Genomic DNA, 199,511 nt, shown 5'->3' on the forward strand with positions numbered 1-199,511 from the left:
GTGAAGGACTCGCTGCAACGCGGTCAGTCGACCATCGACGTGGCCCTGTGAAGGACTCGCTGCAACGCGGTCAGTCGACCATCGACGTGGCCCTGGCCGCCGGCGACACCGTCACCGACCTGCTGGGCAAGATGAAGGAAAAGGCGCTCGCCGCTTCCGACACCTCGCTGAACACCGCTTCGTTCAACGCCCTGAAGTCCGACTTCGACAGCCTGCGCGACCAGATCACCAAGGCCGTCACCAACGCCAAGTTCAACGGCGTCTCGATCGCCGACGGCTCGACCACCAAGCTGGCCTTCCTGGCCAACTCGGACGGTTCGCAGTTCACCGTCAGCGCCAAGACCATCTCGCTGGTCGGCCTGGGCCTGACGTCCTTCGCTGGGCACCAGCTCGACCGGCCTGGACACCCACCTGACCTTCGTCGGCAAGCTGCAAGACAGCCTCGACGCCGGCGTGGGCAACCTGGTCGACGCCGACCTGGCCAAGGAAAGCGCCAAGCTGCAGTCGCTGCAAACCAAGCAGCARCTGGGCATCCAGGCGCTCTCGATCGCCAACCAGTCGACCGGCTCGATCCTGAGCCTGTTCCGATAGGAACGAGAAGGGGCGGGCCTTCGGGTCCGCCCCCACCTTCCGCTGGGACCTTGGTCGTAGAGGAGGGGTAACCAGAGGCGCCGCCGTAATCCGGCGACGACAGGAGTAATGGAAACAAAAGCCGCACTCACACCGTCGATACCAGAACCGTCCGCGCCGACTCCGGTCGCCACCTTCACCGTCCCGGGGCAGCCCGCGGGCGGTCATGACGTTTCAGGCCCCAAGGAAAAGCCCGCCACCGCCGCGGGACCCCAGCCGGGCGACCTGCGACTGGTGATCGAGGAGGACCCGGTCTCCGGCGCCTACGTCTACAAGACGGTGGACCGCCGGACCGGCGATGTTCTGCAGCAGTTCCCGCGTGAGGACGTGCTCCGCTTCAAGCAGGCCGAGCATTACGATCCGGGCGAAGTCTTCGACGGCTTGACCTAAAACCGCCGACCCGCGCGTCATGCCCGCCGCGACGCAGCGTCGCAGGCGGAACATGGTTTACGCGCGTTAACCATATTCTTACTCCCTCAGCCCCAATTTCACGGCCGACCTGCTCGGCCGCCGAATCGCGTCCCGAGCCACATTGGCAAGAACCGCCGTTCGGAGACCGTGATGACGCTGAGCGTGAACACCAATCAGCCTGCGCTGATCGCCTTGCAAAATCTGAACAAGACCAACGACGAGATGGGGGGCGTGCAGTCCCGCATCAACACCGGTCTCGCGATCTCCAGCGCCAAGGACAACGCCGCCGTCTGGTCGATCGCCCAGGACCAGCGCGCCGACCGCTCGGCCCTGAACGCCGTGAAGATGAGCCTGGATCGCGCGACCTCGATCACCGACGTGGCCCTGGCAGCCGGGGAATCGGTCTCGGATCTGCTGACCCAGATGCGCGAAAAGGTGGTCGCGGCCAAGGACACCTCGCTGTCGACCTCGTCGCGCACCGCCCTGAACGCCGACTTCCAGGGGCTGCTGAAGAACCTGACCCAGGTGATCAACAGCGCCACCTTCGACGGCGCCAACATCCTCAACGGCAGCGAACCGACCAACATCACGTTCCTGGCCGACGCGGACGCCGCGACCGTGATCACGCTGGCCCTGCAGAACCTGTCGTTGGGCGGCGCGATCAACACCCTGGCGGCGAGCGACACGATCAACACCCAGACCCTGGCCTCCGCCGTGCTGGCGCGCCTGGACGCCTCGATGACCCGGGTGAACCAGGCGGTCGGCTCGATCGGCTCGCAAGCCAAGCAGATCGAGGCCCACAACACCTTCGTGGCGAAGCTGAACGACGTGCTCGAAACCGGCGTGGGCAACCTCGTCGACGCCGACATGGCCAAGGAGAGCGCGCGCCTGCAAGCTTTGCAGGTCAAGCAACAGCTCGGCGCGCAGGCGCTGTCGATCGCCAACCAGGCGCCGCAGATCATCCTGTCGCTGTTCAACGGCGGTAACTAGGCCTGACGCGATCGGCGGGGTAGACTTTCCGCAATGACGTGTGGAGGAATCGGCCCGGTATGATCGAGCTTCGCGATTTGACGGACGGCGACGAGGCGGTCCTGTTCCAGTGGCGGGGCGAACCGGAAGTCGATCGATGGATGTCCGACGCGGCTTTTCCGAGCCGCGAAGCCCACGCCGCCTGGTTCCATGCCCTTCGCTCCGATCCCGACATGCGCGGCTGGATGATCGTCCGGGCCGGCGAGCCTTCCGGCCTGCTGACCCTGACGGGCCTGCTCAGCCATCACCGGCGGGCCGGCTGGAACTGGTTCCTCGGTTCGGCCGAGGCGCGGGGCAGGGGCGTGGGACGCGCCGCCCAAGTGCTGGGCCTGGACCGCGCCTTCGGCGAACTGGGCCTGCACAAGGTGTTCGCCGAGGTCATGGCCGACAACGACGCGGCGCTGAAAGCCCAGGCCGCTTCCGGTTTCCGTCGCGAAGGCTATCTGCGCGGCCACGTGCTGAAGGACGGCCAGCCGCGCGACGTCGTCCTGCTGGGCATTCTGGCCGACGAATGGCGCGAGCTGCGGGGCGAGGTCCGGCGCTCGCTGACCGACGCCCACCTGATCGCCGCCTAGGGACCCGAGGCCGCTCACGCTTTCAGTCGTCACACTCCGGATTCATACGTCTTAACGAAACGTCAGCGTTGTTCGCCGACAATGGAATCTAGGGGCGTAGTGCGTCCCGATAGGACCCGCTGTGATCACCTTCGATTCCAGTCTGCTGCTCGGTTACTATCAGGCCAAGACCGCGGGTCAGGCCGCGAACGCGGCTGCGACCACCGGCTCGTCCTCTTCCTCGTCGTCCTCGACCGGCAAGACGGTGCCCAGCGCGCCCTGGACCGGCAAGGCGACCGAGCCGAGCGAACTGGTGAAGGCCGCCCTGAACGGCCGCAAGTTCGTCGACGAAGGCGCGGCCCAGGCCGCCGCCCCGACGATCAGCGGCGACTACAAGAAGCTGTTCGCCGCCTACCAGGCGCTCAACACCCTGTCGGCGATCGCCAACCGATCGGCCGAGAAGGGCGTCACCGACAGCGAGATCAAGCGGCTGCAGACCGCGTTCAGCAAGGGGCTGAACGAGGTCAACGGCTATGTCCAGAACCTCAGCACCGACGGCATGCGGCTGACGACCGGCGCGGTCATGACCAGCGACAAGTCCAGCGTCGGCGTGCCCAAGAACAACTACGGCTACGTCACCAACAAGATCTACAGCGGCCAGGTCGACGACGAGGTGCCCACCTTCACGGGCGCCGTCAGCTTCACGATGTCGGTCAAGAAGTTCGGGGTTTCCTCCGACGTGACGATGGACCTGTCGGAGATGGGGTCGACGCCGCGGACGATGTCCAACGTGGTGACTTTCTTCAACGGCAAGCTGGCCGCCGCAGGGTTCGACACCCAGTTCGCGGTCGAGCGCACGGTGGGCGCGGAGCGGACCACCACGGTCAACGGCCAGACCGTCAAATTGCCGCCCACCGGCGACGACTTCGCCCTGCGCATCCGCGGCGACTCCACCGAGGCCCTGACGTTCACGGCACCTGCCCCCAAGCCGGCGGTCTACATCACGACCGCCGCTGGCAATCCCGATCCGGACAAGAAGCCCGAGACCGACGACGCGGTGATCGAAAACACCCTGACCAAGTACGGCCCCGGCACGGCCGGCACGCCGGGGACCAAGGTGTTCTCCGACACGCTGGAAGGCACGATCAGCAGCGTCCACAAGACCATGACCGGGCCGGACGGCTCGCTCTATGTGCTGGCCGACGTCGACGGCACGACCAGCAGCCAGACGATCAAGGGCGACCAGGACGTCGCCCTGCTGAAATACGATTCCGCCGGCAAGCTGCTCTATGCCCGCACCCTGGGGGCGGCCAACACGGCCACCGGCTACAACATGGCCATCTCGGCCGACGGCCAGGTGGCCATCGCCGGTTCGGTGGCCGGCGGGCTTTCCGGCGCGGCCAACGGCCCGATCAACTCCGACTCCGCCGGCACGGTCACCGACAGCTTCGTCACCCTCTACAACGCCCAGGGCGACGAGACCTGGACGGTGCGGCGCGGCGGCATGCTGGAGGACGAGGCCACCGCCGTGGCCTTCGGTCAGGACGGCGTCGTCTATGTGGGCGGCCGCACCAAATCGGACATTCCGGGCTCGGCCACCGGCGCCACGGCCGGCGGCTATGACAGCTACCTGACCGGTTTCGCCACCGACATCGCCGGCACGCCCAAGGCGCTGTTCACCACCCATTTCGGCAGCGAGAACGAGGACACCGTCGCCGGCATCGTCGTCAACGGCACGCAGGTGGTGGTGGCCAGCAAGGAAGGCAGCGAGGCGATGCTTCGCAGCTTCGACGTCACGACCAGCATCGTGACCGAAGACCGCACCTACCTGAACGACAAGGAAGTCTGGGTCACCGCGCCGGTCACCTACACCAAGTCGGCCACGTTCACCGAGGGCGCGACCCGCGACCTGGGCACGCTGAAGGGCGGCAACCTCGCCGGTCTGACGATCGACAACGGCCAGCTCTATGTCGGCGGCTCGACCACCAACGGCGCGCTCGACGTCAACAACCAGACCACCGCCGCCTCGGGCGGCTCGGACGGTTTCGTGGCGCGGATGTCGCTGGACCTGACCGACAAGAGCCAGGACACCCTGGCCTATTACGGCGGCACGGGCGACGACACGGTCACCGGCATGGCGGTCTCCAACGGCCAGGCCTGGCTGGTGGGCTCGGCCGGCAAGGACCTGGCGGGCCAGCCGACGGTCGGCGACAAGGACGGCTATGTCGCCCAGATCGACGTCGCGACGGGCGCGGCGACCTGGGAGCAGCGGCTGACCGGCAAGGACGGCTACGCCACCCCGACCTCGATCGCCGTCGACGCCTCAGGCTCCAGCGCGCTGGACATCTTCGGCATTCCGCGCGGCAAGATGGAGTTCACCCAGTCCGACAAGATTGTCTCGTCGACCTCGGCGCGGGCGGGCGACACCTTCCAGGTCCGCACCCGGGCCCGCGGCACGCTGACGACGATCAAGATCGCGGCCGAGGACACGCTGGACACCCTGGCCGACAAGATCCGCAAGGCGACGGGCTTCGCCGCCAAGGTGGAGTTCGCCAGCAGCGGCAACAGCCGCATGCTGCGGATCAGCCCGTCCCAGACCACCTCGACCGTCGAGATCCTGCCCGGCAAGGGCGGCACCGACGTGCTGGAGGCCCTGGGCCTGAAGCCCGGCATCGTGCGCAACACCAAGACCGACCACGGCCAGACCGTCTCGGCCGACGGCAAGGGCCCGATCTACGGCTTCTCGCTGGACACCGGCCTGGATCTCACCGACGACGCCGGCCGCAAGCTGGCGACGGCGGCCATGACCAAGGCCCTGTCGGCGGTGCGCACCGCCTATCGCGAGATGGCCGACACCGCCAACGGCGTGAAGCGAGACGACGCGACCAAATCGAGCCATGTCGACGGCAAGGTCCCGACCTATCTGACCAACCAGATCGCCAACTACCAGGCGGCCCTCAATCGCCTGACCGGCGGCGGGTAGGGCGCGGGGGCCCTTTGAGGCTCCCTCGACAGCCCCTTGGGGCCTTCTGCGCGCCTGGACTTGAAAGCGTCATCAGCGCGTCGTAGCCAGGGATCATGGAACTTCTCAAAGATCGACGCGTGTTGCTGGGCGGCGGCGCCGCCCTGGCCCTGATCGCGGGCCTCGGCATCGCCCTGGCCCTGATGCACGGCGCCAAGTCGCCCACCGAGGCTCCGCCGGCCTCGCGCGGCGGACTGGTGGTCGAGACTGGCCGGGCCGACGACACCAAGCTCGATCCCGCGCGGCCGCTGCGCTGCTTCGTCGGCGGCCAGTTCGTCGGCGAGACCACCCTGGCCGAGTGCGCCAACAAGAACGGCGTGGCGACCGGCGCCCTTGACGTCGGCGTCGACGAGACCGGCGCCCTGGCCGCCGCCGACCAGGCCGGCCTGGTGCTGACCCCGTTGCCGCCCCCCGCCGAGGCGCCGACCGTGCCCGCGCCGGCCGCGACCCCGGCCGCCCAGGCCCCGGCCGTTTCGAGCACGCCCCTGGCTGTCTGCTGGCGCTACGCCGGCGGCGAGTGGCGCAAGCTGCCCGGCGAGATCACCGTCAACGCCTGCGCCCAGCAGATCTCGGGCGGCAAGTGCGAGAGGGCGGGCGGGGCGACCTACGGCCGCTGGGGCGACGAGACCCTCCGGCTGGTGCCGGGCCGGGTCGAATCCTCGTCCGACAACCGCACCTTCCATTCGATCATCGAGCTGGGGCCCAACTGCTCCATTCCGTCGGCCTAGAGAGACTTTAAGACCATGCGCCTTCCCGTCGTCGCCCTCTCGCTCATCGCCGCCGCCGCCACCGTCGGCCTGGCCGGCTGCGAAAAACAGACCAAGGCCCCGTTCGAGACCGGCGTCTGCATGCACGTGATCGAGCAGAAGGACGGCACGCTGAAGTTCAACCCGGTGGCGCGCAACGTGCCGAGCCTGGAGTTCTGCGCCGCCGAGCTGGAAGGCATGCGCCTGCGCTTCGCCCGCCTGGGCAGCCCCAGCCGCGAAATGACCGGCGCCTATCAGGGCAAGTTCATCTTCCTGCAGAAGGAGGGCATCTATCTGGGCGACACCTACGAAGGCGCCCGGTTCATGTCGCTGGTCCGCACGGGCGACGGGCGCCTGGCCGTCCCAGGGGCGATGCCGGCCCAGTAGGGCGCGCCTCAAACCCGGGGATAACCGCCTCGGTCCACAGGAACGTTCCGAGAACAAAGCTTGATTTCACTTTTAAGAACCCGTTAACGTCCGCCCCAGATGCCGGCGCGTTGGGTCGCCGGGCGTGAACAGGAAACTTCCCCATGGCGGGCAGCGTCAACAAGGTCATTCTGGTCGGCAACCTCGGGGCCGACCCCGAAATCCGCACCCTCAGCTCCGGCGACCGCGTCGCCAATCTGCGTCTGGCCACCTCGGAGAGCTGGCGCGACCGCACCTCGGGCGAGCGCAAGGAAAAGACCGAATGGCACCGCGTGGTGATCTTCAACGATAACCTGGTGAAGGTGGCCGAGAGCTATCTGCGCAAGGGCTCGACGGTCTATATCGAGGGCGCGATCCAGACCCGCAAATGGGCCGACGCCTCCGGCGTCGAGAAGTACTCGACCGAGATCGTGCTGCAGAAGTTCCGCGGCGAACTGACCATGCTGGGCGGTCGCGGCGACAGCGCGGGCGCCGGCGCCCCGGGCGGCGGCTATGACGAAGGCTACGCCGGCGGCGGCGGTGGCGGCGCCCCGCGCAGCCAGCCCAGCGGCCCGCGCGAGAGCTTCTCGGCCGACCTGGACGACGAAATTCCGTTCTAATTTTCCTCTACGGTTTTGTTGTAAACAAGTGGCCGATCCCTTTGGAATCGGTCACTTTTTTATTGCGCCGGCTGCGGCGCCGCGGTTGGGCGCCAACGTGGTGAACCCCCTTGGACCGGGTCGCGAATGGACAACTCCGCGACCGTTCAGGCGCCGCCCATCAAAAGCGAGAGCCGGGACGGGTCCGTGGAAGGCGCGGGCGGCTCGCCTTGCCCAATACTGACTTACTCGTAAGTCAGTATTGACTCCTCCGAAAAGGCGGTGCGATGGTTCCGTCGTTCGTCGAACAGCGTCATCAAGGGCGCGGCGGCGACAGGGGAGGGAATCATGAGCCGTCTTGCCTATACGGCGTCGCTGCTCGCGTTGATGGCCGCGACGACGCCGGCCTTCGCGCAGACCAACGCCGCGCCGCGCGAAACCGCCAACGTCACCAGCGTCGATGAGGTCGTCGTCACGGCCACCCGCCGAAGCGAACGCCTCCAGGACGTGCCGCTCAGCATCACCGCCTTTTCGCAGGCCGAACTGACCCAGAAGGGCGTGGTCGGTTTCGAGGGGATCGCCCGGGAAACGCCCGGCGTCGTGCTCAACCGGGCCAGCGACAACAACGCCCGCTTCACCGTCCGGGGCATCTCCACCAACGGCTGGGGCGCCGGCCTGCAGACCACCACCACCATCTATCTCGACGAACTGCCGCTCAGCACGATCGGCAACACGGTGACCCTCGACCCGGCCCTGTACGACGTCGAGCGCGTCGAGTTCCTGCGCGGTCCGCAGGGCACGCTGTTCGGCTCGGGGTCGCTGTCGGGCGCTTTGCGCGTCCTGACCAAGAGCCCGGACCTGACCGCCTACGACGCCTCCGTCCTGGCCGACATCGGCTACACGCCGGACGGCGAGGGCGTACGCCAGCGCTACAACGCCATGGTCAATGTCCCGCTGGTGGAGCACACCCTGGGCCTGCGCGTGGTCGGCTTCTATCGCAACGAGGACGGCTTCGTCGACAACCTGGGGACGGGGGTCAAGAACGCCAACGCCCTGACCGACTGGGGCGGGCGCGCGATCCTGCTATGGAAGCCGAACGATCGGCTTAGCGTCCGGCTGCTGGCCTCCTACGAGGACAGCGATCCCAAGGACTCCTCGCTGACGACGCCGTCGCTAGGCGATCGCAAGCGCTACAGTACGATCCCCGACCAGTACACGTCGAAGACCCAGATCTATAACGGCACCCTGGAATACCAGTTCGACGGCGCGCGCCTGACCAGCTCGTCGACCTATTCGATCGCCGACAGCCTGTTCAACGTCGACCTGGCCGGCACCTTCAACCTGGCGGTGCCCTTCTATCTCTATGACGGCTTCCAATCGAAGACCTTCGTCCAGGAGACGCGGCTGGCCTCCGATACGGGCGGCCGGTTCGACTGGGTGGCGGGCGGCTTCTACCTGCACCGCGACACCGACCTCAACGGCGAGGACCGGTCGAGCGCGGCCTACCTCGCCGCCCACCACATCACCGGCCTGCCGGGAACCACCTTCGCCAAGTTCGGCAGCGACACGCGCACCTACGAACTGGCCGCGTTCGGCGAGCTGACCTATCACCTGACCGACAAGCTGTCGGCCACCGGCGGCCTGCGCTACGGCAAGTACGGCGGCGAGGTGGACGTCTATCCGGGCTTCAACACGGCCTATTTCACTTATGCGCTGTTCGGCATTTCCGGGCCGCTGACCCTGGCGCCCAGCGCGGCGTCGACCGCCAAATATCCCTCGGCCGAAAAGGCCTCCTGGAAGGCCAGCCTCAGCTACAGGCCGTCGCGCGGCCTGACGACCTACGCCACCGTGTCCACGGGCTACCGGACCCCCGTCTACAACGGGCGCGCCGGCAGCGTCAGCACGGTCGATCCGACCGACCTGGTCATTCCGACCGGGGCGGGCTCGGACAACCTGATCAACTACGAGGTCGGGGTGAAGGGGCGCTGGCTGGACGGCAAGCTGACCGCCAACCTGGCCGCCTACTACATCGACTGGAAGAACATCCAGGTTCAGGCCAACCGGCAGTCGGACTCGGTCCAGTTCGCGACCAATGTCGGCCGCGCCGCCAGCAAGGGGCTCGAGGCCGAGGTCACCTTCGCGCCTGCCCTGGGTTGGGTGCTGGGCGTCAACGGCTCGCTCAACAACGCCAAGGTCACCGAGCTGAGCCCTCAGGAGGCGACGATCTCCGGGGCCGTGGACGGCGCGCGCCTGGCCTCGCCGCATGTGCAGGGGTCGCTCTTCGGCACGTACTCCTACGCCCTTGGCGGTCAGGCCACCGGCTTCATCAGCATCCAGGTCCAGCACGTCGGCTCGTTCCCGAACGGTTTTCCCAACACGCCGGGCAAGGCCGGGGTCCGCAGCCCGCTGTACGACACCACCGACAGCTACACCTACGTCAACCTCCAGACCGGGACGCGGTTCGGCAAGTGGAACGCGATGCTTTACGGCGAGAACCTCGGCAACAGCCGCGCGACGACCTACATCCATCCCGAGGCCTTCGTTTACAGCCGCTACGCAATCGTTCGCCCGCGCACGTTCGGCGTGCGGCTCGGCTACGAGTATTGAACGGGATCATGACGACAAGAGCGATCCTTGCCTGCCCGCCCTCCGTCGCCGTTCCGGCGGCGGGGGGCCACCCGCCCCGGCGGTCGACCCTTTCGACGCCCGGACAGGCGGGTCCCGTTGACGCGCCCGTCGCCAAGCCGTTACGCCAAGACCGATGACCAGCACCGATCAAGTCAAGCCGAAGACCGCCTCGACCCCGGAGCGCGCCGTCGCCCGAAACCACAAGGCGCGGGTCCGCGAGGAATCGATCGAGCGCATTCTCGACGCCGCCGAGCAGCTGTTCGCCGAGTTCGGCTATCACGGCGTCACGTTGAAGGACGTGGCCGCGCGGGTCGGCGTCAGCTCGACGCTGATCCACTATCACTTCAACGGCAAGGAGAGCCTCTACGAGGCGGTGTGGGCGCGGCGCGCGCCGATTTCCGCGCGCAACCGGCTCGAGGCGATGCGGCGCTACGCCGAGGAAGTTGGCGACAAGGTCACGGTGGAGGGCGCGCTCCATGCCTGGATCGACACCGATCTGAACGTGCAGATCCACGACACCGAACAGTGGATCGCGTTCGGCAAGATCAGCGCCCAGGCCAACAGCGCCGCCGGCTGGGGCGCCGAGAAGATGACCAAGTACTTCAATCCGGTCGTCCTGGCGCTGATCGACCTGCTCAAGAAGGCGATGCCCGACTGCGACGAGGCGACGATCTTCTGGGGCTATCACTTCGTGTCCGGCGCGATGACCCACAACATGGCCCGCACAGGCCGCCTCGACGAGCTGTCGCACGGCCTGTGCTCGTCCGACGATTTCATTTCGATCCGCCGACACATGGCCAGGTTCATGGCCGCGGGCTTCGAGGCGATCTGCCGAGGCTCGGCCGCCGAAGGCTAGCGAACGCGGCGGCGAACGGCGTCTTTCAAAACGGCGAGGGGACAGGTGATGAAGGCTGCTGAGCGGAGCTCCGGGGTGCTGGCCGGCTTGTTCGATCTCGAGGGCAGGGTGGCCATCGTCACCGGTGGATCGCGCGGCCTGGGTCTGCAGATCGCCGGCGCGCTCGGCGAATTCGGCGCGACCGTGGTGCTGGTCGCCCGCAAGCAGGTCGAGCTCGAGGCCGCCGTCGCCGAACTCCGCGGGCAGGGCGTCTCGGCGTTCGGCTTCGCCGCCGACCTCGGCGCGCCGGACGGGGCTTCCGTCCTGACCGACTGGGTCCTCGAACACTTCGGCCGGATCGACATCCTCGTGAACAACGCCGGCACGGTCTGGGGCGCTCCGGCCGAGGACTATCCGTTGGAGGGATGGAGCAAGGTCATCGACCTGAACGTGACCGGCCTGTTCCTGCTGACCCAGGCGGTGGCCAAGGCGGCCTTCCTCGAGCAGGGCAAGGGCGCCGTGATCAACATCGCCTCGATCGAAGGCCTGCAGGGTCATCATCCTGATCGACCCGGCACGATCGCCTACAACACCGCCAAGGGCGCGGTCATCAACATGACCCGGGCGCTGGCGGCCGAATGGGGGCCGCGCAACATCCGCGTCAACGCGCTGGCCCCGGGCTACTTCCCCTCGAAGATGACGGCGGCGACGGTCGAAGCGCACGGCGACGAGATGCTGCGCTGGACGCCGCTGGGGAAGCTCGGCGGTCCGACCGACCTGATGGGGGCGGCGCTGCTGCTGGCCTCCGACGCCGGCGGCCACATCACGGGTCAGACGCTGGTGATCGACGGCGGCGCGACGATCATCTGAAGGGCGGGCATCTGAAGGCCGTGCATCTGAAGGCTCGGCCTCAGATCAGGTTCGCGCGGGCGATCCGGCCAAGGTGCAGGGCGCTCGGCTTCAGCGTCCGCTTGAAGGTCTGGCGGTTCACGGCGACCAGCCCGAACGGCACGCCGTAGCCGGAGGTCCATTCGAAGTTGTCCAGCAGCGACCAGTAGAGATAGCTGTGAACGGGGATGCCCTCGTCCAGGCATTGCCGCACGCCGTCCAGCGCCTGGTCGATGAAGGCGATCCGGCGGGCGTCGTCGTTCGTGCCGATGCCGCTCTCGGTCACATAGATCGGCTTGCCGATCGCCCCGTGAGCCCAGCGGATCGTGTTGGCCAGGGCCTGGGGGTAGAACTCGTAGCCGGAAAGGGTGAGCTCGGCGCCGGCCGGCGGCGGCCTCACGCCGTTCTCGTCGACGATGAAGCGGGTGTAGGTCTGGACGCCGAAGAAGTCGGCGTGGGTCCGCGCGACCTCGACCCAATCGCCGTAGAGGCGGCGCTGAAAGATCTCGACCAGGGCCGGGTCGGCGACCGACTGGATGTCCTGGGTGGTCAAGGTCACGCCCACGGGCAGCTCGGGACGGACCTGCTTGATCGCGTCGTAGGCGCGGCGGTGGGCCTCCTGCATGATCGGGGTGGCCACCAGCGGGTCGGCATAGGCCAGGCGGGAGAACCGCGGGGCGTCGGTGACCTTGGCGGCCGCGGCGACGGCGGCCTTGACGGCCGGGATCGCGGCCTGGATCCCCGGCATCAGGTCGACCAGCAGCCGGATGTTGGCCTCGTTGAAGGTGGTGACCTTGTCCATCAGCCCGCCCAGGCGCTCGACCACCTTGGTGCAATAGCGGGCGAAGAGGGCCGGCGCGTCGGGGGCCTCGAAGCCGCCCCGCTTGGCGAACCACAGCGGCGTCGTGAAATGGTTCAGCGTCACCATCGGCTTGAGGCCGCGCGCGCGGCACGCCTCCAGCATGCGGGCGTAGTGGTCGAGTTCGGCTTCGGAGAAGCTGCCTTCGCTGGGCTCGATCCGAGCCCATTCCACGCCCATGCGATAGCAGTTGAAGCCCAGGCCGCCGGCGATCGCGAAGTCCTCGGCATAGCGATGATAGCTGTCGCAGGCGTCGCCCGAGCGCTCCTTGAACATGCTGGGCCGCAGGTTCTCCATCAGCCAGGCGTCGCTGTTGGTGTTGCCGCCCTCGCTTTGGTAGGCCGAGATCGCTGTCCCCCACAGAAAGCCCGGCGGCGCGGGACGTCTGGATTTGGACTTGTCGGTGGCGTTGGCGAGCCCCGGCGAAAGGGCCAGCGCCGCGCCCGCGCCGGCAAGAATGTCGCGACGTCCGACGCCCGGCGGTTCCTGGGTGCTCATGCTCATCTCCCTCGCGGCGGCGTCGTTCAAAAAAAGAGGGGCGGACGGCCAGGCCGTCCGCCCCAGGGAGGAAGGAACTAGAACGATTTCTTGAGGCCGAACTCGATCGTGCGGCCCAGCGGGTTGCCGGTCCACGGGTCGTAGCCGAACTCCTCCTGGGCGGGCGGCGGGTCCTTGTCGAACATGTTGGCCACCGTCGCCGTCAGAGCCAGGTCGCCGTCCAGCTCAAGCCGGTAGGTGAAGTCGGTGGTGACCCAGTTCTTGCCGTCCTCGCCATACTGAACGCCGGCCCGCTCGTCCTTGACGGCCGAGACGAAGTTGACCCCGAGACGGAAGTTCTGGGCGCCGAGGCTGTAGTTGACGCCTAGGTTGGCGCGCCACTTGGGAGCCGCCTGCGCGAAGGTCGCGAAGTTCAGCGTGCCCAGGCGGTCGTCGCCCGTCGAGATCGTCACGCCGTCCAGAGTGGTCGGGCCGGTCTTCAGCTCGGTCACCCGGGTGGCGGTGAGATTGACGTCGAGGTTGCCCGGTCCCGCCGGCAGGCCGTAGTTGGCCTGGATGTCGAAGCCGTTGGTGGTCTGGCCCGGGCCGTTGCCGTAGCGGGTGGACACCGCCGAGAAGGTCCCGACGCCGCTCATCCCCACCGCGCAACCGGCGTTGAAGGTGATGCGGCGCAGCAGCGGTTGGACGGCGGGATCGCAGGTGGTGATCGTCCCGCCGGCCCCGTTGAACACCAGGCTGGCGATCTGGTTGGGATCGGCGACCTGGCCGATCTGGTCCTTGGTGCGGATGTCGAAATAGTCGACGATCAGGCGGAAGTTGTGATCGTCGGCGAAGCCGCGGCTTTGCCAGATCGCGCCGATGTTCGCGGTCTTGGCGGTTTCCGGCTTGAGGTCGGCGTCGGTGACGAACTGGGCCGCCAGCCAGTTGCTGGCCGCCACCGTGTAGGTGCGGGCGGCCACGGTGATCGCGCCGGGCGTCACGCCCAGGGGCGGGGTCTGGTAGTTGGTGCCGTACGACCCGCGGATAGTCAGCGGACCCCAGACGTTCCACTTGCCCGACACCTTGTAGACGGTCGCGCCGAGATCGTTGGAGAACTCCTCGTGGCGGGCGGCCAGCTGGAAGTTTAGGTTCGACAGCACGGGCACCTGCAGTTCGCCGAACAACGAATACTGGCTCTGGTCGGCCTGGGCCGGGATGGTCGGAGCGAACAGGACGAACGGCCCCGGCGCGTCGGGGGTGCAGCCTCGGAAGTTGGGATCGGTGGTGGCCGTCGGGTTGGCCTCCAGGTTCGGTGAGCCGGCGCCGTTGGCGCTGGTGGTGCCGTGCGGCCATTCGCACTGGACCGTGCCGTTGTTGAACGCGCTGGTGACGATCTGACGGCTCTCGAACGTGCGGTACTGGGCGCCCAGGGCCCAGCCGATCTCGCCGCCGGGCAGCTTGAGCCCCGACTGGCCGTTGAACACCAGGTCGGCGGTGAAGTTGTTGCTCTTGGTCTCGACGGCGCGCGGGTCGAACATCCAGAGGCTCAGGTCCTCGGGGTTCTCGTGGCCAGGGAGGTAGTTGGGGTTGGCCAGGCCCCGGACCGGCTGGCCCTTGAACGAGCTGGAGAAGGGATTCCACCACATGCAGCCGTTCTTGCCGGCCGCGGCGGCGTTCTGGGTGCCGAAGCGGGTGGGGTCGAGATCGGTGGCGTGACAGTTGGGACCGCCGAAACCGTTCAGGGCCTCTTCCAGCCGATAGCCGATCGTGTCGGCGTGGGTGTTGTAGTTGTAGGCGTCGTTATAGGTCAGGGCGAAGTCGTAGCCGACCTTCTTGGCGAACGGCGCCAGGTCGCCGAGATCGCCGGTGATCCCGCCCGACACCCGCCAGACCTTGTTGTCGATCCGGTCCGCGACGCCGAAGCCGTCGCCGCCCGAATAGTAGGGATTGCCGCCGTGACCGAACAGTCGGTAGGTGATCGGCGTGAAGCCCTGGGCGCCGACGATGCCGTGGGCTGCGGCGAACTCGGCCGCGAAGGGGTTGGTGATCGGCACGTAGAACTGGTTGACGGCCCCGGTCGTCAGGGCCGGGCCGCGCGTCACCGGCTGGGCTGGCGAGCCCATCACCTGCGGCAGGGTCACCCGGCCGTAGGACGCGTCGGCGTGGAACTTCATGTGGTCGGTGACGTCCGCCTTCAACTGGGCGTAGAGGCGGTAGGTGTCCTGGTTCTCCACCAGGCGATAATAGGGGATGTAGTTGTAGGCGCAGGTGTAGGCGTTATCGACGCGACCGCCGACGGCGGCGCAGCTGGACGCCGAGAAGTCCGAGACGATCCCGGCGACGGGCGCGCCCCATTCGCCGACGTCCGTGGCGCTGGGAACGGCGGGCAGGGCGCCGCGCGGCAGCCAGCCGGTCAGGTTTGTCAGGGTCGACCACGGCGCGGGATTGTAGCCCGCTCCCGGCGTCAGCGACGGCTTGGTGAAGTCGCGCTCCAAGGTGCCCAGGCGCGAGCGGTGCTCGTATTCAGCCGAAACCAGCAGGTTGACCCGGTCCTCGCCGACCCCGGCCATGACGCCGACCGAATAGTCGCCCTTGGAGCCGTCGATGTACTTGTACTGCGCCTGGGTCTCCAGGCCGACGAACCGGTCCCGGGTGATGAAGTTGACGACGCCGCCGGTGGCGTCGGCGCCGTAGATCACGGCCGCGCCGTCCTTGAGGATCTCGGTGCGGGCCAGGGCGATCGACGGCACGTTGGCCGTGTTCTGGTTCATCCGCCGGCCGTTCAGCAGGACCAGGGTCTTGTCCGCGCCGAGACCGCGCAGATTGTAGTTCACCGAGCCGACCAGGGCCGGGCCGCCGAAATAGTAGGACTCGCCGGTCGTCGGGCCCGAGATCGTCAGGCTCTTGGCGAACTCCAGGGCCGTGGGCGAGCCCTGCTTCTCCAGCGACTGCTGCGAATAGACCTCGACGGGGAGGGCGGCGTCGAGCGCCGAGCCCCGGATGTTGGAGCCGGTGACGATGATCTCCTCGACCTGCGTGACCTTGTCCGACGGCTTCTGCGCGTCCTGCGACCATGCCGGCGACGCGAGACCGGTCATGCCGATCAGAAGCGCAACGCCCGATACGCTCGTAAGCCCGATTTTCATTTGGCTGCCTCCCCATGAATGAGTCTCTTAACGCTCATTCTCACAAGAGTGAGTGTTGCCCATTCGTCGCGACAGCGTCAATCGATCATTGTTCCGTGATCCCGTTTCGAGGCGCGGACGGAGCGACTGCCGTCACGGGAACGATTGACAGGAGCGCGTCGCGCCCCGACTACGCGCAGGCTGGGACCAGGAGGACGGTTTGGCTGGAGCTACGGTTGAAGAGACCAGGGCGGGTCGGCGCACCAAGGCCGAACAGCGCGCCCAGAGCCTCGAGCAGATTCTGGACGCGGCCGAATATCTGTTCTCGCAGAACGGCCTCTACGGCGTGACGCTGCGCGACGTGGCCGAGCGGGTGGGCATCCACACGACGCTGCTGAACTACTACTTCAAGGACAAGGTGAACCTGTTCGAGGCGGTGTTCGCGCGCCGGGCCGGCGTGACCGCGGGGCGGCGGATGGTGGCCCTGGAGCACTACGAGCGGGCGGCGGGCGACAACCCGACCGTGGAGGGCGCGTTGCACGCGTTCCTCGATACGGACCTGGACCTCTATTACGAGGGCGGCGAGCACTGGATGAACTACGCCGCCTTCTGCGCGCGCGTCAGCAACACCCCCGAAGGCGCGGCGCTGATGGACGAGCACTTCGACCCCGTCGTGCTGAAGCTGGTCGGCATCCTGAAGAGGGCCCTGCCGAACTACGCCGACGAGGAGATCTTCTGGGGCTACCACTTTGTCAGCGGCGCCCTGATGAACACCTTGGCGCGGACGGGCCGGATCGACCGGCTGTCGAGCGGCGCCTGCCATTCCGACGACTTCCCGGCGGTCAAGAAGCGAATCGCCCGGTTCATGGCCGCGGGCTTCATCGCTCTGAAGGCGTGAAGCCCGCGAGCCGTCAGGCACCGCGTTCGGCCCTCTCCTTGCGTTCGGTTCGGGCGAAGGTCCGGGCCAGCCACAGGAACAGCGCCACCGCCAGCACGTAGAACGGCACGAGCGTGTAGAGCGCCATCTGCAGGGAGTTGTGCGGATGGCTGGCGTGGAAGAAGTCGCTGGCCGCCCCGACATAGGTGGGGCCCAGGCCCAGGCCGATGAAGTTCATGATCAGCAGCAGCAGCGCGCCGGACATGACCCGCTGTTCGGGGCGCACCTCCTGCTGCACCAGCGTCACCGCCGACGACAGATAGAAGTAGTTCAGGAAGGTCGGGCCGATCAGGAAGGCCAGGGCCACCGGCCAGGTCGGGGCCCAGACGAAGCCGATATAGAACGGGATGGCCAGGGTCAGCGAGATGACCGGCGCCATGGCGTAAGCGACCTTGGACTTTTGGGTGAAGCGATCGATCACCCGGCCGGAGACGAAGATCCCCGCGCTCATGCCGATCCCCACCACCAGCGCGTACCACAGCGCCACGTCGCCCAGCGCCATGCCTTTCTCGCGCATCAGGAACAGGGTGGTGAAGTTGCCCAGCCCATAGGTGACGAATTGGGTCGCCCCGCTGCCCAGGGCCGCCAGCACCAGGGTCGGGCGCGAGAAGAACATCTTCAGCGTCGACCAGAAACCGGCCCTCACGGGCGCCGCGCCGGCCAGGCCGTCCAGGCCGCCGCGCGGCGGTTCCTTGACGATGAACGGCAGGATGCCCGCCGTCACGACCCCCACCGCGCCCAGCAGAACGAAGGCATGGCGCCAGTCGAAGGCCGCCGCGATCGCCGCGCCGAAGGCGATTCCCAGCGCCGCCCCGACGGGCGGGCCGAGATTATAGATCCCCAGCGCCGTGCCGCGCCTGCCCGGCGGGAAGTAGTCGGAGATGATGGCGTAGGAAGGCGGCACGCCGCCGGCCTCGCCGAAGCCGACCGTCATCCGCGACACGGCGAACTGAGCGTAGTTGGCGGAAAATCCGCAGGCCGCCGTCGCCGCGCTCCAGATCCCGCAGGCCAGGGACAGCACCGCGACGCGGTTGGTGCGGTCGGCCAGCCAGCCGACCGGAATGGCGATGAAGCAGTAGAACATCGCGAAATAGAGACCGCCGATCAGGCCCAGCTGGCCGTCGGTCACGTGCAGGCTGTCCTGGATCGGCTTGGCCAGGATCGACATCAGCTGCCGGTCCAGGAAGTTCAGGACGTAGACGAACCACAGGGCGCCCAGGACGAGCCAGGCGCGGCCGCTTACGGCGGTCGGGGGCGCGGCCTGGTCTGGCTGGACGGCGGGGGAGGGCGAGGCGGTCATCGACGAGCCACCGGGACGACGTCAAGCTTGATTGGGGCGCGCGAACAGGGTCGCGGCGCTTTCGCGCACATGGTCTTCAAGGGTCATCCTCCCAGCCGCCGTTTTTCCAGCTTGGCTTTCTCCAAGCATGCGCTCAAACAGGATCAAAGATCAATATTCACACGCACGATAGTGAATGTTGACAGGCGCCGGGATCGTCGTCACGCTGGGTTCGCAAACGTCGGCGCGAACGACCGACGCTGATCCGGGGAGAAACGTCATGAAAGCTCGGGCAAGGTCCCTGGATTCGCTGGTTTCCCGAGCATTCGTCCTCACCCTGACCCTTTCGGCGTTGACCGCGGCGCCGGTCGCGGCATGGGCGGATCAGCCCGTCGTCCGCGCGCCGGCCGGCGCGCTGCGCGGCGTCGACCAGGACGGCCTGCGGGTCTTCAAGGGCGTGCCCTACGCCGCCGCCCCCGTCGGCGCGCTGCGCTGGAAGCCGCCCGCCGCCGCGCCGGCCTGGAGCGGCGTGCGCGACGCGCTCGACTTCGGCCCGGCCTGTTATCAGCGCAAGCCGCGTCCCGGCGGCATCTATAGCTCGCCGCTGAAGGCGATGAGCGAGGACTGCCTGTCGCTGAACATCTGGGCGCCCGAAAAGATCAGGAAGGCCCCGGTGCTGGTCTGGATCCACGGCGGTTCGCTGACCGGCGGCGCCAGCAGCGAGGGGATGTACGACGGGGCGGCCTTGGCCAGGCAGGGTCTGGTCGTGGTTTCGATCAACTATCGCCTTGGCGTCCTGGGCTACATGGCCCATCCCGAGCTCAGCGCGGAGTCGCCGGACCACGTCTCGGGCAACTACGGCCTGCTCGACCAGATCGCCGCCCTGCGCTGGGTCCAAAGCAACATCGCCGCCTTCGGGGGCGACCCGAAGAACGTCACCATCGCCGGGGAGTCGGCGGGGGGCTTGAGCGTCATGTACCTGATGGCCTCGCCGCCGGCCCGCGGCCTGTTCCAGAAGGCGATCGCCCAGAGCGCCTACATGGTCTCGACGCCCGACCTGCGCGAGCCGAGGTTCGGCCATGTCCCGGCCGAGGCCATGGGCGCGGCGACAGCCGCCAAGCTGGGCGCCAAGAGCCTGGCCGATCTGCGGGCCATGGACGCCGAGACCCTGACCACTTCGGCCCTGATGGCCGGCTTCCAGACCTTCGGCGCCGTCGACGGCAAGGTGCTGCCGGCCCAGCTGGTCGACGCCTTCGATCGCGGGGAACAAGCCCGCGTGCCGATCCTGGCCGGCTTCAACAGCGGCGAGATCCGCTCGCTGCGCGTGCTGGCCCCGCCGCCGCCCGCCGACGCGGCGACCTACGAGGCCGAGATCCGCAAGCGCTATGGCGACCTGGCCGACGATTTCCTCAAGCTCTACCCGTCCAGCGACCTAGCCGAGAGCGTGCTGCTGACGACCCGCGACGCGCTCTACGGCTGGACCGCTGAGCGGCTGGTCGCCAAGCAGACGGCCGCCGGCGCGCCGGGCTATCTCTACCTGTTCGACCATGGCTATCCGGCGGCGGACGCGGCGGGGCTGCACGGCTTCCACGCCAGCGAGATCCCCTACGTCTTCGGCACGGCGAACATGACCCCGCCGGCCTGGCCGAAGAACCCGGACACGCCTGTCGAGGCCAGGCTGTCGACGGCCATGATCCGCTATTGGGCCTCGTTCGCCCGCGGCGGCGTCCCGAAGGCGGCCGGCGAGCCCGCCTGGAAGCCCTATGGAAGCGAGCGCGCCTACATGGCCTTCGTCGAGGGACCCCAGCCGGGCGTCCATCTGCGGCCGGGCATGTACGAACTGAACGAAACCGTCATGTGCCGTCGCCGGGCCCAGGGCGACACCCCGTGGAACTGGAACGTCGGCGTCGTCTCGCCGCCGCTTCCGCCCAAGACCGGCCAGTGCGGATAACGAGTACGCCCGATGATCGATGGTGAGATGCAGGCGTTCGCGTTGACGCTCGACAAGTTCCTGGAGCACGCGGCCAAGTGGCGCCCTGACGCGCAGGTCGTGACGGCGCGGGACGGGGGCGGAACCGACCGGATCGGCTACGCGGACCTGATGGTCCGCTGCCGGCGGACCTCGGCGATGCTGGCGGGCCTGGGCGTCGGGACCGGCGATCGCGTGGCCACCCTGGCCTGGAACACCCAGGCCCATGTCGAGGTCTGGTACGGCGTCATGGGCATGGGCGCGGTCTGCCACACGCTCAATCCCCGCCTGACCGCCGACCACCTGGCGTCGATGATCGTGCAGTCGGAGGCCCGCGTCCTGATCGCGTCCGCCGACCTCGCGCCGCTCGCCCGCCAGATCCTGGAGGGCGCTCCCGCGGTCGAGCACCTGTTGATCATCGACGCCGCGGGCGGGGCGATCCCGGATGGCCTGGGCGCGCGCCCGGCCGTCCTGCTGGAGTCGCTGCTGGCCCAAGCGACCGGCGAGGTGGTCTGGGGCGGCTTCGAAGAGACCGCGCCCTGCGGCCTGTGCTTCACCTCCGGCACCACCGGGGCGCCCAAGGGGGTGACCTACACCCACCGTTCCAGCTTCCTGCACACCCTGAGGGCGCTGCAGGCCGACGTGATGGCGATCTCGGGCGCGGACAGCATCCTGGCCGTGGTGCCGATGTTCCACGCCAACGCCTGGGGACTGCCGTTCGCCGCCCCGGCCGTCGGCGCCAAGCTGGTCCTGCCCGGACGCATGGCCGACGGCGCCAGCCTGGCCCGCCTGATCGCCGCCGAGGACGTCACGATCGGCGTCGGCGTGCCGACCGTCTGGCTGGGTCTGGTCGAGCATCTGGAAGCGACCGCCGGCCAACTGCCGTCGCTCAAGCGCATCATCGTCGGCGGCGCGCCGATGGCTCCGGCCCTGATGGAGCGCATCGAGCAGCGCCTGGGCGTGCGGGTGCAGACCAGCTGGGGCATGACCGAGCTGTCGCCCTCCGGCACGGTGGCGCCGTTGAGCGCGCCGTCCCACGCCGCGCTTTCGGGCCGACCGGCCATCGGCGTGGACCTGCTGCTGACCGACGCCGACGGGACGCCGCTGGCCCAGCAGCGCGACGTCGAGGGCCACCTGCGGGTGCGCGGGGCGGCGGTGATCGAGCGTTATTTCGGCCACGACGCGCCGGCGACCGACGCCGAGGGCTGGTTCCCCACCGGCGACCTGGCGCGCATCGACGCCGAGGGCAACCTGATGATCACCGGCCGAGCCAAGGACCTGATCAAGTCCGGCGGCGAATGGATCAATCCCGCCGAGATCGAGGCGGTGATCGGGGCGCTGCCCGAGGTCTCGCTGGCCGCCGTCATCGGCCGGTCCGACGCCAAGTGGGGCGAGCGCCCGATCCTGCTGGTCGAGACGCTGGGCGAGGTTAGCGACGAGATCCTGCTGGCCTCGCTGCGCGGCCGCGTCGCCCCGTGGTGGATCCCCGACGCCGTCTACCGGCTGCCGCGCATGCCCTTGGCCGCCACCGGCAAGATCGACAAGATTCGGCTGCGATCGGAGTACGGCGGCGGGTGATCCAAGGGCGCGCGCTCCCGCGCCGATCTTCGATTCCAAGAGCGCCACGACGCTCGTCCAGGGGAATGTCGCCGATGAAGGTTCTGTCCAACATGGTCCGCGGGCTGCTGGGTTTGGCGGCGCTGGTCGTCGTGCAGGGCGTCGCCCTGGCCCAGGCGCCGGATCCCAACGTCCAGCATCCCGACTACGCCGACCCGGCGCTCTGGCTGTGCCGTCCGGACCTGAAGGACAACCGCTGCGAGGTCGACCTCGACGCCACCGTCATCGCGCCCAGCGGCGGGATGACGGTCGAGCGCTATGTCGCCGCCAAGGATCCGAAGATCGACTGCTTCTTCGTCTATCCCACCGTCTCCAATGATCCCGGCTGGGTTTCGGACTTCTCGCCCGACGCGGCCGAGTGGGACGACATCAAGGTGCAGTTCGCCCGGTTCGGATCGGTCTGCCGGCAGTTCGCGCCGCTTTATCGCCAGGGGACGCTGCGGCGGCTGCGGGCCCCGAGCGGCGGCCCGGCCCCGGTGGGGGCGCAGCCGCCCCCCGGCTTCGGCGGGTTTTCCGACGTCGTCGAGGCCTGGAACTGGTACCTGGCCCACGAGAACAAGGGGCGCGGCGTCGTCCTGATCGGCCACAGCCAGGGCGGAGCCATGATCACCCGGCTGATCACCCAGGAGATCGACGGCAAGCCCGTCCAGAAACAACTGGTCTCGGCCCTGATCCTGGGCGCGCCGGTCATGGTCCCGCCCGGCAAGGACGTCGGCGGCGCGTTTAAGTCGGTTCCGCTGTGCCGGGCCGCCGACCAGACCGGCTGCGTGATCACCTACGCGACCTTCCGTGACCGCCTGCCGCCGCCGGCCAACTCCCGCTTCGGCAAGGTCCGTGACGGTCTGCGCGCGGCCTGTGTCAATCCGGCCAACCTGGGCGGCGGCAAGGGCGAGCCGGAGTCCTATTTCATCACCCAGGGCTTCCTGAACGGCTCCGGCGGCGACATCCGACCGGAGTGGGTGCGGCCCATGCGGCCGATCGGGACCTTCTTCGTGAAGACGCCGGGCTTGGTTTCCACCGAATGCGTCGAGAGCGGCGACTTCAACTACCTGGCCCTGCACGTGAACGCCGTCCCGGCCGATCCGCGCACCGACGAGCTGGGCGGCCAGATCATCCGGCGTACGGGCGTGGATCTTTCGTGGGGCCTGCACCTGCTCGACGTCGACCACTCGATCGGCACGCTGATCCGCCTGGTCCGAAAGCAGGGCGAGGCCTACGTGGCTGATCCGCCGCAGGGCTGATCTCTTCACATCCTGCGACAACGGCCGGCGTTTCGACGTCGGCCGTTTTGCTTTATGCCCGTCAGGGCGTCTTTCGTCCGTATTGGCATTGAATTTCGAAAGACGCGGCGCCACGTCGGGGGCGCTGAAGGCGAGCCGTCGGAGCGCTCAAGTCGGAATCGGGGATTTAGAAGACCGTGGGATCATCCCAGAAAGACGAGCCGGGCCTGGTGCGCCAAGCCCATGGCCTGACCGCCGACCTGACGACGCCTGATCGCACGATCTATTGGCTGGATCTGGTCCTGACGGCGACGGTCGCCTGGAGCGGCCTGTGGCTGGCGGCCACCGCCCGCCATCCGGACGTAATCGCCGCCGCCGGCCTGGTCGGCCTGCTGGCCCTGTACCGCGGCCTGAGCTTCATCCACGAGATCAGCCACCTGCGGCCCAAGGACGTGCCGGGTTTCCGCCTGGGCTGGAACTTGCTGATCGGCGTGCCGCTGATGACCCCGTCGATGATGTATGAGGGCGTGCACAACCTGCACCACGCCAAGCATCGCTTCGGCACCGCCAAGGATCCGGAATATCTGCCGCTGGGCCGCTATTCGCCCTTCAAGCTGGGCCTATTCGCGGCGATTTCGCTGCTGGCCCCGCTGGGCGTGATCCTGCGCTCGGGCGTCCTGGTTCCGCTGTCTTTCGTGGTCCCGCCCGTGCGCCGTTTCGTCAGGACCAAGCTGTCGGCCCTGGTTATCAATCCCGACTTCGTGCGCGAGGACAACGACAAGACCCGGCCCGACTGGCTGGCCCAGGAGATCGGCTGCTGGCTGTGGTGCTGGGGCGGCGCGGCCTTGACCGTCGCCGGCGTCGTGCCCGTGCGCGTGGTCCTGACCTGGTTCGCCCTGTTCTCGCTGGCCACCTTCGTCAACCAGTTGCGCACCCTGGTGGCGCACTATTGGGAGAACGACGGCGAGATGATGAGCTTCGAGGATCAGTTCCTCGACTCGGTCAACGTGCCGCCACCGGCCCTGCTGCCGTTCCTGTGGGCGCCGGTCGGCTTGCGCTACCACGCTCTGCACCATCTGCTGCCGCGCCTGCCGTACCACAACCTGGGCAAGGCCCATGCGCGGCTGTCGGCCCAGCTGGCGGCGACCTCGCCCTATCACCGGGTCGAGGAGAAGGGGTTGTTCGTGGCGCTGGGCAAGCTGTTCCGCCGCGCCGGCGTGACGCCGCTAACGGTCGAGGCCGACCCGGTCGAACGCCAGAGCGCCTGAGGGCTCAGAACCCGGCAGGGACTGGCGCAGGGCCCAGGCCGCGCCGGTCAGCGACAGGGCGACGGCCGTCATCGTCCATTCCAGCTGGCTGCCCGGCGCGGCGATCACGCGCGGGATGTGCAGCAGCACGACGAAGCTTCCCATCATCGCCGTCAGCAGGGTCGCCGCCAGCCGGGGCACCACGCCGAACAGGATCGCCAGCCCGGCGGCCAGGTGGCCGGCGCCGGTCGCATAGGCCCAGAACAGCGGGTAGGGGATCCAGCCGGGCACCATCTTGGCCGTGAAGTCGGCATAGGCGAAGTGGCTCAGGCCGAAGACCAGCGGGCAGAGGCCGTAGATCAGCCGCGCGGCCAGCCGCAGCCGGTCATTGGGCGGCTGGGTCGACAGGGTGAACGGCGCCAGCCCCCCGGCCGACAGCGACAGGATCTCGGCCAGGCCCAGCCACGAGCCGACGCTGGCGGGCGCGGCGACGGGTTCGGGGCCATGCAAGGCGACCCAGCCCAGATAGACCGCGGCCAGCGCCGCCGAGGCGGGGCGGGCGGTGCGCGACCACAGGACGCCCAGGCCCAGGACCAGCATGACCACGGCGCTGACCAGGGCCAGGAGGTGATGGCCGGGCAGGTCCTTGGGCACGGGCTGCCACTGCAGCGCGAAGTCGCCGAAGACCAGGCCGATGATCCCCAGCGCCGTCGCGCCGAGGCCGTAGGGAACGCCGTCGCGGTTCATGAATCCTCCCGTTCGAGACGGCGAGCTTGGCCCGCCGGCCGTTGGCTGGCTTGGGGTTTGTTGCGCGGAGCGTGTTGCTCGAGACCCGTTGCCTAGAGGCGGCGAGGCGGGTTCTATGGGCGCGCACCCTGACGGAGGCGTTGCATGTTCCGCGTCGAGACCCACGGCCCCGCCTTGGCCGCCCGTTCGCCGCTGTACGGCGCCGGCGAGGCGCGCTGCGCCACCGACGACTCGGCCCCGATCGAGAAGTGCTACGCCGGCCCGGTGATCGGCGTCGTCGTGGCGGGCGCCTTCGACTACGGCGGCCGCCACGGCCGGACCCGCGCCACGCCCGGCGCGATCCTGCTGGGCAACGCCGGAGAGAGCTTCGACTGCCGCCACCTGGACGCCAGCGGCAATCGCCGGGCGGTGATCGCCCTGCATGCGGACCTGCTGGCCGAGGTCGCCAACGATCACGGGCTGGACGATCCCGCCTTCGCCGTCTCGGCCCTGGCTCCGTCGCGCGAGACCGCGCCGCTCTATGGCGCGGTGCGGCGGGCGGCGGGCGGACTGCGTCTCGGCGAGGAGGAGGTGATCGATCTGACGGCCCGCGCCCTGACCCTGGGGCGTCGCACGCGGCGGGCCGCGCCGACCCAGGTCGAGCGTCGGCGCATCCGCGAGGTGGTCCGGCATCTGGATGTCGCTTACGCGGAGCCTTGCGGGCTGGAGACCCTGGCCGCCATGGGCCAGGTCAGCCGTTTCCACTTCATCCGGCTGTTTCGGGCGGTGACCGGCGAAAGCCCGCGCCAATATCTGATCGGCGCGCGTCTGCGGGCCGCCGCCGACCGATTGACCGATACGGCCGAGCCGATCACCCGCATCGCCTTCGACATCGGCTTCAACGACATCTCGCACTTCAACGCCACGTTCCGCCGGGCGTTCGGCCTGTCGCCCACGGCGTGGAGACGGACGGCCTAGGCGTCCAACGCTCGCACCACCGTCTCGCACAGCCGGTGCGTCCCCAACGCGTCCAGCGCCGAAAGCCGTCGCCCGTCGCGCACGGCGCTCAGGAAATGGTCGCACAGGCCCTCGAACCCCCGCTGGCGGCCGACCGGGGTCCAGTCGCCGCGCCGGGTCAGGTGGTCCTGGGCCGACTGGTCGACGACCTGGGCCATGTCGACGATCCGCCGCTTGGCGCCGGCGCCCGAGACCTCCCCCGAGACTTCCAGCGTCTCTTCGTTCGCGCCGCTGACCCGGTTCATGACGCCCAGGGCGTCGCGGCCGTCGCCCGACAGCGACAGGGCCACATGCTGCAGCAGGCCGTCCACGACCCGGCCATGCACCCGCGCGTCGCCCGCGCCGGGGGCCAGGAACCGCAGGGTGTCCACCACGTGGATGAAGTCGTCGAACACCACCCGGCGCGGATGGTCGGCCTGGTCGGCGCGGTTCTTCTGCATGACCGTCAGCGGCAGGCCCAGGGCGGCGGCGTCGCGATAGACCGGAGCGAAACGGCGGTTGAAACCGACCATCAGCGAGACGCCGCGCGTCTCGGCCAGGTCGACCAGGGCCTCGCTGTCGGCGGCGTTGTCGGCCAGCGGCTTGTCGACCAGGGTCGGCACGCCGGCCTCCAGCAGGCGGCGGACGATGTCCGGATGCGCCGCCGTGGCCGCGTGGACCAGGGCGCCGTCCAGGCCTTCCGCCAGGGCCGTGTCCAGTTGGGCGTGCAGCCGCTCGACCCGCCAGGCCGCGCCCAGCGCCGCCAGGGTCTGGGCATCGCGGGTGACGAAGACCAGATCGAGGTCCGCGCGAGGACCCAGCACGGGCAGGTAGGCCTTCCTGGCGATGTCGCCCAGGCCGATCATCGCGATACGGAGAGGGGCGATGCGCAGGGTCATGAAGTCCCCAAGACGTTGAGCAGGTGGTCGGCGAGGGCGGCGGCGTTCCAGGCGTCGGCCCGGGGCGCGAGAAACAATGGAACATCTTCCAGGAACGGCGCCAGGGCCTGGGCGGTCTGGGCCAGATCCGGGGCGTCCAGGCTCTCACTCATCACCACGGCCGCGACCTCCGCCCTGGCGGAGCGCAGGGCGACCAGGGCCGTCAGGACGTGGCTGATCGTGCCGAGGTAGGAGCCCGCCACCAGCAGGACCGGCGCGCCGAGGGCGGTGATCATGTCCAGATTGGTCTCGCCGTCGGTCAGGGGCGACATCACCCCGCCGGCCCCTTCGACGAGCAGCAGGCCGTCGCGAAGCTCGGCGGCGCGGGCCACGGCGTCGATGACCATGTCGTCCAGGACCAGGGCCTGGCCCTCGAGCCGGGCGGCGATGTTGGGCGACAGCGGGGCCCGGTAGCGGCGCGGGGCGATGCGGAACACGTCGCCGGGCGCGCCCAGGGCGGCGGCCAGCCGGGCCGGATCGCTGCCGGCCGCGTCCCTGGGATCGAAGCCGCTGACCACCGGCTTGAAGGCGTCGACGACCGCGCCCCGGGCTTTCAGGGCGCGGATCAGGGCGCAGCTGACATAGGTCTTGCCGATGTCCGTGCCCGTGCCGGTGACGAACAGGGCCGGCATCAGCGGGCGGCCTTGACGTAGGGCTTCACCAGGGCCGCCAGGCGGGCGATCTCGGCGTCGGGGTGCTCGGCGCTGAAGGCGATGCGCAGGCGGGCCGCGCCGGTCGGCACGGTGGGCGGACGGATGGCCACGACCAGGAAGCCCTCGGCCTCCAGGGCGCGCGAGGCGTCCAGGGCGTCCTGCGCCTCGCCGATGATCACCGGCACGATCGGGCTGGCCGCCTTGGCCAGGCCGACGGCCTTGGTGAAGGCCTGGGCCTTGGCCAGGGGCATGGCGGTCAGGGCGGGCTCGGCCTCGATGATGTCGAGCGCGGCCAGGGCGGCGGCGGCGGCGGCCGGCGGCAGGCCGGTGGTGTAGACCAGGGTGCGGGCCCGGGTCTTGATCAGGTCGACCACGGCCCGCGAGCCGCAGACATAGCCGCCGTATGAGCCGAGGGCCTTGGACAGGGTGCCCATCTGGAACGGGATCTGGGCCTCGGGGAACAGAGCCGCCGAGCCGCGGCCTTCGGCCAGCACGCCCACGCCATGGGCGTCGTCGGACAGCAGCCAGGCGTCGTTGGCCTCGCAGACCGCCGACAGCCAGTCCAGCGGGGCGATGTCGCCGTCCATCGAGAACACCCCGTCGGTGGCGACGACGGCGTGGCGCGCGCCGGCGCGGTGCTCGGCCAGCAGCTCGGCCAGGTGGTCGGTGTCGTTGTGGGCGAACGGGATGATCCGCGCGCCCGACAGCTGGGCGCCGGCCCAGATGCAGGCGTGGGCCAGTTCGTCGACCAGCACGATGTCGCCCTTGCCCGCGAAGGTGGGGATCACGCCGGTGTTGGCCAGGTAGCCCGAGCCGAACACCACGCAGGCTTCCGCGCCCTTCAACCGCGCCAGCCGCGCCTCCAGTTCGGAGAGCAGCGGGTGGTCGCCGGTCACCAGCCGGGAGGCGCCGGAGCCGGCTCCGTAGGTCTGGATCGCCGCCTGGGCGGCGGCCTTGACCGCCGGATGGTGGGCCAGGCCCAGATAGTCGTTGCAGGAGAAGGACAGCAGCCTGCGGCCGTCGCGCTCGACGAGGGCTCCGGCGGAACGCTGGGTGGGCTTCAGACGGCGCAGCAGGCTGGCGGCCTCGAGGCGCTCGATCTTGTCGGCGGCGTAGGTGTCCAGACTGTGCATCACGGTTCCTGTTTGCCCCTCGCAGCGGGAGGGCATAGGCAGTGCGCCCCCGCTAGGCAACGAAGGATCGCGCGATGACTGTCGAAAGCCCCGACTGGCTTGTCGCCGGCGCGCCCCACGTCTGGCGGCCGTACTGCCAGATGAAGACCGCCCGGCCGCCGCTGCCGGTCGTGGCCACGCGTGGTTCGCGGCTGATTCTGGACGACGGGCGCGAACTGGTCGACGGCCTGGCCTCGTGGTGGACCGCCTGCCACGGCTACAACCACCCCCATATCGCCGCCGCCGTCCGCGACCAGCTGGAGCGCATGCCGCACGTGATGTTCGGCGGGCTGGCGCACGAACCGGCCTACCGCCTGGCCAGGCGCCTGGCCGACCTGCTGCCCGGCGACCTGAACCACGCCTTCTTCGCCGAATCCGGCTCGGTGTCGGTCGAGATCGCCATGAAGATGGCGCTGCAGTTCCATATCAACCAGGGGCGCGAAGGACGCACCAGGTTCCTGTCGTTCCGGGGCGGCTATCACGGCGACACCCTGGCGACGATGACGGTCTGCGACCCTGAAGAGGGCATGCACAGCCTGTTCTCCGGCGTGATGCCTAGCCAGCCGATCGCCGACCTGCCGGTGGACGCGGCGTCGGAGGCGGCGCTGGACGCCCTGCTGGCCGAGCGGAGCGGGGAGATCGCCGCCATCCTGACCGAGCCGCTGGTCCAGGGCGCGGGCGGCATGCTGTTCCACGATCCCGAAGTGTTGCGCACCCTGCGCCGCTTGGCCGACAAGCACGGCGTGCTGCTGATCTTCGACGAGATCTTCACCGGCTTCGGGCGCACCGGCGAGCTGTTCGCCATGCAGGCGGCGGGCGTCGAGCCCGACATCGTCACCCTGTCCAAGGCCCTGACCGGCGGGACCCTGCCGCTGTCGGCGGCGGTGGCCTCGACCCGGGTGTTCGAGGCCTTCTGGTCCGACGACGCCGGGGCGGCCCTGATGCACGGCCCGACCTATATGGGCAACGCCCTGGCCTGCGCGGCCGCCAACGCCTCGCTGGACCTGTTCGAGGACGGCGCCTGGCGGGCGGACGTGGCGCGGGTGTCGGCGGCGCTTACCGAAGGCCTGGAGCCGGTTCGCGGCGCGCCGGGCGTGGTCGACGTCCGGGTGCTGGGCGCGATCGGGGTGGTGGAGTTCGACCGGCCGGTGGCGGTCGGCGCCCTGTGCGACGCCTTCGCCGCCGAGGGGGCGTGGATCCGGCCGATGGGTAAGACGGTCTATCTGACGCCGGCCTTCACGACGCCGGACGTCGACCTGGCGATCCTGACGGCCGCCATTCGCAAGGTCGTGGGCGCTGGTGGGGTTGAAGGAAGCGGCGGGGTCTGATCCAAGCGGGGCATGTCGTCGAACACGCCCCTGACCGGCCTCGAGCGCCTAGCCATCGCGGCCATCATCCTGACCTGGGGCCTGAACAACGCCGCGGCCAAGGTGGCGACCGCCGAGCTGCCGCCGATGATGGTCGGGGCCCTGCGCTTCGCCCTGGCGTTGGCGTTCCTGGTCCCGTTCCTGAAGCCGCCGTTCCCGTGGTCGAGGCGGCTGATGGCCATCTGCCTGCTGTCGGGACCGATCCACTTCGGGATCATCTACATCGCCTTCGGCCTGGCCAAGTCGCTGAGCCCGCTGGTGGTGGCCACCCAGCTGTGGATCCCGTTCACGGCCCTGTTCGCCTGGAAGATGCTGGGCGAGACCATGAAGCCCCTGGCCGTCGCCGGCCTGGTGGTGGCCTTCGTCGGGGTGGCGTGGATGAGCCTGGACCCGCACGGGGCGGCCGACCTGCCGGCCATCGTGCTGGGCGTGGTCGCCAGCGCCTGCTGGGCCCTGGCCACGGTGTTCGTGCGCCAGACGCCGGGCGCCAAGCCGCTGCAGGTCCAGGCCCTGACCGCCGTCGTCGCCGCGCCGGTGCTGCTGGTGATGTCGTTCGGCTTCGAGGACAACGTCGTCGAACGCGTGAAGACCGCCGCGCCGATCGCCTGGGCCTGCGTGGCCTTCGCCGGGGTGGTCTCGACCATCGGGGCCAGCGCCCTGCTGTTCTGGCTGGTCCAGCGGCGCGAGGCGGGCCGGGTGACGCCCTATTTCCTGCTGACGCCCTTGGTCTCGTGCACGATCGGCGTGCTGTTCATGGGCGACAAGCTGTCGCCGCAGCTGGTGATCGGCGCGGCGGCCACCATGGCCGGGGTGGCGCTGGTGGCGCTGACCGCGAAGAAGGTCGTGCCGGCCGAGGGCGAGGCGACTTAGCGCTTTGCGTCCTTCGAGGCTCGGCTTCGCCTCACACCTCAGGATGAGGAATTCAGCAAAAAGCCCCTCATCCTGAGGCGCCCGCGCAGCGGACCTCGAAGGACGCAGTGCGTTCGCCTACTTCACCACCCCGCAGGCCACGCGCGCCCCGGCCCCGCCGATCGGCTGGGTCTTGTAGTCGTCGGGGCTGGCGTGGACGACGATCGACGAGCCGTCGGCGTCGAGCAGGGCGGGGCGGCCGCCCGCGCCGTTCAGCGACACCAGCGGCGAGAACAGCTCGGCCGTGGCCGCGCCGTCGGCGGCGGCGAACAGGTTGGGCAGGTCGCCGTTGTCGTTGCCGTCCGGGTTCAGCAGGCCGTGGACCACGGCGGTCGTGGTGTGGACGTGGGCGCCGGCCGACTTGAAGTCGGGCGCGCCGCAATCGCCCTTCTCGTGGAAGTGCAGGCCGTGCCAGCCGGGGGTCAGGCCCTTGGCCTCGACGCGCAGCAGCACGCCGTGCGGCGCCTCGGTCAGGGTGGCCGTCCCGACCGTCTTGCCGTCGGCGCCCTTGAGTTCGGCCGTGGCGGTCGTCGCGGCGGCGGAGGCCTGGGTGGCGACCAGCAGGCCGGCGGACAGGGCAAGGGCGGTCAAACGCATGGGAAAACTCCTGGAAAGCCAAGGGCTGGGGCCGCGAAGGTGGCGTCTTGGCGAGGGGAATGCTAACTGTTTTTGACGGTTCCGTGTTCGATTCTGACGGCGAAAAATTCCCTTGAGCGACGATCAAAACACCATCCCCGGGTCCCCGGCCTCGCCGGCGTCCCGCGGGGACGTTACCCCCATCAATATCGAAGACGAGCTGCGGCGTTCGTATCTCGACTATGCGATGAGCGTGATCGTCAGCCGCGCGCTGCCCGACGCGCGCGACGGCCTCAAGCCGGTGCACCGCCGCGTGCTGTTCTCGATGCACGAGCAGGGCCAGACGCCCGAGCGGCCCTACGTCAAGTCGGCCCGCGTGGTCGGCGACGTGATGGGTAAGTACCACCCGCACGGCGACGCCTCGATCTACTTCACCCTGGTGCGCATGACCCAGTCGTTCTCGATGGGCCTGGTGCTCATCGACGGCCAGGGCAACTTCGGCTCGGTCGACGGCGATATGCCCGCCGCCATGCGTTACACCGAGTGCCGCATGGCCCCGCCGGCCATGTCGCTACTGGCCGACCTCGACAAGGACACGGTCGACTTCCAGGACAACTACGACGGCAAGGAGCAGGAGCCCGTCGTCCTGCCGTCGCGGATCCCCAATCTGCTGGTCAACGGCGCCGGCGGCATCGCCGTCGGCATGGCCACCAACATCCCGCCGCATAATCTGGGCGAGATCATCGACGCCTGCCTGCTGATGATCGATCAGCCCGACGTCACCACCGACCAGCTGCTGGACCTGGTGCCGGGCCCCGACTTCCCGACCGGCGGCGAGATCATCGGCCGGGCCGGCCCGCGCCAGGCGCTGCTGACCGGCCGCGGCTCGGTGATCATGCGCGGCCTGGCCACGGTGGAAGAGATCCGCACCGGCCGCGAAGCCATCGTCATCACCGCCATCCCCTACCAGGTGAACAAGTCCAACCTGGTCGAGTACATCGCCGAAATGGTCCGCGATAAGCGGATCGAGGGCATCTCCGACATCCGCGACGAATCCAACCGCGACGGCATGCGCATCGTGGTCGAATTGAAGCGCGACGCCTCGGGCGAGGTGATCCTCAACCAGCTCTACCGTTACACGGCGCTGCAAAGCTCGTTCGGCGTCAACATGCTGGCCCTGAACCGCGGCCGGCCCTCGCAGATGGGCCTGCGCGAGCTGATCGACATCTTCGTCAAGTTCCGCGAAGAGGTCGTGGTCCGGCGGACCAAGTTCGAGCTGAGCAAGGCGCGCGACCGCGGCCACGTCCTGGTCGGCCTGACCATCGCCGTCGCCAATATCGACGAATTCATCCACATCATCCGCTCGTCCAAGGATCCGACCGAGGCCCGCGAGCGCCTGGTGGCCAAGTCCTGGCCGGCCGGCGACATGCTGCCGCTGGTCGAACTGATCGCCGACCCGCGCACCGTGCAGGAAGACGGCGGCCTGATCCGCCTGACCGACGAGCAGGCCCGCGCCATCCTGGCCCTGACCCTGTCGCGCCTGACGGGCCTGGGCCGCGACGAGATCGGCAACGAGGCCGCCACCCTGGCCGAAGCCATCAAGGGCTATCTGGACCTGCTGTCGGACCGCGCCAACATCATGGCCGTGGTTCGCGAGGAACTGGTCGAGGTGCGCGAGAAGTTCGCCATCCCGCGCCGCTGCGCGATCGTCGACGGCGACGCCGACATGGAAGACGAGGACCTGATCGTCCGCGAGGACATGGTCATCACCGTCACCCTGGGCGGCTATGTGAAGCGCACGCCGCTGGCCGCCTATCGCACCCAGCACCGGGGCGGCAAGGGCAAGTCGGGCATGTCCACCAAGACCGAGGACGCCGTCACCCGCGTGTTCTCGGCCTCGACCCACGCCCCGCTGCTGTTCTTCACCTCGGGCGGCAAGGTCTACAAGATGAAGGTCTGGCGTCTGCCACAGGGCGTCGCCAACAGCCGCGGCAAGGCGTTCGTCAACCTGCTGCCGATCGAGCCGGGCGAAACCATCACCTCGATCCTGACGCTTCCGGAGGACGAGGCCACCTGGGACGGCCTGGACGTGATGTTCGCCACCCGCTCGGGCAGCGTGCGCCGCAACAAGCTGAGCGACTTCGTGGACGTGCGCCGCAACGGCAAGATCGCCATGAAGCTCGATGAAGGCGACGGCATCGTCGGCGTGGCCGTCTGCGACAGCCAGAAGGACATCCTGCTCAACACCGCCTCGGGTCGCTGCATCCGCTTCTCGACCGACGAGGTGCGGGTGTTCGCCAGCCGCGACTCCACCGGCGTGCGCGGCGTGCGCCTGGCCGAGGGCGACAGCGTCATCTCGATGAGCGTGCTGCGCAATGTCGACGCCACGCCGGCCGAGCGCGCCGCCTATCTCAAGCACCAGCGGGCCCTGGCCCGGGCCATGGGCGAGGAGGGCGAGGAAGCGCCCGCCGCGCCGGAAGAGGCCGAGGAGGAGGGCACCGAGGCCAGCCTGACGCCCGAGCGCATCGCCGAACTGGGCGCGGCCGAGGAAATCCTGCTGACCGTGTCGTCGGAGGGCTTCGGCAAGCGCACCAGCGCCTACGACTATCGCCGCACCGGCCGCGGCGGCCAGGGCCTGACGGCCCAGGACCTCAGCAAGCGCGGCGGCAAGCTGGTGGGTTCGTTCCCCGTCGAGGAGGGCGACCAGATCCTGCTGGTCACCGACGCCGGCCAGATGATCCGGGTGCCCGTTTCGCAAATTCGTGTTGCAGCGCGGAATACCCAAGGGGTAACCATCTTCCGCACCGCCGCCGACGAGCACGTCGTCAGCGTCGAGCGTCTCGCCGAAGCCGGCGGCGACGACAGCACGGGCGATGACAACACGGGCGACGAAAACGGGGCGGACGAGACCTCGTAAGCGACCCAAAGAGCAGGGGGCCACGGGCATTGCCCGGGTGAGGGAAAAGCATGCGGATTGGTCTCTATCCGGGAACGTTCGACCCGGTCACCAACGGCCACCTCGACATCATCGGTCGGGCGGTCAAGCTGGTCGACAGGCTGGTGATCGGGGTGGCGGTGAATATCGGCAAGGGGCCGCTGTTCTCGCTGGAGGAACGGGTGGAGATGGTGCGCCGCGAGACGGCCCACCTGACCAAGATCGCCGAGATCGAGGTCCTGCCGTTCGACAGCCTGCTGATGCATTTCGCCCGCGAGGTCGGGGCCCAGATGATCGTGCGCGGCCTGCGGGCCGTGGCCGACTTCGAATACGAATTCCAGATGACGGCCATGAACCAGCAGCTCGATCGCGAGATCGAGACGGTGTTCCTGATGGCCGACCCGCGCCACCAGGCCATCGCTTCGCGCCTGGTCAAGGAGATCGCGGCCCTGGGCGGCGACGTCCACAAGTTCGTGCCGCCGGGCGTGGCCGAGCAACTGCTGGGCAAGCTGACGAAGTAGGGCGCGGCTTGCTCTAGTTGGAGCGCGGCGGAAGGCCCGCCGCCTCCGGTTCGGAGACCGGCGCCCAGAGCCGGCAGACCAGGCCGTCCGGGGTGAAGCTCAGCTCGGCGGGGCGCCCCAGTTCGCCGGCCATGACCCGGCTCAGGACCACGGAGCCAAATCCGGTCAAGGCCTGCTCGGCGCCGGCGGACCCGCCGCGTTCGCGCCATTCCAGCACGGCCAGGTCGCTCTCCAGCCGCCACTGCAGCCGAACGCGACGGCGATCGGCGGACCCCGCGTCCGGCCGGTTCGCGACAATGGCCAGCTCATGCAACGCCATGGCGACGGCGATGGCGCTCTTCGGAGACAGCCGCGCCTTGGGGCCGATGATCGTGTAGCGGTCGGGAAAGTCGTAGGGGCGCAGCAGTTCGCTGGCGATCTCGGCCAGATCCGCGCCGGTCCAGAGCTCGCGGTTGAGCACGTTGTGGGCGGCGGAAAGGGCCATCAGGCGGGCGGCGACAGCCGATTCAGCGTCCTTGGCCGACTCGTGGTCCCGTAGCGTCTGGCGAACCAGCGACTGCACGGTCGTGAGCGTGTTCTTGACCCGGTGATTGAGCTCGTTGATCAGCAGGGTGCGCTGGTGCTCGAACCGGCGGGCCTCGGTCACGTCGGCCGCGATGCCGATATGACCGCAGAACCTGCCTCGCGCGTCGAACCGCGGCCGGCCATAGAGCTCGATCACCCGCACCGCGCCGCCCGGCCGGCGAAAGCGGCCTTCGAAGCTGACCGCGCCGTGGGCCGCGCGCGCCGCGTCCCGGGCGGCCAGCAGCCGAGGCCTGTCCTCCGGATCGATCCAATGCAGCCAGCCTTCGCCCAGCAGCTCCCGGCGCGGACGCCCCAGGGCGTCGACCATCGCCTGGTTGATGAACACCAGCTTGCCGTCGGCGCGGCTCAACCACGCGGCCGTGGGCGCACCGTCCGCGACCTCGCGATGCCGCTCCTCGCTCAGGGCCAGCCGGCGCTGCGCGGCCCGCGCCGCGGTCACGTCGGTCCAGGTGGCGGCGACGCCGTCGTCATAGGCGAAGGCCCGAACGGCCAGCAGCCGGGCGCGATCGCCGCTTCGGAAACGCAGCTCGGCCTCGGCGGGCCGCCCGGTCGCCGCGACCTTCTCCACCAGCTCGGCGAACGCGCTGTCGGGCCCGAGCCCGGCCAGGTCGCAATAGCCGCGGCCGATCAGGTCCTCCCGGTCCTGGCCAAAGAGGCGTTCGGCCGCCGCGTTGCAGTCGGAAATCCGCCAATCGGAATCCAGGCCGATGAACCCTCCGGGCAACCCCTCCGCCAGCTGGCGCGAGCGAGACCTGTGTCTGGCGGTGTCGGCTTGCAGGCCTTCGGGCGCGCCGGCGAACATGGCAACTCTCCGCTACGCCGCGGTCGGTCCGGGCCCCATCGCGCCAAGCTGGTTGGCGACCCCATTGTTTCGGGGCTTCAGGGGCGGTCAATCGGGCGGAATCAGGAGACGGCGCATCGGCGGTCTTGCGCCAGCCACCCCAAACTCGCCGGAATCGTCCGTTCTAACGCGGCGCTACTTGTCGTTCGCGCGGCGGCGTTCTACGCCGTCAGACCAGTTCTTTCGGGGATCTCCATGAAGCTTGCGTCCATCGCCGCCGTCCTGGCGCTCACCGCGGCCTCCGCCGCCAGCGCCCAGCAGACCTCCGATTGGCGGACGCCCGACCCCGAGAACATCCTGGTGGTCGACACCAACAAGGGCCGGATCATCGTCGAGCTGGCGCCCGAGGCCGCCCCGAACCACGTGGCGCGGGTGCGCCAGCTGGCCAAGGCCCACTTCTACGACGGCCAGACGTTCTTCCGGGTCATCGACGGCTTCATGGCCCAGACGGGCGACCCGAAGAACGACGGCACCGGCGGCTCCGACCAGCCGAACCTGGCCGCCGAGTTCCTGTTCCGCCGCGGCCCCGGCTACGCGCCGGCCGGCAAGGCGGGCACGGTGGAAATGGGCTTCGTCGGTTCTCTGCCGGTCTACAGTCAAAACAGCGCCTTGGCGGCGATGACCGCCGACGGCAGGGTGGCCGCCTGGGGAGCGTTCTGCCCCGGCGTGCTGGGCATGGCCCGCGCGGGCGATCCCGACAGCGCCAACAGCCAGTTCTTCTTCATGCGCCAGCACTACGCCTCGCTGGAAAAGACCTACACCGCCTTCGGCCGCGCCCTGAGCGGCCTGGAGACCATTCGCGCCATCAAGACCGGCGAGCCCGTGCCTGATCCGCAGGACAAGATGCTGACCGTCCGCGTGCTGTCCGACATGCCCGCCAGCCAGCGGCCGAGCATCCAGGTGATGGACACCCGCTCGGCCGCCTTCTCGGCCCTGGTCGAGAAGAAGCGGGCCGAAATGGGCGGGGCCTTCGGACCCTGCGACATCGCCGTGCCCGTACAGGTGAAATAATGATCCGTCCGCTGGTCGCCTCGATCGCTGTTCTTTCCGGTCTCGTCTTGGCCGGCGGCGCGCAGGCCGCGCCGAAGGTCGCGCCAAAGACGGCTCCCCCTGGGGCGACGGAGTGGCGAACGCCCGCGCCCGAGGACGTGGTGGTCATCGACACCAGCAAGGGCCGGATCGTCTTGGAGCTGATCCCCGAGGTCGCGCCCGGTCACGTCGCCCGCTTCCAGGAACTGACCCGCGAGGGCGTCTATGACGGCCGCACCTTCTTCCGGGTGATCGACCGTTTCATGGCCCAGACCGGCGATCCGGACGACACGGGGGAGGGCGGCACGAAGAAGCCCAACCTGAAGGCCGAGTTCACCTTCCGCCGCGATGCGTCGACGCCGTTCGCGCCCGCCGCGGCCCCGGCCGGAACCGAGGTCGGCTTCCTCAAGTCGCTGCCGGTCGTCAGCCAGGCCTGGAGCTGGGCCGAGGTCACCTCCGACAAGAAGGTCTCCGCCTGGGGGACATACTGTCCCGGCGTGGTCGGCGAGGCCCGAGACGAGGACGTCAACTCGGCCAACAGCCAGTTCTTCCTGATGCGCCAGCCCTATCCGTCGCTGGACAAGCGCTACACGGCCTTCGGCCGGGTTCTGACCGGCCTCGACGTCGTGCGGGCCATCAAGACCGGCGAGCCGGTGGAGAAGCCGCAGGACCGGATGACCAAGGTGCGCCTGCTGGCCGACATCCCTCCGGCCGAGCGCCCGACCGTGCGGGTGGTCGATACGGCCAGCGCCTGGTTCAAGGCCGAGATCGCCCGCAAGCGCGCGGCCCGGGGCGCCGACTTCTCGGTTTGCGACGTCGATCTGGCGGTCGACATCCGATAGTTGCAAGCTGGGCTGTGACGATTGATCCGCCCTCGGGATCCAACCGAACGGTTTCCCCCTTATGGAAAGCGGGCTAGAAGCCTTCCGACTCCTTTCCCCCTTCTCCAAACCCCCAAGGGATGACCATGTCGGCCGACCTCGAAAACACCCTGCTGCTGACGCTCGAGACCGGGCCCGTCACGATCAAGATGCGTCCCGACCTGGCCCCCGGCCACGTCGAGCGGATCAAGGAACTGGTCCGCGAAGGCTTTTATGACGGCGTGGTCTTCCACCGCGTGATCCCGGGCTTCATGGCCCAGGGCGGCGATCCGACCGGCACCGGCCGCGGCGGTTCGGCCAAGCCGGACATCAAGGCCGAGTTCTCCAAGGAGCCGCACGTGCGCGGCGTCTGCTCGATGGCCCGCACCCCCGATCCGAACTCGGCCAACAGCCAGTTCTTCATCGTGTTCGACGAAGCCACCTTCCTGGACAACCAGTATACTGTCTGGGGCCAGGTGGTCGAAGGCATGGAAAACGTCGACGCCCTGCCGACCGGCGAGCCGCCGCGCGCGCCGGGCAAGATCCTCAGCGCCAAGATCGCCGCCGACGAATAGGCGTCGACCTCGACGTTGAAACGGAGGGCCTCGGGAAACCGGGGCCCTTTTTCGTGGCTCTAGATCTTTGTTTTAACGCACTTTCTTCACGCGAACCGGACGCCACTTCGCTCGAAAATGCTCTAGCGGGCCAGGGTCACCACGACCGGCCGATGGTCCGAGCCCAGGTTCGGACCGCGCTCGACCTTGACGGTCTTCCAGGCCTTGCCGGCGTAGACATGGTCGATCGGCAGGATCGGGAAGGGCGCGCGGGCGACCCGCGAGAAGTCGCCGCTGGGCCAGCTGGCCAGGGCGCGGGTGCGCCGCTCCAGGCCCAGGGCCTTGTCCTGCCGGCGCAGGGAGAAGGACCACGGGGTGGAGTTGAAATCGCCGGCGACGATGAGGTTTTGGCGCGGAAACGGCGCCAGTCTCGAGACCAGCAGCCGGCTCTGAGCCTGCTGCCGGCCCGCGGGGATGGGCCAGACATAGTGGACGGCGGCCAAGGGGAAGGCGCCGCTCGGAGCTTGCACGACGGCGGTGGCTCCCGCCAGAGGCAGGCCCTCCTTGAGGAAGCCGCGCTTCTGGGTCATCGGCCATCGACTGAAGATCCAGGTGTCGCAAGTGCGCGCGCCATCGCAGCTGACGCGGTAGGGGTAGGCCTTCAGCAGACCGGCGACGACCGGCCAGGCCGCGCCGCCCGCCTCCTGGATGGTCACCACGTCGGCCTTCTGGGCGAGAATCCAGGCCAAGGTGGCTTCGGGGTGGTGATTTCCGGCCCAGAGGTTGAACTGCACGAGCTTCAGGGCCGGCGTGGCCTTGGGCTTGGTCTTCTGGAACCACGACCCGGCGATTTCGGGGGTCATCAGTCCGCCCGTGGCGAGGACGGCGACCAGCGACAGGCCGACGATGGCCTTGCGCTCGGTGTCGCGCGCGAAGGCCGCGCCGAGCACCAGGCCCGCCACGCCGCAAGCCAACCAGATCACGGCCCAATGGGTCAGGGCGTCCAGCTTGTCGTTGAAGACGCCGCCCAGGCAAAGCAGCCCCGTGGTCGCGCCGACCAGGGCGAACATCAACGCGGTGCCGCGAACGAACAGACTTGCGAGATTGAGGACCAGACGCATCGCCTCGCCTTAGCACGACCGCATGACGTTCGCGCCAGGCTTAGTCGCCGCCGAAATACAGGAAGCCGATATTGCGGAATTGTCGGTCGCCGACCAGCAAGTCACCCTTCATGACGGGTTTGGGTTCGCCCGGGCCGGCGGCCTTCGCGGCTTTCAGGGCCTCCAGGTCGAAGGCGCCGGTGAAGGTCACCTGCCCAAGGCGCGGATCGACGCCGTGGAAGCTGAGCTCCCGGTCGTCCACCCGATAGGCGGTCGGCATCACCCGCACCGAGACCGTATGGACGATCTGGCCCAACTCGTTCTCGACGGTCGGGCTGGCGACATCGTCGAACGACATGAAGATCGGCGCATAGGTGGCGGACCGCTTGCCGGCTTCCCAGTCGGCGAAGTCGCCGGCCTGGCCGATGTTCAGCGAGGTCAGCTTGAGGTCGCCCGACTGTACGGCCTTGTCGGGCAAATAGAAGCCGAAGCTGTCCAGCGCCGGATCGTGCGAGAAGGTCACCGGCGCCGGCGGCGTCGCGGCCGGCGCGGTGGACGGCGCCGGGGCGGTCTCGGCCTTCCTGATCTCCACGGCGGGCTTGCAGGCGGTCAGGAAAAGGCAGGCGCAGAGCACCGACAGCCTATGAATGGTGACGGTCATGGTTCCCCCCGTGATGCGTCGAGCGGGCAGGATGGTGGCGGAAGACGCGGTTTGTCCATCGATGCTTGACCGGAGACGCGGCGTCTCGACGCTTGACCTCGACGTCCCGTCGTGGCCTTGAAGCCGCCCCATGCGCCTGTCCGACTTCGATTTCCATCTGCCCGAGGAGGCGATCGCCCTGCGGCCGGCCGAGCCGCGGGATTCCGCGCGCCTGCTCGTCGTCCGACCCGATGGTGCGGGGGGGCAAGGCCTGGAAGACCGGATCGTCCGCGAGCTGCCCGACTTCCTGCGGCCGGGCGACGCCCTGGTCTTCAACGACACCCGCGTGATCCCGGCCCGGCTGATGGGCCTGAGGGCGGGACGCGAGACCGGCGGCGGCGACGGATCGCCGGTGGCGGTCGAGGCCACCCTGCACCGCCGCGTCGCGCCCGACCGCTGGGTCGCCTTCATGCGGCCCGGCAAGCGCCTGAAGGAGGGCGACCGCATCGCCTTCGGCCACGGCCAGGATCGCGCCTGCCAGGGCGGCATGCTGGACGCCACCGTGATCGCCAAGCACGAGGGCGGCGAGATCGAACTGGCCTTCGACTTCGCCGGCGTCGACCTGGACCTGGCCGTCGCCGCCCACGGCGAGATGCCGCTGCCGCCCTATATCGCCGCCAAGCGGCCCGAGGACGACCGCGACCGCGCCGACTACCAGACCGTCTACGCCCGCGAGGACGGCTCGGTGGCCGCCCCGACCGCCGGCCTGCATTTCACGCCCGACCTGCTGGACCGGCTGAGGGCCCGGGGCGTCTCCCTGCACTTCGTCACCCTGCACGTCGGCGCGGGCACCTTCCTGCCGGTCAAGACCGACGTGGTCTCCGAGCACAGGATGCACGCCGAGTTCGGCGAGGTGCCCGCCGAGGTCGCCGACGCCCTGAACGCCGCCCGCGCCGCAGGCGGCCGCATCGTCTGCGTGGGCACCACCAGCCTGCGCCTGCTGGAGAGCGCCACCGGCGAAGACGGCGTCGTGCGGCCGTTCGCCGACGAGACCGCGATCTTCATCACCCCCGGCTACCGCTTCCGCGCCGCCGACGTGCTGATGACCAATTTTCACCTGCCCAAATCGACCCTGTTCATGCTGGTCAGCGCCTTCGCCGGCCAGGCGACGATGAAGGCGGCCTATGAGCACGCGATCGCCACCGGCTATCGCTTCTATTCCTACGGCGACGGCAGTCTGCTGTTCCGCGCCCCCACTAACAAGAATGGGCTCGAGCAAAGCTGATGGCCGCCTTTCCCTTCGAGATCTCGGCCACCGACGGCGCGGCCCGGACGGGCGTGCTGAAGACTCCGCGCGGCGACATCCGCACGCCGGCCTTCATGCCGGTCGGCACCGCCGCCACGGTCAAGGCGATGACGGTCGACCAGGTCAAGGACACCGGCGCCGACATCATCCTGGGCAACACCTACCACCTGATGCTGCGCCCCACGGCCGAGCGGGTGAAGCGCCTGGGCGGGCTGCACAGGTTCATGCGCTGGGACAAGCCGATCCTGACCGACAGCGGCGGCTTCCAGGTGATGAGCCTGTCGGGGATCAGCAAGGTCACCGAGGAGGCCGTCACCTTCTCCAGCCATATCGACGGCTCCAAGCACGTGCTCAGCCCCGAGCGGTCGATGGAAATCCAGGCCGACCTGCTGGGCAGCGACATCGTCATGCAGCTGGACGAGTGCGTGGCCTGGCCGGCGGAAGAGGCGAGGGCGCGCCAGGGCATGGAGCTGTCGGCCCGCTGGGGCGAGCGCTCCAAGGCCGCCTTCGGGACGCGCGACACCCAGGCCTTGTTCGGCATCCAGCAGGGCTCGACCTTCCGGAACCTGCGCCAGGAGTCGTCCGAGCGGCTGCGGGAGATCGGCTTCGACGGCTACGCCCTGGGCGGGCTGGCCGTCGGGGAGGGGCACGAAGCCATGTGCGAGGTGCTGGACTACGCGCCGGCCATGCTGCCCGCCGACAAGCCGCGCTACCTGATGGGCGTGGGCAAGCCGATCGATCTGGTCGAGGCGGTCTATCGCGGCGTCGACATGTTCGACTGCGTGCTGCCCACCCGCTCGGGTCGTCACGGCCAGGCCTGGACCTGGGACGGGGCGATCAACATCAAGAACGCCCGCTACGCCGACGACGAGGACCCGCTGGACCCGACCAGCGACTGCCCGGCCAGCCGCGACTATTCCAGGGCCTATCTGCGCCACCTGTTCAAGGCCGAGGAGATCCTGGGCCAGGTGCTGCTGTCCTGGCACAACATCGCCTTCTTCCAGGCCCTGACGGCGGCCATGCGGGCGGCCATCGCCGAAGGCCGGTTCGAGCAGTTCCGCCGGGACTTCGCGGCGCGTCAGCAGGGCGGCTGACGCCCTAGGACGCGGCCCCGAAGCGGGCGACGCAGTGCCAGGCCCATTTGGCCAACTGGTAGTCCAGACCGTTCCGGCGGGCTTGGCCGATGTCCGCGGGCGTGACAAAGCCGTCGACCTCCAGGGCCTCCAGCGTCCTGGCCGCGTCAGGTCCTCGATATCGTTCGCAATCGGCGAGACGCTCGCGCGGCAATCGAAAGCCGTCGTGCCACTCCACGGCGCAGGGCAGGCTCCGGGCCGCCGTTTCGATCGTGGTTCCGCGATAGCTGGGATCGAGCACGATCGCGGCCACATCGTCGGCGACGCTCAATCGGCCGTGAACGTGAGCCTCGATATAGTCGTCGAGCAGATCCAACGCCGCCTCGTTCGCGACGGCCAGGGCGATCAGCGCCATGCGGTCCGCCGTCCCGAAGCGTTCGGGCGTCATGAAGCTGTCCGGATAGCAAAAGGTCGTGCGCCCCAGGACGCCGGGGTTCAGGCGCAGGTGGCAGGATCCAAAACGGTGTGAGCCGCCGTGGGGGCGGTCGAGATAGTTGAGCGCCCCGTACTTGGGCCGCATTTCCACGACGGCCCCATGGTCGTCGTCATAGGCTCCGCCGAAGAGCCGGCTCTCCCACCGCCACCGATCGCCGCCGGGATAAGCGGTGAGCCCTCCGTTGCTGGTGCGGGTTTCGAATTGCGAGCGATAGACGCCTTCCCGGGCCAGCTGCTCGATCATCGTTCCGTCCGGCGAAGGGGTGTCGGGATGGAAGTTCAGGGTCACGGCCAGCCCGGGCGGCATCGGCGCTCCGTCGGACCTCCGTCGGACATGCTCGACCGCCAGGGAAACAAGGTCATCCATGGTGCGGCCACGTTCCCCGATCGAGCGGCTTCAAGGGTGAATTCGCCGGCTACCAGATCTTGTAGATCGGCTTTTTCTTCTTCTTCGCCGTCGATGTCGGCTGGGCGGGGGCGGCGTCCACCGGCGTCGCGTCGGCTTCCGACGACTGGACGGCGGGCGTCTCTTCCGCCGGCTGGTCTTTCTCCCAGGGGAAGCGCTTTTCGACGATCGGCGCGGCCGGCTTGGCCAGGTGCTGTGGCGTGGCTGGCGGGTTGCAGCCGCGCGCCTCGCCCAGGCCCTTCAGATAGGCGCGGCGGATCGCGCCCGAGGCCATGGCGTGCTGCACCAGCTTGTCGTGCTTCTCGGCGCCGCTGAGCTTGCGGACCCAGCCGCGCATCGGGATCAGGTCCTGGGCGGCGCTGGCCATGGCGCCGAAGGCGGCCGAGCCGGCCATGCGCTTGCCGCGGTCCAACAGGTCCTCGTTGTCTTCCGGCGGACGACGGTCGACGTCCTCGCCCAGCGCCAGGTCCAGCGGGGCGACCATCATGATCAGCGTCTCGCAGCTGATCTTCTTGCCGGGCGGACGGGCATAGGGGTCGGCCATCGCCTCCAGCAGGACCGCCGGGATCTTGGTGCGCAGCAGGTTCATGTCGCGCAGCGGTGCGCCGGCCGCGCCGCTGATGCCCTCCTTGTTGGCGTCCGAGGTGGTCTGGATCTTCTGCGGCGGAGGCTCTGACTTGGACGCGCAGGCGGCCAGCAGGGGAACGACGACGGCGAAAAGCACGAGACTGCGCATGCCGCCAGCCTAACGCCAGTAAGGCGCGTTCGTCATCTCCCTCTCGGTGCGAAAGCGCGCTTGCGACGCGAGCGCCCCCCGACTATGGTCCGCGCCGCTTCCACCGGCCTCCCGCCGTGTCGATGCGGGCCGGTAGCTCAGTGGTAGAGCATTCGACTTTTAATCGAATGGTCCTGGGTTCGAATCCCAGCCGGCCCACCAACCTCTCCCTTGAAATGATTGACTAAAATCACCGCTTCGGCGGAGCCCGGCAGCGCTGGCGACGCGGGTTGGGACCAATGCGGCGAGGCCGGCGGCCACGGACCTTCGACGCGCGGCGCGGCCGCGACGAATCGACTCCCGCGAGCGCGGTCGAAACGAGATGACCGTCGGCGTTCGGTTCAAGGCGACACCGAAAGTTGAATCGTCTAGCTGTAGCGGCGGGGCAGTTCAGGGGCGGGCGTTTTGACGGCGGGGAGTGGTGTGGATCGCAACGCGGCGTCGCCGGGTTTCGACGGCGCGTCGGATGCTTTCGCGCGCGCCCATGACGCCCTGCTGCGTGGCAAGGATCTGCAGTTCGAGCCGACCGCCGCGCCCAAGCCGCCGAATGTGCCCGACTGGCTGCTGGCGATCGGCAAGGTCCTTGGGGCCGCCGCGCCCTACCTGGCCTACGTGTTCTGGGGCTGCCTGATCCTGGGCGCGGTGATCATTCTGTATTTCCTGGCCCGCGAGCTGATCGGCACGCGCTGGCCGTCCTTCAGGCCGAACAAGGGTCCCGTCCTGGGCGACGAGGCCTGGCGGCCCACCGCCGCCAAGGCGCGGACGCTGCTGGAGGACGCCGACAAGCTGGCCGCCGCCGGCCGTTTCGCCGAGGCGGTGCACCTGATCCTGTTCCGCAGCATCGAGGACATCGAGGGCAAGCGCCCGGACCTGATCAAGCCCGCCCTGACCAGCCGCGACATCGCCCAACTGGAGGGCGTGCCCGAGCGCGTGCGCCGCACCTTCAGCGAGATCGCCCGCGTGGTGGAGCGCAGCTTCTTCGGCGGCCGCTCGGTCGGGGCCGACGAATTCGCCGCCTGCCGCAAGGCTTATGAGGGCTTCGCCTTCACCGAGGCCTGGCGATGAGCGACGCCCAGACAATCACCACGGCGGACATCCCGCGCGACGGCGACGGGCGGCTGTTCTCGCCCAAGATCGTGCTGGGCATGATCCTGGCCGGGGTCTTCGCCTTCTCGGCCTTCGTGGTGCTGTCGACCTACGCGCCGGACCTGCAGTCGGGCGACAACGGCCAGGCCCACGCCCTGTCGAAGTCGGCCGTCGGCTATGGCGGCATGGTGCGCCTGCTGCGGGGCCTGGACGAGCCGGTGGTGGTCAGCCGGCGCGACCTCAGCCGCGACCAGCCGGCGCTGATCATCTTCACGCCCGGCCCCAATGTTTCACGCGACGCCTACATCAAGGCCGCCCAGCTGTCCTCGCGCACCCTGGTGGTGCTGCCCAAATGGCGAGGCGGGCTCGATCCCAAGCATCCGGGCTGGGTCAGCGACCTGAAACCCATCGCCCCGCGGGATCAGACAGACCTGCTGAAGGCGATCGGAACCCCCAAGGCGACGACGGCGATCGCGAAGGGCGCCGGCCCGCGCCGGCTGGTCGGCGCGCCGGGAAGTCTGGCGGAAGGGATGTCGGTCGACACCGGCCCGATCCGCGACCTGCAGAGCGTGTCAGGGCCGGGCCTGGTCCCGGTCCTGACCGACGCGCAAGGGCGGATCGTGCTGGCCCGGCGGATGCCTACCGAGACCTACATCCTGGCCGATCCGGACCTGATCAACACCATGGGCCTGAAGGACATCCGCACGGCGCGCGCCGGCGTCGGGATCCTGCGGACGCTGCGCGACGACGGCGCCGTCGGGCGGGCCTATCGTCAGGACGTCGGCCGGACCATCGCCTTCGACGTCACCCTCAACGGCTTCGCCCGCTCGCGCAGCGTGCTGAAGCTGGCCTTCGAGGCGCCGTTCGTCGGGGCGACCCTGTGCCTGGTGGCCGCCGCCCTGCTGATGGGCCTGCACGCCGCCGCGCGGTTCCGGGCGGTGCGGCGCGGCGAGCGGGCCCTGGCCCTGGGCAAGGACGCGCTGATCGACAATTCCGCCGGCCTGATCCGGATGGCCAAGCGCGAGCCGGCCCTGGCCCCGCGCTACGCCGAGCTGCAGCGCGCCGCCGCGACCAAGGCCCTCGGCGGCGCGCGCGCCGGCGGCTCGCGGCTCGAGGGCCAGGCCCTGACCGATTTCCTGGACCGCCAGGGCGAGCGCTTCGGCGCGGCCGACAGCGCATCAAACCTGGACGAAGAAACCCGAACGGTCCGTTCGTTGGGCGACCTGATGAAGGTCGCCGCTAAATGGCATCAGTGGAGACTGGAGATGACCCGTGAACGTCGCTGAGGTGCAGGCGCTCGCCGGCCGAATCCGAGCGCAGACGGCCAAGGCCGTGGTCGGCCAGAACGACACCATCGACCTGATGCTGACGGCCCTGTTCGCCGGCGGCCACGTGCTGCTGGAAGGTCCGCCCGGCACGGCCAAGACCTTCCTGGCCCAGTGTTTCGCCCAGGCGGTGAACCTTCGGTTCGGCCGCATCCAGTTCACCCCCGACCTGATGCCGGGCGACATCCTGGGCGCTAACCTGTTCAACTTCCAGACCAGCGCCTTCACCCTGGTCAAGGGGCCGATCTTCTGCGAGCTGCTGCTGGCCGACGAGATCAACCGCACCCCGCCCAAGACCCAGGCGGCGCTGCTGGAAGCCATGCAGGAGCGCAACGTCACCCTGGACGGCGAGCGCCACCCGCTCAGCGACCGCTTCATGGTAGTGGCCACCCAGAACCCCCTGGAGCAGCAGGGCACCTATCCGCTGCCCGAGGCCCAGCTTGACCGCTTCCTGTTCAAGCACGTGCTGGCCTGGCCCAGCCTGGCCGAGGAGACCGCGATCGTCTCCAGCCATGGCGGCCGCACCGGCCAGCCTTCGCCCGAAGCGTTCGGCGTCGAGGCGGCCGGCGACAGCGCCACCATCGCCCAGGCCGTGGCGGCGGTGGCGACCGTGCGCCTGACCGACGACATCGTCCGCTACATCGTCGGCGTGGTGCGGGCGACCCGCGACACCGGCGAGCTGTCGGGCGGGGCCTCGCCGCGCTGCGCGGCCATGCTGGCCGTGGCGGCCCGGGCCCGCGCGGCGCTGGAAGGCCGCGACTACGTGATCCCCGACGACGTCAAGGCCCTGGCCCTGCCGGCCCTGCGCCACCGGGTGATCCTGTCGCCGGCCGCCGAGATCGAGGGCCGCAAGGTCGACGACGTGGTGCGCGGCCTGGTCGACCAGGTCGAGGCTCCGCGATGAGCCTGCCCACGATGAATCTGGAAGCCTAGGGACCGGCCTTGCGGATCTATCCCACAGCCAGAGCGATCTTCCTGATGGTCCTGGGCGCGCCCCTGGCCCTGGCGGCGGCGCTCGTCTCGGCGCGGCTGTGGCTGGTGGGGCCGGCCTGGATCGCCCTGGTCGCGGCCCTGCTGTTCGTCGACGTCCTGCTGGCCCCCGGCCGGCGCCGAATGCAGCTGACCCTGACCGCGCCCGGCTCGATGGCCAGCGGCGCGACCCGGCCGGCGCTGCTGCGGGCCGTGTTCCCGCGGGGCGTGGCGCCGGGGGGCGTGGAGTTCGCCGTCGACCTGGACGACCGCCTGACAGCCGAGCCCGCCCACGGCCGGGCCCGTGTCCATGAACGCCAGGCCGGCCTGCCGCTGAGCCTGACCGCCGTCCGGCGCGGGGAGGGCAGGGTGCATCGCGTCTCGGCCCGCTGGCGCGGCCCGCTGGGCCTGATGTGGAAGCAGCGCGACGACGCGCTGGACCAGGTGATCCCGGTCACCCTCGACATCGCCGGCGTCAAGGAGGAGGCCCTGCGGCTGTTCTCCCGCGACCCGTCCGTGGGCCATCGGCTGCAGCTGGACCTGGGCGGCGGCAGCGACTTCCACGCCCTGACCGACTTTCGCCCCGGCATGAACCGCCGGGCCATCGACTGGAAGCAGTCGGCCCGCCACGGCGCGCTGCTGGCCAAGGAGTTCCATGTCGAGCGCAACCACCACATCGTGGCGGCCATCGACACCGGCCGGCTGATGAGCCAGTCGCTGCTGGGCCGACCGCGCCTGGACCACGCCCTGAACGCCACCCTGCTGCTGGCCTATGTGGGCCTGAAGATGGGCGACAAGGTCGGGCTGTTCGGCTTCGACGCCAAGCCCAACGTGATGAGCGGCGTCACCTCCGGCCCCAACGCCTTCGGCGCCCTGCAGCGCCTGGCCGCCAAGATCGACTACTCGACCGAAGAGACCAACTACACCCTGGGCCTGACCCAGCTGTCGGGCCAGCTGTCGCGGCGATCGCTGATCGTGGTCTTCACCGACATCGCCGACTCCACCAGCGCCGAGCTGATGCTGGAGAACGTCGGCCGGCTGCTGCGCCAGCACCTGGTGCTGTTCGTGATGATGCGCGACGAGGAGCTGGAGGCGATCGAGCGCAAGGCGCCCGAGAGCGGCGACGACGTCTCGCGCGCCGTGGTCGCCGCCTCGCTGCTGCGCGAGCGCGACGTGGTGGTGGCTCGCCTGCGCCGCATGGGCGTGGAAATCGTCGAGGCGCCGGCCGACCAGGTCGGACCGGCCTTGCTGGCGAGTTATCTGGACCTCAAACGCCGGGACCTGCTCTGATGGCCGAGCTGCACCTGAAGAGCTACCGCTTCCGCGCCGAGCGCGAGGACGACTGGCGCCGGCTGGAGAAGCTGCTGACCAAGGTCGGCAAGGGCTCGCCCCGGGCGTTGAGCGACGAGGAGCTGTTGGCCATGCCGGTGCTCTACCGCCAAGCCCTGTCGTCGCTGTCGGTGGCCCGCGCCACCTCGCTGGACCAGGGTCTGGTCGACTATCTGGAGAGCCTGAGCACCCGGGCCTATTTCCTGGTCTACGGCACGCGGTCGAACCTGGTCGAGCGGGTGGGGGGCTTCTTCGCCCGGGCCTGGCCCGAGGCCGCCAAGGCGCTGTGGCGCGAGACCCTGGCCAGCTTCCTGCTGACCCTGGCCGGCGTGCTGGCCGCCTATTTCCTGACCCTGCACGACCCCGACTGGTTCAGCGCCTTCGTGCCCGACGGCCTGGCCAACGGGCGCGGGCCGACGGCCTCGGTCGAGGCGATGCGGGCGACGCTCTACGACAAGGGCAAACATGACGGCCTGTCGGTGTTCGCCGCCTTCCTGTTCACCCACAATTCGGGCGTGGCGATCTTCGCCTTCGCCCTGGGGTTCGCCTTCTGCCTGCCGACCGCCATGCTGATGGCCTATAACGGCGCGATGCTGGGGGCCTTCCTGGCGGTGTTCGGCATGCGGGGGTTGGGCTTCGAGGCCGGCGGCTGGCTGGCGATCCACGGGGTGACCGAGATCTCGGCCGTGATCCTGGCCGGCGCGGCGGGCCTGCGGATCGGCTGGACCCTGGCCTTCCCCGGCGACCTCAGCCGTCCGGCCGCCATGGCCCAGGCGGGCCGGCAGTCGGCGACCCTGATGGCCGGGGTCGTGGTGATGCTGTTCTGCGCCGGCATCCTGGAGGGCGTCGGGCGGCAGGTGATCCAGAACGATTTCGCCCGCTACGGCGTCGCCCTGGCCACCCTGGTCGCCTGGCCGGCCTATCTGTACCTGCCGCGCCGCCAATCGTCGCGCGGGGGGAGCGTCGCCTGATGAAGTCCGCGCGCAAGACGGCCAAGGCCGCCGCCGCGGCGATCGCCGAACCGGGTCCTCGCGAGGACGACCGGGCCCGGTCGCTGGTCACGCCGGAGGGCGTCGACCTGAAGCTGCGCCTGGGCGACGCGGGCGAACGCGCCGCCGCCCTTCTGATCGACCTGGCGATCATGCTGGGCGTGCTGATCGCCTTCGCCCTGTTGGCCCTGCTGGCCATGATCGGCTCGAAGGGCAAGGGCTGGGAGGTGATCGGCACGGCGGCGCTGCTGGTGTTCTTCGTGCTGCGGAACCTCTATTTCGTGCTGTTCGAGCTGACCCCCGGGGCGGCGACGCCAGGCAAGCGGGCCATGGGCCTGCGGGTGGCGGCCCGCAACGGCGGACGCCTGACCGCCGACGCCATCTTCGCCCGCAACGCCATGCGCGAGATCGAGCTCTATCTGCCGCTCAGCTTCCTGGCGTCCAACGGCGACCAGGTGGGGGCCTGGGTCAATCTGGCGGGCCTGGTGTGGTGCGGCGTCTTCGTGCTGTTCCCGCTGTTCAACCGCGACCGCCTGCGGGTGGGCGACCTGGTGGCCGGCACCTGGGTGGTCAAGGCGCCGACCCGCAAGCTGGCGCCCGACCTGGTCGAGACCTCGCGGCCGTCGGTCGGACGCTTCAAGTTCACCATGGCCCAGCTGGACGCCTACGGGGTCAAGGAACTGCACGTGCTGGAGGACGTGCTGCGCCGCTACGAGATCAAGACCATCGCCCTGGTCGCCGCCCGCATCCGCCTGAAGATCGGCTGGCAGGCCGCGCCCGACGAGTCGGACGGCGACTTCCTGGCCGCCTACTACGCCGCCCTGCGCGGCCGCCTGGAGTCGCGGCTGCTGCTGGGCAAGCGCCGCAAGGACAAGCACGACAAGAGCTGAACCCACCCACGCGCCAACGTTGCGGTGGAGGTATTTTCTGCCACAATCTGAAGTGGCGGCGTTCTTCCGGACGCCGCCGTCAGGGGCGGGCAGGCATGGATTCTCGTTGGGTTCGGATCGTCAACCGGGTGTTGCTGGGATTTGTCTGGTTCGTCTGCGTGCCGGCGATCTTCGCCTTCTTCTACACCGTCATCGAGACCCAGTCGGCGGCGCGCGTGGCGGTCGGCGCGAACTCGCGGCTGGCGCCGTTCACGATCAGCCGGCTGGCCGATCGCCTGGACGCCCTGGAGGCCGAGATCGCCCGGGCCAGCGCCGAACTGACCGCGCTCGACGAGAAGATCAGGGCGTCCCAGGAGAAGGTCGACAGCGCCAAGCACAAGAGCACCGCGGCCATCAATTCGGTGTGGATCACCCTTCACAACACCCAGCCGACCTGCGACCCGATCGAGAAATGCCTGGACGACATCGTCACCGAGAACGAGCAGCGCTCCTGGCCCGACGGCGCTGAAATCCCCAAGCGGGTCGCGCTGGCCCAGGAGCTTTACGAGGACTACCGCGGCGCCCTGTTCATCACCAACGACCTGCAGGACAGGAACGGTCACGCCGAAGCCGCGCTCGCCGCCGCCAAGGCCGAGTATCTGGGGACGCAGGCCCCCGCGGCCGCGGGCCGGCCGGACCCGAAGGCCGATGACGCGAGCGACGGCGACGCGGTGCTCGAGGCCGCATCGCTCGGCGACGGGTCGATCGACGACCAGAAGGCCGTCGCGCTCAGCTACAACAAGCAGCGCGCCATTCCGCTGTTCGAGTTCGCCTTCTTTCTGCCGTCGGGCGTCATCGTCGCCAGCTTCACCGGCTTGATGGGGGCCATCGGGGCGGCGGTCTACTCGCTGTATATCGAGCTCGGCGTCCTGGCGGCGCCGAGGCGGGCGCCGGCGTCGGATCGAACCTGGATGGCGTTCGGCGTCAGGCCGCTGCTGGGGGCGCTGGCCGGTTTCACGGTCTTCTTCGTCATCTCGGCGGGCGCCAGTTTCCTGATCCAGCCCCAGGCCGCCGAGGCCACCCAGGCGGTGAACCAGCTGTCGCCGCCCGCCCTGGCCTCGCTGGGCCTGTTCGCCGGACTGGCCTCGGAGCGAGCGCTCAAATGGCTGATCGAGAAGGCCAACAGCTTCTTCAAGTCGTCGGGCGAGGACGGCGCGGCGGCGGGCTGACGGCCCTAGGCGAAGACCTTGACCAGGCGGTCCGTCGACGTGCCTTCCTTGTTCACCCGCAGTTCCTGGTAGACCGCCACGGCGACGGTCGCGCTGAACAGGCCGGTCAAGGTCTGGAGCGCGGGAGAGGCGATCAGGTTGACGAAGGCGATGTCCAGGGCGCCGGTGATCAGGGTGACAAGCCAGGCGGCCAGCCATCCGACCAGGCCGATCGCGACCAGCAAGCCAAAGATGTCTCCCCTGGCGTTTTCCGTCAGCGCGTTGCTGCGGCGGATGGAGTCCATCACGCCCAGGCGCTCGGTCACCATGGCGGGGACCACCACCATCCAGGCCAGGGACAGGATGACTCCTGGAATGATCAGCAGGATGAAACCGGCGACGGTCCCCAGGGTGGTGACAAGCCCGAGGGCCACTAAGGTCAGGTAGTCGTTCAAACCGCCGAAGGGCGCACGCCCGCCCGTGTCATCTCGTACGGCGTGGCGCGCGACCACCGCCTGGAGCGCGACCACCGCCTGGAGCGCGACCAGGCCGAGCATGGAGACCAGAACGGTGGCGACGAGCAGGAGCCAGCTTTCCAGCGAGGTGAAGGCCGTATCGGGCTTGAACAGGTGCGCGCTGAGGTAGGTGGTGGCCGCGTCCGGCAGGCCGGAGAAGGCGGCCGACCACAAGAGGAGTTTGACGGGGTCGCGTTTCAGGAGCGCCAAAGCGCCCCTGAGGACGCGACCCGTGTCGAACCGGGCGTGAACGGCGATGTCGCTCATGCCTAGTCGAACACCGACGCCAGGGCGTCGGGACCGACGCCTTCGCGCGTGCCGCGAAGCTCGGAATAGAGCGTCGCGCCGCCGGCCGTGGTGATCAGGGTGCTGATGGTGGCGATCAGCGGGGAGGCGACCAGCGAGACGATGTTGATCGAGCTGGTGAAACCGGCCGTCGTTTCCGGGGTGGGCAGGCCCTTGGACAGCGCGAAGGGCATGAAGGCGGCCATGATCACCGCCTCCAGAATCCACACGGCGATCACATAGATCACCAACAGGCCGAAAATCGCCCAGCGGCGGCCGCGGGTCAGGTCACGGCTGCGTTGGAGGGCGTCCATCACGCCGATCTTCTCCACGACCTTGGCCGGCACGGCGACCGACCACATCACGGCCAGCATGATCCCCGGAACGATCAGCAGGACGAACCCGATCATCAGGCCCAGGCCCATCAGGATCGCCAGGCCGAGCAGCGGCAGCCAGTTGCGCAGGCCGACCTTCAGGCTCTCGCCGACGACGACGCGACGGCCGTTCAGGTCCGCCACCGTGGCGTGGACGATCGCGGCCTGCAGCACGAAGGCGGCGACGATCATGACCACCAGGCCCACGAGGGTGCCGGCGACCGCCTGCGGCGAGAAGGTCTGCTGCTGACTGACGAACGAGATCTGGGCCAGGCTGACCAGCAGGTTGGGCAAGCCGCCCAGGATCAGCGCCAGAAGGGCGAAGGGACCGAAATTGCGGCCGATGACGGAAAAGGTGCCTGAGATGACGCGGCCGATCTCGAATCGGCGCGGAACCACGGTCGTATCGGTCATGTTGGATTGCCCCCAAAAGCTACGCTTCCGTTCAACCATGCGGTGAACCTTGTGTCCATCTCCGGAGCGTCCATCCCCGCTCGCGCCTGAGCAGAGTGAAGCGAAATCAGTGCTTTAGAGGAAAACGCGCGTTTCCGATCCTTGGGTTCCCGGCCTGCCGCATAATGCTTGCACCTGAAGGCACGGGGAGGGCGCACGTACGGCGACCGATGCGGCCTTCAGGGGTGGACGAGCGGGAAGGCTTGTTCGCCGTGTCTTCTTCGGAAGACGCCTAAGGTTGGTTCGGAGCAGGTTCGCCTTAGTCGCGACGAAGCTCCGGCGCCCAGGGTAGGCGGATCGGGCCAGCAGGCATGCGGGGGTTACGCATGCGGTCGGACACCTTCCAGAACCGACACAAGCTCTCAGTGACGATCTAGCCGTTCGAATCGTACCCGGCGCGGCAATCCAGCGCCGAGCCGTCAAGTTTTTAGGACATCCCGCCATCTCGCCTTGCCGTTGCAAATCGAACCGTCTTCCACGAGAGTCGCCCCGGTTGCGCCATGACGTCTCCCGGCAACCCACGATCGGACCTCAAACTTGAAAATCCCGACCAAAGGCTGGCTCGTCGCTCTCGGCGCGTCCGCCGTTCTAGCCGTCATTTTCGGAAGCCTCTGTCTCCTCAAGGCGCGCGAAGGCGCAGAACTGGACAGTTGGATTTACTTTGGTGCACTCGCGGTTACCTCGCTCGGGAGCCTTTGGGCGGCTTGGATCCTGAGCGTTCCCACCGGCGGTAGCGAGCTGACACCTGCGACCCAGGACCTAATCCAGGCGCGCCGCGCGGGCGCCATCGCCCTGCTGTTCGGCGCGCCCTGGCCGCTCCTCCTAGCCAACGCGCTGCTGACCCCGAACCGAACACCCCAGGATATCGGACCGTTCGACGTCCTGACTTGGCTCGGCACACTGGCGACCCTTGCGGCCGTCGTTAGCGGGGCCTGGGTCGCCGTCTACGTCAAACGGCGTGACGACGAGCGTCAGCATGCGCTCAGCCTGATGGATATGCGCCAGGCCTGGATTAACGACCTCAGATCTGACCTAGCGCGGCTTCTCACTGCCGCCCGCGAAGTGCAGCTCGCAAACGAGGCGGCGACCCCAGATCCAGAGGCCGCCCGGCGCGCTCTCGGCCTGCAGGAGACGATAGCGTTGCGGCTGAACCCCGTGGAGGCCCACCACCACATGCTTTTCGCGGCGGTCCGGGGTCTGCTGCGCGCCGCTGGGGTCAACGACCAGCTCCGCGACGCGACCACGCCTTCGCCCCGCACCCCGACCACTACCTTCGACGTCGGCGTGGAGTGGGTGCGGACGCTCGGCCAACTCGTACTCAAGATAGAATGGGTGGTGACCAGTCAGGGCCGGCAAGCGATCGAGGCGAAGGCCGCTGAACAATGGTCCGAGTTGAGACAGTTCGAACGCACCTACTGGGGTGAACTGCTTGGCATCGTGCCTCGGCTCGTGAGCCTGCGGCAGCGCCATGCGGCCCTGACCGGCGGACCCGAAGTCCAGATCGCTTCCGAGGCTGGCGCGACGGCTGAGCCATCCGGCGACAACGGGACGGGCTGATCTAGTGGTCAAAATCCGCCGTATAGACAGCTTTAGAGCTGTCGTCTTTTGATCGACGTCGCATCGCGGGGATCTGTGGTCAGGTCGACTCTCGATCACGGCGTAGACGGTCCGCTTCCCACCCCAGGAGGACATTGCGACGGCCCGGTTCCGAAGTAAGCGTCAGGTTCAGGGTGCCGCTCGCTGCGCACTCCATGCGGCCAAAACGTACCTTGCGGGGGTCGTTGCCCACTTGGGCGTAGGTGCGCAGATACGGATGCTCTGGAGAACTATGAGTGGCCGTTGGCGATCTGAAGCGGAAGGCGGGCGCCACCGACGACTATCTACGGCTACGGAAAAGAACGCCTTGACCAGCCTATGCGCATGTCAGCTTTGGAGGAATTCGGACTTATCGGGTAAGTCCTTGGCTGGCTGATTTGGGTATTTTGCGGGGGTGCTCACTTGGACTTAAATGCTGAAATCGCCAAGATGGGTTTGGGCTCCTGGGCTGATTGGTTCTCTGGGACCATGTCCTTCATTGCCGTCGCCGTAGCGTTGCTAGGCTACTCTATCGCCAGCTTTCAACGAAAAGCTGACCAGCGCGAACGGGACGAGACTGCCGCCCGCCTGCTCGTCATGAAGGTCTTCCAGTTGGTCAACAGGACCGACGACATCTACCGACCACTCGTCGAGGCTTTAGCAAGACCGCCGATGGATGGCCTTTGGGGTGACCAAAAGTGGCGACGGGTGCGAGGCGTTACCGGTGTCCGTGATGACACCGGATTGGCGCTTGATGGAAGCCAGGAGGACATGCTCATCCGCCTCGGCGAGTACTCGCTCCTCATGTCGCTAATGCTGGAAATCAGCCGCTATCGCACCCTAACCCAGCACATGCGGGACTATGTCGTTCGACGCGACGCACTACTTGAGCTGCACCCTGCGCCCGTTGAGGTGGACGGCGTCCACGCGGTGCTTCACTTGGACCGGGCCGAGGTCATGCGTGTTTTGCCATATGCGAATGCACTTGAGGCACTAATCAAGGAGATCCTTGAACAGGCCGAAGACAATCGAACGAACACCCGTGCGCTTGGACCAGCTTGCAACGACTTCGTAAAGAAGCATTTTCCCAGGACCAAGTTCCCGAAGCTTCTGGCGCCCAACCCCTGATGCTTGGAGATCGTCAGCCAGCGCCAAGATACTAAGTCCTGCGGGCACCCGACGTAACCTTACTTCGATGACCCACATGAGCGCGCCGTGTTTCGAGCTTTAAATATGGGGCAAAGACCAGTTTAAGTTCCCCTAGCCAATGGTCGATCCATTCGCGACGAGGCTGAACTGCCTCGGGTCCAGGATAGAGCCGCGCGGCCGGTGTTTCGAACGTCAGCCGATCGTCAACGGCGGCAATCAATATTTCCATCCAATCGGCCACTCCCTGATCAAAAAGAAACGGCGCGTCGATTCGTGCCTCCTGAAAATGCCTGAGCACCAGCCGGACCTTGTCCAGATCGCGTTCTTCCACGCAAAAGATAACGTTGCGCGCGGTCAGATAGATTGGACGTCGTTTGTCGTAAAGATCGAGCTGAAGCTTGGTTCGCGCGGTCACCGCCTGTCGGTGCGCAATAGTGGCAGCGACGAGGCCGACCACCACCACGGCGACCGCACTAAATGCAGGTGCATATTGCACCGGCCAAGGCGGGGCGGTTGGAGCGAGAGCCTGGGTAATAACCTGTAGCATGGCAGAGTAGCCCTTTCGCATTCGCTCCAATCCCGGAACGGCCCGCACCCCTCGCGCATCCGGCACCTGTGGGGGCTCTCGACTTCAATCAGGCTCAGCAAGGCAGGTGTTTTGGACGATGGCATCCATTGCGGAATACGTGGCCCCGCCAAAGCGGGGCCACGTACCCTGAACACTTACTTCCCGCGCTTCTCGTCTTGGGAGAGGACGGAGCCGGCCAGCCGCATCTGTTCGGAGCGACTGGCGGGCTTGCCGGCCAGCACCTTGGCGGCGAGGCTGCTTACGGGTTGAGAGGTTTGCTTACGGGCCATGACGGCCTCCCTGCTGTGTTGGACAAAACCAGCCCATTGGGCTAACACGCAGGCCGTGGAGACCCCATTGAGGGTCCCCGCGGACTGCGGCTGGAACCCCTTTTCAGGGGCTACAGTCTTCTGAATTCGGTGTGTGAAGTCACCTTTGCACTCCTTGTTCACGCGGTTCTGTGCAGCGTGCGTCGCCGTAGGAAGCTGTCACGCTGCACACTCGAAACTTCAGATGATGGCCATGTCGCGTTCGCGCGCCGTGGCCATCATTCTTTAAATTACCTCTCCATCGTCATGGTCATCGTCGCCAGTGGGCGCTCCAACCGGATGCAATTGCAGGGGAATTTCTTTCGGCGCGCCGAGGCGTGTCCCAGCGACAGTCGCACCGCGTTCCGTCATACGGAAAATGCCGTCCTCGACACGCTCGACATAGTTGACGCCCACGAAGTTCATCATCTTCGTTCGAGCGGCAGCCTTCGTCATGATCACGCCCTCAAGCGAAGCGAACTTGACCACATCGTCGTAAGTGAACGTGGCCGGGTATCGAGCCGACGCAAAGCCCAGGATGGCTTTCCAGTGGGATGACAGTCCCTTTCGAAGCTTCAGAGGTCGGGGACGAACAGCGTGTTGGCTGTGAGCCTGGACTAGTCGCGCCTCTGCTTCCCTAGTCGCATTGACGGCGGTCGCAGGGTCAGCTGCAGCTACCTCAGCAGCCGATTTGCCGCCAATCATCTCCAGCACTTCTTGAAAGACGCGGATTTCGGTCAGGAGGGTGTCCCTCTGACGATCCAGTTTCGCGAGGCTGGCTCGCTTCTCTTCGAGCCGAGCTTTGATGTTTGCGACCGTATCCATGCCCTTGAATGCCACGATCGACAAATGGTCGCAACATGGGTTAACGCAATCACGTATGGTCACGCTTGGAACAAATCATGATCACATCACACCACGTAAGGCAAAGCTTCCTGTTTTTCCTAACTGAATCCGTGGCTTGTGGCGTGACGGGGAATTGATCCACAAGCTAGGTGTTTCCGGTGGACGAATTTAATCCCTGCTGACATGCGTCGTTGCGACGACCGTCCGGCCCCGATTGAGGCTCGCCATCAACGTCCCAGTGCTGGAACGGCAGACGATTCTATTGGCGAGCGCCTGTCGATGACCTGGACGGTGAGCTGGGTTTGCATGGTGCGCGGTCTTGGCGACGCTCTTGCCGATGCCTTCGCGGTTTCGTCAGGCGCAGATCACGGAGAAGGTCGCGACATTGTCCACCACCTATTGGGCGACGTGAGGGTTCACATAAGGGATATGGCCAAACTGCTTCTCAAGCGCGGCCTTAACCTTTTTCACCTCGCCGCGCGGCGCCCAGTGACGCCGGTTGAAGTTGTCGGCGATCCCAATTTTCAGCAAGCGGCCGCGTGCGACCGCGTTCTGGGTCCATGGAAAATAGACGCTCCATCGATCGCCGATTTTGAGTTGCTTGGGCAGGCCACCACCAAACGGACCCGTTGAGCGGTACGGCATCTCGTTGATGTCGTTGATGGGCTGGAGAAGAGAGAAGGTAGTCTTGAATAGCCCTTCCCTGTGGATGCAGATGACCGAGTAGAACTCCACCTCGGATGGGCCGTAGTTGCTGGCCGACACGCACATGAACATGGGCCTGTTTTCGGGCTCGATCCCTGGGCCTGTGATTGTGGCCTGGTGGAACGACACACGCACGTCGCCCTTCGGGTAAATGAACTTAGACCAGACATTCCAGACAAAGCTGGCCAGGGAAATCGCCACCGAGAACAGGCTGACGATCAGGGCATAGTCGGCAGTTGTCAGTGACGCTTTCATGCGCGCAGCTTAAGCTAGGGCGGGACATCTTAGATAGCTCCGACCGATGCTGGACAGCCATGGCCACGACGAAGCGCCCCTGCGTGATCTGCGGCGATCCGAAGACAGTGCGGTCGCATCTGATACCGGCCGCTGTTGGCAGGGCCATCCGAGGAGAGGACAAGAATTTCTGGATTGGTTCGGGCGAGCGTGACGGCAAAATCCTCAGCCAGTCAGGGGTGTTCGACTACTTCCTCTGCGACGCTCACGAGGCCTTCATCAACACCTATGAGAACGATGCCATAGAATTCTTGCGGTCTTTCGAGCTGACCGACGAGGAAAAGCGCCTTGGCTGGTATCGCCGCTCCCCTGCGGACACAGAGAAGCTGGTACGTTTCGCCTGCTCGATTGTGTGGCGTTACCACCAATCAACCCGCATTGAGGCCAAGACGGTGGACATCGGGCCCTGGGAGACAGTGTTGCGGGACATCACGTTCGGCGGTGACATCAGCCAGGCGCCCGACACCCTGTGCTTCGCCATGCACCACCCGCTTATAAAGAATAGGTCCTTTGCGTTCCCGCCCACCAAGGGCAGGTATTATGAGCGCGTGATCTGGACCACTTTCATCTTTGGGACCGCGTTTGTAACGAAGCTCGACAGACAGCCCTACGCCCCCGATGGTATTCGCAAAGGCCTGATCAACGGTCGGCCAAGCCTAGATGGACGCGTCCAGAAGATGAGCGACGGCGACGTCCTGCGAGTGAGGAAAATCCTGCAACGGATGAGCTGAACCCTGGGCGCCCTGGGCGCGGGCAGGAGGGAGCACGGTCGTAGGCGAGCCGAGAGAGAGACCGTTTCACCACCCAAAATACTAAGGCAAGATAAAGCAACGGCGCCACCCAAGCGGGGTGTCTCCGTAAGTCATTGTCTGCACATCGTTTTTCGGTGCGCCCTGATGGCGCTATGCCTCTGAGAATGGCGCTATATTGGCGCCATGCGGAGCTAAGCGCTTGAGCGGTAAGGAATTTTCTAGCTGAAAAGGTCCGCTGGCTCTGGCGGGAAATCACGGACGACTTCGAGCGTCCCGGCCGGCGAAGGCGACAGGATTTCCCGCTGTGGCCGCGTTAGATCCAACCAGTCGCGGCCCTCGCTCGCTGAGAGCAGCACGATTTGCCGGTCATGGTAGGCCGTGATGTCTGGCCCAGGCCCGGTCGTCAGCATGGTCCAGCAATCGTTCTTCACAATGCCCGCGACCCAGAACAGCGGGTTGTCCACCATCGTGAACTTCCACCGCGTCTTGCGCTTCTGACCGGGCTGGGGCGCTGTGAACTCATAGAAGGCGTCGGCCGGGATCAGGACCCGATCGGTCTTGGAGAAATCGCGGTCGTCAGACCGGAAATTGAAGACCGGTCCCTTGGGTCCTGGCCATCCCCACTTGGTCATGGATACCACAGCGTTGTCGCCGACGTGCCGCACGATCGGCGCGGCCTCCGTCATCTTGATCTCGGGACGTGGCTCGAAATTCGAAGCTTGCCCCTCCCAGACCACCGGGAGCTTCAACACCTTCGCCCAGGTCGCGAAGAGGTCGCCGGTCTTGAGGCTGTAGAGGTTGCACATCGATCAAGCGTCCTTGAGCCAGATCGTTACCCGCCAGGAGTCCTGGTCGAGAGAGTCGTCGCCCAGGAAGTTCAACACCTCCGCATAGGCGACGTCGGGGTGATGCCCCCAGAAGGCGTCTCCCATCAATCCAGGGCCTGCGAACTGATAGTCCGGGTCGTCGCCGGGCCGAGGGCCGAGCGGCGTCTCTGTCCGTTCGCTGGCAAAGCCCTCCTTTAGCCAGACCCGAACCTCGATCTCACCATCGGAGGCGCCGTCGCCTTCAATGATCCGATCGACGTTCGGGTGGCGGCTCCAGAAGGCCAGCGGGTGTGGCTGGCCAAAGGCGGCGAAGGCCGCGCCGTCACGATGGCGCCGCGTAACCTCGCGGGTTGCCGGATCGGCCATATAGACGAAATCGGACATTCGGCCCTTCTCCCCCTATGCGCAGGCTAGACCTTGTCGCGCCGATCCTTCAAGGCCAGCTCGACGGCGTCGGCCGAGACGCCCACGTCGGTGACGGTGTTGCGCAGCACGTCGGCGCTGACGCCGAACTTTTCGGTCCAGTAGGCCACCTCGTGCGGCTCATTCACGTTGATGCGGGCGCGGTCCTGCGCGCCACGATCCGAGAGATTGTCGGCCATCTATTCGTCTCCCTCTTCGCCTTGAACGCCAGCGGACTTCGTGACCCGCTCGGCGATGGCCGTCGCGCCCGCGTCGTCGGCGGCGATGTCGCCTTGGTCTTCGAGTTTGGGATCGGGGTTTGCCTTCACGGCGTCGGCCAGGTCTTCGATCGGTTTGTCGGTCATCGATGATCTCCTTGGACAGGAGAAGCGTGGACCGCCCGGTGATGTTCCCAGCGCGTCTGCCGCCACGCTCAAACGATCAACACGCCCTCCACAGAGACGATCGAGGCGATGCCGGACTCTCGTTGACTCGTTTCGTCAAAAAGAGAACATTTAAGGAACATCGGAGTTTCCCCATGCCCACCCCAAGCGCTTTGCAGCGTCCGACGACGCACGCCTTCAGCCCCATCTTCATTCCGTTCGACGCAAACGATGAACCCCTCGCTGAATGTGTCGGCGAGGACCGGCACTTGCGCGCCTATTGCGCCTGCGGGGAGGTCACCTCGTTTGACGCGGAGGCCTGGTTGCTCAGGGGGCTGGCCTTCCTCAGCATGTCAGAGTTTTCCGGCCGCCTGCGTTGTCCGTGCGGGCGACGTCACGCCCGCTTTGAGGTGTGGCCCGGCTCGCTCAAGGAATCCGGCCTGAAGATGCGCTCCGCCTCCGCCCTGTACGAGTGACCGTCAGGTGCGTTCTGGACGCTCTGACCGATGCCTGAACCTAGCGCCCGTGACCGCGAGAAGGCGGCTCGACTTGACCCTGCTTTCGCCAGCCGACGCCTCGTCGATGCGCTGGAGCGCGGCTGGGAGATTGAATTTCGCTGCCAGTACTGCGGCTCCACCAAGACATGGGGGCGTGACATCATGCTGGGTCGCGCGCGTCGCTGCCTTGGCATGACGATGAACGAGATCCAGGCGCGCGCCGTATGTGCTAGATGCCCCGGTCGCTCGCCCATTATGAGCTTTTCCGGCGTGCTGGAGCCGGGCGACATGGCGCGTCGGTCCTGGGATCTGATCAATACCCTTCTGGACGCTGGAATTGATCCGACGCCCCTCGGTTATGGCCGACGGGCGCCGAGGCGGTAGCCCATGGCGATCATCTGGCCGACCCTTCAGCGGATCAAAGGCCCGCTCACGATCACCTGTCGGCGTTGCGGCAATCGTCAGGCTTGGTCTCGTGAAAAGGCGATCGTGAACCTTGGCGCAGCCACGCAGCCTCACACAATCCGCTCCAAGCTGCGGTGCAGCCTGTGCGGCGCACGTGGTCGCGACGGCCTGATCGACACCGACGCTCAGATGTAGTCCGGCGATTGGCTGCTTTCGGTTCTCAGCGAACTACGCGGCGACGCCCAAGCGAGCGGCAAGCATCAGGAGAGCAGGCCATCTCAGAGGTGATGCCTGCGTAATCGATCGCGGTTTCACCGTACGTCAGATGCAGTCTGCTCATGGACCCCAATGGGTATGATGATTGCATTCTCTGGCGCAAGTAGGACCATCGGTCGGTCGTTAGGCTTACATCGCGCTACGATCGCACGTTCGCCCACCCAAAGCACCTCTCCGTCGCAGAAGTTAGGAATATTCGGCGGGCGGAGAAAATATCCGCCGCCGAGATAGCCCACAGACGCCGTAACTGAAACAATTAATAGAGAAACAAGCAAGACGGCCACTGCGGCGGCGAAGTGGGTTCGCTTTTCACGAAATGCATTTGACTCGCAATCTTCAAGTCCCGAAAGAATCGAAGTGGACACAAGGATTGTAAATACAGTGATTATCGCGCCAATTCGATGAGCCGCTATTATAAGTTGCGCTACTGATAAATCTATCTCCTTAGATCTAGCGATGAATTGAATATCAACGCCATCGACCCAGAGTGCAAATCCGGTTACGATGATCATTACGACTATGACCGCAGATTTCAATCTGTTGCGAGCTTTAGTATCTCTCTTTAGTCCGATAGATATCGAAGTAAAATAGGTTGCACTGCAAGCCGCAAGCAAAGCGGTTAATTGTAATCCAGAATTTATAACATCATTTGTGGTTGATACCTGAGCGAAGGAAATTCCCCACATCAGAAAAATTAACGAATTTAATACGATCGATATAATGAATCCGGCCGCAAGAATTATTGAAAATCCTTCAACCATAAATTTCATACTGAAGATGCTGGCGCGTGAGCCGGTGAGAGGCCGCGCCTTCTTTGGCCCGTACGGGCGGACAGGGGGCATATGACCCTCCTTCGAAGCAGCGCGCGTCTGGCGAATGCAGATCGCTCGCTGTAAACAGCTAAGCTTGAACGTGTATTTGCGCAAGCGTGCGCCCCGCTGAGGGAGCGCTAGCCGCTGCCAGAGCGCAAGGCTCCCAAGCGTGATAAGATTGTAGAAGCTGTCGAGCTAGCGGGGTGACTTAGATGAAGAGAACGAGGCCCTCTCGTAAATAGCGGGAGCTTGCCCGCCCCTCGAAATTTCTGTCAGTGCCTCGCGGCTCGGCCGTAGGTGCCGGACGTCAATCTGCCCCTCAAGGGCGGCTACGCCGTCGCCTACGGCGATGCGCTTTGCGCACCCTTGACCGTCAGCTTGCCGCCCGGCCAGGGCTCGGCATGCGGTTTAAGCCGAAACAGGCGCGAGGCGCCTGCGGCTTCACCGCGATCTAGGCTTTGAGGCGCACGCCTGGGCCACCCGGCTTCAGCTCTCCCGCTTCCATGAACACGACGCCCGCGTCCTCTAGCGCCTTACGTACGGCATCGACGTTTGCCGCCGTGCTGCGACCCGGACCAAGCGGCCCTTCCATGCGGCGGATGGTGGGCATGGACAGCCCCGACGCCCCAGCAAGCTGAGGCTGACTCCAATCCACCAGAGCGCGCGCAGCCTTGATTTGCTCGGCTGTCAGCATGGAATTATCACTTTATGATCTTTCGTAATCGTTTTGTGTTGATTTGGTCGACTCGGAATGATATGAAAATGATAACCACTGAACCGGGATGTTCGCTATGGGCTCGCGTCGAAAGACGGGCGGCGAAGACGTGCGCCTGCCTGACCTCACCAGACGATCTGTTATCAGCGCTGCTACCGCCGCGCCCGTTCTAGCAAACGCGGGCAGTGAAGCCTCAGCGGCGGACGGCCTCATCGTCAGCTGCGCTAGCTTCGTCGCCATCGACATCCGGGTCGGCCGCTTGGTGCGCCGCTGGGGTGATCTGGAAGGCGAGGCCTTCGCGCTGCCCGGCTGGTTCAAGATGTCGAAAGAAGAGCAACTGGCCCACCCCAAGGGCCGCGAGATGGCCGACATCGACCGGACGCTCGCCACCCTGTTTGAACAGCGAGAGAAGCTGTTGGCGGAGCTGCCCAAGGTCGCCGCCAACGACCCGACCGGCGTCGCCGCCAAGATCGCGGTGGCCGCCAGGGCGGTTGATCCCGAAGACCACGAAGAGGCCCATCACCTCATCGCTGGCGCGGCCCGCGATCTGGCAAATATGCGTTGCCCCGACTGTCATCGCCCCCTGGTGCTTGAGGGCTGGATTGATTGGTCGATCCGTACCGGACGGGAGTGAAAGCGGGTGAGCCGCGCTCTAACCGTCGTTGAGGCCTTGCGGGTCTGGATCGAGGCTTGGCGTTTCGCTCGTCAGGAATCGCCCGCCATGACCGACGACACGCGCCCCGCGCTCCAACGCTTCCGCCCTGCCAACGAAGACGCCGCTCTCTACGCTGTAGGTACGGTTTCGCCGCAGCAAGACGCGGTTCTGGCCCTGGCCCGCTTGATCGGCCGCCTACGCTGTAGGTACGGTTTCGCCGCAGCAAGACGCGGTTCTGGCCCTGGCCCGCTTGATCGGCCGCCAGATCGCACGCGAGGAGTTCCAGCGCAGCTTTGCGCCCGCCAACGACCAACGCCCGCGATCGGAGACCGACCAGGGCTAGCCTAGGAGATCGTCATGACCCGCGTGGCCATCTACGCCCGCTATTCCGACGACAAGCAAAGCGCCCATTCGATCGAAGATCAGGTCCGCATCTGTCGCCTGCACGCCGACAAGCAGGACTGGCGGGTGGTGAGCACCTATTCCGACGCCGCCATCTCAGGCTCGACAGTCATCCTCCGCCCTGGCGTTCAGGCCTTGCTCCGCGACGCCCTGGCCGGTGAGTTCGATGTGGTCCTGGCCGAGGCCATGGACCGACTCAGCCGCGATCAGGAGGACATCGCCGGGCTCTTCAAGCGCCTACGGTTTGCGGGCGTGCCGATTGTCACCCTGTCAGAGGGCGAGGTCTCCGAGCTGCATGTCGGCCTCAAGGGCACGATGAATGCGCTGTTCCTCAAGGATCTGGCGGCCAAGACCCATCGGGGAAACCGGGGCCGCGTGGAAGCTGGCAAGGTCGCGGGCGGCAACTCCTACGGCTACAAGGTCGTTCGCGAGATCGATGTAGCGGGGAAGGTGACGACCGGCGAGCGGGAGATCATCCCCTATGAAGCCGACATCGTGCGCCGGATCTTCCGCGACTATGTCGCCGGCAAGAGCCCGCGCCAGATTTGCATCGAGCTGAACGCCGAGGGCGTCGCCTCGCCCCGAGGTCGGGCCTGGGGTGAGATGACCATCCGGGGCCATCTGTCGATCCAGTCGGGCATCCTCAACAACCACTTCTATATCGGGCAGATGGTCTGGAACCGGCGCCGGGACGTGCGTAATCCCGACACCGGCCGCGCCCGTCATCGCGTGAACCCGCAGAGTGAATGGGTCTATGCCCAGGCACCGCATCTGCGGATCATCGACGATGACCTCTGGAACGCCGCCAAGGCCCGCCAGGAGCACCATGCCAGGGCCTATCGAGACGCCGTCGCCAGGGGCGCGCAGAGCTTCCAGGCAGCCGCCACCAGCCGCCGCCCCCAGACCCTGCTTTCCGGCCTGATCACCTGTGGCCTGTGCGGCGGCACGGTGGCCAAGCGCGGGAACAACCGCTTGGCTTGCGTCGCCCACATCAAGGGCCAGGGCTGCACCAACGCCAGCGCAGTTCGCAGCGACAGCTTGGAAGCCCGCGTTCTCGTCGGCCTCAGGGAGCGTTTGATGGCGCCCGAGGTCATGGCTGAGGCCATGCGGGCGTTCATCGAGGAGACCAACCGCCTCAACCACCATCGCAGGGCCAACGAAACGGCCGACCGGTTGCGGCTCGAGAAGGCCAGGAAGGCCATCGCGGGCATAGTGTCGGCCATTGAGGATGGTGGTTACACCCGCCCCCTCATGGAGCGCCTGAAGAGCCTGGACGCCGAGGTCGAGACCATCGAACGCACCCTGGCCGAAGCCCCGCGCGACGTGCCGGACGTTCACCCCAATGTCGCCGAGCTTTACCGCCGCAAGGTCGAGCGATTGGTCGAGGCGCTGAACAACCCGGCCGACCGCACCGAGGCGGCAACGGCGCTGCGTGCCCTAATTGAGAAAGTCGTGGTCACGCCGACCGGGCGGCGCGGGGAGGCGGATGTTCGGCTATTTGGCGATCTGGAGACCGTGCTGGCCTGGGCGGAGGACAAGGAAGTCGGGTTTCGCAGCCCCGCGACGCTTTTCCTGAGGGCCGCCGGGGACGGTCTGTCGGTTCCCGCGAGTGACCGGTCCGGGACCGGGGTTCGTCGCCCTGGCCCGCCCGTCGGGGGCGCGAGCGAAAGCGTCCGGAGAAGGGCTAAGACCCCTGCCTGCCGGACCGCTCCCGAACAACGGCTCCACGCGAAAATCCTCCGGGCGAGGCCCGGGCGCTTCGCACCCTCCCCATCAGCTCAGCGGGCTTCCGCGTGAGGACGAGAGGTCGTGCCGGTGAGCACTTGCCCCGACCTGACCGCTTCGCGGTCTGTCCGCCCCCACAGGGGGCGGAGGACGCGCGTCTTCTTCTTCCCCCTGTGGGGGAAGACGGTCGCGAAGCGACCCGTAGGGGGCAAGTGCGTGAGCCGCTGATTCAGTCCCACAGTTTTTCTGTCCACCGCCTTCGACGAACTCAATTGACCCGACCGGCCGTGTAGGGATTTAAGCCGCCTCAGCTTCACCACGCCTTCGCCGATTTCCCGGCTTGGCGCGTTCTTGTTTTCATGGCTCCGTTCCAGGAGCCGACGCGGATGCTGGACGATCACCCGATGACCGCCGAGACGATTTCCGCGCGCCCACGCCCTTCGTCCGCGAACAGGGGACCAAGACGGCCGCTGTTCCGCCGGCGCTCGGCGATCCCGGGCTTTGGCTTGACCCTGGGCGTGACCCTGACGATCCTGTCGCTGATCGTGCTGATCCCGCTGTCGGCGGTGGCCATCAAGGCCTCGGCGCTGTCGCCGGGGGAGTTCGTCGCCGCCGCCTTCTCCGAGCGCGCCCTGGCCGCCTATCGCCTGACCTTCGGCGCGGCCTTCGTGGCGGCGGTGATCAACGGGGTGTTCGGCGTGCTGACCACCTGGGCCCTGGTGCGCTACGAGTTTCCCGGCAAGGCCGTGGTCAACGCCCTGGTCGACCTGCCGTTCGCCCTGCCGACCGCCGTGGCCGGCATCGCCCTGGCCACGCTCTACGCCCCCAACGGCTGGGTCGGGCAGTACCTGACGCCGCTCGGGATCAAGGCGGCCTACAACCCGATCGGCGTCACCATCGCCCTGATCTTCATCGGCCTGCCGTTCGTGGTCCGCACCCTGGAGCCGGTGATGCGCGACCTCTCCGCGGATGTCGAAGAGGCCGCGGCCAGCCTGGGCGCGGACCGCGTCGCCACCATCGCCCGGATCATCCTGCCGGCCCTGGGCCCGGCGTGGCTGACCGGCTTCGCCCTGGCCTTCGCCCGGGGCGTCGGCGAATACGGCTCGGTGATCTTCATCGCCGGCAACATGCCCTACAAGTCCGAGATCGCGCCGCTGCTGATCATCATCCAGCTGGAGCAGTTCGAATACGCCAACGCCGCGGCCATCGCCCTGGTCATGCTGGGCGTCTCGTTCCTGATGTTGCTGGTCATCAACGCCATCCAGGCCTGGTCGCGGAGATTCGTCTGATGGCCGCCCCGACCAAGGCGCAGTTCCGCCACCCGACCGACGACCCGGCCTGGGCCAAGGCCGTGGTCATCGGCCTGGTCCTGGCCTTCCTGGGCCTGGTGCTGATCCTGCCCCTGGCGGCGGTGTTCGCCGAGGCGCTGCGCAAGGGCCTGGCCCCCGCCATCGAGGCGATCTCGACGCCGGACGCCTGGGCGGCGATCAAGCTGACCCTGATCACCGCCGGCATCGCGGTGCCGTTCAACGCCGTGTTCGGCCTGTGCGCCGCCTGGGCGATCGCCAAGCACGAGTTTCCCGGCAAGCCGCTGCTGATCACCCTGATCGACCTGCCGTTCTCGGTGTCGCCGGTGGTGGCGGGCCTGATCTACGTGCTGGTCTTCGGCCTGCAGGGCTGGTTCGGCGACCGCCTGGTCGACCACGACGTCAAGATCATCTTCGCCGTGCCGGGCATCGTGCTGGCGACGATCTTCGTGACCTTCCCGTTCATCGCCCGTGAGCTGATCCCGCTGATGCAGGAGCAGGGCGTGTCGGAGGAGGAGGCCGCCGTCTCGATGGGCGCCTCGGGCCTCTACACCTTCTGGCGGGTGACCGCGCCCAACGTGCGTTGGGGCCTGCTGTACGGGGTGCTGCTGTGCAACGCCCGGGCCATGGGCGAGTTCGGCGCCGTCTCGGTGGTCAGCGGCCACATCCGCGGCCTGACCAACACCATGCCGCTGCACGTCGAGATTCTGTACAACGAGTACGACTTCGTCGCCGCCTTCGCCGTCGCCGCCTTGCTTTGCCTGCTGGCGATCGTGACCCTGGTGCTCAAGAGCCTGCTCGAGATCGCCCAACCCGACGTCAAGCGCGGCGGCGGACACTAGATTGACCGGAACGAAGACACTCCCATGACCATCTCCATCCGTTCCGTCGAAAAGAAGTTCGGGCGCTATCCGGCCCTGAACCACGTCGATCTGGAGATCGCCGACGGCGAGCTCGTGGCGCTGCTGGGCCCGTCGGGCTCGGGCAAGACGACCCTGCTGCGCACCATCGCCGGCCTGGAGTTCCCCGACGCCGGCCAGGTGCTGTTCGAGGGCCAGGACGTGACCTTCGCCTCGGCCGCCGCCCGCCGCGTCGGCTTCGTGTTCCAGCAATACGCGCTGTTCAAGCACATGACCGTGGCCCGCAACATCGCGTTCGGCCTGGACGTCCGCAAGGGCAAGGACAAGCCGCCCAAGGCCGAGATCGCCCGCCGCGTCGAGGAGCTGCTGAATCTGGTCGAGCTGGAGGGCCTGGGCAAGCGCTACCCCTCGCAGCTGTCGGGCGGCCAGCGCCAGCGCGTGGCCCTGTCGCGCGCCCTGGCCGTGCAGCCCAGCGTGCTGCTGCTGGACGAGCCGTTCGGCGCCCTGGACGCCACCGTCCGCAAGTCGCTGCGCAAGGAGCTGCGCCGCGTCCACGACGCCACCGGCGTCACCACCATCTTCGTCACCCACGACCAGGAAGAGGCGCTTGGCCTCGCCGACAGGGTCGCGATCCTCAACGCCGGCCGCATCGAGCAGATCGGCACGCCGGACGAGGTGCACGACAACCCCGCCACGCCGTTCGTCTGCGGCTTCGTGGGCGAGGCCAACCGCTTCGAGGGGACGGTCTCCGGCGGGCGCTTCACCTCCGGCGCGCTGTCGTTCGCGGCCAACGGCGCCGGCGACGGCCCGGCCGTGGCGTTCGTGCGGCCGCACGACTTCGCGCTGGACGACGGCGGCTTCGAGGTCCGGGTCGTCCGGGCCCATGTGCAGGGCGCCCTGACCGCCGTGTCCGCCACGACCGCCGACGGCCGCCACATCGAGATCAGCGCCTCGCGCGCCGAAGCGGCCCGGTTCGCCGGCGCCATCAAGATCGCGGCCCGCAGGAGCCACGTCTATTCGCTCTAAGGACTGGCCGCTCTAGACCGGCTTCGGCTCCGGCTTGCGCCGGAACGGGATGTCGAACGACAGCCGCGTCCCGCACCGCCACAGCCACTCCAGCGGACCGTAGTGGAAGGCCTTGAACCAGGCCGCGGCCAGCAACAGCTGCACCGCCACGGCGGCCACGCCGATCCCCAGGGCCAGGGACGGGGTCATCCGTTCGTAAAGGCCCAGGCCCAGCGGATAGAACAGCGGGATGAAGACCAACGACTGTCCGACATAGAGGGTCAGGGTCATTCGCCCGACCGGGACCAGGACCCGCAAAACCCGCTCGCCGCCGACGCGCCACAACTGGACGAAGATCAGCACCGACGCGGCCATGCACGACAGGTCGAACCAGCCGCCGACCAGCGTGTTGGTCCAGAACACCGGGCCGCTGTCGTGGCCTGCGGTCTTGGCTTTCAGCACGTGACAAACGGCGGCGACCAGGGCGACGGCGACCAGGGCGACCACGCGGCCCCGGCGGAAGCGTCCAGGATCGGCGAAGAAGCCGATCCGGCCCAGCACCAGTCCGATCAGGAACAGGCCCAGCACCTGCACGCAGCGGCCGGTCTCGATGAAGAACCACCACTTGTTGACCTGGCCGTCCCAGAGATTGGCGCGGAACACCTGGCCGACGTCGCCGGTCAGATAGGTGGCCATAGCGGGGTCGGTGAAGTAGTGCGGCGACTTCAGCGCCCAGGGCGCGCCGGCGGCGCCCGCCGCGATCCACAGCAGGATGTAGGGCTGCAGGAAGCAGAGCGCGGCCACGGTCAGCAGGACGCGGTTGGACCGGACCTTGTCGAACGGGATCAGGACGAAGCCGGCCAGGGCCAGCACCACGATGATGTCGCCGCGATAGACCAGGCCGTGCAGCAGGCCGATCCCCGCCAGCAGCGTCAGGCGCCAGGCGAACCGGCCGGCGAACGGCTGGCCCCGACGCGCGGCGCCGTCCATCATCACGAAGAAGCTGAAGCCGAAACAGAGGGCCAGCAGCGAGAAGGTCTTGCCCATGAACAGGGTGAAGACCGCCGTGGTCACGGGGTTGGTGACCGGGTGAGCCCAGTAGAGCTCGAAATATTCCAGCATGTGGACCAGGAACAGGCCCATCAGGGCGTAGCCCCGCAAGCCGTCCACGATCGCGAGGCGCGGCGACGCCCCGTTCGGCCCTTCTGACATTCGCGCCCTCCCCAGGTCGTCGCTGTGTTAGCGCTAACCTAGGGTGCGTCGCCCTCGGAGGTCTACTGCTGTTGCTGCTGGCGCTGCTGCTGTTCGCGGATGGCGTCGGCGCTGGCCCGGCGACGGTTGGCCGAGCCGAACGGGGCCGAGGGGCGGGGCAGGCGCAGGAACTCGGGCTCGGCCACCGCCGCCCGGGCCCGGCGCACGGACACCCCGACCGCCAGGTGGCTCTCGGAATCGCCCTTGTAGACGCCCCGCGACGGGGTGACGTCGCTGTAGTCGCGGCCCACGGCCACGGCGACGTGGCGCTCGCCGGTCATGACATTGTTGGTCGGGTCGAACCCCACCCATCGATAGCTGGGCAGGAACACCTCGACCCAGGCGTGGGTCGCGTCGGGGTCGGAGCGGTCGCCGGCCTCGCGGTCGGTGAACAGGTAGCCTGAGACGTAGCGGGCCGGGATGCCCCAGGCGCGGCAGACCGCCAGCATGATGTGGGCGAAGTCCTGGCAGACCCCGCGTCCGGCCTCCAACGCCAGGTCGATCGGGCTGTCGGCGTCGGTGACCCCCGGCTGGTATTCGAACGCCTTGTAGATCGTGTCGCACAGGGCCTGGGCCGCCGAGAACGGATCGCGGCGACGCAGGGAATCGATGTCCTGCTCGAGGATGAAGGTCTCCAGGGCGGACGTCATCTGGACGAAGCCGTGGGGCTGGAGATAGTCGAAGCATTCGCCCCGCACGAACGCGCTCTTCAGCCGCTCCCACTCGCCCATGTCCAGCGGCAGAGGCCATTCGTGCACCGGCTCGGTCTCGACGGCCGAGCGGGCGATGATCGTCAGGCCGTCGTGCGGCTGGGGCACGTCGAAATGGTAGACGGCGTTGCCGAAGCTGTCGGCGTAGGAGAACACCTGGGCGGCGGGTTCGATGTCCAGTTCGAAGCTGACCAGCCGCTGGCGCGCGCCCTTCTGGGGCTGCATCCACAGCTCCATCAGGCTTTCGCGGACGGGCCGCTCGTAATGGTACTGGGTGACGTGGCGGATCTCGAGCAGCACGGGCGATCTTCCTAAGCGGTCCTCCCTAGGCGGGGAGGCGCATTTCCAGCGGATAGGCGACGAAGGTCTCGTAGATCGCCTGGTGGATGCGGGCGCATTCGTTGGCGACGGTGGTCAGAAGTTCGCCCGCGCCCTGGCTCTCCAGCTCGCCGACGTCGGCGAACTCCAACCGGGCCTTCAGCCGGCCGGCCAGCCGTTCGGGGGCCGCGCGGCCGGTGGCCTCGACGTGGCGGGCCAGTTCGCTGAGATGCTTCTCGATCTGGCTGGTGGCGAAGCGGATCGAGCGCGGGAAGTCCTCGTCGAAGACCATGAACTCCAGGATGTGCCGCGGCTCGATCTCGGCGGTGTAGACCCGCAGATAGGGCTCCAGCGCGCAGCCCATCCGCAGCAGGCTGACCAGGGCCAGGTGGTCGTTGACCTTGGGGCTGTCCTCGGCGAAGCAGGCCTCCAGCAGGCTGGCGATCAGCTGGGCTCGCTCCAGATACATACCCACCATCATGAAGCGCCAGCTCTCGCCGTGGCTCATCGTGGTGTCGGCCGCGCCCTTGAACAGGTGCACGTCGGCGATGATGTCGTGCAGGAAGGTAACCGAATTGTCGGCGAACTCGCGGCCGGCGTTGCGGTCGATGACCTTCAGGTACAGCAGGTTCAGCCGCTCCCAGGTCTCGGTCGTGATCTGGTCGCGGACCTGGCGGGCGTTCTCCCGGGCCCTCGACAGCGACGAGACAACGGAGTTGGGATCGGAGCGGTCCAGGACCAGGCCGTTGGCCGCCTCGAAGGCGCCGGCCGCCAGTTCGGTCTCGCCCACGGCGGACAGGGCGATCCGCACGGCCTCGGCGCCGGTATCGGTCTGGTCGAGGGTGGCGTTCAGCATCACCGTCGACAGCCGCGACAGGTGCTCGGCGCGTTCAATGTAGCGGCCCAGCCAGTAGAGGCTGTCGGCGACCCGAGCGAGCATCATGCGAGCGACCTCTTGTTGAAGGAGAGTGCGAGCATCATTGGCCGGCTCCCTTTTCATGGCCGTTGCCGTTGTGGCCGTTCTCCTCGGCCAGCACCCAGGTGTCCTTCGACCCGCCGCCCTGGCTGGAATTGACCACCAGCGAGCCGCGCTTCAGCGCCACGCGGGTCAGGGCGCCGGGGGTGACGACGGTTTTCTCGCCCGACAGGATGAAGGGCCGCAGGTCGACGTGGCGGGGCTCGATCCGGCCGTCCACCAGGCAAGGGGCGGTCGACAGCTGGATGGTCGGCTGGGCGATGTAGTTGGCCGGGTCGGCCTTCAGGGCGTCGGCGAACTCCGACCGCTCCCTGGCCGAGGCGTGGGGCCCCACAAGCATGCCGTAACCGCCCGAAGCGCCCACCGCCTTGACCACCAGCTTGTCCAGATTGTCCAGCACGTGGCTCAGCTGAGCCGGCTCGCGGCACAGGAAGGTCTCGATGTTCGGCAGGATCGGATCCTCGCCGAGATAGTAGCGGACGATGTCGGGCACGAAGGCGTAAACCGCCTTGTCGTCGGCCACCCCGGTGCCCGGCGCGTTGCAGATCACCACGTTGCCGGCCCGATAGGCGTTGAACAGCCCCGCAGCGCCCAGCGATGAATCGCGCCGGAAGGTGAGGGGATCGATGAAGTCATCGTCGACCCGCCGGTAGATCACGTCCACGCGGCGCAGGCCGGTCGTGGTGCGCATGTAGATCATGTTGTCATGGACCACCAGATCGCGGCCCTCGACCAGCGGCACCCCCATCAGGCGCGCCAGATAGGCGTGCTCGTAATAGGCCGAGTTGTAGACGCCGGGGGTCAGCACGACGACCTGCGGATTGGAGCGCCAGTCGGCGCTCATGCTCTTGAGCGTGGCCAGCAGCAGGTCGGGATAGCGCTCGACCGGCCGCACCCCGGCCTCGCGATAGGCGCTGGGGAAGGTGCGCTTGGAGGCGTCGCGGTTGGCCAGCATGTAGGACACGCCGGACGGCACGCGCAGGTTGTCTTCCAGCACGGCGAACTCGCCGTCCGGGCCGCGGATCAGGTCGCTGCCGCAGACATTGGCGTAGGCCTTGTGCGGCACATAGAGGTTCTGCATCTCGCGACGGTACGAGGGCGCGCCCAGCACCAGCTCGCGCGGCACCACCCCGTCCATCAGGATCTGCTGTTCGCCGTAGATGTCGGCCAGGAACATATTCAGCGCCTGCAGGCGCTGGGTCAGGCCGGCCTCGATCTTGGCCCATTCCTGGGCCGGCAGGATGCGGGGGAAAAGGTCGGTCGGGATGATCCGCTCGGTGGCGCTGTCGGCTCCGTAGACGGTGAAGGTGATGCCTTGCAGCAGGAACGAGCGCTCGAGCATCCGCTGCCGGTCCGCCAGTTCGCTGGCCCCGAGCGTGGAGATTCGGCTCTGCAGCGCCGCGTAGTGGGTCCGCACGTCGCCGCCCTGGGCGATCATCTCGTCGTAAGGCGCGCCGGGCAGATAGGCCGCACCGGTCATCGGGAGGCTGGGAGTATCGTCGATGTCCTGGATTTTCGCCGCCACGCCCGTGTCCACTTTGTCCACCCTGCGCGCCGGATTGAGGCGGCGCGTCCCGATCCAGCCTAGAACGCGCGAAGTCCGGAAGCGGTGCTTTTCGGCTCGCGATGATCCGATGCGCGGGACTGCTCAACATTTGGGCGCCCTCCTGATGATCGAAGGAGCCGGGCGCTGAAGCGGTTCCGGAATTTCACCGCGTGACAGTCGGCGGGGGGGCGACTACAGGGGTTCAGGGACGCTGCGCGCGGGGACTGGAAGGCTTGGTGCGTAAGAGATCTGTCCTCGGCATGACCACGGCGGCCCTGTTGGCCGCCGGCCACGCCAATGCGGCCGAGCCCGCGGCCATCGTCACCGGCGTCGAGGACAAGGCGCTGCGTGAAGCGATCCAGCGCGCCATGACCGAAGCCAAGGCGCCGCCGCGCAGCCGTTCGGAGGCCCGCCGCCGCGCCAGGGACGCCGGCGACGACGCCGTCGCCGTGCTGCGCTCGGAGGGCTACTACGCCTATGTCGTCGAACCCGATGTCTCGGAAGCCGAGCCGCCGCGCGCGATTCTCAAGATCACCCCCGGTCCGGTTTTCGTGATCGCCGACCCCAGGCTGGCCTGGAGCGGACCCGAGCCGGACGAGGGAGTCGTCAAGCGGGCCGAAAGCGTCATCCGCCTGACGCCGGGCGCGCCTGGCCGGGCCGTCGAGGTGCTGGCGGCCGAGGGGCGCGTCGTCTCCCAGGTTCAGCAGCTGGGCTATGCCGACGCCGCCGCCGAGCCGCGCGAGGTGGTGGTCGATCACGCCGATCACACGGTCCGTCCGGTGTTCCACATCGCGGCGGGCGACCTGACCCATGTCGACGGGATCCAGGTGGTGACCCAGGGGCGATCGAACCCCGCCTGGATCAAGCATCTGGCCCCGTGGACGTCCGGAGACATCTACGAGCCCGACGATATCGCCGAACTGGAGCGCCGGTTGCGGGACACCGGGGTCTACGACACCGTCTCGGTCTCGCTGGCCCCCAAGGACAAGGCGCTGCCCGACGGGCTGCGGCCGGTGATCGTGACCGTGTCCGACCGCAAGGCCAGGACCGTGGAGCTGGCCGCCAGCTATTCGACCACCGACGGGCCGGGCGCGGACGCCAAGTGGATCCACTACAATCGCTTTCATCGGGCTGACACCACGACCCTGTCGGCGCGGCTGGCCAGGGTGGACAGTCGTCTGGAAGCCGAGCTGGCCCTGCCGCATTGGCGGCGCAGCCAGCAGACCCTGAAGCTCAACACCGCCATCTTCCACGACGACACCGACGCCTATGTCGAAACCGGCGCCCACATCGGCGCGGACCTGACCCGAAAGCTGCGCACGACCGTCTATCGGACCTACGGCGTCTCGCTGGACCTGTCGCAGGTCGATTCACCCCTCACCACCAACGGCGCGACCACCCGGGTCGAGCAGAACTTCGCCACCCTCACCCTGCTGGGCGCCCAGGCCTGGGACCGATCCGACAACGTGCTGGACCCGACCAAGGGCTGGCGGCTGGATGTGCGGGCCGAGCCCACCGCCATTACCGGCGACCTGACCATGGCCTTCCTGAAGATTCAGGCCCAGACGTCGGCCTACCTGCCGTTCGGCCAGGGCGCGCGCACCGTGCTGGCTGGGCGGTTCAAGGCCGGGCAGATCGTCGGCGGAACCATGCCCGAGGTGCCGGCCTCCAAGCGGCTCTACGCCGGCGGCGGCGGTTCGGTGCGCGGCTATGCCTACCAGGCCATCGGTCCGCGGATCGACAACACCACCACGCCCCAGGGCGGCCTGTCGTTGCTGGAATCCTCGATCGAGCTGCGCCACAAGTTCACCGACCGTTGGGGCGCCGTGGCCTTTGTCGACGCAGGCGGGGTGGGCGTCGACAAGTGGCCGGGCGGCGATGATTTCGGCGTGGGCGTCGGGGTCGGCGTGCGCTACGACCTGGGCTTCGGACCGATCCGGGCCGACATCGCCGTGCCGATCAGCAAGCGCGAGGGCGATCCGGCGTTCCAGGTCTATATCAGCATCGGGCAGGCCTTTTGACCGACGCCCAAGAACCACCTGGCGGGCCGCCGCCCGAGGACATGCCGGAAGTCGTCGCCGAGGCGGCGACCAAGGTCGCGCGCAAGATCGGCTGGCCGGGCCTGATCATCATCGTTTCGGTGAGCCTGGTGGTGCTGATCGCCGTGCTGTTGGGCGGCGTGCGCTTCGGCGCGATCACTCCGCAGGGCCGCGCCTTCCTGGAGGCCCGCACCAGCGGCCTGAAACTGGGCCGCATCGGCCGCCTGAAGATCGAAGGCCTGACGGGCGACATCTGGAACGCGTTCGGCGTTCGTCGCCTGACGATCAGCGACGAGAAGGGCGTCTGGCTGGAGGCCGCCGACCTCTATGTCGACTGGCGGCCGGCCGAGCTGTTCTACCGCCGCTTCCACGCCGACAAGATCACCGCCCGCCAGGTCGTCGTGCTGCGCCGTCCGACCCTGACCCCCAAGGGCAAGTCCAGCGCCGCGCCGCTGTCGGTGGACCTTGACCATGTCGCCCTGCGCCTGATCACTCGGCCCGCGTTCAGCCGCCAGGCCGGCGACTTCGACCTGAGCGGCGATTACGAGTCCGCGAGGCTGGGCGGCCAGAAGGGCAATCTGCGGGCGCTTAGCCGCATGCACGTCGGCGACCACCTGAAGCTGGTCTTCGACCTTGGTCGCGACAAGACCCTGTTGCTGGACGCCGAGGCCCAGGAGGCCAATGGCGGGGCCCTGGCCGGGGCGATGGGCCTGTCGCCCGACCGGCCCTTCGATCTGAACGCCAAGGCCCACGGGACCACCAGCCAGGGCGCGTTCACCGTCCTGGCTCGGTCCGGCGACGCCACGCCGCTGAAGGCTGGCGGCGCCTGGACCCCGCAGGGCGGTTCGGCGGCCGGCCATATCGACCTCGCGGCTTCGACCTTGACCGACCGCGAGGAGCGGATGTTCGGCGCCGACGCCCGCTTTTCGATCGTCGGCCGCAAGGCCGGGGCGTTCAGCGATCTCGACCTGAAGATCGACAGCCAGAACCTGGTCCTGGCCGCTCACGGCCCCGCCGATCTGGGCAAGCGGATCACCGCCCCCGCCGGCCTGACCTTCTCCGCCAAGATCGGAAATCTCTCCCGCGTCACGCCGCTGCCGACCCTGGGGGCGGGCGTCGCGGACGGGGTCTTCCATCTGACCGGCGACGGCTTCCTGGTCGACGGCCGCCTCGACGTCCGGGATCTTTCCTGGCTGGGCTATCGTTTGGCGCGCGCCAAGGGACCGGCGACCGTCGGCTGGAAACGCGGCGAACTGAGCATCAAGGCCGAGGCCACGACCGAGGGCGGCGGCGGGCAGGGTCTGCTGGCCGTGCTCGGACGCTCTCCCTCGGCCCAGTTCGAGGGGACGCGGTTGAAGGACGGCCGCTTCCTGATCCGCTCGGCGAAGGTCCAGGCCCCGAATCTGGCCGTCGTCGCCCAAGGCGAGCGCGGCGTTCTCGGCGGCCTGTCCTTCAAGGGTGAGGCCAAGGTCGCTTCGCTGGCCCCGATCCACGCCGGGATGGCGGGACAGGCGAGCGTGAGATGGTCGGCCAGCCAGGGCGTCGGCAAGCCCTGGATGCTGGCCGCCGACGCGCGCGGCGGCAATTTCGCCACCGGCCTGCCGGAACTGGACCGCTTGCTGGGCAAGACGCCGCGTCTCGAGGCCCGCGGCTCCTGGGCCAACGAGCGGCTGTCGATCGCCGACGCCAAGCTGGATGGCACGGCCGCGTCGGTGCGGTCTTCCGGCGTGCTCGGCCCGGCCACGGCCCTGGCCTTCAAGCTGGACTGGTCCGCCACGGGGCCCTTCGTCGCCGGCCCGGTCGAGGTTGCCGGCAAGGCCAAGGGGACGGGGGCCGTGACCGGAACCCTGTCGGCGCCCAAGGCCGACCTGATCGCCGACTTCGACTCCATCGACGTGCCGCGCCTGCCGCTGAAGGACGCCCACGTGGTGCTGTCCTTCGCCAAGCGTCCCGACGGCGGCGACGGCACGGCGTCGATCGAGGCCGGCAGCAAGTACGGCCCGGCCAAGGGGCGCACGGCCTTCAATTTCGCGACCGGCGGGCTGGAGCTTTCCGACCTGGACGTCGACGCCGGCGGGGCCAAGGCCAAGGGCGCGGTTTCCCTGCGCAGCGGTCGTCCGGCCACGGCCGACCTGACGTTGGCGATCGGGCCTGGCGCGTTCCTCACCCAGGGGCGGGTCGCCGGCACGGCCAAGATCACCGACAGCGCGGCCGGACCGGTGGCGCAGCTCGACCTGGCCGTCGACGACATCGTCGACGGGGCGTGGAAGGTCCGGCACGCGGCGGTGAAGGCCTCCGGCCCGATGGCCCGTCTGCCCCTGACGATCGGCGCGCGGGGCGAGGCCCCGTCCGGTCACTGGAATTTGAACGGTTCGGGCGTGCTGACTCAGTCTGGTCCGGAATACCTGCTGGCCCTCGACGCCGCCGGAGCCATGGCGCGCACCGAGGTCAAGACCCGGGAGGCCGCCCAGATCCGGTTCGGCGGCCCGCGCACCGGGGCCCGCCTGCGGCTGTCGGTCGGCGACGGCGCGGCCGATCTCGACGCCGACGTGGGCGGAGACCTGGCCACGCTCCGGGCGCAGCTGACCGGCGTCAGCCTGACCGCGCTCAATCCCGACATGGCCGGCAAGGTCGACGCCCATGTGACGCTCAGCGGGTCGGGCCCGACCCTGACCGGCGAGTTCGACGCCAACCTGATCGGGGCCCGCGAACGCGGCTCGCGCACCGACCGCTCGCTGAACGCCGAGATCCGCGGCGTTCTGCGCGACAACCTGATGACCATCAACGCCAGCAGCTCCAACAGCCAGGGCCTGCAGGCCAAGGCCGAGGTGACGCTGCCGACCGAGGCCTCGGCCAAGCCGTTCCACCTGGCGATCGATCGTCGGCGGCCGGTGCGCGGCCAGTTCGCGGCCCAGGGCGAGATCAAGCCGCTGTGGGACCTGCTGGGCAGCTCCGAGCGCAGCGTGTCGGGCAAGATCGACGCCGAGGGCGAGCTGGCCGGCACCCTGGCCGATCCGCGCCTGACCGGCCGCGCCAGCCTGGAGGGCGGCCGGGTCGACGACGGTCAGACCGGCCTCAGTCTGCGCGATGTCATCGTGCGCGTGGCCCTGGCCGACAACGCCATCGACGTCAGCCAGGTGTCCGCGGGCGACGGGCAGGGCGGAACGATGTCGGGCTCGGGTCGGATCAGCCTGATGCGCGGGGGGCTGGGCAGCTTCAAGCTCGACCTGAAGGGTTTCCGGGTCATCGACAACGAGCTGGCCACGGCCGCGGCCAGCGGCCAGACCACGGTCAATCGCGGGGCCGACGGCAAGGTCAAGATGGTCGGCGCCCTGACCATCGACCGGGCCGACGTCTCGGCCCAGACCAAGACCCCGGCTGGCGTGGTCTCCCTGGACGTGATCGAGCGCAATCGCCCGGACGAGATGGATCAGGGCATCGAGGTCCGCAAGGTCGCGCCGGGCAGCGGCATGCTGCTGGATGTCACCCTGACCGCTCCGCGGCGGATCTTCGTGCGGGGCCGGGGCCTGGACGTGGAGCTGTCGCTGAACGCCCATGTCGGCGGTTCGACCAACAGCCCGATTCTGGACGGCGAGGCGCGGGTGGTGCGCGGCGAATACGATTTCGCCGGCAAGCGCTTCGAGTTCGAGGAGACCGGCACGGTGCGCCTGGCCACCCAGCTGGACCGCGTCCGGCTGGACCTGACCGCGGTGCGCGAGGACCCGGCCCTGACCGCCGTGGTCAAGGTTGAGGGCACCGCCGCCAAGCCGGAAATCACCCTGACCTCCAAGCCGGAACTGCCTCAGGACGAGGTGCTGTCGCAGGTGCTGTTCGGCTCGTCGGCCGCCAACCTGACCCCGATCGAGGCCGCGCAGCTGGCCTCGGCCCTGGCGGCCCTGGCCGGCGGCGGCGGCTTCGACGTGATGGGCAACCTGCGCAACCTGGCCAGGCTGGACCGGCTGTCCTTCGCCGACAGCGCCGCGGGCATGACCGTGGCCGGCGGCAAGTACGTGACCGACGACGTCTATGTCGAGATCATTGGCGGCGGCCGGGAAGGGCCCTCGGCCCAGGTGGAGTGGCGTGTCCGGCGGGCGCTGTCGCTGGTCTCCAAGCTCGGCAGCCAGGGCGACGCCCAGCTTTCGGTTCGCTGGCGAAAGGACTACAACTAATCCGCTTCCGTCCGTTCCGCGCCGCGAACCCGGACATGACGGCGGAAGCACGCAGTGACAGATCCGGATTCCGATCCTGGCCGCGACCGGGGCCGGACGCTGTTCGGAGCAAGGCTGTTGCGCGGGCTACCGGTTTCCTCGACCGAGGAAGCACGAATTGCCCGCGGCCCTTGGTTTAGTTTGAACTGAGGGAGACAGTGGATTCATGCGACTCAACGACGAGGATCGCGCCGTCCTGCGACACCTGGCCGACCAAGGCCCGCTGATCATCGATCGGGCGGTGGCCTGGTGCGCCATCAACTCCGGAAGCCGGCATCTGGGCGGCCTGGAGCGCCAGCGGCAAGTTTTGCTCGACGCCTTCGGAAACCTGCCGGCCGCGCCCACCGACATCCCGCTGGGCGCCTCGCCCGAGGTCGGGGCGGACGGGCGGATCGGCGAGCAGGCCCATCCGGCGGCCATCGCCGTGGTCGTGCGGCCCGAGGCCCCGGTCCAGGTCGTCCTGACCGGCCACTACGACACCGTCTACCCCGAGACCTCCAGCTTCCGGACCGTCACCACTCGGCCGGACGGCGCCCTGCACGGGCCGGGGATCGCCGACATGAAGGGCGGCATCTCGGTGATGCTGGCGGCGCTGGAGGCTTTCGAGCGCCATCCGCTGGCCGCGCGGGTCGGCTATCGCGTGCTGCTGTCGCCGGACGAGGAGATCGGCTCGGTGGCCTCGGCCCCGATCCTGGCGCAGTTCGCGCACCTGGGCCATGTGGGCCTGACCTACGAGCCGGCCCTGGCCGACGGGGCCCTGGCCAGCGCCCGCAAGGGCTCGGGCAATTTCCATATCGTGGTTCACGGCAAGGCCGCCCACGCCGGTCGCGACTTCGCCGCCGGCCGCAACGCGGTGATGGAGGCCGCGCGGATCGCCCAGGCCCTGCACGCCCTGAACGGAGCGCGCGAGGGCGTGACCTGCAACATCGCCAAGATCGACGGCGGTTCGCCCCTGAACATGGTCCCGGACGTGGCCGTGGTCCGCTTCAACGTCCGCTTCCCCACGGCCGACGACGCGGCTTGGTTCGAGGACGAGGTCGCCAAGATCGTCGCGTCGCCCAGAGAGGGCCTGCACGCCCATCTGCACGGTCGCATCACCCGCGGCGCCAAGCCGTTCAACACCGCTCAACAGCGGCTGTTCGGGGCGGTGAAGGAGGCCGGCGCTCTGTTGGGTCAGGACATCGCCTGGAAGCCGTCCGGCGGGGTCTGCGAGGGCAACAACCTGTTCGCCTCGGGCCTGCCCAATGTCGACACCCTGGGGGTGCGCGGCGGCGACATCCACAGCGAAGCCGAGCACGCTTGGCCCGACAGCTTCGTCGAGCGCGCCCAGCTGTCGGCCCTGATCCTGATGAAGCTGGCCAGCGGCGAGATCGACGGACCCGCCCTGCGCGCCGCCATGACCGACCTCGCGGAGACCCACTGAGCATGCTTGTCGTCCGTCCCGCGACGCCCACCGATTTCGACAGCCTGATGGAGCTGGCCGTCCTGTCGGGCCGCGGCTTCACCAGCCTGCCGGAGGACGAGCAGACCCTGCGCGCCCGCCTGGACCTGTCGCAGGCCAGCTTCAACTCCGAGGTCGCTTCGCCCGCCGCCTGGTACACCCTGATGCTCGAGGACCTGGAGGCCGGCGACGTGGTCGGCGTGGCCGGGGTCAAGGCGGGGGTGGGTTTGAAGCGGCCGCATTTCTCGTTCCGCGTCGTGACCTTGGCCCAGTCTTCTCCCACCCTGGACAAGCGGTTCGACCACCGGGCCCTGGTGCTGGTCAACGAATGCGCCGGCTGGTCGGAGGTTGGCTCGCTGTTCCTCAAACCGGAACGGCGCAAGGGCGGGGCCGGACGCCTGCTGGCCCAGTCGCGCTACATGCTGATCGGGCTGGAGCCGCAGCGCTTCGCCGAGATGGTGCTGGCCGAGCTGCGCGGCTGGTTCGACGAGGACGGCGGCTGTCCGTTCTGGGACCACGTGGCCAGCAAGTTCTTCCGGCTGGAATTCGACGAGGCCGACATGATGAGCGCCTCGACCGACGGCCAGTTCATCCTCGACTTGGCGCCGCGCCATCCGATCTATGCCGAGCTTCTGCCCCAGGCGGCCTCGGAGACCATCGGCCGGGTGCACCGCGAGGGCGAGGCGGCGCGGGCGATGCTGGAGACCGAGGGCTTCCGCTTCTCGGGCCTGGTCGACATCTTCGACGCCGGCCCGACGGTGGCGGCGCGGCGCGACGACATCAAGACGGTGCGCGAGGGCCGCCGGCTGCGGGCGCGGCTGGGCGAGGACGCCTATGGCGAGGAGGCCCTGATCTGCTCCGGCGCGGTGGCGCGTTTCCGGGCGGTGCGCGCCCCGGTGCTGATCGACGGCGAGAGCGCGATCATCGGTCGGGACGCCGCGGCGGCCCTGGGCGTCAAGGACGGTGAAATGGTGCGGGTGAAGGCATGAGCGGCGTGTTCATCGACGGCGTCTGGCGGGTGGGCGCGGGTTCCGAGGCGACCTCGGTCGATCCGACCACCGGCGAGGTGATCTGGCGCCAGGCGACCGCCGGGGCGGCCGACGTGGCGGCGGCGGTCGAGGCCGCGCGCAAGGCCTTCCCCGCCTGGGCCGACCTGCCGCGCGAAGAGCGGATCGCGATCCTGCGCCGCTACAAGGACGTGCTGGTGGCCCGCACGGCGACCTTCGCCGAGGCCCTGAGCCGCGAGACCGGCAAGGCGCTGTGGGAGACCAAGGCCGAGCTGGGCTCGATGGCCGGCAAGGTCGAGGCCTCGATCAAGGCCTATGACGAGCGCACCGGCGAACACGCCAGCGACATGGCCTTTGGCCGCGCGGTGCTGCGCCATCGGCCGCATGGCGTGATGGCGGTGCTGGGGCCGTTCAACTTCCCGGGCCACCTTCCCAACGGCCACATCGTGCCGGCCCTGCTGGCCGGCGACACGGTGGTGTTCAAGCCGTCGGAAGAAACGCCCCTGGCCGGGCAGTTGCTGGTCGAGGCCCTGGAAGCGGCCGGCGTGCCGCCGGGCGTGGTCAATCTGGTGCAGGGCGGCCGCGAGGTCGGGCAGGCGCTGATCGACCAGGAAATCGACGGTCTGTTGTTCACCGGCTCGGCCGCCGCCGGCGCCTTCTTCCGCCGCCATTTCGCCGACCGGCCGGACGTGATCCTGGCCCTGGAGTTGGGCGGCAACAACCCGCTGGTGGTCTGGGACGCGGGCGACGCCGAGGCCGTGGCGGCCCTGGTCGTGCAGTCGGCCTTCATCACCACCGGCCAGCGCTGCTCCTGCGCCCGGCGGCTGATCGTCTCGGACGACGCGGCGGGGCGGGCGGTGATCGACGCCGTGGCGGCGCTGTCGGAGCGTCTCGTGATCGGGGCGTGGAACGGCCGCGAGGAGCCGTTCATGGGGCCGCTGATCTCCGACCGCGCCGCCGCCATGGCCCTGGCCGGCGCCAAGGCCATGCCCGGCCGGAGCGTGCGCGCCATGACGGCCGTCGACGGCCTGAGCGGGGCCTTCGTCTCGCCGGGCCTGGTGGACGTGACGGGCGAAGCGGTCGCCGACGAGGAGCTGTTCGCGCCGCTGCTGCAGGTGCGCCGGGTGGGATCGTTCGACGAGGCGATCGCCGCCGCCAACGCCACGCGCTACGGGCTGTCGGCGGGCCTTATCTCCAATGAAACAGGACGTTGGGATCATTTCCTGAAGCGCATCCGGGCCGGCGTCGTCAACTGGAACCGCCCGACCACCGGCGCGGCCGGGACCATGCCGTTCGGCGGCCTGGGCAGTTCGGGCAACCACCGGCCCAGCGCCTACTACGCCGCCGACTACTGCGCCTATCCGGTAGCCAGTTTCGAGGCGCAGGACGTGGTCAATACCGTGAGCGATATCAAGGGTCTGCGGGAATGAATTCGCGTGCGGTCGAGGCCAATTGCGACGGTCTGGTCGGGCCGACCCACTCGTATGTCGGCCTGTCGCCGGGCAACATCGCCAGCCAGACCAACGCCGGCGAGGTCTCCAATCCTCGCGCCGCGGTGCTGGAAGGGCTGACCAAGATGCGCAAGCTGGCCGACTGGGGCGTGCCGCAGTTCGTGCTGCCGCCGCACGAACGGCCGGACCTGGCGCTGCTGCGGGCGATCGGCTTCTCCGGCGCCGACGCCCAGGTGCTGGAAAAGGCCTGGAAGACCGCGCCGGCCCTGGCGGCGGCGGCCTGCTCGGCCTCGCCGATGTGGGCGGCCAACGCCGCCACCGTCACGCCCAGCGCCGACACCGCCGACGGCCGCGTGCACTTCACGCCGGCCAATCTGCTGACCAACCTGCACCGCAGTCTGGAGGGTCCACAAACGGCCCGCGGCCTGCGCCGGTTGTTCCCGGACGAGGCCCGGTTCGCCGTGCACGATCCGCTATCGGCCCAGTCCCACTTCGCCGACGAGGGCGCGGCCAACCATGTGCGGCTGTGCGCCGACCATGGCGAGCCCGGGGTCAATCTGTTCGTCTGGGGCCGCGAGGCCTGGGAGCGCTGGGACGGCCAATATCCGGCCCGCCAGACACGCGAGGCCTTCGAGGCGATCGAGCGTCGCCACGGCGCGGCGCGTGGGGTCTTCGCCCGCCAGGCCAAGGCGGCGATCAACGCCGGGGCGTTCCACAACGACGTGGTCTGCGTCGGCACGCGCGACTGCCTGCTGTTCCACGAGCGCGCCTTCGAGGACCGCGCGGCGATGGAGGAGGGCGTCCGCCGCGCCGCCGGCGGCCTGTTCGAACCGGTCTTCATCGAGATCAGCGGGGCCGACCTGCCGATGGACGACCTGGTGAAGAGCTATCTGTTCAATTCCCAGCTTCTGGTCCTGCCGGGCGAGGACCGCCTGGTGCTGCTGGCGCCGGGCGAGACGCGCGACAACCCGCGGGCCCACGCGGCCGCGCAGGGCCTGGTCAGTTCAAACGGGCCGATTGGGCGGGTCGAATATGTCGATGTGCGCCAGAGCATGCGCAACGGCGGCGGCCCGGCCTGTCTGCGGCTGCGGGTGGTGCTGACCGATGCCGAGCTGGCGGCGGCCAATCGTGGCCAGCGGTTCGACGCGGCCTTGCACGAACGGCTGAACACCTGGGCCCAGCGCCACTATCGCGACCGGCTGGCGCCCGCCGACCTGACCGATCCGGCCCTGATCGTCGAGAGCCGCGCCGCGCTGGACGAACTGACCGCGATCCTCGACCTTGGCGGCGACTTCTATCCGTTCCAGCGAGCCGCCTGACCATGAGCGCCTTCACCGTCCGGCCCGCCGTTTCCGAGGACGGGGCCGGCATACTGGCCCTGCATCGCAAGGTCGCCGCCAAGCCCGGCGGCTTGGCGCGTCGGCCTGATGAGGTGACGGCCGACTATGTCGCCCACGCCATGGCGGTCGCCGACGACGGCGGCGTCAACCTGGTCGCCGTGGACACCGACGGGACGGTGTGCGGCGAGCTTCACGTCGAGCGGATGAAGGTGGCGATCTTCGCCCATGTGCTGACCGACCTGACCGTGGCGGTCGATCCGGACTGGCAGGGCAGGGGCGTCGGCTCGGCCCTGTTCCGCGCCCTGATCGAGATCGCCAGGACGATGACGCCGCCCGTCGGCCGGATCGAGCTGTGGACCGGCGCGGCCAATCTCGGCGCGCAGAGGCTCTACCAGCGGCTGGGCTTCAAGATCGAGGGGCGGATGACCGGGCGGGGACGCTACCCCGACGGGAGCGTTGACGACGACATCGTCATGGGCCTCTTGCTGGATTAGCCGCGCAACGCTGTCAGGGCCTGGGGAAAGCGTCGCGACAGGGGGGCCTCGACCGCGCCGAGCTCGACGGCGTAGTCGCCCGAGCCTTCGGGGCGCAGGCCCGTCACCCGGCCTGGATTGACCAGCCAGGAGCGATGGGTGCGCAGGAAGCCGTGCGCGGCCATCTGGATTTCCAGGGCGCTGAGCGAGGAGCGCATCAGCGGCCGCCGGCCGTCGGTCAGCAGGAACTCGGCGTAATTGCCGGCCGAACGCACCGCCAGGATCTCGGAGACGGACACCCGGACCAGACGCGCGCCGTCGCGGATGTCGAAGCTGGCCGCGGTCGACGTCGTCTGGGCCTGCTCGGCGGCCTCGCGGGCGCTGCGCCGCAGCGACAGATAGTAGATGATCGAGGCCAGGCCATAGGCCATCAGATCCTTGCGGAACTCGTAGGGGAATTCCGTGGATAGCGGTCCGAACCGATAGGGCCCGTCCATCACGGCCAGATAGGCCAGCTTCCGCAGCGCGACGAAGCCGGCGACATGCAGCACGGAATAGAGGACGACCGCCGCCAGGTGGACGGGAAGCGCCCGCCACCAGCGCGGCGCCGTGCGGGTGGTCCATATCGCCACGGCCGCGGGGATCATGAAGATCACCATGGTCACCAGCGCGCTGCTGCCTTCCCAGATGGCGGGAGCCAAGGTCCCGAGGCGCGGCGCGTCGTGGCGGATGGTCAGCACATTGACCGTGGCGATGCACCCGATCAGGCAGACGCCCAGCAGCCAGGCGCGCCCGACGCCTTGGCGTTCCTCCCCGTTCCTCCCGAAAAGCGCGCCGTTCGGCCCCGTCGGTTTTCCGTTCGTCCCTGCCGACGGCCGCCGGTCCCCGGGCGCTTGGCCCCGGGCGGCGGTCTGGGTCACGACGTTCGCATCGTTTTTCAAGCCGGACGCCCCGTCATGCCTTCGACCGCCATGCCTTCGACCGCCTCGATCCCTGACCGCCGATACGACCTCGACTGGATTCGGGTCGGCGCGTTCTTCCTGCTGATTCTGTACCACGTCGGCATGTTCTACGTGCCCTGGGAGTGGCACGTGAAGTCACCGCATCCAGTCGAGGTGCTGGAACCGCTCATGATGCTGACCAATCCGTGGCGCCTGACCCTGCTGTTCCTGGTCTCGGGCGCGGCGACCCGGTTCATGGCCGACAAGACCACGGTCGGGAAACTGACCGGCGCCCGGGCGGCGCGGCTGCTGCCGCCGTTGCTGTTCGCGGTGTTCGTGATCGTGCCGCCGCAATCCTACTACCAGGTGGTCGAGTACATCGCCGGCCATCCGGGGACCTCGCTGACGGTCGACAATTTCTGGCTCCGCTACGTGACCGCCTCGGGGCATTGGTGCAGCCCGGCCGGCTGCCTGATCACGCCGACCTACAACCACATGTGGTTCGTGGCCTACCTGTTCATCTACACCCTGGTCCTGGCCGCCCTGCTGTTGGCCTGGCGTCGCCTGGGCGAGCATCTGCAGGCCGGCGTCGAGCGCGCCTTGAAGGGCGTCGGGCTTGTTGTCTGGCCGGTCCTGTTCCTGGGCCTGCTGCGCGGCACGCTGTACGTTCGTTATGGCGAAACCCACGCCCTGGTCGGCGACTACTATGTGCACGCCGTGTCGTTCTCGGCCTTCCTGCTGGGCTTCGGCCTGGCCAAGTCCGACGTGCTGCGCGAGCGGCTGATCGCGGCGCGTTGGCCGGCCCTGGTCGTGGCGATCGGCGCCTATGCCGGTTGGGCGGCCTTCGCCTGGATCTATCGCGGCGACACGCCGATCCCGCCGACCGGCCTGAAGCTGGTCATGCGCTTCGTCCATGCCGCCGACACCTGGTGCGCCATCGTCGCCATCCTCGGCTTCGGCGCCAAACACCTGAACCGCGGCGGGCCGGCGCTGCGCTACCTGACCCTGGGCGTGTTCCCGTTCTACCTGATCCACCAGACCCTGATCGTGGTCGCGGCCCACCATCTGGCCAAGCTGGGCCTGCCCCAGCCGCTGGAAGCCGCGATCCTGATCGTCCTGACCTTCGCCGGCTGCTTCGCGACCTACGAGATCGTCCGACGCATTCCCGGGGTGCGGGTCCTGTTCGGCCTGAAAGGTCAGCCGCCCGTCGAGGCCAGCCGCCCGCCGGCCTTCGCATAGGCCTGGCTGCCGACGGTGATCACCCGGTCGGCGCTGGTGATCTCGGCGATGCCGAGGTCGCTGGCGCCGGCCAGGCGGTCATACAGCGGCCCGAAGTCGCGCAGGGTCACCTCCTGCAGCGTCTGGATCGACGGAATGACGAAATAGACCTGCTGGAAGTCGTCGATCCGGTAGGGCGTGCGCATCACCCGCTCCAGATCGAAGCCGATGCGGTTGGGGGAAGGATCGTCGAGGGCGAAGATCGACTCGGTGCGTGAGGAGACGATGCCCGCGCCGTAGATCCGCAAGCCGGCCTTGGTCTCCATCAGGCCGAACTCGACCGTGTACCAGTACAACCGGGCCAGGTTCGCCAGGCGTCCGAGGCCCAGCGCCCGCTGGCCGCCCTGGCCATAGGCCTGCATGTAGTCGGCGAACGTCGGGTCGGTCAGCATCGGCACGTGGCCGAACACGTCGTGGAAGATGTCGGGTTCCTGCAGGTAGTCCAGCTCATGCGGCTTGCGGATGAACTGGCCGGCCGGGAAACGACGATTGGCCAGGTGGTCGAAGAACACGTCGTCGGGCACCAGGCCCGGCACGGCGACCACGCTCCAGCCGGTCAGACGCTGAAGCTCCTCGTTGATCCGCTTGAAGTCGGGAATGCCCGAGCGATGCAGGTCCAGGGCGTCGAGCCCGCGCAGGAACTCGTCGCAGGCCCGACCCGGCAGCAGGGCGGTCTGGCGTTCGTAGAGCGTGATCCAGACGTCGTGCTCGGCTTGGGAATAGTTTTCCCAGCCCTGGTCGATCGTCCAATCGGCGGCGGCGCCCGGAGACGGGCCGCGGCTAAAGCCATCTGCGCTCATGAGAGGACGGTACGCCCCGTTCGCGGCAAATTTCGTTCGGAATTTGCGCGATACCGGGGTTTGTCCGGATGGACCTTGCGCCTAGTGCGAGATCCGAGGGCGAAGCTTGTAGGCGCCGTGATCGAAGCTCTCGAAGATCACCGCCGTCTGCGGGTGGCCCACCGGCTCGCCGGTTTCATCGGCCAGCAGGTTCTGCTCGGACACGTAGGCGACATAGCTGTTGTCGTCGTTCTCGGCCAGCAGGTGGTAGAACGGCTGGTCCTTGGTCGGCCGGATGTCCTCGGGAATGGAGTTCCACCATTCCTCGGTGTTGGCGAACACCGGGTCGACGTCGAACACCACGCCCCGGAAGGGGAAGATCCGGTGCCTGACCACTTGGCCGATCGCGAATTTGGCGAGTCTCGAATTCATGCCCGGCATTCTACATCGAGTCTTCTGACTGGAATCTGAACGTAGAGTTCCGTGGCCGGATGACAAGGCGAGGCCTTCCGGCGGGGGAATCTGGCCGCTATGCTCGCTCCCGAAGTGAGGCGGTTCGGTGCGAATCGTCTGCGAGACAAGGTGGAACGACCATGTCGGAGGCGCCGCGAGCGCCCGGCGCGCCTCAGCCTTCGGGCTCTGGCCGGCGCCGGCCGCCGGGCGAGCAGTCGTGCTACGCGGCGCTCGACCTGGGTACGAACAACTGCCGCCTGCTGGTGGCGACGCCTTCGCCGCGCGGCTTTCGCGTCGTCGAGGCCTATTCCCGGATCGTCCGGCTGGGCGAGGGTCTCTCCCAGACGGGACAGCTTTCGGACGAGGCCATGGACCGCTCGATGGCGGCTCTGAAGGTCTGCGCCGAGAAGATCCGCCGCCGCAAGGTGGTGCGGGTCAAGGCCGTGGCCACCCAGGCCTGCCGGGGCGCGACCAATGGTCCCGATTTCGTGCGTCGGGTGGCCGAAGAGACCGGCCTGCGGCTGCAGATCATCACGCCCAAGGAAGAGGCCCAGCTGTCGGTGGCCGGCTGCATGAGCCTGTTCGACCGCGACGCCGAGGCGGCCCTGGTGGTCGATGTCGGCGGCGGTTCGACCGAGCTGTCCTGGGTGGACCTCCAGGGCGGGGGTCTGGACAGCAAGCCGCGCCAGTTCGCGACCTGGAAGCTGCCGATCAAGGCCTGGCTGTCGATCCCGATCGGCGTGGTCACCCTGGCCGAGCGCTTTCCCGAGGGCGAGCGGGTGGAGGAGGGGTGGTTTCGGGCCATGGTCGACGCGGTCAAGGCGCGGATCGAGGCCTTCCCGCACGCCGAATCGATGCGCGGCCTGTTCGAGAACGACCGGGCCCACATGGTCGGCACGTCCGGCGCGATCACCAGCCTGGCCGGCCTCCATCTGGGCCTGCCGCGCTATGACCGCAACATCGTCGACGGCCTTTGGATGCGGCGCCACGAGTGCGAGGCGGCCGCCGATCGCCTGCTGACCCTGACCGCGAAAGAGCGGGCCTTGGAGCCCTGCATCGGGGCCGACCGAGCCGACCTGGTGCTGGCCGGGGCGGCGATCCTGCAGGCCGTTCAGGAGCTTTGGCCGTGTTCTCGCGTGCGTGTGGCCGATCGGGGGCTTAGAGAAGGTCTCCTGATGTCCCTGATGTCCGATCAGCAGAAGAAGCCGCGCCGGCGTCGGCGAGGCGGCTCTGGTCGGTCGTCCCGCCCTTCGACGGTGAACGCATGAACGACGAACCTCCCCGCAAGCGCATGGTCAAGCCGCCGGCCGGCGGCAATGACAGTGGTCGCACCAAGCCGGCGCGCCTGAAGACCGCCTTCGGCCGCACGCCCTCGCAGCAGCACTGGCTGGAGCGGCAGATCAACGACCCGTTCTCGGCCAAGGCCCGGGCCCTGGGCTATCGCAGCCGCGCGGCCTTCAAGATCAGCGAGATCGACGACAAGCACCGGTTCTTCAAGAAGGGCGCGAAGGTCATCGACCTGGGCTGCGCGCCGGGCGGCTGGCTGCAGATGGCCACCGAGCGCGGCGTGACCGACATCGTCGGCGTCGACCTGTTGCCGGTCGATCCGGTGGCGCCGGCCCATATCCTGGAGATGGACTTCACCGACCCGGCCTGTCCGCCCAAGATGCTGGAACTGCTGGGCGGCGCGCCCGATCTGGTGATGTCGGACATGGCTCCCAACACCGTCGGCCATCGCGAGACCGACCACCTGCGCATCGTCGGCCTGATCGAGATCGGCGCGGACTTCGCCATCGAGGTGCTCAAGCCCGGCGGGGCCTTCGTCGCCAAGGCCTTCCAGGGCGGCGAGACCGCCGATGTGATCGCCCGCCTGAAGAAGCACTTCAACAAGGTCGTCCACTTCAAGCCCAAGGCCAGCCGCAGCGACAGCTCCGAGGTCTTCCTGGTGGCGACGGGGTTCAAGGGCCGGTAGGCCGCGCGCTTCGCGCTCAGCCGCCGGAATTGTAACCGGCTCAGCTTGACTTCGATCGTGCTGCACCCGCGAACTGGCGGCGGGGGCGCGTTTCGGAGCGCGCATATGCAGACCTTGCGATCGGTCCAGTCCCTGCGGGCCGTGGCGGCCCTGATGGTGGTGCTGTTTCACGCCCTGTCGCGCCAGAACGTGCCGTTCGGGATCGGCGCGGCCGGCGTCGACATCTTCTTCGTGATCTCCGGCTTCATCATGTGGACGATCTCCGATCGCGAAAGCGCGCCCGGCGTGTTCCTGCGGCGGCGCCTGATCCGGATCGCGCCGCTCTACTGGCTGGTCACGCTGTTCATGGCGGCTTGCGCGATCGTGCTGCCGGGCAAGGTCTTTTCGACGCTGACGGTCGACGCCGCTTCCGTCGTCCATTCCGTGCTGTTCCTCCCGCACCGCGACCCCCAGGGTCAGATCTTCCCGGTGCTGACGCCGGGCTGGACCCTGAATTACGAGATGGCCTTCTACGTCCTGTTCGCCGCCTGCCTGTGGCTGCGACGGTCGTGGCGACTGCCCGCGATGGCGGCGGTGATGATCGCTCTGGTCGTGGCCGGACTGGCGTTCAAGCCCAGTCACCCCCTGGGCGTGACCTACACCGATCCCCTGATCCTGGAGTTCCTGGCCGGCGCGATCCTCGCCGAGGCCCGCCGGCGCGGCGCGATCGCGCCGACGCCGGTCGCGGCCGGTCTGCTGATCCTGGGCTCAGCGACCCTGGTCGCCCAGCATCTGTCCGCCGTCCAGGTCTGGCCTCTGGCCCGGCCGTTGATCTGGGGCGTCCCGGCCCTGGCGATCGTCGCGGGGGCGGTGATGCTGGAGGCGAGGGGGCGAGCCGTTGAGGCGCCGTTGCTGAAGACGCTGGGCGACGCGTCCTATTCGATCTATCTGCTGCATGGCTTGGTGGTGTCGCTGCTGTTCAAGCTGGCGGGCGGCCTGGGCGCGGCCGCGTTCTGCGCCGCGGCGGTCTTCGCTTCCTGCGCCGTCGGCTACGCCAGCTACCGCCTGTTCGAGAAGCCGTTCAGCGGGTGGCTGCGCCGCGTGACGGAGCGTCCGGACCGGGCGCGGGCCAAAACGGCTCCGATACCGGCGGTCGACCGCAACACCGCCTGACCCCGGGGCTGGCGAACTGCTTTTGCCGCTTCCCATTTGGGCCTCCCACCGCTATACCCGCGCCGCAAAATGGAGACTCCAATGGAGATTCGCGAAGGGCTCACCTTCGACGACGTTTTGCTCGAACCCGGTCCGTCAGACGTCATGCCCACCCAGGTGACGACCGAGACCAAGTTCACGCGTGAAATCAGTCTGAACATCCCGCTCGTGTCCGCCGCCATGGACACGGTCACCGAAAGCCGCCTCGCCATCGCCATGGCCCAGGCCGGCGGCATGGGCATCCTGCACCGCAACATGACGGTGGACGAACAGGCCGACCATGTGCGCGAGGTGAAGCGTTACGAAAGCGGCATGGTCATCAATCCGCTGACCATCAATCCCGACACCACCCTGGCCGAAATCCGCGAGATCAAGGCCCGCCGCAAGATTTCGGGCTTCCCGGTGGTCGAAGCCAAGAGCGGCAAGCTGGTCGGCATCCTGACCAACCGCGACATGCGCTTCGAGGGCGACGACAAGGTCCCGGCCTCGGCGTTGATGACCCGCGACAACCTGATCACGGTTTCGGAAGGCATCGATCACCGCGAGGCGCGCGAGCTGCTGCGCAAGCACAAGATCGAGCGCCTGATCGTCGTCGACGACGCCTACCGCGCCGTCGGCCTGATCACGGTCAAGGACATCGAGAAGGCCCAGGCTCACCCCCTGGCCGCCAAGGACGACAAGGGCCGGCTGCTGGTCGGCGCGGCCTCGACCGTCGGCGACGCCGGCTTCGAGCGTTCGATGGGCCTGGTGGAGGCCGGCGTCGACGTCGTCGTCATCGACACCGCCCACGGCCACTCCAGCCAGGTCGCCCAGGCGGTCTCGCGTCTCAAGCGCGAAGCCAACCGCGTCCAGATCGTGGCCGGCAACATCGCCACCTACGACGCCGCCCGCGCCCTGATCGACGCCGGCGCCGACGCGGTGAAGGTGGGCATCGGCCCGGGCAGCATCTGCACAACCCGCATCGTCGCGGGCGTGGGCGTGCCGCAGCTGACCGCCATTGCCGAAGCCGTCCGCGCGGCCCGCGAGAGCGGCACCCCGGTCATCGCCGACGGCGGCATCAAGTACTCGGGCGACCTGGCCAAGGCCATCGCGGCCGGGGCCTCGACCGCCATGATGGGCTCGATGTTCGCCGGCACCGAAGAGGCGCCCGGCGAGGTGTTCCTGTACCAGGGGCGCTCGTACAAGAGCTATCGCGGCATGGGCTCGGTGGGCGCCATGGCTCGCGGCTCCGCCGACCGCTACTTCCAGAAGGACATCACCGACAGCTTCAAGCTGGTGCCGGAAGGCATTGAAGGGCAAACGCCTTTCAAGGGCCCGATCGCCCCGGTGCTGCACCAGCTGGTCGGCGGCCTGCGGGCGGCCATGGGCTATGTCGGCGCGCCCGACATCGCCGAGTTCCAGAAGCGGGCCCGCTTCGTGCGGATCACCGGCGCCGGCCTGCGTGAAAGCCACGTCCACGACGTGATGATCACACGGGAAGCGCCGAACTATCCGAGCGCGGTCTAGGCCGTGCGGATGGCCCTCGAACTTCAGATGCTGGGCTGCGCCGTCTTGATCGGCCTGGTCCATCTGCTCTGGGCGGCCGCGGCCGCCCAGCCGCAGCGCGGTCTGAAGTGGAACATCGGGCCTCGCGACACGCCGATCGTATTGACGGGAATGGCGGGGCGCCTCGAACGCGCCTTCGCCAATTTCCGCGAGACCTTCCCGTTCTTCGCCGCCGCCGTCCTGGTCGCCTATCTGGGCGGTCGGCTCGGCATGCTCTCGGCCCATGGCGCGGTGCTCTATGTCGGGGCGCGGGCGGTATACATTTTCCTCTACGCCTTCGGCGTGCCGGTCGCCCGGTCGCTGGTGTGGCTCGCTTCCCTGATCGGCATCTGCCTGATCCTGGCGGCCTTGGTGATCTGAAAGCAAAAATGCGCGACGGCGGCAGACTAGCAGCGGCGATCGAGGTCCTCACCGAGATCGAGACGCGTCATTTCCCCGTACGGATGGCGCTGAAGCGCTGGGGCGAGAGCGCCCGGTACGCGGGTTCAAAAGATCGCGCCTTCGTCTCGGGTCTGGCGCTGGACGCCCTGCGCCGCAAGCGCTCGCTGGGCTGGATGATGGGCGACGACAGCCCGCGCGGCGTGGTGCTGGGCGTGCTGGCCCAGGACTGGAAGTGGCCGATCGACCGCATCGCCGAGGCGGCCGGCGAGGAGCATGGCCCAGGCGGCCTGACCGACGCCGAGCGCGAACGCATCGCCTCGCCCAGGTCCCTGGCCGACGCTCCGACGCCCGTGGCCGGCGACTATGCCGACTGGCTGGAGCCGCATCTGGCCCGCGCCCTGGGCGCTGATCATCGGGCCGAGATGGCCGCCCTGGCCGAGCGCGCGCCCGTCGACCTGCGCATCAACCTGCTGAAGACCGACGTCGAGCGCGGCGCCAAGGCCGTGGCCCTGATCGGGGCCGAGCCGGCCGGCGTGCTGGACACCGCCTTCCGCATTCCCGCGCCCGGCGCCGCCGACCGTGCGCCGTCGGTCGAGGCCGTGCCGGCCTTTTCCAAGGGCTGGTTCGAGGTCCAGGACCTGGGCTCGCAGATCGCCGCCGCCACGGCGGGGCTGATCAAGGGCAAGCAGGTGCTCGACTTCTGCGCCGGGGGCGGGGGCAAGACCCTGGCGCTGGCCGCCGCCATGGGCAACAGCGGCCAGATCTACGCCCACGACAGCGACGCCCGCCGTCTGGCCGACACCATCCGCCGGAGCCAACGCGCCGGGGTCCGCAACCTGCAGATCCGCTCGCCGATCGAGGGCGAACCGCTGAAGGGGCTGGAGGGCAAGCTGGACCTGGTGTTCGTCGACGCCCCGTGCACCGGCTCGGGCACCTGGCGCCGCCACCCGGACGCCAAGTGGCGGCTGTCGCCCGACCAACTGGCCAAGCGCCAGATCGAGCAGGACGCGGTCCTGGCCGACGCCGCCGACTTCGTGAAGCCGGGCGGCCGCCTGATCTATGTCACCTGTTCGCTGCTGGCCGAGGAGAACGAGGACCGCGTGGCGGCCTTCGTCGAGCGTCATCCGGGGTTCTCGGTCAAGCCGATCACCCTGGCCGGCGTCGAGCAGCACCTGACGCCCGAAGGCTATTTGCGTCTGACCCCCCATAGCGCCGGCACCGACGGCTTCTTCGCCGCCGTGATCGAGCGCGGGTCCTACGCGCCCTAGGAGCCCGCCCGACCGGTTCGCGGTCGGGACAAGAGGGCTCGCCCAAAAGAGATTGCTCCCGACAGGGAGGCCGAACCGAAACGACACGCTGGAGAGCCTTTGCCGATGACGACCGAAACCCACCACCAGCGTGTTCTGATCGTCGATTTCGGCAGCCAGGTGACCCAACTGATCGCGCGCCGGGTGCGCGAGGCCGGCGTCTATTGCGAGATCCATCCGTTCGACAAGGCCGAGGCCATGGTCGACGACTACGCCCCCAGCGCCATCATCCTGTCGGGCGGTCCGGCCAGCGTGCTGGAGGCCGACAGCCCGCGGATCGGGACCAAGCTGTTCGACCTGGGCGTGCCGATGCTGTGCGTCTGCTACGGCGAGCAGTTGCTGTGCGACGTGCTGGGCGGCAGGGTGGAGGGCGGCCACGCCGGCGAGTTCGGCCGCGCCGAACTGACCATCGGCAAGAACAGCCCGCTGTTCCAGGGGCTGGCCGACATCGGCGGGCTGGAAACCGTCTGGATGAGCCACGGCGACCGCGTCACCGCCATCCCCGAAGGTTTCGAGGTGATCGCCACCTCGACCGGCGCCCCGTTCGCCGCCATCGCCGACGACACGCGCAAGATCTACGGCGTGCAGTTCCACCCCGAGGTCGTGCACACGGTCAACGGTTCGAAGATCTACCGCAATTTCCTGTTCAACATCGCCGGCCTGAAGGGCGACTGGACCATGGCGGCGTTCCGCCAGGAGATGGTCCAGAAGATCCGCGACCAGGTCGGGACCGGCAAGGTGATCTGCGGCCTGTCGGGCGGCGTCGACAGCTCGGTGGCCGCCGTGTTGATCCACGAGGCGATCGGCGCCCAGCTGACCTGCGTGTTCGTCGACACCGGCCTGCTGCGCAAGAACGAGGCCGACCAGGTCGTCACCCTGTTCCGCGACCACTACAACATCCCGCTGATCCACGTGGACGCCGGCGACATGTTCCTGGGCGAGCTGGCCGGGGTCAGCGATCCGGAGACCAAGCGCAAGACCATCGGCCGCCTGTTCATCGAGGTCTTCGACAAGGAGGCCGCCAAGATCGAGGGCGCGGCGTTCCTGGCCCAGGGCACGCTCTATCCGGACGTGGTCGAAAGCGTCTCGGCCCGCGGCGGCCCGTCGGCGGTGATCAAGAGCCACCACAATGTCGGCGGCCTGCCGGACTTCATGAAGCTGAAGCTGGTCGAGCCCCTGCGCGAACTGTTCAAGGACGAGGTCCGCGCCCTGGGCGTCGAGCTGGGCCTGGCCCCGGCCTTCGTCGGCCGCCATCCGTTCCCCGGCCCGGGCCTGGCCATCCGCATCCCGGGCGACATCACGCCCGAGAAGGTCAAGGTGCTGCAGGACGCCGACGCCATCTATCTGGAAGAGATCCGCAACGCCGGCCTCTACGACAAGATCTGGCAGGCCTTCGCCGTGCTGCTTCCCGTCAAGACGGTCGGGGTGATGGGTGACGCCCGCACGTACGAGAACGTCCTGGCCCTGCGCGCGGTCACCTCGACCGACGGCATGACCGCCGACTTCTTCGAATTCCCCTGGGACGTGCTGGGCAAGACCGCCACCCGGATCATCAACGAGGTCCGCGGCGTCAACCGCGTGGTCTACGACGTGACCTCCAAGCCGCCCGGCACGATCGAGTGGGAATGATTCAGGGCCCTTTCGGACCTTCGCGATGCGATATAAGTCATTGAGATAAAATGTGTTCCGGCTTCCTGATGATCGGCGACCCTCAGGGAGGGCCGGTTCAGGCTTCATTGCCCGCGACACCGCCATGTCCCGGTCCCAACCACGCCGATCGCACGGTCGTGGCGATAGGATTCAGTTCGCCGGCTCGACCGCAGCTGTAGCCGGAACCGCGGCTGGCGGGATCGGCGCCGTGCGGACGTCGAGCGCCGCCCGGAGAGCCCGGCCCTGCGGTCCGCCGCGGATTTCATGCGAAAATGATCAAGGCGGCGAGCCTGGGGCGAGCATGGGTCGTCCCATGCTCGCCGCGTGGCGGTTAGTGGGGCTGTCGGAACTTTCTGTCCACGCACACGCCGCCGGGATCGGCGGGACCTGGCAAGCGTACAATCATCTGACGGCCTCTTTGAGGAAAGAACCGGCATAGGATCGGGCCTTCGGTCCCCCCGTTCTCCGCCCAGTAGACCACGCCCGCGCCGGTCACCGCGATGTTGGTGGAGATCGCCGGCGTGTCGCACAGGGGCTCTTCCTTCAAGCCGCCCGAAGCGTCGAGCGTCGCCTTGATCAGCTTGCCGGCGGAAACGAAATAGAGCTGGCCGCTCTCGTCCAGATCGAAGGCGCTGACGTTGTCGCGGATCTCACCCACGGCGGCCCAGTCGGGCGTCGGCGTGGCGATTAGCTCGCGGTTGCGGCTGAAGAGGCGGCCATCCTTGGCCAACATCAGCAGGCCCGCGCTGGGCGCGTAGCGAAACTGCGCGCCCCTGACGTCGGCGTCGCCGATCCAATCGCTGAGTTTGACAGGCGGCGCGTCGGTCGGATTCAGCGGCACGCCTCCGCGGAAATCCTGGCCGGGGGCCGTGATGCTCCACCCGCCGCCGCTTGGATTGGACGATACGGCGAAGAGCCATTGCTGGTAGGCGAAGATGGCCAGGACGCTGGTCAGCCCTTCGGGCGGCTGATCGGGGTTCTGGAAGTCGACGAGGTACAGGCCGCCGTTCGGATCCTCCCATACCGCGAGCGGCAGCTCTTCGAAGGTCAGCGCCAACTGCCGCATGGTCAGGCCGGTCATCGGCGGTACGGCCATCATGTTCTGGAGGCGGTCGTCGTTGCCGGTCCACAGACATTGCCCCGCGGAAATCCATACGGGATCGCCATAGCCCTGATCGAGGGCCACACGGGCGTGAGCTGTCGCCGGACCATTCAAGCCTTGGGCCGTAAGGGTGTAGGTCGTGGTCATGGGCGGTGTGACGACGAAGGTTCCGGACAGTATCGCGTCACCTGGCGGGGTCATTGACGGACCGCCGGGCGTGATGGCCGCGCTGGCCGCATTGGTCGTCGTATAGGACAGCGTCGCCGAGGCGCCAGGCGCGATGGTGCAGTCGGATGGCGACAGTTCGGCCGATACGGGCCCCATGGTCACGTCCAGCGCCGCCTGGGCCGGCGAATCCGGAACCACGAGTTTGAGCGTGTACTGGCTGTAGGTCTGTGTTGGCGTGAAGGTCAGTTCGCCCAGGCTGGGAAGATTGGCTTTCCACAGGATCGATTGGCCTTGCGCGTCGACGCCGGTGATGGTGACAGGTTGCGGAAAGGCGTCGGGAACGCCCCAGCAGTGCCAGCTCAGCGTGACCGGCTCGCCCTGGTAGATGACGACCGGTGCTGGCGCGGCTTGGATCGGAGCATCGACCGGCGTGGCCTGGAAACTGCCGACCACCGGCCATGGCGGCGATTTGTTGATGTTGACCGGAATGAACCCGTCTTCCTGGCCGGGAATGTCGCGGTAGGCGACGATCATGGTCGTGGCGAAGGGCGGCAGGCTCGACACGAGATTATCGATCGTGACGATCACCGATTCCAGGTTTTCGAAACGACCCGTCGGCTTCAGGCGCCATTGCGCCGTGCTGGTGTCGGCCTCGAGGGTCCATTCGACCACGCCGTCGCCGGAAACCTTGAAGACCGCCGCCGCCGCCTGCTCGTCGGTGCAAAGCGCGTCGTAGCGCCACGGCGCGTAGGCGTCGCCGACGGTCACGAAGCTGATCAGGAAATGCGGCGCCGCGCCCGCCGCGGAGGCGTCCAAAGGCGGTCCGAGGTTCTTCAGGCTGAAGGCCAGGCGGTTGATGATCGGGTCGGGCGGTGTCGGCGGCGGCGGGACGGGCGGGCTTTCGTTGGCCACCTTGAGCGCCTCCAGGGCGTCGTCATAGGCGGCGTTCGCCCCATCGGCTTGCGGTTCGGCGACCTGTAGTTGCGCCTTCAACTGGTCGAGTTCATCCGATCGATCCTGCAACGCCTCGGTGTCGGCCTTGTAGGTTCCGATGTCGACGATCGGGTTGCCGTTCTGCTGATCGGCGTCGACCTTCTGCATCGCCGCCGTCGCGGCCGCCTCGGCCTTATCGATCTGATCCTTCAGCGCCTCTATCTTGTCGGTCAGGGGTTGAAGCGCCGCCTCGGCGTCGTCCGCCGCCTTTTGCGCCGCGATTCTGGGGTCGACGGGCCACGGGACCGGGGGCGCCGTCACCGCCACGTCTCCGCCAGCGGCCCGATCCGCCATCGGCCCGCCAGCCCACGCCCCCCAGTTGATCTCGAACAGCGGCGTGGTCGGTCGAGGCGCGAGGGATTTTCGGGGTTCCAACGAAAGGGCCCGCCCATCGAACGGGACGGGTGTGAGCACACCGGCCGCGTCGCTCTGAAGACCTTTCCAGGCGACGGTCAGCAAAAGGTTGGCGAAATCAAAATCGGCTGGCGCGGCGAAGCCGGTGATGTCGATTGTCAGCAACTGGCCCGGCGTCAGCGGCGGCGCGGCGTTGTCCGCGGTCAGCAGCCAGCCGCCATGGCTGACACTGGCTGTAAAATGCGGCGCGGTGACCACCACCTTGGAGGTGTCGACGGTGACATTGGCGCCAAACTGGAGCTCCAACAGCGCTCCGGCGGGAAACTGCATCGTCGCCGTCGATGTGGTGGTCAGGTCGACCTGAAGGTGATTGACCGTCCCCAGCAGCAGGACCGCGGCCTGGTTGGGGTCGCCCATGTTTCGAGCGTGGGCTGAAAGAAGTCCGTACGTACCGCTCATTGGGAAATATCCTCGCGGACCAGAACGGCCCAGCCTTCTTCAAGTCGTTGGGGGTCGTATGAGGTGCGAGCCCGGTCGTTCGGCGGGGGCGCGGTCGGGCGCTCGGTCCAGGCTTGGTTCACGGGCGTGCGCCAACGCCATTCCCACCCCGGAAGGCGGGGAAGGGGCGTGGCCAGGGCGTCTTGCGGAAACAGCATGGGCCCGGCGTAGAACGACACGGACAGACGTGACAGCGCGGGCGCATAGAGGTCGGCGGGAACCGAAATGGCTTTCACCGGCAGCACGCCGGAAACGCAGTGAACCTGGGCGCGCGGGTCGATCAGCATCGCGATGGTCACGGGTTTGTCCTGCGCCGCCACCTCGATCACCGAGGTGGGCAAGACCAGGTCTCCGGTCTCGGCCGCGGGCGAGTGGCACTGAGAATAGCCGTCGGTGTCGGTTAGAAAATATGCGGCGAGCCCGTCGTCGGCCTCCTTGAAGTCCCCGACCCGCACCGGCACCCGAACGGCGCGCAGCCCCCGGTCGTCGCGATCGCCGTTCCAGGACGGTTGCCCGGCGGCGTCGATCGCCGCTTGCAGCGCAAGCCAATTTTGATCGGCCGCGGGGCCGCCCTTCAGTTCCAAGGACAGCCGTGCTCGGACCAACGCCAGCGGGCGACCCACCAGCATGGCTGGACCGCTGGACGGGTCGGGCGGAATGATGCTGCCGGACGCCCGATCGATGGTTCTGAGCAAGCTCGCCAGATAGCCTCCGCCGCCGCCGAGCACGGCCTTGGCGAAGGCGTTCAGGTCGGGGTCGAGAACGTCGCCGTCGATGGGCGCGTTGTCGGGCTCCAAAGGCGCTCCCGCCTGTGGCGCGGGCCGCCAGTGCGCCTGCCCGCCGTCGCCAGACGCCTTGAGCGAGCCCAAGGCCTTCCCCTCGGCGTCAAACAACACCAGCGCGTTGTCGAACAGGTCCGGCACGACCCATCCGCAGATAGGGCTGGCGGCGGGATGTCCGTTGGCCTCCACGTCGGTGGAGCCCGCGGCCAGCCAGCGGAACTGCAGGCGCGCGGGCTGGGTGATCCGAGGCGGAAGGACCACGCTGCCGTCCGGCCGCTTGAAGGCGTTCGCCCAGACGACGCGCGAAGTATCCACCGCGACCTCACGGCCGAACACGTCGACGACCGACAGACTCGGCAGGGTGACAAAACCGGATCGAAGTCCGGCGTAGGGTCTTGAGCCGTCCGGAGCCACGCCGTCGAAATCGCCGACGGCGTCGGCGATGTTCTGCGCCAGGGGGAGCATGGGCTCCAGAGGGTCGACGATGTTCAGCTGCAGGGTCTGCTCACGCGTCAACAGACCCTGGTGAAAGCCGCTGGCGCTCTGGGCCATCAGCGACGCCTGCTTCAGGCCGGCGGTCAAGGCGGCCAGTTCCGCATCTCCGTTGCCGACCGTGGCGGCCGCGGCCTTCATGGCGGTGAGCAGATCGTTCGTGGCCCGCGACGACAGCGGCGTGAAACCGCTGTAGCTGCTCACGTCCAGAGGGTTGGTGATGGTGTTCAGGAGTTGCAGGTCCACCTGATCGTCATCGAGCACGTGCTGCTGGACAAGGAATTCGGGGGACAATTGCTCGGGCGCGCCATCGCTGCCCGTCGAGGCGACACGCCCGTAGTTCAGGGTCCAGCGCATCAGCAAGGGAACCCAGTCGGGCTGACCGCCGTCCGTGCGAGCCATGGCGGGCGCCGGCAGGCCGCTTATGGCATTTTGCGCCTGGGTCGGTCCGGCCGGATCCATCGCCAGCGCGGTCGCGCGGGTTTGGGCCGAGAAGGCGGGCGACAAGAAGTCGAAACGACCGTCAAGGAGCAGCGCTTCGACCATCAAGGCGTTGGCGGCTTCGGCGGCGCCGGATTCCAATCGGGAGAAGTCGCGTCGGACGAGGACCTGCAGCGTGATGGGCGGTTGGCCGACGGGCGCGGGATTGAGGATGTTGGAAAGGGAACGACAAGGCAGGTAACCGTCGGCGGTCAGGTCTTCGGGTCTGCCGTCCCGCTGGGCCGGCGCCGCGCCAGGTCCATTGAGCAGGATCACCGGATCGGCGGGTTTCCAGAAGCGCGGCGCGGGGCTGCGCTTGAGCCTTAGCGTCGGCGCGAGGCCCTTGGCCACGGCGCCGTATGCGCTGACCACCGCGGCGGCCAGGCTCGTCGCGCCGGCGTCGGGCGCGGACACTCCGTCGTTGCCGATGGCGTCGGCGCTGTAGGCCAGGGTTCCCGAAGCGGCGACCTGGGCGGCCAGCAGGTTCTGCTGGGTCGCGAGAAAGTCGCCCAGGCTTTCAAGCGTCACGCGCGGCGCAATGCTCCAAGGCGGATTGTCGCCAACGCGTTGGTCGGTCAGCAACTGGCGGCGGTACCAGTCGAAGAACAGTTGCTGCTTCAACGTGGATATGGCGTCCGCGGCGTCGTCATAGGCCCGCTGTTGCTGGTTCAGCACGGACAGGGCATGCGCGGCCCCGGCGGAGAGCACGGCTTCCTGTGCTTGTCCCGCCGCGTCCTGAACCGAGGTTGTCGACGCCCGTTCGTCGATCACGCTCCACTGCCAGCCGCCGTGTTCCGACCCGAAGGCGCGGCGGTGCAGCTCGGACTTCAGCTTTCCAACCCAGCCGGTTTGCCCATACAGACGCTGATAGAGCCCCGCTTGCACCGCATTGAGCGCGAACTCCGCGTCGGCGACGTTCACCAAGGCTGGGTCGGCGGCCATCAGGGCGGACAGCGCCTGGGCGGCGGTCTGGCCGATCGCCACTTGGGGAGATGGCGGCATGGGCGCGATATCGCCGGTAGGACCCCATCGCAATCCATAGATCGCACCGGAAAACAGCGCGCGGGACGGCGGATCGCCGGTGAAGCGCCACTTCAGGTCATTGGTCTTGCCGTCGACGGCGAGGCCGGCCAACGGGTCCCTCTGGCTCTGCGCGAACCAGCCGACGATCACATAGGTCAGTTGATGCGGCTGGTTGAGCAGGTCGACCGGCGTGGTCGCGCCCGCCGCTCCGCCGTCGACCTGGCCCAGCGTGGCCTGAAAGTCGTCATTGAAGGCGAAGACGTTCGCGCAGTTTGGGGCGTAGGCGGCGAACAGCGGATCGCCGTAGCCAACGGCGGTGAGGGGCGTGTTCGTGAGCGACGCGAAGCTGCCGGCTGCGGGATTTTCCTGCCAGGCGTCATAATCGGTCCAGCGGCCCATGTAGCGGAAGAACTGACCTTGATCGCCGTCCAGGAACGGCATCGAGGCGCTGTCGGATTGCCCCGCCTTTTCCAGACGGTCGCTTTCCAGCACCCACGACTTCAGTTGCGGCGGAGCGCCTTCCGTCAGCGAAAGGACCCGGGTCACCAGCCATCGGTTTGGCGCGGCCGGAAACCCGATTGGACCAGCGCCGGCAGGGCCGGTTCCGTGGCGCAATGCGGCCGGCAGGGCCCAATGCAGGCGCACGCCGACCGAGCAGGTGGTGGATTCGTAGCGTCCGACGCCGTCCGCGAGATAGGGCGCGTCGCCCTTGAGCACGCCGTTCTCATAGGCGGGAAAGGCGGAAAAGTCCGACGAGGGGCCGACGAAGGATTGGGCGGCGTCGTTCACGCACAAGGCGCGCACGTTGATGGGGACGATGAGCGGCTCGGTCATGACGTACTCGAGGGAGGGGCGACTTGCCCGAAGGTGACCATATCGACGCCCTCGACCATGATCAGGGCGAACTCGGCGGAGGTGAAGGCCGCGGGGGCCAGGGCGCCGCTGGCGCTCGATGCCAGGGCGCTCATGTCCAAGGCGGCTCCGGGCGACCGCCACGGAAGCGGGGACGGGATCGTCGCGGACTGGGTTCCGACCGGCGCGGCGGCCCCCGTGACTGGGTTTCGCAGGTTCTTGAAGAGGCGGCGAAGATCGATGCCGGCGGGATCGGCGGCAGGCGCGGTTTCGTCGATGTCGAATCCGAAGTGCATCGCTTCTGGCGGTTCATGTAGATCCAGGCCGGCGATGACGCCCTGGCACAGACAGAACAACACATCGTCCGACAGGCGTTCGTATCGCACGACGGTCAGGGGGCTGTTGTCCGCGGCGCGCGCGTTCACCTCCATGCCGGGCCAAATCTTGACCGCTCTCGATCGCAGCAGGAATCCGCTGGCGGTGAGGGGCGGCGCGCCGGCCGATGGCCCCACCGGACTATCCCCGGCTTGAGACAGGTCGCCGGTGACCGCGTCGCCGAGGCTGACCGCGCCGTCGACCAAGGCGTCGATCCAGTTTGGATCGAGATGGAAGAAACGGATGGATTCCGGGGGAAGCATGGCTTCCTGCGGAACCAGGTAGTTGAACGGGACGCCGTGCAATCCTCGCAGACGCTCCAGCCACGCGACCACCTCGGGCGGCGGGGCGTTCGATGGCGTCGCGCCCAGAGAGGTCGCGATGAACGCGACAGGAGACGGGGCGGGCGGGGGCGACCCCAGCAAGGCCGAAACCGCCACCTTCATCATCGCGCCGACCGCGTCGCCTAGCGCGGCGGCGCGCGGCGCCCCCGACAACTGGGGCGTGGTGTCGATCCCCAGCGCCGCGTCGAGTATGTCATGTTCGGCCGCCGCGACGGCGGCGCGGCTGGTCGCGTGCTTCCATCGAAAGAGACGGTCGGCGAAGATCTGATCCTGCAGGCCCAGCAGACGCCCGAGCTGCCAGGCCGCTGCGTAGGAAGCATCCAACAGGCCGGTCGCGGGATCGAACCGCAGAGCGGCGTCAGCGCTGCCTAGGGGGCACTGGGCGGCCAAGGTGCGCGGCACTTGGTAGGGCGCCAGCGGTCCTCTGTACCAGGAGGCGGTTCTGCCGCCGTCGCGCAGGCGATGGTCTAGTCCGACGTAGCCCATGGCCATCGCGGCGGCGACGATTGGCCCCGGAGCGGCGTCAGCCCTGATCGGCAGGCTGAAGGACAGCCAGGGTTGAAGTTGCTGTATGACGTCGGTGAAGGTCTGGGGCTCGAGCTGAGTGTCAAAGCTCCATTGATAGAGGGAGGCCAACCTGATCGTCTTGGGCGCGGACGCGCCCGTCGACTCCGCCCCGCCGGGGAGATGGTTTTCCAAACCCTCGAGACTGACCAAATGGACGGTCGATTTCTTGCCGGCCTTGGGCAGCCGGTTGGCCATCAGGACAGAGTATTCGCCGCCCGGGGGCGCATCGGGATCCGCGCTGGGTTTTTGTCCCGAAACCACGCGGACGCTCGCCAGCCATTTCAGGTCCTGCAGGCTCGGTGCGATGCTCAGAAAAAGACCGTAGTCGATGTCGAGCGCCGCGCAGGGGTCGTTGATCGACTGTCCGAACTCCAAGCCGTCCGCGAGCGGGTACGACACGACGCCGTCGCCAGGGGTCACCAACCCAGACACGGTCGTCGCTGTCAGGACAGGCTGCGGGTCATCCTGGTCGAACACCAGCAGAGCCAACCAGCTTGGCACGTCCGCGCCGTCGACGGGAGCCGCCGGCGCCAGCTGGGGCGACCGGATCCAAGGCAGCGACGGACGCGAGAACACCAGGTGCGGCAAGACGTTGAGAAACTCGCCCTGCGCGTGAGACGGCGGAAATGTCGAGTCGACGTCGGTCGGATTGAGCTGGAAGCGCTCGCCGGCGACATAGAACTGCGTGGTCGTCGAGAAGGTTTGACCGCCGTCGGGCGCGGAAAGCGCATGGTTGACGATGATCTGGTACTCACCGCTCTCGAACCCCGGAAGTCGATGCTGGATGAAGCGCACCTGGCCGGGTTGAAGTGTCGTGTCCGCCATGATCAGGCCTCGCCCAAGACGTGAATGGCCGGCCAGTCGTCAAGAACCGTGCTGGTCGAGAACGCGGTGAGATCGACGCCGCCGCCGGCGGCGAAATCAGAGGTCAGCATGCCCTGGCCCAGCATAGCGGCGATGATCTGGCCGCGGGTCTGGGACGCCGCATTGATGGTCTGCAAAACAAAGCCTTTGCAGGCGCCGCTGGCGCCGCCGGGGAGCGTGTAGGTCAAGTCCGATCCGTGCTGAGGAGCCAGGCCATAGCCGGTGACGACGCCGCCGCTCCAGATCAACGGCAGGGCGGTGTCGTCGTAGCGCAGGGCCGCCAGGTCGACGGGCTGGGTGGTGTCCGGAGGCCGCTGGGGCGTCGAGATGTCGAAGCCGCAGAGGGTGTCCAGCATCAAGGCCGCCGCGTTGGGGTCTTGAGGGCGCACCTCCGTGGCTTCGCGCCAAAGCGAGGCGGGCGCCGATCGGATTTTTGGATTTCTGCCGACGGTGTAGTCGGTCCAAACGCCGGCGCCGGCTGTTTCCTCCAGCCCCTTGCGCTGAACGATAATCTGCAGGTCCGAGCCGAACTGATCGCCCGCTATGCCCATGGGACCGATCGCCACCGCGGCGTTCCATGTCGTGTTGGGCAGGTCGGGCAGCGTGGTCATCGGCTTGGCGCCGTCGGCGAACGCCACGGTCTTGGCCGGCGCGGCCAGGTTGACCGACAGGACGGCGTTGTCCGGGGTCATGATCCATTGCGGTTCGCCGGACTTCATTTCCTTCGAGCGGTCGCGGAGCAATCCGTTCAGCGCCTGGATCGAGCATACCGCCGTGTCGGCGGGCAGGAACGAGGTGCGGAAATCGGACCACTTGAGGAACTGGCTGTCGTCGCTGTCGTCGCCGAATGAAACGGTGAAGGAGACCACATCCAGATCGATATGGGCGCTGCCCCCGAACGGCGGACCTTTGACGTCGAGGCCCACGCCCACGTGAACGCTGACCGTAACCGACGTGAACAGCAGATTTAGCCGGTAGGAAACGCCGATGCTGGTGTCGATATGGGCGACGTAGTGGAACGGCTTCCAATAGACGAGGAAGTCGGCGTCCGCGTCGAACCAGGCAGACAGGTCGCCGCTGGCCCAGTTGGCCTGCATCGATATGCCGGCCATCAGGCAATGCGGGGTCAGCGCGAAGTACGAAGAGCCCTTCACCGACAGGTTGTCGTTCACCTGCCAAAGCAATGACAGCCGCGCGGGGTCGGGATAGTGGGCCGGCCGCGAGAATTGCGGGTGGTAGCCGCCCATGCTGTAGACGAAGTCGCCGGCGTTGACCCCGTCGCCGTCCTTGAACCAGCTGTAAAAGCCAAAGCCGCCGCTCAGGACCGCCGCGCGCGAGAGCACATAGGAGCGTGGGCTCAACGCGCCGTCCACCTTCAGTGCGCTGCGGTCCGGGTCGAATTCGGCCATCAAGCCGACCTCGAAAAGCGCGACCGGGTCCGGCGCCTCCGGCGGCAGCGACGCGCGCGACAGCCCGAGGATTCCGATCTGGGTTGAGCGGCCGAACTCCAAGGTCAGAAGCGCGAAGGTTTCAACCAGCGTGAACGAGGTGAACTTCACCCCCGCCGCCAGCCAGCCCTCGCCGTTCTGCGCGCTGCAGTCGACATTCACCGATCGCAGAACGCCCTGCAGGTCCGCACCGGTGTCGAAGGGCGGCGGAGCGTTGGGCATCGCCGCCTTGACCAGCGAGAAGTTGGCGATGTCGGCCGCCGAGATCGGCAGTTGCAAGCGGCTGTTGTAGCCCATGCCGACGGCGACGCCTTCGACGAAGAAGGCGGGTGGTCCGCCGAGCGGCGGCTCGCGCGTCAAGCCGAAGACAAAGAGGCCTTCGGGATCGGTGAAGTATTCTCCGACCAGCGCGAATCCGAAGGCTTCCGTGGTCAGTTGGACTTGGCCGGCATAGCCGTTGTCGGTCCGCAGCAATCCGCCGCCGACCGTGACGGCGGGGCTGGCGTAGTCGATGGAAAGGCCCTGCAGGACGGGGCTCGGGGCGAAATGGTTGACCGGAGAACTCAATCCCAGCCCGGAGAAGCCGATGGTCACAGGCCCCAGGGCCATGCTCGCGTCAAATAACAGGCCGAGCTGGCCGTTTTGGTAGCGCATCCCCAGGCGGTCGATAGCGATCGGGCCGAAGGCGCGACCGACGATGAACCAGCGAGTGTTGTCGTTTTCCGGCGGCTGAGGCGGAGCGGGGTCGGCGCCCGGCAGAACGGGAGGCGGCGAGGGCGCATTGGTCCCCTGCAGGGGAACGGACAGCGCGATGCCGCTGGCCCCATCGAGAACCTTCAGCGACAGCGCCCCCCCAGGATCCAGCGCGCCCGCCGGCGGCGCCAGCGCTTGAGGCGGCAAGGCCGCGATCAGGCCGTTGACCACCTCCGCCGAAAGCGCCCCCGAGGTGACGAGCAGATCGACGCCCTGAATTTCCAAGGCTGGCGAGGGCAGGCGCGGACCTACGACTGGAAGCGTGTCCAAGCCGAGATGCAGTTCGAGTTCGGCCGCCAGAAGATAGGTCCAGGGCGCTGGATCCGGCGCCGCGGCGCCGTTGGCCGCGGCTGGCGCTGTCGGACGAGACGCCACGAAGCTGAGGCGTCCGTAGGTGGATGCGCCATCGACGATGTCGCAACTGATCGCCCAACTGTCCGACGGGCCGCCGATGGCCAGTCGACAACCGAGATTGCGCATCGCCAGCCCGTCGCAGGGCAGGGGGAAGTCCAAGCCGGCCATGGTCATCAGGCGTTCGATCAGGCGAACCAGTTCGACGTCCTGATTGGTCAATTCACCGACCAGCATCCAGCTGGACTGGCCGTTGGCGTCGGTGTTGTAGTCGCCGGCCAGTTGCACGATCGCGGGCGAAGCGCTGTCGCCGAGGTCCAGGGTGAGGCCGAGGCTGGCGGTCTGGGCGCCGGCGGTCCGGTTCAGGTGGAAGCTGGCGACGGTGAAGTCGAAGCCGTCGAACAGCGCCACCGGCGTGCTGGAGCTCCCCTGGATATCGAACGACTGCGACGGAAGGTAATGAACCTCCACGTCGTTCAGCGTGAAGTCGCGAAGCGTCTCGGGAAGATCGACGCCTAGGAGGATGTCCTCCAGCATGTCGCCGACGGCCAGCTCGGTGAACGTCACGTCGAATTCTGGCTGAGCGCCCCCGGCGACCACGATATCGACGCTGGCGTCGCCGATCCCGAACAGGCCTTCGACCCGCCAGTTCATCGCGCCGCTTTCATGTTCGCCGATGATCTGGAGATCCGTAAGCGTGATCGTCGCGCCGAGGATGTCGAGGTCCCAGCCCGAGCCGCACTCGATCAGGAACTCGTAGTCCCCGGTGTTCCAGTTGCCGCTCAGTTCCAGGTCGAGGATGTCCAACGCGTCGTGACCCGCCGGCAGGCCCAACTGCTTGGTGATCGCGTCCAAGCTGATCGACGAGCCTGGCGACATGACCAAGCCCAGGTCTCCGGCCTGCGGGTCGATGAACAACTCGAACGCCGCATCGCCCAGGAGCCAGTCGCCTCTGATCTCCAGCGTGGCGGCTCCGTGTCCGGAAGCGTCGCGCGACACCTCCACGCCGAACACAGGCCGCACACTGACGAGCGAGGGGATCAGATCCCAGGTCCCGCCTGAAATCTCCACGGCGATCGAGGCGTTGGCCGGCGTCGCCAACGGCAGGCTGACGGCGATCTGGGTGATCCCCATGCTCGCGACGCCCTGCAATTGGGTCGGCAAGAGACTACCGAGGTTGTCCAGGCCCGCCAGGGACAGCAGCCATTCGGGACCAAGCGGGGTGGCGAAACGGCCGGTCAGCATCGCCGTTCCGTCGCCCAGCGGCGCGTCCAGGCGAACCAGGACCTCCGGCGTCGCGGAGCCGGCCTTCTCGAAACCGACCACCAGCGAGAAGCCAGGCGGGGTGACCCCCGACAGGTCCAAGCCTCCGCGGATGGTGAGGGCGCGGACATCCATGGCCAGGTCGTCGAACGGCAAACGGATCGCCGGGCGGTTGGCGGGGGCGAAGATATGCGTCAGTTCGGCGACCGGTTCCCAGCTGTACGGGTCCAGTCGCAAGGCGCCGGTCACGGCGAAGTCGCCCGAGCCCGCCATCGCTTTCAGATCGTCCCAGGCCCCGCCGCCGGCGCCGGTCGCCAGGAAGGCGGTCCAGAAGTCGCCCGCGAAGCTTAGGGACGCCGAGATATTGAGCCCGGCGACCGTGGAAACGGCGGGCCTGTCGGTCGCGGCAAGACTGCACTCCAACGGCGGCGCCGCGCCGGTGGCCGCGGCCACGGCCGCGAAGTCGTAGGTGCTCAGCAGAAGTTGCGGGCCATTCAGCGTGACGGCCTGGAAGAAAGCTTGCCGTTGCTGGGCCGTGAGACCGCCGCCGCTCACGAGGCCGGGCGGGGCTTTCGGCATTCCCAGTTGATCGAAGGTGATCGACGCGGGCGGATTGACCAGCCGCAGGACCAACTCCAACTCCGCGTTCGCCTGTTGCCCGGTTTGCCAGGACGCGAAGAACGTCGCCTCGACCTGCAGGTTCGACAGGGCGCCGATCGCGGTGACGCCGGTGATGCGCAGGTAGGTGTCATCCGAGGTTATCGTCGGGCTGGCGATGCTCAGCGGCGTCGTCTGCAGCAGACACTGGATGGAGGCGCTCAGGGCGGGATCGCCCAGGGTCGCGGCGTCGAAAACAACGGGCGTCAATCCGCCGCTCGGCCCGATCTTCGTCTTCAGCGTGTCGAGAACGGGGAAGGTCATTTGGCGACGACCGGCGGGCTGCACCCATAGTCGGCCCAGGTCCAGCCGTTCTTCGTGAGCTTCTTCTCCGCCGCGTCCGTCAGGCGCTTTTCAACCGCTTTGGCGGCGGCGCCTCCAGGCCCGCCATCGGAATAATTGATCGAAAATAAAACTGCCCAGTATAGAGCTCGATACTGAAATATATCGAAGCTTTCTCTCTGCGCTTCAATCAGATGGTCGAATACCTTGATGGTCTGTCCTGCACCTGAAGCCGCGTTCTTGAGGTAAATCTTATAGCGTATGCCAAGACCGATGGGTAACGGAAGGCTCACCATGGCTCGGATTTCCTCGTAGAAGCTCTGGCGGGACTTGCCAGTCCGGGTCAATGCGTCTCGAACAGGCTGTGGCAACCCCGCATAAAAGACGTCCGCGCCGCTGCGTAGGGACTGAATGATCTTCGTGGCGAAGGTCAGGAAATCAGGCCAGTCAGTCTCGGGCCATCCGACCGCTTTCAAGGCCGCCTTGTCCGCGGCGGTGAACTGGCTGCGCGAGACGCCCTGGGTGGGCAGTTGATAGGCGGTGATCTTGGCGACCAGGTCGTCCGGCCGGGTGCGTTGGGCGTTTTCGATCGCCAATTGCTCGGTGTTGGCGTGTTTTGAACCCGAGACGAAGTTCTCGAGCGCTTCGTTGCCGCCGTCGCCATGCCCGTAGAGATGGCACCACTCCTGGTCGGTTCGAAGCTGCGGCAGCCAGGCCGCCACCAATACGGTCGGTCGTGCCCGCAGGCCCTCGCTGAAGATCTGCCATGCCGTGGATGCGAAAGGGTCGTGCTTGTCCCCGGCTTCGTTCAGCACGTCGCGAACCAGGTGGGTCGCGCTGCCGTCGCTTTCATAGCCGAGCGCGGTGAAGGCGGCCTTCATCACGTCGCCCGCGTCCAGGCGCTCGCCCTTTGAGCGGGCCTTCAGAGGAACGCCGGACGGGCTCCCGAGATTGGCCACGCTCCAGTCGCCCTTCTTCTTTTTTCGCAGTAGAGTATATGCCTTGTATTTCGCCAACAGGGTGTTCTTGCTGCTTATCTGCGCCGCTCCGGCGGATAGATCCCCGCCGCCGTTGGAGATTGAAGGCTGAGGCAATGTATCCGTAGGGCGGTTTTTCTTATTTTGAACGGTTGCGGCGTCCGTCTTCCATTTCTTCCAATAGGAAAAGCCGGGGAGCCTGGTCGGAACAAGCTCAAAGCCTTGGGGCTGGATGCTAAACTTATAGCGTCGCGCGGGATCCAGTCCCATGGCGGCGGCGAAGATCATGTTGTCACAGCGCCACAGGTAGTCGGCCTCGTCGCTCTTGTCGGCTCGAGCTTCGCCGCCTCCGCCGCCGCGCGAACTACCGGGCAGCTTGGGTTGAGCGCCAACCATCTGACCTGTGGGAAGGTCGTAGCGATACACCGCCGTGCGATTGACCTTGACCAATTCGCCCGTCCAGCCATTGGCGGTCTGGGTGAACAGTTTTGACGCCTCGCCAACCTCCACCAGCAGCAGCGGCGGGGCGACTGGTATCCAAATCCAGCGGTGTGCGATGTCGAAGGCGACGCAGTTTGGGAAGTCGCATCCAGGCGACGGCGCCAGCTTCAATTCGGCGTCGGCCGGCGATTGCGACTGGGCGATCGCGGACATGTCCAGCAAGTCGAGATGCCGCATCTTCTGGAACAGCGGCAGCCCGGCGGGAACGTGTGTGCCATCGGCGGTCGGTGGCGCGCTCTTCAAGTCCTGGCCGTTGTCCTGGACACGATAGAATGGTCCTGAGAACTGCGCGTTGAGCTTGACGACAACATTTATGAGCGCCTGCTTTATAGCGCTGTCCGAGAAAGCGGAATTCAGCGTGAACAGCGTGCCCATCAGCTTGTTGTCGGGCCCGGCTTTCTTCTGATCAATGTTCATGACCAGCTGGGGAACGACAGGCGGCGCGAAGCCATATCTGTAAAACGGCTTGAGGATAGCCGCGTTCGGATCCCTGACGAAGTTGCGCGTGACGAGACCAGGCTCTTGAATGTTCTGAGCGGCCAGTTCGTCGGTGATCAATTTGGTGACCTGAGCTTCGGAAAATGTCAGGCCGCGCAGGGTGTTGAGATCGTCTGTCGCCGCCACCGGGTCGAAAGCCGACGCCGGCAGCGGCGTGTTGTCTTCGTCGTCGGTGTCGTCGTCGACGGCGTCCGCCCGACCGTCGGCGGCGGCGGGGTCGGGCTCGGGGGGAATGTCGTCCATCGCGACCAGCTTGGTGACGAAGAGTTGCATGGTTCAGGCTCCACGCCGCGGGACGGTAAGGGGGGCGGCCGACTTGGCGGCCGATGTCATGCCGTCGACACCGATCGGACGGCCGTGGGGGCGAGGTCGCGGAAAGAAGGTCATGCCGCGCCGTGCCGTGGCGAGGGCGGGACTGGATCCTCGAGCATGCGAATAATCACGTCCTCAAGGGCCCGCGCGCGCAGTTTCAAGACCCCGGAGACGGTCTCCACGAGCGCTGAGAGCAATGTTGCGTAGATTACGATGGTAAAGACAAGGCCGATCGCAACATCCAAGACTGGGCCGAACATCAAGTCTCCGACGTGCACGAGAAAAGAGACGCGCGACGGCGAAAGCCGCGGCGTGCGGTGTGATGAAAAGCTTGGAGAGGGTTAGGTTTCGACCGGGCCCAACGAGGCGGAGTTGTGTAAAGCGCGCGTTGCTAAAAAAAAGGCGCGGTCGCAAATCCACACTTCATCTATCTCCCCCGAGATCAGAAGTCGTACACAATCTTAGGCTTAACGACTGGTCTGGTGAGTCGCAATCCATGTTCTACCTTTGGTCGTTTCGCGGCGCGAAAGGGAGGTCGTCGGCGGGCCCGCGATCGACGGGGCGACATGAGCGGGCGGCCTGAGATTGCTGCTCCATTCATGGGATTTGCTCTAAGTCGCCGCCACGCGCCGTAACGGCCGTAAGGGTAGGCTGGAGGCGGCGCTGTCCGCTCCGGCAGGGGCTGCGGACGCTTCGCCCATGCGATCATGATCTCGCATGGATGAGCGGCCGGACACGTGGGACGAGGGGTTAGCCCTCGCCCTTCGGCAGGAAGGGGGCCCAGGCCTCGACCAGCACGCCCGGAACGGCGCTGGCCAGCGCGATGTGCCCGTTCACGAACTCCAGCCGCAGGCGCATGCCCGCCAGACCCACGCCCGTGGGCGGCGCGGCGCCGTCCGGCAGGCCGACGCCGTAGTCGCGGATCGACAGCAGGACCATTTCGCCGGCCTGGCGCAGGCCGATCGTGGCGCGCGGACTGCCGGAGTGGCGATGCACGTTGGCCAGGGCTTCCTGGGCGACACGGTACAGCGCGACCTCGGTTGTCCGGGCCATCTTTGGAAAGTCGTCGGCGATGTCGATCTGCAGGGCCAGTCCCGTGCGGCGCGCGAAACCCTCGGCCATCTGCCGAATAGCGGGACCAAGGCCCATCTCCTCCAGGGCCGGCGGGTGCAGCACGTAGGACAGGCTGCGGATCTCCTCCAGGGCGTGGACCAGCAGGGCCTCGACCTCGGTCCGGACCTTCTCGGCGCGGCCATCGACCTTCATCGCGCCCAGCATCAGTTTGGCGCCGGTCAGGTACTGGGCCGTGCCGTCGTGAAGCTCGCGCGCGATACGCCGGCGTTCGTCGTCCTCGGCGTGCAGCAGCGCGGCGGTGGCCCGGCCCAGGGCGGCCTGGGCATGACGCTGAACGGTGATGTCTTCGTGCGCCAGGATCACCAGGGTCCGGTCGTCGCGAGAGATGCGCGTGAAGGTCACCCTGACCCATATCGGACCGTTGGTCAGGAAGATCTGATACTCGTAGCGCAAAGGTCCAGGCTCGCCGGCCAGCAGGTCTCGCAAGCCTTGCCTGGCCTCCGACGCGTCTGGCGCGTCCAGACTCTCGCAGAACGAGATGTAGTTGAGGCCTAGTCCATAGTTCTCCAGCTCAAGTTCGTTGAAATCGACGAACTGCATCCAGGCGTCATTAACCGCGATGATTTCGCACTCGTCGTTGAGGATCGCGACATTGGCCGTGACACTGTCGATTATTGATTCGTGCAAACTAAAGGCGGACCATTCGCTCATCTCGTGAGCCGTATGCATTTCGGTATTTAGCCCTATGTTTTGACTGTTAATGTCACGCGGTCCTGCGCGCAGGATCCACGCGATCGGTCCGCGATGAGAACCGACTTGGCTTACCGCCCCGCGCCTGAAGTTTCGACTTATATTTCGAGCCTGGCGGCGGGTCGCGTACTGAACACCGTCACGAAATGTGAAACCTAGATCTCGGGTGTTGAACGTTCAGGACGGGCGTTCGCCGCAATCGCACGTTCGCAAGGGGTCTATTGTAGGAGGTTCGGGTCGCGAAGCTAAGGTTCCAGGCCGGCATAGACCGTTGAGCCGGGAGCGCCGGGCTGACGCAACACCTGGCGGCGCAGCCTGGGGTCGAAGCTGATGTGCACGCAGCGGCTCTTCTCGTAGATCAGTTGATCGAACTTCAGCCCGCTGTCGCGAACGCATTTGGCGACCTCGAGATCGGTCATGCCGTCGACATGGAAATCGGCGGCGTGGCCCAGGGCGTGGGCCGAGGTGGGCGCCCCGCCGACCGCGGCGTTGACCTGCGGATTGCGATAGGCGCTGGTGATCTCGATCGGTCGGTTGAACAGCGCTCGGACGGTCTCCATGCGCTCGGCCAGGTGCTTGAGATTCTCCAAGTGCGCCGGCGGCGGGTCGTTCTTGACCCCCATCGACAGCGCCTTGCTGGAGATGGTGAACTCCTCAAGCGAGAAATGCGCGCTGAGTTTCATGGCCGCCCCCTCTTGGTCGCGGAAGGTTAGCGATTAGTCGGCACAATCCAAGCGCGAATTTCGAGAGCTCCGACTACTGAATCTGGCCGTAGTGGCGGGCGACTGTGAAGTAGATCGGCGGGTATGGTGGCGTAGCGCCGTTTCCGGAATCCCGGCAGGATGAACCCGTGTCCGACCAGTTCTCCCTCTTCGATGCGCCGCCCGTCACCGATCGGCTGTTCTTCGCGATCTTTCCCGATCCGGCGACGGCGGCCTGCATCGCCGAGCGCGCCGACGCGCTCCGCGCCGCCCATCGGCTGAACGGGCGGCCGCTGGCCCCCGAGCGATTTCACATCACCTTGCATCACCTGGGCGACCACGCCGGGGTGCGACGCGACATAGTGGCGATGGCCGGCCAGGCGGCCGAGGCGATCAGGACCGCGCCGTTCGAGGTTGTCTTCGACCGCGCCGCCAGTTTCCACAACGGCGGCAACAATCCGTTCGTCCTGCAGGGCGGCGAGGGGCTGGACGCCTTGAAGGTCTTCCAGCGCGACCTGGGCCTGGCGATGGCGCGGGCGGGGCTCGGTAAGCTGGCGGACAAGAGTTTCACGCCGCACGTGACGATGCTTTACGACAGGCAACTGGTCGCCGAGCAGGCTATCGCGCCCGTCAGATGGACCGTCGGCGGTTTCACCTTGGTCCACAGCCTGCTGGGCCGGACCGAGCACGTCGCGCTGGGAAATTGGACGCTGCGCTGAAGAGCGGACAGCAATTTTTCGGTCAAGCTGAACCAATCGCGGCGTGGCGCATTGTCTAGCTGTATCCCCCCTTTGATTTGAACTGGCCCCGGAGCCTCCAAGCTCCGGGGTCTTTGTTTTCAGACGATCGCCGCCGGCTCGAGCAGGGCCGCGACGTTACGCAGGGCCTCGCGCAGAAGCGACGCCTTGGCCGGGCCGCCCAGCGAGATGCGCAGACCGGCGGGATGGTCGGATGTCGCGGCGAAGGCGTCGGCCGTGACCAGGGCCAGGCCGCGCGCGGCCGCCAGCGTGCGAAGCCCGCCCGCGTCGAGGCCCGTCGGCAGGTCCAGCCAGACATGAAGGCCCTCGGCGTCGCCGCGCGCGGCGGGCAGGATCTCAGCGGCGATGGCGCGGCGGGCGCGAGCTTCCAGCCGCACGCCGGCCAGGATGCGGTCGGCGGTCCCGTCGCGGATCCAGCGGACGGCGACGGCCGTGGTCAGGGGCGAGCCCATCAGGGTCGTGGCGTGCAGGGCGTCGGCGATCCGCGCGGCCATGGGTCCGGCCGGCGCCGCCAGGAAGGCGGTGCGCAGGCCGGGCGTCAGGGTCTTCGACAGCGTGGCGATATGGAAGGTCCGCTCCGGCGCCAGGGAGGCCAGGGCGGGCAGGGGGCTGTCGAACAGCCGGCTGTAGGGATCGTCCTCGATCAGCCAGGCCTCGCTCGTGTCGACGATGGCCGCCACCGCGCGACGTCGCGCCGATCCCATGGTCGTGGCGACCGGGTTGCGGGTGGTCGGGACCAGATAGACGGCGGCCGGCTGCTCTTCGGCGCAAAGCCGCGCCAGGGCCTCGGGCAGGAACCCCTGGTCGTCGACCGGGCAGGCGACCAGCCGCAGGCCCAGGCGCTCGGCCAGGGCGATGATTCCGGGATAGGTGAGGGGTTCGACGATGACGCAGGCGCCGGGCTTGGAGCCGGATTGGAAGCTGGATCGGGTGATCGTCGTCAGGATGGCGGTCAGGGCTGATTGGACGCCCGGGCAGACGACGATCCGCTCCGCTCCGACCTCTCCGAGCACCGGCGCCAGCCAGGCCGCGCCGGCGGCCCGCTGGCCCGGCGTTCCCGGGCCGGCGTGGTAGGCCATCAGGGTCGCCACCTCCGTGCGATCGAGGATGGCGGCGGTCGTCTCCTTGAGCAGAGCCGCCAGCGACACGCCTTGGGGCGGCGGCGGCAGGTTCATGCTCAGATCGACCAGCCCGGCCTCGTCGTCGACGGCCCGACGGCGCACGAAGGTGCCGCGGCCCACCGCGCCCTCGACCAGGCCGCGCGCCCGGGCCGCGCCATAGGCGCGGGTGACCGTGGTGAAGTCGATGCCGAGTTGGTCGGCCACGGCGCGCTGGGGCGGCAGTTGGTCGCCGGGCTGCAACTCGCCTTCGCGGACCGCCGTCTCAAGGGCCTCGACCAGCGCCAGATAGATCGGCCGGCCGCCGCCCGCGCGGAGGTGTCTCAGCCAGCCGCCCGTGGGGCGATCGCGGGTCACGGTTGCTTTTCCATGATGCAATACATACATTCAGTCAAGAATGTATGCAACAAGGCTCGCATTGTATGGAACGGCCCCTGATCACCCATTTCGAGCGCCCGACGAGTCTCCAGGCCGGGTTGCTGTGTCGTTGTCCGCGGTGCGGCCAGGGCAAGCTGTTCGGCGGTTTCCTGCGTTTGGCCAAGGGTTGCGAACGTTGCGGGTTGGACTACGGCTTCGCCGACCCCGCCGACGGCCCGGCCTTCTTCGTCATGACCGGCGTCGGCATCCTGGTGATCACGGTCTGGGCCTGGGCGGTGATCGCCTTGAGCCCGCCGCTGTGGGTGCAGTTCGCGACCGTCTTTCCGGCCCTGCTGATCGGCTGCCTCGGCGCCCTGCGGCCCGTGAAGGCCTGGCTGGTCGCCGAGCAATATATCCACAACGCCAGCGAAGGCGGCGCCTCCAGCGTCCAGAAGCGCTAGCGGAGGGGACGCCCACGGCGGGGGCGGGGCGGGCATCCCCTCCATCGCGCCGCCCGGAAGCGACGCGCGACCCCGTCCGCTGGGCGAACGGGGCATGCGGGATCACCAGTTGAACAGCGTGCCGTCCTCGAGGCGGTTCACCGGCAGGCTGGCGGGGCGATAGGGGAACTGCGCGGCCAGGTCCTCGTCGATATCGACGCCGTGCCCAGGCGTTTCGCCCGGATGCAGTTCACCGCCCTTGAAGGTGTAGGCGTGCGGGAACACCCGGTCGGTGTCGACGGTGTGGCGCATATATTCCTGGATGCCGAAGTTGGGGACCCACAGGTCGAAATGCAGGGCCGCGCCCATGCAGACCGGCGACAGGTCGGTGGCGCCGTGGAAGCCGGTGCGGACGTTGTTGATCTCGGCCAGGCCGGCGATGCGCTTGAGATGCGAGATCCCGCCGGCATGGACGATGGTCGTGCGGATATAGTCGATCAGTTGCTCGTCGATCAGCTGCTTGCAGTCCCAGATCGAGCTGAACACTTCGCCCACGGCCAGGGGCGTGGTGGTGTGCTGGCGGATCAGGCGGAAGCTGGCCTGGTTCTCGGCGGGGGTGACATCCTCCAGCCAGAACGGGCGGTAGGGCTCCAGGTCCTTGCCCAAGCGGCCGGCCTCGATCGGGGTCAGGCGGTGATGGCTGTCGTGCAGCAGGTGGACCTCTTCGCCCAGCGCCTTGCGGGCGGCCTCGAACAGCTTGGGCACGGTGGGCAGGTACCTGGAGGTCGACCAGACGTTCTCGGTGGGAACCGCCGCGTCGGCGGGTTCGTAGAACAGCTTGTCGCCGGAAACGCCGTAGGTGCTGGCCAGGCCTGGAACGCCGGTCTGCAGGCGGATGGCCTTGTAGCCCATGGCCTTGTAGTTCAGCGCTTCGTTGATCGTGTCCTCGATCGTCGCGCCGTTGGCGTGGCCATAGACCATGACCCCGGTGCGGCTGGCGCCACCGAGCAGTTGGTAAAGCGGCAAGCCGGCGATCTTGGCCTTGATGTCCCACAGCGCCACGTCGACGGCGGCGATGGCCGACATCGTCACCGGACCTCGACGCCAGTAGGCGCCTCTATAGAGAAACTGCCAGATGTCCTCGATCTGGTGGGCGTCGCGGCCGATCAGGCAGGGGATCACGTGCTCCCGCAGATAGGCGACGACCGCCAGCTCTCGCCCGTTCAGGGTGGCGTCGCCGATGCCGTGGACGCCGTCCTCGGTGGTGATCTTCAGGGTCACGAAATTACGCCCGGGGCAGGTGACGATGACCTTGGCGTCGGTGATTTTCAGCATTCGGCTCTTCCGTAAATCCTGACCGGGCGGCCGCCGTTTCCGACCGTCCAGCGCTCCCGCTTGTCCCCCGAAGGATTCGCGAAAGGGTTTAAAAGTGGCCTGGCCAATTGCGTCGTTTCTCAACCGAGTGTCAAGCGGGCGGCGGTCGACCCCGCGCTTCGCGCCTGACTTCTCGAACACTTTCTGAAGTAAATTCGCCAACTATAATGGCTACTTGGCCCTAGGATCTCAAAATTTCGGAAACCGGTGTCATCGATTTCGACGGAGAGGCCAGGGGAATCTCTTGAAAGTGGCCTGGCCACTTGCTAGGGTTTTGGCTCATCGGCGCGGTCGCCAAGGCCGCAAACAAGTCGAGACAAACAAGAAGGGGGAGATCCAATGAACCGGCTGTTCTGCTGCGCGTCCACGTCCGCGCTCCTGTTGGCGGTGTCCACGCCCGCTTTCGCGCAGACCGCGCCCGACGCCGTCTCGCTCGACGAGGTTGTCGTCACCGCCCAGAAGCGGGCGGAGAACGTCCAGAACGTGCCCCTGGCGGTTTCGGTGGTCACGGCCCGGCAGCTGGAAAGCGCCGGCGTCAAGGAGTTCACCGACGTTTCGCGGGTCGCGCCGTCCCTGACCATTCGCCAGGCCGACCAGCCGATCAACGCCTCGGTGGCGCTGCGCGGCATTGGCACCTTCGCCTACGGCATCGGCGTGGAGCCCAGCGTCGCGGTCCAGCTGGACGACGTGCCGGTCTCGTTCCAGGCCCGGGCCTTCTCCGACCTGACCGACGTCGAGCGCATCGAAGTGCTGCGCGGCCCGCAGAGCACACTGTACGGCAAGAGCGCCTCGGCCGGCCTGATCAATATCTACACCCGCGATCCCAGCGCCGAGTTCAGCGTGCTGGCCAACGCCCTGGCCACCGACGATCACGAGTATCGCGGCGCGATCAGCCTGTCGGGTCCGATCGGCGAGACCCTGGGCTATCGGATCAGCGCCAGCCGCAGCGAATATGACGGCAACGTCAAAAACCTCTACGACGGCCAGAAGGTCAATGGCCGCGACGAAACCTCGATCCGCGGCAAGCTGCTTTGGCGGCCGATCGACGACCTGAGGGTCACGCTGGACGCCAGCTATATCGACGGGGTGGCCACTTCGAACGCGACGATGCGCGTCTATACGCCCGGGGCGACCCTGCGCGGCGCGCCGGGCCTGACCGCCGACGTCACCATGCCCGGCGTCGTGCCCGGCGAGGAGAACCTGGCCGTCAGCAACGACACGCCGCCCTACGCCAAGAGTGAAGGCTTCGGCCAGTCGCTGAAGGTCGAGTACGAGCTGCCCAAGGACTTCACCCTGGTCTCGATCACCTCGCACGACCAGTTCCGCCTGGACGACCAACTGGACTCCGACCGGACGTCCTATTCCGGCATCAAGAACTTCCAGGGCGGCTATTTCAAAGCCAAGGCCAACACCCAGGAGCTCCGCCTGCTGTCGCCGGGCGACAGCGCGTTCCGCTACACCTTGGGCCTGTTCTACGGCGACAACGACCTGCGCCGCAGCTTCAAGCGGGGCCCGATCTTCTCGCTGGCCCAGTGGTACGCCAGCGCGACCTCCGAGAACGTGGCCGCGTTCGGTCAGGGCGAATGGACCTTCGCGCCGAAGACGACGGCGATCGTCGGCCTGCGCTACCAGAAGGAGGACATCGGCTACACGTTCAACGACATCCAGAACGGCAACGCCAAGTTCTCGGGCGGCGATTCCGACAAGTCGGCGACCTACCGCCTGGGCCTACGCCACCAGATGACCGACGACGTCATGCTGTTCGGCTCGTACGCCACCGGCCACAAGGGCCAGACCTACGACCTGACCACGGGCTTCAACCAGGCCCGCGCCGATGTCGGCCCGATCAATCCCGAGGAGTCCAAGTCGTTCGAGGCGGGGATCAAGAGCCAGCTGCTCGATCACCGCATCCAGCTGAACGGCACCGTCTTCCATGTGAAGTACAACGACTATCAGGCCCAGGGCATCGACACGATCGGCGGCGCCCAGAACTTCCGCCTGGCCAATGTCGGCAAGGTCCTGACCAAGGGCGTGGAGGTCGAGGCCAACGCGATCGTCACCAAGGACCTGCGCTTCAACGCCTCGGTCGCCTATGTCGACGCCAAGATCACCTCGTTCCCCAAGGCCGCCTGCTGGCCAGGCCAGACCGCGGCCCAGGGCTGCGTCGCGGGCTCGCCGTCGTACCAGGACCTGAAGGGCGCGACCCTGCCCAACGCGCCCAAGTGGAAGATGAACGTCGGCGCGGACTTCACCCAGCCGATCGGCGACTACGAGATGCTGTTCTCGGCCGCCTACGCCTATCAGACCAAGGTCAATTTCTCGCTGAACACCGACCCGGGCACCGTCCAGAAGGCGTATGGCGTGCTGAACGTCTCCGGCGGCTTCCGTAAGCCGGACGGCGGCTATCAGGTCGTGGCCTTCGTCAACAACGTCTTCGACAAGAGCTACGGCGTGAACGGCGCCAACCAGTTCGGCAACTTCGGCAGCCAGACGGTCACCGAACTGCAGCCGGCGCGTGACTTCCACCGCTATGCGGGCGTGCGCCTGTCGCTTTCCTACTAGGGCGTTCTCCCAGGGCCCTACGCGGCGGGCTCGACGGCCCGCCGCCTTTCTTTCTGCTCCTGGCGGCGGGATTCGCCGCTAGGCTTAAGTTCAAAAGACGGTTCAAACAGGCGAGGGCGTACGGATGGCGGACAATTCGCGGAACGACGGCGAGACCCGGCGCGGTCTGGTCACCCGCCGAGGCGCGGTCGGCGTGACCGGCGGCATGGTGCTGGCGGGCGTGGCGGCCGGCGCGAGTCAGGCCCAGGCGCGGGCCTCCCAGCCGCGTCCCGCCAGCGGCGTTCCCAGCATTCTCTATCCGCACGAGAGCGTCACGCGCTCGACCAAGAGCCTGGCCGCGACCTGGCGCTTCCGCGCCGACCCCAAGGACGTCGGCGAGGCCGAGGGCTGGCAGACGGGGCTCAAGGACTTCCGCCTGATCCCGGTTCCGGCCAGCTGGAACGACATCTTCGACGACGTGCGCAACTATGTGGGCTCGGCCTGGTACGAGACCGACTTCCGCGTCGACAAGGGCTGGGCCGGCCAACGGATCCACCTGCGCTTCGGCTCGGTGAACTACACCGCCAAGGTCTGGCTGAACGGCAAGCCGCTGGGCGGTCATGTCGGCGGCCACCTGCCGTTCGCTTTCGACATCACCGACACGGTGTCGATCGACGGCGACAACGTGCTGACCGTACTGGTCGAGAACAAGATCCAGCTGGACCGTGTGCCCTCGACGCCCGACCGGACGCGCTGGCACATGCACACCGTCCACTTCCCGCAGACCGCTTACGACTTCTTCCCCTATGCCGGCATCCACCGCCCGGTGCTGCTGCACGCCACCCCCGACGTCCACCTGAAGGACGTGACGGTGAAGACCAGTCTCGACGGCAAGGTGTCGATCGAACTGGAGGCCAGCGCGGCCTGGTCGGGCAAGGCCAGCGTGGCGATCTCGGACGACAGGGCCGAGCAGAAGGGCTCGGCGATCCTGACCGGCGGCAAGGGTTCGACGGTGGTGTCGCTGAAGAATCCGAGGCTCTGGAGCCCGGATGACCCGCACCTCTACACCCTGACCATCCGCCTGGAGAACGGCGCGGCGCCCGACGAATACGCCCTGAAGATCGGCGTGCGCACCATCGAGGCCAAGGGAGACAAGCTGCTGCTGAACGGCAAGCCGGTGTTCCTGCGCGGCTTCGGCAAGCACGAGGACTTCCCGATCCACGGCCGCGGCCTGGACGTGCCCTCGATCATCCGCGATTTCCAGCTGCTGAAATGGATCGGCGGCAACAGTTTCCGCACCTCGCACTATCCGTATAGCGACGAAGCGATGATGCTGGCCGACGAGCACGGCCTGCTGGTCATCGACGAAACCCCGGCTGTCAGCCTGGTGTTCGCCGATCCGCCCGAGATCCAGGAAGCCCGCTCCAGGCAGCTCCGCCAGGACATCACCGACCTGGTCCGGCGCGACAAGAACCACCCCTGCGTGATCATGTGGTCCCTGGCCAACGAGCCCCTGGTGAAGCCCTTCCACACCACCGATCCCGAGCCGCCCGGCGGCAACGAGACCGGTCTGAAGTTCTTCTCGCCGCTGTTCGATCTGACCCGTCAGTTGGACAGCACCCGGCCGGTGACCATCGTCAGCGTCCAGGGCGGTTCGACGGACTGGCAGGCCCTGGGCGACGTGGTCTGCGTCAACTCCTACCAGGGCTGGTATTCGCTGTCGGGCCAGTTGGACCTGGCCGAGGAGGCGCTGAAAAGCGACGTGGCCAAGTTGCGCGCTAGCCATCCGAACAAGCCGATCATGTTCACGGAGTTCGGGGCCGACGCCGTGGCCGGCATGCACGCCCATCCGCCGGAGATGTGGACCGAGGAATACCAGGCCGACATGGTCGAGATGTATATCCGGGTGCTGGCCGACTACCCGTTCATCTTCGGCACCCATCCGTGGGCCTTCGCCGATTTCCGCACCTCGCAGAGCATCATGCGGGTCGGGGCGCTGAACCATAAGGGCTTCTTCACCCGCGAGCGGAAGCCCAAGCTGGTCGCCCACCGCACCCGCGCGCTGTGGAGCACGCCCGCCAAGGTTTGAACCGCCCCGTGACCGAGCCCGCCGCCGACTCGAGAAAGCTGCGCCAGCAGATCGCCAACCTGATCGCGGCCTCGATCCGCGACGGGCGCTGGGCGACGGGCGAGCGTCTGCCGTCCGAGCGGGACCTGGCCGACGACCATCGGGTCAGCCGCCCGACCATCCGCGAGGCGATGATCATCCTGGAGGCGCGCGGCCTGGTCCAGGCGCGGCACGGGGCAGGGGTCTATGTCACCGACGCCCCGCGCCCCGAGGTCTCGGCGCCGCAATTGGAGGTCAGCGCCTTCGAGCTGGTCGAGGCCCGGCGGCTGGTCGAGGGCGACGCCTGCGCCCTGGCCGCGGCGGTGATGACGGACGCGCAGCTCGACGAGCTGACGGTCATCCTGCACGACATGGCCGAGGAGCACGATTTCGGGGCGCTGGCCGACCTGGCCGACCGGCGCTTCCACGTCGCCATCGCCAAGGCCAGCCGCAACGGCGTGCTGGTGGCCATGGTCGAGAACCTGTGGGACCTGCGCTACCAGCCGACCCGTCGCGACCTTCTGGAGCGGGCGGGGCGGATGAGGGCCCAGCCGCTGGTCAATGACCACCAGGAGATCCTGGACGCTCTGAAGGCCCGCGACCCCACCGCCGCTCGCGGGGCGATGCGCGAGCATCTGGGCCGGGTGATCGAGAACCTGATGGCCGTGGCCGAGGCCGACGCCCTTCAGGACGCCAGGGCCCGGATCCAGGCGCGCCGCAGCGAGGTGGCGCGCCGCGCCGACGTCTAGGCCCGCTCTAGGAGGGCCGACCCGAACACAGCGGCGCTGCGACGATCTCGGCCAGCACCGTGCGGTCATGGGCCTGGGCGCGCTGGCGGTAGTGGTCCAGATGATGCGGGACCAGGACGGCCAGGGCCGTGGCCGCGCCGCCGGCGATGATCGCCACCGGCCAGGCGCCCAGCAAGGCCCGCAGGCCGCGCGCCGAGGCTCCGGTCAGAAGGGCCAGCAGTCCCAGCGCGCAGCACAGCATGGCGAGGACCTAGGCCGGAACGGCTTCGGCGTGGCAGGCCTTGGCGGGCGCGGCGTCCTCGTATTCGTCATGGCGGCGCATCCAGTCGCCCATGTTGCCGGACTCGTTGCGGCCCAAGGGCGCGCGGTCGAGGATCATGTAGGTCCCGATCAGTTCCTCGCCGCCGCGGCCATAGCTGGAATAGGTGTGGAACACCTGGCCGGCCTCGTCCTTGTAGAATGCGCTCATGCCCGGTAGCTCGTTGGCGTCCTCGCCGGCGGGCTCGAAATTGTAGGTTGCGCCGGCCGCGATGGCGTCAGGCGTGAACGACACGCCGAAGTCGTAGTTGAATTCGCCGCCGAACGACGAGACCCACGGGAATTTCCAGCCCATCCGGGCCTTGTAGGCGGCGATCTTGTCCAGCGGCGCGCGTGACACGGCGATCAGGGTCACGTCGTGATGGTTCAGGTGGGGCAGGGTTCCGTCGAGGTGGTCGGCCAGGAACGAGCAGCCCGGGCAGCCGGCCTCCCATTCGGGCGGCAGCATGAAGTGGTAGATCACCAGCTGGCTGCGGCCGTCGAACAGTTCGGCCAGGGTCTTGCGTCCGCTCGACGTGTCGAACCCGTAGGCCTTGTCGACCTTGACCCAGGGCAGGGCCAGGCGTTCAGCGGCGTTGCGATCGCGCAACCGGGTTTCTTCCTTTTCGTGGATCAGCAGCGCCTTGCGCGCTTCCAGCCATTCCTCACGCGACGCGACCTTGGGGTTCGCCATCGTCCTTCTCCTCAATCGTGAGCCCGCTCAGCCGCGTGGCCTTGACAAATAGCGTTGATATCAACATAATCGAACCGTGTCAAAGCCGCTGCAAGTTCCCTACGCCGCCACCCTTCATGTGAAGGACACCTGCCTGTGCCTGCACGCCCAGCGCGCGGCGCGGGCGCTGGCGCGGCGTTTCGACGAGGCCCTGCGCGAGTTCGGGATCACCAGCGGCCAGTTCTCGCTGCTGATGTCGCTGAACCGGCCGGAGCCGCCGACCATCGGTTCGGTGGCCGGCCTGCTGGCCATGGACCGCACCACCCTGACCGCCAATCTCAAGCCTCTGGAGCGCCGCGGTCTGCTGACGGTCAGCGTCGATCCCGATGACCGTCGCAGCCGACGCTTGGCCCTCACCCCGGCCGGCATGGCGCTGCTGGCCCGGGCCCTGCCGGTGTGGACGCGGACCCACGCGGACGTCGAGGCGGATCTGCCCGCCGGCGGCGACGCCCTGCGCGCGGGCCTGCTGGCCCTGGCCTGATCGCCCGTCGTCTTCAGCGCCGCTGGGGCGTTCGCCCCGGCCTTTTTCCGTTTTGCCCGATGGCGCGCGATCCCTAGTCTGTCAGACTCGAGAATCTGACGCGCACGGAGCAATCAAGCGTGACGACCACGATCTACGGCATCAAGGCCTGCGACACGATGAAGAGGGCGCGGGACTGGCTGGACGGTCACGGGATCGCCTACGCGTTCCACGACTACAAGGCCGTCGGCGTCGATCGTTCGCGCCTGGAGGCCTGGAGCAAGGCCGTGGGCTGGGAAACCCTGCTCAACAAGGCCGGAACGACCTTCCGCAAGCTGCCCGACGCCGACAAGCAGGGGATCGATCAGGCCAAGGCCATCGACCTGATGCTGGCCAACCCGTCGATGATCAAACGGCCGGTTCTTGCAACGGGCGATCAACTGCTGGTCGGATTCAAGCCTGACGTGTATGGTCGCGCCATGGGTTCGGGGGGCTGAATGGACGCCCAGATCGATCTGGTCATCTTCGACTTCGACGGCACGCTGGCCGACAGCACGGCCTGGGCCATCCGCGCCGTGCGTCCGCTGGCCGAGCGCTTCAAGTTCAAGGCGGTCACCGAGGACGAGATCGCCATGCTGCGCGGCCGCACCAGCCGCGAGATCATCGCCTATCTGGGCCTGCCCCTGTGGAAGGTTCCGCTGGTCGCCGCCCACGGCAAGAAGATGATGGCCGCCGACGCCCACGCGATTCCGCTGTTCTCGGGCACCGGCGACCTGCTGCGCGGCCTGTCGGCGGCGGGGCTGCGGCTGGCGATCGTCAGCTCCAATTCCGAAGTGACCATCCGCTCGATCCTGGGCGCGGAGCTGGCCGGGCTGGTCGACCACTACGGCTGCGGCGCGGCGATCTTCGGCAAGGCGGCCAAGTTCCGGTCCGTGGTCAAGGCCGCGCGAATTCCCAAGGACCGCGTGCTGTGCATCGGCGACGAGACCCGCGACATCGAGGCGGCGCGCGAGGCGGGCCTGGCCTGCGGGGCCGTCGAATGGGGCTACGCCACCCGCCGCGCCCTGGCCGATCACGGCCCGACCATGATGTTCGCGGCCATGGACGAAATTATTTCCCGGGTCGCCGCATCCAATCACGGGGTCGGCGCCGACTAGTCTTCAGAAACGGCGCGAAGGGTCGCGGCGATCTGGAGATGAGAACGATGGAAGACGTTTCTTCCCACTGGTGGTTGATCGTCCCGCTGAGCTGGATCGTGTTCGGCGCCTTTCAGGGCTGGCTGCGCTATCAGGCGCGCCGCGACGCGCTGGATGTCCTCAAGTCCTATGCCCAGACCGGCCGCGAGCCGCCGCCTGAACTGGTGGCCAAGCTGAACGCCGGCTGCACCCACTGACATTCGCGGCGCGGCCCCTGACATTTCGTGGCGCGCCCTCGGAGACCAAGACCATGGAAGACCTCTTTCGATCCTACTGGTGGCTGATCTTTCCGCTCAGCTGGTTCGTGTTCGGCGGCTACCAGAGCTGGCTTTCGTACAAGGCCAATCGCGACACGCTGGACCTGATCAAGTCCTACGCCCAGTCCGGGCGCGAGCCCCCTCCCGAGTTGCTGGCCAAGCTCAACAAACGGTGGAACGACGGCGATGAGTTCGACGAGCGACCGCGTCATCGCTATCGCCGCCACCGTCAGCGCACCTGGTACCAGGTGGTGCTGTTCGCGACCCTGGGCGCGGGCTTCGCCTACGGCGCGGCCACCGACCTCTATGGCGCGGGCGAGGGCTTCACCATCGTCGCCTTCGTGATGGCCGCGCTGAGCCTGGCCTCGATCGTCTCGATCCTGGTCGATCGGGCGCCGAGGGACTGATGGATGCGCCGCTGGTCCAGGCCGCGCGGGGCGGATCGCAATCCGCCTTCGCCCGGCTGGTGGCGGCGCACGAGCGATCCTTGCGCGGGTTCCTGCGCAAGAGCGGCTTCGGCGACGCCGACGACATCGCCCAGGAGGCCTTCCTGGCGGCCTGGGCGAGCCTGGATCGACTGCGCGACGACGAGGGGTTTCGCGCCTGGCTGTTTGGCATCGCCTGGCGCAAGGCGCTGGATAGCAGCCGATCCGCCCGCCGCGCCGCCCGTCGCGACCAGGCCTGGCGCGAAGACCGGGCCCAGGACGCGCCGCGCCAGGCCGATCCGGCCGACCGCATGGCGCTGGAGGCGGCGCTGGCCGACCTGCCGCCGGATCAGCGGGCCTGCGTCACCCTGTGCCTGGGCCAAGGCTGGTCGCACGGCGAGGCGGCCGAGACGTTGAACCTGCCCCTGGGCACGGTGAAGTCGCATGTGAACCGAGGACGTGAGAGACTGCTGGCTGTATTGGGAGACGCGTCATGAGCCCCGACGATCGTTTGGCCGCTTTCCTGACCGAGGACGCCGCTCCAGCGCGGCCGACCGTGGACGCGATGTTCGTCGCCGAGGTGATGCAAGCCGTGGCGCGGCGGGAACTGCGGGTGAAGCTGGCCTCCGCGGCCGTGACGGCCCTGGCGGCCGGCGCGGTGCTGTGGGCCTGCGCCCCGGTGCTGAACGTGGCGGTCCAGGCGCTGGCGCCCGTCCTGCTGCCGGCGGCGGGGATTCTGACCTTGGCGGCGGCCGCCAGCGTGTTCGGCGGACAGGTCTTGGGCCGTCGCTAGCCACGAGGCTCTGAAGGGAATCGTTTGAGTTTTTCGAGAGGGCGCTAGCCTTACGAAAGTTTCATCCGACCCGGCGCCTCCAATCGCCCTGGCCCAGGTCTCTTATCTACAGAAGGCGAGGGCGAGACGCCGCCGCCAAACATTCGAGGGGACTAAATCATGGACTTTGAATTTTTGATCCCGCTGGCGCCGTTTCTGATGGTCGCGGCGATCGTGATCGTGCCGGCGTGGTTGCGGACGCGCGATCGTCGAGAAATGCAGGCGACTGTTCGGGCCGCCATCGAGAAGGGGCAGCCGCTGCCTCCCGAATTGGTCGAGGCCCTGTCCAAGGATGTCCGTCCGAAGATGGTGTCTTCGTCGCATCGTGACATGCGGATCGGCGTCATTCTGTTGTTTGTCGCTGGCGGCGTTGCCCTGACGGGTGTCGCTCTGGGTCAGATCAACGACAACGCCATGTACGGCACCCTGAGCGGTGCGGCCATTCCTGGCATGATTGGCTTGGCCTTCGTCATCCTCAGCTTCTTCAACCCCAACAAGCGTCCGCCGCAAGACTGAGCGCGGATACGGGGAAGAGGGGACCAAGCTTATGGGCACTGAACGCCCACCCACGGGCCACGACGTCGAGCTGGCCGCCCTGGCGGCGGCCGGCGACCGGCGGGCCTTCGGCGAGCTGGTGCGCCGTCACGGCTCGGCCGTGCGGGGCCTGCTGCGCCGGCTGGGGGCCGATCCGGCCACGGCCGACGACGTCGCCCAGGACGCGTTCCTGGTCGGCTACGAGCAGATCGCCGACTATCGCGGGGAGGGGGCCTTCGCGGGCTGGATCAAGAAGATCGCCGCGCGGCTCTATCTGAGGAAGGTCAAGCGGGAGGCGCGTTTCGTGCTGGCCGAGGCCCCCGAGGACGAGGCCCCGATCGGATCGGACGGTTCCGCCGCGCGCGCCGATCGCCTCGATCTGGACGAAGCGCTCAAGTCTCTGTCCAAGGCCGAGCGCCTGTGCGTTTCGCTTTGCTACGGGGCCGATTGGTCGCACGCCGAGGCGGCCGAGGTCTTGAACATTCCGCTGGGGACGGTCAAATCCCATGTCAAACGTGGTCTGGATAAACTCAGAGCCCGGATGGCCCCGCCGTCCGAAAGCGCACCGAACGACTCCGCGAGGAGAGAGCACCGTGGCTGACCTGGATTTCGAAACCCAACTCTCGCGGCTCTACGGCCAGGCTCCGGTGTTCCGCGACGCCGAACTGTTCGCGCAGCAGGTGACCGACAAGCTGGATCGGGGCTGGGCGCTGCGTCGCGTGCTGATCGGCGCCACCGGCGTCGTGGCCGGGGTGGCGGCCGCCGCTCAGCTGGTCGGCGCGCGCTTCTCCACCGAGTTCTCGCAGATGTCCCAGGAAGGCGCGCAACAGCTGGATCTGGGCCTGGACAAGCTGACCCATCGCTACGACCAGCTGTTCGTTCTGGGCGGTTCGGAAACCGTGTGGCTGGCGGTCGCCCTGGCCGGACTGGCCCTGGCCTTCGCCGTCACCCGGCTGATGGACGAGGTCTAACGCGAGGCGGTCTGGATCACGTTTTCAATGATCATGTTGCGGCGCCGAACAATCTGGCGGAAAACGGCACGCGTTTTTCGCTGGAGTGCTCGCCCTGTCCGCCCATCGTGAAGAAAAGGTCCGTCGCCTGGCGGCCCCCGACATCGCCGCGCGCAAGGGCGGCGAACCCCTTGTCTGCCTGACGGCCTACACCACGCCGATCGCCGCCGCGCTGGACGAGTCGTGCGACCTGCTGCTGGTCGGCGACTCGCTGGGCATGGTCGTGCACGGCCTGCCCAACACCGTGGGCGTGACGATGGAGATGATGATCCTGCACGGCCAGGCGGTGATGCGCGGCTCGCGCAAGGCCATGGTCGTGGTCGACATGCCGTTCGGTTCTTACGAAGGCGCGCCGGAAGAGGCCTACGCCAACGCCGTGCGGATCATGAAGGAAACCGGCTGCCAGGCCGTGAAGGTGGAGAGCGGCCCCACCGTACCCGCCACCATCGCCTATCTCGTGCAGCGCGGCATTCCGGTGATGGGCCACATCGGTCTGCGGCCGCAGGCGGTGCTGGTCGACGGCGGTTTCAAGGCCAAGGGCAAGGACGAGGCCGGCCGGCAGAAGGTGCTGGAGGAAGCCCGCGCCACCGCCGAGGCCGGGGCCTTCGCCGTGGTGGTCGAGGGCGTGGCCGAGGGTCTCGCCCGCGAAGTGACCGCCGCCATCTCGGTCCCGACGATCGGCATCGGCGCCTCGGCCGGCTGCGACGGCCAGGTGCTGGTGGTCGACGACATGCTGGGCCTGTTCGACTGGACTCCGAAGTTCGTGCGCCGCTACGCCGATCTGAAGGGCGAGATCGAGCGGGCCGCCGCCGACTACGCGCGGGACGTCAAGGCGCGCACCTTCCCCGGCGAGGCCGAGACCTACTACGCGAAGAAGGGCTAGCGCACTCGCGCACCGGTTCCGCCCCGTTGCGGCTGGCCCAGACACGCTATAGGTTCGCCGCCTCGGTGTGTTCGCTCACCATGGTTTTCAATTCGCGTGTCGGTCCTGGCGCAAGCCGGTGTCGACGCCCCAGGGCGTTGTTTCGCCCTTACCGGAGCCTCGTTCGTGGTCGATGTGTTTGACGAGGTCGAAGAGCAGCTGCGCTCCGACCGCTACAAGTCCCTCGCGCTGAAGTCGCTGCCCTGGGTGGGCGCGCTGGCCGCGGTGGCGATTCTGGGCGCGGGCGGCTGGATGGGCTGGACAACCTACCAGCAGAAGCAGACCGACAAGGCCACTGAAGCCTATCAGGCGGCCCTGACCACCGGCCAGAAGGCGGGCCCGGTCGCGGCGTTCCCCGCGTTCGAGGCGATCTCCAAGACCGGCTCCCCCACCTACAAGGCCCTGGCCCTGATGCAGATGGGCGGCGTGCGTCTGGAACAGAACAAAACGGCCGAAGCGGTGGCTTATTTTGATCAAGCGGCCAAGCTTTCGTCCAATCCGGTGCTCGCCGACCTTGCCGGCCTCAATTCCGCCTTGGCGCTCCTCGACACGGCTCCTTACAAGGAAGTCGAGGCGAGGCTGACCCCGTTGATGGGCGAGAAGAGTCCTTATCGCGTGCAGGCGAAGGAAGCGCTGGCCTTCGCCAAGCTGCGGGCCGGCGATCTTGCCGGCGCGCGCGGCGATTTCCTCGTGCTGTCCAGCTCGCTCGACAACTCCTCGGATGAAATCCGCGAGCGGGCCCGGGGCGCCATGGCCATGATCGATTCAGGCTCCGCCAAGGACCTGCCGGCCGTGGTCAAGGCCGCCATGGCCTTGCCGCCTCCCGCCGCCTTGGCGCTTCCCCCCGGCGTGCAAGCCGACGTCGCCCCCAACACCGCCCAATGAGCCGCCGCCCCATGACGACTAAGCGCTATCTGCTTCTCACCGCGATGATGACCGCCGCGGTGTCGGTGGCCGGTTGTTCGACGGTTTCCAAGCTCAATCCCTTCGACAAGAAGGAAGAGAACAAGACCCTGGCCACTCAGGGACAGCGGATTTCGGTCATCGCCTTCGACCAGAAGGTCGAGCAGGCCGAAGCGCTGAAGGGCGTGGACTTCTTCCTGCCCGAACCGACGGTCCAGGCCGACTGGCCTCTGCCGGGCGGCAACGCCGAGCAGTCGGTCGAGCACGTGGCCGCCGCCGCCAACTTCGACATCGCCTGGCGCAAGGGCTTCGGCCAGAAGGCCAACCGCCGGTATCACGTCACCGCGCCGCCCGTGGCCGCCGACGGCAAGATCTTCGTGATGGACGGCGAAGCCACCGTGAGCGCCATTGACGCCCGCAGCGGTTCCACGCTCTGGCGCAAGGATCTGCGTCCCGCCAAGGCCCCGGGCAAGAAGCACGGCTTCATGGGCTTGGGCGGCAGCACCGGCGACCGCATCGGCTTTGGCGGCGGCGTCGCCTACGCCAACGGCAAGCTGTATGTCGCGTCGGGCTTCCGTTTCGTGGCCCAGCTCGACGCCGCGACCGGCGCCGAGACCTGGCGCCAGCAGACCAGCACGCCGGTTCACGCCGCGCCCACCGTCGCCGACGGCCGCGTGTTCGTGATCTCCACCGACAACGAGCTGTTGACCTTCAACGCCGCCGACGGCGCGCCGGGCTGGACCTATCAGGCCCTGATCGAGCCTGCCCGCATCCTGGCGGCCAGCAGCCCCGCCGTCAGCGGCGACACGGTCGTGGCCGGCTTCGCCTCGGGCGAGCTGGTGGCCCTGCGCGCCGCCAACGGCAACGACCTGTGGAGCGAGGCTCTCAGCCGCGCCAGCCGCACCAACGCCCTGTCGGAAATCCGCGACATCGCCGGTCGTCCGGTGATTTTCAAGGGCGACGTCTTCGCCGTCAGCCACTCGGGGGTCTTCGCCGCCACCGACCTGCGCACCGGCCAGGCCCGCTGGAGCCTGCCGGTCACCGCCATCACCAGTCCGTGGGCGGCCGGCGACGTGGTCTTCGTGGTCGACAAGGCCGGCCAGGTGATCTGCGTGTCGCGCGAGGCCGGTCAGGTCTATTGGATCCGCGACCTGAACAACACCGAGCATCTGAGCAAGAAGCAGAAGAAGAAGCGCGCCAAGCACCCGGTGGTCTGGTCCACGCCGATCCTGGCGTCGAACCGCCTGATCACCGTGTCGAGCGAAGGCCAGGCCGTGGCGTTGAACCCCAAGACCGGCGAGACGCTGAAGACCCTGAAGATCGGCCAGCGCACCCTGCTGGGCCCGATCGCCATGGGCGACACGGTCTATGTGGCTACCGACGAGGCCGATCTGATCGCCATCCGCTAGGCGCTCCTCCGGCTCGCCCGGACCTATAATCCAAGCAACGCGAACCCGGGCTGGTCCTTACCAGTCCGGGTTTGTCGCTTTTGTCCCCGAAATCGACTAATCTCAGCCCATGCCTTTGAAACTCGCCATCGTCGGCCGCCCCAATGTGGGCAAGTCGACCCTGTTCAACCGTCTGGCCGGCCGCAAGCTGGCCCTGGTCGACGACCAGCCCGGCGTCACCCGCGACCGCCGCTTCGCCCATGGCCGCCTGGGCGACCTGGACCTGGAGCTGATCGACACCGCCGGCTTCGAGGACGTCACCGACGAGAGCCTGGAGGCGCGGATGCGCGCCCAGACCGAGCTGGCGATCGAGGAAGCCGACGTCAGCCTGCTGGTGTTCGACGCCCGCGAGGGTCTGACGCCGCTGGACAAGATCTTCGCCGAGATCCTGCGCAAGCGGAACAAGCCGGTGCTGGTCGCGGCCAACAAGTCCGAGGGCAAGGCGGGCGACCACGGCGCGGCCGAGGCCAATGTCCTGGGTCTGGGCGAGCCGATCCAGATCAGCGGCGAGCACGGCGAGGGCATGGCCGAGCTCTACGCGGCCCTGATCGCCATCGCGCCGGAAGACCTGCAGACCGAACACGACGAGCTGGACGACGACAAGCCGATCAAGATCGCCATCGTCGGCCGCCCCAACGCCGGCAAGTCGACCCTGATCAACCGTCTGATCGGCGAACAGCGCCTGCTGACCGGTCCCGAGGCCGGCATCACCCGCGACTCCATCTCGGTCGACTGGGACTGGGGCGGGCGCAAGGTCCGTCTTGTCGACACCGCCGGCCTGCGCAAGAAGGCCAAGGTCAACGAGAAACTGGAGAAGCTGTCGACCGGCGACACCATCCGCTCGATCACCTTCGCCGAGGTGGTGCTGCTGGTGATGGACGCCACCCATCCGTTCGAGACCCAGGACCTGCAGATCGCCGACCTGGCCGAGCGCGAAGGGCGCTGCGTCGTCTTCGTGCTGGCCAAGTGGGACCTCGTCGAGGATCCGGGCGCGACCCTGAAGGGCTTCGTCGAGCATGCCGAGCGCATGCTGCCGCAGCTGCGCGGCACGCCCGTGGTGGCGCTGTCGGGCGAGACCGGCAAGGGCGTCGAGCGCCTGATGCCGGCCGTGCTCAAGAGCCACAAGGACTGGTCGACCAAGGTCAAGACCCGCGACCTGAACGACTGGCTGCAGATGGCCATGCAGCGCCACCCGCCGCCCAGCGTCGGGGGCAAGCGCATCAAGCCCAAGTACATGGCCCAGACCAAGGCCCGTCCGCCGACCTTCGTGCTGTTCTCCAGCCGCGCCGACCAGATGCCCGAGCAGTATCGGCGCTACCTGATCAATTCCTTGCGCGAAAGCTTCGACCTGCCGGGCGTGCCGCTGCGCATCACCCTGAAGTCGGGCGCCAACCCCTATGCCGACGGCGAGGCCAAGGGCCACTCGGGCAAGGGCAAGCGGGAGTTCGAACGGCGCGAACGCGAGGCCGAACGCATTCGCGCCTCGCGCAACACCGTCAAGAAGTCGGTGCGCGTGGCCGAAGCCGCCGCCGCGGCCGCCGCCCAGGCCGCGGGCCTGCCCGTGCCCGCCCCAAGCATCGGCAAGCCTGTGTCCAAGGCGTCCAAGGCGCCCAAGCCGACCGAGACCGCCGCCAACCCAGCCGCCGAGCCCGGCAAGGGCGCGGTCAAGTCGGTCAAGAAGCAGGGCCCCAGGGCCCAGAAGAAGTCGGCCACCCCCAGCTACAAGGTCGGCTTCAAGGCAGCCGGCGGCAAGGCGGCCGGCTCCAAGAGCGCGCCGCGTCGCCCCGTGGCCGGGGCCCGCACGGTTCGCGGCAACAAGGCGCCGCCCAAAGGGCGCTAAGGGCGGGGGCGCTAAAGGCCTCTGAGCCGGTTGTGCATGGCGGTGGCGGCGATCGCCGCCTCGCCCTGGGCCGTGGTGATCTGGTTGAGGCCGCGCACCATGTCGCCGGCGGCGTAGAGGCCGGGGATCGATGTCTGCTGGTGATCGTCGACCACCAGCCGGCCCTGATCGTCGTGACGCGCGCCGGCCGCCAGGGCCAGGCCTGTCCGCGGCGTCACGCCCAGAGCGCTGTAGAGCGCGTCGAACTCCACGCGCCCCGCCCCGGAAAAGCAGAGCGCCCGAGGGCGGGCGGGCTGAAGTTCGACGTCCTCGATGGGCGCCTCGATGACCGCCACGCCGGCCTGGGCCAGCAGGGCCCGTTCCTCGGCGGGCAAAGCATCGGGCGCGGCGATGTGGATCAGGGTCAGCCGGTCGGCATAGGTGCGCAGGAACAGGGCCTCGCGCGCGCCCAGCGCCCCGTTGCCGATCACGCCGACCCGCTGGCCCGTGACTTCGAACCCGTCGCAGATCGGGCAGATCCGGAGCAGGGTCCTGCGCACGGCTTCATCGACCTCGGGCAGATCCGGGGCGTTGTCCTCGACCCCGCAGGCCAACAGGACGGTCGCGGCGCGCAAGACGTCGTCGCCGATCTCGAGGGTGAAACCCTCGTCCGTGATGGACAGAGCACGAACCATGCCCGCCTGAATCCGCGCGCCGTAGCGCAGGGCGTGCTCCCTCTGGAGGTCCAGCAGCGTCGCGCCGGCCACGCCATCGGGAAAGCCCGGATGGTTGTGGGTTGTCGGGATCCAGGCGGCGCGGCTGTCGCCGCCGTCGGCGACCAGCACCCGCCGCCGGAAGCGTCCCATGTAGAGCGCGGCGGTCAGGCCCGCGGGGCCCGCGCCGACGATAATCGCATCCAGGCGTTCGCGGTTCAGCGCGGGGGCGAGCGGGTTTGGCGTCATGGGATCTCCGACGCCGATAGACGCGCCAGCCCGGCAAGGGTTGCGTGCGCCGGCCCGAAACGCACCCCGCCGCGTCGCCGTGATCAGCCGAGGCTGGCCGATTCCTGGCCGCGGTCCTTGAACTTGACGACGCCCTTGGGCGGCACGCGGTCGGGGCGGGCCAAGTCGACGATCAGCGGCACGATGGTGTCGGGCGCCGGCACGGTCTGCGGGTCCTCGCCCGGGAAGGCCCCGGCCCGCATGCGGGTGCGCATGGCCCCCGGATCGACGCAGACGGCGCGCACCGTGGTGCTCTCCATCTCGTCGTCATAGCAGGCGACGATGGCCTCGAGCCCGGCCTTGGAGGCCGCGTAGCCGCCCCAGAAGGCGCGATGGGTCTTGGCGACGCTGCTGGTCAGGAAGATGGCCCGACCGGCCTCGGCGCGGCGCAGCAGGGGGTCCATGGACCGAATCAGCCGCCAGTTGGCCGTCAGGTTGGTGGCCATGATCATGTCCCAGCCCTTGGGGTCCAGGTGGCCCACCGGGGTCAGGGCGCCCAGAACGCCGGCGGCCCCGACCAGGATGTCCAGCTTGCCGAACCGCTCGTAGAGGGCCGCACCCAGCTGATCCAGGCCGTCGGCCTCGCGCAGGTCCATCGGGACCAGGGTGGCGTGCTCGCCCGTCGCGGTGAAGATCGCGTCGTCCAGGGCCTCCAGGGCCCCTTGGGTGCGGCCCAGGGCGATGACGTGGGCGCCGGCCTGGGCCAGGCCCAGGGCGATGGCCTCGCCGATGCCGCGGGTGGCGCCGGTGACGAGGGCGATGCGGCCGGCCAGCGGCTTTTCGGAGTCGGAAGTCATGGGCGGGTTCTAGTGGCTAAGCGAGACGATGGAAACCGCGACGGCTCCCTAAGGATTGTCCGCCGGACGCGCGCCGTAGCGCTGGGCGATCACCGAACAGGCCATCAGCTGGATCTGATGAAACAGCATCAACGGCAGGACCATGATCCCCGCCGCGGCGCCGGGGAACAGGATGCCGGCCATCGGCACGCCGGTGGCCAGGCTCTTCTTGGAGCCGCAGAACACGATGGCCACCTCGTCCGGCTTGGAGAAGCCCAGGGCGCGCGCGCCGAACACGGTGATGGACATCACCACGGCCAGCAGGACCACGCAGGCGGCCAGCAGCAGGAACAGCTCTGGGATCGAGACGATCTTCCAGATGCCGCCGACCACGGCGGCGCTGAACGCCGAATAGACCACCAGCAGGATCGAGCCGCGGTCGACCTGGCCCACCAGCGCCTTGTGCTTCTCGATCCAGCCCTTGACCCAGGGCCGCACCAGCTGGCCGGCCACGAACGGGACCAGCAGCTGGAGGACGATCGACTTGATCGAGTCCCAGCCGCCGACATCACCGTGGGCGTGCATCAGCAGGCCCACCAGCACGGGGGTCAGGAAGATGCCCAGGAGGTTCGACGCCGAGGCCGCGCAGACGGCGGCGGCGATGTTGCCCCGGCCGATCGAGGTGAAGGCGATCGACGACTGGACGGTCGAGGGCAGGCAGCACAGGAACAGCATGCCGCTGGACAAGGTGGGCGACAGCACGCCCGACTTGCTGATCCCAAGGCCCAGCACCGGGAACAGCACGAAGGTGAAGGCCAGGATCGTCAGGTGCAGCCGCCAGTGGGTCAGGCCCGCGACCACGGCCTCGCGCGACAGCTTGGCGCCGTGCAGGAAGAACAGCAGGGCGATGGCGATCTTGACCACCCAGCCGACGATCGTCGCCGCCTCGCCGCGCACCGGCAGCACCGAGGCCAGCACGACCATGCCGAACAGGGCCGCGATGTAGCCGTCGATCTTCAGCTTGGCGAGGAGGTCTTTGAACAAAGGTGGCAACCTGGGATGCGAAATCCTCGTCCTTCGACAGGCTCAGGATGAGGATTTCGAATGCGATCGGGGGCGGAGAGGCGGGGTGTTCAATTCGCCCTCATCCTGAGCTTGTCGAAGGACGAGGGCGTACTGCTGCGTTGAGGTCTATGCGCTCAGCAGCGACAGCTGTTTCTCGGCCTGGTCGTTGCGGCCCTCGGCGATCTCGCGGTCGGTCAGGCGCGTGGGATAGTCGCCGGTGAAGTAATGGTCGGTGAACTGCGGGTGGGCCGGGTCGCGGGGACCGGCTTCCAGCGCCTGATAGAGGCCGTCGACCGACAGGAAGCCCAGGCTGTCGACTTCCAGGAACCGGGCCATCTCCTCAAGCGATTTGTTGGCCGCCAGCAGCTGGTCGCGCTCGGGCATGTCGATGCCGTAGAAGTCGGGCCACTTGATCGGCGGGCTGGCCGAGCGGAGGTGAACCTCCTTGGCGCCGGCCTCGCGGACCATGCGGACGATCTTCAGCGAGGTGGTGCCGCGCACGATCGAGTCGTCGATCAGGATGACGCGCTTGCCCTCGAGCACGGCGCGGTTGGGGCTGTGCTTCATGCGCACGCCCAGTTCGCGCACGCCCTGGGTCGGCTGGATGAAGGTGCGGCCCACATAGTGGTTGCGGATGATGCCCAGGTCGAAGGGCAGGCCGCTCTGCTGGGCGAAGCCGATGGCGGCGGGCACGCCGCTGTCGGGAACCGGCACCACCACGTCGGCCTCGACGCCGGTCTCGATGGCCAGGCGCTGGCCCATGCGCTTGCGCACGTCATAGACCGAGCGGCCGTTCACGACGCTGTCGGGACGGGCGAAATAGACATATTCGAACACGCAGGGGCGGGCGGCGACGTTCTGGAACGGACGCAGCGACTTCACGCCGGTCTCGGAGATCACCACCATCTCGCCGTGCTCGACGTCGCGCACGAAGCGGGCGCCGATCATGTCCAGGGCGCAGGTCTCGGACGCCAGGATCGGCTGGCCGTCCAGGTCGCCCAGCACCAGCGGGCGGATGCCCAGCGGGTCGCGTAGGCCGATCATCTTCTTGTTGGTGATGGCCACGATCGCGTAGCCGCCTTCGATCTGGCCGACGGCGTCGATGAAGCGGTCGACGATGCGCGCCTTCCGAGAGCGGGCGATCAGGTGAAGGATCACCTCGCTGTCGCTGGTCGATTGGAAGATCGCGCCTTCCTGCACCAGGCGCTCGCGCAGGGTCAGGAAGTTGGTCAGGTTGCCGTTGTGGGCGATGGCCACGCCGCCTGTCTCCAGATCGGCGAACATCGGCTGGACGTTGCGGATGCCGCTGCCGCCGGCCGTGGAATAGCGCGTGTGGCCGATGGCCATGCCGCCGGGCAGGCGCTGGACCAGGTCGTTGCCGGTGAACGCGTCGCCGACATGGCCCATGTGGCGTTCGGTGTGGAAGCGCTGGCCGTCGAAGGCGGCGATGCCGCAGGCTTCCTGGCCGCGGTGCTGCAGGGCGTGCAGGCCCAGGGCGGTGACGGCGGCGGCGTCGCGTACGCCGTAGACGCCGAACACCCCGCATTCGAGGCGCAGGGTGTCGTCTTCGGGATCACGCCACGGCGCGGACGAGAAGCGGTCGATCGACTGGCCGAAGGACGTCATCGCGATTTCTCCACCAGATCGTCGACGGAGCGACGCTGGTCCTTATCATAACTCGGTTCGTGCGGCTTGCGTTCGGACGGTTTGTCGCTGGCGCCGTCTCCCCTTGCTCCATCGGCGACGGCGTCCTCGATGGCCGGGGCCAATTTTCCCGCCAGACCCGCGCCCTTGGGGGCGAACACCTTCAGCACGCGGCCGGCGGCGTTGGACAGCGGATAGAGCGCCGACTTCGACATCCACTGGGGCACCCGGTCGGGCGGGGTGGCCATGTGGAACACCAGGCTGAACACCCCCAGCACCACCAGGCCGCGCAGCACGCCGAACGCCAGGCCCATCAGGCGGTCCAGCGTGCCCAGGGCGCCGTCGGCGTGCAGGGTCTTGGTGATCTGGGCCCCGACCAGGCGCAGCAGAACGAAGATGATGACGAAGCCGACCAGAATGGCGGCCGCCGTGGCCGCCCAGTCCGGATCCATCATGGCCCGGAACAGCGGCCCGGTGACGCGCAGGGCCAGCAGGGAGAGCAGGGCGGCGACGATGAACGACAGGGCCGAAGTCAGCTCCCGCGACGCGCCGCGAGCGAAGCCGACCAGGGCCGAGACCAGCAGGATCAAGCCGAAAATGATGTCGAACGGCGTCACGTCAGCTGCCCCCAGATCTCGTCGCCGATGCGGCGCACCGCGTCGGCCAGACGCGCGACGCCGGCGACGGGCAGGGCTCCGCCGCCTTCGGGCAGGCCCGACAGCGGTCCCAGAGCTCGGCCAAAGCCGAGTTTCGCGGCCTCTTTCAAACGTGTCTCCATACGGCTCACGGGCCGCACTTCACCGGACAGGCTGACTTCGCCGAACACGACGCAGTCCTGCGGCAGGGCGATGTCGAGGGCCGAGGAGGCCAGGGCCGCCGCCGCCGCCAAGTCCGCCGCCGGCTCGGTGATCCGCAGGCCGCCAGCGACGTTCAGATAGACGTCCTTGTTGCCAAAACCAAGGCCGCAACGCGATTCAAGCACGGCCAGGACCATGGCCAGGCGTCCGGAATCCCATCCGACCACGGCGCGTCTGGGCGTTCCGTACGCGGACGGCGCGACCAGGGCTTGGAACTCCACCAGGACGGGTCTCGAGCCCTCGATGCCGGCGAACACCGCCGCGCCGGCCGCCCGCTCGCCGCCTTCGTTCAGGAACAGGGCCGAGGGGTTCTTCACTTCGCGCAGACCCGAATCGCCCATCTCGAACACCCCGATCTCGTCGGTGGCCCCGAAGCGGTTCTTGGCGCCGCGCAGGATGCGGAACGGATAGCCGCGCTCGCCCTCGAAGCTCAGCACCGCGTCGACCAGGTGCTCGACCACCCGGGGACCGGCGATCTGGCCGTCCTTGGTGACATGGCCGACCAGCAGGATGGCCACACCCTTCTTCTTGGCCAGGCGCACCAGCTCCTGGGCGCAGGCCCGGACTTGGGTGACCGTGCCCGGCCCGGCCTCGTGGGCGTCGCTCCACATGGTCTGGATCGAATCGATCACGACGAGGTCGAAGTTGTCGCGCTTCAGCCCGTCGAGGATGTCGCGCAGGCTGCTCTCGGCCGCCAGCTTCACCGGAGCCTGGGCGAAGCCCATGCGCTCGGCCCGGCCGCGGATCTGGGCCACGGCCTCCTCGCCGGAGATATAGGCGCAGTTGACGCCCTTCAGGCTGGCCTTGGCCACGACCTCCAGCAGCAGGGTGGACTTGCCCACGCCGGGGTCGCCGCCGATCAGGATGGCCGAGCCCGGCACCACGCCGCCGCCGCAGACCCGGTCGAACTCGTCGACGCCGGTGATGATCCGGGGCGGGGCGGGGGTGTCGCTTTCCAGGCCGGTGAACTGCAGGCCGCGCACGCGGGTGGCCTTGGTGCTGGACAGGGCCCCGGGCGCGCGGGCCCCGACCTCCTCGACCAGGCTGTTCCAGCTCTGGCAGGCCGTGCACTGACCCGACCACTTGGTCGAGACCGCGCCGCAGGACTGGCAGGCGTAGACGGCGCCGTCACGGGCCATGGGGGCTCCTGATTCGAAGGTGACTGGAGACTACAGCTTGGCCGCCCGCTGCGCCAAAGCCGGACGCACCGTCTCTCAGCCGCCCTTGATCACCCGCCGGGCCCTCGGCGCGATGCGAGTCAGCAGCTCGTAGGCCGTGGTGCCCGCCGCCGCCGCTGCGTCGTCCACCGGCAGATCGGGGCCGATGATCTGCATCATCGCGCCGGGGCGGGCGGCGTCGCAGTCGGTTATGTCGACGGCGATCAGGTCCATCGACACCCGGCCCAGCATCTGCCGGCGCGCGCCGTCGAACCACACCGCGCCGCGCGGATGGGCCGCGCGCGGCACGCCGTCGGCGTAGCCGACCGCCAGGATGGCGACTCGGGTGGTGTCCCGGGCGGTGAAGGCCGCGCCGTAGCCGATGCTCTCGCCGCGCGGCACGACGCGGGCCTGCAGGATCGGCGCCTCCAGGGTGGCCACGGCCTTGATGCGGTCGTCGGCGACATCGCGCGGACCGCCGCCGTACAGGCTGATCCCCGGCCGGCACTGGTCGAAGCGGTAGTCGGCGCCCAGGAAGATCCCGCCGGAATTGGCGAGACTGCGGCGAGCGTTCGGAAAGAGCGCGGCGGCTTCGGTGAAGCGGGCCAGTTGGCGGGCGTTCAGCGGGTGATCGGGCTCGCTGGCGCAGGCCAGGTGGCTGATCACCAGGGTGATGTTGAGGAACTTCAGCCGGTCCATGGCCCCGGTCAGGACCACGGCTTCTTCCGGACGCAGGCCCAGGCGGTTCATGCCGGTGTCGATGTGCAGGGCGGCGTCCAGCGTCCGGCCGCGGGCATGGCTGTTCCAGGCCTCGATCTGCGGCAGGCTGTTGAGCACCGGCGTCAGGCCGGCCGCCTCGATGGCCGGGGCCGAGCCGGGGGTGACGCCGTCCAGCAGGTAGATCGTGGCCGCGCGGTCGCCCAGGGCCTGGCGCAGGACCAGGCCTTCCGACAGGCGGGCGACGTAGAAGCCCCGCGCGCCCTCGTCCCATAGCCGTCCGGCCACCAGGTCAGCGCCCAGGCCATAGGCGTCGGCCTTCACGGCCGGCGCGATCTCGGCCCCCCCATGGGAGGCGTTGGCGGCGGCGGCCTTGAGCACGGCGTGGTTGGACGCCAGGGCGTCGAGGTCGAGGGTGAGGCGGCTGGTTTCGGTCACGGGGCAGGGCGTAGCCGAGCGCGCCGCCCAAAGCCAGCGCGGATGGCGTGGTGTTTCAGTGCAGAGGGTGTCGCGTCAGGAAGTCGGCCGCCAGGCTCTCGATCCCGCTGGCCAGGATCTGAACCCCGATGCACAGCAGCAGGAAGGCGACCAGCCGCGACATGACCCGCGCGCCTGACACGCCCAGCAGGGCCATGACCCGGTCGGACGCTCGATAGAGGCCCCAAACCAGCAGGGCGACGGCCACGGCGCCAAGGCTGGCGCCCAGGAAGAACGGGATCACCGTGTGCCCGCCGGCCGGCCGCTGCGACGACAGGGCGATGGCGACGGCGATCGAACCCGGCCCGGTCGTGAACGGCATGGTCAGGGGAAAAAAGGCGATGTCGTCGGTTCGGCGCTCGGCGGGCGAGGCCGCGTCGCTCTTGCGGTCCTCGTGCGCCTCGGGCTGCATCAGCAGGCCCCAGGCCCGGATCGCCACCACCAGCCCGCCGGCCACGCGCAAGGCTCCCAGGCTGACCCCGAAGAAGTTGAGGATGTAGCCGCCCAGCAGCAGCGATCCCAGCAGGATGGCCAGGGCGTAGGTCGCGATCCGGAAGGCCAGCCGATGGCGCTCTTGCGAGGTGCGGTCAGCCAGGACCTGGTGGAAGATCAGCGAGGCCCCGACCGGATTGACGATCGAGAAGAGCGCCGGGAAAGCCAGCAGGAACGCGCCGACGACCGTGGATGTCGGCAGGGGACTGAAATCCATTCGCGGCCTCGTTCAGCGGGTCCCGACACCGTGGCCGAGACCGGCTGCCCGCGTCAAATCCGCAAACGCTATTCCTCGCCGCCGCTGCGCATCTGATGGAAGTAGTGGTCGCGGGCGAGGTTGCCGAAGCGGGTGGTGTCGCTGTTGAACGACAGGCGCACGGTGCCGATGGGGCCGTGACGCTGCTTGGCGATGATCACCTCGGCCAGGCCTTGCAGGCGGTCCATGTCCTCCTGCCATTGCAAGTGCTCGGGCGTGCCCTCGCGCGGCTCGGAGCGGCCGACGTAATAGCTTTCGCGATAGACGAACCAGACCATGTCGGCGTCCTGCTCGATCGAGCCGGATTCGCGAAGGTCGGACAGCTGGGGGCGCTTGTCTTCACGCTGCTCGACCTGACGCGACAGCTGCGACAGGGCGATGACCGGGCAGGCCAGCTCCTTGGCCAGGGCCTTCAGGCCCATGGTGATCTGCGAGACTTCCTGCACGCGGTTGGCGTTGGATCCAAGATCCGAGCCGGTGACCAGCTGCAGGTAGTCGACCACGACCAGGTCCAGGCCGACCTGGCGCTTCAGGCGGCGGGCCCGGGCGGTCAGCTTGGCGATCGAGATGCCGCCAGTGGCGTCGATATAGAGCGGGGCTTCCTGCAGCTCGATGGCCGCGTCGCGCACCCGGCCGAACTCGCTGGCGTCGATTTCCCCCTTGCGGAGCTTGTCGCCCGACACGCCGGACGCGTCGGCCAGCATACGCAGGGCCAGCTGCTCGGCGCTCATTTCCAGCGAGAAGAAGGCCACGACGCCGCCGCTGACGGTCTTCTTGGTGCCGTCGGGCTGGGGCTCCCAGGCGTACTTCTTGGCGACGTTGAACGCGATGTTGGTGGCCAGGGCCGTCTTGCCCATCGACGGACGACCGGCCAGCACGATCAGGTCCGAGGGGTGCAGGCCGCCGATCTTGGTGTCCAGGTCGATCAGGTCGCTGGCCAGGCCCGACATGCCGCCGTCGCGGCTGTAGGCCTCGGCGGTCATCTCGACCGCGCCGCGCAGGGCTTCGCCGAAGCTGACGAAACCGGAGCTGGCCGCGCCGCTTTCGGCCAGGGTGTAGAGCTGCTGTTCGGCCGCCTCGATCTGGTCGCGGGCCGGAAGCTTGACGTCGTCCTTGCTGACGCCGCCGTGGGCGGTGGAGGCGATCTCGCCGCCGATGCGGATCAGGTCGCGGCGCAGGGCCAGGTCGAACACGGCGCGGGCGTAGTCGCCGACATTGGCGGCGGGCGGGGCCCTGTCGACCAGGTCGGCCAGGTAGCGCAGGCCGCCCAGCTCCTCGAACGCCGGGTCATGTTTGAATTCGTCGGCCAGCAGGATCGGCTCGGCCAGCTGGCCCTTGCGGATGTGGGTCTCGATCGCGCTGAACAGCCGCGCGTGGAAGGGTTCGTAGAAATGGCGGCCCTGCAGGCTGTCGGTCAGGCGCTCGTAGGCCGCGTTGTCGTACAGCAGCACGCCCAGCAGCGCCTGTTCGGCCTCCAGATTGTGGGGCGCGACGGAGACGACGATGTCGCCCATCGCGGAGGGTGGGCGGAGGTCTAGAGCAGGCACGAGGGACATCGGCGGAAGTTAACGCGAACGGTTGTTGGGGGCGACGGGTGAGGCTTCAGATGAACGGGGATGTTTTATGTATGTTCTCTAGGATAACGCTGCGTCAGAAGCGGACGTAGAAGGGGCGCGGCGATCGCTCGCCGCGCCCCATGACGCTTAGCCCAAAGGGTTCAAGGACTTACCAGCTGTAGCTCAGGCGGGTGTAGAGGAAGCGCCCGTTGAAGCCGAACGGCGAGTAGCTGGGGAAGGCCACCACCCCGGTCGTGTTGACCGGCGCCGGGGCCCGGTCGGGGTACTCGTCGAACAGGTTGTTCACGCCCAAGGCCCAGGTGACGTCCTTGAGGAAGGTGTAGCGGGCCTCGGCGTCCCAGACGGTCTTGGCGCCGGACTTGTAGTCCAGCGACGGGGTGGCGTTGGGGATCAGCACCGAGCCATAAGCCGTGCCGCGCAGGGTCGCGCCCCACGGGCCGTTGCTCCAGTCGCCGGCGGCCACCAGCTTGTGGTCGGGCGTGCCCTGCTCGTAGGTCAGGATGTTGACCCTGGCGAACAGGGGCGGGGGCACGGGCAGGCCTGACAGGGTGCTGGTGGTCGGCACCTTGTTGACGTCGGTTTGGTTGTAGTTGGCCGCCAGGGTCAAGTCGAAGCGGCCGGCCGCGTCGGCGTCGAGGCGGTAGCGCGCCACCACGTCGACACCCTTGCTGGTGGTGTCCACGCCGTTGACGAAGAACCGGGCCGTGGTGACGCCGAACGGCTGCAGCAGGTTGTAGATCGCCTGCTGGGTGGGCGTGCCGCCGTTCACGCCCTGGATGTTCTCCGAGAGCACGATGCGGTTGTCGATGTCGATCTGATAGGCGTCGACCGTCAGTTCGAACGGACCCTTGTGGTAGACCGCGCCCAGCGAATAGTTCTTCGACTTTTCCGGCTCCAGCGGCTTGGCGCCGAGGGCGGCGGCCGTGGCGCTGGTGGCCGGGAAGGTGCCGACGTCCACCGCCGCCCCGCCGGCGATGATGTTGATCGAGGTGGTGGTGAAGTACTGCTGCTGCAGGGCCGGCGCCCGGAAGCCGCTCGAGAACGCGCCGCGCAGGGCGAAGTTGTCGGTGAAGTCGTAGCGGGCCGCGATCTTGCCGGTCGTGGTCGAGCCGAAGTCCGAATAGTCCTCGTAGCGGGCGGCCAGGTCGATATCGAGCTTGTCGGTGATCTGGTTGTCCAGGTCGACATAGAGGCTGGTGGCGTTGCGGCTGACGTCGACCTCGTTGGCCGGACGGAAGCCGGGGAAGCCCTGGGCGCCGGCGCCCTTGCCGTTGCCGCCGTTGACCCACGACGCGGTTTCGCCGGCCTCGATCTTGTAGCTCTCGTCGCGATACTCGATCCCGAAGGCCAGCGTGCTGGGCTTGGCGAAGCCGAACAGCTCCAAGGGGCGGTTGACGTCGATGGCCGCCACGGTCTGGCCGTACTGCATCGACCCGTCCTTGAAGCGGGTTGGCGAGCTCGGGCCCAGCGAGGCGTTCAGCGAGTTGATCGTGCCGTATTCGACCTTGTTTTCGCCGTGGGTGACGCTGGCGTCGACGTTGAAGCCGCCGATCACGCCCTTGGTCCCGAAGGCCAGGTTGTAGTCGTCGATCTTGGTGGTGATCCGCGGCACGTAGCCGGTCGGATAGACGCTGACATAGTTGTTCGCGTTGTCGGCCAGGCGCGGAAAGGCCGAGCTTTCGCCCTTGCGGTTCTGGTAGCCGGCCAGACCGTACAGGCTCCACGCGTCGTTCAACGGCAGACCGAAATTGGCGTAGATGGTCTTGGTCTCGACCTGCGGGTCGCCGTAGACGCCCGTCACCTTCCGGGGCGAGACGCGGAGGTCCAGGTCGGCGCGGTTCGTCGGATTGCGGAACGAATATTCGCCGGTCAGTGTCAGGAAGCCGTCGTTGGGCAGGGCGAAGCCTTGCCACAGCGAGGCGCTGTAGGTGGGGCCGTCGTGGGCCGTGCGGCCGTCGCGATTCCGGGTCGTCTTCACCTCGGTGTCGTAGATGCCGTAGGTGGCGCTGGCGCCGCCGCCGTGGCTCGCCTCGCGTAGGCGCAGATTGATCACCCCGGCGATGGCGTCCGACCCGTACTGGGCCGCCGCGCCTTCGCGCAGGATCTCGACGCGGTCCAGGGCGGCGGTCGGGATGGTGTTGAGATCGAACGGCGCCGAACCGCGGCCGATCGAGCCGTTGATGTTGACCAGGGCGGCGGTGTGGGCGCGGTGGCCGTTCAGCAGCACCAGCGTCTGGTCGGGCGACAGGCCGCGCAGGGTGGCCGGGCGCACCGAGTCAGTGCCGTCGGTCACCGCCGGGCGGGGGAAGTCGAGCGACGGCGCCAGGTTGGCCAGGGCCTGGGCCAGTTCCGGCGTGCCCTGCCGGGTCAGGGCCTTGTTGTCGACGACGTCGACCGGCGAGACGGTGTCGAGCCGCGAGCGGGCGACCCGGGTGCCGGTGACGACCACCTGATCGACCGCTGTGGTGTCATCGGCTGGCGCGACGTCTTGGGCCTGGGCGGCGCCGGCCACGGCCGCGACGGAAGCGGCGGCCATCAGGAAGCTTCTAAAATGCATGACGAAATCCCCTCGCATGGCTCCCGGCGGCTCTGGGCCTTTTGTTCCGGAAGCGGAGGAGCCCGTCTCCCCCTAAGGAAAGGATGGGGATGCGTGTATTCGCTCACAAGCTGAGCAATTCTGGTTAAACGCGCAGAAAAAAACGGCGCGGATTTCTCCACGCCGTTTTTGCAGTTTTTCTATGCGTCTACGAGGCGGTTAGGCTTCGTAGTGGTCGCCTTCGAACGAACCGGCGCCGCCTTCGGCCATGTCTTGGGCGGCTTCGGCGTCAGCGGCGCGGTCTTCCTCGAACTGAGCGGCGATGACGTTTTCGCCGCGCGCTTGGCGATCGGCTTCGTCTTGGCTGCGCGCGATGTTGAGGGTGACCGTGACGGTCACTTCAGCGTGCAGCTTCACCTTCACTTCGTGGACGCCCAGCGTCTTGATCGGCTTGTCCAGCACGATCATCGAGCGGTCGACCTTGCCGCCTTCGGCCTTGATGGCGTCGGCGACGTCGCGGCCCGCGACCGAACCGTACAGCTGGCCGCTTTCGCCGGCTTGACGGATCATCACGTACTGCTTGCCGTCCAGGCTTTCGCCCGACTTGCCAGCGGCTTCGCGGTTCTTGACGTTGCGGGCTTCGATCTCAGCGCGCTGAGCTTCGAAGGACTTCAGGTTGGTCGAGTTGGCGCGCAGGGCCTTGTGGCGCGGCAGCAGGAAGTTACGGGCGAAGCCGTCCTTCACCGTGACGACGTCGCCAAGAACGCCGGTGCCTTCGACGCGTTCGAGCAGAATGACTTTCATCGTGGTGTCTCCCTTACTTCACGACGTAGGGGAGCAGAGCCAGGAAGCGGGCGCGCTTGATGGCCTTGGCCAGTTCGCGTTGCTTCTTGGCCGACACCGCGGTGATGCGCGACGGCACGATCTTGCCGCGTTCGGAGACGTAACGCTGCAGCAGCTTCACGTCCTTGTAGTCGATCTTCGGCGCGTTGGCGCCCGAGAACGGGCAAACCTTGCGGCGACGGAAGAACGGGCGGCGAGCGCCAGCGCCGGCGGCGGGAGCGCCGGCTTCGGGAGCAGTGGTATCGGTCATGATCTCTCTTCTCCCTTACGCGGCCGGCGCGAAATCGTCGCGCGGGCGCTCGGTGCGCTCGCCACGTTCGCGATCGCGACGGGCCAGAACCGGCGACAGTTCCAGGTCCAGCTCTTCGACGCGGATGGTCATGAAGCGCAGCACGTCTTCATTGATCAGCAGCTGACGTTCCATCTCCTTCACGGCCGCGGCCGGAGCGTCGATGGCGAGCAGGGAGTAGTGGCCCTTGCGGTTCTTCTTGATGCGATAGGTGAGGTTACGCAGGCCCCAGTATTCGATCTTGGCGATGTGACCGCCATTTTCTTCCAGGAGAGCCTTGAGTTGCTCATTCAGAGCTTCGGCCTGTTGCGGCGAGATATCCTGCCGCGCGATGACCACGTGTTCGTAGAACGCCATGTTTTCCTTCTTCCGGCTTGGAAGGCGGCGCGAGCGACGGCGGAAGTCCGTCGATCACGATGGATCCTGCATGCCGAGCGGGAAATCCCGACCCAAAGGGCTGCGTGCAAGACCGCCATCCGTGAGAGGGCGCGCTAATAGCCGAAAGGCCGCGCGAAGGCAAGGAAACCCTGCGAAACCGCCAGGGGCCGCCGACGGCGCGACGCCCGCCGGAAATCCGTGCGGTCGCGAACCGCTCGGAAACCGGGCGGCAAACAGTTGTCATACAAATTTGTCGACCAGGTTCTTTGGACCCGCAAAGGCTTATGCTATCGGGAGTTCATGGGGTTCCGAGCACTTGCGTCCCTGATCGCGGCCGTGGCCGCGACCGCCACCTTCGCCGCGCCGGCGACGGCGGGCGACATCGTGCGCAAACCCGACCTGGCGGTGTGGGGCGCGGACGGCCGTTTCCAGGGTTATTCGGCCGCCCAGACGCTGGACCTGTCGAGCGACGCCGAGAAGGCGACCTTCACCGCCAAGGTGGCCGGGAACCTCGACGACCCGACCTATGATTTCGCCCTCAACCTGAACCAGAAGCCCGACGAGCACGTCACCACCAATCGGGCGGTCGGCGTCGGAGCGTCATGGAACGCCCGCGAGGCGGCGATCCGCTCGTCCCTGGCCCGCTCGTTCGGCTTCGGCCTGCTGCCCAAGACCAACTATGTGCGCCTGTCGATGAACATGAACGCCGTCCAGCCGGTCTATCTGCGCGGCCGCACGCCGGTGACCCGGGCCAATGTGCGGTCCGAACTGACCCTGGACGGCCGTCCGGTCGCCTCGATCGCCGTGGGCGGCGGCACGACGGGCCAGGAGGGGGTCGATTTCAGCCTGACCCGGCCGTTCGACCTGCCCGCCGAGTTCACCGTCAGCCTGCGCGCCGACGACGAGCGGGTCCAGGACGGCCGGCTGATGGTCAAGCTGGTCCGCGCCACCTGGTAGGCCTCAGGCGGCCTCCACCGCCTTGATCTCCGCCTCGCGTCCCTGACGCCGCACGGCCTGGGCGAACCGCTCCAGATAGCGCGGGTTCTCGGTGCCCATCATCCGGTCCCACCAGGTGAAATAGAGCCCGTAGTTCCAGCCGGCCTGGGCGTGGTGCAGGTCGTGATGGGTCACGGTCGTCATCCAGGGCAGCAGCGGGCGGCCGTCGCGGGTGGCCGGAAACAGCTCGTAGCCGCTGTGGCCCAGGGTGTTGCGGACGATCTGGTGCAGCATGAACAGCCCCGCGACCGGCCACTGGGTGGGGACCAGCAGCATCCACAACGGCACGAACAGCGCGTTGATCGCCGCCTCGCCCAGATCGAAGCTGTAGGCGGTGAACGGCGAGGGGCTGTTTGAGCGGTGATGACGGCGGTGAAAGACCCGGAAAAGCCTCCGGTCGTGGATCAGCCGGTGGGTCCAGTAGAACCAGGCGTCGTGGCCGACGATCATCAGCGCCAGGCTGGTCCAGAACCAGGCCGGTCCCCACTCGCGGGCGATGTAGGGACCGTGCATCAGGCCGGCGCGGAACAGGCCGAAGCTCAGCAGGCCGACCGTCGAGAAGATCATGATCGACCGGATCGAGGTGGCGAACTCGATCAGCAGTTGGCGCGCCGGCGGGCGGCCCTCGCGAATTTTGCGACCGGCCAGCGGGGCCGCCAGCACGCCCCACAGCGCCAGCCAGACGCCGACCGCGAAGATCACGTAGCGGCTGACGTCGGTGAAGACACCTTGCAGCCAGTGTTCGGCGAAGGGGAGAAGGAACGACATCGGATGGTCCTCGGATGAGTGATGTCCCGAGGAAGACGCGGCTGTCCGGGCCCGTCGCGCCGATCGCGAAATCAGGCGGTCTTGTCGGCTTTCGGCGAAGGACCGCCGGTTTCGACCAGCCGCAGCCGCGTGGGGACGGGCGTATTGGCGCTCCGCCATTCGGTCGGGGTGACGCCCGTCGCGACCCGGAAAGCGCGGTTGAACGGGCCCAGCGAGGCGAAGCCCAGGTCGTAGGCGATGGTCGAGATCGACTTCAGGGCCAGGTCGGGGGCGGCGAGGGCGGTCTTGGCCGCCTCGATCCGCCGGCCGTTGACGTAGTCGGCGAAGTTGCGGTGGCCCAACACGCCGTTGATCAACCGGCGCAGGCGGTGCTCGGGCGCGCCGACCAGCGCCGCCAAGGCGCTGATCGACAGGTCCTCGCCGCGCCAGACCTCGTCCTGATCCATGGCGGTCTCCAACCGGGCCAGAACCAGGCGGTCGGCGGGGGTCAGGTCCATCAGAGGCGCGGGCGGCGGCGTCGCCGCTTCGCCGGCCTTGGACGCCACCACCAGAAGCGGTTCGGCGCGCAGCAGGGCGACGGAGGCGGCCACGGACAGGGCGGCCAGGGTCAGCGATTGCAGCAGGCCGGCGGCGGGCAGCCCCGGCAGGCCGCCGATCCAGGCCATGTCCCGAATGCTGAGCAGCAGGATGTAGCCGGCGGCGGTGATCATCACCGGCCCCCGTATGCGGCGACGCTGAGCCACAAGGTCGTCGCGCCAGCCGCGCCAGATCACCAGCAGGGCGTGCAGCACCAGTCCGGCCGAGGCCAGGTTGAAGACCAGCCAGAACGGCTTGCAGATCGTCGGCGGCATGGACCGGGCCAGGAACCACAGCGCCACCAGCCCCACGGCCGGCCACAGACGATGCGGCGAGAAGCGTCGCTCGTCGGCAAACAGGGCGTAGGCCAGGGCCCAGAACAGACCGGTGGTCGCCACCGACAGCGCGCAGACGATCGGGGAGGCCACGGCCACGCCGCCCGGCCTGTAGCCCTCGATCACATGGGCCATGGCGCCGAGGAAGAACAGCCCGCCGACCCAGCGCGCAGGAGTCGTGCGCCGATCCAGGACCAGGCCCAGTCCGGTGACCGCGAAACCGCCGATGGCGACGCCGCGGGCCAGGGTTTCGAAGAGGATCGTGTCGCCCATGGCCGACACTCTAGACGAAACACGCGCGGACCGATCCGACCCGCGCGCGCCGATTTCGCAAGAGGCTGGTCGAAACCGGAATTATTTCAGCTTGCCGGCCTTGTAGGCCTTCACCGCGTCCATGGTGTTGGTGACGTGGCCCTGGAAGTTCAGGTCGCTGTAGGCCAGCAGGATCTTGCCGCTGGGGGCGATGACATAGGACGTGCGGTTGGACAGGGTGTCCTTCATCGGCAGCACGACGTCGTAGGTCTTGATCAGGGCCGGATTGGCGGCGGCGACCGCGAACTTGTCGCGGCAGTGCTCCTTGGAGAAGTCCTTGATGCGCTCGACATTGCCGGCGGTGACGCCGATCACCGTCGCGCCCAGCTTCTCGAACTCGGGCGTGGCCTCGGCGAATTCGTGGGCCTCGGCCGTGCAGCCCGAGGTGTAGGCGGCCGGGAAGAAGTACAGCACCACAGGACCCTTCTTCAGCGCCTGGGACAGGGTGAAGGAGAAGTCGTTGCCGGCCAGGGCGGCGGGGGCGGTGAAGTCGGGGGCCTTGTCGCCGACCTTGAGGGCGGCCAGGGCGGGCGAGGCGGCCAGGAGGGCGCCGCAGAGAGCGAGACCGGTAAGCAGGCGTTGCATGCGTAGGCTCCAACGGAAGGCGAGGGCGCAACCGACTGCGCATGTTTTCAATAACGCCATTCCTTCGCCTTCCAAACGCCAACCTGCGCCCCTAAGACGAAAGGCGTAAACGGGAGGCGGACATGGCGCTCGGCGAGACGGAAATCCCCACCCTGGCGGCCTGGGCGGGCGGGCCCGACCGGTTCCGGGCGCTGTTCGAGGCCTTCTACGCCGCCGTGCCCGACGATCCGGTGCTGGCCCCGGTGTTCGCCGGCATGAACCCGCGCCACGCCGAGCACGTGGCCGCCTTCGTCACCGAGGTGTTCGGCGGTCCCAAGGCCTACAGCGAGGCCGGCGGCGGACACGCCGCGATGATCGGCCATCACCTGGGCCGCCATCTGACCGAAGAGCAGCGCCGGGCCTGGGTTTCGCTGATGCTGGACACCGCCGACGCGGTCGGCCTGCCGGCGGATCCGGAATTCCGCGCCGCCTTCGTCGGCTACCTGGAGTGGGGCACGCGGCTGGCGGTGATCAACTCAGCGCCCGGCGTCGAGGCGCCCGCCGACAACCCGCCGATGCCGGTCTGGGGCTGGGGACCGCCGGGCGGACCCTGGCTGGGCTGAACATTCGGGCCGACTTGCCGCCCCGCGTTCGATGGCCTAACCCTCCGCCCCTGAATCTTTAGAAAGAGGCGCGGGCTTCCATGAGCATCGCTTTCATTTTCCCGGGACAGGGCAGCCAGACGGTCGGCATGGGCGCCGATCTCGCCCAGGCCTTCGCCACCGCCCGCGAGGTCTTCCAGGAGGTCGACGACGCCCTGGGCCAGAAGCTGTTCAAGCTGATGATCGAGGGCCCCGAGGGCGACCTGACCCTGACCGAGAACGCCCAGCCGGCCCTGATGGCCGTCAGCCTGGCCGTGAGCCGGGTGCTGGAGAAGGAATTCGGCGTCGGAATCGACAAGGCCGCCTTCGTGGCCGGCCACAGCCTGGGCGAATACAGCGCCCTGGCCGCCGCCGGCGCGATCACCCTGGCCGACACCGCCCGCCTGCTGAAGCTGCGCGGCCAGGCCATGCAGCGCGCCGTGCCGGTGGGCGAGGGCGCGATGGCCTCGCTGATCGGCCCCAAGACCGACCTGGCCCTGGCCGAAGCGGCCGCCGCCGCCGGCTCGGAAGTCGGGGTCTGCGTCGTGGCCAACGACAATAACAACGGCAACGTGGTGATCTCCGGCGCCAAGGCGGCCGTCGACAAGGCCATCGAGAAGGCCAAGGAGTTGGGCGCGCGGGCCATTCCGCTGAACGTCTCGGCCCCTTTCCACTGCCCGCTGATGCAGCCGGCGGCCGACGAGATGGCCGAAGCGCTGTCGAAGACCACGATCATCGCCCCGCGCGCGCCGCTGGTGGCCAACGTCACCGCCGCGCCGGTCCACGATCCGGACGTCATCCGCAAGCTGCTGGTCGAGCAGGTCACCGGCCGCGTCCGCTGGCGCGAGAGCATGACCTGGCTGGCCAATGAAGGCGGCGTCACCCGCTTCGCCGAGGCCGGGGCCGGCAAGGTGCTGTCGGGCATGGCCAAGCGGATCGCTCCGGACGCCGAAGCCGTTCCGCTGAACAGCCCGGCCGACCTCGAAGCCTTCGCGAAATCCCTCTAACCCCATTCTTTCCTTGGGGAGGAAACCCAAAATGTTCGATCTCACCGGCAAGACCGCCCTCGTCACCGGCGCCACGGGCGGCATCGGCGGGGCCATCGCCAAGGCCCTGCACGGGCAAGGCGCCCATGTCGTGCTCTCGGGCACCCGCGAATCGGCCCTGGCCGAGCTGGCGGCCCAGTTCGGCGAGCGCGTCTCGTTCGTGGCGGCCAATCTCTCGGACGCCGAACAGGTCGACGGCCTGGTCGCCAAGGCCGAGGAAGCCGCCGGCGCGCCGCTGGACATCGTGATCGCCAACGCCGGCATCACCCGCGACGGCCTGATCGTGCGCATGAAGGACGAGGACTGGGAGACCGTGATCAAGGTGAACCTGGAAGGCTACTTCCGCCTGTCGCGCGCCGCCGCCAAGGGCATGATGAAGCGCCGTTCGGGCCGGATCATCGGCATCACCTCGATCGTCGGCGTCACCGGCAATGCGGGCCAGACCAACTACGCCGCCTCCAAGGCCGGCATGATCGGCTTCTCCAAGGCTCTGGGCCAGGAACTGGCCAGCCGCAACGTGACGGTGAACTGCGTCGCCCCCGGCTTCATCGCCAGCCCGATGACCGACGCCCTGACCGACCAGCAGAAGGCCGGCATCCTGGCGACCATTCCGGCCGGCCGCCTGGGGGAGGGGAGCGATATCGCCGCAGCCTGCGTTTACCTGGCCAGTGACCAGGGCGGTTACGTCACGGGTCAGACCTTGCACGTCAACGGCGGCATGGCCATGATCTGACGTATCGTCTTTATCCCGGGCTCGTCGCGTTCTGCTTGGAAAGACGAAAGCCCACATTTCTAACCGGACGTGCCGCTAGTCACTCGAAAAAGAACGTGATAGGCGGTGGCCCGACAATTCCCGTGGCTGGTGAAGGTTCGCCAAAGCCATCCACGGAACTGCAAGATTCAAAACGAGGGACTAACAGAATGTCCGACATTCTCGAGCGCGTGCGTAAGATCGTCATCGAGCACCTGGACGCCGATCCGGAAAAGGTCACCGAAAAGGCCAGCTTCATCGACGACCTGGGCGCCGACAGCCTCGACAACGTCGAGCTGGTCATGGCGTTCGAAGAAGAATTCGACATCGAAATTCCGGATGACGCCGCCGAGCACATCCAGACCGTCGGTGACGCCGTGAAGTTCATCACGGAAAAGACCGGCGCCTAAGGCGTCGGGTTCGCGTATTTCTGCGAACAGGACTATCAACCGCCGCGTCGCACGGGCTCTTGCCATCGTGCGCGCGGCGGTTTTCGTATGTGGCCGAGATTCGCGGGTCCAAATGGGGATTCGGGGCCGTGTCGGATTCGTCAGCGTCCCCATATGTCCGCGATGCGAAGGTTGGGAGTGATCCATGCGTAGAGTCGTCGTCACCGGGCTTGGCCTTCTGACCCCCCTGGGTCAGGGCGTCGATGTCACCTGGAAGAACATCCTGGCCGGCAAGTCCGGCGCCAACAGGATCTCGGCCTTCGATCCGACGGAATACGGCTGTCAGGTGGCCTGCGAGGTGCCGCGGGTCGACGGACGCGGCGGCGGCGGTCCCGATGTCGAGGGATCGTTCAATCCCGACCTGACCATGAGCCCGCGCGACCAGAAGCGCGTCGACGACTTCATCCTGTACGGCGTCGCCGCCGCGGACGAAGCGGTGAAGGATTCGGGCTGGGTCCCGGAAACCGAGGAAGACCGGTATCGGACCGGGGTGATTCTCGGCTCGGGCATCGGCGGCCTGTCGACGATCGCCGACACCGCCCTGGAGCTCGAGGCCAAGGGCCCGCGCCGCATCAGCCCGTTCTTCATCTCCTCGGCGCTGATCAATCTGATCTCGGGCCAGGTCTCGATCCGCTATGGCTTCAAGGGCCCCAACCACGCCGTGGTGACGGCCTGCGCCACCGGCGCCCACGCCATCGGCGACGCCACGCGGCTGATCAAGTACGGCGACGCCGACGTGATGATCGCCGGCGGCGCCGAAGCGGCCGTCTGCAAGGTCGGCATGGCCGGCTTCATCGCCTGCCGCGCCGTGGCCACCGCCTTCAACGACACTCCGGAGAAGGCCTCGCGCCCCTATGACAAGGACCGCGACGGCTTCGTGATGGGCGAGGGCGCCGGCGTCGTCGTCCTGGAAGAGTACGAGCACGCCAAGGCGCGCGGGGCCAAGATCTATGCCGAGGTGATCGGCTACGGCCTGTCGGGCGACGCCTATCACATCACCGCCCCGGCGGAAGACGGCGACGGCGGCTTCCGGGCCCTGTCGGCGGCCGTGAAGGACGCGGGGCTGAAACCCTCGGACATCGACTATGTCAACGCCCACGGCACCTCGACCATGGCCGACGGCATCGAGGCCGGGGCCGTCGAGCGCTTCCTGGGCGATCACGCCAAGAACGTGGTGATGTCCTCGACCAAGTCGATGACCGGCCACTTGCTGGGCGCGGCCGGCGCGATCGAGGCGATCTTCTCGGTCCTGGCGATCCGCGACCAGATCGCGCCGCCGACCATCAACCTGGACAATCCGGACGTGCACGTCGCCATGAACCTGGCGCCGAACAAGGCCGTGCCGCACAAGATCGACGTGGCGGTGTCCAACAGCTTCGGCTTCGGCGGCACCAACGCCTCGGTCGTGTTCCGCAAAGTCCCGTGAGCCGCAAAGCCCCGCCTCAGCGCCGCGCGCCGCGCCCGACGCCCAAGACGGGGGCTTCCCGCAAGGCCAGCCCGCGCCGCCGCGAATCCGCGCCGGTCGGCCGCCGCATCGCGGCCATGGGCGCGGGCCTGCTGACCATGCTGGGCCTGACGGCCATGGTGGTCGTGCTGGGCGCGATGTGGGTCTATCAGGGCCCGGGACCGACCGCGCGTTCGGGCGAGGTCACCACCGTCGTCCTGCGGCGCGGCGCCAGCCTGCCCGAGATCGCCGGGGCCCTGGAGCAGGCGGGGGTGATCCGCTCGTCCTCGCTGTTCCTGACCGCCGCCCAGACCACCGGCGCGGCACGCAAGCTGAAGGCCGGCGAATACGAGTTCCCCTCCCGCGCCTCGCTGCGCCAGGTGCTGACCAAGATCCGCGACGGCAAGATCGTCCGGCACCACGTGACCATCGCCGAGGGCCTGACCTCGGACATGGTGGTCGACATCCTGATGCGGGCCCCGGAGCTGACCGGCACCGCGCCGACCCCGCCAGAGGGTTCGGTGCTGCCCGAGACCTACCAGGTCCAACGCGGCGAGGACCGCTCGGCGGTGCTGCAGCGGATGATGGACGACCGCGACGAACTGCTCGACCGGCTGTGGGCCGAACGCCAGCCGGGCCTGCCTTTCGAGACCAAGGACCAGGCCGTGACCCTGGCCTCGATCGTCGAGAAGGAAACCAGCCTGGCCCGCGAGCGCCCGCACGTGGCGGCGGTGTTCATCAACCGCCTGCGCCAGGGCGTCCGCCTGGGCAGCGATCCGACGATCATCTACGGCCTGACCCGCGGACGGCCGCTGGGCCGGGGCATCCTGCTGTCGGAACTGCAGCGCCAGACGCCCTACAACACCTATCTGATCGACGGCCTGCCGCCGACCCCGATCGCCAATCCGGGCAAGGCCGCTCTGGAGGCCGTGCTCAATCCGATGAAGAGCGACGACCTCTATTTCGTCGCCGACGGCACGGGCGGGCACGTCTTCGCCTCGACCTACGAGGAACACGAGCGCAATGTCGCCAAGTGGCGGCAGGTCGAACGCGCGAAGACGGCGGGTCCCGTGACGTCCAAGATCCCGCTCGCCGGAGGCTGATATGGCGCTGTCAGGCATGACCGGCTTCGCCCGCGTCGAGGGCTCGCACGGGGCCTGGTCGTGGGCGGTGGAGGCGCGCAGCGTCAACGGCCGCAATCTGGAGACCCGCTTTCGCGGCCCGCCGGGCTTCGAGAGCCTGGACCGCGCGGCCCGCGACGGGGCCCAGGCCCGCTTCCAGCGCGGCCAACTGACCGTCAACCTGCAGGCCAAACGGATCGAGGCCCAGGCGGCCGTGCAGATCAATGTCGAGATGATCGAGCGCTACCTGAAGGCCGGCGCGCCCTATGTCGCCACCGGCATGGTCGCCAAGCCGTCCCTGGACGGCCTGCTGGCCCTTCGCGGCGTGATCGAAGCCCGCGAGGAGGACGAAGCCGCCGAGGATCGCGCCGAGGTCGAGGCCGCCATGGCCGCCACGATCGGCCAGGCCCTGGACGGGCTGAAGGTCGCGCGGCTGGAGGAGGGCGCCGCCCTGGCCCCCATCCTGGCCGGCGCGGTCGACCGGATCGAGGCCCTGACCGTCCTGGCGTCGCAGGAAGCCGCCGGCCAGCCGGCCGTGCTCAAGGACCGCTACGCCCGCAAGCTGGCCGAGCTGATCGGCGAGGCCGCCTCGGAGGAGCGCATCGTCCAGGAAGCCGCCGCCATGGCCGTGAAGGCCGATGTCCGCGAGGAACTGGACCGATTGGCCAGCCACGTGGTCGCGGCGCGCGCCCTGCTGGCCGCCGACGCGGCCGCGGGCCGTCGCCTGGACTTCCTGTCCCAGGAGTTCATGCGCGAGGCCAACACCCTCTGCAGCAAGTCGGCGCTGTCGGCGCTGACCGCGCACGGCCTGGATCTGAAGGCCACGATCGAGCAATTCCGGGAACAGGTTCAGAATGTCGAATAATCCGCATGGACGCACGCGCGGCCTGCTGCTGATGGTCGTGGCGCCGTCGGGCGTGGGCAAGACCTCGCTGACCCGCCGCCTGGTGGCCGACCACAACGACCTGCACCTGTCGATCAGCGCCACCACCCGCGAGCCGCGTCCGGGCGAGCACGACGGCCGCGACTACCATTTCGTCAGCCACGACAAGTTCCAGGTGATGATCCAGGACGACGCGTTCCTGGAATGGGCCGAGGTCTACGGCAACCACTATGGCAGCCCGCGCGGGCCGATCATGGAGGCGCTGGACCGCGGCGAGAGCGTGCTGTTCGACATCGACTTCCAGGGTGCGATGAAGGTCCACAAGCAGGCCGGGCAGGACAGCGTCCTGGTCTATATCCTGCCGCCGTCCCTGGCCGAGATGAGCCGCCGCCTGCACGCCCGCAGCCAGGACAGCGAAGAGGTCATCCACCGCCGCCTGGCCCGCGCCAAGGACGAGGTCGCCGCCTGGGAGCAGTTCGACTACGTCATCCTCAACGACGACTTCGACAAGGCCTATTCGGACCTGGCCCACATCTACCACGCCGAACGCCAGAAGCGCTCGCGCAACCCGTGGATCGGCAATCTGGTGGCGGATCTGCTGAAGGAAGAGATCTAGGGCCTCAGCGCTCGAACAGGACGCGTTTGGCGGGATAGTCGAGGGTCATTCGGTAGTCCTTCAGGAAGACCGTTCCCAAGGCGCCGTCGATCTTAATCGGCAGCGGGATGAAGGCGATAGCGGGGCTGGGCTTGACCAGATCGCCGAGCGAAAGGTCCGGCCCCTTGCCCAGCTTGTAGTCCTGCGCGCCGCCATAGCCGAAGCCGGTAGCCGCCGCGCCGTCGGCCATCGCCTTCTCCAGCCCCAGGCGCTTCGCCGCGGGTGGGGTGAGTAGCACGTCGTAATAGCCGCCGGTGTCGATCAGCGCGTCGACCTGCTCGCCGCCAAGCGCGGCCCGCACCGTGGGTATGTTGTAGACCATCCTGAATGGAAAGCCTTGGGCGGAACTCAAGCCGGCGTCTGTAAACAGGACCTCTCGTTTCTGATAGTCCACGATCAGAATCCGCCCCGCCAAAAAGCTGTAGCCCAACACCCCGACGGCGGGCTGGCCATCGGGCGTGGGAAAGCTGAAGACCATGCTCTCGAACGCGACATCCTGCTGGGTGGCCGCGCCAACCCGAACGCTTTGGACCTTCGTCTTGGCGATCACGATCGGACCCGTGCCGGCGCCTTTGCCGGTGTTCGACTCTTTGCCAAGCTTCAGGCCCAGTGACTGGGCGTAGGCGCGGTCGATAGTCGACGGGACAGTGCCGGTGTCGAGCAGCATCCACGCTTCGGGCGCGTTATTGATCGAGACCTTCAGGAAGACATGGTTCGAGCCATCCGCGAAGGCGGCGGGCAGGCGTTGTTCCGCCGCGCGGGCCGGAAGGCTCGAGATGGCCAGAAACTAACAGATCAGCAGCAAGCGCGTGAACATTGATCCTCCCAAACGGTCCGCGTGCGCACAAACTCAACCTTAGGAGACGTCGCCCGGGATGAACGGTGGATGAAGCTAGGCCATCACCGCGCGCGCCAGCGCCTGAAAGCCCTCGACCGGGATCGTCTCGGCCCGCGCGTCCGGATTGATCCCGGCCTTCTCGCACAGCGCGCCGCCGCCGAGGCCCTTGAGGCTGGAGCGCAGCATCTTGCGGCGCTGGCCGAAGGCGGCGGCGGTGACCTTCTCCAGGGCCGCGACCATCGCCTTGTCCGGCGCGGGCTCCAGCGGGACCAGGCGCACCACGGCCGAGGCCACCTTGGGCGGCGGGGTGAAGGCGCGGGCCGGCAGGTCCATGACCACCTTGGCGCTGCAGACGGTCTGGGAGACCACGGCCAGACGGCCATAGGCGTCGTCGTCGACATCGGCGGCGATGCGGTCGGCGACCTCCTTCTGGAACATCAGGGTCATCGACAGCGGCCGGAACGGACCGGTCAGCCAGTTGATCAGCAGCGGCGTGCCGACGTTGTAGGGCAGGTTGCTGACCATGTGGGCCGGGCCGCCGGCGATGGCGGCCATGTCGACCTTCAGGGCGTCGCCCTGGACGATGGTCAGGCGGCCCTCGGCGGCGGCGGCCAGATCCTCAAGCAGCGGGACGAACCGCTTGTCCATCTCGACCGCCACGACCCGCGCGCCGGTCTCCAGCAGGGCCCGGGTCAGGCCGCCGGGGCCGGGACCGACCTCGATCACCACGTCGCCTTCGCCAACCTCGGACAGACGGGCGATCTTGCGGGTGATGTTCAGGTCCAACAGGAAGTGCTGACCGAAGCTCTTGTTGGCCAGCAGGTCATGCTCGGCGAGAACCTCGCGGAGCGGCGGCAGGTCGGCGAGGGTGGGCGAAGTCATGTCGAGATGCTCTGGTTCGCAGGTCTTGGACCGCAATCCTCGTCCCCTAAAACTGTCCGGGCGACAAGCTCAGGATGAGGATTTCTACTGAACGGCCTTCGCCATAGCCCTCATCCTGAGCCTGTCGAAGGACGAGGGCGGTTCACCGTCGTTTAGGGTTGAAGCTGAAATCGCTCAGGCGATGGCGCGGCGGTCGGCGATCTCGGCCGCCAGGCGGATGGCGGCGATCAGGCTGTCGGCCCGGGCCAGGCCCCGACCGGCGATGTCGAAACCCGTACCATGGTCGGGCGAGGTGCGCACGATCGGCAGGCCCAGGGTGATGTTCACCCCGGCCCAGAAGTCCAGCATCTTGACCGGGATCAGGGCCTGGTCGTGATACATGCACAGCACCGCGTCGTAGGTGGCGCGGGCCTCGGCGTGGAACAGCGTGTCGGCGGGGGCGGGGCCCTTGACGTCGACGCCCCGCTCTCGAAGGGCGCGGACGGCGGGCTCGATGATCGCCGCCTCCTCGCCGCCCAGGGCGCCGCCCTCGCCGGCGTGCGGGTTCAGGGCCGCCACCGCCAGGCGCGGAACGGCGATGCCGAAGTCCCTGCGCAAGGCCTCGGCCGTCACCAGGCCGGCGTTGACGATGGCGTCGATCGAGAGGGCGGCGGGCACGGCCGACAGCGGCGTGTGGATGGTCACCAGGGCGGCGCGCAGGTCGCGGGCCGCCAGCATCATGATCGGACCGTGCGGCGGCTGGCGCTCGCCCACGTGAGTCAGTTCGGCCAGGAACTCGGTATGGCCGGGAAAGGCGAAGCCGGCGTCGTAGAGCGGAGCCTTGGCGATGGGAGCGGTGACCAGGCCGGCCACGGCGCCCGACAGGGCCAGGCCCGCTCCGGTCTCGATCCAGCGGATCACCTGGGCGGCATGGGCGCTGGACGGCTGGCCGGCCACGACGGGCGACTGCAGCGGGATGTCGAGGACCGGCAGGGCCTCGCCGAACACCTTGATCGCCTCGACCGGGCCGGTGACGGCGCGGACCTTCACCCCGCCGCCGGCCGAGGCCAGCAGCTGGGCGTCGCCCACCACCATGAACGGCGGTCCCTCGGCCCGCAGGGCCGACCAGGCCTTGGCGATGATCTCCGGCCCGATGCCGGCGGGATCGCCTGCGCTCAGGGCGAGGGCCGTGGTCTTCACCGGGTCTCGATGGTCGCCGAGTTGCGCAGGTCTCGCAGATAACGTTTGGAGATCAGCGCAAGCTGTTGGCCGCGCAGGCGATTTTCGATCTGATCGTGGCTCGGCGCCTGGGCGCCCGACTGGCGCTTGCCGCAGACGGCGATCAGGTGCAGCCCGGCGTCGGTGCGGATCGGGTCGGAGACCTGGCCGACCTTGAGGCTGTTGGCGGCTTCCTGGAAGGCCGGCGCCAGGTCGGTGATCTCGGCCTCGCCCAGATCGCCGGCCACCACGCCGTCGATCTTGCCGGCCGTGGCCTCGAGGGTTTCGCAGCTGGTGAGCTTGGGTTTCAGATCGACCAGCAGCTTTTGGGCGGCGTCGACCTGCGGCTGGGCGGCGTCCTTGGGCAGGGCCACGGCGACCTGCTTGAGATCGACCAGGGCGGTCTTCGCCCCCGAGCGCTTTTCACGCAGATAGATGATGTAGACGCCGTCGCGCACCGGGATCGGGGCCGACAGCTGGCCGGGGCGCAGCTGCTCGAGCGCGGCGTCGACCTCGGGCGGCATTTCGCCGGGGCTGATCCAGCCCGCGTCGCCGCCGTTGGCCGCGGTCGGCGAGGCCGAGAACTGGCGGGCCACGGCCGGGAAGGGCGCGCCCTGCTGCATCTGGCTGACCAGCTGCTTGGCGCCGTTCTCGGCCACTTCCATGCCGCCGACGCGCCCGGCGTCGATGAACACTTCGCTGACCTGATACTGCGGCTTGCTGGCGGCTTCCGCCTGGCGGCGTTCGAAGGCCTTGATCTGGTCGTCGCCGATCCGCAGGCGCGAGCCGTACCGGCCGCTGATCCAGGCCTGCCAGCTGCTGTCGGCGCGGATCTGCGCCTTCCAGGTGTCGATGCCCACGCCCTGGGCCTGCAGCGACTGGGTCAGCTGCTCGGGGGTCATGTTGTTGCCCCGGGCGATGTCCTGGATCTGCTCCTCGATCTCCTTGTCGGTGGAGATGATCGTGATCTTCTGAGCTTTCTCGACCCGGCGCAGTTCCTGCATCTGGACGTGCTCGTCGATCAGCGAGCGCAGGGCTTCCTGCTCCAGCTGGGGCAGGTTCTCCTGGGTCGGCTGCATGCCCGACGTCACCATCAGCAGGCGCATGCGCTGCATCAGGTCGTAGCTGGAGATGATGTCGTCGTTGACGACGGCCGCGACGCTTTCCGACAACGGATTGACGGGCCGGGCGGCCGGGGCCGCGGGCGCGTCCACCGTCGGCGCGGCGGGGGCTTCCTGAGCTTGGGTCGGCAAACCGAAGCCCGCCACGGTCAAGGCGAGGATGGAGGCGGCGCTGGCCGCCAGGGTTGTCACGCTACGCGCAGACCGCATCGGTATTGTCGTTCCTCTAGACGCGTCCAAAGGAAGGCGCGCGCTTAACCGCGCGTCCCCCGACGCGATGACATTCTAATCGCTGTACAGTGTGTCGCCCAATGTGGCGAGCGTTAGGCGCAGCACCACGGATTGATCGGCTCGCAATTTCAGGCCGTTGACGGTCTGGGTGTAGCGATCCTCGTTCTGGTAGATGACATCCACGCGGACGCAATCGTCCTTGTAGTAGACGCCAAGATCGCGGCGGGTCCAGGACCACTTGCTGTCCTTGGCCGGAAGGCCGAAGGCGCGGGCGTCCTGATAGGATAGCCGTCCCAGGGCGGTCACGCCCCAGTTTTCACGGATCTTGTAGTCGCCGACGAAGTCCAGGTTCTCCTGACGGAAGCCCGACGTGTCCTTGTTGTCCTTCAGGTAGCGCAAGGACAGGAAGCCGCGGGTGACCGAGGCGTCGACGCCGGCCTCCAGGCGGTTGAGCTTGCTGGTGTCGTCGTCGAAACGGGCGCGTGTGAAGGCGGTGACCCCGCGGATCGGCGTGATCGTGGCCGCCACGATCCAGTCGGAGGCCTTCTGATCCAGCCCCGCGCGGGTCGGCATCAACGGATCGACCTTGGTGCGCAGGCTACGGCCCAGCAGCACGCTGCCGCCCCGATTGTCGGCGAACTTCACCGTGGCGCGGCCACCCACGTTCATGCGGGTGCCGCCCTCGTAGAGGTCGAAGCCGGGCGACTTGTTGACGTCGAACAGGTTGGTTTCGTCGAGCTCGAAGTTGGTGCTGTCTTCGTTGAAATAGACCGGATTGCCGGCCGCGTCGCGGGCGACGATGATCGGCACGCGCGAGCTGTTGGAGCCGGCGGCCAACTGGACCAGGGGCTCCAGAACGACGCTGCCGCCGCCCTTCAGGGGCTTGAACATCGGCAGGCTCAGGTCGACCCCCGCGACGCCCAAGCCGCGCGAATAGTTGATGTTGGTGGTGTTGTCGCCAAGCGCCATGGCGGTGGGCGCCAGGAAGACGTCCTCCACGCGATAGGCGTCGCCCCGCGCCTGGGCGAACGGTTCGACGCGCAGGCCCGGCCCCAGGATCATGCTGGCGCGCCAGTCGCCCTCGATCGTGCCGCGGACGGAATCCACCCCGGCCGCGCCCTTGTAGCCGGGGTAGGCGTAGGGCGGTTCGCCGAACTGGGATTCCGACCGGGTCAGCACCACGCCGGAGCCGTTGAGGCGAAGGCGGCCGCCCAGGATGGGCGATTCAGGCTCCCAGCGCCCCTCGACCAGAGGCCCGATCAGCGGGAAGGCGCCGCTGTTCTCGAATTGATTCGCCAAGCCGGCGGAATTGACCTGCACGACGCGCAGCCCCTGCACCGAGATCATCGAGGCCGAGAAATAGGACCGGTCCGACTGGCGGGTCGCATAGATCTGCGACATCAGGCGATGGTCGTCGGCTGTGTATTGTCCGCGCGTCTGATAGACGTCGCCGATGTCGTAGTCGTCGAAGATCAGCGCTTGCGACGCCCGCTCGGCGGTGAAGCCCCACTTCCACTGCTCGTTGATGTCGAACGAGCCCTTGGCCAGGATGTAGCTCTTGGCCGTCGCCTCGCCGAAACGGTCGCCGTGGTTGTCGAAGTCCTTGTCGTAGGTGCCGCCGACCCGCGCCTCGACATAGCCCGAATAGAAACGCTTGCGGTATTGGGCGTTCAGGAACGGGTTAACTTTCGTGTTAAATTGGGGGGTTACGACCAAATCCTGAGACGGTGAAAGCACGAACAGATACGGCTGCTGGTAGACCAGGCCGCGCTTCTTGGAGATGCCGATCTTGGGCACCAGGAACCCGGAACGGCGCTCGGTCTGAGGATCCGGATGCCAGAAGACCGGCAGGTACATCAGGGGCGCGCCGAACATGCGGATCGTCGCGTCGTGGTAGTAGACCAGGTGCTTGTTCTTGTCCTGAACCACCTTGTCGGCCTGGATGCTCCAGGTCGGCTTGGGCTTTTCGGCGCACACCTCGCAAGGCGTGTAGATCGCCTTGTTCAGCTCGGTGATCTGCTCGTTGCGACGCACGGCGCTGTCGGCGGCGATCTTGATGTTCTTGTCCAGGCGGGCCGAGAAGCCGCGGGCGAAGCCGGCCTTCAGGTCCTTGTCCATGGTCATGTCGTTGGCGAACTGGGCGGTGCCGTCGGCGTTGATCAGGGTCACATGACCGTGGGCGGTGACCACCTCGGTCTTGGTGTCGTAGACCACCTCGTCGGCGCGCAGGGTGCGGCCCTGGTAGCGCGCCTCGACGTCGCCGCGGGCGATCATCTTCTGATTGGCGTCGTCGCGGATCAGAAGGTCGGACTCCAGATAGTAGCCGGTGTCGCCCAGGCCGTCGTCGACGGCCGGAGACGGCGCGGGGGCGGCCGGGATCGTGGCGAGCGGTTGCTGCGCCTGCGCCGAGCCGGCCAAGGCGAGCCAGGCCGCTCCGGCCAGCAGGACCGCGCGGCCCTTCTCTGTCGCCCCCCAGCGAAGCTCCAACATCAACGACCTCGATCCCGACACAGACTCAACCATCCTCGGTATAGCAAAGCAGCGTCAGTCCCGCCAAAAGCGCTACAATCGGCGGCGTCCACGCGGCCATGGCCGGTGTGAGCACATCGGCCTTGCCCAGTGCGCCACACAGCTCGTTAAAGAAGAAGAAACCAAAGCCCAGCGTCACCCCGGCGCCGGCCAGGCCCGCCAGCCCGCCCAGCCGCATCAGCCGCAGCGAGAAGGCGGCCGCCAGCACCGACATCGCCGCGAACAGCAGCGGGGTGGCCAGCACCTGCTGCAGCCGCAGTCGGAAGGGAATCGACGAGAATCCCGCCGCCTCGGTTCGCTTGATGGTTTCGGGCAACCGCCAGACGGCGATGGCCTGGGGATTGTTGAACCGCTCGGACGCGGTGCGGTCGTCCAGGTTGGACGGCCAGGTGGTGGTCTCCGAGCGGATGGCCCCGGCGCCCGGCATGGCCACGCGCACGCCGTACAGACGCCAGAAACCGGGCTCCAGCCGGGCCTCGTCCGCCTCGATGCGCTGCGCGAACTGCAGGGTCCCGTTGGGCTGCACCGCATAGACGAACAGCGACACGCCGTGCAGGCGCACCGAGCCGTCGACCTGGTCGCGCGCCCGGGCGCGAATGACCACCTGGTTCTTTTCGTCGCCCTGGCGCAGCCACAGGCCCTTGGGCGCCGACTTCAGATAGCTCTCCATCAGCGCGTTGCGCGAGGTTTCGAACTGGGCGCTCATGGCCGAGGTCAGCGGATTGAGCAGGGTCAGGGTCACCAACCCCATCATGAAGGCGGCGACGGCCGCGGGCATGATGAAGCGCCAGGCCGAGACGCCCGCCGCCCGCATGGCGATCAGCTCGCTGCGCCGGTTGAGGCCCACGAACGCGCCCAGGGTTCCGAACAGGAAGATGAAGGGCGTCAGCACCAGGATCGTGGCGGGGGCCTGCAGCAAGGTGAGGAACAGCAGCTGGGCGAACCCGACCTCGGCGCGGGTGCCGACGTTCTTGGAAATGTCGACGAAGGCGATCAGCATGACCAGCACGCCGACGACCGCCAGGGCGGCCGCCAGACCGCCCAAGGTCTTGCGCAGCACATAGCGCTCGATCATGCCGACGCCGATCATAAAGCCCCCAGCGGCTGGAGGTCGTCGCGCGAACCGATCGCGATGTAACGGGTGACCTTCTGACGGAAGATCTGGCTCAGGCCCCACCAGATCGCCGCCAACGGCAAGGCGTACTGCAACGGATTGAGCCAGACGTCATTGTCGCAAGCGGCCTTCACGCCGAAGCCCAGGATCTGGACCATGGCGGCGGCCGCGCCGACGACCGCGATCCGCTTGCCATAACCCATTCGGCTGAACGACCCGCCGATCACCGCGGCCACGGCCATCGACATCATGGCCAGGTTGTAGAGCGGGCTGGCCAGGCGCCAGTGACCTTCCGCCAGCAGTTTTTCCCGGTTCTGCCGCTCCCACTCCTGGGTGAGATCGGGGAAGAACAGTTCGTGCGGATAGCGGTCGCCGATCTTGTAGTGCAGCAGCTCATCGCTCTGGAACAGCGAGCTGAGGTCGAAGGTGTACTCGTCCCAAGACAGGTACTGCAGCACCCCCGAACTGGAGAATTCCTGGTTGGAGCCCTTGCGCAGGACCAGCACCGGCAAGCCCTTACGTTCGGCGATGACGCCTTCGCGGGCGGTGTAGGTGATGGCGCCGCCGTTGGCCTTTTCCTGATGGATGAAGAGGTTGTGGATGACCTGGTCGCGATCGATCGTCTGGGCGTAGACCGTCAGGCCCGGCCCCGGCTCGGTGAACTCGCCCGGACGCACCAGGGTCGAGGCAAGATCGGACTTGATGTCGAAGAAGGTTTCGCGAATCGCCCGCGAACTCCACGGCGCGGCCCACAGGCTCATGACCAGGGACAACAGGGTGGCGAACACGGCCAGGCGCGCGGCCGGCGAGATCACCCGCCAGCGGCTCATGCCGCCCGCGAAACAGACCACGATCTCCTGCTCGGTGTGCAGCCGATTCAGGGCCACGAGGGTGGCCACGAACAGGGCGATCGGCAGAATCATGCTCAGCAGCTGGGGCAGGGCCAGGGCGATGATCTTCAAGAACACCGTCGCGCTCTGGCGCTGCTCGATCAGGACATCGAACTCCGAGAGGCTGCGCGCCAGCAAGGCGAGCGCCACCAGGGCCAACGTCGCCAATAGCGTCGGGCCCAGAAGCTGGCGGAAGAGGTAGCGTTCGATCAGGCGCATCGACGTTGGAGCTGGGAACCGACGGGGAGGGAAAGAAGCGGAGTCGCGCGGCGCGCCCCCAGGGAAGGCTCCCTTCTACACGGCGTGTTCGCGTGCGCACAACCGCTCAAGTCAGGCGAGAAAGCGGCGGTCGACGGCATTCGGCGGACGCCGCGCCGACGCCCCAGACGATTGGTGCTTTTCTTCGGTTCAGGTTTGCGTCAATCCAACGGGCTGAAGGTCCTGCTAGGGCTCCACCGGTTTTCAGGAGCGCGTCATGCGTATCGAGTTCGTCACCGCCGACACCCAGGCTGGCGCCAACGCGGCCCTGGCCGTCCTGGCCTACGAGGCCGCCGCCCTGTCGCCCGAGGCCAAGGCCGTCAACGAGGCGACGGGCGGCGCCCTGGCCCGCGCCGTCGCCGGCGGACGTTTCACCGGCGCCAAGGGCCAGACCCTGGACCTGATCGCTCCGGCCGGCCTGGAGGCCGCGCGGGTGCTGCTGGTCGGCGTCGACGGCGACGGCGCGATCGAGCCCGAGACCGTCGAGATCGCCGCCGGCCAAGCCTTCCAGGCGCTGAAGGCGTCCGGCGTCACCGAACTGGTGCTGAAGCTGGGCGGCGGCGACGCCGAGACGGCCGCCCGCGCGGCCTTCGGCGTCAAGCTGGCGGCCTATCGTTTCGACAAGTACCGCACCACCGAAAAGGCCGAGAAGAAGCCATCGGTGAGCGTGGTCAAGGTGGCCGCCGCCGATCCGGCCAAGGCAAGGAAGGCCTTCGCCAGCCTCGAACCCGTCGCCGACGCCATTCTGTTCAGCCGCGATCTGGTCTCCGAACCGGCCAACATCCTGCATCCGGAGGAGTTCGCCGCCCGCGTGAAGGGCCTGGAGAAGCTGGGTCTGGAAGTCGAGATCCTCGGCGAGGCGCAGATGGCCAAGCTGGGCATGGGCAGCCTGCTGGGCGTGGGGCAGGGCAGCCGGCGCGAGAGCCAGCTGGTGGTGATCAAGTGGACGGGCGCGGCTGACAAGTCGGCCCAGCCCGTGGCCTTCGTCGGCAAGGGCGTCACGTTCGACACCGGCGGCATTTCGATCAAGCCGGCCGAAGGCATGGAGGACATGAAGTGGGACATGGGCGGCGCCGCCGCGGTGACCGGCGTCATGCACGCCTTGGCCGGCCGCAAGGCCAAGGTCAACGCCATCGGCATCCTGGGCCTGGTCGAGAACATGCCGGACGGCAACGCCCAGCGTCCTGGCGACGTGGTCACCTCGATGTCGGGCCAGACCATCGAGGTCATCAACACCGACGCCGAGGGCCGCCTCGTGCTGGCCGACGCCCTCTGGTACTGCCAGGACCGCTTCAAGCCCAAGTTCATGGTGGATCTCGCCACACTGACCGGCGCGATCATCATCTCGCTGGGTCACGACCTGGGCGGTTTGTTCAGCAACAACGACGGCTTGTCGGAAAAGCTTCTGGCCGCCGGCAAGGCCGAGCGCGAGCCGCTGTGGCGCATGCCGATGCCGGCCGCCTATGAGAAGCAGATCGAAAGCCCGATCGCCGACATGAAGAACATCGGCGGCCGTCCGGCCGGTTCGATCACCGCGGCGTTGTTCCTGCAGAAGTTCGTCAACGGCGTGCCGTGGGCCCACCTGGACATCGCCTCGGTGGCCTGGAAGAAGCCCTCGACCGATCCGACCGTCCCGGACGGCGCGGTCGGCTTCGGCGTGCGCCTGCTCAACCGCCTCGTGGCGGACGCCTACGAAGGCTGACCTTGACCGCCGCGCTCTGCGACATCTGGTTCTACCACCTCGAGCGCAGTCCCTTGGAAGAGGTGCTGCCCGGGCTGCTGGAAAAGACCCTGGGGCGCGGCTGGCGGGCCCTGGTGCGCGGCGGCGATCCCGCCCGCCTGCGCGGCCTCGACGCCCATTTGTGGACCTGGCGGGAGGACAGCTTCCTGCCGCACGGCCTGGACGACGAACCGATGGCCGACCGCCAGCCGGTGCTGCTGACCGACAAGCTGGACAACCCGAACGGCGGTCAGGCGTTGTTCCTGCTCGACGGGGCCGAGCCGGGCGATCTTTCGGCGTTCGAACGCTGCATCCTGCTGTTCGACGGTCGCGACGAGGAGGCCTTGCGCCTGGCGCGAGGTCGATGGAAGGCCTTCAAGGGCGCGGGCCATCCCGTGTCGTACTGGCGCCAGGGCGCGGAACGTGGATGGGAGAAGCAGGCATGAAGCGACTCGTACTGACGGGGGTGGTGCTGGTCCTGGCCTCGTGCTCCAGCGCGCCCGAACCGGCGCCCATGCCGCCGCCGAGCACGCCCACCGCGCCGCCGGCCATCGCCCTGCCCAAGGCGCCCGAGCCCGACAAGGACCAGTGCGGCCTGAAGGACGCCCAGGCTTTCGTCGGGAAGAACCGCTCAGAGCTGCCGGCCGCCGTCGATCCCTCACGCTGGCGGGTCGCCTGCACCACCTGCCCGGTGACCATGGACTACCGCGCCGACCGGCTGAACATCCTGTTCAACCCCGATACCGGCGTCGTCCAGCAGGTCAAGTGCGGCTAAGCCCGCCGCGTGGCACGCAACGCATAGTCGGTCACGGGGCGAAGTGGCAGCGTCGCTGTCATGCGATCCCTGATCCTGACCGCGTTCCTGACGATGGTTCTCAGCGGCCTGGGCTTGCTGTCGGGGATGCGCCAGGCGGCCGTCCCGCCGCTCACCGACCGCGTCGAGGCGGGGACCCGGTAAGGCCCGGCCCGCCGCGCGCCTTGGCCTGGACAACGTTGTCATCGGCGACCTAAAGTGGCCTGACCAGTTCGCCCGCCAGAGGCGACGTGGGGAGGTTGCCAAGATGAAAGCCCTGTTCGCCGCCGCCGCCGCGTCGCTCGCCTTGCTCTCCGCCGCCGCGCCGGCCCAGGCCGACGGCTGGCTGAAGGCCAAGGACAAGCGGATCGTCGACGAGACGGGGCGGCCGGTTCTCCTGCGCGGCATGGGGCTGGGCGGCTGGATGCTGCAGGAAGGCTACATGCTCAGGCTCGGCGAGTTGGGCCGGGGGCAGGAGCACGTGATCCGCGCCGAAACCGCCAAGCTGGTCGGCGCCGAGCGCGAGGCGGCGATCCACCAGGCCTGGCTCGACAACCACACCACCAAGGCCGACATCGACGCCATGGCCGCCATGGGTTTCAACTCGGTGCGCCTGCCCATGCACTACGGCCTGCTGACCCTGGCCGCCGACCAGGAGCCGGTGGCGGGTCAGGACACCTGGAAAGAGGACGGCTTCAAGCGCATCGACGACCTGCTGGCCTGGACCAAGGCCAACGGCATGTACCTGATCCTCGACCTGCACGCCGCGCCGGGCGGGCAGGGCGCCGACCTGCCGATCGCCGACCGCGATCCGTCCAAGCCCTCGCTGTGGCAGAGCCCGGAGAACCGCCGCAAGGTCGTGGCCCTGTGGCGCAAGCTGGCCGCCCGCTACAAGGACGAGCCGGCGATCGGGGCCTATGATCTGCTGAACGAACCCAACTGGGACTTCGACGGCCCAGGCGGGGATCACGGCTGCAAGGACGAGAAGCAGACGGCCCTGTGGGACTACTACAAGGCGCTGACGGCGGCGGTGCGCGAGATCGACAAGCGCCACATGATCATTCTCGAGGGCAACTGCTGGGGCAACAACTACAAGGGCCTGCCCGCCGTTTGGGACGACAACCTGGCCCTGTCGTTCCACAAGTACTGGAACGCCAACGACGAAGCCTCGATCGCCACGGTTCTGAAGCTGCGCGAAGAGACCGGCCTGCCGCTGTGGCTGGGCGAGAGCGGCGAGAACTCCAACGCCTGGTTCCGCGACGCCATCGCCCTGGTCGAGAGGCACGAGATCGGCTGGGCCTTCTGGCCGCTGAAGAAGATCGGCTTCAACCAGCCGCTCGAGGTCACGCCCAACCCCGGCTACGCCAAGCTGGTCGACTACTGGACCAGGAAAGGCCCCCAGCCGACCGCCGACGAGGCCTATGCGGCCCTGATGACCCTGGCGTCGCGCGACGTCCGGTTCGAGAACACCCTGCAGCATCCCGACGTGGTCGACGCCATGATCCGCCAGCCGCACGACGACACGACGCGGCCGTTCAAGGATCATCGGATCGGCGCCAAGGGCGCGGCGTTCGCCGCCGTCGACTACGACCTGGGCGCCCTGGGCCAGGCCTATGCCGACAAGGACACCGCCAACTATCACGTCTCGACCGGCGGCCAGCGGACCCTGTGGAACAACGGCCGGACCTATCGCAACGACGGCGTCGACATCGCCCGCGAGGCTGACGCAAGCCCCTATGTCGAGGATTTCATCGCCGGAGAGTGGCTGAAGTACACGGTCGTGGTCGAGAGGGCCGGGACCTACGCGCTGACGGCGTCGGCGCGGGCGGTGGGCGAGGGCGGCAAGCTGTCGGCGACGGTCGACGGCGGGGCGAGCGACGGCCCGGTCCCGGTTCCGACGGGCGCGGCCTGGGCCGAGGTCCAGTTGGGCAAGGCCGTCCTGCTCGCCGGACGCAATGTCATGGTCCTGCGGTCAGACGGCGGTCCGGTTCTGGTCAAGACCGTGAGGCTCGCTCCCCGCTAGGTCGAGCTCGCGCAGGCGTCGCCGCCAGCGCGGATCGCTGTCCTGGGTCAGGCCGAAGATCTGCAGGAAGCCCACGGCGGCCCGGGGCGGCGCGATGGGGGCCGCCATGATCGTCAGGACGGGCGGGGCCACGGCCTGCACCATCAGCGGCGCCACGGTCCAATGCTCGGGCCAGGCCATCACCTCGACGCCGGGATGGGCCTTCAGGTGCGGGCAATGCTCCAGCGAGCGCTTGACGCAGGCGTCGTGCAGGGGCGCGATCGAGCCGGCGTCGATGACGATCCGTTCGTTGCCCACGGCCGGGGGCAAGGCAATGCCCAGGCCCTTGGCGCGCAGCAGGCCGGCGGGCACGCGCTTGGCGATCTGGGTCCAGCGGTCGCCCGCGACCGTGGGTTCGCCGCACATCGGGCACAGCATCCGGCCGACGGTCTCGCGCTGGCGGCGGAAATGGTTCAGCGAATATTGCGGCTTGCCCAGTCCGGGCCGCTCGGCCTGGCAGACGGCCAGGCGGCCGCCGACGGTCGGGCAGGGGCGCACGCCCAGGCTCTCCTCGTCGCTCCAGCTGGTGACCCAGGGCACGTCGACCCCGACCTTCAATCTTGAGTCTCGCGGCTTGGATTTTTGCGGCATGAGCGCCCCCCGATCGCCGACAGCATGGACCGGGGTCGGCGCGAGGTTAAGTCCCGAAGCGCTAGCGGGTTCCCACGCCCGGGAACAGCGCCGGCTCGCCGTCGAACACGCCCAGATAGCCCAGCTCGCTGAGCAGCGGGGTCATGGTGTCGGCGTAGTCGTCGGCGTGCTTGAGCAGCGGCGCGGGGCGGCCGAGCTGGTCCTGCAGGCGATAGACGGTCCACATCTTGCCGCGCGGAGCCGGGGCGCCCGGCTGCAGGAAGCGGTGCTCCCAGCCGACCAGGGCCGGCGCCCGGCCGATCTCGACGTCGAACGGGCGGTCGCGGAACGCCAGATCCATGTCCAGGCGCATGGCGTCGGCCAGGCGCTGGTCCAGCCATTGGCCGAAAGCCGCCAGGACCGAGTCGGCCGACAGGCCTTCCGGGTTGGCGACGATGTGATTTCGGGACGCGGTTCCTGAACTCATGCGTGCAGGAATACGCTCCGGGATCTCACATATTGGCTAAGAGACGTGGTTTAGGCGCGTTTACCCTAAACCAAGCCCGGCTCAGGCCTCCGCCGCCGCCAGGTCTTCCGCCAGCGCCATCCACGTCGCCTCGGCCTCGTCCAGCTTGGCCTTGGCGTTCTCGCGGCGCTTGGTCAGCTCGGCGACCTTGGTCGGGTTCTTGTAGAGCTGCGGGTCGGCCAGCTGGGCGTCAAGCTCGGCGACCTGGCGGGTCTGGCGAGTGACGACCTGCTCGGCGGCCTCGATCTTGCGCTTCAGGGGCTCGATGGCGACGGTCTTCTTGGCCGGCGCCGCGGCCGGATCGGCCTTGGCCGGCTCGCGATCGACCTGGGTCGGCTTGACCGCCTGCTTGGCGCGGTCGAGCACGAACTTGGCGTATTCGTCCATGTCGCCGTCGAACGGTTTGACTGTGCCGTCGGCGGCCAGCCACAGGCGGTCGGCGACCAGCTCCATCAGGGAGCGGTCGTGGGTGATCAGGATCACCGCGCCCTCGTAGTCGTTCAGGGCGTCCAGCAGGGCGCGACGGCTGTCGATGTCCAGGTGGTTGGTCGGTTCGTCGAGGATCAGCATATGCGGCGCGTCCATCGCCACCATGTTGAGCAGCAGCCGGGCCCGCTCGCCGCCCGACAGGTTGGCGACCGTGGTCTCCTGCTTCTCGAAGCCCAGGCCGAACTGGGCCAGTTTCGAGCGACGCGAGGATTCCGAGGCGTCCGGCATGGCCCGGCGAATGATCTCCAGCGGGGTGTCGACCGGGTCCATCGCCTCGATCTGGTGCTGGTGGAACCAGCCGACCTTCATCTTGCGGTCGCGATGGAACTCGCCCGACTGCACGCCCAGCGCCCCGGCGATCATCTTGGCGAAGGTCGACTTGCCCGCGCCGTTGACCCCCAGCAGGCCGATCCGGTCGTCCAGGTCCATGCGCAGGTTGAGGTTCTTGAGGATCGCGCGGCCTTCCTCGTAGCCGACATTGGCGCGCTCCAGACGGATCAGCGGCGGCGGCAGCGGGCGCGGCGGCGAGGGCAGGGTGAACGGGGCGACGCGCTCCTCGATCGTGGTGGCCACCGGCTGCATCTTGGCCAGACGCTTCATGCGGGACTGCGCTTGCGCCGCTTTGGAGGCCTTGGCCTTGAAGCGGTCGACGAAGGCCTGCAGGTGGGCGCGCTCGGCGTCCTGCTTGGCCTTGGCCGACAGTTGCAGACGGGCCTTCTCGGCGCGGCGCTGCTCGAAGTCGTCGTAGCCGCCGGTGTAGAGCTCCAGCTTGCCGCCGGCCAGGTGCAGCATGTGGGTGCAGCTGTTGTTCAGCAGCTCGCGGTCGTGGCTGACGATCAGGGCGGTGTGCGGGTACTTCTGAAGGCGGGCCTCCAGCCAGAGCGCCCCTTCCAGGTCCAGATAGTTGGTCGGTTCGTCCAGCAGCAGCATGTCCGGCTCGGCGAACAGGGCCGCGGCCAAGGCCACGCGCATGCGCCAGCCGCCCGAGAACTCGGCCATCGGCCGGGCCAGGTCTTCCTGGGAGAAGCCCAGGCCGACCAGGATTTCCGACGCCTTGGCCGGGGCGGCGTCGGCGTCGATCTCGATCAGCCGGGCCCAGATCTCGCCCATGTCCTCGGGATCGGCGGTGTCCAGGCTGGTCAGCAGCGCGTGCCGCTCCTCGTCGGCCTCCAGCACGGTCTCCAGCAGGGTGAAGGGGGTGGCCGGGTGCTCCTGGTCCACCGAACCGATCCGCGCGCTCTTGGGCAGGCTGATCTCGTCGTCGCCGGCGTGCAGCTGGCCGAGGATCAGCTTGAACAGCGTGGACTTGCCCACGCCGTTGCGGCCGATCAGCCCGACCTTCGCGCCCGGCGGCAAACTCACGCTGGCGTGGTCGAAGAACTTCCGACCCCAGGCGTTGAAGGTCAGGTCTTTGATCTGGAGCATATGATTTAAAGGTACGCGGCGGGTTGGCGGGGAGGAGGCGCCCGGCTATAAGCCCGCAACCTCCCAATCTACAAACTTTCTCTGTGAGATTTTCGGATCATGACCGAACGCACCTTCTCGATCATCAAACCTGACGCCACGCGTCGCAACCTGACCGGCAAGATCAACGCCGTGATCGAGGAAGCCGGTCTGCGCATCGTGGCCCAGCGCCGCGTGAAACTGACCGAGGCGCAAGCCAAGAAGTTCTACGAAGTCCACGCCGAGCGCCCGTTCTACGGCGAACTGGTCGCCCAGATGACCGCCGAGCCGGTGGTCGTCCAGGTTCTGGAAGGCGACAACGCCGTCCTGAAGTACCGCGAAGTGATGGGCGCCACGAACCCGGACAACGCCGACGAAGGCACGATCCGCAAGCTGTTCGCCCTGTCGATCGGCGAGAACTCGGTCCACGGTTCGGACAGCCTCGAGAACGCGGGCATCGAAATTGCCCAGTTCTTCAAGGACGAAGACATCGTCGGCTAAGGCTTAGGCCTTACCGATCCGAAGAGGCCGGCGGAGCGATCCGCCGGCCTTTTTGCATTCGGTCGAGCGTCGGCGCTGTGAGCGGCCGGCGTGCCGCAAGATCCTGGACGGCGCCAGCGCCTTTCACGGCTAGCGCCAAGCCGGCGTCGGCTGGCCCTGGTCCGCCGTCGCCAACCGCTTGGCCTCGTCGAAGTCGACGGCCAGGCGAGTGCGGCGCAGCAGCGGCGCGCCGATCGTCCGCAGCAGGTCGCGCAGGATCTGACGCGAGGCCCCGCAGAGGATCACCTCGCCGTCGGCCAGGGTGCGGCGCAGCAGATCGGCCAGCGCGAAGGCCCCGGTCGGATCGATCATCGGCGTCTGTTCCAGGCGCAGGATGTAGCAGCGCTTGCGGCCGGCGACGTCTTCGAGCGCGTCCTTGACCAGGCTGGCGCTGCCGAAGAACAGCGCGCCGCGGAAGGTGATCACCGCCACGTCGTCGGGCAGGCCGAAATTGGGGGCGTAAGGCTCGCGTTCGTCGCCCTCCATGCCGTTGAGGGCGATCGGGCCCTCGCCGTGCCGCACCTCGGCCAGCCGGGCCATGCGGTGCATGAACACGAAGGCGGCCAACACCATGCCCACCTCGATGGCCAGGGTGAGGTCGACCAGCACGGTCAGGGCGAAGGTGGCCAGCAGAACCGCCCGTTCGCCGTTCGAGGCGCGCAGCAGAGCCGAGAACCGGTGCAGTTCCGCCATGTTGAACGCCACGACCATCAGGATCGCCGCCAGGGCCGCCAGCGGCACGAACCGCATCAGCCGGGCGGCCAGCAGCATGAACAGCAACAGGAAGACGGCGTGGGCCATTCCGGCCACCGGCGAGCGGGCTCCGGCCCGGATATTGGTAGCGGTGCGGGCGATGGCTCCGGTGGCGGGCAGGCCGCCGAACAGGGCCGACGCGATGTTGGCGACGCCCTGGGCGATCAGTTCGACGCCGGATCGATGACGGCGACCGGTCATCTGATCGGCGACCACGGCCGACAGCAGCGACTCCACCCCGGCCAGCAAGGCGATGGTGAAGGCGCTGGGCGCCACCGCCCGGGCCTTGGCCAGGGACCAGAAGGCCAGGGACGGGGCTGGCAGACTGGAGGGCACGCCGCCGAACCGCGATCCGATGGTCTCGATCGGCGGGTGGGCCAGGGCCACGAAGACCGCTCCGGCGATGGTCGCCGCCAGGAATCCGGGAACCTTCGGCGCCCAGCGGCGCAACACCAGGATCAGCGTCAGGCAGGCGGCCGCCAGGATGACGGTCGGCGGGTCGACGCTCGCGCGACCGCCCCACAGCGCCGCGAGCTTCGGCAGGAAATCCGCCGGAACCTTGTCCACCGTCAGGCCGAGGAAGTCCTTGACCTGGCTGGTGAAGATGATCACGGCGATGCCCGCGGTGAAGCCGGTGGTCACCGGATCGGGGATGTATTTTATGAAGGTTCCCAGGCCCGAAAGGCCGGCCAGGATCAGGATCGCCCCGGCCATCAGCGTCGCCATCAGCAGGCCGTCATAGCCGTGGTTGGCGATCACCCCGTAGACCACCACCACGAAGGCCCCGGTCGGGCCGCCTATCTGGAAGCGGCTGCCGCCCAGCAGCGAGATCAGGAAGCCTGCGACCACCGCCGTGACCAGGCCGCGGTCCGGGGTGGTTCCCGAGGCGATGGCCAGGGCCATGGACAGCGGCAGGGCGACGATGGAGACCGTCAGTCCGGCGATCAGGTCGGCGCGAAAGTCGGCGGCGCGGTAGCCCTGGCGCAACACCGTCGCCGTCTTGGGTACGAATAGCCGCCAATCTCGGCGCATGGCTTGGCCTTCAGCGCTTCTCCAGCAGCCGGACCCCGCGCCCGACCCCCTGGCTGGGGGCGTCCTCGACGATCAACTCGACCCCAGCCGCCGCCAGGGCCTTCATGACCTTCTCCAGGCTGTCGACGACCACGCGGACCGAGCCCTCGCAGGCCTCCATCCGCTGGATGGTCGGAACCGACAGTCCGGACAGTCGCGCCAGCTCTCTCTGGTCGATGCCGAGCAGGGCGCGCGCGGCGCGAATTTGAGGTCCGGTGATCATCTAGACGTCCCGTATGATGTATAGAACATCAAAATCACATGATTGGCAATCAGCTTGCGCTTTTCAGCCAAACCGCTCGCGCACATAGGCGGCCAGGGTCGCCGGATAGAGCCTGTGCTCCTGCTCCAGCACCCGGTCGCTCAACATGTGCTCCGTGTCGCCGGGCAGGATCGGCACGCGGGCCTGGCCCAGGACCGGGCCTTCGTCGACGCCGGCGGTGACCAGATGGACGGTGCAGCCGGCCTCGACCTCGCCGGCGCTCAGGGCGCGGCCGTGGGTGTCCAGGCCGGGATAGGCCGGCAGCAGGGACGGGTGGATGTTCAGCATCCGGCCTTCCCAGGCGTTGACCAGGAACGGCGTCAGGATGCGCATGTAGCCGGCCAGGGCCACGACCTGGATCCCGCGCTCGCGCAGGGCCGCGTCGATGGCGCGCTCGTGGGCCTCGCGATCCTTGCCGAAGTCACGCTGATCGACGGCCAGGGCCTCGATCCCGGCGGCGGCGGCCGTGAGCAGGCCGCCGGCCTCGGGCTTGTTGGACAGCACCAGGGCGATCTGGAACGGGCAGGCGGGGTCCTGGGCGGCTCGCACCAGGGCCTCCATGTTGGAGCCCCGGCCGGAGATCAGGACGGCGACCTTGGTTTTGGCGGTCATGCGGTCAGTTCCGTGGGTCCGCCCTCGTCCCTCGACAAGCTCAGGATGAGGGCTGCTGGAGATGCCGGCTGCTGGAAGCCTGAATTGAAATCCTCATCCTGAGCTTGTCGAAGGACGAGGATTTCACGCAAGGCCTAGGCCGCCACCAACTGCCCGCAGATGAACGCATCCTCGTCCGCGTTCAGCAGCGCCGCCAGCACCGGTTCGGCGTCCGAAGCCGCCACCACCAGGATGAAGCCGACGCCGCAGTTGAAGGTGCGGCGCAGCTCGTGGTCGCTGATGCCGCCTTCGCGCTGCAGCCAGTCGAAGACCGGGGGCAGGGGCCAGGCGTTCCAGTCGAACTCGGGGACCAGGCCGTCGGCGATGCAGCGGGGCGGGTTCTCGATCAGGCCGCCGCCGGTGATGTGGGCGCCGCCCTTGACCCGACCCGACTGCAGCAGGGGCAGGATCGACTTCACATAGATGCGGGTCGGGGCCATCAGGGCCTCGGCCAGGGTCTTGCCGGCCTCGAACGGACAGGGCGCGTCCCAGGCCAGGCCCGAACGCTCGACCACGCGGCGCACCAGGCTGTAGCCGTTGGAGTGCGGGCCCGACGAGCCGACGCCGATGATGATGTCGCCGGCCCGTTGCTTGTCGAGCTTGGGCAGCACGCCGTCACGCTCGACCGCGCCGACCGAGAAGCCGGCCAGGTCGTATTCGCCGTCGCTGTACATGCCCGGCATTTCGGCCGTCTCGCCGCCCACCAGGGCCGCGCCGGCCAGCTTGCAGCCGTCGGCGATGCCGGCCACCACGCTCTTGGCGACCTCCAGGTCCAGCTTGCCCGTGGCGAAGTAGTCGAGGAACAGCAGCGGCTCGGCGCCCTGGGCCAGCAGGTCGTTGACGCACATGGCCACCAGGTCGATGCCGACCGTGGCGTGCATCTTGGCGTCGATGGCGATGCGCAGCTTGGTGCCGACGCCGTCGGTGGTGGAGACCAGCAGCGGATCGTCGTAGCCGGCCGCCTTCAGGTCGAACAGGGCGCCGAAGCCGCCCAGACCGGCCTCGGCGCCGGGACGCCGGGTGGCCTTGGCCAGGGGCTTGATCGCCTCGACGAGAGCGTTCCCGGCGTCGATGTCGACGCCGGCCTGGGCGTAGGTGAGGCCGTTCTGGGGGTCGCTCATGCGTTCGCTCTGGCTCGAAGACGGCCCAACGGGCCGTTTTTGAAAGGAAACTTGCCGCACACCCCAAGCTTGTGCTTGCAGACTCGGGGGTGCGCGAGGCTATTAGCAGCCGATGACGACGATCACCACTACCGCTGAGCTGGCGGCGTTCTGTAATGAGTTGAAGGGACAGCCCTTCATCGCCGTGGACACCGAGTTCATGCGCGAAACCACCTACTGGCCCAAGCTGTGCTTGATCCAGGTGGCCTCTCCGGACACCGAAGCCTGTATCGACCCGCTGGCCGATGGCATCGACCTCGAGCCACTGCTCGACATCCTGCGCGATCCGTCGGTCCTGAAGGTGTTCCACGCGGCCCGGCAGGACGTCGAGATCTTCAACAATCTCAACGCCATGCCCACGCCGCTGTTCGACACCCAGGTCGCCGGCATGGCCGCCGGGTTCGGCGAGCAGATCGCCTATGACGCCCTGGTCCGCCAGATGCTGAAGATCGAGTTGGACAAGTCCAGCCGCTTCACCGACTGGGCCCGCCGTCCGCTGAGCGACGCCCAGCTGACCTACGCCGTCGCCGACGTGACGCACCTGGCCACCCTGTTCCCCATCCTGCGCGACCGCCTCGAAAAGGCCGGCCGCCTGGCCTGGGTGGAAGAGGAGATGAAGGCGCTCAACGATCCGGCCGCCTACGACGTCGATCCCGAAAAGGCCTGGCGCCGCCTGCGTCCGCGCAAGACCGCCGCCAAATACCTGGCGGTGTTCAAGGCCGTGGCCGCCTGGCGCGAGCGCACCGCCCAGACCCGCGACCAGCCGCGCGGCCGCATCCTCAAGGACGAGGCCATCGACGAGCTGGCCACCCAGGCCCCGACCTCGCTGGAGGGCCTCAACACCCTGCGCAGCGTGCCCAAGGGCTTCGGCGGCTCCAAGTTCGGTCCCGACCTGCTGGCCGCGATCAAGGCGGCCCTGGCCGATCCGGAAGGCTACGCGCCGGTGCTGGACAAGTCCGGCCCGCCGCCGCCCGCCTCGGCGGGCGCCGTGGTCGAACTGCTGAAGGTGCTGCTCAAGGCCCGGGCCGAGGAGGCCGGCGTGGCCTCCAAGCTGATCGCCACCGTCTCGGACCTGGAAAAGATCGCCGCCGACGACGAGGCCAACACGCCCGCCCTGCAGGGCTGGCGGCTGGAGGCCTTCGGTTCGGACGCCCTGAAGATCAAGCGCGGCGAGCTGGCCCTGGTGCTGGACGGAACCCGCGTGCGGGTGGTCGAAGTGCGACGGGCTCCGAAGGCGGAGTAGAGCTCCGGTCCTTCTCCCGCGAGGGAGACGGACGACGTTACGCCGTGCCCACGGTCCCGCGCTCCATCGCCGCGGCGATGGCCTCGATCAGCTTGCCGGCGTCGAGCGGCTTGGCCACGACGCCGTCCATGCCGGCCAGGGCGTATTCGGCCAGCTGGTGGCTCATGACATTGGCCGACAGGGCCAGGATCGGGGTCGGGGAGAGGCTGTGGGCGTTTTCGCGCTGGCGGATCGCCCGGGTGGCCTCGATGCCGTTCATCACCGGCATCTGCACGTCCATCAGGATCAGGTCGAAATCGTCGGCGTGGAAGGCATCCAGCGCCTCTCGGCCGTTGGCCACGGTGTGCAGGTCGACGCCGGCCGGCTCGAGCAGGGCGCGCAGGATGAACTGGTTGGTGGCGTTGTCCTCCGCCGCCAGGATCCGCAGGGACCGGATGTCGCCCTCGCCGGGCGCGGGGTCCAGATAGTCCGCCGCGTCGGCCCGCACGAACGGCAGGCGGAAGCTGAAGGTCGACCCCTTGCCCGGGGCGCTGTCCATGCGCAGGGTTCCGCCCATTCGCTCGACCAGCTCGCGGGAGATCGCCAGGCCCAGGCCCGTGCCGCCGAACCGGCGGGTGGTCGAGCTGTCGGCCTGGACGAACTTCTCGAACAGGGCGGCGATCCGCTCGGGCGCGATGCCGATGCCGGTGTCGGCCAGGGTGAAGGACAGCCCCTCGGGACACGCCTCCACGCTCAGCCGGATCCGCCCCTCTGGCGTGAACTTCACGGCGTTGGACGCCAGGTTCGACAGCACCTGGCGCAAACGCACGCTGTCGCCGCACCAGGCTCCCGCGGCGTCGGGCGCGATCTCGGTGACGAACGCCACGTCCTTCTGGCCGGCCAGCAGGGCGAAGGGCCGGCAGGCGGCGGCGACCGTCTGCGCCAGGTCGAACACGTGGTCGTCGAGCTCGAAACGGCCGGACTCGATCTTCGACAGGTCCAGCACGTCATTGAGGATGGCCAGCAGGGTCTCGCCGCTGTCGCGGATGATCTTCAGATGCTCGCGATGGGGCGAGCCCAGCCCGCTCTGCTCCATCACCTGGGCCATGCCCAACACGCCATTCAGGGGCGTGCGGATCTCGTGGCTCATATTGGCCAGGAACTGCGACTTGGCGAGATTGGCGCTCTGGGCTCGGTCGCGAGCCTTGACCACCTCGTCCAGGGCCGCCCTCTCGCCGGCCTCCGAGGCGTCCAGCTCGCGCAGCACCCGGCGGATGCGCAGGACCAAGGCGACGCCGGCGGCGACCAGCAGCAGGACGCCCGGCAGGACCAGGGGCGCGGCCTGGCGGACGGCGTCCAGGCCCGGCTGCTTGGGCGACCAGGTCAGCCAGCTCAAGATCTTGCCGTCGGCGTCGCGCAGAGCGATCGCCGCCGATTCCGCGGATCTGGCGGCCACGAGCCGAGGTTCGCGAATGCGCATCTCGTCGGCCAGGGCGGGCAGCAGGTGGCGATCGACCCGCTGGGCGCAGATCACGATCATCGCGGGGGCCTTGCCGCGTGGCCGCGCGGCCTTCTCCGGAGCGACCGTCGACAGGGCGACCAGATAGATCCGCCCATCCACCTGGACGACCCCATGAGCGGTCTCGGCGATGGTCGCGACGTTCGGGTCGGTCGGCCTGGGAAGCTTGGTCGCCGCGGTCTCCTGGCGGCGCACCTCGGCGATCAAGGGCGCGACGGCGGCCACCACCCCCGCCTGGCTCTCGGGCGTCGCGCGCGCGTTTTCCGCCCAGGCGTAGAAGGGACGGTTCCCAGAATCCAGCACGACGGCGAGGTCGTCGCCTCGGTTATTGGCGTAGTAGGAGCCCATTTCGACATCCATCCACACCGGATCCACGCCCGGACGGATCGTCTCGAAAGCCTGGTCCCAGACCGCGGCGGCGGCGACGTCGCTGTCCAGCCGGTCCAGGGACCGCTCGAGGGTCTGCTCGACGACGACGTGCTCCTCGCGCGTCTGGAGGCGGTCGACGGCCACGGCGGCGTAGGCCAGCAGGGCGCAGCCGCCCAGGACGACGATCGCCACGACGATCGCCCCCAGGATCAACAGGCTGCGCACCGCGCGGCGTCCCGCCGGCATGCCGCTCAAGATGTCATCCCCCTGCCCATAGCCCCCAATTGCACGCGCGCGTTTGGAAACAGTAAAGGTCGCGCGCCGTGCGTAACGCCGGTTGATGAAACGCGTTCCAGTTTCTCGACGGCGTGGCCTGCTCCCGTTGATGCGGTGGAGCTTGCCTCGCCCGTGGCTAACAAACCGTGCTTCATCGAGTGACGTTCGGCGCGGCGGCGTGTCGCGGGACTGGCCCGGAGCCAAGCGGCGCGAGCCAAAAAAGAAAGGGCCGGCTCCTTTCGGAACCGGCCCCTGTCTCGCGACGATCGCTTCGAGATTAGTACTGGAAGCGGACGCCCACCTTGAACGTCCGGCCGATCAGGCCGGCATAGTGGAAGGTGGTCAGGAAGTTCGGCGCGCTGGCATAGGCGCCCGGCGCGATCGGCGCGTTCTGGTCGAACACGTTGCCGATGTTGCCGTACAGCTGGATGCCGTCGTTCAGTTGCATCGTGCCGTTCAGGTCGACGTTGATGAAGCTCTTGATCTTACAGAACTTGTTGGCGACCGCCGGGTTGGCCGCGGCGCCGTAAGGGTTGCCCGGAGAGCATTCCGTGCTGCCGTTGGTGTCGGCGGCGACCGACTTGATCGAACCGACGTAGTAGGCCGTGGCCGACACGGTGTAGCGATCGAAGTCCAGCGTGTTCTGCCAGTTGCCCTTCCAGTCCGGGCTGCCGTTGCCCGACGACAGGTCGTACGGGCCCAGGGTGCCGGCGTACTTCTGCACTTTGCCGTCGTCGGTGTGCAGGTCGTACTTCAGCAGGTGGGTGACTTCCACGCGGCTGGTCCAGTGCAGGGTGTCGGTGACCGGAATCTTGGCCGTGGCCGAGAAATCGACGCCCGCGGTTTGCGCGGAGTTCGCGTTCACATACGGGACGTTGATGATGAGCACACGCGGTTGGGCGTTCGGGAACAGCGGGTCGACGGCGTCGACCAGGTTGCACGAGTAACCCGCGCCGACGGCCGCGACGGCGGCGCAGCCGGCGGCTTGGGTGGTCTGGGCGTAGTAGGCGTCGCGGGCCTCGGCGATCTTCGGACCCGAGGTGATCAGGTCGTCCTTCTTCACTTGGTAGTAGTCGACCGTCATGCTGAGCCAACGGGTCGGCTCGGCGATGGCGCCGATCGTGAAGCTATGCGAGATTTCCGGCTTCAGGTTCGGGTTGCCGGCGACGCCGCGACCCATGCTGTAGGACTGCGAGTAGGGGTTGGACGCCCCGCCGTGCGCCGTCACGAAGTTGGCCGGCGGCTGGGTGGTCACGAAACCGGCGTACTGCGAGCGCGGGCCCGATTCAGCGAAGGTGGGCGCACGGAAGCCTTCAGAGAAGGTGCCGCGGAACGCCAGCTGCTTGATCGGGGTGTATTTGACGCCGACCTTCGGGGAGAAGTGGCTGAAGCCCTCCGAATAGTCGTCATAACGGCCCGACACGTTGACTTCGAGCTGATCGAGGACCGGAGCGGCCACTTCGAAGAACGCGGCCTTGACCGTGTGCTTGCCGAAGGCCGAAGCCGTGGTCAGGCCGTAGGTGTCCAGACGGACGTTCTGGTTGTTGTTTTCCAGGACTTCCTTGCGGATCTGGGCGCCGACGCCGACCTGCAGATCGCCGCCGGGCAGAGCCCAGAGCGACTTGGTGATCAGGCCGTCCAACGACATCATCGACGAGTGCGACGGGGTCGTCCTGTCCGGGGCCACGGCATTGCGGACCGCCGAGGTGTTCTGCGACGGATCGACGAAGTTGTACGAGCCGGTGTTGATCGCGCTCGCCAGGCCCGCGATGTTCAGGAGGCCGTGTTGCGTGATCTTCAGGTTGTCGCGGGCGCCGGCGGCGTCCACGCTCCAGTTCCAGTCGTCACCGAAGCTGCCCTTGAAGCCGAACGTACCGCGGATGACTTCGTTGGTGCGCTCGCTGCCGGCGGGGATGTCGCCGAACAGGTAATAGATGCGGGCCGCGCCGTTGGACGGATCAGCGGCGTAAGCGGCGGCGAACGGGTTGTTCGGGTTCAGGCGACGACCGGGAGCCGTAGGGTCAGCGCAGTTGGCGCCGGCCGTACAGATCCACACCGGAAGCACGATGCCCGGATTGCTCGAAGCCACGCTCGGCGAACCACCAAAGGGCTGGGTGGCGCGGATAGCGGCCGGCGTGCCCTTGATGCTGACATAGCTGTTCGAGTAGCTGCCGGTGGCGTAGGCCTCGACGTTCTCATTCAGGCGCATGCTCAGGCGGCCGTTGAAGGCGTAGCGCTTCTGCAGCGGCGCGATCTGACGATAGTAGTCGACCAGATCCCACTTACAGCCGGTGCCGTTGGCGGTCGCGCTGACCTGCGTGAAGGTGCCGTTGGCGCAGTTCAGGTTCAGCGACTGGTACTGGGTGGTCAGCGGCGAGCCGGCCTTGCCCGCCAGCGGGTTGTTCAGGTCCGATTGGCTGACGCGGGTGACGATCGCGTTCGGCGTGGGCGTGGTCATCGACGAGTCGGCGGTGTTTTGGTCCAGACCGCCGATCGAGCTCAGGTCCTGGGTATTGTAGGGGAAGCCGCGGCTGTGGTTCGAGACGCGACCGTCCTTTTGGTACTCGGCGTTGACGTAGACGTTCCAGCCGGTCTCGGCGTAATCGCCGTAGCCCAGGGTGATGTCGGCGCGCTGGTGTTCGGCGTCGCTGCGGTCGCTCTGACCGAACTCGGCGCTGCCCCTGACGCCGGCGAACTGCTTCCTCAGCTTCAGGTTCACCACGCCGCCGATGGCGTCGGCGCCGTACGACGACGAGGCGCCGTCCTTCAGGACTTCAATGCTGTCGATCAGGCTGAACGGAATGGAGTTCAGGTCGACATAGGCGTTGTGGCCGTCGTCGTTGATCGGGAAATTGGTCGAGCGCAGGCCGTCGACCAGCACCAGGGTCGAGGAGACGCCCAGGCCGCGCAGCGAGACGGCCGAGCCGCCGGCGCTGAAGCCGCTCTGGAAACCGGTGCCGATCGAACCGGCGCCGTCGGCCGAGATCGAGCGAATGGCGTCCGAAGCGGTCGAGATGCCGGCGCGGTTCAGGTTCTCGGAGGTCAGCACGGTGACCGGGGAGGGGGTCTCGGTGTCGGTGCGGCGGAACAGCGAGCCGGTGACGACGATTTCCTCGACTTGGGTCTGATCGGCCGGCGCGGACGGCGCGGTTTGGGCAGCAGCCTGGCTGGCGCCGAGGAGAGCGGCAGCGGCGCTGCAGATCATCGTCGACGCCATCAGGCGCGCGCGCATGGGTTTAGTGATCAAGATGTAGTCCCCAATGTTTTGAGCGCCGTCCGACGGCGCTTTGATGACCGGCGGCCCAGATTTTCTGAGTGCGGTTACAGCACGGCTACCGACGGATGGGATGATCGGTCAATGTGCATTGCATTAATGAAATGTAACGTGGCGCTTTTGACACAATTCGGCAACTTTATTTCACAACGTTGGCGAGTGGTCGTCGCCGTTTTTCGATGCGTGCAATCGCGCTAATCGATAGTTTTCGCCCTGGCGTCGAATTTCCACAACCCTGGGGACTTCCGCTGGCGAATTGTTACAGCGCCGTAATTTTGAGCTTCAGGCCCAGGATCGTGGCCAGGGCGCCCGCTCTTTTGGCGGTTTGTTCGCCTAGAAGCAGGTCGGCGTAGCCCGGTTCGGCGGTCAGCAGCAGGTCGCCGCGGTCGATGACGAGTCGCGAGCGGGCCAAGAGCGGGGCGCTGCGGCCCGACAGATCGCAGCCCAGGCGGATGGCGGCCCCGACGGCCCGGGCCCGTCTCAGCCGGGCGGGCGAAAGCAGGCGTTCCAGCACCTCCATCTCCGGCGGATCGAAGGCCGTGGCGTGGCGGGCGAAGGAGGCGGCGGCCAGGAAGGCGCGCTCGGGATGGGTCTGGCCGGCGATCGGCGCGCGCAGCACCTGCTCGAACACCAGATCGGCGCGATGGTCGGGGTGCAGCCGCGCGCCCAGGTCGGCCAGGCGGCAGGCGGCGGCGACCAGCACCTTGTCGCGCTCGCCGAAGCAGGGCGGCAGCTGGCTCAGGGCCGGGGCGAGCCAGGCGTCGAGCGCCGCGCCCAGTTCGTCGGCCACGCCCTGCCGCGCGCCCAGCGAGGCGCAGCCCTCGATCAAAGGATCCAGTCGGCGCACGCCGGGCGGCATGGCCTCGAACAGCAACCCCTCGCGCACGCCGTAGGCCGAGATCTCGATGCGCTTGAGGTCCAGGCTCTCGATCAGCTGCTCCAGCACCACGGCGGCGTAGGGCAGGGTCTCCGAGCGCTTCTTGCTCATGCCCTCGATGCGCTCGAGCGAGCTCTTCGACTGATGGGCGACCAGGCGGGCGGCCTCCAGGGCCTCGGCGCGGCTGATGTTGTACTGGTGGACCACGTGCAGCGGATAGCCGCTCAGGCGCATGTGCAGTAGGGCCAGATTGCGCCAGGCGCCGCCGACCGCGTGGAAGACGTCGGTCTTGAAGGCCTCAGACACCGGGGCCAGGCGCTGGGCGCAGAGCCGCCGCACCTTCTCCAGGTCAAAGCCGTCCGAGGCCCCCAGGCTGAAGGGGCCGAGCGGCAGGGTGACGCCCAGGCCCGCGCCTGTGGCCTCCAGCCGGATCAGCTCCAGGCTGGCGCCGCCCATGTCGCCGACCACGCCGGTGGCGTCGGGCGTGCCGGCCAGCACGCCGACGGCGGCGTAGCGGGCCTCCTCCTCGCCCGACAGGACGCGGGTGGCGAAGCCGGTCTCGGCCAGGATCTGCCGCACGAAGGCCGCCCCGTCCTTGGCCTCGCGCACGGCGGCGGTGGCGGCGATGAAGGTCTCGGCGGGCTTGACGGCCTCCAGCACGGCGCGGAAGCGCTTGAGCGCCGCCAGGGTCTGGGCCACGCCCTCGGGGTTCAGATTGCCGCCGTCGCCCAGGTCCCGGCCCAAGCCCGCCAGGACCTTCTCGTTGAAGACGGTCCAGATGGCGCGGCCTTCCAGCCGGTACACCACCAGGCGGACCGAGTTCGAGCCGATATCGATAACGGCCGCGTCGCGCGGCGCCGCAAAAGGCATGGGGAGGGTTTAGCGCATTGGGCGGCGAGGGGAAGGTGGCGCGCGGAATAAAGCGCTCGCGCGCCGCGGGTCAACGCTTGAAGGGGACCAACGGCACGGGATCGTTCAGCGTCCGCCGGCAGGCGCGCAGACGCCAGCCGGTCGGGTCCTTCTCGTAGTAGCAGGCGCCGAAGCTGACGGGATGGCCGTTCGCCCGGCGTCCGCCCTTGGTCATGGCGTAGCCGCCGTCGGGGCTGATCAGCAGGTGCTCGACCGGCTTGGGCCGCACCGGGCAGCGGCCCCAGGAGCGGCCGTGGCCCATCACCTGCCAGGGCGGGCCGTAGATCACGCCGGACTTGAACAGCGCGCGTTCGTGCGCCTTGGCCCAGGCCAGGTCGCCCGCGTCGCCCAGCTGGGTGTCGCCGGGAACCCCGGGCAGGGCGAAGATCGCGCAGATTTCGGCCTGCTGGGCCGGGCGCGGGCCGCAGGCGGTCAGGCCCAGCGCCGCCAGAACGATGAAGGCCCGCCTCACCCGCGTTTGCGAGGCCCGACGTGGTCGAAGGCCTGCGGCAGGTCTTTGACCTTGTGGCCCCGGCCCGACAGGCTGGGATTGGTCATGAAGTATTCGTGGGCCGAGAAGGCGCCCTTGCGGTCCCAGGCCGGGTCGCGGGCGTAGTGACCCTCGGAGTCGAGGTTCCAGCTCTGGGCCTCGTCGTTGAGATTGGCGACCATGATCTGGTTGAGCACCTGCTGGTGCACCGTGGGGTTCTCGACCGGGACCAGGCTTTCGACCCGACGGTCCAGGTTGCGCGGCATCCAGTCGGCCGAGCTGATGAACACCCGGGTCTGCGGGCCGGGCATGACCCCGCCGTTGGCGAAAGCCACCACGCGGGCGTGCTCCAGGAACCGCCCGACGATCGACTTGACGCGGATGTTCTCCGACAGGCCCTTGATGCCCGGGCGCAGGCAGCAGATGCCGCGCACCACCAGGTCGATCTGCACGCCGTCCTGGCTGGCGCTGTAGAGGGCGTCGATGATCTGCGGGTCGACCACGGCGTTCATCTTGGCCCAGATCGCCGCCGGCCGCCCCTCGCGGGCGTTGCGGGCCTCGGCCGCGATCATCTTCAGCAGGTCCGGCTTCAGCGTCTCGGGCGAGAACGACAGCTTCTCCAGCCCATGCGGCTGGGCGTAGCCGGTGATGAAGTTGAACAGCTTGCCGCCGTCGCGGCCCAGGGCCGGGTCGCAGGTGAACAGGCTCAGATCGGTATAAACCCGGGCCGTCTGCGGGTGATAATTCCCGGTGCCGAAGTGGCAGTAGGTGCGCAGGGCCTCGCCCTCGCGCCGCACCACCACCGACAGCTTGGCGTGGGTCTTCCAGTCGACGAAGCCGAACACCACGTGGACGCCGGCGCGCTCCAGGTCGCGGGCCCACTTCAGGTTATTCTCCTCGTCGAACCGCGCCTTGATCTCCACCAGGGCGGTGACGTTCTTGCCGTTGTCGGCCGCCTCGATCAGGGCCGCGACGATCGGACTGTCCTTGGACGTCCGGTACAGGGTCTGCTTGATCGCCAGCACGTTGGGGTCGCGGGCCGCCTGGCGGATGAACTGCACCACCACGTCGAAGCTCTCGAACGGGTGGTGGACCAGGATGTCCTTCTCGCGGATCGCCGCGAAGCAGTCGCCGCCGTGGTCGCGCACGCGCTCGGGGAAGCGGGCGTTGTAGGGCTTGAACTTCAGGTCCGGGCGGTCGGGCGGGATCAGCTCGGCCATCTGGGCCAGGCCCAGCTTGCCGTCGACCAGCACCACGTCCTCGGGCTGGGCGCGCAGGCCCTCGATGATGAACTCGCGCAGGTCCTCGGGCATGGTGGTCTGGATCTTGACCCGCACCACCCGGCCCAGGCGACGCTTCTTCAGCCGCGCCTCGAACTCGCGCACCAGGTCCTCGGCCTCTTCCTCGATCTCCAGGTCGCTGTCGCGGATCAGGCGGAACAGGCCCCGGCCCTCGACCTCGTAGCCGGGGAACAGGTGGTCGAGGAACAGAATGATGAAGCTTTCCAGCGCCACGATCCGCCGCTCGCGCTTGCGCGTGGTCTTGGACGGCGCCTGGGACAGCTCCCAGAACCGCTGCACCTGGCTGGGCACCGGCACCAGGGCGTACAGGTGCTTGTCGTCGGCGATGCGGCGCAGCTTCAGCGCCAGGCAGAAGCCCAGGTTCGGGATGAACGGGAACGGGTGGGCCGGATCGATCGCCAGCGGCGTCAGCACCGGGAACATCCGGCTCAGGAAGATCTCCTCGGCCCGCTCGCGGTCGGGGCCGACGATGTCCTTGGCGTCCAGCAGCTTGAGGCCCTCGCCCCACAGCTCGGTCCGCACGCCGCTCCAGATCCGCTGCTGCTCGGCCATCAGCTCGGCGGCCGAGGCGTTGATCCGCGTCAGCTGCTCGCCCGGCGTCAGCCCGTCCTGGCTGACCACCCGCACGCCCTCGCGCACCTGGCCCTTCAGGCCGGCCACCCGGACCATGTAGAATTCGTCGAGGTTGTTGGCGCTGATCGACAGGAACCGCAGCCGCTCCAGCAGCGGGTGGCGCGGATTGGCGCTCTCCTCCAGCACCCGCTGGTTGAAGGCCAGCCACGAGGTTTCCCGGTTGAAGAACCGCTCCGGCGAGGCCAGCAGCTCGTCGTCCAGCCGCAGGCCCGCCAGGTCCGGCGCGGCCGGCGAGGGCGCGGCGGGCAGGTCGAGGGCGGTGGCGACGTCAGACATGCGGAACTCCGGTTTACCGTGTTCAGAGTGAACGAGGGTGGTGACAGGAGCAAGACAAACAGCCCCCGCCGCCCCCTCCGGAACACGGCGCGCCAAGCTTAAGCGGGAAGATGTTCCTAAAGTTTTGCCGTGGGAAAACATCGTCATCCCGCAAGAGCGTAGCGCGGTCGGGGATCTGGACGGCTAGACGACCGGGGCGAAACCCTCGTCCTTCGACAAGCTCAGGATGAGGGTTTTCTAGCGTCGCGCCTCACGATTGGTCCTCATCCTGAGCTTGTCGAAGGACGAGGACCACGCACCGAGCCCGGACTAACCTTCGTCATCCTCGTCGTCTTCGGAATCCCCGAAATCCAGCACCGCCAGGGCCAGGGCCTTGTTGACCTCGCGCCCCTGGTCGATGGACGCCTCGTCCAGGGCGGCCACGGCGGCCAGGGCCGCCGGCGCGGAGCGGGGCAGTCTGGCCATCAGATAGGGATAGAGGTCGCTCGCCGGGCGGATGCCCGCGGCCTCGAAGCCGCGCCTCAGCACCGCCTGCAGCACCACGTCGTCGGGCGCGTCGATCCGGGCCACGGTCAGGGCGTTGAGCCGCGAGCGCAGGTCGGGCACCGCCGCCTCCCAGGCCACCGGGGCCAGGCGGCCGGTCAGCAGCAGGCAGCCGCCGTCGACCCCGGCCATGTTGATCAGATGGAACAGGGTCTCGTCGTCGACCAGGTCGCCCTCGGACCGGCGGTCGGCGTCCTCGACCAGCAGCGGCCGGCCGCGCAGCGAGGCCAGGTCCAGCGGCGCGTTACCCGTGGAAGCCGCCTCGATCGTCACGGCCCCGGTCCGCGCCGCCCAGTCGCGCGCCAGGTGCGTCTTGCCCGTTCCCGCCGGCCCGACCAGGGCCAGGCGCCCGTCGGGCCAGGCCGGCCAAGCGTCCAGGCTGTCCAGCGCCTCGAGGTTGGTCGGCGACGACGCGAACGACTCCCGGTCCCAGAGGGGCGGGGCGGTCAGCGACAATCGGAACTGACGGGGCAAGGCGGCGTCCGGATGGGGTTGCTCGGTATCCGGAGATATAGGCCGCGTCGCGGGAGAGGGCGAGGGCGTGGGGCGGCTTGGCTGGGGATGAGGGGCGGGGAGGTGTGGATGGGTGTTGTGGTCACGGTCAGTCCTCAAGCTAAACACTCGCTCAAGGGCAATTCAGATCAAACTACCATCTCCGTTTGTATCGGAGCGCCTTCGCGATAAAGTCCTCGAAGAAAAAAGGGGGAACCATGGCTATTCCGAAGGCTTACCTCACAAGCAGCAAGAATTTTCCCTTGCTCCTGGACGCAATAAAATCGGCTCAGGCGCCCGATGTTTTCAATTTGAGATTCTTGGAATCATTAGGCTTTACGTCAAGTAATGATAGGTTAATGGTTGGCGTTTTGCAAGCAATCGGCTTGCTAAATAGCGATCGAAAGCCAACAGATCTATATTTCAGATTCTTAGATCAGACTCAGTCAGAAATTGTATTAGCCGAAGGAATCAGAAATGCGTATAAGGATTTATTCCAAATAAATACTAATGCGCAAAATTTGACGAGAAATGAAGTTATTAACAAGTTTAAGATGCTCAGTCAGGGCCAATATTCGGACTCTGTGTTGGATAAGATGGGGCTTACCTTTTCGGAATTAGTTAAGCTCGCGGATTTCAAGACGAAACCCGCCATTCCAGCTGCCGCCCCGGACGATGCGAATGATGACGAACCAGCGGATGAAGTCGCTGCGGACCCGCCACGTCGTGCAAGCGCGAAATCCTCACTTGGCGGATTGCACTATAATATCCAAATTATACTTCCAGAATCTAGGGATCCAAAAGTCTACGATGCGCTGTTTCGCAGCTTAAGGGACCACTTGCTATGATAGACGATGTTAGCCGCGTCTATAACTTCGTTTACAGGGCCGTCCTGACTCAGGAGTCCCTCGACACCGCCGGTCGTCAGAAGCCAAAAACCAACGAAATGGATGACGCCGAAGTTGCAGACCTTCTGTCAATCCATGTCTTGAACGAGGATTTTGTTGCTCGAGCCCGCGGGATGGCAACGGTCTACGTCGCAATTGCAGCTTTCGAAAACTCAGTCAGGGAGTTGATATCAAAAACTCTTCTTGAGAGTAAGGGCGCCGATTGGTGGGAGCAGGGCGTCTCTGAAAAAAATAAGAAGCCAATCACAAAGGCGAATGGAAGAAGAGCAAAAGGTTCGCTGGCACGTTCAACGTGGCGACGATCCAATACAATTCACAATGCTACCAAATCTTCTGAATATAATGAGGCAAACTCCAGACGATTTTGCACCATTTATTCACGATATGGACTGGGCGGCATCCATATTTGACGTAATAGATAAATCTAGAAATGTTATAATGCACAGCGGAAACCTTAGTCGCCGAGACGTTGCTCGTCTAGGAACACACATTCGAGATTGGTCAGCACAAGTCACCATTTAAGCATACAAGATTTATTGATCAACCTCGCCGCCTGGCGCGCCCGCGTCACCAAGTCCGCCGGGCAAGGCCTCGCGCGCCGTCCAGCGCAAGATCAATACGATCATCCCCGAGAAGGTCCACGTCGCGATCACCGCCGCCATTGAGGGCATGACCCGGGCGATCCTGACCGGGGCCGACCTCGCCACCACCTCGCCGCACCGCGAAATGAACCCTCCACGACGGATGCGCTGAGCCCCACAAGCCGCTAGGGTCTCTCTCCGACGAGATGGATCCCGATGAACCGCACCGCCACCCTGATCGCCGCGCTCGAACCCCTGGCCCTGGGGCCAGACGAGCAGCTGGCCTATCTGGCCGCCCTGGGCGTGGGCGAGACGGCGGATGAACTGGCCCTGCAGTTCGACGACGCGTTCCGCTACGCCCATCCCATGGGCCAGGCGAGCCTCGACGCGGCCCTCCGTGCACTGAACGAGCGGCTGTCGATGATGAGCGACACGGGGAAGGCGGCGCTCTGGTCGCCGCTCGCCCTGGCGCAGGGGGAGGACTGGGTCTTCATCCGGCGCACGGCCGCTCGCGCCCTGGAGCTGACGCGCGCCCTGGACGACGCCCGTGTCTGACGCCGAGCGGCTGGAAAGACCGTCCGTCGCTCCCGACCTCGCTTCCGAGCTCGCCGCCTGGCGCGCCCGCATCACCAAGCCCGCCGGGGTGTTCGGCAAGACCTCCCGCGCCGTGCAGCGCAAGATCAACACGATCATTCCCGAGAAGGTCCACGCCGCGATCACCGCCGCCATGGAGGGCATGACCCGGGCGATCCTGACCGGGGCGGACTTCGCCACGGCCTCGCCGCTGCAAAACGCCACGCTGGAACAGCGCGAGGCCAAGGTGGCCACCGCGATCCAGGGCTGGAAGACCGCCGCCGGGGCCGAGGGCGGGGTGGCCGGGGCGGGCGGGTTCCTGCTGGCGGCGGCCGACTTCCCGCTGCTGATGAGCTTCAAGCTGAAGCTGCTGTTCGAGATCGCCGCCCTCTACGGCCACGACGGGAGCGTGCTGAGCGAGCGGCTCTATATCCTGCACATCTTCGAGCTGGCCTTCTCGGACGTCGAACATCGCGTCAAGGTGCTGGAGGCCATGGACGACTGGGACTCGCGGCCCCATCCCGCCGACCTGAAGGATTTCGACTGGCGGTCGTTCCAGCAGCAGTATCGCGACCACATCGATCTCGCCAAGCTGGCCCAGCTGCTGCCCGTGGTCGGCGCGCCGGTCGGGGCCGTGGTCAACTGGCGGCTGACGGCGCACCTGGGGAAGACGGCGATGATGGCGTACCGGATGCGTTGGCTGGCGGGGGACATGCACTCACACCCCGGCTCCGGCCAGATTGCAGAGAGCACGCCGTGAGTGCGTGTCCCCAACTGATCCGCTGAGTTTGGCGCCGAGGCCCCATGACGCCGTGGATGCCGCGGGATGACGGGGGTTGTTGTGGGTGTAGGATCGCGCCCATGCCCGCACCCACCACCCGCGCCAGCCGCCTGATCCCCGCCGCTCCCGACGCCGTCTGGGACGCCCTGATGGACCCCAAGGCCCTGGAACAATGGCTGCCGCCGGGCGACATGACCGGCCGGATGCACGCCTTCGACGGCCGGGTGGGCGGCGGGTTCGAGATGTCGCTGTTCTATCCGGAGGACGAGACCGAACACGTCGGCAAGACCGCCGCCCGCGAGGACCGCACCCGCGTGCGGTTCGCGGCCCTCGAGCCGGGGCGGCGGGTGGTCTGGGCGGTGCTGTTCGACACCGACGATCCGTCGCTGAAGGCCGAGATGACCATCACCGTGTCTCTGGAGCCCGCGCCGGGCGGAACGCGGGTGACCTTCGTGTCGAAGAACCTGCCGCCGGGGCTGCGGCCGGCCGACAACGAGACGGGGTCGAAGGAGAGTTTGAAGAAGCTGGCGGCGTGGTTTGGGGGATAGGCCCCGGGGACATGCTCTCACGACGAGGCGCCGGCGAAGTTCGCAGGGCGGTCAGGGTGGGTGCGTGTCCCCAACGTCATCCGCTGAGCCTGGTCGTCATCCAGGATCGAGGTTTGACGCCATGGATGACGTTGGGGACACGCACTCACCCAGCGGTCGTGGGGCGATCTGCCGAGGCCCTGCCGTGAGAGCATGTCCCCGGTTGGCTGACTTACGCTCTGCGCATAGCCAACAAACCCCCGAGATTTCAACGCTCTGAACTTTCTCGACCCGATTTGGTCCTCACCTTTCCAGACGCCCGTATCCTTATCCCACCTCGTCGCAGGGAAAGGGCGCATGGCCAGCGACCGATGCGGCGGCGGGGGGCGATCGAGCGGGAAGCTCTGTCGGCGGCGAGATCCGCGTGYGTAGGGGTCTCGTCAAACCTCACG

177 protein-coding genes, 1 tRNA gene and 3 pseudogenes are annotated in these 199,511 nt (G+C 67.9%); 101 read left to right on the forward strand and 80 right to left on the reverse strand.

Features of this window, described 5'->3' with window-relative positions:
- The 11 genes and pseudogenes from ASD21_RS02545 to ASD21_RS02595 form a co-directional block, all read left to right on the forward strand.
- A pseudogene (locus ASD21_RS02545) lies at nt 1-591 on the forward strand (flagellin); the annotation flags it as partial.
- Between the two features lie 108 nt (nt 592-699).
- On the forward strand, nt 700-1,020 hold the full coding sequence (locus ASD21_RS02550; RefSeq protein ID WP_056436332.1) for a hypothetical protein: 321 nt from the start codon (nt 700-702) through the stop codon (nt 1,018-1,020).
- Nucleotides 1,021-1,191: 171 nt separating this feature from the next.
- Entirely contained in the window at nt 1,192-2,031 is an 840-nt protein-coding gene (locus tag ASD21_RS02555; protein ID WP_056436335.1) for a flagellin, read from the forward strand.
- Nucleotides 2,032-2,090: 59 nt separating this feature from the next.
- Nucleotides 2,091-2,645: a UDP-4-amino-4,6-dideoxy-N-acetyl-beta-L-altrosamine N-acetyltransferase gene (gene pseH, locus ASD21_RS02560; RefSeq protein WP_056436338.1), complete on the forward strand. Its 555-nt coding sequence runs from the start codon at nt 2,091-2,093 to the stop codon at nt 2,643-2,645.
- Nucleotides 2,646-2,766: 121 nt separating this feature from the next.
- Entirely contained in the window at nt 2,767-5,607 is a 2,841-nt protein-coding gene (locus ASD21_RS02565; RefSeq protein WP_056436341.1) for a hypothetical protein, read from the forward strand.
- Nucleotides 5,608-5,702: 95 nt separating this feature from the next.
- Nucleotides 5,703-6,374, forward strand: a complete 672-nt coding sequence (locus ASD21_RS02570; protein WP_056436343.1) for a hypothetical protein — start codon at nt 5,703-5,705, stop codon at nt 6,372-6,374.
- 15 nt (nt 6,375-6,389) lie between these two features.
- Nucleotides 6,390-6,779 carry a hypothetical protein gene (locus ASD21_RS02575; RefSeq protein WP_056436346.1) on the forward strand — a complete coding sequence of 130 codons (390 nt, stop codon included), beginning with the start codon at nt 6,390-6,392 and terminating at the stop codon, nt 6,777-6,779.
- A 143-nt stretch (nt 6,780-6,922) separates the two neighbouring features.
- On the forward strand, nt 6,923-7,417 hold the full coding sequence (gene ssb / locus ASD21_RS02580; RefSeq protein WP_056436349.1) for a single-stranded DNA-binding protein: 495 nt from the start codon (nt 6,923-6,925) through the stop codon (nt 7,415-7,417).
- Between the two features lie 327 nt (nt 7,418-7,744).
- Nucleotides 7,745-10,003, forward strand: a complete 2,259-nt coding sequence (locus tag ASD21_RS02585; RefSeq protein ID WP_056436352.1) for a TonB-dependent receptor — start codon at nt 7,745-7,747, stop codon at nt 10,001-10,003.
- 154 nt (nt 10,004-10,157) lie between these two features.
- Entirely contained in the window at nt 10,158-10,880 is a 723-nt protein-coding gene (locus ASD21_RS02590) for a TetR/AcrR family transcriptional regulator (RefSeq protein WP_056436356.1), read from the forward strand.
- A 48-nt stretch (nt 10,881-10,928) separates the two neighbouring features.
- Nucleotides 10,929-11,729, forward strand: a complete 801-nt coding sequence (locus ASD21_RS02595) for an SDR family oxidoreductase (protein ID WP_056436359.1) — start codon at nt 10,929-10,931, stop codon at nt 11,727-11,729.
- A gap of 40 nt (nt 11,730-11,769) precedes the next feature.
- On the opposite strand, the gene ASD21_RS02600 is transcribed toward ASD21_RS02595, so the two are convergent.
- Both ASD21_RS02600 and ASD21_RS02605 read right to left on the reverse strand, forming a co-directional pair.
- Nucleotides 11,770-13,104 (reverse strand): glycoside hydrolase family 1 protein, encoded by a 1,335-nt coding sequence (locus ASD21_RS02600; protein WP_056436362.1) that lies wholly within the window; start codon nt 13,102-13,104, stop codon nt 11,770-11,772.
- 77 nt (nt 13,105-13,181) lie between these two features.
- Complete coding sequence (locus ASD21_RS02605; RefSeq protein ID WP_056436365.1) at nt 13,182-16,229, reverse strand: TonB-dependent receptor domain-containing protein; 3,048 nt, start codon at nt 16,227-16,229, stop codon at nt 13,182-13,184.
- Nucleotides 16,230-16,428: 199 nt separating this feature from the next.
- Between ASD21_RS02605 and ASD21_RS02610 the strand changes: the two genes are divergently transcribed.
- Nucleotides 16,429-17,106 carry a TetR/AcrR family transcriptional regulator gene (locus tag ASD21_RS02610; RefSeq protein ID WP_056436370.1) on the forward strand — a complete coding sequence of 226 codons (678 nt, stop codon included), beginning with the start codon at nt 16,429-16,431 and terminating at the stop codon, nt 17,104-17,106.
- Nucleotides 17,107-17,119: 13 nt separating this feature from the next.
- Here the strand turns inward: ASD21_RS02610 and ASD21_RS02615 are convergent, their stop codons facing one another.
- Nucleotides 17,120-18,445 (reverse strand): spinster family MFS transporter, encoded by a 1,326-nt coding sequence (locus ASD21_RS02615; RefSeq protein ID WP_056436373.1) that lies wholly within the window; start codon nt 18,443-18,445, stop codon nt 17,120-17,122.
- 259 nt (nt 18,446-18,704) lie between these two features.
- On the opposite strand from ASD21_RS02615, the gene ASD21_RS02620 reads away from it, so the two are divergent.
- From ASD21_RS02620 to ASD21_RS02635, 4 genes are all read left to right on the forward strand, one after another.
- On the forward strand, nt 18,705-20,375 hold the full coding sequence (locus tag ASD21_RS02620) for a carboxylesterase/lipase family protein (protein ID WP_056436374.1): 1,671 nt from the start codon (nt 18,705-18,707) through the stop codon (nt 20,373-20,375).
- Nucleotides 20,376-20,387: 12 nt separating this feature from the next.
- A complete protein-coding gene (locus ASD21_RS02625; RefSeq protein ID WP_056436377.1) occupies nt 20,388-21,971 on the forward strand; it encodes an AMP-binding protein in 1,584 nt (527 codons plus the stop codon).
- A 74-nt stretch (nt 21,972-22,045) separates the two neighbouring features.
- Entirely contained in the window at nt 22,046-23,251 is a 1,206-nt protein-coding gene (locus ASD21_RS02630; RefSeq protein ID WP_235524823.1) for a DUF3089 domain-containing protein, read from the forward strand.
- 209 nt (nt 23,252-23,460) lie between these two features.
- Nucleotides 23,461-24,498, forward strand: a complete 1,038-nt coding sequence (locus ASD21_RS02635) for a fatty acid desaturase family protein (protein ID WP_327019750.1) — start codon at nt 23,461-23,463, stop codon at nt 24,496-24,498.
- Here ASD21_RS02635 and ASD21_RS24245 read toward each other — a convergent pair.
- Nucleotides 24,457-25,224 carry a DoxX family membrane protein gene (locus tag ASD21_RS24245; protein ID WP_056436386.1) on the reverse strand — a complete coding sequence of 256 codons (768 nt, stop codon included), beginning with the start codon at nt 25,222-25,224 and terminating at the stop codon, nt 24,457-24,459. The two genes, ASD21_RS02635 and ASD21_RS24245, sit on opposite strands and share 42 nt — an antisense overlap.
- 144 nt (nt 25,225-25,368) lie before the next feature.
- Between ASD21_RS24245 and ASD21_RS02645 the strand changes: the two genes are divergently transcribed.
- Nucleotides 25,369-26,181, forward strand: a complete 813-nt coding sequence (locus ASD21_RS02645; RefSeq protein WP_056436389.1) for a helix-turn-helix transcriptional regulator — start codon at nt 25,369-25,371, stop codon at nt 26,179-26,181.
- Here ASD21_RS02645 and ASD21_RS02650 read toward each other — a convergent pair.
- Genes ASD21_RS02650 through bioF form a run of 3 tightly spaced genes read right to left on the reverse strand, consistent with a single transcriptional unit; the run spans nt 26,178 to nt 28,923 of the window.
- Nucleotides 26,178-27,098, reverse strand: a complete 921-nt coding sequence (locus ASD21_RS02650; RefSeq protein ID WP_056436392.1) for a Gfo/Idh/MocA family protein — start codon at nt 27,096-27,098, stop codon at nt 26,178-26,180. The two genes, ASD21_RS02645 and ASD21_RS02650, sit on opposite strands and share 4 nt — an antisense overlap.
- Nucleotides 27,095-27,769, reverse strand: a complete 675-nt coding sequence (bioD, locus tag ASD21_RS02655; protein ID WP_056436395.1) for a dethiobiotin synthase — start codon at nt 27,767-27,769, stop codon at nt 27,095-27,097. The genes ASD21_RS02650 and bioD overlap by 4 nt, the downstream gene beginning before the upstream one ends.
- Nucleotides 27,769-28,923: an 8-amino-7-oxononanoate synthase gene (gene bioF, locus ASD21_RS02660; protein WP_056436398.1), complete on the reverse strand. Its 1,155-nt coding sequence runs from the start codon at nt 28,921-28,923 to the stop codon at nt 27,769-27,771. Before bioF ends, bioD begins: the two co-directional genes overlap by 1 nt.
- A gap of 74 nt (nt 28,924-28,997) precedes the next feature.
- Between bioF and ASD21_RS02665 the strand changes: the two genes are divergently transcribed.
- The 3 genes and pseudogenes from ASD21_RS02665 to ASD21_RS24250 all read left to right on the forward strand — a co-directional run.
- Nucleotides 28,998-30,290 (forward strand): adenosylmethionine--8-amino-7-oxononanoate transaminase, encoded by a 1,293-nt coding sequence (locus tag ASD21_RS02665; protein ID WP_056436401.1) that lies wholly within the window; start codon nt 28,998-29,000, stop codon nt 30,288-30,290.
- Nucleotides 30,291-30,302: 12 nt separating this feature from the next.
- Nucleotides 30,303-31,199 carry a DMT family transporter gene (locus ASD21_RS02670; RefSeq protein WP_056436404.1) on the forward strand — a complete coding sequence of 299 codons (897 nt, stop codon included), beginning with the start codon at nt 30,303-30,305 and terminating at the stop codon, nt 31,197-31,199.
- Nucleotides 31,200-31,318, forward strand: a pseudogene (locus tag ASD21_RS24250) (hypothetical protein); the annotation flags it as partial.
- On the opposite strand, the gene sodC reads toward ASD21_RS24250, so the two are convergent.
- Nucleotides 31,317-31,835, reverse strand: coding sequence for a superoxide dismutase[Cu-Zn] (sodC, locus tag ASD21_RS02675; RefSeq protein WP_056436407.1), 519 nt, complete (start codon nt 31,833-31,835; stop codon nt 31,317-31,319). The pseudogene ASD21_RS24250 and the gene sodC overlap by 2 nt on opposite strands.
- A gap of 112 nt (nt 31,836-31,947) precedes the next feature.
- Here sodC and gyrA point away from each other — a divergent pair, with 112 nt between their 5' ends.
- A complete protein-coding gene (gyrA, locus tag ASD21_RS02680) occupies nt 31,948-34,731 on the forward strand; it encodes a DNA gyrase subunit A (RefSeq protein WP_056436409.1) in 2,784 nt (927 codons plus the stop codon).
- Nucleotides 34,732-34,781: 50 nt separating this feature from the next.
- Nucleotides 34,782-35,270 carry a pantetheine-phosphate adenylyltransferase gene (gene coaD / locus ASD21_RS02685; protein WP_056436411.1) on the forward strand — a complete coding sequence of 163 codons (489 nt, stop codon included), beginning with the start codon at nt 34,782-34,784 and terminating at the stop codon, nt 35,268-35,270.
- 13 nt (nt 35,271-35,283) lie between these two features.
- On the opposite strand, the gene ASD21_RS02690 is transcribed toward coaD, so the two are convergent.
- The gene (locus ASD21_RS02690; RefSeq protein WP_056436414.1) at nt 35,284-36,657 is read right to left on the reverse strand and encodes a sensor histidine kinase; all 1,374 of its coding nucleotides are present in this window, start codon (nt 36,655-36,657) and stop codon (nt 35,284-35,286) included.
- Nucleotides 36,658-36,891: 234 nt separating this feature from the next.
- Between ASD21_RS02690 and ASD21_RS02695 the strand changes: the two genes are divergently transcribed.
- The 3 genes from ASD21_RS02695 (at nt 36,892) to ASD21_RS02705 (ending at nt 39,160) form a co-directional block, all read left to right on the forward strand.
- Nucleotides 36,892-37,707, forward strand: a complete 816-nt coding sequence (locus ASD21_RS02695) for a peptidylprolyl isomerase (RefSeq protein WP_056436417.1) — start codon at nt 36,892-36,894, stop codon at nt 37,705-37,707.
- Entirely contained in the window at nt 37,707-38,567 is an 861-nt protein-coding gene (locus ASD21_RS02700) for a peptidylprolyl isomerase (protein WP_056436420.1), read from the forward strand. Before ASD21_RS02695 ends, ASD21_RS02700 begins: the two co-directional genes overlap by 1 nt.
- 125 nt (nt 38,568-38,692) lie before the next feature.
- The gene (locus ASD21_RS02705) at nt 38,693-39,160 is read left to right on the forward strand and encodes a peptidylprolyl isomerase (protein WP_056436800.1); all 468 of its coding nucleotides are present in this window, start codon (nt 38,693-38,695) and stop codon (nt 39,158-39,160) included.
- Nucleotides 39,161-39,282: 122 nt separating this feature from the next.
- On the opposite strand, the gene ASD21_RS02710 is transcribed toward ASD21_RS02705, so the two are convergent.
- A complete protein-coding gene (locus tag ASD21_RS02710; protein WP_056436423.1) occupies nt 39,283-40,260 on the reverse strand; it encodes an endonuclease/exonuclease/phosphatase family protein in 978 nt (325 codons plus the stop codon).
- A 40-nt stretch (nt 40,261-40,300) separates the two neighbouring features.
- Nucleotides 40,301-40,900 carry a hypothetical protein gene (locus ASD21_RS02715; RefSeq protein WP_056436425.1) on the reverse strand — a complete coding sequence of 200 codons (600 nt, stop codon included), beginning with the start codon at nt 40,898-40,900 and terminating at the stop codon, nt 40,301-40,303.
- A 130-nt stretch (nt 40,901-41,030) separates the two neighbouring features.
- Here ASD21_RS02715 and queA point away from each other — a divergent pair, with 130 nt between their 5' ends.
- Together queA and tgt are read left to right on the forward strand one after the other, a co-directional pair.
- Complete coding sequence (gene queA, locus ASD21_RS02720; RefSeq protein WP_056436428.1) at nt 41,031-42,164, forward strand: tRNA preQ1(34) S-adenosylmethionine ribosyltransferase-isomerase QueA; 1,134 nt, start codon at nt 41,031-41,033, stop codon at nt 42,162-42,164.
- Nucleotides 42,164-43,279 (forward strand): tRNA guanosine(34) transglycosylase Tgt, encoded by a 1,116-nt coding sequence (gene tgt, locus ASD21_RS02725; protein ID WP_056436431.1) that lies wholly within the window; start codon nt 42,164-42,166, stop codon nt 43,277-43,279. The genes queA and tgt overlap by 1 nt, the downstream gene beginning before the upstream one ends.
- Before the next feature lie 4 nt (nt 43,280-43,283).
- Here the strand turns inward: tgt and ASD21_RS02730 are convergent, their stop codons facing one another.
- Nucleotides 43,284-44,060, reverse strand: coding sequence for a DUF3626 domain-containing protein (locus tag ASD21_RS02730; RefSeq protein WP_200941388.1), 777 nt, complete (start codon nt 44,058-44,060; stop codon nt 43,284-43,286).
- Nucleotides 44,061-44,169: 109 nt separating this feature from the next.
- Entirely contained in the window at nt 44,170-44,895 is a 726-nt protein-coding gene (locus tag ASD21_RS02735; protein ID WP_056436437.1) for a hypothetical protein, read from the reverse strand.
- Nucleotides 44,896-45,021: 126 nt separating this feature from the next.
- Between ASD21_RS02735 and ASD21_RS02740 the strand changes: the two genes are divergently transcribed.
- The 8 genes from ASD21_RS02740 to ASD21_RS02775 all read left to right on the forward strand — a co-directional run bounded on the left by ASD21_RS02740 (nt 45,022) and on the right by ASD21_RS02775 (nt 52,730).
- Nucleotides 45,022-45,096 (forward strand) — tRNA-Lys (locus ASD21_RS02740).
- 261 nt (nt 45,097-45,357) lie between these two features.
- On the forward strand, nt 45,358-45,999 hold the full coding sequence (locus ASD21_RS02745) for a hypothetical protein (protein ID WP_056436440.1): 642 nt from the start codon (nt 45,358-45,360) through the stop codon (nt 45,997-45,999).
- On the forward strand, nt 45,996-47,306 hold the full coding sequence (locus ASD21_RS02750) for a hypothetical protein (protein ID WP_056436442.1): 1,311 nt from the start codon (nt 45,996-45,998) through the stop codon (nt 47,304-47,306). The genes ASD21_RS02745 and ASD21_RS02750 overlap by 4 nt, the downstream gene beginning before the upstream one ends.
- Complete coding sequence (locus tag ASD21_RS02755) at nt 47,293-48,249, forward strand: AAA family ATPase (RefSeq protein WP_056436445.1); 957 nt, start codon at nt 47,293-47,295, stop codon at nt 48,247-48,249. Before ASD21_RS02750 ends, ASD21_RS02755 begins: the two co-directional genes overlap by 14 nt.
- Before the next feature lie 38 nt (nt 48,250-48,287).
- The gene (locus ASD21_RS02760) at nt 48,288-49,604 is read left to right on the forward strand and encodes a DUF58 domain-containing protein (RefSeq protein ID WP_235523835.1); all 1,317 of its coding nucleotides are present in this window, start codon (nt 48,288-48,290) and stop codon (nt 49,602-49,604) included.
- Nucleotides 49,604-50,614 carry a stage II sporulation protein M gene (locus ASD21_RS02765; protein ID WP_056436448.1) on the forward strand — a complete coding sequence of 337 codons (1,011 nt, stop codon included), beginning with the start codon at nt 49,604-49,606 and terminating at the stop codon, nt 50,612-50,614. Before ASD21_RS02760 ends, ASD21_RS02765 begins: the two co-directional genes overlap by 1 nt.
- Nucleotides 50,614-51,522: an RDD family protein gene (locus ASD21_RS02770; RefSeq protein ID WP_082554601.1), complete on the forward strand. Its 909-nt coding sequence runs from the start codon at nt 50,614-50,616 to the stop codon at nt 51,520-51,522. Before ASD21_RS02765 ends, ASD21_RS02770 begins: the two co-directional genes overlap by 1 nt.
- A gap of 95 nt (nt 51,523-51,617) precedes the next feature.
- A complete protein-coding gene (locus ASD21_RS02775; protein ID WP_156390701.1) occupies nt 51,618-52,730 on the forward strand; it encodes a hypothetical protein in 1,113 nt (370 codons plus the stop codon).
- Between the two features lie 5 nt (nt 52,731-52,735).
- Here ASD21_RS02775 and ASD21_RS02780 read toward each other — a convergent pair whose 3' ends face one another.
- Nucleotides 52,736-53,491, reverse strand: coding sequence for a hypothetical protein (locus ASD21_RS02780; RefSeq protein WP_056436454.1), 756 nt, complete (start codon nt 53,489-53,491; stop codon nt 52,736-52,738).
- A gap of 2 nt (nt 53,492-53,493) precedes the next feature.
- The gene (locus tag ASD21_RS02785; RefSeq protein ID WP_056436457.1) at nt 53,494-54,297 is read right to left on the reverse strand and encodes a hypothetical protein; all 804 of its coding nucleotides are present in this window, start codon (nt 54,295-54,297) and stop codon (nt 53,494-53,496) included.
- A 576-nt stretch (nt 54,298-54,873) separates the two neighbouring features.
- Here ASD21_RS02785 and ASD21_RS02790 point away from each other — a divergent pair.
- Nucleotides 54,874-55,893 (forward strand): hypothetical protein, encoded by a 1,020-nt coding sequence (locus ASD21_RS02790; RefSeq protein WP_056436460.1) that lies wholly within the window; start codon nt 54,874-54,876, stop codon nt 55,891-55,893.
- 507 nt (nt 55,894-56,400) lie between these two features.
- The gene (locus tag ASD21_RS02795; RefSeq protein WP_156398264.1) at nt 56,401-57,039 is read left to right on the forward strand and encodes a hypothetical protein; all 639 of its coding nucleotides are present in this window, start codon (nt 56,401-56,403) and stop codon (nt 57,037-57,039) included.
- Between the two features lie 31 nt (nt 57,040-57,070).
- On the opposite strand, the gene ASD21_RS23755 is transcribed toward ASD21_RS02795, so the two are convergent.
- From ASD21_RS23755 to ASD21_RS02805, 4 genes are all read right to left on the reverse strand, one after another.
- Nucleotides 57,071-57,628 carry a hypothetical protein gene (locus ASD21_RS23755; protein ID WP_156398265.1) on the reverse strand — a complete coding sequence of 186 codons (558 nt, stop codon included), beginning with the start codon at nt 57,626-57,628 and terminating at the stop codon, nt 57,071-57,073.
- A gap of 155 nt (nt 57,629-57,783) precedes the next feature.
- Nucleotides 57,784-57,918 carry a hypothetical protein gene (locus ASD21_RS25005; RefSeq protein ID WP_268761054.1) on the reverse strand — a complete coding sequence of 45 codons (135 nt, stop codon included), beginning with the start codon at nt 57,916-57,918 and terminating at the stop codon, nt 57,784-57,786.
- Nucleotides 57,919-58,182: 264 nt separating this feature from the next.
- A complete protein-coding gene (locus ASD21_RS02800) occupies nt 58,183-58,785 on the reverse strand; it encodes a hypothetical protein (RefSeq protein WP_156398266.1) in 603 nt (200 codons plus the stop codon).
- A 393-nt stretch (nt 58,786-59,178) separates the two neighbouring features.
- On the reverse strand, nt 59,179-59,742 hold the full coding sequence (locus tag ASD21_RS02805; RefSeq protein WP_056436468.1) for a hypothetical protein: 564 nt from the start codon (nt 59,740-59,742) through the stop codon (nt 59,179-59,181).
- 59 nt (nt 59,743-59,801) lie between these two features.
- Here ASD21_RS02805 and ASD21_RS02810 point away from each other — a divergent pair, with 59 nt between their 5' ends.
- Nucleotides 59,802-60,512 (forward strand): hypothetical protein, encoded by a 711-nt coding sequence (locus ASD21_RS02810; RefSeq protein WP_056436470.1) that lies wholly within the window; start codon nt 59,802-59,804, stop codon nt 60,510-60,512.
- 239 nt (nt 60,513-60,751) lie between these two features.
- Here the strand turns inward: ASD21_RS02810 and ASD21_RS02815 are convergent, their stop codons facing one another.
- Genes ASD21_RS02815 through ASD21_RS23760 form a run of 4 tightly spaced genes read right to left on the reverse strand, consistent with a single transcriptional unit; the run spans nt 60,752 to nt 62,127 of the window.
- Nucleotides 60,752-61,339, reverse strand: coding sequence for an SOS response-associated peptidase family protein (locus tag ASD21_RS02815; RefSeq protein WP_056436472.1), 588 nt, complete (start codon nt 61,337-61,339; stop codon nt 60,752-60,754).
- Nucleotides 61,340-61,342: 3 nt separating this feature from the next.
- The gene (locus ASD21_RS02820; RefSeq protein ID WP_056436475.1) at nt 61,343-61,744 is read right to left on the reverse strand and encodes a hypothetical protein; all 402 of its coding nucleotides are present in this window, start codon (nt 61,742-61,744) and stop codon (nt 61,343-61,345) included.
- Between the two features lie 26 nt (nt 61,745-61,770).
- Nucleotides 61,771-61,962: a DUF3606 domain-containing protein gene (locus ASD21_RS02825; protein WP_056436478.1), complete on the reverse strand. Its 192-nt coding sequence runs from the start codon at nt 61,960-61,962 to the stop codon at nt 61,771-61,773.
- The gene (locus ASD21_RS23760) at nt 61,963-62,127 is read right to left on the reverse strand and encodes a hypothetical protein (protein WP_156398267.1); all 165 of its coding nucleotides are present in this window, start codon (nt 62,125-62,127) and stop codon (nt 61,963-61,965) included.
- Nucleotides 62,128-62,300: 173 nt separating this feature from the next.
- Here ASD21_RS23760 and ASD21_RS02830 point away from each other — a divergent pair, with 173 nt between their 5' ends.
- Both ASD21_RS02830 and ASD21_RS23765 read left to right on the forward strand, forming a co-directional pair.
- Entirely contained in the window at nt 62,301-62,621 is a 321-nt protein-coding gene (locus ASD21_RS02830; RefSeq protein WP_056436481.1) for a hypothetical protein, read from the forward strand.
- Between the two features lie 408 nt (nt 62,622-63,029).
- A complete protein-coding gene (locus ASD21_RS23765) occupies nt 63,030-63,242 on the forward strand; it encodes a hypothetical protein (RefSeq protein WP_156398268.1) in 213 nt (70 codons plus the stop codon).
- Between the two features lie 116 nt (nt 63,243-63,358).
- On the opposite strand, the gene ASD21_RS23770 is transcribed toward ASD21_RS23765, so the two are convergent.
- Together ASD21_RS23770 and ASD21_RS02835 are read right to left on the reverse strand one after the other, a co-directional pair.
- On the reverse strand, nt 63,359-64,165 hold the full coding sequence (locus tag ASD21_RS23770) for a hypothetical protein (protein ID WP_156398269.1): 807 nt from the start codon (nt 64,163-64,165) through the stop codon (nt 63,359-63,361).
- Between the two features lie 421 nt (nt 64,166-64,586).
- Complete coding sequence (locus ASD21_RS02835) at nt 64,587-64,829, reverse strand: helix-turn-helix domain-containing protein (RefSeq protein WP_056436484.1); 243 nt, start codon at nt 64,827-64,829, stop codon at nt 64,587-64,589.
- Nucleotides 64,830-64,926: 97 nt separating this feature from the next.
- Between ASD21_RS02835 and ASD21_RS02840 the strand changes: the two genes are divergently transcribed.
- From ASD21_RS02840 to ASD21_RS02860, 5 genes are all read left to right on the forward strand, one after another.
- Nucleotides 64,927-65,484, forward strand: coding sequence for a hypothetical protein (locus ASD21_RS02840; RefSeq protein ID WP_156398270.1), 558 nt, complete (start codon nt 64,927-64,929; stop codon nt 65,482-65,484).
- A 378-nt stretch (nt 65,485-65,862) separates the two neighbouring features.
- Nucleotides 65,863-67,704, forward strand: a complete 1,842-nt coding sequence (locus ASD21_RS02845; protein ID WP_082554602.1) for a recombinase family protein — start codon at nt 65,863-65,865, stop codon at nt 67,702-67,704.
- 332 nt (nt 67,705-68,036) lie between these two features.
- Entirely contained in the window at nt 68,037-68,921 is an 885-nt protein-coding gene (gene cysT / locus ASD21_RS02850) for a sulfate ABC transporter permease subunit CysT (RefSeq protein ID WP_056436808.1), read from the forward strand.
- Complete coding sequence (cysW, locus tag ASD21_RS02855; protein ID WP_156398279.1) at nt 68,918-69,781, forward strand: sulfate ABC transporter permease subunit CysW; 864 nt, start codon at nt 68,918-68,920, stop codon at nt 69,779-69,781. Before cysT ends, cysW begins: the two co-directional genes overlap by 4 nt.
- Before the next feature lie 24 nt (nt 69,782-69,805).
- On the forward strand, nt 69,806-70,825 hold the full coding sequence (locus ASD21_RS02860) for a sulfate/molybdate ABC transporter ATP-binding protein (RefSeq protein ID WP_056436492.1): 1,020 nt from the start codon (nt 69,806-69,808) through the stop codon (nt 70,823-70,825).
- A 12-nt stretch (nt 70,826-70,837) separates the two neighbouring features.
- On the opposite strand, the gene ASD21_RS02865 is transcribed toward ASD21_RS02860, so the two are convergent.
- The 4 genes from ASD21_RS02865 to ASD21_RS02880 form a co-directional block, all read right to left on the reverse strand.
- Nucleotides 70,838-72,016, reverse strand: a complete 1,179-nt coding sequence (locus ASD21_RS02865; RefSeq protein ID WP_056436495.1) for a DUF418 domain-containing protein — start codon at nt 72,014-72,016, stop codon at nt 70,838-70,840.
- Nucleotides 72,017-72,078: 62 nt separating this feature from the next.
- Nucleotides 72,079-73,065: a transglutaminase family protein gene (locus tag ASD21_RS02870; protein ID WP_056436498.1), complete on the reverse strand. Its 987-nt coding sequence runs from the start codon at nt 73,063-73,065 to the stop codon at nt 72,079-72,081.
- A gap of 25 nt (nt 73,066-73,090) precedes the next feature.
- Nucleotides 73,091-74,026, reverse strand: a complete 936-nt coding sequence (locus ASD21_RS02875) for an alpha-E domain-containing protein (RefSeq protein WP_056436501.1) — start codon at nt 74,024-74,026, stop codon at nt 73,091-73,093.
- Between the two features lie 34 nt (nt 74,027-74,060).
- Nucleotides 74,061-75,584, reverse strand: a complete 1,524-nt coding sequence (locus ASD21_RS02880; RefSeq protein ID WP_156390699.1) for a circularly permuted type 2 ATP-grasp protein — start codon at nt 75,582-75,584, stop codon at nt 74,061-74,063.
- Between the two features lie 257 nt (nt 75,585-75,841).
- Between ASD21_RS02880 and ASD21_RS02885 the strand changes: the two genes are divergently transcribed.
- The 7 genes from ASD21_RS02885 (at nt 75,842) to ASD21_RS02915 (ending at nt 87,585) form a co-directional block, all read left to right on the forward strand.
- A complete protein-coding gene (locus tag ASD21_RS02885; RefSeq protein WP_442856939.1) occupies nt 75,842-77,626 on the forward strand; it encodes an autotransporter assembly complex protein TamA in 1,785 nt (594 codons plus the stop codon).
- Nucleotides 77,623-81,813: a translocation/assembly module TamB domain-containing protein gene (locus ASD21_RS02890; RefSeq protein ID WP_056436512.1), complete on the forward strand. Its 4,191-nt coding sequence runs from the start codon at nt 77,623-77,625 to the stop codon at nt 81,811-81,813. The genes ASD21_RS02885 and ASD21_RS02890 overlap by 4 nt, the downstream gene beginning before the upstream one ends.
- Before the next feature lie 205 nt (nt 81,814-82,018).
- Nucleotides 82,019-83,275, forward strand: a complete 1,257-nt coding sequence (locus ASD21_RS02895; RefSeq protein WP_056436515.1) for a hydrolase — start codon at nt 82,019-82,021, stop codon at nt 83,273-83,275.
- A gap of 2 nt (nt 83,276-83,277) precedes the next feature.
- On the forward strand, nt 83,278-84,282 hold the full coding sequence (locus ASD21_RS02900) for an arginine N-succinyltransferase (protein ID WP_056436518.1): 1,005 nt from the start codon (nt 83,278-83,280) through the stop codon (nt 84,280-84,282).
- On the forward strand, nt 84,279-85,730 hold the full coding sequence (gene astD / locus ASD21_RS02905; protein ID WP_056436521.1) for a succinylglutamate-semialdehyde dehydrogenase: 1,452 nt from the start codon (nt 84,279-84,281) through the stop codon (nt 85,728-85,730). Before ASD21_RS02900 ends, astD begins: the two co-directional genes overlap by 4 nt.
- The gene (astB, locus tag ASD21_RS02910; protein WP_056436524.1) at nt 85,727-87,070 is read left to right on the forward strand and encodes an N-succinylarginine dihydrolase; all 1,344 of its coding nucleotides are present in this window, start codon (nt 85,727-85,729) and stop codon (nt 87,068-87,070) included. The genes astD and astB overlap by 4 nt, the downstream gene beginning before the upstream one ends.
- A gap of 2 nt (nt 87,071-87,072) precedes the next feature.
- On the forward strand, nt 87,073-87,585 hold the full coding sequence (locus tag ASD21_RS02915) for a GNAT family N-acetyltransferase (protein ID WP_056436527.1): 513 nt from the start codon (nt 87,073-87,075) through the stop codon (nt 87,583-87,585).
- Here ASD21_RS02915 and ASD21_RS02920 read toward each other — a convergent pair.
- Complete coding sequence (locus tag ASD21_RS02920; RefSeq protein ID WP_235524824.1) at nt 87,582-88,484, reverse strand: LytTR family DNA-binding domain-containing protein; 903 nt, start codon at nt 88,482-88,484, stop codon at nt 87,582-87,584. The genes ASD21_RS02915 and ASD21_RS02920 overlap by 4 nt on opposite strands.
- 36 nt (nt 88,485-88,520) lie before the next feature.
- On the opposite strand from ASD21_RS02920, the gene ASD21_RS02925 reads away from it, so the two are divergent.
- Nucleotides 88,521-89,744, forward strand: coding sequence for an acyltransferase family protein (locus ASD21_RS02925; RefSeq protein ID WP_235524825.1), 1,224 nt, complete (start codon nt 88,521-88,523; stop codon nt 89,742-89,744).
- Here the strand turns inward: ASD21_RS02925 and phhA are convergent.
- Entirely contained in the window at nt 89,702-90,583 is an 882-nt protein-coding gene (phhA, locus tag ASD21_RS02930) for a phenylalanine 4-monooxygenase (RefSeq protein WP_056436534.1), read from the reverse strand. The genes ASD21_RS02925 and phhA overlap by 43 nt on opposite strands.
- Before the next feature lie 81 nt (nt 90,584-90,664).
- Nucleotides 90,665-90,994: a heat shock protein HspQ gene (gene hspQ, locus ASD21_RS02935; protein ID WP_056436813.1), complete on the reverse strand. Its 330-nt coding sequence runs from the start codon at nt 90,992-90,994 to the stop codon at nt 90,665-90,667.
- A 161-nt stretch (nt 90,995-91,155) separates the two neighbouring features.
- Between hspQ and ASD21_RS02940 the strand changes: the two genes are divergently transcribed.
- From ASD21_RS02940 to guaA, 7 genes are all read left to right on the forward strand, one after another.
- Nucleotides 91,156-92,283 (forward strand): Ppx/GppA phosphatase family protein, encoded by a 1,128-nt coding sequence (locus ASD21_RS02940; protein WP_056436537.1) that lies wholly within the window; start codon nt 91,156-91,158, stop codon nt 92,281-92,283.
- A complete protein-coding gene (locus tag ASD21_RS02945) occupies nt 92,280-92,987 on the forward strand; it encodes an RlmE family RNA methyltransferase (protein WP_056436542.1) in 708 nt (235 codons plus the stop codon). The genes ASD21_RS02940 and ASD21_RS02945 overlap by 4 nt, the downstream gene beginning before the upstream one ends.
- Before the next feature lie 105 nt (nt 92,988-93,092).
- Nucleotides 93,093-94,139, forward strand: coding sequence for an acyltransferase family protein (locus ASD21_RS02950; RefSeq protein WP_056436545.1), 1,047 nt, complete (start codon nt 93,093-93,095; stop codon nt 94,137-94,139).
- Between the two features lie 81 nt (nt 94,140-94,220).
- Nucleotides 94,221-95,684 (forward strand): IMP dehydrogenase, encoded by a 1,464-nt coding sequence (gene guaB, locus ASD21_RS02955; RefSeq protein WP_056436548.1) that lies wholly within the window; start codon nt 94,221-94,223, stop codon nt 95,682-95,684.
- Between the two features lie 3 nt (nt 95,685-95,687).
- Entirely contained in the window at nt 95,688-96,083 is a 396-nt protein-coding gene (locus tag ASD21_RS02960; RefSeq protein WP_056436551.1) for an MAPEG family protein, read from the forward strand.
- Between the two features lie 8 nt (nt 96,084-96,091).
- Nucleotides 96,092-97,372 carry an RsmB/NOP family class I SAM-dependent RNA methyltransferase gene (locus ASD21_RS02965; protein WP_056436554.1) on the forward strand — a complete coding sequence of 427 codons (1,281 nt, stop codon included), beginning with the start codon at nt 96,092-96,094 and terminating at the stop codon, nt 97,370-97,372.
- Nucleotides 97,373-97,477: 105 nt separating this feature from the next.
- Entirely contained in the window at nt 97,478-99,040 is a 1,563-nt protein-coding gene (gene guaA, locus ASD21_RS02970) for a glutamine-hydrolyzing GMP synthase (protein ID WP_056436555.1), read from the forward strand.
- Nucleotides 99,041-99,392: 352 nt separating this feature from the next.
- On the opposite strand, the gene ASD21_RS02975 is transcribed toward guaA, so the two are convergent.
- The 7 genes from ASD21_RS02975 to ASD21_RS03010 all read right to left on the reverse strand — a co-directional run bounded on the left by ASD21_RS02975 (nt 99,393) and on the right by ASD21_RS03010 (nt 117,504).
- On the reverse strand, nt 99,393-102,095 hold the full coding sequence (locus ASD21_RS02975) for a hypothetical protein (RefSeq protein WP_056436558.1): 2,703 nt from the start codon (nt 102,093-102,095) through the stop codon (nt 99,393-99,395).
- Between the two features lie 38 nt (nt 102,096-102,133).
- On the reverse strand, nt 102,134-105,787 hold the full coding sequence (locus ASD21_RS02980; RefSeq protein WP_056436561.1) for a hypothetical protein: 3,654 nt from the start codon (nt 105,785-105,787) through the stop codon (nt 102,134-102,136).
- A complete protein-coding gene (locus ASD21_RS02985) occupies nt 105,784-107,916 on the reverse strand; it encodes a hypothetical protein (protein WP_056436563.1) in 2,133 nt (710 codons plus the stop codon). Before ASD21_RS02985 ends, ASD21_RS02980 begins: the two co-directional genes overlap by 4 nt.
- A gap of 2 nt (nt 107,917-107,918) precedes the next feature.
- Nucleotides 107,919-112,691, reverse strand: coding sequence for a DUF6603 domain-containing protein (locus tag ASD21_RS02990; protein WP_156398271.1), 4,773 nt, complete (start codon nt 112,689-112,691; stop codon nt 107,919-107,921).
- Complete coding sequence (locus ASD21_RS24415) at nt 112,688-114,958, reverse strand: hypothetical protein (RefSeq protein ID WP_056436570.1); 2,271 nt, start codon at nt 114,956-114,958, stop codon at nt 112,688-112,690. Before ASD21_RS24415 ends, ASD21_RS02990 begins: the two co-directional genes overlap by 4 nt.
- 789 nt (nt 114,959-115,747) lie before the next feature.
- Nucleotides 115,748-116,758, reverse strand: a complete 1,011-nt coding sequence (locus tag ASD21_RS03005; protein ID WP_056436575.1) for a PAS domain-containing sensor histidine kinase — start codon at nt 116,756-116,758, stop codon at nt 115,748-115,750.
- A 308-nt stretch (nt 116,759-117,066) separates the two neighbouring features.
- Nucleotides 117,067-117,504, reverse strand: coding sequence for a D-Ala-D-Ala carboxypeptidase family metallohydrolase (locus tag ASD21_RS03010; protein WP_056436578.1), 438 nt, complete (start codon nt 117,502-117,504; stop codon nt 117,067-117,069).
- Between the two features lie 167 nt (nt 117,505-117,671).
- Between ASD21_RS03010 and ASD21_RS03015 the strand changes: the two genes are divergently transcribed.
- Nucleotides 117,672-118,241, forward strand: coding sequence for a 2'-5' RNA ligase family protein (locus ASD21_RS03015; protein WP_056436580.1), 570 nt, complete (start codon nt 117,672-117,674; stop codon nt 118,239-118,241).
- A gap of 119 nt (nt 118,242-118,360) precedes the next feature.
- Here the strand turns inward: ASD21_RS03015 and ASD21_RS03020 are convergent, their stop codons facing one another.
- Nucleotides 118,361-119,755, reverse strand: coding sequence for an aminotransferase-like domain-containing protein (locus ASD21_RS03020; RefSeq protein ID WP_235524826.1), 1,395 nt, complete (start codon nt 119,753-119,755; stop codon nt 118,361-118,363).
- A gap of 65 nt (nt 119,756-119,820) precedes the next feature.
- Between ASD21_RS03020 and ASD21_RS03025 the strand changes: the two genes are divergently transcribed.
- The gene (locus ASD21_RS03025; RefSeq protein WP_056436586.1) at nt 119,821-120,216 is read left to right on the forward strand and encodes a DUF983 domain-containing protein; all 396 of its coding nucleotides are present in this window, start codon (nt 119,821-119,823) and stop codon (nt 120,214-120,216) included.
- Nucleotides 120,217-120,318: 102 nt separating this feature from the next.
- Here ASD21_RS03025 and manD read toward each other — a convergent pair whose 3' ends face one another.
- Complete coding sequence (gene manD / locus ASD21_RS03030) at nt 120,319-121,530, reverse strand: D-mannonate dehydratase ManD (protein ID WP_056436590.1); 1,212 nt, start codon at nt 121,528-121,530, stop codon at nt 120,319-120,321.
- Between the two features lie 378 nt (nt 121,531-121,908).
- On the opposite strand from manD, the gene ASD21_RS03035 reads away from it, so the two are divergent.
- The 3 genes from ASD21_RS03035 (at nt 121,909) to ASD21_RS03045 (ending at nt 126,966) form a co-directional block, all read left to right on the forward strand.
- Entirely contained in the window at nt 121,909-124,131 is a 2,223-nt protein-coding gene (locus tag ASD21_RS03035; protein WP_056436593.1) for a TonB-dependent receptor, read from the forward strand.
- Between the two features lie 124 nt (nt 124,132-124,255).
- Nucleotides 124,256-126,199 (forward strand): beta-glucuronidase, encoded by a 1,944-nt coding sequence (gene uidA, locus ASD21_RS03040; protein WP_056436597.1) that lies wholly within the window; start codon nt 124,256-124,258, stop codon nt 126,197-126,199.
- Between the two features lie 8 nt (nt 126,200-126,207).
- Nucleotides 126,208-126,966, forward strand: a complete 759-nt coding sequence (locus ASD21_RS03045; RefSeq protein ID WP_056436600.1) for a FadR/GntR family transcriptional regulator — start codon at nt 126,208-126,210, stop codon at nt 126,964-126,966.
- Between the two features lie 7 nt (nt 126,967-126,973).
- Here the strand turns inward: ASD21_RS03045 and ASD21_RS03050 are convergent, their stop codons facing one another.
- Together ASD21_RS03050 and ASD21_RS03055 are read right to left on the reverse strand one after the other, a co-directional pair.
- A complete protein-coding gene (locus tag ASD21_RS03050; protein ID WP_056436603.1) occupies nt 126,974-127,207 on the reverse strand; it encodes a hypothetical protein in 234 nt (77 codons plus the stop codon).
- Nucleotides 127,208-127,216: 9 nt separating this feature from the next.
- Entirely contained in the window at nt 127,217-127,957 is a 741-nt protein-coding gene (locus tag ASD21_RS03055) for a DUF899 domain-containing protein (RefSeq protein ID WP_056436606.1), read from the reverse strand.
- A gap of 76 nt (nt 127,958-128,033) precedes the next feature.
- On the opposite strand from ASD21_RS03055, the gene ASD21_RS03060 reads away from it, so the two are divergent.
- From ASD21_RS03060 to der, 14 genes are all read left to right on the forward strand, one after another.
- On the forward strand, nt 128,034-128,477 hold the full coding sequence (locus ASD21_RS03060; protein WP_056436609.1) for a MarR family winged helix-turn-helix transcriptional regulator: 444 nt from the start codon (nt 128,034-128,036) through the stop codon (nt 128,475-128,477).
- 119 nt (nt 128,478-128,596) lie between these two features.
- Nucleotides 128,597-128,953, forward strand: coding sequence for an ArsC family reductase (locus tag ASD21_RS03065; RefSeq protein WP_056436613.1), 357 nt, complete (start codon nt 128,597-128,599; stop codon nt 128,951-128,953).
- A complete protein-coding gene (locus ASD21_RS03070; protein ID WP_056436616.1) occupies nt 128,954-129,613 on the forward strand; it encodes an HAD hydrolase-like protein in 660 nt (219 codons plus the stop codon). It abuts the gene before it with no gap.
- 47 nt (nt 129,614-129,660) lie between these two features.
- Nucleotides 129,661-129,849, forward strand: coding sequence for a hypothetical protein (locus ASD21_RS03075; protein ID WP_056436619.1), 189 nt, complete (start codon nt 129,661-129,663; stop codon nt 129,847-129,849).
- A 53-nt stretch (nt 129,850-129,902) separates the two neighbouring features.
- Entirely contained in the window at nt 129,903-130,316 is a 414-nt protein-coding gene (locus tag ASD21_RS03080; RefSeq protein WP_056436622.1) for a hypothetical protein, read from the forward strand.
- A complete protein-coding gene (locus tag ASD21_RS03085) occupies nt 130,316-130,831 on the forward strand; it encodes an RNA polymerase sigma factor (protein ID WP_056436625.1) in 516 nt (171 codons plus the stop codon). Before ASD21_RS03080 ends, ASD21_RS03085 begins: the two co-directional genes overlap by 1 nt.
- The gene (locus ASD21_RS03090) at nt 130,828-131,127 is read left to right on the forward strand and encodes a hypothetical protein (protein WP_056436628.1); all 300 of its coding nucleotides are present in this window, start codon (nt 130,828-130,830) and stop codon (nt 131,125-131,127) included. The genes ASD21_RS03085 and ASD21_RS03090 overlap by 4 nt, the downstream gene beginning before the upstream one ends.
- A gap of 159 nt (nt 131,128-131,286) precedes the next feature.
- The gene (locus ASD21_RS03095; RefSeq protein WP_056436631.1) at nt 131,287-131,682 is read left to right on the forward strand and encodes a DUF6249 domain-containing protein; all 396 of its coding nucleotides are present in this window, start codon (nt 131,287-131,289) and stop codon (nt 131,680-131,682) included.
- 31 nt (nt 131,683-131,713) lie between these two features.
- Entirely contained in the window at nt 131,714-132,301 is a 588-nt protein-coding gene (locus tag ASD21_RS03100; RefSeq protein ID WP_056436634.1) for an RNA polymerase sigma factor, read from the forward strand.
- The gene (locus ASD21_RS03105) at nt 132,294-132,671 is read left to right on the forward strand and encodes a hypothetical protein (protein WP_056436637.1); all 378 of its coding nucleotides are present in this window, start codon (nt 132,294-132,296) and stop codon (nt 132,669-132,671) included. Before ASD21_RS03100 ends, ASD21_RS03105 begins: the two co-directional genes overlap by 8 nt.
- Nucleotides 132,672-132,765: 94 nt before the next feature.
- A complete protein-coding gene (panB, locus tag ASD21_RS03110; protein WP_056436816.1) occupies nt 132,766-133,593 on the forward strand; it encodes a 3-methyl-2-oxobutanoate hydroxymethyltransferase in 828 nt (275 codons plus the stop codon).
- Nucleotides 133,594-133,758: 165 nt separating this feature from the next.
- On the forward strand, nt 133,759-134,517 hold the full coding sequence (locus tag ASD21_RS03115) for a tetratricopeptide repeat protein (RefSeq protein ID WP_056436640.1): 759 nt from the start codon (nt 133,759-133,761) through the stop codon (nt 134,515-134,517).
- Nucleotides 134,518-134,528: 11 nt separating this feature from the next.
- Entirely contained in the window at nt 134,529-135,944 is a 1,416-nt protein-coding gene (locus ASD21_RS03120) for an outer membrane protein assembly factor BamB family protein (protein WP_442856940.1), read from the forward strand.
- A gap of 109 nt (nt 135,945-136,053) precedes the next feature.
- A complete protein-coding gene (gene der, locus ASD21_RS03125; protein ID WP_056436647.1) occupies nt 136,054-137,823 on the forward strand; it encodes a ribosome biogenesis GTPase Der in 1,770 nt (589 codons plus the stop codon).
- A gap of 11 nt (nt 137,824-137,834) precedes the next feature.
- Here der and ASD21_RS03130 read toward each other — a convergent pair whose 3' ends face one another.
- The 13 genes from ASD21_RS03130 to rpsF form a co-directional block, all read right to left on the reverse strand.
- Entirely contained in the window at nt 137,835-138,764 is a 930-nt protein-coding gene (locus tag ASD21_RS03130; protein WP_056436650.1) for an NAD(P)/FAD-dependent oxidoreductase, read from the reverse strand.
- A gap of 83 nt (nt 138,765-138,847) precedes the next feature.
- The gene (locus ASD21_RS03135; protein ID WP_056436653.1) at nt 138,848-139,600 is read right to left on the reverse strand and encodes an SDR family NAD(P)-dependent oxidoreductase; all 753 of its coding nucleotides are present in this window, start codon (nt 139,598-139,600) and stop codon (nt 138,848-138,850) included.
- Between the two features lie 48 nt (nt 139,601-139,648).
- Nucleotides 139,649-140,647, reverse strand: a complete 999-nt coding sequence (locus tag ASD21_RS03140; RefSeq protein WP_056436656.1) for a bile acid:sodium symporter family protein — start codon at nt 140,645-140,647, stop codon at nt 139,649-139,651.
- Between the two features lie 123 nt (nt 140,648-140,770).
- The gene (purF, locus tag ASD21_RS03145; RefSeq protein ID WP_056436659.1) at nt 140,771-142,270 is read right to left on the reverse strand and encodes an amidophosphoribosyltransferase; all 1,500 of its coding nucleotides are present in this window, start codon (nt 142,268-142,270) and stop codon (nt 140,771-140,773) included.
- Complete coding sequence (locus ASD21_RS03150) at nt 142,267-142,905, reverse strand: CvpA family protein (protein WP_056436662.1); 639 nt, start codon at nt 142,903-142,905, stop codon at nt 142,267-142,269. Before ASD21_RS03150 ends, purF begins: the two co-directional genes overlap by 4 nt.
- Entirely contained in the window at nt 142,902-144,284 is a 1,383-nt protein-coding gene (radA, locus tag ASD21_RS03155) for a DNA repair protein RadA (RefSeq protein WP_056436666.1), read from the reverse strand. Before radA ends, ASD21_RS03150 begins: the two co-directional genes overlap by 4 nt.
- Nucleotides 144,285-144,359: 75 nt before the next feature.
- Nucleotides 144,360-145,457, reverse strand: a complete 1,098-nt coding sequence (alr, locus tag ASD21_RS03160) for an alanine racemase (RefSeq protein WP_056436671.1) — start codon at nt 145,455-145,457, stop codon at nt 144,360-144,362.
- Between the two features lie 55 nt (nt 145,458-145,512).
- Complete coding sequence (locus ASD21_RS03165) at nt 145,513-146,205, reverse strand: MarC family protein (protein ID WP_056436674.1); 693 nt, start codon at nt 146,203-146,205, stop codon at nt 145,513-145,515.
- A 68-nt stretch (nt 146,206-146,273) separates the two neighbouring features.
- Nucleotides 146,274-147,800, reverse strand: coding sequence for a replicative DNA helicase (locus ASD21_RS03170; RefSeq protein WP_082554605.1), 1,527 nt, complete (start codon nt 147,798-147,800; stop codon nt 146,274-146,276).
- Between the two features lie 169 nt (nt 147,801-147,969).
- Nucleotides 147,970-150,378, reverse strand: a complete 2,409-nt coding sequence (locus ASD21_RS03175; RefSeq protein ID WP_056436680.1) for a TonB-dependent receptor plug domain-containing protein — start codon at nt 150,376-150,378, stop codon at nt 147,970-147,972.
- Nucleotides 150,379-150,576: 198 nt separating this feature from the next.
- On the reverse strand, nt 150,577-151,161 hold the full coding sequence (gene rplI, locus ASD21_RS03180) for a 50S ribosomal protein L9 (protein WP_056436683.1): 585 nt from the start codon (nt 151,159-151,161) through the stop codon (nt 150,577-150,579).
- A 13-nt stretch (nt 151,162-151,174) separates the two neighbouring features.
- Nucleotides 151,175-151,450: a 30S ribosomal protein S18 gene (gene rpsR / locus ASD21_RS03185; RefSeq protein ID WP_056436686.1), complete on the reverse strand. Its 276-nt coding sequence runs from the start codon at nt 151,448-151,450 to the stop codon at nt 151,175-151,177.
- A gap of 15 nt (nt 151,451-151,465) precedes the next feature.
- The gene (gene rpsF, locus ASD21_RS03190; protein WP_028038546.1) at nt 151,466-151,846 is read right to left on the reverse strand and encodes a 30S ribosomal protein S6; all 381 of its coding nucleotides are present in this window, start codon (nt 151,844-151,846) and stop codon (nt 151,466-151,468) included.
- Nucleotides 151,847-152,167: 321 nt separating this feature from the next.
- Between rpsF and ASD21_RS03195 the strand changes: the two genes are divergently transcribed.
- Nucleotides 152,168-152,824 (forward strand): hypothetical protein, encoded by a 657-nt coding sequence (locus tag ASD21_RS03195; protein ID WP_056436689.1) that lies wholly within the window; start codon nt 152,168-152,170, stop codon nt 152,822-152,824.
- Nucleotides 152,825-152,827: 3 nt separating this feature from the next.
- Here ASD21_RS03195 and ASD21_RS03200 read toward each other — a convergent pair whose 3' ends face one another.
- From ASD21_RS03200 to ASD21_RS03210, 3 genes are all read right to left on the reverse strand, one after another.
- Nucleotides 152,828-153,631 (reverse strand): sterol desaturase family protein, encoded by an 804-nt coding sequence (locus ASD21_RS03200; RefSeq protein ID WP_056436692.1) that lies wholly within the window; start codon nt 153,629-153,631, stop codon nt 152,828-152,830.
- A 71-nt stretch (nt 153,632-153,702) separates the two neighbouring features.
- A complete protein-coding gene (locus ASD21_RS03205) occupies nt 153,703-154,815 on the reverse strand; it encodes a helix-turn-helix domain-containing protein (RefSeq protein ID WP_056436695.1) in 1,113 nt (370 codons plus the stop codon).
- Nucleotides 154,816-154,896: 81 nt separating this feature from the next.
- Nucleotides 154,897-155,439: a peroxiredoxin gene (locus tag ASD21_RS03210; protein ID WP_056436697.1), complete on the reverse strand. Its 543-nt coding sequence runs from the start codon at nt 155,437-155,439 to the stop codon at nt 154,897-154,899.
- Between the two features lie 122 nt (nt 155,440-155,561).
- Here ASD21_RS03210 and ASD21_RS03215 point away from each other — a divergent pair, with 122 nt between their 5' ends.
- From ASD21_RS03215 to gmk, 8 genes are all read left to right on the forward strand, one after another.
- Nucleotides 155,562-156,041, forward strand: a complete 480-nt coding sequence (locus ASD21_RS03215) for a group II truncated hemoglobin (RefSeq protein WP_056436700.1) — start codon at nt 155,562-155,564, stop codon at nt 156,039-156,041.
- 80 nt (nt 156,042-156,121) lie between these two features.
- Nucleotides 156,122-157,066 carry an ACP S-malonyltransferase gene (gene fabD, locus ASD21_RS03220; protein WP_056436703.1) on the forward strand — a complete coding sequence of 315 codons (945 nt, stop codon included), beginning with the start codon at nt 156,122-156,124 and terminating at the stop codon, nt 157,064-157,066.
- A 31-nt stretch (nt 157,067-157,097) separates the two neighbouring features.
- Nucleotides 157,098-157,838 carry a 3-oxoacyl-[acyl-carrier-protein] reductase gene (gene fabG, locus ASD21_RS03225; protein WP_056436706.1) on the forward strand — a complete coding sequence of 247 codons (741 nt, stop codon included), beginning with the start codon at nt 157,098-157,100 and terminating at the stop codon, nt 157,836-157,838.
- Between the two features lie 188 nt (nt 157,839-158,026).
- Nucleotides 158,027-158,266: an acyl carrier protein gene (locus ASD21_RS03230; RefSeq protein ID WP_007672577.1), complete on the forward strand. Its 240-nt coding sequence runs from the start codon at nt 158,027-158,029 to the stop codon at nt 158,264-158,266.
- Nucleotides 158,267-158,450: 184 nt separating this feature from the next.
- A complete protein-coding gene (fabF, locus tag ASD21_RS03235) occupies nt 158,451-159,731 on the forward strand; it encodes a beta-ketoacyl-ACP synthase II (protein ID WP_056436709.1) in 1,281 nt (426 codons plus the stop codon).
- Nucleotides 159,728-160,852: an endolytic transglycosylase MltG gene (mltG, locus tag ASD21_RS03240; RefSeq protein ID WP_056436712.1), complete on the forward strand. Its 1,125-nt coding sequence runs from the start codon at nt 159,728-159,730 to the stop codon at nt 160,850-160,852. Before fabF ends, mltG begins: the two co-directional genes overlap by 4 nt.
- A gap of 1 nt (nt 160,853) precedes the next feature.
- Nucleotides 160,854-161,735 carry a YicC/YloC family endoribonuclease gene (locus tag ASD21_RS03245; RefSeq protein ID WP_056436716.1) on the forward strand — a complete coding sequence of 294 codons (882 nt, stop codon included), beginning with the start codon at nt 160,854-160,856 and terminating at the stop codon, nt 161,733-161,735.
- Nucleotides 161,725-162,369 carry a guanylate kinase gene (gene gmk / locus ASD21_RS03250; protein ID WP_056436719.1) on the forward strand — a complete coding sequence of 215 codons (645 nt, stop codon included), beginning with the start codon at nt 161,725-161,727 and terminating at the stop codon, nt 162,367-162,369. Before ASD21_RS03245 ends, gmk begins: the two co-directional genes overlap by 11 nt.
- A gap of 4 nt (nt 162,370-162,373) precedes the next feature.
- On the opposite strand, the gene ASD21_RS03255 is transcribed toward gmk, so the two are convergent.
- The 7 genes from ASD21_RS03255 to lptF all read right to left on the reverse strand — a co-directional run bounded on the left by ASD21_RS03255 (nt 162,374) and on the right by lptF (nt 171,429).
- Nucleotides 162,374-163,192 carry a retropepsin-like aspartic protease gene (locus ASD21_RS03255; protein WP_327019751.1) on the reverse strand — a complete coding sequence of 273 codons (819 nt, stop codon included), beginning with the start codon at nt 163,190-163,192 and terminating at the stop codon, nt 162,374-162,376.
- Nucleotides 163,193-163,300: 108 nt separating this feature from the next.
- The gene (gene rsmA / locus ASD21_RS03260; RefSeq protein ID WP_056436726.1) at nt 163,301-164,128 is read right to left on the reverse strand and encodes a 16S rRNA (adenine(1518)-N(6)/adenine(1519)-N(6))-dimethyltransferase RsmA; all 828 of its coding nucleotides are present in this window, start codon (nt 164,126-164,128) and stop codon (nt 163,301-163,303) included.
- Nucleotides 164,129-164,302: 174 nt separating this feature from the next.
- Nucleotides 164,303-165,307: a 4-hydroxythreonine-4-phosphate dehydrogenase PdxA gene (gene pdxA, locus ASD21_RS03265; protein ID WP_056436729.1), complete on the reverse strand. Its 1,005-nt coding sequence runs from the start codon at nt 165,305-165,307 to the stop codon at nt 164,303-164,305.
- Complete coding sequence (locus tag ASD21_RS03270; RefSeq protein WP_235524828.1) at nt 165,304-166,638, reverse strand: peptidylprolyl isomerase; 1,335 nt, start codon at nt 166,636-166,638, stop codon at nt 165,304-165,306. The genes pdxA and ASD21_RS03270 overlap by 4 nt, the downstream gene beginning before the upstream one ends.
- 93 nt (nt 166,639-166,731) lie before the next feature.
- Complete coding sequence (locus tag ASD21_RS03275; protein ID WP_156398272.1) at nt 166,732-169,167, reverse strand: LPS-assembly protein LptD; 2,436 nt, start codon at nt 169,165-169,167, stop codon at nt 166,732-166,734.
- A 25-nt stretch (nt 169,168-169,192) separates the two neighbouring features.
- Nucleotides 169,193-170,296 carry an LPS export ABC transporter permease LptG gene (gene lptG / locus ASD21_RS03280; RefSeq protein WP_056436737.1) on the reverse strand — a complete coding sequence of 368 codons (1,104 nt, stop codon included), beginning with the start codon at nt 170,294-170,296 and terminating at the stop codon, nt 169,193-169,195.
- Nucleotides 170,293-171,429, reverse strand: a complete 1,137-nt coding sequence (gene lptF / locus ASD21_RS03285; RefSeq protein WP_056436740.1) for an LPS export ABC transporter permease LptF — start codon at nt 171,427-171,429, stop codon at nt 170,293-170,295. The genes lptG and lptF overlap by 4 nt, the downstream gene beginning before the upstream one ends.
- Nucleotides 171,430-171,685: 256 nt before the next feature.
- Between lptF and ASD21_RS03290 the strand changes: the two genes are divergently transcribed.
- From ASD21_RS03290 to ASD21_RS03305, 5 genes are all read left to right on the forward strand, one after another.
- Nucleotides 171,686-173,170 carry a leucyl aminopeptidase gene (locus tag ASD21_RS03290; RefSeq protein WP_056436743.1) on the forward strand — a complete coding sequence of 495 codons (1,485 nt, stop codon included), beginning with the start codon at nt 171,686-171,688 and terminating at the stop codon, nt 173,168-173,170.
- Nucleotides 173,171-173,172: 2 nt separating this feature from the next.
- Nucleotides 173,173-173,634, forward strand: coding sequence for a DNA polymerase III subunit chi (locus ASD21_RS03295; RefSeq protein ID WP_056436746.1), 462 nt, complete (start codon nt 173,173-173,175; stop codon nt 173,632-173,634).
- Complete coding sequence (locus ASD21_RS03300) at nt 173,631-173,963, forward strand: peptidase inhibitor I78 (RefSeq protein ID WP_056436749.1); 333 nt, start codon at nt 173,631-173,633, stop codon at nt 173,961-173,963. Before ASD21_RS03295 ends, ASD21_RS03300 begins: the two co-directional genes overlap by 4 nt.
- A 60-nt stretch (nt 173,964-174,023) precedes the next feature.
- A complete protein-coding gene (locus tag ASD21_RS25010) occupies nt 174,024-174,146 on the forward strand; it encodes a hypothetical protein (protein WP_268760967.1) in 123 nt (40 codons plus the stop codon).
- Nucleotides 174,147-174,249: 103 nt separating this feature from the next.
- On the forward strand, nt 174,250-176,004 hold the full coding sequence (locus tag ASD21_RS03305; protein WP_056436751.1) for a cellulase family glycosylhydrolase: 1,755 nt from the start codon (nt 174,250-174,252) through the stop codon (nt 176,002-176,004).
- On the opposite strand, the gene ASD21_RS03310 is transcribed toward ASD21_RS03305, so the two are convergent.
- The 3 genes from ASD21_RS03310 to ASD21_RS03320 form a co-directional block, all read right to left on the reverse strand.
- On the reverse strand, nt 175,954-176,634 hold the full coding sequence (locus ASD21_RS03310; RefSeq protein WP_056436754.1) for a hypothetical protein: 681 nt from the start codon (nt 176,632-176,634) through the stop codon (nt 175,954-175,956). The genes ASD21_RS03305 and ASD21_RS03310 overlap by 51 nt on opposite strands.
- A 61-nt stretch (nt 176,635-176,695) precedes the next feature.
- Nucleotides 176,696-177,100, reverse strand: a complete 405-nt coding sequence (locus tag ASD21_RS03315; protein ID WP_056436756.1) for a hypothetical protein — start codon at nt 177,098-177,100, stop codon at nt 176,696-176,698.
- Between the two features lie 81 nt (nt 177,101-177,181).
- On the reverse strand, nt 177,182-179,053 hold the full coding sequence (locus ASD21_RS03320) for an ABC-F family ATP-binding cassette domain-containing protein (RefSeq protein WP_056436759.1): 1,872 nt from the start codon (nt 179,051-179,053) through the stop codon (nt 177,182-177,184).
- A gap of 99 nt (nt 179,054-179,152) precedes the next feature.
- Here ASD21_RS03320 and ndk point away from each other — a divergent pair, with 99 nt between their 5' ends.
- Nucleotides 179,153-179,572, forward strand: coding sequence for a nucleoside-diphosphate kinase (ndk, locus tag ASD21_RS03325; RefSeq protein WP_056436762.1), 420 nt, complete (start codon nt 179,153-179,155; stop codon nt 179,570-179,572).
- A gap of 129 nt (nt 179,573-179,701) precedes the next feature.
- On the opposite strand, the gene ASD21_RS03330 is transcribed toward ndk, so the two are convergent.
- The 4 genes from ASD21_RS03330 to purM form a co-directional block, all read right to left on the reverse strand.
- Complete coding sequence (locus ASD21_RS03330) at nt 179,702-181,396, reverse strand: SulP family inorganic anion transporter (RefSeq protein ID WP_056436765.1); 1,695 nt, start codon at nt 181,394-181,396, stop codon at nt 179,702-179,704.
- A 10-nt stretch (nt 181,397-181,406) separates the two neighbouring features.
- On the reverse strand, nt 181,407-181,658 hold the full coding sequence (locus tag ASD21_RS03335) for a helix-turn-helix domain-containing protein (protein ID WP_056436768.1): 252 nt from the start codon (nt 181,656-181,658) through the stop codon (nt 181,407-181,409).
- Between the two features lie 63 nt (nt 181,659-181,721).
- Nucleotides 181,722-182,309, reverse strand: coding sequence for a phosphoribosylglycinamide formyltransferase (purN, locus tag ASD21_RS03340; protein WP_056436771.1), 588 nt, complete (start codon nt 182,307-182,309; stop codon nt 181,722-181,724).
- 134 nt (nt 182,310-182,443) lie between these two features.
- The gene (purM, locus tag ASD21_RS03345) at nt 182,444-183,469 is read right to left on the reverse strand and encodes a phosphoribosylformylglycinamidine cyclo-ligase (protein WP_056436774.1); all 1,026 of its coding nucleotides are present in this window, start codon (nt 183,467-183,469) and stop codon (nt 182,444-182,446) included.
- A gap of 112 nt (nt 183,470-183,581) precedes the next feature.
- Here purM and rnd point away from each other — a divergent pair, with 112 nt between their 5' ends.
- A complete protein-coding gene (gene rnd, locus ASD21_RS03350) occupies nt 183,582-184,751 on the forward strand; it encodes a ribonuclease D (protein ID WP_056436777.1) in 1,170 nt (389 codons plus the stop codon).
- A 37-nt stretch (nt 184,752-184,788) separates the two neighbouring features.
- On the opposite strand, the gene ASD21_RS03355 is transcribed toward rnd, so the two are convergent.
- The 6 genes from ASD21_RS03355 to hdaA form a co-directional block, all read right to left on the reverse strand.
- The gene (locus tag ASD21_RS03355; RefSeq protein WP_056436779.1) at nt 184,789-186,864 is read right to left on the reverse strand and encodes a hybrid sensor histidine kinase/response regulator; all 2,076 of its coding nucleotides are present in this window, start codon (nt 186,862-186,864) and stop codon (nt 184,789-184,791) included.
- Nucleotides 186,865-187,171: 307 nt separating this feature from the next.
- Entirely contained in the window at nt 187,172-190,099 is a 2,928-nt protein-coding gene (locus ASD21_RS03360; RefSeq protein WP_056436820.1) for a TonB-dependent receptor plug domain-containing protein, read from the reverse strand.
- A 328-nt stretch (nt 190,100-190,427) separates the two neighbouring features.
- Nucleotides 190,428-191,915: a Ppx/GppA phosphatase family protein gene (locus tag ASD21_RS03365; RefSeq protein ID WP_056436782.1), complete on the reverse strand. Its 1,488-nt coding sequence runs from the start codon at nt 191,913-191,915 to the stop codon at nt 190,428-190,430.
- Between the two features lie 70 nt (nt 191,916-191,985).
- Nucleotides 191,986-192,426 carry a hypothetical protein gene (locus ASD21_RS03370; protein WP_056436785.1) on the reverse strand — a complete coding sequence of 147 codons (441 nt, stop codon included), beginning with the start codon at nt 192,424-192,426 and terminating at the stop codon, nt 191,986-191,988.
- Nucleotides 192,423-194,654, reverse strand: coding sequence for an RNA degradosome polyphosphate kinase (locus ASD21_RS03375; RefSeq protein ID WP_056436788.1), 2,232 nt, complete (start codon nt 194,652-194,654; stop codon nt 192,423-192,425). The genes ASD21_RS03370 and ASD21_RS03375 overlap by 4 nt, the downstream gene beginning before the upstream one ends.
- Before the next feature lie 309 nt (nt 194,655-194,963).
- Nucleotides 194,964-195,671 (reverse strand): DnaA regulatory inactivator HdaA, encoded by a 708-nt coding sequence (gene hdaA, locus ASD21_RS03380; protein ID WP_056436791.1) that lies wholly within the window; start codon nt 195,669-195,671, stop codon nt 194,964-194,966.
- 236 nt (nt 195,672-195,907) lie between these two features.
- Here hdaA and ASD21_RS23775 point away from each other — a divergent pair, with 236 nt between their 5' ends.
- The 6 genes from ASD21_RS23775 to ASD21_RS03395 all read left to right on the forward strand — a co-directional run bounded on the left by ASD21_RS23775 (nt 195,908) and on the right by ASD21_RS03395 (nt 199,080).
- The gene (locus ASD21_RS23775) at nt 195,908-196,537 is read left to right on the forward strand and encodes a DUF5343 domain-containing protein (protein WP_156398274.1); all 630 of its coding nucleotides are present in this window, start codon (nt 195,908-195,910) and stop codon (nt 196,535-196,537) included.
- A complete protein-coding gene (locus ASD21_RS23780) occupies nt 196,534-197,007 on the forward strand; it encodes a hypothetical protein (protein ID WP_156398275.1) in 474 nt (157 codons plus the stop codon). Before ASD21_RS23775 ends, ASD21_RS23780 begins: the two co-directional genes overlap by 4 nt.
- 214 nt (nt 197,008-197,221) lie before the next feature.
- Complete coding sequence (locus ASD21_RS25120; protein WP_327019752.1) at nt 197,222-197,350, forward strand: hypothetical protein; 129 nt, start codon at nt 197,222-197,224, stop codon at nt 197,348-197,350.
- Between the two features lie 44 nt (nt 197,351-197,394).
- Entirely contained in the window at nt 197,395-197,733 is a 339-nt protein-coding gene (locus ASD21_RS03385) for a hypothetical protein (protein WP_056436794.1), read from the forward strand.
- Nucleotides 197,726-198,511 carry an EcsC family protein gene (locus tag ASD21_RS03390; RefSeq protein WP_235524829.1) on the forward strand — a complete coding sequence of 262 codons (786 nt, stop codon included), beginning with the start codon at nt 197,726-197,728 and terminating at the stop codon, nt 198,509-198,511. Before ASD21_RS03385 ends, ASD21_RS03390 begins: the two co-directional genes overlap by 8 nt.
- Before the next feature lie 101 nt (nt 198,512-198,612).
- Nucleotides 198,613-199,080 carry an SRPBCC domain-containing protein gene (locus ASD21_RS03395; RefSeq protein ID WP_056436797.1) on the forward strand — a complete coding sequence of 156 codons (468 nt, stop codon included), beginning with the start codon at nt 198,613-198,615 and terminating at the stop codon, nt 199,078-199,080.
- A 310-nt stretch (nt 199,081-199,390) separates the two neighbouring features.
- On the opposite strand, the pseudogene ASD21_RS25175 reads toward ASD21_RS03395, so the two are convergent.
- Nucleotides 199,391-199,482, reverse strand: a pseudogene (locus ASD21_RS25175) (hypothetical protein); the annotation flags it as partial.
- Nucleotides 199,483-199,511 lie beyond the last annotated feature (29 nt).

The organism is Caulobacter sp. Root1455, from assembly GCF_001426905.1.
Lineage (GTDB): Bacteria > Pseudomonadota > Alphaproteobacteria > Caulobacterales > Caulobacteraceae > Caulobacter.

What these genes read in the sequence shown, in the direction of transcription:
- ASD21_RS02550 (WP_056436332.1), top strand. Translation starts at nt 700, where the DNA reads ATGGAAACAAAAGCCGCACTCACACCGTCGATACCAGAACCGTCCGCG.
- ASD21_RS02555 (WP_056436335.1), top strand. Translation starts at nt 1,192, where the DNA reads ATGACGCTGAGCGTGAACACCAATCAGCCTGCGCTGATCGCCTTGCAA.
- pseH (WP_056436338.1), top strand. Translation starts at nt 2,091, where the DNA reads ATGATCGAGCTTCGCGATTTGACGGACGGCGACGAGGCGGTCCTGTTC.
- ASD21_RS02570 (WP_056436343.1), top strand. Translation starts at nt 5,703, where the DNA reads ATGGAACTTCTCAAAGATCGACGCGTGTTGCTGGGCGGCGGCGCCGCC.
- ASD21_RS02575 (WP_056436346.1), top strand. Translation starts at nt 6,390, where the DNA reads ATGCGCCTTCCCGTCGTCGCCCTCTCGCTCATCGCCGCCGCCGCCACC.
- ssb (WP_056436349.1), top strand. Translation starts at nt 6,923, where the DNA reads ATGGCGGGCAGCGTCAACAAGGTCATTCTGGTCGGCAACCTCGGGGCC.
- ASD21_RS02585 (WP_056436352.1), top strand. Translation starts at nt 7,745, where the DNA reads ATGAGCCGTCTTGCCTATACGGCGTCGCTGCTCGCGTTGATGGCCGCG.
- ASD21_RS02590 (WP_056436356.1), top strand. Translation starts at nt 10,158, where the DNA reads ATGACCAGCACCGATCAAGTCAAGCCGAAGACCGCCTCGACCCCGGAG.
- ASD21_RS02595 (WP_056436359.1), top strand. Translation starts at nt 10,929, where the DNA reads ATGAAGGCTGCTGAGCGGAGCTCCGGGGTGCTGGCCGGCTTGTTCGAT.
- ASD21_RS02600 (WP_056436362.1), bottom strand. Translation starts at nt 13,104, where the DNA reads ATGAGCACCCAGGAACCGCCGGGCGTCGGACGTCGCGACATTCTTGCC.
- ASD21_RS02605 (WP_056436365.1), bottom strand. Translation starts at nt 16,229, where the DNA reads ATGAAAATCGGGCTTACGAGCGTATCGGGCGTTGCGCTTCTGATCGGC.
- ASD21_RS02615 (WP_056436373.1), bottom strand. Translation starts at nt 18,445, where the DNA reads ATGACCGCCTCGCCCTCCCCCGCCGTCCAGCCAGACCAGGCCGCGCCC.
- ASD21_RS02620 (WP_056436374.1), top strand. Translation starts at nt 18,705, where the DNA reads ATGAAAGCTCGGGCAAGGTCCCTGGATTCGCTGGTTTCCCGAGCATTC.
- ASD21_RS02625 (WP_056436377.1), top strand. Translation starts at nt 20,388, where the DNA reads ATGATCGATGGTGAGATGCAGGCGTTCGCGTTGACGCTCGACAAGTTC.
- ASD21_RS02630 (WP_235524823.1), top strand. Translation starts at nt 22,046, where the DNA reads ATGAAGGTTCTGTCCAACATGGTCCGCGGGCTGCTGGGTTTGGCGGCG.
- ASD21_RS24245 (WP_056436386.1), bottom strand. Translation starts at nt 25,224, where the DNA reads ATGAACCGCGACGGCGTTCCCTACGGCCTCGGCGCGACGGCGCTGGGG.
- ASD21_RS02645 (WP_056436389.1), top strand. Translation starts at nt 25,369, where the DNA reads ATGTTCCGCGTCGAGACCCACGGCCCCGCCTTGGCCGCCCGTTCGCCG.
- ASD21_RS02650 (WP_056436392.1), bottom strand. Translation starts at nt 27,098, where the DNA reads ATGACCCTGCGCATCGCCCCTCTCCGTATCGCGATGATCGGCCTGGGC.
- bioD (WP_056436395.1), bottom strand. Translation starts at nt 27,769, where the DNA reads ATGCCGGCCCTGTTCGTCACCGGCACGGGCACGGACATCGGCAAGACC.
- bioF (WP_056436398.1), bottom strand. Translation starts at nt 28,923, where the DNA reads ATGCACAGTCTGGACACCTACGCCGCCGACAAGATCGAGCGCCTCGAG.
- ASD21_RS02665 (WP_056436401.1), top strand. Translation starts at nt 28,998, where the DNA reads ATGACTGTCGAAAGCCCCGACTGGCTTGTCGCCGGCGCGCCCCACGTC.
- ASD21_RS02670 (WP_056436404.1), top strand. Translation starts at nt 30,303, where the DNA reads ATGTCGTCGAACACGCCCCTGACCGGCCTCGAGCGCCTAGCCATCGCG.
- sodC (WP_056436407.1), bottom strand. Translation starts at nt 31,835, where the DNA reads ATGCGTTTGACCGCCCTTGCCCTGTCCGCCGGCCTGCTGGTCGCCACC.
- coaD (WP_056436411.1), top strand. Translation starts at nt 34,782, where the DNA reads ATGCGGATTGGTCTCTATCCGGGAACGTTCGACCCGGTCACCAACGGC.
- ASD21_RS02690 (WP_056436414.1), bottom strand. Translation starts at nt 36,657, where the DNA reads ATGTTCGCCGGCGCGCCCGAAGGCCTGCAAGCCGACACCGCCAGACAC.
- ASD21_RS02695 (WP_056436417.1), top strand. Translation starts at nt 36,892, where the DNA reads ATGAAGCTTGCGTCCATCGCCGCCGTCCTGGCGCTCACCGCGGCCTCC.
- ASD21_RS02700 (WP_056436420.1), top strand. Translation starts at nt 37,707, where the DNA reads ATGATCCGTCCGCTGGTCGCCTCGATCGCTGTTCTTTCCGGTCTCGTC.
- ASD21_RS02705 (WP_056436800.1), top strand. Translation starts at nt 38,693, where the DNA reads ATGTCGGCCGACCTCGAAAACACCCTGCTGCTGACGCTCGAGACCGGG.
- ASD21_RS02710 (WP_056436423.1), bottom strand. Translation starts at nt 40,260, where the DNA reads ATGCGTCTGGTCCTCAATCTCGCAAGTCTGTTCGTTCGCGGCACCGCG.
- ASD21_RS02715 (WP_056436425.1), bottom strand. Translation starts at nt 40,900, where the DNA reads ATGACCGTCACCATTCATAGGCTGTCGGTGCTCTGCGCCTGCCTTTTC.
- queA (WP_056436428.1), top strand. Translation starts at nt 41,031, where the DNA reads ATGCGCCTGTCCGACTTCGATTTCCATCTGCCCGAGGAGGCGATCGCC.
- tgt (WP_056436431.1), top strand. Translation starts at nt 42,164, where the DNA reads ATGGCCGCCTTTCCCTTCGAGATCTCGGCCACCGACGGCGCGGCCCGG.
- ASD21_RS02730 (WP_200941388.1), bottom strand. Translation starts at nt 44,060, where the DNA reads ATGCCGCCCGGGCTGGCCGTGACCCTGAACTTCCATCCCGACACCCCT.
- ASD21_RS02735 (WP_056436437.1), bottom strand. Translation starts at nt 44,895, where the DNA reads ATGCGCAGTCTCGTGCTTTTCGCCGTCGTCGTTCCCCTGCTGGCCGCC.
- ASD21_RS02750 (WP_056436442.1), top strand. Translation starts at nt 45,996, where the DNA reads ATGAGCGACGCCCAGACAATCACCACGGCGGACATCCCGCGCGACGGC.
- ASD21_RS02765 (WP_056436448.1), top strand. Translation starts at nt 49,604, where the DNA reads ATGGCCGAGCTGCACCTGAAGAGCTACCGCTTCCGCGCCGAGCGCGAG.
- ASD21_RS02770 (WP_082554601.1), top strand. Translation starts at nt 50,614, where the DNA reads ATGAAGTCCGCGCGCAAGACGGCCAAGGCCGCCGCCGCGGCGATCGCC.
- ASD21_RS02775 (WP_156390701.1), top strand. Translation starts at nt 51,618, where the DNA reads ATGGATTCTCGTTGGGTTCGGATCGTCAACCGGGTGTTGCTGGGATTT.
- ASD21_RS02780 (WP_056436454.1), bottom strand. Translation starts at nt 53,491, where the DNA reads ATGAGCGACATCGCCGTTCACGCCCGGTTCGACACGGGTCGCGTCCTC.
- ASD21_RS02785 (WP_056436457.1), bottom strand. Translation starts at nt 54,297, where the DNA reads ATGACCGATACGACCGTGGTTCCGCGCCGATTCGAGATCGGCCGCGTC.
- ASD21_RS02795 (WP_156398264.1), top strand. Translation starts at nt 56,401, where the DNA reads ATGTCCTTCATTGCCGTCGCCGTAGCGTTGCTAGGCTACTCTATCGCC.
- ASD21_RS23755 (WP_156398265.1), bottom strand. Translation starts at nt 57,628, where the DNA reads ATGCGAAAGGGCTACTCTGCCATGCTACAGGTTATTACCCAGGCTCTC.
- ASD21_RS25005 (WP_268761054.1), bottom strand. Translation starts at nt 57,918, where the DNA reads ATGGCCCGTAAGCAAACCTCTCAACCCGTAAGCAGCCTCGCCGCCAAG.
- ASD21_RS02805 (WP_056436468.1), bottom strand. Translation starts at nt 59,742, where the DNA reads ATGAAAGCGTCACTGACAACTGCCGACTATGCCCTGATCGTCAGCCTG.
- ASD21_RS02810 (WP_056436470.1), top strand. Translation starts at nt 59,802, where the DNA reads ATGGCCACGACGAAGCGCCCCTGCGTGATCTGCGGCGATCCGAAGACA.
- ASD21_RS02815 (WP_056436472.1), bottom strand. Translation starts at nt 61,339, where the DNA reads ATGTGCAACCTCTACAGCCTCAAGACCGGCGACCTCTTCGCGACCTGG.
- ASD21_RS02820 (WP_056436475.1), bottom strand. Translation starts at nt 61,744, where the DNA reads ATGTCCGATTTCGTCTATATGGCCGATCCGGCAACCCGCGAGGTTACG.
- ASD21_RS02825 (WP_056436478.1), bottom strand. Translation starts at nt 61,962, where the DNA reads ATGGCCGACAATCTCTCGGATCGTGGCGCGCAGGACCGCGCCCGCATC.
- ASD21_RS23760 (WP_156398267.1), bottom strand. Translation starts at nt 62,127, where the DNA reads ATGACCGACAAACCGATCGAAGACCTGGCCGACGCCGTGAAGGCAAAC.
- ASD21_RS02830 (WP_056436481.1), top strand. Translation starts at nt 62,301, where the DNA reads ATGCCCACCCCAAGCGCTTTGCAGCGTCCGACGACGCACGCCTTCAGC.
- ASD21_RS23765 (WP_156398268.1), top strand. Translation starts at nt 63,030, where the DNA reads ATGGCGATCATCTGGCCGACCCTTCAGCGGATCAAAGGCCCGCTCACG.
- ASD21_RS23770 (WP_156398269.1), bottom strand. Translation starts at nt 64,165, where the DNA reads ATGCCCCCTGTCCGCCCGTACGGGCCAAAGAAGGCGCGGCCTCTCACC.
- ASD21_RS02835 (WP_056436484.1), bottom strand. Translation starts at nt 64,829, where the DNA reads ATGCTGACAGCCGAGCAAATCAAGGCTGCGCGCGCTCTGGTGGATTGG.
- ASD21_RS02840 (WP_156398270.1), top strand. Translation starts at nt 64,927, where the DNA reads ATGGGCTCGCGTCGAAAGACGGGCGGCGAAGACGTGCGCCTGCCTGAC.
- ASD21_RS02845 (WP_082554602.1), top strand. Translation starts at nt 65,863, where the DNA reads ATGACCCGCGTGGCCATCTACGCCCGCTATTCCGACGACAAGCAAAGC.
- cysT (WP_056436808.1), top strand. Translation starts at nt 68,037, where the DNA reads ATGACCGCCGAGACGATTTCCGCGCGCCCACGCCCTTCGTCCGCGAAC.
- ASD21_RS02860 (WP_056436492.1), top strand. Translation starts at nt 69,806, where the DNA reads ATGACCATCTCCATCCGTTCCGTCGAAAAGAAGTTCGGGCGCTATCCG.
- ASD21_RS02865 (WP_056436495.1), bottom strand. Translation starts at nt 72,016, where the DNA reads ATGTCAGAAGGGCCGAACGGGGCGTCGCCGCGCCTCGCGATCGTGGAC.
- ASD21_RS02875 (WP_056436501.1), bottom strand. Translation starts at nt 74,026, where the DNA reads ATGATGCTCGCTCGGGTCGCCGACAGCCTCTACTGGCTGGGCCGCTAC.
- ASD21_RS02895 (WP_056436515.1), top strand. Translation starts at nt 82,019, where the DNA reads ATGCGACTCAACGACGAGGATCGCGCCGTCCTGCGACACCTGGCCGAC.
- ASD21_RS02900 (WP_056436518.1), top strand. Translation starts at nt 83,278, where the DNA reads ATGCTTGTCGTCCGTCCCGCGACGCCCACCGATTTCGACAGCCTGATG.
- astD (WP_056436521.1), top strand. Translation starts at nt 84,279, where the DNA reads ATGAGCGGCGTGTTCATCGACGGCGTCTGGCGGGTGGGCGCGGGTTCC.
- astB (WP_056436524.1), top strand. Translation starts at nt 85,727, where the DNA reads ATGAATTCGCGTGCGGTCGAGGCCAATTGCGACGGTCTGGTCGGGCCG.
- ASD21_RS02915 (WP_056436527.1), top strand. Translation starts at nt 87,073, where the DNA reads ATGAGCGCCTTCACCGTCCGGCCCGCCGTTTCCGAGGACGGGGCCGGC.
- ASD21_RS02925 (WP_235524825.1), top strand. Translation starts at nt 88,521, where the DNA reads ATGCCTTCGACCGCCATGCCTTCGACCGCCTCGATCCCTGACCGCCGA.
- phhA (WP_056436534.1), bottom strand. Translation starts at nt 90,583, where the DNA reads ATGAGCGCAGATGGCTTTAGCCGCGGCCCGTCTCCGGGCGCCGCCGCC.
- hspQ (WP_056436813.1), bottom strand. Translation starts at nt 90,994, where the DNA reads ATGAATTCGAGACTCGCCAAATTCGCGATCGGCCAAGTGGTCAGGCAC.
- ASD21_RS02940 (WP_056436537.1), top strand. Translation starts at nt 91,156, where the DNA reads ATGTCGGAGGCGCCGCGAGCGCCCGGCGCGCCTCAGCCTTCGGGCTCT.
- ASD21_RS02945 (WP_056436542.1), top strand. Translation starts at nt 92,280, where the DNA reads ATGAACGACGAACCTCCCCGCAAGCGCATGGTCAAGCCGCCGGCCGGC.
- ASD21_RS02950 (WP_056436545.1), top strand. Translation starts at nt 93,093, where the DNA reads ATGCAGACCTTGCGATCGGTCCAGTCCCTGCGGGCCGTGGCGGCCCTG.
- guaB (WP_056436548.1), top strand. Translation starts at nt 94,221, where the DNA reads ATGGAGATTCGCGAAGGGCTCACCTTCGACGACGTTTTGCTCGAACCC.
- ASD21_RS02965 (WP_056436554.1), top strand. Translation starts at nt 96,092, where the DNA reads ATGCGCGACGGCGGCAGACTAGCAGCGGCGATCGAGGTCCTCACCGAG.
- guaA (WP_056436555.1), top strand. Translation starts at nt 97,478, where the DNA reads ATGACGACCGAAACCCACCACCAGCGTGTTCTGATCGTCGATTTCGGC.
- ASD21_RS02975 (WP_056436558.1), bottom strand. Translation starts at nt 102,095, where the DNA reads ATGGGCGACCCCAACCAGGCCGCGGTCCTGCTGCTGGGGACGGTCAAT.
- ASD21_RS02980 (WP_056436561.1), bottom strand. Translation starts at nt 105,787, where the DNA reads ATGACCGAGCCGCTCATCGTCCCCATCAACGTGCGCGCCTTGTGCGTG.
- ASD21_RS02985 (WP_056436563.1), bottom strand. Translation starts at nt 107,916, where the DNA reads ATGGCGGACACGACACTTCAACCCGGCCAGGTGCGCTTCATCCAGCAT.
- ASD21_RS02990 (WP_156398271.1), bottom strand. Translation starts at nt 112,691, where the DNA reads ATGACCTTCCCCGTTCTCGACACGCTGAAGACGAAGATCGGGCCGAGC.
- ASD21_RS24415 (WP_056436570.1), bottom strand. Translation starts at nt 114,958, where the DNA reads ATGCAACTCTTCGTCACCAAGCTGGTCGCGATGGACGACATTCCCCCC.
- ASD21_RS03010 (WP_056436578.1), bottom strand. Translation starts at nt 117,504, where the DNA reads ATGAAACTCAGCGCGCATTTCTCGCTTGAGGAGTTCACCATCTCCAGC.
- ASD21_RS03025 (WP_056436586.1), top strand. Translation starts at nt 119,821, where the DNA reads ATGGAACGGCCCCTGATCACCCATTTCGAGCGCCCGACGAGTCTCCAG.
- manD (WP_056436590.1), bottom strand. Translation starts at nt 121,530, where the DNA reads ATGCTGAAAATCACCGACGCCAAGGTCATCGTCACCTGCCCCGGGCGT.
- ASD21_RS03035 (WP_056436593.1), top strand. Translation starts at nt 121,909, where the DNA reads ATGAACCGGCTGTTCTGCTGCGCGTCCACGTCCGCGCTCCTGTTGGCG.
- uidA (WP_056436597.1), top strand. Translation starts at nt 124,256, where the DNA reads ATGGCGGACAATTCGCGGAACGACGGCGAGACCCGGCGCGGTCTGGTC.
- ASD21_RS03050 (WP_056436603.1), bottom strand. Translation starts at nt 127,207, where the DNA reads ATGCTGTGCTGCGCGCTGGGACTGCTGGCCCTTCTGACCGGAGCCTCG.
- ASD21_RS03055 (WP_056436606.1), bottom strand. Translation starts at nt 127,957, where the DNA reads ATGGCGAACCCCAAGGTCGCGTCGCGTGAGGAATGGCTGGAAGCGCGC.
- ASD21_RS03070 (WP_056436616.1), top strand. Translation starts at nt 128,954, where the DNA reads ATGGACGCCCAGATCGATCTGGTCATCTTCGACTTCGACGGCACGCTG.
- ASD21_RS03075 (WP_056436619.1), top strand. Translation starts at nt 129,661, where the DNA reads ATGGAAGACGTTTCTTCCCACTGGTGGTTGATCGTCCCGCTGAGCTGG.
- ASD21_RS03080 (WP_056436622.1), top strand. Translation starts at nt 129,903, where the DNA reads ATGGAAGACCTCTTTCGATCCTACTGGTGGCTGATCTTTCCGCTCAGC.
- ASD21_RS03085 (WP_056436625.1), top strand. Translation starts at nt 130,316, where the DNA reads ATGGATGCGCCGCTGGTCCAGGCCGCGCGGGGCGGATCGCAATCCGCC.
- ASD21_RS03090 (WP_056436628.1), top strand. Translation starts at nt 130,828, where the DNA reads ATGAGCCCCGACGATCGTTTGGCCGCTTTCCTGACCGAGGACGCCGCT.
- ASD21_RS03095 (WP_056436631.1), top strand. Translation starts at nt 131,287, where the DNA reads ATGGACTTTGAATTTTTGATCCCGCTGGCGCCGTTTCTGATGGTCGCG.
- ASD21_RS03100 (WP_056436634.1), top strand. Translation starts at nt 131,714, where the DNA reads ATGGGCACTGAACGCCCACCCACGGGCCACGACGTCGAGCTGGCCGCC.
- ASD21_RS03120 (WP_442856940.1), top strand. Translation starts at nt 134,529, where the DNA reads ATGACGACTAAGCGCTATCTGCTTCTCACCGCGATGATGACCGCCGCG.
- der (WP_056436647.1), top strand. Translation starts at nt 136,054, where the DNA reads ATGCCTTTGAAACTCGCCATCGTCGGCCGCCCCAATGTGGGCAAGTCG.
- ASD21_RS03130 (WP_056436650.1), bottom strand. Translation starts at nt 138,764, where the DNA reads ATGACGCCAAACCCGCTCGCCCCCGCGCTGAACCGCGAACGCCTGGAT.
- ASD21_RS03135 (WP_056436653.1), bottom strand. Translation starts at nt 139,600, where the DNA reads ATGACTTCCGACTCCGAAAAGCCGCTGGCCGGCCGCATCGCCCTCGTC.
- purF (WP_056436659.1), bottom strand. Translation starts at nt 142,270, where the DNA reads ATGACGTCCTTCGGCCAGTCGATCGACCGCTTCTCGTCCGCGCCGTGG.
- radA (WP_056436666.1), bottom strand. Translation starts at nt 144,284, where the DNA reads ATGGCCCGTGACGGCGCCGTCTACGCCTGCCAGTCCTGCGGCGCGGTC.
- ASD21_RS03165 (WP_056436674.1), bottom strand. Translation starts at nt 146,205, where the DNA reads ATGGATTTCAGTCCCCTGCCGACATCCACGGTCGTCGGCGCGTTCCTG.
- ASD21_RS03170 (WP_082554605.1), bottom strand. Translation starts at nt 147,800, where the DNA reads ATGTCCCTCGTGCCTGCTCTAGACCTCCGCCCACCCTCCGCGATGGGC.
- ASD21_RS03175 (WP_056436680.1), bottom strand. Translation starts at nt 150,378, where the DNA reads ATGCATTTTAGAAGCTTCCTGATGGCCGCCGCTTCCGTCGCGGCCGTG.
- rplI (WP_056436683.1), bottom strand. Translation starts at nt 151,161, where the DNA reads ATGAAAGTCATTCTGCTCGAACGCGTCGAAGGCACCGGCGTTCTTGGC.
- rpsR (WP_056436686.1), bottom strand. Translation starts at nt 151,450, where the DNA reads ATGACCGATACCACTGCTCCCGAAGCCGGCGCTCCCGCCGCCGGCGCT.
- rpsF (WP_028038546.1), bottom strand. Translation starts at nt 151,846, where the DNA reads ATGGCGTTCTACGAACACGTGGTCATCGCGCGGCAGGATATCTCGCCG.
- ASD21_RS03195 (WP_056436689.1), top strand. Translation starts at nt 152,168, where the DNA reads ATGGGGTTCCGAGCACTTGCGTCCCTGATCGCGGCCGTGGCCGCGACC.
- ASD21_RS03200 (WP_056436692.1), bottom strand. Translation starts at nt 153,631, where the DNA reads ATGTCGTTCCTTCTCCCCTTCGCCGAACACTGGCTGCAAGGTGTCTTC.
- ASD21_RS03205 (WP_056436695.1), bottom strand. Translation starts at nt 154,815, where the DNA reads ATGGGCGACACGATCCTCTTCGAAACCCTGGCCCGCGGCGTCGCCATC.
- ASD21_RS03210 (WP_056436697.1), bottom strand. Translation starts at nt 155,439, where the DNA reads ATGCAACGCCTGCTTACCGGTCTCGCTCTCTGCGGCGCCCTCCTGGCC.
- ASD21_RS03215 (WP_056436700.1), top strand. Translation starts at nt 155,562, where the DNA reads ATGGCGCTCGGCGAGACGGAAATCCCCACCCTGGCGGCCTGGGCGGGC.
- fabD (WP_056436703.1), top strand. Translation starts at nt 156,122, where the DNA reads ATGAGCATCGCTTTCATTTTCCCGGGACAGGGCAGCCAGACGGTCGGC.
- fabG (WP_056436706.1), top strand. Translation starts at nt 157,098, where the DNA reads ATGTTCGATCTCACCGGCAAGACCGCCCTCGTCACCGGCGCCACGGGC.
- ASD21_RS03230 (WP_007672577.1), top strand. Translation starts at nt 158,027, where the DNA reads ATGTCCGACATTCTCGAGCGCGTGCGTAAGATCGTCATCGAGCACCTG.
- fabF (WP_056436709.1), top strand. Translation starts at nt 158,451, where the DNA reads ATGCGTAGAGTCGTCGTCACCGGGCTTGGCCTTCTGACCCCCCTGGGT.
- ASD21_RS03245 (WP_056436716.1), top strand. Translation starts at nt 160,854, where the DNA reads ATGGCGCTGTCAGGCATGACCGGCTTCGCCCGCGTCGAGGGCTCGCAC.
- gmk (WP_056436719.1), top strand. Translation starts at nt 161,725, where the DNA reads ATGTCGAATAATCCGCATGGACGCACGCGCGGCCTGCTGCTGATGGTC.
- rsmA (WP_056436726.1), bottom strand. Translation starts at nt 164,128, where the DNA reads ATGACTTCGCCCACCCTCGCCGACCTGCCGCCGCTCCGCGAGGTTCTC.
- ASD21_RS03275 (WP_156398272.1), bottom strand. Translation starts at nt 169,167, where the DNA reads ATGTTGGAGCTTCGCTGGGGGGCGACAGAGAAGGGCCGCGCGGTCCTG.
- lptG (WP_056436737.1), bottom strand. Translation starts at nt 170,296, where the DNA reads ATGATCGGCGTCGGCATGATCGAGCGCTATGTGCTGCGCAAGACCTTG.
- lptF (WP_056436740.1), bottom strand. Translation starts at nt 171,429, where the DNA reads ATGCGCCTGATCGAACGCTACCTCTTCCGCCAGCTTCTGGGCCCGACG.
- ASD21_RS03290 (WP_056436743.1), top strand. Translation starts at nt 171,686, where the DNA reads ATGCGTATCGAGTTCGTCACCGCCGACACCCAGGCTGGCGCCAACGCG.
- ASD21_RS03300 (WP_056436749.1), top strand. Translation starts at nt 173,631, where the DNA reads ATGAAGCGACTCGTACTGACGGGGGTGGTGCTGGTCCTGGCCTCGTGC.
- ASD21_RS25010 (WP_268760967.1), top strand. Translation starts at nt 174,024, where the DNA reads ATGCGATCCCTGATCCTGACCGCGTTCCTGACGATGGTTCTCAGCGGC.
- ASD21_RS03305 (WP_056436751.1), top strand. Translation starts at nt 174,250, where the DNA reads ATGAAAGCCCTGTTCGCCGCCGCCGCCGCGTCGCTCGCCTTGCTCTCC.
- ASD21_RS03310 (WP_056436754.1), bottom strand. Translation starts at nt 176,634, where the DNA reads ATGCCGCAAAAATCCAAGCCGCGAGACTCAAGATTGAAGGTCGGGGTC.
- ASD21_RS03315 (WP_056436756.1), bottom strand. Translation starts at nt 177,100, where the DNA reads ATGAGTTCAGGAACCGCGTCCCGAAATCACATCGTCGCCAACCCGGAA.
- ASD21_RS03320 (WP_056436759.1), bottom strand. Translation starts at nt 179,053, where the DNA reads ATGCTCCAGATCAAAGACCTGACCTTCAACGCCTGGGGTCGGAAGTTC.
- ndk (WP_056436762.1), top strand. Translation starts at nt 179,153, where the DNA reads ATGACCGAACGCACCTTCTCGATCATCAAACCTGACGCCACGCGTCGC.
- ASD21_RS03330 (WP_056436765.1), bottom strand. Translation starts at nt 181,396, where the DNA reads ATGCGCCGAGATTGGCGGCTATTCGTACCCAAGACGGCGACGGTGTTG.
- ASD21_RS03335 (WP_056436768.1), bottom strand. Translation starts at nt 181,658, where the DNA reads ATGATCACCGGACCTCAAATTCGCGCCGCGCGCGCCCTGCTCGGCATC.
- purN (WP_056436771.1), bottom strand. Translation starts at nt 182,309, where the DNA reads ATGACCGCCAAAACCAAGGTCGCCGTCCTGATCTCCGGCCGGGGCTCC.
- purM (WP_056436774.1), bottom strand. Translation starts at nt 183,469, where the DNA reads ATGAGCGACCCCCAGAACGGCCTCACCTACGCCCAGGCCGGCGTCGAC.
- rnd (WP_056436777.1), top strand. Translation starts at nt 183,582, where the DNA reads ATGACGACGATCACCACTACCGCTGAGCTGGCGGCGTTCTGTAATGAG.
- ASD21_RS03355 (WP_056436779.1), bottom strand. Translation starts at nt 186,864, where the DNA reads ATGCCGGCGGGACGCCGCGCGGTGCGCAGCCTGTTGATCCTGGGGGCG.
- ASD21_RS03360 (WP_056436820.1), bottom strand. Translation starts at nt 190,099, where the DNA reads ATGATCTGCAGCGCCGCTGCCGCTCTCCTCGGCGCCAGCCAGGCTGCT.
- ASD21_RS03365 (WP_056436782.1), bottom strand. Translation starts at nt 191,915, where the DNA reads ATGCCTTTTGCGGCGCCGCGCGACGCGGCCGTTATCGATATCGGCTCG.
- ASD21_RS03375 (WP_056436788.1), bottom strand. Translation starts at nt 194,654, where the DNA reads ATGTCTGACGTCGCCACCGCCCTCGACCTGCCCGCCGCGCCCTCGCCG.
- ASD21_RS23775 (WP_156398274.1), top strand. Translation starts at nt 195,908, where the DNA reads ATGGCTATTCCGAAGGCTTACCTCACAAGCAGCAAGAATTTTCCCTTG.
- ASD21_RS23780 (WP_156398275.1), top strand. Translation starts at nt 196,534, where the DNA reads ATGATAGACGATGTTAGCCGCGTCTATAACTTCGTTTACAGGGCCGTC.
- ASD21_RS03385 (WP_056436794.1), top strand. Translation starts at nt 197,395, where the DNA reads ATGAACCGCACCGCCACCCTGATCGCCGCGCTCGAACCCCTGGCCCTG.
- ASD21_RS03395 (WP_056436797.1), top strand. Translation starts at nt 198,613, where the DNA reads ATGCCCGCACCCACCACCCGCGCCAGCCGCCTGATCCCCGCCGCTCCC.